The organism is Cellulomonas gilvus ATCC 13127, from assembly GCF_000218545.1.
In the GTDB taxonomy this organism is placed as follows: domain Bacteria; phylum Actinomycetota; class Actinomycetes; order Actinomycetales; family Cellulomonadaceae; genus Cellulomonas; species Cellulomonas gilvus.
Map to the genome: position 1 here is coordinate 2858061 of NC_015671.1, position 230686 is coordinate 3088746.

208 protein-coding genes, 4 tRNA genes and 2 riboswitches (1 of these 214 running past the window's edge) are annotated in these 230686 nt (G+C 73.9%); of the genes, 90 read left to right on the forward strand and 122 right to left on the reverse strand.

Going from position 1 to position 230686, the window contains the following annotated elements:
* Positions 1-210 precede the first annotated feature (210 nt).
* The 7 genes from araA to CELGI_RS13025 all read right to left on the reverse strand — a co-directional run bounded on the left by araA (position 211) and on the right by CELGI_RS13025 (position 9406).
* Positions 211-1719 carry an L-arabinose isomerase gene (gene araA, locus CELGI_RS12995; protein WP_013884593.1) on the reverse strand — a complete coding sequence of 503 codons (1509 nt, stop codon included), beginning with the start codon at positions 1717-1719 and terminating at the stop codon, positions 211-213.
* Complete coding sequence (locus tag CELGI_RS13000) at positions 1716-2459, reverse strand: L-ribulose-5-phosphate 4-epimerase (protein ID WP_013884594.1); 744 nt, start codon at positions 2457-2459, stop codon at positions 1716-1718. The genes araA and CELGI_RS13000 overlap by 4 nt, the downstream gene beginning before the upstream one ends.
* A 30-nt stretch (positions 2460-2489) precedes the next feature.
* The gene (locus CELGI_RS13005; RefSeq protein WP_013884595.1) at positions 2490-4115 is read right to left on the reverse strand and encodes a xylulokinase; all 1626 of its coding nucleotides are present in this window, start codon (positions 4113-4115) and stop codon (positions 2490-2492) included.
* Positions 4116-4273: 158 nt separating this feature from the next.
* Positions 4274-6217 carry a glycoside hydrolase family 127 protein gene (locus tag CELGI_RS13010; protein ID WP_013884596.1) on the reverse strand — a complete coding sequence of 648 codons (1944 nt, stop codon included), beginning with the start codon at positions 6215-6217 and terminating at the stop codon, positions 4274-4276.
* Positions 6214-7038 (reverse strand): carbohydrate ABC transporter permease, encoded by an 825-nt coding sequence (locus CELGI_RS13015; protein WP_013884597.1) that lies wholly within the window; start codon positions 7036-7038, stop codon positions 6214-6216. The genes CELGI_RS13010 and CELGI_RS13015 overlap by 4 nt, the downstream gene beginning before the upstream one ends.
* The gene (locus CELGI_RS13020) at positions 7035-8003 is read right to left on the reverse strand and encodes a carbohydrate ABC transporter permease (protein ID WP_013884598.1); all 969 of its coding nucleotides are present in this window, start codon (positions 8001-8003) and stop codon (positions 7035-7037) included. Before CELGI_RS13020 ends, CELGI_RS13015 begins: the two co-directional genes overlap by 4 nt.
* A gap of 83 nt (positions 8004-8086) precedes the next feature.
* On the reverse strand, positions 8087-9406 hold the full coding sequence (locus CELGI_RS13025; protein WP_013884599.1) for an ABC transporter substrate-binding protein: 1320 nt from the start codon (positions 9404-9406) through the stop codon (positions 8087-8089).
* A 194-nt stretch (positions 9407-9600) separates the two neighbouring features.
* On the opposite strand from CELGI_RS13025, the gene CELGI_RS13030 reads away from it, so the two are divergent.
* Together CELGI_RS13030 and CELGI_RS17480 are read left to right on the forward strand one after the other, a co-directional pair.
* Positions 9601-10665 carry a LacI family DNA-binding transcriptional regulator gene (locus tag CELGI_RS13030; protein ID WP_013884600.1) on the forward strand — a complete coding sequence of 355 codons (1065 nt, stop codon included), beginning with the start codon at positions 9601-9603 and terminating at the stop codon, positions 10663-10665.
* A 52-nt stretch (positions 10666-10717) separates the two neighbouring features.
* Positions 10718-11305 carry a YbjQ family protein gene (locus CELGI_RS17480; RefSeq protein WP_013884601.1) on the forward strand — a complete coding sequence of 196 codons (588 nt, stop codon included), beginning with the start codon at positions 10718-10720 and terminating at the stop codon, positions 11303-11305.
* 101 nt (positions 11306-11406) lie between these two features.
* Here CELGI_RS17480 and CELGI_RS13040 read toward each other — a convergent pair whose 3' ends face one another.
* From CELGI_RS13040 to CELGI_RS13095, 10 genes are all read right to left on the reverse strand, one after another.
* The gene (locus CELGI_RS13040) at positions 11407-15558 is read right to left on the reverse strand and encodes a family 43 glycosylhydrolase (protein WP_013884602.1); all 4152 of its coding nucleotides are present in this window, start codon (positions 15556-15558) and stop codon (positions 11407-11409) included.
* A 100-nt stretch (positions 15559-15658) separates the two neighbouring features.
* Positions 15659-21835 (reverse strand): Ig-like domain-containing protein, encoded by a 6177-nt coding sequence (locus CELGI_RS13045; protein WP_013884603.1) that lies wholly within the window; start codon positions 21833-21835, stop codon positions 15659-15661.
* Between the two features lie 181 nt (positions 21836-22016).
* Complete coding sequence (locus CELGI_RS13050) at positions 22017-23039, reverse strand: LacI family DNA-binding transcriptional regulator (protein WP_013884604.1); 1023 nt, start codon at positions 23037-23039, stop codon at positions 22017-22019.
* 351 nt (positions 23040-23390) lie between these two features.
* Positions 23391-27668: an immunoglobulin-like domain-containing protein gene (locus CELGI_RS16600; RefSeq protein WP_013884605.1), complete on the reverse strand. Its 4278-nt coding sequence runs from the start codon at positions 27666-27668 to the stop codon at positions 23391-23393.
* Between the two features lie 197 nt (positions 27669-27865).
* Positions 27866-28708: a pyrroline-5-carboxylate reductase gene (gene proC, locus CELGI_RS13060; RefSeq protein ID WP_049785652.1), complete on the reverse strand. Its 843-nt coding sequence runs from the start codon at positions 28706-28708 to the stop codon at positions 27866-27868.
* A gap of 168 nt (positions 28709-28876) precedes the next feature.
* Positions 28877-31069 (reverse strand): HlyD family efflux transporter periplasmic adaptor subunit, encoded by a 2193-nt coding sequence (locus CELGI_RS16605; protein WP_013884607.1) that lies wholly within the window; start codon positions 31067-31069, stop codon positions 28877-28879.
* A complete protein-coding gene (locus CELGI_RS13080) occupies positions 31062-32012 on the reverse strand; it encodes a hypothetical protein (RefSeq protein WP_013884608.1) in 951 nt (316 codons plus the stop codon). The genes CELGI_RS16605 and CELGI_RS13080 overlap by 8 nt, the downstream gene beginning before the upstream one ends.
* Before the next feature lie 44 nt (positions 32013-32056).
* Positions 32057-33289 carry an ABC transporter permease gene (locus tag CELGI_RS13085; protein WP_013884609.1) on the reverse strand — a complete coding sequence of 411 codons (1233 nt, stop codon included), beginning with the start codon at positions 33287-33289 and terminating at the stop codon, positions 32057-32059.
* On the reverse strand, positions 33286-34032 hold the full coding sequence (locus tag CELGI_RS13090) for an ABC transporter ATP-binding protein (protein WP_013884610.1): 747 nt from the start codon (positions 34030-34032) through the stop codon (positions 33286-33288). Before CELGI_RS13090 ends, CELGI_RS13085 begins: the two co-directional genes overlap by 4 nt.
* A complete protein-coding gene (locus CELGI_RS13095; protein WP_013884611.1) occupies positions 34025-35272 on the reverse strand; it encodes an efflux RND transporter periplasmic adaptor subunit in 1248 nt (415 codons plus the stop codon). Before CELGI_RS13095 ends, CELGI_RS13090 begins: the two co-directional genes overlap by 8 nt.
* A 146-nt stretch (positions 35273-35418) precedes the next feature.
* Here CELGI_RS13095 and CELGI_RS13100 point away from each other — a divergent pair, with 146 nt between their 5' ends.
* Positions 35419-36807 (forward strand): cryptochrome/photolyase family protein, encoded by a 1389-nt coding sequence (locus CELGI_RS13100; RefSeq protein WP_013884612.1) that lies wholly within the window; start codon positions 35419-35421, stop codon positions 36805-36807.
* 7 nt (positions 36808-36814) lie between these two features.
* Here the strand turns inward: CELGI_RS13100 and CELGI_RS13105 are convergent, their stop codons facing one another.
* The 3 genes from CELGI_RS13105 to CELGI_RS13115 all read right to left on the reverse strand — a co-directional run bounded on the left by CELGI_RS13105 (position 36815) and on the right by CELGI_RS13115 (position 41521).
* Positions 36815-38380 (reverse strand): DUF7059 domain-containing protein, encoded by a 1566-nt coding sequence (locus tag CELGI_RS13105; protein ID WP_013884613.1) that lies wholly within the window; start codon positions 38378-38380, stop codon positions 36815-36817.
* 17 nt (positions 38381-38397) lie between these two features.
* Positions 38398-39093 (reverse strand): ThuA domain-containing protein, encoded by a 696-nt coding sequence (locus tag CELGI_RS13110; protein WP_013884614.1) that lies wholly within the window; start codon positions 39091-39093, stop codon positions 38398-38400.
* 112 nt (positions 39094-39205) lie between these two features.
* Entirely contained in the window at positions 39206-41521 is a 2316-nt protein-coding gene (locus CELGI_RS13115) for a sodium-translocating pyrophosphatase (protein WP_013884615.1), read from the reverse strand.
* 216 nt (positions 41522-41737) lie between these two features.
* On the opposite strand from CELGI_RS13115, the gene CELGI_RS13120 reads away from it, so the two are divergent.
* From CELGI_RS13120 to CELGI_RS13155, 8 genes are all read left to right on the forward strand, one after another.
* Positions 41738-42301 carry a sigma-70 family RNA polymerase sigma factor gene (locus CELGI_RS13120; protein ID WP_041574756.1) on the forward strand — a complete coding sequence of 188 codons (564 nt, stop codon included), beginning with the start codon at positions 41738-41740 and terminating at the stop codon, positions 42299-42301.
* On the forward strand, positions 42298-44580 hold the full coding sequence (locus CELGI_RS13125) for a hypothetical protein (protein ID WP_013884617.1): 2283 nt from the start codon (positions 42298-42300) through the stop codon (positions 44578-44580). Before CELGI_RS13120 ends, CELGI_RS13125 begins: the two co-directional genes overlap by 4 nt.
* A gap of 278 nt (positions 44581-44858) precedes the next feature.
* Positions 44859-45392 carry a sigma-70 family RNA polymerase sigma factor gene (locus CELGI_RS13130; protein ID WP_013884618.1) on the forward strand — a complete coding sequence of 178 codons (534 nt, stop codon included), beginning with the start codon at positions 44859-44861 and terminating at the stop codon, positions 45390-45392.
* The gene (locus tag CELGI_RS13135; RefSeq protein WP_013884619.1) at positions 45389-47095 is read left to right on the forward strand and encodes a hypothetical protein; all 1707 of its coding nucleotides are present in this window, start codon (positions 45389-45391) and stop codon (positions 47093-47095) included. Before CELGI_RS13130 ends, CELGI_RS13135 begins: the two co-directional genes overlap by 4 nt.
* A 136-nt stretch (positions 47096-47231) precedes the next feature.
* Entirely contained in the window at positions 47232-48125 is an 894-nt protein-coding gene (locus CELGI_RS13140; RefSeq protein ID WP_013884620.1) for a hypothetical protein, read from the forward strand.
* Positions 48126-48242: 117 nt separating this feature from the next.
* Entirely contained in the window at positions 48243-48845 is a 603-nt protein-coding gene (locus CELGI_RS13145) for a DUF4956 domain-containing protein (RefSeq protein ID WP_013884621.1), read from the forward strand.
* Positions 48842-49630: a polyphosphate polymerase domain-containing protein gene (locus CELGI_RS13150; protein WP_013884622.1), complete on the forward strand. Its 789-nt coding sequence runs from the start codon at positions 48842-48844 to the stop codon at positions 49628-49630. The genes CELGI_RS13145 and CELGI_RS13150 overlap by 4 nt, the downstream gene beginning before the upstream one ends.
* Positions 49631-49662: 32 nt before the next feature.
* Positions 49663-51615: a carbohydrate-binding domain-containing protein gene (locus CELGI_RS13155; protein ID WP_013884623.1), complete on the forward strand. Its 1953-nt coding sequence runs from the start codon at positions 49663-49665 to the stop codon at positions 51613-51615.
* A gap of 6 nt (positions 51616-51621) precedes the next feature.
* On the opposite strand, the gene CELGI_RS13160 is transcribed toward CELGI_RS13155, so the two are convergent.
* Positions 51622-52734, reverse strand: coding sequence for a hypothetical protein (locus tag CELGI_RS13160; RefSeq protein ID WP_013884624.1), 1113 nt, complete (start codon positions 52732-52734; stop codon positions 51622-51624).
* Positions 52734-53258 carry an RNA polymerase sigma factor gene (locus tag CELGI_RS13165; RefSeq protein ID WP_013884625.1) on the reverse strand — a complete coding sequence of 175 codons (525 nt, stop codon included), beginning with the start codon at positions 53256-53258 and terminating at the stop codon, positions 52734-52736. The genes CELGI_RS13160 and CELGI_RS13165 overlap by 1 nt, the downstream gene beginning before the upstream one ends.
* A gap of 127 nt (positions 53259-53385) precedes the next feature.
* On the opposite strand from CELGI_RS13165, the gene CELGI_RS13170 reads away from it, so the two are divergent.
* Positions 53386-53943: a sigma-70 family RNA polymerase sigma factor gene (locus tag CELGI_RS13170; RefSeq protein WP_013884626.1), complete on the forward strand. Its 558-nt coding sequence runs from the start codon at positions 53386-53388 to the stop codon at positions 53941-53943.
* Complete coding sequence (locus CELGI_RS13175; protein ID WP_013884627.1) at positions 53940-55019, forward strand: hypothetical protein; 1080 nt, start codon at positions 53940-53942, stop codon at positions 55017-55019. The genes CELGI_RS13170 and CELGI_RS13175 overlap by 4 nt, the downstream gene beginning before the upstream one ends.
* A gap of 2 nt (positions 55020-55021) precedes the next feature.
* Here the strand turns inward: CELGI_RS13175 and CELGI_RS13180 are convergent, their stop codons facing one another.
* The 5 genes from CELGI_RS13180 to CELGI_RS13200 form a co-directional block, all read right to left on the reverse strand.
* Positions 55022-55810, reverse strand: coding sequence for an anaerobic ribonucleoside-triphosphate reductase activating protein (locus tag CELGI_RS13180; RefSeq protein WP_321572165.1), 789 nt, complete (start codon positions 55808-55810; stop codon positions 55022-55024).
* A gap of 11 nt (positions 55811-55821) precedes the next feature.
* Positions 55822-57645, reverse strand: a complete 1824-nt coding sequence (locus CELGI_RS13185) for a ribonucleoside triphosphate reductase (RefSeq protein ID WP_013884629.1) — start codon at positions 57643-57645, stop codon at positions 55822-55824.
* Between the two features lie 236 nt (positions 57646-57881).
* Positions 57882-58766, reverse strand: a complete 885-nt coding sequence (locus CELGI_RS13190) for a 5-oxoprolinase subunit C family protein (RefSeq protein WP_013884630.1) — start codon at positions 58764-58766, stop codon at positions 57882-57884.
* Positions 58763-59431, reverse strand: coding sequence for a 5-oxoprolinase subunit B family protein (locus CELGI_RS13195; protein WP_013884631.1), 669 nt, complete (start codon positions 59429-59431; stop codon positions 58763-58765). Before CELGI_RS13195 ends, CELGI_RS13190 begins: the two co-directional genes overlap by 4 nt.
* Positions 59432-59436: 5 nt before the next feature.
* A complete protein-coding gene (locus CELGI_RS13200) occupies positions 59437-60183 on the reverse strand; it encodes a LamB/YcsF family protein (RefSeq protein WP_013884632.1) in 747 nt (248 codons plus the stop codon).
* Positions 60184-60321: 138 nt separating this feature from the next.
* Between CELGI_RS13200 and CELGI_RS13205 the strand changes: the two genes are divergently transcribed.
* A complete protein-coding gene (locus tag CELGI_RS13205) occupies positions 60322-62751 on the forward strand; it encodes a DEAD/DEAH box helicase (protein WP_013884633.1) in 2430 nt (809 codons plus the stop codon).
* 9 nt (positions 62752-62760) lie between these two features.
* Here the strand turns inward: CELGI_RS13205 and CELGI_RS13210 are convergent, their stop codons facing one another.
* On the reverse strand, positions 62761-63762 hold the full coding sequence (locus CELGI_RS13210; protein WP_013884634.1) for an alpha/beta hydrolase family protein: 1002 nt from the start codon (positions 63760-63762) through the stop codon (positions 62761-62763).
* A 30-nt stretch (positions 63763-63792) separates the two neighbouring features.
* On the opposite strand from CELGI_RS13210, the gene CELGI_RS13215 reads away from it, so the two are divergent.
* Positions 63793-64632 (forward strand): PaaX family transcriptional regulator, encoded by an 840-nt coding sequence (locus CELGI_RS13215; RefSeq protein ID WP_013884635.1) that lies wholly within the window; start codon positions 63793-63795, stop codon positions 64630-64632.
* Here CELGI_RS13215 and CELGI_RS13220 read toward each other — a convergent pair.
* Positions 64629-65255 carry a TetR/AcrR family transcriptional regulator gene (locus tag CELGI_RS13220; RefSeq protein WP_013884636.1) on the reverse strand — a complete coding sequence of 209 codons (627 nt, stop codon included), beginning with the start codon at positions 65253-65255 and terminating at the stop codon, positions 64629-64631. The two genes, CELGI_RS13215 and CELGI_RS13220, sit on opposite strands and share 4 nt — an antisense overlap.
* 95 nt (positions 65256-65350) lie before the next feature.
* Here CELGI_RS13220 and CELGI_RS13225 point away from each other — a divergent pair, with 95 nt between their 5' ends.
* Together CELGI_RS13225 and CELGI_RS13230 are read left to right on the forward strand one after the other, a co-directional pair.
* Positions 65351-66286: an ABC transporter ATP-binding protein gene (locus CELGI_RS13225; protein ID WP_013884637.1), complete on the forward strand. Its 936-nt coding sequence runs from the start codon at positions 65351-65353 to the stop codon at positions 66284-66286.
* Positions 66283-67896 (forward strand): ABC transporter permease, encoded by a 1614-nt coding sequence (locus CELGI_RS13230; protein WP_013884638.1) that lies wholly within the window; start codon positions 66283-66285, stop codon positions 67894-67896. Before CELGI_RS13225 ends, CELGI_RS13230 begins: the two co-directional genes overlap by 4 nt.
* Before the next feature lie 103 nt (positions 67897-67999).
* On the opposite strand, the gene CELGI_RS13235 is transcribed toward CELGI_RS13230, so the two are convergent.
* The 7 genes from CELGI_RS13235 to ssd all read right to left on the reverse strand — a co-directional run bounded on the left by CELGI_RS13235 (position 68000) and on the right by ssd (position 72382).
* On the reverse strand, positions 68000-68395 hold the full coding sequence (locus CELGI_RS13235) for an Rv3654c family TadE-like protein (protein ID WP_013884639.1): 396 nt from the start codon (positions 68393-68395) through the stop codon (positions 68000-68002).
* Complete coding sequence (locus tag CELGI_RS13240) at positions 68392-68748, reverse strand: TadE family type IV pilus minor pilin (protein WP_013884640.1); 357 nt, start codon at positions 68746-68748, stop codon at positions 68392-68394. Before CELGI_RS13240 ends, CELGI_RS13235 begins: the two co-directional genes overlap by 4 nt.
* Positions 68745-69035 (reverse strand): DUF4244 domain-containing protein, encoded by a 291-nt coding sequence (locus CELGI_RS13245; protein ID WP_013884641.1) that lies wholly within the window; start codon positions 69033-69035, stop codon positions 68745-68747. The genes CELGI_RS13240 and CELGI_RS13245 overlap by 4 nt, the downstream gene beginning before the upstream one ends.
* 185 nt (positions 69036-69220) lie before the next feature.
* Complete coding sequence (locus CELGI_RS13250) at positions 69221-69766, reverse strand: type II secretion system F family protein (protein ID WP_013884642.1); 546 nt, start codon at positions 69764-69766, stop codon at positions 69221-69223.
* Positions 69763-70425 (reverse strand): type II secretion system F family protein, encoded by a 663-nt coding sequence (locus tag CELGI_RS13255; RefSeq protein ID WP_013884643.1) that lies wholly within the window; start codon positions 70423-70425, stop codon positions 69763-69765. The genes CELGI_RS13250 and CELGI_RS13255 overlap by 4 nt, the downstream gene beginning before the upstream one ends.
* Positions 70422-71600 carry a TadA family conjugal transfer-associated ATPase gene (locus CELGI_RS16945; protein WP_013884644.1) on the reverse strand — a complete coding sequence of 393 codons (1179 nt, stop codon included), beginning with the start codon at positions 71598-71600 and terminating at the stop codon, positions 70422-70424. Before CELGI_RS16945 ends, CELGI_RS13255 begins: the two co-directional genes overlap by 4 nt.
* Positions 71597-72382: a septum site-determining protein Ssd gene (gene ssd / locus CELGI_RS16950; RefSeq protein WP_013884645.1), complete on the reverse strand. Its 786-nt coding sequence runs from the start codon at positions 72380-72382 to the stop codon at positions 71597-71599. The genes CELGI_RS16945 and ssd overlap by 4 nt, the downstream gene beginning before the upstream one ends.
* 209 nt (positions 72383-72591) lie before the next feature.
* Here ssd and CELGI_RS13270 point away from each other — a divergent pair, with 209 nt between their 5' ends.
* On the forward strand, positions 72592-73389 hold the full coding sequence (locus tag CELGI_RS13270) for an HAD family hydrolase (protein WP_013884646.1): 798 nt from the start codon (positions 72592-72594) through the stop codon (positions 73387-73389).
* Between the two features lie 314 nt (positions 73390-73703).
* On the opposite strand, the gene CELGI_RS13275 is transcribed toward CELGI_RS13270, so the two are convergent.
* Positions 73704-74570, reverse strand: coding sequence for a Fic family protein (locus CELGI_RS13275; protein WP_245528101.1), 867 nt, complete (start codon positions 74568-74570; stop codon positions 73704-73706).
* A 127-nt stretch (positions 74571-74697) separates the two neighbouring features.
* Here CELGI_RS13275 and CELGI_RS13280 point away from each other — a divergent pair, with 127 nt between their 5' ends.
* Positions 74698-76086, forward strand: a complete 1389-nt coding sequence (locus CELGI_RS13280; protein WP_013884648.1) for an NAD-dependent malic enzyme — start codon at positions 74698-74700, stop codon at positions 76084-76086.
* A gap of 3 nt (positions 76087-76089) precedes the next feature.
* On the opposite strand, the gene CELGI_RS13285 is transcribed toward CELGI_RS13280, so the two are convergent.
* The gene (locus CELGI_RS13285; RefSeq protein WP_013884649.1) at positions 76090-77217 is read right to left on the reverse strand and encodes an NADH:flavin oxidoreductase/NADH oxidase; all 1128 of its coding nucleotides are present in this window, start codon (positions 77215-77217) and stop codon (positions 76090-76092) included.
* Positions 77218-77307: 90 nt separating this feature from the next.
* Between CELGI_RS13285 and CELGI_RS13290 the strand changes: the two genes are divergently transcribed.
* The 4 genes from CELGI_RS13290 (at position 77308) to CELGI_RS13305 (ending at position 82956) form a co-directional block, all read left to right on the forward strand.
* Positions 77308-78240, forward strand: coding sequence for a formate/nitrite transporter family protein (locus CELGI_RS13290; protein ID WP_013884650.1), 933 nt, complete (start codon positions 77308-77310; stop codon positions 78238-78240).
* A 50-nt stretch (positions 78241-78290) separates the two neighbouring features.
* The gene (locus CELGI_RS13295; RefSeq protein ID WP_013884651.1) at positions 78291-79214 is read left to right on the forward strand and encodes a hypothetical protein; all 924 of its coding nucleotides are present in this window, start codon (positions 78291-78293) and stop codon (positions 79212-79214) included.
* 161 nt (positions 79215-79375) lie between these two features.
* A complete protein-coding gene (acs, locus tag CELGI_RS13300) occupies positions 79376-81364 on the forward strand; it encodes an acetate--CoA ligase (protein WP_013884652.1) in 1989 nt (662 codons plus the stop codon).
* Positions 81365-81552: 188 nt separating this feature from the next.
* Positions 81553-82956, forward strand: a complete 1404-nt coding sequence (locus CELGI_RS13305; RefSeq protein ID WP_013884653.1) for a cellulase family glycosylhydrolase — start codon at positions 81553-81555, stop codon at positions 82954-82956.
* 60 nt (positions 82957-83016) lie between these two features.
* Here CELGI_RS13305 and CELGI_RS13310 read toward each other — a convergent pair whose 3' ends face one another.
* Complete coding sequence (locus tag CELGI_RS13310; protein WP_245528102.1) at positions 83017-84702, reverse strand: NAD(P)-binding domain-containing protein; 1686 nt, start codon at positions 84700-84702, stop codon at positions 83017-83019.
* Positions 84703-85036: 334 nt separating this feature from the next.
* Between CELGI_RS13310 and mshD the strand changes: the two genes are divergently transcribed.
* The 5 genes from mshD to CELGI_RS13335 all read left to right on the forward strand — a co-directional run bounded on the left by mshD (position 85037) and on the right by CELGI_RS13335 (position 91211).
* Positions 85037-86014 (forward strand): mycothiol synthase, encoded by a 978-nt coding sequence (gene mshD / locus CELGI_RS13315; protein WP_013884655.1) that lies wholly within the window; start codon positions 85037-85039, stop codon positions 86012-86014.
* The gene (locus tag CELGI_RS13320) at positions 86011-88251 is read left to right on the forward strand and encodes an RNA degradosome polyphosphate kinase (protein ID WP_013884656.1); all 2241 of its coding nucleotides are present in this window, start codon (positions 86011-86013) and stop codon (positions 88249-88251) included. The genes mshD and CELGI_RS13320 overlap by 4 nt, the downstream gene beginning before the upstream one ends.
* Positions 88248-89228, forward strand: a complete 981-nt coding sequence (locus CELGI_RS13325) for an NUDIX hydrolase (RefSeq protein ID WP_013884657.1) — start codon at positions 88248-88250, stop codon at positions 89226-89228. The genes CELGI_RS13320 and CELGI_RS13325 overlap by 4 nt, the downstream gene beginning before the upstream one ends.
* Positions 89229-89582: 354 nt before the next feature.
* The gene (locus CELGI_RS13330; protein WP_013884658.1) at positions 89583-90203 is read left to right on the forward strand and encodes a DUF47 domain-containing protein; all 621 of its coding nucleotides are present in this window, start codon (positions 89583-89585) and stop codon (positions 90201-90203) included.
* A gap of 6 nt (positions 90204-90209) precedes the next feature.
* The gene (locus CELGI_RS13335; RefSeq protein WP_013884659.1) at positions 90210-91211 is read left to right on the forward strand and encodes an inorganic phosphate transporter; all 1002 of its coding nucleotides are present in this window, start codon (positions 90210-90212) and stop codon (positions 91209-91211) included.
* Positions 91212-91272: 61 nt separating this feature from the next.
* Here the strand turns inward: CELGI_RS13335 and CELGI_RS13340 are convergent, their stop codons facing one another.
* Positions 91273-91872, reverse strand: a complete 600-nt coding sequence (locus CELGI_RS13340) for a hypothetical protein (RefSeq protein ID WP_041574764.1) — start codon at positions 91870-91872, stop codon at positions 91273-91275.
* Between the two features lie 201 nt (positions 91873-92073).
* Between CELGI_RS13340 and CELGI_RS13345 the strand changes: the two genes are divergently transcribed.
* From CELGI_RS13345 to CELGI_RS13355, 3 genes are all read left to right on the forward strand, one after another.
* Positions 92074-93570 (forward strand): sugar porter family MFS transporter, encoded by a 1497-nt coding sequence (locus CELGI_RS13345; RefSeq protein ID WP_013884661.1) that lies wholly within the window; start codon positions 92074-92076, stop codon positions 93568-93570.
* 143 nt (positions 93571-93713) lie between these two features.
* Entirely contained in the window at positions 93714-94211 is a 498-nt protein-coding gene (locus tag CELGI_RS13350; protein ID WP_013884662.1) for a MarR family winged helix-turn-helix transcriptional regulator, read from the forward strand.
* 75 nt (positions 94212-94286) lie between these two features.
* Positions 94287-95921 carry an MFS transporter gene (locus CELGI_RS13355; RefSeq protein WP_013884663.1) on the forward strand — a complete coding sequence of 545 codons (1635 nt, stop codon included), beginning with the start codon at positions 94287-94289 and terminating at the stop codon, positions 95919-95921.
* Between the two features lie 21 nt (positions 95922-95942).
* Here CELGI_RS13355 and CELGI_RS13360 read toward each other — a convergent pair whose 3' ends face one another.
* From CELGI_RS13360 to msrB, 3 genes are all read right to left on the reverse strand, one after another.
* On the reverse strand, positions 95943-96416 hold the full coding sequence (locus CELGI_RS13360) for a MarR family winged helix-turn-helix transcriptional regulator (RefSeq protein WP_013884664.1): 474 nt from the start codon (positions 96414-96416) through the stop codon (positions 95943-95945).
* Positions 96417-96564: 148 nt separating this feature from the next.
* Complete coding sequence (locus tag CELGI_RS13365) at positions 96565-97314, reverse strand: nuclease-related domain-containing protein (RefSeq protein WP_013884665.1); 750 nt, start codon at positions 97312-97314, stop codon at positions 96565-96567.
* A 145-nt stretch (positions 97315-97459) separates the two neighbouring features.
* Entirely contained in the window at positions 97460-97864 is a 405-nt protein-coding gene (msrB, locus tag CELGI_RS13370) for a peptide-methionine (R)-S-oxide reductase MsrB (RefSeq protein ID WP_013884666.1), read from the reverse strand.
* A 232-nt stretch (positions 97865-98096) separates the two neighbouring features.
* Here msrB and CELGI_RS13375 point away from each other — a divergent pair, with 232 nt between their 5' ends.
* From CELGI_RS13375 to CELGI_RS17165, 4 genes are all read left to right on the forward strand, one after another.
* Entirely contained in the window at positions 98097-100184 is a 2088-nt protein-coding gene (locus tag CELGI_RS13375) for a putative bifunctional diguanylate cyclase/phosphodiesterase (RefSeq protein WP_013884667.1), read from the forward strand.
* Positions 100185-100295: 111 nt separating this feature from the next.
* Positions 100296-100973, forward strand: coding sequence for a TasA family protein (locus CELGI_RS13380; protein ID WP_013884668.1), 678 nt, complete (start codon positions 100296-100298; stop codon positions 100971-100973).
* A gap of 25 nt (positions 100974-100998) precedes the next feature.
* Positions 100999-101724, forward strand: a complete 726-nt coding sequence (locus CELGI_RS13385; RefSeq protein ID WP_081465380.1) for a signal peptidase I — start codon at positions 100999-101001, stop codon at positions 101722-101724.
* Positions 101705-101938 carry a hypothetical protein gene (locus tag CELGI_RS17165; protein ID WP_013884670.1) on the forward strand — a complete coding sequence of 78 codons (234 nt, stop codon included), beginning with the start codon at positions 101705-101707 and terminating at the stop codon, positions 101936-101938. Before CELGI_RS13385 ends, CELGI_RS17165 begins: the two co-directional genes overlap by 20 nt.
* A 41-nt stretch (positions 101939-101979) precedes the next feature.
* On the opposite strand, the gene CELGI_RS13390 is transcribed toward CELGI_RS17165, so the two are convergent.
* The 6 genes from CELGI_RS13390 to CELGI_RS13410 are packed head-to-tail and all read right to left on the reverse strand — an operon-like array spanning position 101980 to position 108334.
* Entirely contained in the window at positions 101980-103797 is a 1818-nt protein-coding gene (locus CELGI_RS13390; protein WP_013884671.1) for a sensor histidine kinase, read from the reverse strand.
* Positions 103794-103985 (reverse strand): hypothetical protein, encoded by a 192-nt coding sequence (locus CELGI_RS17170; RefSeq protein WP_013884672.1) that lies wholly within the window; start codon positions 103983-103985, stop codon positions 103794-103796. Before CELGI_RS17170 ends, CELGI_RS13390 begins: the two co-directional genes overlap by 4 nt.
* Positions 103982-105475, reverse strand: a complete 1494-nt coding sequence (locus tag CELGI_RS13395) for a glycosyltransferase (RefSeq protein WP_013884673.1) — start codon at positions 105473-105475, stop codon at positions 103982-103984. The genes CELGI_RS17170 and CELGI_RS13395 overlap by 4 nt, the downstream gene beginning before the upstream one ends.
* On the reverse strand, positions 105472-106248 hold the full coding sequence (locus CELGI_RS13400) for a PHP domain-containing protein (RefSeq protein WP_013884674.1): 777 nt from the start codon (positions 106246-106248) through the stop codon (positions 105472-105474). Before CELGI_RS13400 ends, CELGI_RS13395 begins: the two co-directional genes overlap by 4 nt.
* Positions 106245-107222 carry an ATP-grasp domain-containing protein gene (locus CELGI_RS13405; protein ID WP_013884675.1) on the reverse strand — a complete coding sequence of 326 codons (978 nt, stop codon included), beginning with the start codon at positions 107220-107222 and terminating at the stop codon, positions 106245-106247. The genes CELGI_RS13400 and CELGI_RS13405 overlap by 4 nt, the downstream gene beginning before the upstream one ends.
* Before the next feature lie 38 nt (positions 107223-107260).
* On the reverse strand, positions 107261-108334 hold the full coding sequence (locus tag CELGI_RS13410) for a response regulator (protein ID WP_013884676.1): 1074 nt from the start codon (positions 108332-108334) through the stop codon (positions 107261-107263).
* 192 nt (positions 108335-108526) lie between these two features.
* Between CELGI_RS13410 and CELGI_RS13415 the strand changes: the two genes are divergently transcribed.
* A complete protein-coding gene (locus tag CELGI_RS13415; RefSeq protein WP_013884677.1) occupies positions 108527-109702 on the forward strand; it encodes an LLM class flavin-dependent oxidoreductase in 1176 nt (391 codons plus the stop codon).
* Positions 109703-109728: 26 nt separating this feature from the next.
* Complete coding sequence (locus tag CELGI_RS13420; protein WP_013884678.1) at positions 109729-110349, forward strand: CE1759 family FMN reductase; 621 nt, start codon at positions 109729-109731, stop codon at positions 110347-110349.
* Positions 110350-110400: 51 nt separating this feature from the next.
* Here the strand turns inward: CELGI_RS13420 and CELGI_RS13425 are convergent, their stop codons facing one another.
* From CELGI_RS13425 to CELGI_RS13440, 4 genes are all read right to left on the reverse strand, one after another.
* Positions 110401-111162: an FAD:protein FMN transferase gene (locus CELGI_RS13425; RefSeq protein WP_013884679.1), complete on the reverse strand. Its 762-nt coding sequence runs from the start codon at positions 111160-111162 to the stop codon at positions 110401-110403.
* Complete coding sequence (locus tag CELGI_RS13430) at positions 111159-111758, reverse strand: FMN-binding protein (protein WP_013884680.1); 600 nt, start codon at positions 111756-111758, stop codon at positions 111159-111161. Before CELGI_RS13430 ends, CELGI_RS13425 begins: the two co-directional genes overlap by 4 nt.
* 2 nt (positions 111759-111760) lie before the next feature.
* A complete protein-coding gene (locus CELGI_RS13435) occupies positions 111761-113185 on the reverse strand; it encodes a ferredoxin reductase family protein (RefSeq protein WP_013884681.1) in 1425 nt (474 codons plus the stop codon).
* A 76-nt stretch (positions 113186-113261) separates the two neighbouring features.
* A complete protein-coding gene (locus CELGI_RS13440) occupies positions 113262-114824 on the reverse strand; it encodes a PQQ-binding-like beta-propeller repeat protein (RefSeq protein WP_013884682.1) in 1563 nt (520 codons plus the stop codon).
* 105 nt (positions 114825-114929) lie between these two features.
* Here CELGI_RS13440 and CELGI_RS13445 point away from each other — a divergent pair, with 105 nt between their 5' ends.
* Positions 114930-115334, forward strand: a complete 405-nt coding sequence (locus CELGI_RS13445; protein ID WP_013884683.1) for a VOC family protein — start codon at positions 114930-114932, stop codon at positions 115332-115334.
* 3 nt (positions 115335-115337) lie between these two features.
* Here CELGI_RS13445 and CELGI_RS13450 read toward each other — a convergent pair whose 3' ends face one another.
* Complete coding sequence (locus CELGI_RS13450; RefSeq protein ID WP_013884684.1) at positions 115338-115850, reverse strand: NUDIX hydrolase; 513 nt, start codon at positions 115848-115850, stop codon at positions 115338-115340.
* Positions 115851-116100: 250 nt separating this feature from the next.
* Between CELGI_RS13450 and cbhB the strand changes: the two genes are divergently transcribed.
* Entirely contained in the window at positions 116101-119091 is a 2991-nt protein-coding gene (cbhB, locus tag CELGI_RS13455) for an exoglucanase CbhB (RefSeq protein ID WP_013884685.1), read from the forward strand.
* Positions 119092-119186: 95 nt separating this feature from the next.
* On the opposite strand, the gene CELGI_RS13460 is transcribed toward cbhB, so the two are convergent.
* The 4 genes from CELGI_RS13460 to CELGI_RS13475 form a co-directional block, all read right to left on the reverse strand.
* Positions 119187-119642: a DUF2510 domain-containing protein gene (locus CELGI_RS13460; protein WP_013884686.1), complete on the reverse strand. Its 456-nt coding sequence runs from the start codon at positions 119640-119642 to the stop codon at positions 119187-119189.
* A gap of 63 nt (positions 119643-119705) precedes the next feature.
* Entirely contained in the window at positions 119706-120677 is a 972-nt protein-coding gene (locus tag CELGI_RS13465; RefSeq protein WP_013884687.1) for an NAD(P)-dependent alcohol dehydrogenase, read from the reverse strand.
* Positions 120674-120934 (reverse strand): hypothetical protein, encoded by a 261-nt coding sequence (locus CELGI_RS13470; protein WP_013884688.1) that lies wholly within the window; start codon positions 120932-120934, stop codon positions 120674-120676. The genes CELGI_RS13465 and CELGI_RS13470 overlap by 4 nt, the downstream gene beginning before the upstream one ends.
* A complete protein-coding gene (locus CELGI_RS13475; protein WP_013884689.1) occupies positions 120934-121260 on the reverse strand; it encodes an ArsR/SmtB family transcription factor in 327 nt (108 codons plus the stop codon). The genes CELGI_RS13470 and CELGI_RS13475 overlap by 1 nt, the downstream gene beginning before the upstream one ends.
* A 156-nt stretch (positions 121261-121416) precedes the next feature.
* On the opposite strand from CELGI_RS13475, the gene CELGI_RS13480 reads away from it, so the two are divergent.
* The gene (locus CELGI_RS13480; RefSeq protein WP_013884690.1) at positions 121417-122280 is read left to right on the forward strand and encodes a M15 family metallopeptidase; all 864 of its coding nucleotides are present in this window, start codon (positions 121417-121419) and stop codon (positions 122278-122280) included.
* Between the two features lie 70 nt (positions 122281-122350).
* Here the strand turns inward: CELGI_RS13480 and CELGI_RS17405 are convergent, their stop codons facing one another.
* The 6 genes from CELGI_RS17405 to CELGI_RS13510 form a co-directional block, all read right to left on the reverse strand.
* Positions 122351-123085 carry a hypothetical protein gene (locus tag CELGI_RS17405; protein WP_013884691.1) on the reverse strand — a complete coding sequence of 245 codons (735 nt, stop codon included), beginning with the start codon at positions 123083-123085 and terminating at the stop codon, positions 122351-122353.
* A 138-nt stretch (positions 123086-123223) separates the two neighbouring features.
* Positions 123224-123487 carry a GlsB/YeaQ/YmgE family stress response membrane protein gene (locus CELGI_RS13490; RefSeq protein WP_013884692.1) on the reverse strand — a complete coding sequence of 88 codons (264 nt, stop codon included), beginning with the start codon at positions 123485-123487 and terminating at the stop codon, positions 123224-123226.
* 97 nt (positions 123488-123584) lie between these two features.
* Positions 123585-124196 (reverse strand): class I SAM-dependent methyltransferase, encoded by a 612-nt coding sequence (locus CELGI_RS13495; protein WP_013884693.1) that lies wholly within the window; start codon positions 124194-124196, stop codon positions 123585-123587.
* Between the two features lie 19 nt (positions 124197-124215).
* Positions 124216-124818, reverse strand: coding sequence for a hypothetical protein (locus tag CELGI_RS13500; protein WP_013884694.1), 603 nt, complete (start codon positions 124816-124818; stop codon positions 124216-124218).
* A 41-nt stretch (positions 124819-124859) separates the two neighbouring features.
* Entirely contained in the window at positions 124860-125339 is a 480-nt protein-coding gene (locus CELGI_RS13505; protein WP_013884695.1) for a hypothetical protein, read from the reverse strand.
* Between the two features lie 149 nt (positions 125340-125488).
* Complete coding sequence (locus CELGI_RS13510) at positions 125489-127006, reverse strand: non-reducing end alpha-L-arabinofuranosidase family hydrolase (protein ID WP_013884696.1); 1518 nt, start codon at positions 127004-127006, stop codon at positions 125489-125491.
* Positions 127007-127343: 337 nt separating this feature from the next.
* Between CELGI_RS13510 and CELGI_RS13515 the strand changes: the two genes are divergently transcribed.
* Positions 127344-128492: a uracil-DNA glycosylase family protein gene (locus tag CELGI_RS13515; protein WP_041574208.1), complete on the forward strand. Its 1149-nt coding sequence runs from the start codon at positions 127344-127346 to the stop codon at positions 128490-128492.
* Positions 128493-128729: 237 nt separating this feature from the next.
* Here CELGI_RS13515 and CELGI_RS13520 read toward each other — a convergent pair whose 3' ends face one another.
* Positions 128730-129701 carry a hypothetical protein gene (locus CELGI_RS13520; RefSeq protein WP_041574209.1) on the reverse strand — a complete coding sequence of 324 codons (972 nt, stop codon included), beginning with the start codon at positions 129699-129701 and terminating at the stop codon, positions 128730-128732.
* Positions 129702-130268: 567 nt separating this feature from the next.
* Positions 130269-130341, reverse strand: a tRNA-Lys gene (locus CELGI_RS13525).
* A 353-nt stretch (positions 130342-130694) separates the two neighbouring features.
* Here CELGI_RS13525 and CELGI_RS13530 point away from each other — a divergent pair.
* Positions 130695-131447, forward strand: a complete 753-nt coding sequence (locus CELGI_RS13530; protein WP_013884699.1) for a hypothetical protein — start codon at positions 130695-130697, stop codon at positions 131445-131447.
* 40 nt (positions 131448-131487) lie between these two features.
* Here CELGI_RS13530 and CELGI_RS17410 read toward each other — a convergent pair whose 3' ends face one another.
* Entirely contained in the window at positions 131488-131649 is a 162-nt protein-coding gene (locus tag CELGI_RS17410) for a hypothetical protein (protein WP_013884700.1), read from the reverse strand.
* A gap of 105 nt (positions 131650-131754) precedes the next feature.
* Between CELGI_RS17410 and CELGI_RS13535 the strand changes: the two genes are divergently transcribed.
* From CELGI_RS13535 to CELGI_RS13545, 3 genes are read left to right on the forward strand one after another with little or no spacing between them, the layout of a single operon-like run.
* Positions 131755-132186, forward strand: a complete 432-nt coding sequence (locus tag CELGI_RS13535; protein WP_150104748.1) for a hypothetical protein — start codon at positions 131755-131757, stop codon at positions 132184-132186.
* 41 nt (positions 132187-132227) lie between these two features.
* Complete coding sequence (locus tag CELGI_RS13540) at positions 132228-133490, forward strand: MFS transporter (protein ID WP_081465381.1); 1263 nt, start codon at positions 132228-132230, stop codon at positions 133488-133490.
* Positions 133487-133834: an ArsR/SmtB family transcription factor gene (locus CELGI_RS13545; protein ID WP_013884703.1), complete on the forward strand. Its 348-nt coding sequence runs from the start codon at positions 133487-133489 to the stop codon at positions 133832-133834. Before CELGI_RS13540 ends, CELGI_RS13545 begins: the two co-directional genes overlap by 4 nt.
* 3 nt (positions 133835-133837) lie before the next feature.
* Here CELGI_RS13545 and CELGI_RS13550 read toward each other — a convergent pair whose 3' ends face one another.
* Positions 133838-134650, reverse strand: a complete 813-nt coding sequence (locus CELGI_RS13550; protein ID WP_013884704.1) for an SDR family oxidoreductase — start codon at positions 134648-134650, stop codon at positions 133838-133840.
* Between the two features lie 115 nt (positions 134651-134765).
* Between CELGI_RS13550 and CELGI_RS13555 the strand changes: the two genes are divergently transcribed.
* Positions 134766-135362: a sugar O-acetyltransferase gene (locus CELGI_RS13555; RefSeq protein WP_013884705.1), complete on the forward strand. Its 597-nt coding sequence runs from the start codon at positions 134766-134768 to the stop codon at positions 135360-135362.
* Positions 135363-135368: 6 nt separating this feature from the next.
* Here the strand turns inward: CELGI_RS13555 and CELGI_RS13560 are convergent, their stop codons facing one another.
* Positions 135369-135866, reverse strand: coding sequence for a VOC family protein (locus CELGI_RS13560; protein WP_013884706.1), 498 nt, complete (start codon positions 135864-135866; stop codon positions 135369-135371).
* A 62-nt stretch (positions 135867-135928) separates the two neighbouring features.
* Here CELGI_RS13560 and CELGI_RS13565 point away from each other — a divergent pair, with 62 nt between their 5' ends.
* On the forward strand, positions 135929-136729 hold the full coding sequence (locus tag CELGI_RS13565; RefSeq protein ID WP_013884707.1) for a helix-turn-helix domain-containing protein: 801 nt from the start codon (positions 135929-135931) through the stop codon (positions 136727-136729).
* On the opposite strand, the gene CELGI_RS17785 is transcribed toward CELGI_RS13565, so the two are convergent.
* Positions 136686-137717, reverse strand: coding sequence for a peptidoglycan DD-metalloendopeptidase family protein (locus CELGI_RS17785; RefSeq protein ID WP_013884708.1), 1032 nt, complete (start codon positions 137715-137717; stop codon positions 136686-136688). The genes CELGI_RS13565 and CELGI_RS17785 overlap by 44 nt on opposite strands.
* Before the next feature lie 157 nt (positions 137718-137874).
* Between CELGI_RS17785 and CELGI_RS17640 the strand changes: the two genes are divergently transcribed.
* Genes CELGI_RS17640 through CELGI_RS13585 form a run of 3 tightly spaced genes read left to right on the forward strand, consistent with a single transcriptional unit; the run spans position 137875 to position 139502 of the window.
* On the forward strand, positions 137875-138174 hold the full coding sequence (locus CELGI_RS17640) for an ArsR/SmtB family transcription factor (protein ID WP_013884709.1): 300 nt from the start codon (positions 137875-137877) through the stop codon (positions 138172-138174).
* A gap of 1 nt (position 138175) precedes the next feature.
* Entirely contained in the window at positions 138176-139231 is a 1056-nt protein-coding gene (locus tag CELGI_RS13580; protein WP_013884710.1) for a permease, read from the forward strand.
* A 28-nt stretch (positions 139232-139259) separates the two neighbouring features.
* The gene (locus CELGI_RS13585; protein ID WP_013884711.1) at positions 139260-139502 is read left to right on the forward strand and encodes a thioredoxin family protein; all 243 of its coding nucleotides are present in this window, start codon (positions 139260-139262) and stop codon (positions 139500-139502) included.
* Between the two features lie 5 nt (positions 139503-139507).
* On the opposite strand, the gene CELGI_RS13590 is transcribed toward CELGI_RS13585, so the two are convergent.
* The gene (locus tag CELGI_RS13590; RefSeq protein WP_013884712.1) at positions 139508-139894 is read right to left on the reverse strand and encodes an arsenate-mycothiol transferase ArsC; all 387 of its coding nucleotides are present in this window, start codon (positions 139892-139894) and stop codon (positions 139508-139510) included.
* 52 nt (positions 139895-139946) lie between these two features.
* Between CELGI_RS13590 and trxB the strand changes: the two genes are divergently transcribed.
* Genes trxB through CELGI_RS13610 form a run of 4 tightly spaced genes read left to right on the forward strand, consistent with a single transcriptional unit; the run spans position 139947 to position 143510 of the window.
* Entirely contained in the window at positions 139947-140927 is a 981-nt protein-coding gene (trxB, locus tag CELGI_RS13595) for a thioredoxin-disulfide reductase (RefSeq protein ID WP_013884713.1), read from the forward strand.
* Entirely contained in the window at positions 140924-142033 is a 1110-nt protein-coding gene (arsB, locus tag CELGI_RS13600) for an ACR3 family arsenite efflux transporter (protein WP_013884714.1), read from the forward strand. Before trxB ends, arsB begins: the two co-directional genes overlap by 4 nt.
* Positions 142030-143049, forward strand: a complete 1020-nt coding sequence (locus CELGI_RS13605; RefSeq protein ID WP_013884715.1) for a metalloregulator ArsR/SmtB family transcription factor — start codon at positions 142030-142032, stop codon at positions 143047-143049. The genes arsB and CELGI_RS13605 overlap by 4 nt, the downstream gene beginning before the upstream one ends.
* A gap of 44 nt (positions 143050-143093) precedes the next feature.
* The gene (locus CELGI_RS13610; RefSeq protein WP_013884716.1) at positions 143094-143510 is read left to right on the forward strand and encodes an arsenate reductase ArsC; all 417 of its coding nucleotides are present in this window, start codon (positions 143094-143096) and stop codon (positions 143508-143510) included.
* 75 nt (positions 143511-143585) lie between these two features.
* Here the strand turns inward: CELGI_RS13610 and arsM are convergent, their stop codons facing one another.
* The gene (arsM, locus tag CELGI_RS13615; protein WP_013884717.1) at positions 143586-144437 is read right to left on the reverse strand and encodes an arsenite methyltransferase; all 852 of its coding nucleotides are present in this window, start codon (positions 144435-144437) and stop codon (positions 143586-143588) included.
* A 104-nt stretch (positions 144438-144541) separates the two neighbouring features.
* Between arsM and CELGI_RS13620 the strand changes: the two genes are divergently transcribed.
* Together CELGI_RS13620 and CELGI_RS13625 are read left to right on the forward strand one after the other, a co-directional pair.
* On the forward strand, positions 144542-144910 hold the full coding sequence (locus tag CELGI_RS13620) for an ArsR/SmtB family transcription factor (protein ID WP_013884718.1): 369 nt from the start codon (positions 144542-144544) through the stop codon (positions 144908-144910).
* Complete coding sequence (locus tag CELGI_RS13625; protein ID WP_013884719.1) at positions 144907-145410, forward strand: GNAT family N-acetyltransferase; 504 nt, start codon at positions 144907-144909, stop codon at positions 145408-145410. Before CELGI_RS13620 ends, CELGI_RS13625 begins: the two co-directional genes overlap by 4 nt.
* Before the next feature lies 1 nt (position 145411).
* Here the strand turns inward: CELGI_RS13625 and CELGI_RS13630 are convergent, their stop codons facing one another.
* Positions 145412-145990, reverse strand: a complete 579-nt coding sequence (locus CELGI_RS13630) for a helix-turn-helix domain-containing protein (protein ID WP_013884720.1) — start codon at positions 145988-145990, stop codon at positions 145412-145414.
* A 100-nt stretch (positions 145991-146090) separates the two neighbouring features.
* On the opposite strand from CELGI_RS13630, the gene CELGI_RS13635 reads away from it, so the two are divergent.
* Positions 146091-147776: a bifunctional NAD(P)/FAD-dependent oxidoreductase/class I SAM-dependent methyltransferase gene (locus CELGI_RS13635; protein WP_013884721.1), complete on the forward strand. Its 1686-nt coding sequence runs from the start codon at positions 146091-146093 to the stop codon at positions 147774-147776.
* Positions 147777-147785: 9 nt separating this feature from the next.
* On the opposite strand, the gene CELGI_RS13640 is transcribed toward CELGI_RS13635, so the two are convergent.
* Entirely contained in the window at positions 147786-148280 is a 495-nt protein-coding gene (locus tag CELGI_RS13640; RefSeq protein WP_013884722.1) for a DoxX family protein, read from the reverse strand.
* Between the two features lie 4 nt (positions 148281-148284).
* The gene (locus CELGI_RS13645; protein WP_013884723.1) at positions 148285-149547 is read right to left on the reverse strand and encodes a winged helix DNA-binding domain-containing protein; all 1263 of its coding nucleotides are present in this window, start codon (positions 149545-149547) and stop codon (positions 148285-148287) included.
* Between the two features lie 197 nt (positions 149548-149744).
* Between CELGI_RS13645 and galE the strand changes: the two genes are divergently transcribed.
* The gene (gene galE, locus CELGI_RS13650; RefSeq protein WP_013884724.1) at positions 149745-150707 is read left to right on the forward strand and encodes a UDP-glucose 4-epimerase GalE; all 963 of its coding nucleotides are present in this window, start codon (positions 149745-149747) and stop codon (positions 150705-150707) included.
* A 55-nt stretch (positions 150708-150762) separates the two neighbouring features.
* Here galE and CELGI_RS13655 read toward each other — a convergent pair whose 3' ends face one another.
* Together CELGI_RS13655 and CELGI_RS13660 are read right to left on the reverse strand one after the other, a co-directional pair.
* On the reverse strand, positions 150763-151659 hold the full coding sequence (locus tag CELGI_RS13655) for an LLM class flavin-dependent oxidoreductase (RefSeq protein ID WP_013884725.1): 897 nt from the start codon (positions 151657-151659) through the stop codon (positions 150763-150765).
* Positions 151660-151686: 27 nt separating this feature from the next.
* A complete protein-coding gene (locus CELGI_RS13660) occupies positions 151687-152040 on the reverse strand; it encodes a metallopeptidase family protein (protein ID WP_013884726.1) in 354 nt (117 codons plus the stop codon).
* A 135-nt stretch (positions 152041-152175) separates the two neighbouring features.
* Here CELGI_RS13660 and CELGI_RS13665 point away from each other — a divergent pair.
* The 6 genes from CELGI_RS13665 to CELGI_RS13690 all read left to right on the forward strand — a co-directional run bounded on the left by CELGI_RS13665 (position 152176) and on the right by CELGI_RS13690 (position 153927).
* A tRNA-Glu gene (locus CELGI_RS13665) sits at positions 152176-152248 on the forward strand.
* Positions 152249-152294: 46 nt separating this feature from the next.
* A tRNA-Asp gene (locus CELGI_RS13670) sits at positions 152295-152368 on the forward strand.
* Positions 152369-152425: 57 nt separating this feature from the next.
* Positions 152426-152498 (forward strand) — tRNA-Phe (locus CELGI_RS13675).
* A 173-nt stretch (positions 152499-152671) separates the two neighbouring features.
* Positions 152672-153112, forward strand: coding sequence for a phage holin family protein (locus CELGI_RS13680; protein WP_013884727.1), 441 nt, complete (start codon positions 152672-152674; stop codon positions 153110-153112).
* A gap of 93 nt (positions 153113-153205) precedes the next feature.
* Positions 153206-153613, forward strand: a complete 408-nt coding sequence (locus CELGI_RS13685; protein WP_041574211.1) for a phage holin family protein — start codon at positions 153206-153208, stop codon at positions 153611-153613.
* Entirely contained in the window at positions 153610-153927 is a 318-nt protein-coding gene (locus tag CELGI_RS13690; protein ID WP_013884729.1) for a DUF3618 domain-containing protein, read from the forward strand. Before CELGI_RS13685 ends, CELGI_RS13690 begins: the two co-directional genes overlap by 4 nt.
* Before the next feature lie 222 nt (positions 153928-154149).
* On the opposite strand, the gene CELGI_RS13695 is transcribed toward CELGI_RS13690, so the two are convergent.
* Positions 154150-154356: a BldC family transcriptional regulator gene (locus tag CELGI_RS13695; protein ID WP_013884730.1), complete on the reverse strand. Its 207-nt coding sequence runs from the start codon at positions 154354-154356 to the stop codon at positions 154150-154152.
* Between the two features lie 502 nt (positions 154357-154858).
* Between CELGI_RS13695 and CELGI_RS13700 the strand changes: the two genes are divergently transcribed.
* The gene (locus CELGI_RS13700) at positions 154859-155062 is read left to right on the forward strand and encodes a DUF3073 domain-containing protein (RefSeq protein WP_013884731.1); all 204 of its coding nucleotides are present in this window, start codon (positions 154859-154861) and stop codon (positions 155060-155062) included.
* Between the two features lie 201 nt (positions 155063-155263).
* On the opposite strand, the gene purM is transcribed toward CELGI_RS13700, so the two are convergent.
* From purM to CELGI_RS13740, 8 genes are all read right to left on the reverse strand, one after another.
* Positions 155264-156412 (reverse strand): phosphoribosylformylglycinamidine cyclo-ligase, encoded by a 1149-nt coding sequence (gene purM / locus CELGI_RS13705; RefSeq protein ID WP_013884732.1) that lies wholly within the window; start codon positions 156410-156412, stop codon positions 155264-155266.
* Between the two features lie 11 nt (positions 156413-156423).
* Positions 156424-157971: an amidophosphoribosyltransferase gene (gene purF / locus CELGI_RS13710; protein WP_013884733.1), complete on the reverse strand. Its 1548-nt coding sequence runs from the start codon at positions 157969-157971 to the stop codon at positions 156424-156426.
* A 106-nt stretch (positions 157972-158077) separates the two neighbouring features.
* Positions 158078-159406, reverse strand: coding sequence for a glycoside hydrolase family 6 protein (locus CELGI_RS13715; protein ID WP_013884734.1), 1329 nt, complete (start codon positions 159404-159406; stop codon positions 158078-158080).
* 183 nt (positions 159407-159589) lie between these two features.
* The gene (locus CELGI_RS13720; protein ID WP_013884735.1) at positions 159590-159946 is read right to left on the reverse strand and encodes a hypothetical protein; all 357 of its coding nucleotides are present in this window, start codon (positions 159944-159946) and stop codon (positions 159590-159592) included.
* A gap of 74 nt (positions 159947-160020) precedes the next feature.
* Positions 160021-161949, reverse strand: coding sequence for an oxidoreductase (locus tag CELGI_RS13725; protein ID WP_013884736.1), 1929 nt, complete (start codon positions 161947-161949; stop codon positions 160021-160023).
* A gap of 117 nt (positions 161950-162066) precedes the next feature.
* Positions 162067-162438: a sterol carrier family protein gene (locus tag CELGI_RS13730; RefSeq protein WP_041574212.1), complete on the reverse strand. Its 372-nt coding sequence runs from the start codon at positions 162436-162438 to the stop codon at positions 162067-162069.
* Positions 162439-162465: 27 nt separating this feature from the next.
* Entirely contained in the window at positions 162466-163482 is a 1017-nt protein-coding gene (gene rsgA, locus CELGI_RS13735) for a ribosome small subunit-dependent GTPase A (RefSeq protein WP_013884738.1), read from the reverse strand.
* A gap of 68 nt (positions 163483-163550) precedes the next feature.
* Positions 163551-164570 carry a glycoside hydrolase family 6 protein gene (locus CELGI_RS13740; RefSeq protein ID WP_081465437.1) on the reverse strand — a complete coding sequence of 340 codons (1020 nt, stop codon included), beginning with the start codon at positions 164568-164570 and terminating at the stop codon, positions 163551-163553.
* Between the two features lie 100 nt (positions 164571-164670).
* Between CELGI_RS13740 and CELGI_RS13745 the strand changes: the two genes are divergently transcribed.
* Entirely contained in the window at positions 164671-165213 is a 543-nt protein-coding gene (locus CELGI_RS13745; RefSeq protein WP_013884740.1) for a DUF488 domain-containing protein, read from the forward strand.
* 9 nt (positions 165214-165222) lie between these two features.
* Here the strand turns inward: CELGI_RS13745 and gdhA are convergent, their stop codons facing one another.
* Both gdhA and purL read right to left on the reverse strand, forming a co-directional pair.
* Complete coding sequence (gdhA, locus tag CELGI_RS13750; protein WP_013884741.1) at positions 165223-166557, reverse strand: NADP-specific glutamate dehydrogenase; 1335 nt, start codon at positions 166555-166557, stop codon at positions 165223-165225.
* Between the two features lie 130 nt (positions 166558-166687).
* Positions 166688-169036 carry a phosphoribosylformylglycinamidine synthase subunit PurL gene (purL, locus tag CELGI_RS13755; protein WP_013884742.1) on the reverse strand — a complete coding sequence of 783 codons (2349 nt, stop codon included), beginning with the start codon at positions 169034-169036 and terminating at the stop codon, positions 166688-166690.
* Positions 169037-169159: 123 nt separating this feature from the next.
* Here purL and CELGI_RS16960 point away from each other — a divergent pair, with 123 nt between their 5' ends.
* Both CELGI_RS16960 and CELGI_RS16965 read left to right on the forward strand, forming a co-directional pair.
* Entirely contained in the window at positions 169160-170230 is a 1071-nt protein-coding gene (locus CELGI_RS16960) for a hypothetical protein (RefSeq protein ID WP_013884743.1), read from the forward strand.
* Positions 170227-171042, forward strand: a complete 816-nt coding sequence (locus CELGI_RS16965) for a DUF2599 domain-containing protein (protein WP_013884744.1) — start codon at positions 170227-170229, stop codon at positions 171040-171042. Before CELGI_RS16960 ends, CELGI_RS16965 begins: the two co-directional genes overlap by 4 nt.
* 9 nt (positions 171043-171051) lie before the next feature.
* Here CELGI_RS16965 and CELGI_RS13770 read toward each other — a convergent pair whose 3' ends face one another.
* Together CELGI_RS13770 and CELGI_RS13775 are read right to left on the reverse strand one after the other, a co-directional pair.
* On the reverse strand, positions 171052-173118 hold the full coding sequence (locus CELGI_RS13770; protein ID WP_013884745.1) for an acyl-CoA dehydrogenase family protein: 2067 nt from the start codon (positions 173116-173118) through the stop codon (positions 171052-171054).
* Positions 173115-174074, reverse strand: a complete 960-nt coding sequence (locus tag CELGI_RS13775; protein ID WP_245528104.1) for a TetR/AcrR family transcriptional regulator — start codon at positions 174072-174074, stop codon at positions 173115-173117. The genes CELGI_RS13770 and CELGI_RS13775 overlap by 4 nt, the downstream gene beginning before the upstream one ends.
* Positions 174075-174182: 108 nt before the next feature.
* Here CELGI_RS13775 and CELGI_RS13780 point away from each other — a divergent pair, with 108 nt between their 5' ends.
* Genes CELGI_RS13780 through CELGI_RS13790 form a run of 3 tightly spaced genes read left to right on the forward strand, consistent with a single transcriptional unit; the run spans position 174183 to position 177858 of the window.
* Positions 174183-175514 (forward strand): acetyl-CoA C-acetyltransferase, encoded by a 1332-nt coding sequence (locus CELGI_RS13780; RefSeq protein WP_013884746.1) that lies wholly within the window; start codon positions 174183-174185, stop codon positions 175512-175514.
* 2 nt (positions 175515-175516) lie between these two features.
* A complete protein-coding gene (locus tag CELGI_RS13785; RefSeq protein WP_013884747.1) occupies positions 175517-176890 on the forward strand; it encodes a 3-oxoacyl-ACP reductase in 1374 nt (457 codons plus the stop codon).
* The gene (locus CELGI_RS13790) at positions 176887-177858 is read left to right on the forward strand and encodes a MaoC/PaaZ C-terminal domain-containing protein (RefSeq protein ID WP_013884748.1); all 972 of its coding nucleotides are present in this window, start codon (positions 176887-176889) and stop codon (positions 177856-177858) included. Before CELGI_RS13785 ends, CELGI_RS13790 begins: the two co-directional genes overlap by 4 nt.
* Positions 177859-177952: 94 nt before the next feature.
* Here the strand turns inward: CELGI_RS13790 and CELGI_RS17645 are convergent, their stop codons facing one another.
* Positions 177953-179080, reverse strand: a complete 1128-nt coding sequence (locus CELGI_RS17645; RefSeq protein ID WP_013884749.1) for a GNAT family N-acetyltransferase — start codon at positions 179078-179080, stop codon at positions 177953-177955.
* An 85-nt stretch (positions 179081-179165) separates the two neighbouring features.
* Between CELGI_RS17645 and CELGI_RS13805 the strand changes: the two genes are divergently transcribed.
* A complete protein-coding gene (locus CELGI_RS13805) occupies positions 179166-179753 on the forward strand; it encodes a pentapeptide repeat-containing protein (RefSeq protein WP_013884750.1) in 588 nt (195 codons plus the stop codon).
* Here CELGI_RS13805 and CELGI_RS13810 read toward each other — a convergent pair.
* Positions 179740-180300 carry a TetR/AcrR family transcriptional regulator gene (locus CELGI_RS13810; RefSeq protein WP_013884751.1) on the reverse strand — a complete coding sequence of 187 codons (561 nt, stop codon included), beginning with the start codon at positions 180298-180300 and terminating at the stop codon, positions 179740-179742. The two genes, CELGI_RS13805 and CELGI_RS13810, sit on opposite strands and share 14 nt — an antisense overlap.
* 64 nt (positions 180301-180364) lie before the next feature.
* Here CELGI_RS13810 and CELGI_RS13815 point away from each other — a divergent pair, with 64 nt between their 5' ends.
* Positions 180365-180847 (forward strand): DUF2867 domain-containing protein, encoded by a 483-nt coding sequence (locus CELGI_RS13815; RefSeq protein WP_013884752.1) that lies wholly within the window; start codon positions 180365-180367, stop codon positions 180845-180847.
* Between the two features lie 9 nt (positions 180848-180856).
* Here CELGI_RS13815 and CELGI_RS13820 read toward each other — a convergent pair whose 3' ends face one another.
* Complete coding sequence (locus CELGI_RS13820) at positions 180857-182275, reverse strand: aminotransferase class V-fold PLP-dependent enzyme (protein ID WP_013884753.1); 1419 nt, start codon at positions 182273-182275, stop codon at positions 180857-180859.
* Between the two features lie 39 nt (positions 182276-182314).
* A riboswitch (SAM riboswitch) is annotated at positions 182315-182428 on the reverse strand.
* A 120-nt stretch (positions 182429-182548) separates the two neighbouring features.
* Positions 182549-182648: riboswitch (SAM riboswitch) on the forward strand.
* A 4-nt stretch (positions 182649-182652) separates the two neighbouring features.
* Here CELGI_RS13820 and CELGI_RS13825 point away from each other — a divergent pair.
* Positions 182653-183066, forward strand: a complete 414-nt coding sequence (locus tag CELGI_RS13825) for a rhodanese-like domain-containing protein (RefSeq protein WP_013884754.1) — start codon at positions 182653-182655, stop codon at positions 183064-183066.
* Positions 183063-184322, forward strand: coding sequence for an O-succinylhomoserine sulfhydrylase (locus CELGI_RS13830; RefSeq protein ID WP_013884755.1), 1260 nt, complete (start codon positions 183063-183065; stop codon positions 184320-184322). Before CELGI_RS13825 ends, CELGI_RS13830 begins: the two co-directional genes overlap by 4 nt.
* Positions 184323-184377: 55 nt before the next feature.
* Here CELGI_RS13830 and CELGI_RS13835 read toward each other — a convergent pair whose 3' ends face one another.
* Entirely contained in the window at positions 184378-184947 is a 570-nt protein-coding gene (locus tag CELGI_RS13835) for an LLM class oxidoreductase (protein ID WP_013884756.1), read from the reverse strand.
* Between the two features lie 243 nt (positions 184948-185190).
* Here CELGI_RS13835 and CELGI_RS13840 point away from each other — a divergent pair, with 243 nt between their 5' ends.
* Positions 185191-187569: an ATP-binding cassette domain-containing protein gene (locus CELGI_RS13840; RefSeq protein ID WP_013884757.1), complete on the forward strand. Its 2379-nt coding sequence runs from the start codon at positions 185191-185193 to the stop codon at positions 187567-187569.
* Positions 187570-187698: 129 nt separating this feature from the next.
* On the opposite strand, the gene CELGI_RS13845 is transcribed toward CELGI_RS13840, so the two are convergent.
* The 10 genes from CELGI_RS13845 to CELGI_RS13890 form a co-directional block, all read right to left on the reverse strand.
* On the reverse strand, positions 187699-188646 hold the full coding sequence (locus CELGI_RS13845) for a diacylglycerol/lipid kinase family protein (RefSeq protein WP_013884758.1): 948 nt from the start codon (positions 188644-188646) through the stop codon (positions 187699-187701).
* Between the two features lie 46 nt (positions 188647-188692).
* Entirely contained in the window at positions 188693-189685 is a 993-nt protein-coding gene (locus CELGI_RS13850) for a GNAT family N-acetyltransferase (RefSeq protein WP_013884759.1), read from the reverse strand.
* Positions 189686-189690: 5 nt separating this feature from the next.
* Positions 189691-190386, reverse strand: a complete 696-nt coding sequence (gene purQ / locus CELGI_RS13855) for a phosphoribosylformylglycinamidine synthase subunit PurQ (RefSeq protein WP_013884760.1) — start codon at positions 190384-190386, stop codon at positions 189691-189693.
* Positions 190383-190640 carry a phosphoribosylformylglycinamidine synthase subunit PurS gene (gene purS, locus CELGI_RS13860; RefSeq protein ID WP_013884761.1) on the reverse strand — a complete coding sequence of 86 codons (258 nt, stop codon included), beginning with the start codon at positions 190638-190640 and terminating at the stop codon, positions 190383-190385. Before purS ends, purQ begins: the two co-directional genes overlap by 4 nt.
* A gap of 415 nt (positions 190641-191055) precedes the next feature.
* The gene (locus tag CELGI_RS16610) at positions 191056-192876 is read right to left on the reverse strand and encodes an HNH endonuclease signature motif containing protein (protein WP_245528105.1); all 1821 of its coding nucleotides are present in this window, start codon (positions 192874-192876) and stop codon (positions 191056-191058) included.
* Between the two features lie 87 nt (positions 192877-192963).
* Entirely contained in the window at positions 192964-194427 is a 1464-nt protein-coding gene (locus CELGI_RS13870) for an amidohydrolase (RefSeq protein ID WP_013884763.1), read from the reverse strand.
* Positions 194428-194437: 10 nt separating this feature from the next.
* Positions 194438-195370 carry a phosphoribosylaminoimidazolesuccinocarboxamide synthase gene (locus tag CELGI_RS13875; protein ID WP_013884764.1) on the reverse strand — a complete coding sequence of 311 codons (933 nt, stop codon included), beginning with the start codon at positions 195368-195370 and terminating at the stop codon, positions 194438-194440.
* Positions 195371-195462: 92 nt separating this feature from the next.
* Positions 195463-196077, reverse strand: coding sequence for a hypothetical protein (locus CELGI_RS13880; RefSeq protein WP_013884765.1), 615 nt, complete (start codon positions 196075-196077; stop codon positions 195463-195465).
* A 114-nt stretch (positions 196078-196191) separates the two neighbouring features.
* Positions 196192-197451: a phosphoribosylamine--glycine ligase gene (gene purD / locus CELGI_RS13885; protein ID WP_013884766.1), complete on the reverse strand. Its 1260-nt coding sequence runs from the start codon at positions 197449-197451 to the stop codon at positions 196192-196194.
* A gap of 49 nt (positions 197452-197500) precedes the next feature.
* Positions 197501-198181, reverse strand: coding sequence for a helix-turn-helix domain-containing protein (locus tag CELGI_RS13890; RefSeq protein WP_013884767.1), 681 nt, complete (start codon positions 198179-198181; stop codon positions 197501-197503).
* A gap of 101 nt (positions 198182-198282) precedes the next feature.
* Between CELGI_RS13890 and CELGI_RS13895 the strand changes: the two genes are divergently transcribed.
* Positions 198283-199572 carry an MFS transporter gene (locus tag CELGI_RS13895; RefSeq protein ID WP_013884768.1) on the forward strand — a complete coding sequence of 430 codons (1290 nt, stop codon included), beginning with the start codon at positions 198283-198285 and terminating at the stop codon, positions 199570-199572.
* Positions 199573-199644: 72 nt separating this feature from the next.
* Here CELGI_RS13895 and CELGI_RS13900 read toward each other — a convergent pair whose 3' ends face one another.
* Positions 199645-200931, reverse strand: a complete 1287-nt coding sequence (locus tag CELGI_RS13900) for an adenylosuccinate synthase (protein WP_013884769.1) — start codon at positions 200929-200931, stop codon at positions 199645-199647.
* A gap of 153 nt (positions 200932-201084) precedes the next feature.
* Positions 201085-201513 (reverse strand): DUF3151 domain-containing protein, encoded by a 429-nt coding sequence (locus CELGI_RS13905; RefSeq protein WP_013884770.1) that lies wholly within the window; start codon positions 201511-201513, stop codon positions 201085-201087.
* Positions 201514-201678: 165 nt separating this feature from the next.
* On the opposite strand from CELGI_RS13905, the gene CELGI_RS13910 reads away from it, so the two are divergent.
* The gene (locus CELGI_RS13910; RefSeq protein ID WP_013884771.1) at positions 201679-202038 is read left to right on the forward strand and encodes an STAS domain-containing protein; all 360 of its coding nucleotides are present in this window, start codon (positions 201679-201681) and stop codon (positions 202036-202038) included.
* Positions 202039-202076: 38 nt separating this feature from the next.
* Here CELGI_RS13910 and CELGI_RS13915 read toward each other — a convergent pair whose 3' ends face one another.
* Entirely contained in the window at positions 202077-204239 is a 2163-nt protein-coding gene (locus CELGI_RS13915; RefSeq protein ID WP_013884772.1) for an ATP-binding SpoIIE family protein phosphatase, read from the reverse strand.
* A gap of 76 nt (positions 204240-204315) precedes the next feature.
* Between CELGI_RS13915 and CELGI_RS13920 the strand changes: the two genes are divergently transcribed.
* The gene (locus CELGI_RS13920) at positions 204316-204741 is read left to right on the forward strand and encodes an STAS domain-containing protein (RefSeq protein ID WP_013884773.1); all 426 of its coding nucleotides are present in this window, start codon (positions 204316-204318) and stop codon (positions 204739-204741) included.
* A gap of 79 nt (positions 204742-204820) precedes the next feature.
* Here CELGI_RS13920 and fbaA read toward each other — a convergent pair whose 3' ends face one another.
* Together fbaA and CELGI_RS13930 are read right to left on the reverse strand one after the other, a co-directional pair.
* Complete coding sequence (fbaA, locus tag CELGI_RS13925; RefSeq protein WP_013884774.1) at positions 204821-205843, reverse strand: class II fructose-bisphosphate aldolase; 1023 nt, start codon at positions 205841-205843, stop codon at positions 204821-204823.
* 53 nt (positions 205844-205896) lie between these two features.
* Positions 205897-206559, reverse strand: a complete 663-nt coding sequence (locus CELGI_RS13930; protein ID WP_245528107.1) for a TrmH family RNA methyltransferase — start codon at positions 206557-206559, stop codon at positions 205897-205899.
* 99 nt (positions 206560-206658) lie between these two features.
* Here CELGI_RS13930 and CELGI_RS13935 point away from each other — a divergent pair, with 99 nt between their 5' ends.
* The 3 genes from CELGI_RS13935 to CELGI_RS13945 are packed head-to-tail and all read left to right on the forward strand — an operon-like array spanning position 206659 to position 209082.
* A complete protein-coding gene (locus tag CELGI_RS13935; protein WP_013884776.1) occupies positions 206659-207399 on the forward strand; it encodes a VTT domain-containing protein in 741 nt (246 codons plus the stop codon).
* Positions 207396-208172, forward strand: coding sequence for an HAD-IIA family hydrolase (locus CELGI_RS13940; RefSeq protein WP_013884777.1), 777 nt, complete (start codon positions 207396-207398; stop codon positions 208170-208172). The genes CELGI_RS13935 and CELGI_RS13940 overlap by 4 nt, the downstream gene beginning before the upstream one ends.
* A 52-nt stretch (positions 208173-208224) precedes the next feature.
* Positions 208225-209082 (forward strand): YwiC-like family protein, encoded by an 858-nt coding sequence (locus tag CELGI_RS13945; protein ID WP_245528108.1) that lies wholly within the window; start codon positions 208225-208227, stop codon positions 209080-209082.
* Positions 209083-209094: 12 nt separating this feature from the next.
* Here CELGI_RS13945 and pyrE read toward each other — a convergent pair whose 3' ends face one another.
* Together pyrE and CELGI_RS13955 are read right to left on the reverse strand one after the other, a co-directional pair.
* The gene (gene pyrE / locus CELGI_RS13950; RefSeq protein WP_013884779.1) at positions 209095-209673 is read right to left on the reverse strand and encodes an orotate phosphoribosyltransferase; all 579 of its coding nucleotides are present in this window, start codon (positions 209671-209673) and stop codon (positions 209095-209097) included.
* Positions 209674-209723: 50 nt separating this feature from the next.
* On the reverse strand, positions 209724-210506 hold the full coding sequence (locus tag CELGI_RS13955) for an SDR family NAD(P)-dependent oxidoreductase (protein WP_013884780.1): 783 nt from the start codon (positions 210504-210506) through the stop codon (positions 209724-209726).
* A gap of 112 nt (positions 210507-210618) precedes the next feature.
* On the opposite strand from CELGI_RS13955, the gene recQ reads away from it, so the two are divergent.
* Positions 210619-212670 carry a DNA helicase RecQ gene (recQ, locus tag CELGI_RS13960; RefSeq protein WP_013884781.1) on the forward strand — a complete coding sequence of 684 codons (2052 nt, stop codon included), beginning with the start codon at positions 210619-210621 and terminating at the stop codon, positions 212668-212670.
* Between the two features lie 25 nt (positions 212671-212695).
* Here the strand turns inward: recQ and CELGI_RS13965 are convergent, their stop codons facing one another.
* The 3 genes from CELGI_RS13965 to CELGI_RS13975 form a co-directional block, all read right to left on the reverse strand.
* On the reverse strand, positions 212696-213295 hold the full coding sequence (locus CELGI_RS13965) for a YdeI/OmpD-associated family protein (protein ID WP_013884782.1): 600 nt from the start codon (positions 213293-213295) through the stop codon (positions 212696-212698).
* A gap of 46 nt (positions 213296-213341) precedes the next feature.
* The gene (locus CELGI_RS13970; RefSeq protein ID WP_150104752.1) at positions 213342-213884 is read right to left on the reverse strand and encodes a PKD domain-containing protein; all 543 of its coding nucleotides are present in this window, start codon (positions 213882-213884) and stop codon (positions 213342-213344) included.
* A gap of 294 nt (positions 213885-214178) precedes the next feature.
* Positions 214179-214808 (reverse strand): DUF6318 family protein, encoded by a 630-nt coding sequence (locus tag CELGI_RS13975; protein WP_321572166.1) that lies wholly within the window; start codon positions 214806-214808, stop codon positions 214179-214181.
* 198 nt (positions 214809-215006) lie between these two features.
* Between CELGI_RS13975 and CELGI_RS13980 the strand changes: the two genes are divergently transcribed.
* Positions 215007-215507 (forward strand): hypothetical protein, encoded by a 501-nt coding sequence (locus tag CELGI_RS13980; protein WP_013884785.1) that lies wholly within the window; start codon positions 215007-215009, stop codon positions 215505-215507.
* A 123-nt stretch (positions 215508-215630) separates the two neighbouring features.
* Positions 215631-218504, forward strand: coding sequence for a nitrite reductase large subunit NirB (gene nirB, locus CELGI_RS13985; RefSeq protein WP_081465383.1), 2874 nt, complete (start codon positions 215631-215633; stop codon positions 218502-218504).
* 25 nt (positions 218505-218529) lie between these two features.
* Here the strand turns inward: nirB and CELGI_RS13990 are convergent, their stop codons facing one another.
* The 3 genes from CELGI_RS13990 to CELGI_RS14000 all read right to left on the reverse strand — a co-directional run bounded on the left by CELGI_RS13990 (position 218530) and on the right by CELGI_RS14000 (position 221161).
* The gene (locus CELGI_RS13990) at positions 218530-219582 is read right to left on the reverse strand and encodes a GNAT family N-acetyltransferase (RefSeq protein WP_013884787.1); all 1053 of its coding nucleotides are present in this window, start codon (positions 219580-219582) and stop codon (positions 218530-218532) included.
* A 2-nt stretch (positions 219583-219584) separates the two neighbouring features.
* Entirely contained in the window at positions 219585-220628 is a 1044-nt protein-coding gene (locus tag CELGI_RS13995; RefSeq protein ID WP_013884788.1) for an aldo/keto reductase, read from the reverse strand.
* A gap of 74 nt (positions 220629-220702) precedes the next feature.
* Positions 220703-221161 carry a tRNA (cytidine(34)-2'-O)-methyltransferase gene (locus CELGI_RS14000; protein WP_013884789.1) on the reverse strand — a complete coding sequence of 153 codons (459 nt, stop codon included), beginning with the start codon at positions 221159-221161 and terminating at the stop codon, positions 220703-220705.
* 96 nt (positions 221162-221257) lie between these two features.
* Here CELGI_RS14000 and CELGI_RS14005 point away from each other — a divergent pair, with 96 nt between their 5' ends.
* A complete protein-coding gene (locus CELGI_RS14005) occupies positions 221258-222340 on the forward strand; it encodes a LacI family DNA-binding transcriptional regulator (RefSeq protein WP_013884790.1) in 1083 nt (360 codons plus the stop codon).
* A 48-nt stretch (positions 222341-222388) separates the two neighbouring features.
* Here the strand turns inward: CELGI_RS14005 and CELGI_RS14010 are convergent, their stop codons facing one another.
* From CELGI_RS14010 to CELGI_RS14020, 3 genes are all read right to left on the reverse strand, one after another.
* Positions 222389-223909, reverse strand: a complete 1521-nt coding sequence (locus CELGI_RS14010) for a serine hydrolase domain-containing protein (RefSeq protein WP_013884791.1) — start codon at positions 223907-223909, stop codon at positions 222389-222391.
* Positions 223910-223967: 58 nt separating this feature from the next.
* Positions 223968-224474 (reverse strand): gluconokinase, encoded by a 507-nt coding sequence (locus CELGI_RS14015; RefSeq protein ID WP_013884792.1) that lies wholly within the window; start codon positions 224472-224474, stop codon positions 223968-223970.
* Between the two features lie 68 nt (positions 224475-224542).
* Complete coding sequence (locus CELGI_RS14020) at positions 224543-225025, reverse strand: peroxiredoxin family protein (RefSeq protein ID WP_081465384.1); 483 nt, start codon at positions 225023-225025, stop codon at positions 224543-224545.
* A gap of 100 nt (positions 225026-225125) precedes the next feature.
* Between CELGI_RS14020 and CELGI_RS14025 the strand changes: the two genes are divergently transcribed.
* Positions 225126-225584, forward strand: a complete 459-nt coding sequence (locus tag CELGI_RS14025; protein ID WP_013884794.1) for a MarR family winged helix-turn-helix transcriptional regulator — start codon at positions 225126-225128, stop codon at positions 225582-225584.
* A 48-nt stretch (positions 225585-225632) separates the two neighbouring features.
* Here CELGI_RS14025 and CELGI_RS16615 read toward each other — a convergent pair whose 3' ends face one another.
* On the reverse strand, positions 225633-226598 hold the full coding sequence (locus tag CELGI_RS16615; RefSeq protein WP_013884795.1) for a GGDEF domain-containing protein: 966 nt from the start codon (positions 226596-226598) through the stop codon (positions 225633-225635).
* Between the two features lie 154 nt (positions 226599-226752).
* The gene (locus CELGI_RS14035) at positions 226753-229335 is read right to left on the reverse strand and encodes an ATP-dependent Clp protease ATP-binding subunit (protein WP_013884796.1); all 2583 of its coding nucleotides are present in this window, start codon (positions 229333-229335) and stop codon (positions 226753-226755) included.
* A 290-nt stretch (positions 229336-229625) separates the two neighbouring features.
* Between CELGI_RS14035 and CELGI_RS14040 the strand changes: the two genes are divergently transcribed.
* The 3 genes in view from CELGI_RS14040 to CELGI_RS14050 are tightly spaced (at most 31 nt apart) and all read left to right on the forward strand, a layout consistent with a single transcriptional unit that may run on beyond the window.
* Positions 229626-230393, forward strand: a complete 768-nt coding sequence (locus tag CELGI_RS14040) for a hypothetical protein (protein WP_013884797.1) — start codon at positions 229626-229628, stop codon at positions 230391-230393.
* Between the two features lie 29 nt (positions 230394-230422).
* Positions 230423-230629: an MMPL family transporter gene (locus tag CELGI_RS14045; protein ID WP_041574217.1), complete on the forward strand. Its 207-nt coding sequence runs from the start codon at positions 230423-230425 to the stop codon at positions 230627-230629.
* A gap of 31 nt (positions 230630-230660) precedes the next feature.
* Positions 230661-230686 carry the 5' portion of a PPOX class F420-dependent oxidoreductase gene (locus CELGI_RS14050; protein WP_013884798.1) on the forward strand. Its footprint extends 457 nt past the window's final position, so only the first 26 of its 483 coding nucleotides appear in the window; the start codon lies at positions 230661-230663; its stop codon lies beyond the right edge, outside the window.

Here is a 230686-nt window from a genome sequence, read left to right on the forward strand (position 1 = left end):
ATGTTAGCGCTCACAACACCCCAGGCATAGCCCGTTGACGGGTTGTTACGAACCTGTGACCGAGAACACTCCGACTCGTGACCTCGGCCGACCGCGCACACCGTACCTCGCGACGGCCGGTACCCGGACGCACCGCTGCCCGGGCGTCACGCGGACGTCCGGGCAGCGGCTGACCTGCAGGTGCTCAGGGTGTGGCGGGATGGGCGCCCGTCACAGACCCTGGGCGAGACGGTGGTAGGCCTGGTTCCAGCGCACCTGGTCGCGGAAGCCGCGCCGCGTGGTGTGCTCGTCGATCACCAGGAGCTCGGCCGACGACAGGTCCGCGAAGATCTCGAACGCCTCGACCCCCACCGCCGTGGACAGCACGGTGTGATGCGCACCGCCGGCGGTGAGCCAGGACTCCGCGCTGGTCGCGAAGTCCGGACGCGGCTTCCACACCGCACGCGCCACGGGCAGGTTCGGCAGCGACGCGCGCGGCGGCACGACGTCCACCACGTTGGCGGTGAGCCGGAACCGCTCACGCATGTCCGCGAGCGAGACGACGATGCCCTCGCCGGCGTCGGCGTCGAACACCATCCGGACCGGGTCCTCCTTGCCGCCGATCCCCAGCGGGTGGATCTCGACGCGCGGCGTGGACGTGGTCAGCGACGGGCAGACCTCGAGCATGTGCGCCCCGAGGATGACCTCGTCACCCGGCGTCAGGTCGTAGGTGTAGTCCTCCATGAGGGACGCGCCACCGGGCAGGCCCTCACCCATCACCTTGGCCGCACGGACCAGCACCGCGGTCTTCCAGTCGCCCTCGGCGCCGAACCCGTAGCCCTTGGACATCAGGCGCTGCACCGCGATGCCGGGCAGCTGGCGCAGGTCGCCCAGGTCCTCGAAGTTGGTGGTGAACGCCTTGGCGCCCAGCTCGGTCAGCAGGTTCTCGAGCGCGATCTCCTGCCGCGCGGCGTACCGCAGCGACTCGTGGCGCTCGGCGCCGGCGCGCAGCTCGGGGACCACGTCGTACAGGTCCTCGTACTCCTTGACCAGCACGTCGATCTCGGCGTCGGCCACCTGCGCGACCGCGGCCACCAGGTCGTTGACGCCCCACGTGTTCACCGAGACGCCGAACCGCACCTCGGCCTCGGTCTTGTCGCCCTCGGTCACGGCGACGTTGCGCATGTTGTCCCCGAACCGGGCCAGCCGCAGCGACTGCGTCGCGGCGCGGCCGGCGGCGGCGCGGACCCACGTGCCGACGCGCCGTGCGACCACCGGGTTGCTCACGTGACCCGCGACGGTGGTCCGGGTGACGCCCATGCGGGACGCGATGTACGCGTACTCGCGGTCGCCGTGCGCGGCCTGGTTGAGGTTCATGAAGTCGAAGTCGATGTCCGCCCAGGGCAGCTCGACGTTCGCCTGCGTGTGCAGGTGCAGCAGCGGCTTGTCGAGCACGGACAGGCCGTGGATCCACATCTTGGCCGGGCTGAACGTGTGCATCCAGGTGATGACGCCCAGCACGCGGTCGTCCGAGTTCGCGTCGAGCATGGCGCGGCGGATCGAGCCCGAGTCCTTCAGGACGGGCTTCCAGACGATGCGGACGGGCACGTCGGGGCTCGCGTCGAGCGTGCGCGCGACCTCCTGCGACTGCTCGGCCACCTGACGGAGCGTCTCCTCGCCGTACAGGTCCTGGCTCCCGGTGAAGAACCAGACCTCACGGTCGGCGTACGGCTTGCTCACGCGTGCTCCTCCTTGGTGGCCGGGGCTGCGCCGCCCTGGCCGTAGACGTTCTGGTACCTCGCGTAGAGCGAGTCGACATGGTGCTGCTCGATGGGCAGCGGCTCGCCGAGCTGGCGAGAGATGTGGACGGTCCGGGCGACCTCCTCGACCATGACCGCGGCCTTGACCGCAGCCTTCGCGTCGCGGCCGATCGTGAACGGGCCGTGGTTGCGCATGAGCACCGCGGGGCTGCGCGAGTCGCGCAGCGTCTCGACGATGCCGCGGCCGATCGAGTCGTCGCCGATCAGCGCGAACGGGCCGATCGGGATGTCGCCCCCGAACTCGTCGGCCATCATCGTCAGCACGCACGGCACGGGCTCGGCGCGTGCGGCCCAGGCCGTCGCGTACGTCGAGTGCGTGTGCACCACTCCCCCGATCTCGGGCATGTGCGAGTACACGTACGCGTGCGCCGCGGTGTCCGACGACGGCGAGCGGGTGCCGTCGACGAGCGCACCCGTCAGGTCGCACACGACCATCGCCTCGGGCGTCAGCTCGTCGTACGTCACGCCCGAGGGCTTGATCACCAGCAGGTCGCGCTCGCTCGGCCCGGCGGGGTCGACGACGACGCGCTGCGAGACGTTGCCCGCGGTCCACACCACCAGCCCCCAGCGCGGCAGCTCGGCGTGCAGCCGCGCCACCACCTCACGCGTGCGGGCCACGGCGTCGCGCACCGAGGCGGGGTAGTCGTCCAGCGTGGTCATGCGTGCTGCTCCTGCGTTCGTCGTGATCGGTCAGAGGGCGTCGGCCGCCGCGCGCTCGACCGCGAGGCCGGCCACGTAGCGGTCCAGGTAGGCGGCGTAGCCCTGCACGTCGTGCGGGTCGGGCTCGACCACGTCGACCTGAGCGCGCGCGAAGATGCGCGTGCTCAGGTACGTGCCGAGGTCCTGCTCGTGCGCGGCGCCCAGGTAGGACGCGAGCACCGCGATGCCCCACGCTCCGCCCTCGCCCGCGGCGCTGCCGACCGCGACGGGGGCGTCCACCGCGGCCGCGAGCAGGCGCTGCGCGACACCCGCGGTGCGGAACAGCCCGCCGTGCGCGTACATCGCGTCGACCTCGACGCCCTCACCGGCGAGGATGCGCATGCCCAGGCTGAGCGTGCCGAACGCGCCGTACACCTGCGTGCGCATGAAGTTGGCGAGCGTCAGGCGGCTGTCCGGCGTGCGCACGAACAGCGGGCGCCCCTCGGTCAGGCCCGTGATCGGCTCACCCGACAGGTAGTTGTAGGCGAGCAGCCCGCCACCGTCGGCATCACCCGCGAGCGCCTCGCGCAGCAGCGCGCCGAACACGGCGTCCGCTCCCGCGGGGCTGCCGAGCGCGGCGGCGAACTGGCCGAACAGGTCGGCCCACGCCGCGAGCTCGCTCGCGCCGTTGTTGCAGTGCACCATCGCGACCAGGTCGCCGCTGGGCGTGGTCACCAGGTCCAGCTCGTGGTGCACCTGCGCGAGCGGCTTCTCGAGCACGACCATCGCGAAGATCGACGTGCCGACCGAGATGTTCGCGGTCCGCGGCGCGACCGAGTTCGTGGCCACCATGCCCGTGCCGGCGTCACCCTCGGGCGGGCACAGCGGGACGTCCGCGGCGAGCGTGCCGCTCGGGTCGAGCAGCGCGGCCCCCTCGGCCGTGAGGCGGCCCGCCTCCTGACCGGCGACGAGCACCTGCGGGAGCAGGTCGACCAGCGGCCGGCCCGGCCCGCGGTCACCCACGAGCGCGTCGAACGCGGCGAGCATCCGGGTGTCGTAGTCGTGCGTCGCGGTGTCGATCGGGAACATGCCCGACGCGTCTCCCACGCCCAGCACGTGCCGGCCCGTGAGCCTGCGGTGCACGTAGCCCGCGAGCGTCGTGACCGACGCGATCGCCGGCACGTGCGCCTCGCCGTCGAGGATCGCCTGGTACAGGTGCGCGATCGACCAGCGCAGCGGGATGTTGTGGCCGAACAGCTCGCTCAGCTCGGCGGAGGCCTGCCCGGTCGACGTGTTGCGCCAGGTGCGGAACGGCACCAGCAGCTCGTCGTGCTCGTCGAACGCGAGGTAGCCGTGCATCATCGCCGAGACGCCGATCGCGGCGAAGGTCCGCGGGCGCACGCCGTAGGACGCCTCCACGTCCGCGACGAGCGCGGCGTACGCGTCCTGCAGGCCGGTCCAGACGGCCTCGAGCGAGTACGTCCACACGCGGTCGACGAACTGGTTCTCCCACTCGTGGCTGCCACCCGCGACGGGCGTGCCCTCCGGGTCGATCAGGCACGCCTTGATGCGCGTCGAGCCCAGCTCGATGCCCAACGTGGTGCGGCCCGCCGCGATGTGCCCGCGGGTCGCCGCCTTGCTCTCCTCGACGCCCTCGGGCGTCTCGTTCTCGGTCATCGCGCCCCTTCGCACGTACCGCCATCTGGTGCCCGTTCGGGCGACTTCCACAATGTTAGCGCTCACACCGGACTACGTACACCTCGGCCCGACGACGTCGCCCGGCCCCGCCACCGTCGCACGCGACGGCACGGCAGGACCGGGCGATGTCGGCCACGTCAGCCTGCGGGGATCCAGATCCGCATGGTGCTCGGACCCCTGTTGGCCCACGAGTGGTACGGCACGAGCTCGACGGCCAGGTCCTCGCCCCGCGGGGCGACGGCACGCGCCGTCGCGTCGGGCACCACCGGCACCGCACCGGCCGCGTCGTCGGCGGCGCCACCGTACGGCCACGCCGCATCGGCGTGCGCCACGGCGCGCATCCGTACGCGAGCACCGCGGCCGCTGTCCTCGACCACCGAGCGCGGCACCAGCTCCACGTCGTCGACCTCGAGTCCCGTGGGCAGGTCGGTCGACTCGAGGCACAGCACCACCGGGCCGCGCTCGAACGCGACGCACCCGCGCACGGCGTCGATCCGCTCGTCGGGCAGCGTGGTACGCACGCCCACGGGCAGCGTGAGCCGGACCTCCTGGCCCGCGCGCAGGTCGGTCGCCCGCGCGACGCGCGCCACCGGGGCGCCGTCCAGCGTCGCTCCCTGGGCCCACGCCGGGACGCGCAGGCTGAGCTCCCACGGACCGTCGGGCGCCTCGAGCACCCGGACGACGACGTCGCCGTCCTGCGGGTAGCGCGTCTCGACCTCGAGCCGCACGGCGCCGCCGTCGACGCGCGTGTCGACCCGGCACGGCACCAGCTGGTGCAGCTGCACCCCGGCACCGTCGGTGGTGGCCACGTACCCGGCGAGCGACGCGAACGTGCGCGCCACGTTCGTCGGGCAGCACGAGACCTCGAACCACGGCGCCCGCAGCCGGGACAGCGCCCGCGGGCTGACCTCGTCGGCCGCCGCCTCCTGACCCGGTACCCGCTTGTGCAGGGGGTTGGTGTAGAAGAACGAACGCCCGTCCGCGGCGGGCGACGTCGCGACCACGTTGTAGAGCGTGCGCTCCACCACGTCGCCGTACGCGAGGTCACCCGTCGCGAGCGCGAGCCGCCAGGCGACCATGACGGCGCCCACCCCCGCGCACGTCTCGCAGTACGACCGGTCCGGCGGCAGCTCGAAGTCGTCGCCGAACGCCTCGTCCTGGTGGTGCGACCCCATGCCGCCCGTCAGGTACGTGCGGCGCGCGAGCGTCGTCGCGAACTGCCGGCGGGCGATCTCCAGGAGCTCGTCGTCGGCGGACTCGACCGCGAGGTCCACCACGCCGGCCGTCAGGTACATCGCACGGACCGCGTGGCCGCGCAGCACGGTCGCCTCGCGCACCGGGACGTCGTCCTGGTAGTAGGACCGGCCGAACTCGATGTCGGGCAGCGTGCCCGTGCCCCGACGTTCGACGAACAGCCGCGCCTGCTCCAGGTAGCGCTCCTGACCCGTGGCCCGGTACAGCTCGACCAGCGCGACCTCGATCTCGGCATGGCCGCAGACCGACGCGATGCCCTGCGGCCCGAACGCCTCGCACACGTGGTCGGCCGCGCGCAGCGCGACCCGCACCAGCGTGTCGTGGCGGCCCGAGCGCAGCCGCGCGACCGCGGCCTGGATCAGGTGGCCGTAGCAGTACAGCTCGTGGCCCCACGCCAGGTCGCTGTAGCGCGGCTCCTGCCCGGGCCGGCCGTACTTCGTCGAGAGGTAGCCGTCGGGCTCCTGCACGGACTCGAACAGCTGCGCGAGCTCCTCGATGCGCGCGTCCAGGCGCGGGTCGCCCGTGCGGGCCACCTCCCAGGCCATCGCCTCGACCAGCTTGTAGACGTCCGAGTCGGAGAACTCCCGGCCCGTGCGGGACTGCGCGACCGTCCCGGCCGCGGCTGCACGGAAGTTGTCGATCCAGCCGACGCGCTGCTCCCAGGCGTCGCAGTGGTCGATCGTGGCGGTCGCGTTGACGTGCTGGCGCTCCGCCCAGAAGCCGCCGGTGATGGTGACCTCGTCCAGGCCCAGCGGTCGCAGGCGGCCGGCGCCGGGCAGCGCGGGCGCCACGGCGCCGCGGGTGTCGTTGCTCAGCATCGTGATCATCCCTTCAGGGCACCGGACATGAAGCCGTTGACGTAGTGGCGCTGCAGCACCAGGAACAGCAGGACGCAGGGCACCGTGAGGATCACGACGCCGGCCTGCGTGGCGCCGTAGTCGATCACGCCCATGACCTGCTGGCGCATGTTGACCATCGCCAGCGGCAGCGGCTGGTTGTCGCCGCCCACCAGGAACAGCGGCACCATGAAGTCGTTCCACGCCGCCAGGAAGGCGAACAGGCCGACCGTGATGAGGCCCGGCTTGACCGCGTGCAGCAGCACGCGGCGCAGCGCGCTGAACGAGCCGCAGCCGTCCACCAGCGCGGCCTCCTCCATCTCCTTGGGGATCGCCTCGAAGGAGATGCGCATCATGAACGTCGCGAACGGGAGCTGGAACACCGCGAGCACCAGGCCGACCCCGACGAGCGTGTTGTTGAGGTGGATCGCCTTGAGCCACGTCATGAGCGGGATGAGCAGCGTCGCGTACGGGACCATGAGGATCGCGAGCGTCAGCAGGAACAGCAGGTTCTTGCCCGGGAACGTGAACCGCGCGAACGCGTACCCGCCGAGCGTCGACGCGACGAGCGTGACCACCACCGCGGTCGCGCTGATCACCAGCGAGTTGCCCAGGTACGCCCACAGACCCGCCTGGTAGTGCAGGACCGTCTCGTAGTTGCCCAGGCCGAACCCGTCGACCTGCGCCGATCCGGGCTGCGGCGACACCGAGCTGATGGCCGTCCACAGGATCGGGTAGAGGAACAGGATGCCGAGGCCTCCCGTGAGCACGTAGAACGGCGTGCGCGTCAGGCCCTTGGTGAGCCGGTTCATGCCTTCGCCCCCTTCTTCTGGGCGCCACCCTCGTCGGTGCCGCGCAGTGCGCGGAGCTGGACGACGTTGATGACGACGAGGGCGAGCAGCACGATCACCGAGAGCGCGGCGGCCATGCCGAGGTCGCGCTTCGACTCGAAGGCCAGGTTGTAGACCAGCTGGACGACGGTCATCGTCGAGCCGTCCGGCCCGCCCTTGGTCAGGATGTAGAACTGGTCGAACGCCAGCAGCGAGCCCGTGACGCACATGATCGTGGACAGGGCCAGCGACGGACGCAGCAGCGGGATGGTGATCCCGCGGAAGATCTGCCAGCGGCTCGCGCCGTCGATCCGCGCGGCCTCGTACACGTCGCCCGGGATCGACTGCAGGCCCACCAGCAGCAGGAGCATGTAGAACCCCGCGAACCGCCACACGATGAGCGCGACGGTCGACCACAGCGCGCCCGACGGCGTGCCGAGCGGCGAGACGACGCCCTCCGTGAACCCGAGCTTCTCGAGCAGCGGGGCGATGGGGCCGACCTGCGGTGAGTACAGCGCGTAGAACAGCAGCGACGCCGAGGCCAGACCGAGCGCGGTCGGCAGCAGGAACGTCGTGCGCAGGAACGCGCGCCACCGGCTGGTCTCCTGCACCAGGAACGCCAGGCCCAGGCCCAGGCCGATGAGCAGGACGGTCGCGATGACCGTGTACTTCAGGGTGAACCAGATGGCCGGCCAGAACATGCGGTGGTCGACCACCGCGGAGTAGTTCTCCGGCAGGTTCATCCCCTTGTTGCCGGCCAGGAGCGGCCAGTCGTTGCCCGACATGAAGAACACGAGCAGGACGGGGATGACGAAGAAGACGAGGACGAGCGCCGCGGTCGGGCTCGCGTAGGCCCAGGCGCGCAGGTTGCGGCGGGCTCGGGCGGGACGTCGGGCCGGCGGCTTCGCCGGGGCCACGTCGGCCGGGTGGTGCTGGGTGAGGGTCATGGTGCTGCTCCGCTGCTGCGAGTGTCCGACGCTGCCCGGCGCGGGCGGCGGCGACGAGGTCGCCACCGCCGCCCGCGGCCCGGTCACTGCGAGAGGATCGCGGTGATGGCGTCGTTGTCCGCGTCGACCGTGTCGGTGCGGTCGAAGGTCGCGTTCCGGATGAGCGTCACCCACGGGCTGCCCGCGGCGTTGAACGCCTCGGCGAAGTACGCCGCGACCGGGGTGCGGCCGTTCGGGATCGCCTGCGCGGCCACGGAGGCGACCGGGTCGTCCGCGGTGAACTCGTTCTCCAGCAGCGAGTTGCGGGAGACGACGTCGCCGGCCTTGGCCACGACGTTGAGCTGCGTGTCGTCGGACAGCATCCACGCGAGGAAGTTCCACGCCTGGTCGACGTGCTCGGAGTCCTTGGAGATGCCCATGCCGTCGCCACCGAGGAACGTCGAGCTGCCGCCGTCGACACCCGGGATCGGGCCGACGCCGACGTCGATGCCCGCGTCGATCGCGGCCTTGACGACCGTGTTCGGGTACTGCATGACGCCGACGTTGCCGTTCTGGAACGGGGCGACCCACGTGGAGCCGTTCTCCTCCTTGGAGCCCGCACCGATCGCGCCGGACTCGTTGAGGCCCGCGTACGTCTCGTAGAGCGCCTTGGCGGACTCGCTGGCCAGGAGCGACTGCGAGCCGTCCTCGGAGATGACCTCGTCACCCGAGGCCCAGATGGTGGGGAACCACGTGAACACCAGGCAGCCACCGCAGTTGCCGCCGTAGTACGTGCCCGAGACCCCGTCCTTCTTGAGGTCGGCCACGGCCTGCGCCTGCTCCTGGAACTCGGCGAGCGTGGTGGGACCGGCCTCGGGGTCGAGGCCCGCCTCCTTGTAGAGGTCCTTGTTCCAGACCATCACGGAGATGTCCTGGACGAACGGCAGCGTGTGCTGCGCGCCGTCGAGCGTGCCCGCGTCGATGTGGCCCGAGGAGATGTCGTCCTTGTAGGGCAGCGCGGAGATGTTGTCCGTGATCTCGGTGAACAGCCCGTTCTCGACCCAGTACGGGACGCGGACGACGTCGCCCGCGAGCAGGTCCGGGAGCTCGCCGTTGGCGGCCGCGCCGCCCACCTTGGACTCCATGTCGTCGTTCGGGACGATCTCGAGCTTGATCTGGTTGTCGTGGCTCGCGTTGTACGCCTCGACCAGACGGGTCGCCTGGGCCTCGAGCGGGGCACGCGTCCACATGGTCAGCTCGGTGCCGTCGTCGACGCCCTCGGCGCTCGACGCACCGCTCGCCGACTCGCCGGGTGACGGCGTCTGCTCGTCGTCACTGCACGCCGTCAGACCCGCGAGCGCGATACCCGCCACGGCCAGACCGGCCACCAGGCGCGTACGCCCGCGAAGGTGGACCTTCGTCATCGTTCCTCTCCTCAGCAATTCGACGTTGAAGCTGCTGTCCGGCCATCCGCTGCGACGTACCGGCCCTACGAGGTGCTGCCCTCTCGCGATCGAAACCAACGAAAGGGTTTTCCGTGACAGTAGCGGAACGCTCACATCACGTCAACGACGTCCGCGTCCCCCGCTCAGCACCCTGATGTGGCTACCATCGGGGCATGAACGAGCATGCCGACGGGGGCCGGCCGAACCGCAGCGCGAAACCTGCCGATGAAGGCTTTCAGGGCCGCCGCACGACGACGCTGTCGGACGTGGCGCGCCTGGCCGGGGTGTCGATCGCGACGGCCTCCAAGGCCCTGAACGGACGCGCACAGGTGCGTGCGGAGACGCGCGCCAAGGTCATGGCGGCCGCCGAGCAGCTGTCCTTCTCCCCCAACGGGCTCGCGCGCAGCCTGCTGACCGGCCGGTCCGGCACGGTCGGCCTGGTCACGCACGACCTCGAGGGCCGGTTCTCGATCCCCACGCTCATGGGCGCCGAGGACGCGTTCGGGTCCGGCAAGGTCTCGGTGCTGCTGTGCGACGCGCGGGGCGACGCGATCCGCGAGCAGCACCACATCCAGGCGCTGCTGGGCCGGCGGGTCGACGGCCTCATCATCGTGGGCGCACGCCCCGACCCGCGCCCGTCCCTGGGCAACCTGCCCGTGCCCGTGGTGTACGCGTACGCGCCGTCCGAGAACCCGCAGGACTGCTCGCTGGTCAGCGACAACGTGGGCGGCGGCCGGCTCGCCGTCGAGCACCTGGTGGCATGCGGTCGGTCGCGCATCGCGATCATCTCCGGCGACTCGAGCTACGGCGCCGCGAACGACCGCGTCGCGGGTGCGCTCGACGCGCTCGACGAGGCCGGGCTGCTGCTGGTCGGCGGGCAGGCCCTGTTCGGCGCCTGGACCGAGGAGTGGGGCCGCGGCGCGACGCGCGGCCTGCTGGCCAAGCACCCGGACATCGACGCGATCCTGTGCGGCAGCGACCAGATCGCGCGCGGCTGCCTGGACGCGCTGCGCGAGGCGGGACGTGACGTGCCCGGCGACGTCGCCGTGATGGGCCACGACAACTGGGAGATCCTGGCGAGCAACGCCCGACCGCCGCTGACGAGCATCGACATGAACCTCGAGGAGCTCGGCCGCCGCGCGGCCGCGCGGCTGTTCGAGGCGATCGAGGGGCATCCCGCGCACGGCGTCGAGACCATCCCCTGCCGCCTGGCCCTGCGCAGCAGCACCGCGTCCTGACCCGCGCCGATCCGCTCCTGCCGGGCGACCGGCGTGCCCTAGTCTCGCGCGCATGATCATCACGACGACGGACTCCGTCGAGGGCTACCGCGTCACCCGCTACTTCCCGCCCGTGGTCGCGAACGTGGTCGCCGGCACCAACGTGCTCAGCGACCTGTTCGCCGGGCTCTCGGACGTGTTCGGCGGGCGTTCGGCGACGTACCAGACCTACCTCGCCGAGATGCACGCGGGTGCGGTGCGCGAGCTCGAGCAGAAGGCCGCCGCGCTCGGCGCGAACTGCTTGCTCGGCACCCGGTTCGACCTCGACCAGATCTCGGGCAAGGGCATGCAGATGTTCATGCTCAACGCCGTCGGGACGCCCGTCACGATCGCGACGGACGCCGAGATCGCAGCGCAGGCGGCCGCGGCGCAGGAGGTGCGGCTCGAGGCGGAGCAGCGCGCCGCGGAGCGCCGCGAGCGGCTGGCCGGAGCGACGTCGGTTCAGGACATGCTGCGGGATCCGGAGATCGCCCGGCAGGCCAAGGAGCGGTACCGGCTCTACGGCCGCGACGTCAGCGCCGCGTTCCTCAACGACAAGGCCCGCGAGCTCGGGCTCGGCGACGTCGACGTGTGGCCGGAGGACGTGGCCGGGCTCGTCTAGCCGGACGAGGACGTGCAGCGGGCGGGCGGTGCGTGGCACCGCCCGCCCAGGCCGCCGCAAGGACCCTCACCTCCTCGCGGCGGCCGTCCGTGGCCTGTCCGTCAGCGCGCCACGCGCACGGCGGCGGAGGACACCGTGGTGCTCGCGTAGCCCGCACGGACCGCGGTGACGGCGAGGGTCACGGTGCGACCCGCCATCGCGGGCGTCAGCCGCAGCGTGCTGCCGGTCGCACCGCTCACGCGCGTGCCGCCGACGAACCACTGGTAGGTGACCTTCGTCGGTGCCGGGGTCCACGTGCCGAGCGCGGCGCGGAGCGTGGCGCCCGCCTTGGCCGTGCCCGTGATGCGCGGCTTCGGGGCGGTGAACGTCCCCTTGGCCACGGTGACCGGAGCGGACGTCACCGATGCCGTGGTCCAGCCGGTACGCGCGCCGGTCACGGTGACGGTGAGCCGCTTGCCGGCCAGGTTCGGCGTGAGCGTGAGCGAGGGGGCCGTGGCCCCCGCGACCGTGGCACCGTTCGCCGACCACCGGTAGGTGAGCGTGCTGGGCGCGGGCGTCCAGCTGCCGAGCGTCGCCTTCACCTTCGCGCCGACCTTGGGCGTCCCGCTGATCCGCGGCGCGGGCGCGACGAACGTGCCCTTCACGACGGGCCCGACCGCGGCGGACAGTGCCGAGGCACCCACCAGGCCGTCACCGAAGCCGGTGACGCGCACCGTGATGACGGCGCCCAGCTGCGCGGGCGTCGGCGTGAACGACCTGCCGGTGGCACCCGGGACGGCCGCGCCGTCGGCCTGCCACTGGTAGGCCAGGCGCACCCCGGCGGGACCCCAGCCGGACGTGCCGACGGTCAGGGCCGAGCCGACCGCGGCGGTGCCGGTCACCGTGACGGTGCCGGGCACCACCTGCTCGGGTGCGGGCGTGCAGTCGGGGGCGGGGAAGCCGAACGCGTACGTGACCACCTGCGCCTCACCCGCCAGGACGAAGCCGGGCAGCGGCCGTGCGACCACGGAGACCGTGCTGCCGGGTGCGGCGGTGAGCACGCCGTCGACCTGCTCGCCGTCCACGGTGTACCGCACGCCCTCGACCACGGGGATCGTGATCGAGCCGTCGGCCGCCGCGCCGTCCACGCAGACCGACGCGGTCGCGGTCGGGGCCACCGGAGCGACCTCGACGTCCTCGACCGGGCAGTCCGGCGCGGTGAACTGGTGCGTCCACAGCGCGGTCGCACCGTCGGCCAGCTGGTAGCCCTCGGCCGCCTCGGCGGTGACCGTCACCGTTGCGTCGGCCGGGACCTCGAGCGACCCCGTGACGAGCTCGCCGTCCACGCGGTACAGCACGCCCTCGACCGACGGCACGACGACCGTCGCGGCCTCCGGCACACCCGCGACGCACTCCTGCGCCTCGGTGAACGTCGGCGCCGCCGGGGTCACGCCCTGCGGCTCGTCCTGCGCCGCGACGACCTGCCACTCGCGGATGCCCACCGAGCCCTCGCCCGAGGCGGCGCCCCAGGACTGCGCGAGGATCCGCAGCGACCGCGTGGTCACCGGTGCGAAGTCCACGCCGTCGAAGCCCGTCCCGGTGCGGCCGTACGTCGCGCCCTCGTCGAGCGTGACCTCGCGCCACGTGGTGCCGTCCGCGTCCAGGTACTGCAGCACCCAGGAGGCCGGCGGGATCATGCCGCCGCCTGCGGTGTCCGGGCCGTCGCGGTACCACCACACGCCCACGGAGTCGACGTCGACGTCGAACGACCACGTCAGGCGCGGGATCTGCTCGCCGACCTGCGGCCACGTGCCCCACGACGAGCCGTACTTCGCCGCGGCGTCCTCGAACAGCCCGTTGGTGCCGTCCTTGAGCCCGTTGACGTTCTCCCAGCTGGACGTGAACGACGCCGTCGCGGTCGCGTACGTGGCGACGTTGCCCTCGAGCTCGGCATCGGGCGACAGCGGGATCGTGGTGCTGCCGGTCGTCACGTTGCCCGCCATGTCGCGCACCCGGTGCACCAGCTGGTGCGGCAGCGCCGACGGCGCCGCGATGGGCGTGCCGGCCGTGGCCGTCTGCCACGCGCCGGTGCCGTCGAACCGGTACTCGATGGCCGCGACGCCGGACAGCGCGTCGGAGGCCGTGAGCGTCACCGTGCGGGCCTCGGCGTCGAGCGTCGCGGTCGCCGTCGGGGCGACCTTGTCGATCTTGACCGTGCGGGACACCTCGGCCGAGGCGTTGCCCGCCGCGTCGCGCGCCTTGCCGAGCACGGTCGTCGTGCCCGACGCGGTGATCGTCGCGTCCGTGTACCGCACGCCGGGCGTGTCGGTCCAGGGCCCGTCCCCGACCTTCGCGGAGACCGTGGTCAGGTAGTCGACCGCGTCCTGCGCGCGCACGCGCGCCACGACGTCGGACGAGTACCAGCCGTCCTGCCCGGACGTGCCGGACACCGAGATGCTCACGTCCGGCGCCTCGGAGTCGGCCGGCGGCGTGGTGGTCGCGTCCTCGTCGACGACGACCTCGACGCTCACGTGGTCGGCCGCGTAGCCGAGCGCGCGGCCCTCGACCGAGAACGTGCCCTCGGCCGCGTAGTCGGCCGGGTCGACCGGTCGCCACGTCACGGGCGCCCACAGCTGCTGGCCGTCGACCGTGATCCGCGCGGCGCGGGGCAGCACGGGTGCGACACCCGGCTTCGTCGTGACGGACAGGGGTGCGACGGCCGTGGGGGCCACCGCGTAGACCTCCCACTCGGACACGGAGACGGAGTTGACGTACGCGCCGCTCGCGCGGCCCGCGAACGTGGCCCGCAGCGCGGTCGTCGTGACCGGGGTGAACGAGACCGTGAGCCAGGTGTTGACCGTGGTCGGGTACGTGGCTCCCTGCACGGGCTGCCAGTCGCCGTCCGCGTCGAGGTACTCGACGCGCCAGGAGGCGGGCGGCCGGATCCAGTTGGAGTCCTGGTGGAACTGGATGCCCACCGAGCCCGTGCGCACGGGCGCCGGCCACTGGTAGGACAGCCAGTCCGTCTCGTTCGAGCTCGTGGTGCCGCGGTAGTTGCCCCACTGGTCCGGGGGCAGGAGCGCGGTGGTGGCGCGGAAGCCGTCGTTGACGGCCGTGGTGCGCATGGGCGGCTGCTCGGTGAACGAGGCCGTGACCTGCGCACCGAGCGCGACGTTGTCGGTCAGCCGGAACGCGGGGTCGTCGGTGCGCGTGGGCGTCACGGGCAGGATCGTCGTGCCGTCCCACTGCACCTCGTCGATCGCCACCGACCGGCGGAAGTGGCCGCCGCCCGTCGCGTCCTTGGTGTGGTACGTGATGTACCAGGTGCCGTCGTGCTCGACCATCGACGGGTGCACCGTGGTCGCGGACGTGCCGGACAGGATGATGCCGCGGTACGTCCACGGACCCATGGGGCCGGGGGCGGTCGCGTAGCCGATGCACGCCTGGTAGTTCGACGGCGTGCAGGACGAGCCGCCCTGCTTCCAGTCGTAGAGCATGTAGTAGACGCCGTCCCGCTCGAACACCCACGGCGCCTCGTAGAACGAGGTCAGCCCGGAGATCGTCGAGATCGCCCCGTCCTTCTCGGTCATGCTGGGCTTGAGCTTGACGACGCGCGCCACGCTCCACGAGCCCCAGTACAGGTAGACCTGCCCGTCGACGTCCGTGAAGACGTGCGGGTCGATGACCTCCTGGCCGTTCGTGCTCGTCCCGAACACGTCCGCCCACGTCACCAACGGCGAGCCGATCGCGTCCTGCCACGGGCCCACGGGTGAGTCGGCGACGGCCACGCCGATCGCCATGCGGTTCGCCATCGACGTGTCGATCGTCTCGACCGGCACGTACCAGTAGTAGCGACCGTCGGCGCCGATGGTCGCCTGGCCCGCGTACGCGGCGTTGCCCGTGGCCCAGTCGAACACCTCGCCCGGGTCCATCGCGTGCTCGTACACGTCCCACTGACCCGACTCGACGTCGTCGGTCGCGAGGATCTCGTAGTCGTGCATGACGAAGCCGGCCTGCTGCTCGGCGGCCTCGTCGTGCCCCGTGTAGACGTACAGGCGGCCGTCGGCGCCGACGAGCGGCGCCGCGTCGGCCGTGTAGAGCGTGCCGTCCGCGACGATCGGGTTGCCGGGCGACGTGACGGTGCGGGTCGGGGCGGGGGGATCGGCCGCGAGCGCGGGCGACGCGGTCAGCGCACCCGTCGCGGCGAGCGCGAGTGCGGTGACGGCGGCCGCGAGCACGCGGTGCGTGCGGGCACGCCAGGTGTGCAGAGCCATGCGAGGAACCACCTTGTCCATCGGATGAGCGGGGTGCCCGGAGGGCGGGGACGACGAGGAGCGGGCGGCCGCCGGGGACTCCGGCGGCCGCCCGCGAGGGTCAGCGCGCGATCTTCACCGCGGCCGACGTGCGGCTCGTGGTGGTGTAGCCGGTGCGCGAACCCGTCACCGTGACGGTGATCTTCTTGCCCTTGTCGGCGCTGCGGACGGTGAACGTCGGCTTCGTCGCCCCGGCGACGACCTTGCCGTCGACCGACCAGCGGTAGACGAGCCTGGTCGGCGCCGGCGTCCACGAGCCGACCTTCACCTTGAGCGTCGCGCCGGCCTTGGCGGTGCCGCTGATGGTCGGCCGGGGCGCGGTGAACGTCCCGACGACGACCTTGGCGGACCTGGCCGACGCGACCCACGCCGTGGTGACGTACCCGGGCTTGCCCGCCCGGACCTGCACCACGACCTGCTTGCCGACGTCCGCGGGACGCGGGCTGAACGACTTCGTCGTCGCACCCGCGACCGCCGTGCCGTTCACCGTCCAGCGGTACTCGAGCGTCGCGCCCGCCGGCCAGCCCGAGGGCCGTGCGGTGAGCGTGGCGCCGACCTTGGCCGTGCCGCTGAGAGCGACGGTGCCCGTGGTGAGCGACCCGGCTGCCACCGGGCCGACGGCTGCGGACTGTGCCGACGCGGCCACCAGGCCGTCGCCGAACCCGGTCACCCGGGCCACGACCCGGGCCCCCGCGTGCTCCGCCGTGAGCGGGAGCTTCGCCGACGTCGCGCCCGAGACGATCGAGCCGTCGACGAACCACTGGTAGGCGTACTCGATGCCGTCGGGCCCCCAGCCCTCAGGCGTCGCGGTCAGCGTCGAGCCCACCTTCGCCGTGCCCGTGACCGTGACCGTGCCCGCCTCGACCCGCGCGGGCGGGGGCGGGACGTCGGCCGCCTCGACCACCAGCGGGGCCTCGTGGGCCTCGCTGCCGGCCGCGACGCGGACGGTGTAGTCACCGGCCTCGAGCCGCAGCGGGAGCGCCGCGGTGTGCAGCACGCCGTTGCCCGCCGCATCCGTGGTGAGCGTGCCGAGCGCCGTGGCCCCCGGCTCGAGCGTCACGGTGTAGTCGGTGTCGGGAGTGGCGCCCGTGAGCGTCACCGGGAACCCGGTGCCGGCCAGGACGGCACCCGTGGGCACCCCCAGCTCGACGGCCGAGGCCGGGACGTCCAGCACCTGCCACTCGACGATCCCGACGTACGCCGAGGCCGGCTTCGTGAGCGTCGCCCGCAGCGCGGTCGTCGTGACGGGGTCGTGCGTGACCACGTCGTACGCACCGGTCGTCGTGGTGAAGCCCGACGGGTGCGGCACGTCGACCCACTGCTCGCCGTCGCGGTACTGCAGCGTCCACGACGCCGGGACGTCCATGCCGCCGCCGTCGTCGAAGAACAGCACGCGCGACGTGTCGACCGTGACCGGGTCCGCCCACGTGAGCTGCGCCCACTGGGTCTCGCCCGTCAGGCCGTACGTGCCCCACGCGGTGCTCTGCGAGGCCACCGGCACGGTGTCCGCACCGTCGTTCAGACCGGTCGCCCGGTTCCAGGACGTCGAGGCGCTGACGGACGGGGTCGCGTTGGGCGCGACGTTGACCGACTGGCCGGGCTCGCGGTCCGGCACCTGCGTGCTCGCCTCGTCGGCGACGTTGCCCGCACGGTCGGTGGCGCGGTACGTGACCGTGCCGCCGGACGTGAGCGTGACCGCACCGGAGTACGTGCGCCACGCACCGTCACCCACGCGGTACTCGATCGAGGCGAGGCCGGAGCCGCCCTCGGTCGCGGTGAGCGTGAGGCGTCGGGCCTGCGCGTCGAACGCCGCCGCGACCACGGGGGCCACGGTGTCGACGTTCACCACGAGCGACTGCACGGCCGAGACCAGCCCGTCGTCGTCCGTGGCGCGTGCGCGCAGCGTCGTGCTGCCCTCGGCGGAGACCGTGACCGGGCCCGTGTACGCGGCCCACTCCCCCGCGGTCTGCAGCTCGATCGCCGGTGCGTCGTCCTCGTCGTCGGTCGCGGTGACCGTGACCTGGACGGGTCCGTCGAACCAGCCGGACGCCGGGGCGGCCGGGCTGGTGGAGAACGTGACGACGGGCGCCTGGTCGGCGGTCGCGAGGACCGTCACCGTGGCCACGGGCCGCTTGTCGGTGCCCGCGACGGTGCCCTCGACCTCGAACGTGCCCACGCCCGCCCAGTCCGCGGGGTCGACCGCGTCCCACGTGACCGGGAGCGACGCCTGGCCGCCGTCGTTGAAGACCGCGACCACGCGCGCCGGCAGCACCGGGGCCGTGCCCCGGTACGTGGCGACCGCGACCGGGTCGAACGTGTTGATCTGCACCGCCGTGACCTCGCGCACCCACACCGTGGCGCGTGCGAGCTCGGACGTGCCGTCCACGAAGCCCAGCACCGTGAACGAGCCCTCGGCCGCGTACTGCGCGGGGTCCACCGTCTGCCACGAGACCGGGGCCTGCGCACGTGAGCCGTTGGCGTACACCAGCTCGACCTGCGCCGGGAGGTCCGGTGCCGTGCCGGGTGTGGTGCGCACCGCGACGTCCTCGACGTCGGCGGGCGACTCGGCGAGCGCCTGCCACTCGATGATGCCGGGGTAGGACGAGCCGTTGCGGACCAGCGTCGCGCGCAGCGCCGTCGTGGTCACCGGGTCGTGCGTGACCGAGTTGAACGCGCCCGCCGTGGTGCCGTACGCGCTCGCGCCCGGGACCGCGCGCCACGTGGCGCCGTCCAGGTACTCGAGCGTCCACGACGACGGCGGCAGCACACCGTCCGGGGAGCCGTTGGAGTGGAACAGGATGCGCGACTCGTCGACGCGCACCGGCTCGTCCCATGTGAGCGTGGCCGAGAACGCCTGGTTCGCGTCCGCGGTCTGGCCCCACGTGCCCCATGCGTCCGTCTCGGCCGAGACCGGGTAGGGCGCATTGCCGTCGTTGATCGCGGCGACGCTGTTCCAGCCCGTGACCCGGGAGGCCGTCGGGGTGGCGTCCAGCGCGACGTTGACCTTCGCGGTGTCACCGAGCGTCGCGTGCACCGTGACGTCCTTGGTGGTCGTGAGCTCGCCGTCCGTGGCGGTCAGCCGCAGCACGTACGTGCCCTCGGCCGTGAACTGCACGACCGTGGTGGCCGACGACGGGCTCGCGAAGATCGCCTCGCCGTCCTGCGGCGCGGAGACCACCGACCAGGCCGAGGTCAGGTCGAGCGACGGCTGGCCGTCGTCCGAGACCGTGCCGACGACGCGGGCCTGCGACGGCTGCGCGAACGTCGTGTCCAGGTACGCCTTGACCTGCGGCGCGGCGTTCGTGGACGCGGGGGCCTCGGCGCCCGTCGAGCGGACCTGGATCTCCTTGAGACCCGTGCGCGCACCCGACGCGTGCTTGACGGTGAGCCGCACCTTGCCGGTGGTGACCTCGGGGAAGCGCACGACGTTGCCGTTGGCGGTGACGTAGGACGGCGTGCGCGCCTGGTCGGCGACCGGCACCCAGGTGCCGCCGTCGTCGTACTCCAGGCCGTACACCTGCGGCAGCGCGTAGCCGCTCACCGTGGCGGTGGTCGACGACCTGTAGAAGTGCAGGCGCACCTCGTCGACCGCGCGCTCCTGGCCCAGGTCCACGACGAGCGTGTCCGTGGTGCTCGGCGAGCCCGCGGTGCCCCAGAAGGGCTCGTTGGCCGTCGAGCCGTCCACCGCACCCGCCGCGGCGCGCCCTGCGGCCGCGAACGACGCGGTCACGGTGGCACCCTCGGCCAGGTTCGGCGCGGCCGTCGTCGCGGAGCTGATGTCCGTGCCCGCCTTCGCGAACACGTCGACCACGCGGGCGTCGTCGGCGAACCGCACGGCCGACGAGGTCGACAGGTCGCTGGTGCGCTCGGTCACCACCGTGGCGGTGCCCTCGAGCACCTCGACGTCACCCGTCGCCGGGTCGTACAGCACGTGCGCCAGGTCGGAGACCGTGAACGCGAGCTCGCCGTCCAGGTAGAGCGAGTAGCCCGCGGGGACGTCGTCGCCGTAGTGCGTGCCGTCGGCGTCCCACACCACCGCGAGGTCGCGGTCGTGGTACCGGATGTTGTCGGCCGTGAAGTGCGACCAGTCGAGGTCGATCGGGTCGAGCTCGATCTTCGCGTCGGAGCGTGAGCGCACGCCCATCGCGTCCTCGATCACCGTGAAGTTGGTGGCGCCCAGGATCGTGTGGTGGATCCAGGAGCGGTACCCGATCTCGCCGCCGTCCGCGGCCGAGCCGTTGGACCAGAACTCGTTCTGGTTCGGGAGGTTGTTGTCACCGCCCTGGTAGTGCGCCCACGCGTTCCAGTACAGGAGCTGCTTGTACATCTCGGGCGTCACGTAGTCCTGCGGGTAGTCCCGCAGCACCGAGGACAGCATGCGGAACCACACCGTCGAGTTGATGACCGAGAAGTTGTTCGAGCCCGGACCGCCGTACGCGGCCTGGTCCACCTGGTTCGCCGTGAAGAACGGGAACACCGGGTACTGGTCGGCGTCGGCGAACAGGCGCAGCGCCTCGACGTAGGGCTGGTCGTAGTCGGCGTCGCCCGGCTTGGGCATGAGGCCCACGCTGAACGGGTAGTAGTTGTTGATCTCCTTCCACGGGTTCAGCGCGCCGTCGGCGGTCATGCGGTGCTTGAGCAGGTTGCCGAACAGGCCCACCTGGTCCGGCGTGGTCCGGGCCGGCTCCCACAGGTACTGCAGGACCGCGTCCTTGACCTGCTGGGCGAGCGCGTCCATGTGCGCGGCGCCCTCGGTGTCACCCGCGACGCGGTAGAACTCCGCGGCAGCCTTGGCGTTGGAGTAGAGGTACGCGCTCTCGGTGCGGTCCATGTTGGCCGCGTTCGGCCGCCAGTGGAACGACACCGCGTCCGCGTCGTTGCCCGTCATCGCGCCCCACGAGTACTCGATGAGGCCGTTGTCGTTGCCGTCGTACGCGGCCAGCAGTCCCTCGACGTCGTCGCGCGAGTGGTCACCCAGCGTCTCGCCGATCGCACCCGGGCCGCCGTGCAGCTCGTACGCGCGCCATGCGGCCTCGGTGATGTACTGCGTGTAGCTGTTGGACCAGTTGGCCGGGTCACCGGGGTTGTCGACGAACTTGCCGCCCTTGGACGTCTCGCCCACCGACACCGCGGGGCCGTAGGAGTAGGCCGGGTCGCGGAAGTACTTGAGGTCGTCGATGAACATGCCGACGGTCAGCACGATCGCGTTGTTGTACCCGAGCACGCCCTCCATCGACGTGGGGAACTGGTAGTCGTTGCCCGGGATGTCGGCGTCGAGGAAGTTGTAGCGCATCAGCCACCAGCGGTAGAAGAGCGTCTTGTCGATGTTGTCCTCGGGCGTGTCCAGGTAGGGCACGTTGTCGACCCACCACTGGTTGTAGGCCGTGACGTGCGTCGTGTACGCCTGCGCGGGCGTGGCGTCGCGGTAGGCCTCGTACTCCGTGAGCGAGGCCGGGACCTCGTCGGCGATCAGACCGAGCTGCAGCTTGGTGGTCGCCGTGCCGCCGGCCGCCACGTCGAGCGTGCGGACCAGCGTCGCGCCCGAGCCCGCCGTGAACCCGTCGCCGGACAGGCGCGGGAACAGCGTCGTGAGGTCGTTGTACGCGCTCACGGTCCCGACGAGCTCGTCACCCTCGACGAGCGTGGCGTGCGGCGACGTGGCGGTGAGCGTCACGGTGTGCGCGGCGGCGCTGGCCACCGCCACGTTCGCCACCAGCACGTTCTGGTCGGTGATGAACTTGGTCTGCGTGAGCGTGATGCCGCCCCCGGTGAAGACCGACCGGAAGTAGCTGGGCGTCTGGCGCCGCTGCGCGCTCTGCTCCGACATGGTGACCGCGGTGCCGTCGACCTTGACGGTGAACGCGAACGCGTCGCCCTTGCCGGTGGTGTCGACGTACGCGGTGTCGCCCCGCCAGCCCAGGCCGGTGGGGTTGTGCGTCTTCATGAACGCGGTGCGGCCCCGCGTGAACGCGACCGCGTTCTCGGTGCCGTCGAACATGGGGCCCGTGCGGGCCAGCATGCGGTCGAACCAGAAGTCGTCCCCGGGGGACGTCCCCGCACCCGCGGCCTGGTCGGCCGCGAACACGCGGGCCAGGTAGCCGCCCGGGGTGTAGTCGACACCCGTCGCGGGGACGGGCGTGGCCGACCCGGTGAAGGCCGGGTAGCCGAGCGAGTCCTGCGGGACCTCGGCGCCCGGGGCCGCGAACGCGGTGCCGGGGACGACGAGGCTGGTGGCCACGAGGGCCGAAACCGTTGACAGTCCGATGATCAAAGGACGTCGGCGCCGGGGCTGTGGCGCGGTGCTACGAGTGCCCACGAAGGTCACCTCTCGACGGTGAGACAGTGCGTGGGCGTCACTCTAGGAGCGGGTCGCAGCAACCCGCAATGGTTTTCGGTCTTTTCGGTGAACGGGTGTGCGCCTACACGCCCGAGCTGCGCCGGACGACGATCTCCGGCGGCACCAGACGCGGCGCCCCGGGCTGCGCACCACCCGCGATCGCCTGTCGCACCACGTCCACGGCCAGGCCGCCCAGGCGGACGAAGTCCTGCCGGACGGTGGTCAGCGGGGGCAGGTAGTGCGCCGAGCCGACCTCGTCGTCGAAGCCCACGAGCGCGACGTCCTGCCCGACCTGGACGCCCGCCTCCCAGAACGCGTGCTCGAGACCGAGCGCGAGCTGGTCGTTCGCGGCGAAGATCGCCTCGGGCAGGCCCGTGGCCACCAGCGACCGGCCGACCTCGTACCCCGAGTCGGCGGTCCAGCCGGCCGTGACGGGCTCCTGCACGCGCACGCCCGCGGCCGCGCACTCCTCGCGCCAGCCCGCGAGCCGGTCCTGCGCGTCGTACCAGTCGAGCGGGCCGGCCACGTGCAGCACGCTCGAGTGCCCGCGCGCCAGCAGGTGCCGGGTGGCCAGGCGCGCACCGAGCCGCTGGTCCACGCCGACCGTGCGCACGCCCGAGCTCGCCGGGATGTCGAGCGTCGAGGAGATCAGCACCACCGGGACCGTGACCTCGAGCCCGGCCACCGCCTCACCGACCTCGCGCGTGGGGGCGATCACCACCAGGGCGTCGACGCCCTGGTCCAGGAAGTGCTCCACCGTGGTCCGCATGGACTCCGCGGTGAACCGGCGCATGGTCGCGACCGAGACGTACCAGCCCGCCTCGCGCGCGGCCTCCTCGAACGCGACCAGCGTGCTCGTCGGGCCGTACAGCGCCGAGGCCGGGGTCACGACGCCCAGGGTGTCCGTACGGCGCGTCACGAGCGTGCGCGCAGCGCTGTTGCGCCGGTAGCCCAGGCGTGCGATGGCCTCCTGCACGCGCTCACGCGTCTCGGGGCGCACGCTCGGATGCCCGTTGAGCACACGCGAGACCGTCTGGTGCGAGACCCCCGCGGCCAGCGCCACGTCGCTCATCGCGGGTGGCCGTGCGCTCGTGTCGATCGGCACCGATGACTCCCCTGGTCGGCGACGCGACGCGCCGCGTGCTCATGTCACCGGAACCGGTGCCACGTTCCCTCCCCGTACGTTACGGCCACGGCCGCCTCGCGGACCCCGGACGTTCCGCCCGTGGTCGCGGGTCGTGGCCGCCGGCTGCGCCGACGCGCGGGGAGCCTGCGGGCTCCCCGCAGTCAACCACCGCCGCACCGTCGCCGCAATCGGTTTCGGCTTTTCGGCCCCGACGCGGCCGTCCGCGCCCGTCGGACGGCCGGACAACGGCGCCGAGCGCGGTCGGCAGGCGACCGCGCTCGGCGTCGTTCCAGGTGCTCCCGCGCGCGCTGCGGCGCGCGGGTGTGCAGGTCAGCGCGGGCTGAGCGTCCGCCACGCCGACGTCACCGAGGCGACGTCGGCCGTGTCGGTCGGCAGGAACTGCGCCTTGACCTTGATGGCGGTGGTGCGGGACGTCGGCAGCGTGAGCCGGACGACGCCCTTGGCCGACGCCGGCAGCGTCACCGTGCGCACCGAGGTGCCGAAGGTGATCTTCACCTTGCCCACGGGGTAGCTGCCGTTGTCGAGGACGCCCACCTTCACGACGACCGTCGGGCGCGTGCCCTTCGTGAAGGTCGTGCTGGTGACGGCGATCGACGTCGGCTTCGCCTTGCGGACCGTCACCTTGACGGGCGACGACGAGCTCGAGGCGACCGTGGAGGTGCCCGAGTAGACCGCCGTCACGAGCTTGGTGCCGACACCCGTCAGGCGCAGCGTCGTGGTCGCGACGCCCTTGACGACCGTGGCCGTCCCGAGCTTCTGACCCGAGGACCAGAATGCGACCGAACCGGTGGCGCCACCAGTGACACGTGCCGTGAACGTGACCTTCCCGCCGTGCGGGACGGCGGACACGGAGCGCGTCAGCGTGACGGACGAGACCGCCTTGGCGACCGTGACCGTGTACGTCGCGGTGACCGTGCGGCCCGCGTCGGCGAACGACACCGTGACGGTCCGCGTCCCCGGCGTCGTCGCCGAGAAGCCCGTGACCGTGACGTCCGCGGCGTCCACCGCGACCGTCGTGCCGTCCGAGTACGTGACCGTCCCGGCCAGGCCGGCCAGGTCGATCGCGTCACCCACGCGGTAGGACGTGCGCGGCACCGACGTGAGCACCAGGCCCGTGGGGACCGGGACCTCGATCGTGAACGCACCCGTGCTCGGCGCGATCTCCGCGGTACCCGCGAAGGCCACCGTGAGGGCGCCTGCGACGCCGGCCGGGACGGTCGCGGACGCGGTCGCCTCGGTGCCGGCGGTCAGCTGCACCGTCTGCGACCAGGTGCCGGCCGTGAACGTCACGGTGCCACCGACCTCGAAGCCGTCGGCGGCCACGACCGTGGCCGACGCCACCCGCGAGCGCGGGTCGTACGCGACCGTCGTCGTCGACGACGTCGCCTCGACGTCCGCGCCCGTGAGCACCTGCCACTGGTCGAGCGTGACCGGCATGACCGTGCCGTGCCGCGACGCCGGGAGCTGGCCCTGCGCGATCGACCACGCGCCCGACGCCAGGTCGTTGGTGCCGAGCGGGAAGTACCCCGAGCCGCCGTAGTTGTCGAGGTACAGGTAGTAGTCGTACGCGCTGGTGTCACCCGGGTTGGCCGCGAAGACCGTGGGGCCCTCGACCGCACCGTTGAAGCCCGCGGTCCGCGCGAGGCAGTTGGCGACGTTGGTCCAGCCGGTGTTCGCCTGCGCGCTCGCCTTGGTCGTGACCGTGGTCAGCGACGTCGAACGCTCCGCGATGATGTCGGTGCAGCCCGACTGGCCGCCCTCGTCCTTGGTGTACCGGTAGAAGTGGTCGCCGTCCTTGATCACCGTGGAGTCGATGCGCGCGGCGCCCGTGTCCTGCCAGATCTTCGGGGCCGAGAACGTCACGAAGTCCTTCGTCGTGGCGTACATCATGCGCGCGTAGCAGCCGGCGCCGCTCTCGGTGGTGATGCACGTGGAGTGCGTCGCGTCGGTGAACACGCGCGAGGCCCAGAACACGACGTACTCGCCGAGCTCGTCGTCCCAGTACGCCTCGGGCGCCCAGGTCATGCCCGCGGTGTCCGGGGAGACCTTGACGTGCCGCTGCTGCGACCAGGTCACCAGGTCCGTGGACTCCCAGATCTCGATGTACTGGCTGCCCCACTGCTGCGCGCGGCCCCAGTCGCCGTTGCGGCCGATCGACAGGTCGGTCGCGATGAGGAAGAACTTGTCACCCTCGTGCGAGCGCAGGATGAACGGGTCACGCAGACCCTTCTCGCCGAACTCGGACGTCAGCACGAACTTGCCGTCGTTGAGCTCGTTCCAGGCCAGCGCGTTGTTGCCGTCCGACGCCGCGAGGTAGATGTTCTCGCCGCTGACCGTGTTCGCCGTGAAGTACGCGAACGCGTAGCCCTCGTCGTCCACCTTGCGCGGCAGCGCCGGCACCGTGACGTCGATCGTGACGTCCTGCGACGCCGAGCCGAGCGTGAGCGTCGCCGTCAGCTCGGCCGTGCCGGCCGCGTGGCCGTACGGCGCGCGCTGCGGGTCGGCGTAGACGGCGCCGTCCTCGTCGACCAGCGCGACCACGGCGGCGTCCGACGTGGCCCACGTGATGGCCGACCCGTGCTCGGCGCCCTGCTCGGTGAGCGTGACGATGCTGCGCAGATCGTCCGCGCCGGCGACCTCGAGGGCAGCGGCGTCTTCCGCCACCTTCTCGGCCTCGCTCAGCAGCGCCGGGACCGTCACGACGAAGTCGCGCGTGAGCACCACACCCGCGCGCGTCGAGGTGGCGGTGAGCGTGACCGTGGCGTCGTCCTGGCCGGGTGCGGGCCGGGTGACCACGCCGGCCGTGGAGATCACGGCCGGGTTGGACGAGGTCCAGGTGACCGCGCCCGCGCCGGGCAGCGAGACGTCGGACACCACGGTCTCCGGCAGGTCCACGGACGCGAGCACCTGGTCGAACGCGAAGCGGGCGCCCTGTCCGGCGAGCGCGCGGGCGTTGGCGGGCGTCGCCGCGACGGAGTACACGCGCAGGCTGCGGAACTTGGCTGCGAGGTTGGTGTACGTCCAGCCCTCACGGTTGAGCCGCAGCACCGAGCTGCCGATCGCCGAGGCCGTCGTGGTGACGCCGGTCGCCTGGGCGACCTGCATGCCGTCGCGATACACGGTCAGCGTGTCGGCCGCGTCGTCCAGCACCACCGTGAGGTTCATCCACACGTCACGCGGGAGCGCGGCGTCCAGCTGCGCGGTCGCGACGACCGTGCCGCCGATCCGGATCACCGCAGCACCCTTGCCGGCCGAGTAGAACGGGTGGAACGACAGGTTGGTGGTGGTCGCGTTGCCGCCGACCGTGAACACCGTGCTGTTCGCGTTGCCGACCGTGGCCGAGGGGATCAGCACGTCGATCGACGTGGTCGACGAGCCCGTCAGGTCCAGCCCCGCCGCCGCGTTGTTCGCGAGGTAGGCGTCACTGCTCAGCTCGAGGTGCGTGGGCGTCCAGACGGGCGCCGTCATCGCGCCCGCGAACGTCGTCGTACCCGCGGCGGGGGTGCCGGGGTAGGACGCGTTGAGCGGGAAGTACGAGCGCAGGTCCGCCGTGGCGGGCATCGCGTCCTCACCGGACGCGAGTGCCTTGACCGTCACGGTGAACGGCTTGGTGACGGCCTGGCCCGCGACGGTCGCGGTCGCCGTCAGGGTCGCGGTCGCATCGGGCTGACCCTCCGCGGGGCGCGAGACCACGCCACCCGCGGTGACCACGGCAGCGTCGCTCGTCGACCAGGCGATCTGCCTCGTCGGCAGCGCCAGGTCCTTGGTCACCGCGGAGGTGTCGCCCAGGTCGATGCCCGCGAGGATGTCCGCCGCGGTGTCGGCCGCGTCGTCCGCGACGACGTCGGCCACCTGAGCCGCGGTGAGCGCCGCGCCGTAGATGCGCGTCTCGCCGATGGTGCCGGGGAAGCCCCGGTCGCCGTCGTACGCCGAGCCGCCCAGACGGTTGCGCGTGTGGTCGGTCAGCGTGGCCGGGTTGGTGGTGACGTTGGTGTTGGTCGCCACGAGCGCGCCGTCGACGTACAGCTTGAGCGTCGAGGACGTGCCGTTCGGCTCGATCGTGGCCGTGACGTTCTGCCACGTGCCGGGCGTCAGGACCTTGCCGCTCCACGTGGCGCTCTGCTCACCGGACCAGTGGCTGGGCGTCACGACCGTGCGCAGCGCGTTGCGGGGCGCGATGAACCAGCTGCCGGTGCCCGTGCCGCTCGAGGCGGAGTAGCCACCGAAGTTCCACAGGAAGTTGTCCGCCGTGTTGGCCGCGGCGTCCGCCTTGACCTGCATGGAGACGGTCGCCGACGCCTTGCCGGCCAGCAGGCCGTCCGGCAGCTTGACGTAGTTGGCGTTGGACGCGGCGCCCGAGAGCTGCAGGCCGCCGGTGGTCCAGGTGGGCGTGCCCACGACGGTGCCGTCGTGGGAGTTGCCCGAGGAGTCGACCACGGTGGCGCCCGTGGTCGCATCCAGCTCGTAGTGGGCGATCAGGTCGGCGGTGGGTGCCGCGGCCGACGCCGCCGGGACCATCCCGACGAGCGCGCCCGCGGTGACCGCGAGGGTGGTGAGTGCGGCAGTTGCCGCGCGAGGAAGCGTCATCGACATCCTTCGATCCGGCCGGCGACAGTGCCGGCGAGCGGGGGAAGCTCCACAGATGGGAACGTCACCAACGGAGGGTATGTGAGCGCTAACACCGTGCCAAGGGGGAGCCACCCGACCGGCTCAACCGTGACCGGATCGCAACCTCGGATTCCCTCAACCGGGCGTCCACCCGGCCGAGCGGGCCGTCCCTCGGATCAGGACCGGCCGAGCTCCCGCGAGCGGTCGAAGGCCGCACGGGCGGCCGCGACCACACCCGCGCGGACCGCGTGCGCGTCCAGCTGCGCGACCGCAGCCACCGTGGTGCCACCCGGCGACGACACGCGTTCGCGCAGCACAGCGGGGTGCTCACCCTGGGCCGCGAGCGCACCCGCGCCCTCGACCGTGGCGACCGCGAGCCGCGTCGCCAGGTCACGCGTGAGCCCCAGCAGCACGCCCGCCTCGGCCATCGCGTCGATCAGGTAGAACGCGTAGGCCGGGCCCGAGCCCGAGATCGCGGTGACCGCGTCCAGGTCCTTCTCGGCCACGCGGACCACGAGCCCGGTCGCGGCGAGCACGCGCTCGACGAGCGCCAGGTGCTCCTCGCCCGCGGCCGCGCCCGGTGCGATCGCGCTCGCCCCCTTGCCCACCACCGCAGGCGTGTTCGGCATGACGCGGACCACGGGCGTGCCCGCCGGCAGCGCCGACTCGTACGTGGCCAACGGCACCCCGGCGGCCACGCTCACCACCAGCGCGCCCGCGCGCAGCGCAGGCGCGACCTCCGTCAGGACCGCGGGCACCACGTTCGGCTTGACCGCCAGGAGGACCACGTCGGCGCGCTGCACGGCGTGCGCGTTGTCGGCACCGGTGCGCACGCCGTACCGCTCCGCGATCTGCGCGGCACGCTCCTGCGCGCGTTCGGTGACCTCGACCCGGTCCGCCGGCCACCCGCCCGTCAGGAGGGCCGAGACCAGCGCCTCGCCCATCACGCCGCCACCCAGCACCGCGACCGCGGGCGTGCCGTCGTCCTGCGCGTCCACGCCGTGCGCCTGCTCGACCATCGTCGTCCCACCCTCGTCGTCGGGCGTCGTCCCGGGGCCGGTGCGCGGCTCCCCCGCACGGCCCACGGACCGGACGGCGACGCGCGCGAGCCTACCGACCCGCGCGCGCCGCCTCCGTCCCGCGCCCGCCCCCGACAGGCGCACGCGGGACCGCCGACGGCCGCCGCCTCACTCCCCCGGGCGGCCGCCGAACCCACCCGGCGGCGCGAAGTCGCCGCCGAACCCGCCCGGTCCCGTCGGCACGGCGTCCTCGTCGTCGGACCCCGACAGGCCGGTCAGGCCGGACGACGACTCACCATCGGTCACCAGCTGCTGCGTGAGGTCCGCGAGCACCACCTCGTCTCCTGCCGTCAGGCCGTCGACGACCTCCGTGACCTCGCTGCCGACCGCGCCCGTGGTGACGGCCACCGCTGACACGGCCCCGTCGCTGAGCACGTCGACCGTCGTGGCGCCGTCCGCGACGTGCACGGCCGACGTGGGCACCGTCAGCACCTGGTCACCGTCCGCGACCGCGACCGTGACCTGCGCCGACGAGCCGTCGAACAGCCGCGCGTCCGTCGGGTCCACCGCGAGCTCGACCGTGTACGACGGCGTGGTGCTCGTGGTCTCCGCGTTGAGCAGCCCGATCGAGGACACCGTCGCCGTCAGCGGGTCGTCGGTGGTCCGGACCGTGACGTCCGCCGGCTGGCCGACCTCGAGCAGGTCGACCTCACCGAGCGTGACCGTGGACGTCACGACGAACCCGTCGCCGCCGACGATCGTCACCACCGCCGTGTCCGACGCCGCCGTCACGGCCGCACCCTCCTCGATCGAGACCGCGGCGACCGTCCCCGCGATCGGTGCCGTGAGGTCCGCGAGCGTGAGCCGGCTCTCCGCGACGTCCAGCTCCGCCTGCGCGAGCTCGATCGCGGCGCGGTCCGCCAGGACGTCCGCCGCGCTCGCCACGTCGTCCTGGGTGCCCGTCCCGGGCGTGTCCTGGCCCGTGCCGTCGCCCGTGCCCGGGTCCGTCCCGGGCGGGGTGGGCTCCGGGTCGGGGTCCGTCGGCCGGCCGGGGTCGGAGGGGTCGCCCGGGTCGGTGGGGTCGCCCGGGTCTGTGGGGTCGTCGGGGTCGGTCGGGTCCGTGGGGTCCGACGAACCGGCCGAGTCCCGGACCGCGTCCGCGAGCGCATCGACCGCCGTGTCGAGCGCGGTCACCCGGTCGAGCAGCTCCTGCTGCGCCGCGGCGACGCCCTGCTGGCCGGTCAGCACGTCGCCGATCGCGCCCTGGCACGCCGCGAGCGCATCCGGCAGCGCGGAGTCGTCGGCGGGCGTGACCGTGAGCGCGGTCGTCGCCACCGTCCCGTCCGGGCCCACCAGGGCGACGGCGTCCTGCCCGGCCGCGCCCGCGGGCACCAGGACACCCACGTGCACCGCGCCGTCGGTGGGCGTCACCTCCGCGAGCACCGTCCCGCTCGACGCCAGGACCAGCGTGTACGTCCCGCCGTCGGCGAGCGCGGCGACGCCCGTGGCGTCCACCCGCAGCGCCGCGCCCGCGGCGACCGTGCCGGGCGTGAGCGTGAGCACGTCGCCCGTCGACGGCGCGCCCGTCGCGGCCGCGGCGTCCAGCAGCTCCTGGCACACCAGTCCGGCCGCGGTCACGCCCTCTTCGCTGTCCGCCAGCAGCGCCGACGTGCTGCCGTACTGCTCCAGCAGCGCGGTCTGCGCCGCCCCGACCGCGTCGAGCGCGGCCTGCACCGCGTCGGGCAGCTCGCCCTCACCCGGATCCGACGGGTCCGAGGGTGTCGTCGGATCACCGGGCGCGCCGCTCGGTGCTGCGGTCGGCACCGCGGTCACGGTCTCCGACGAAGCCAGGGCGCCCGAGGCCGTGCCGGCGGCGCCCGTGCTCGTGCTCGTCGTGCTCGTGCTCGTCGTGCTCGTGCTCGTCGTGCTCGTGCTCGTCGTGGTCTGCGACTCCAGGTCGTCCTCGAGCGTCTGCTGCGCGTCGGCCAGCGCCGAGGTCGCGGCGTCCACGTCCGCCTGGAGGTCCGCGTCGTCGATCGTCGCCAGCAGGTCACCCGCGGCGACCGTGTCACCCACGCCCACCGCGACGGCCTCGACCGTCCCGGCCACCCAGAACGCGGCGTCGCGGCGCGCCGCGGACGCGACGGTGCCCACCACGTCCACGCCCTGCGCCACCGAGCCGAGCGACGCGGTCGCGGTGCGGTACCGCGCGTCGTCGCCCGAGCCGAGCGCGAGCGCGACGCCACCACCCGCGACGCACAGCGCGGTCGCGCCGGCCGCGACCGCCACCACGGCTCCGCGCGTGCGGCGGCCCCGGCGCCTGCCGGCACCACGACCCGACTCGCGTGCGGGGTCACGCATCGCCGGCCTCCTGCTCCGCGGTGCCGTCGGTGCCGCGGCGCGCGCCCGGGAACCGGCCGCCCGCGAGGCCCGTCGAGCAGCCCTGCTCACCCGGCTCCGAGACGGTGATGCTGGTCGCCTCGACCTGACCGCCGTCGTCCGCGGCACCGCGCACGGTGGCGCAGCGGCCGACGACGAGCGCGCTCACGTCACCCTGCACGGTGGTCGTGACCACGGTCGCGTCGTCGGTCGTGATCGTCGCGGTGCCCGTGGCGCCGTCCTGGTCGGTGGTCTCGACCGTGAGGGTCGCGCCGTCGACGGCCGTCACGACGCCCGAGGTGAACCCGCCGAAGCCGCGCGGGCCTCCCGCGTCGGGCACACCGCCGTCGTCCGGCTGCGGCATGTCGGTCGGCATGCCGGTCGGCATGCCCGCGGGCAGGTCGGTCGGCCGGTCCGTCGGGGAGCCGTCGGGCGCGCCCGGTCCGCCGCCGGCGCCGCCGCCCGGACCGCCGAAGCCATCTGTGCACACCCCGTCGACCGGCTCCGACACCGTCACGGTCGAGGCCGCCGCACCGGAGGGGTCCGCCGCCTCGTCGGACGACGTGCTGTCCTGCGTCGGGCCGCCACCGGTCACGGCGGTCACGCACGACCCGACGGTCACCGCCGAGAGGTCGGTGGTCGTGGTGACCTGCACCGCGAGCTCGGCGGTCCAGCTGACCGCGGTCTGACCCTCGTCGTCCCGGACCTGCAGCAGCGCGTCACCCACCTGGACGATCTCGCCCGACACGCCGCCGGGCTGGTCGCGCACGCCCGGCTGCGTCCCGGCCTGCGGTGCCGCGCTCGCGCGCGCGGTGGCCGTCGCCGCCGGCGCGGGTGCGGACCCGCCGCCGCACGCGGTGAGGGTCAACGTGGCAGCCCCGGCGGTCAGCGCGAGGATCAGGCGGGACGCTCGTCGCGTCGTCATGGAGGTCTCCTGTCGAACGGGTGGGGTGAGGGGGCGGCGCGGGCTCACTGCGCACGCAGCGCGTCGATCGGGGCGAGCCGCGCGGCGCGCGTCGCGGGGTACACGCCGAACACCAGGCCGATGCCCACGGCCACGGCGACCGAGCCGACGACGGCCGGGGCGGACACGACCACGGAGGTGTCCAGCAGCCCGGGCAGCCACGCGGCCGCCGCGATCCCGAGCGCGGCGCCCAGCAGACCGCCGCCGAGGCCCAGCACGGACGCCTCGACCAGGAACTGGCGCCGGATCGCCCAGGGCGGGGCGCCGAGCGCCTTGCGGAGACCGATCTCGCGCGTCCGCTCGGTGACCGAGACGAGCATGATGTTCATGACGCCGATGCCGCCGACCAGCAGTGACAGCGCCGCGATGCCGGTGAGCAGCACCGTCAGGGTCCGGTAGACCGCGGTCGCCGTGGAGACCAGCGAGTCCTGCGAGGCGACCGTGAAGTCCGCCGCGTCGGCCGACGCGCTGCCGTGCAGGTTGAGCAGGATCGTCGTGACCTCCTGCGAGGCCGCCGAGAGCTGGTCGCCCGAGGCCGCCTGCACGTAGATCGTCGAGAGCGCGTCGCGCTGGAAGCCGCCGACGAGCTGCTCGGACAGCGTGCTCAGCGGCACCACCGCGACGTCGTCCAGGTTGGCGTCGCCGCTCGACCCCTGCTCGGCCAGCACGCCCACCACGGTGAAGTCGGTCCCGGACATCGTCACGGTCTGCCCGACGACGTCGGTGCGCCCGAACAGCTCGGTCGCGGTCTGCGAGCCGAGCACCACCACGGTGGCCCGGTCGGCGTCGTCGTCGTCCGTGAGGAACTCGCCGCTGCCGATCACGCGCGAACGCACGTCGAGCCAGTCGGCGGTGGTGCCCGTGACGGTGGTGGTCCAGTTGGTGTCGTTGGCCTCGAGCGAGAGGCTCGTCTCCTTCTCGGGTGCGACGCTCGCGACGTCCGGGGCGGCGACGGCCGAGGCGAGCGCGTCCGCGTCCGACCGCGTCAGCGACGCCGCCGAGCCGAACCCCCCGCGCACGCCGTCCGAGGACGTGCTGGACCCGGGCGTGACGATCAGCAGGTTCGAGCCCAGCGCGCTGATCTGTGCGCTCACGTCACGCTGTGTGCCGAGGCCGAGACCCACCGTGAGGATCACGGCGGCGATGCCGATGAGGATGCCGAGCACCGTGAGTGCCGAGCGCAGCGTGTGGCTGCGGATGGCCGCCCAGCCCGTGCCCACGGTCTGTGCCCAGGTCATGCGTGGGCCCCCGGCAGCTCGGCGTGCTCCTGGGTCAGGCCGTCGAGCACGCGGACCACGCGCTGCGCGCGCGACGCCACGTCGTGCTCGTGCGTGATGAGCACGATCGAGCGCCCCTGCGCGTGCAGCTCGTCGAGCAGCGCCAGGACGTCACGCGTGGACGTCGAGTCGAGGTTGCCCGTGGGCTCGTCCGCGAGCAGGAGGTCCGGGTCGCCGACGAGCGCGCGGGCGACCGCGACACGCTGCTGCTGCCCGCCCGAGAGCTCGCCGGGGCGGTGGTCCAGGCGGTCGCCCAGCCCCACACGTTCGAGGGCCTGCATCGCGCGCGCGCGTCGCTCGGCCGTCGGGACGCGCCGGTACTGCAGCGGCAGCTCGACGTTGCGCAGCGCGGACAGCGACGGCAGCAGGTGGAACTGCTGGAACACGAAGCCGATCCGGCGGTTGCGGACCTCCGCGAGCTCGACCTCGTCGAGCTGGTCCACGTCCTCGCCCGCGAGGCGGTACTCACCCGCCGTGAGCGTGTCGAGGCAGCCGAGGACGTTCATGAGCGTCGACTTGCCCGAGCCCGAGGGCCCGACGATCGCGACGTACTCGCCGCGTGCGATCCGCAGGTCCACACCGCGCAGCGCCTCGAACTCGAGCGCCCCGGTGCGGTAGGTCTTGCGCGCGCCGGTGAGCTCGATGACCGGGTGGGTGTCCGCACGGCCCGGAGGCAGGACCCGCGCGGGCAGGAGGTCAGCCATTGCCCTGACCCCCCGGCCCGCCGACGAAGCCCTCCGGCATCTGCGGCATCTGCCCGCCGTCGAAGGCCGGCAGCCGGCCCTGCTGGTCCTGCGTGCCCGTGCCACCGCCGGTGCCGCCGCGCGTGAACACCTGCAGCACCACGGAGTCGCCCTCGGCGAGCCCCGACGTGATCTCGATCATCGAGCCGGACGTCTCACCCGTCTCCACGGTGACCGTCGACTCGCTCCCGTCGGCCGCCAGGGTCGTCACCTGGGACGTGCCGTCGTCCGCCTGCGTGACCGCGAGCGCGGGCACCGTGAGCACGTCCGTGCGGCGTTCGTAGATGACCTCGACGTCCACGCTCACGCCGTCGTGCAGCGTCTCCTCGGGCTGGATCACGTCCACCGTCACCGGGTAGGACGCGACGCCCGACGTGCTGCTGGACACCAGGCCGATCTCCGCGACCGTGCCGTACAGCGTCCCGGTGAGGTCGTCGGACGTCATCTCCACCTGGTCGCCCACCTCGAGCAGCGCCACGTCGGTCTCGTCGACCGTCGTCGTCACCTGCCACGCCTGCGTGCCGACGATCGTGAACTGCGCCGACGAGGTCGCGGTGCTGCTCGTGCCCGTGCCCGCCCCGCCCGTGCCCCCGGTGCCCGCGCCGGCCTCGCCCGCGCCCCCGCCTGAGCCGCTGGACCCGCTCACGACGTCCCCGACCGCGACGTCGACCGCGGTGACCAGCCCTGCGGCCGGTGCGGTCAGCCGGGCGTCGGCGAGCGCGTCCTGCGCGGCGTCGTACGCCGCCTGGGCCACGTCCACCTGCGCGGCGGCGGCGTCGACCTGCGCCTGTGCGACGTCGGTGCCGTCGTCGGCGTCCTGCGCGTCCGCCAGGCGCGCCTGCGCCTCGACCAGCGTCGCGTTGGCCGAGAGCAGCGCCGCGTCCAGCTCGAGCGTGTCCACGGTCGCGAGCCGCTGACCCGCCGTGACGGTGTCACCGACCGCGACGTCGACCGCCGTGACCGTCCCCGACACCGCGAAGGCCACGTTCTCGTTGACCGTGGGCGTCAGCGTGCCGGTGCCGGTCACGGACTTCTCCATGGTCGTCAGGCTCGCCTGCACCGTCTGCGTCGTGGGTGCCGCAGTCGCCGCCTCCGCGGGCTCGCGCCACCAGATCCACCAGGCGCCGCCGGCGAGCAGTGCGAGCACCACCACCGCCGCCCCGCCGCGCAGGAACCACCTGCGTCTGCCGTGCGTGCGCATCTCCACCCTTCCGACGGTCCGTCCGGGGGCGAACGTAGGGAGAGGACCTGGGGCGGGGATGTGGCGGACCTGTGAACAGGCTGGGAGACGCCGCAGGTCACAGGCCCGGACGCGCGCACGCCACCCCGGCGGGCTAGCGTCGCGGGATGCCCGCGGTGCACTGGTTCCGGCGCGACCTGCGCCTCGCCGACAACCCCGCGTTCGCCGCAGCCGTCGACGAGGCGCGTGCGGCCGGCGACGAGGTGGTCGGCCTGTACCTCCTCGATCCGACTCTGTGGCGCTCGTCGGGAGCACCGCGTCTGGCGTACCTCGCCGCGACGCTCGCGGCGCTGGACCGCGCGTGCGGCGGGCGGCTCGTCGTGCGGCAGGGCGCCGCGAACGACGTGGTGCCCGCCGTCGCACGGGAGGTCCGGGCGAACGCGGTGCACGTGACCGCAGCGACCGAGCCGTACGGACGGCGCCGGGACGCCGCGGTCGCGGCCGCGCTCGGAGACACCGCGCTCGTGCCCACGGGGTCCCCGTACGCGGTGGGTCCGGGCCTGCTGAGCACGCGCGCGGGTGACCCGTTCCAGGTGTTCACGCCGTTCCGGCGCGCGTGGCTCGACCACGGGTGGTCAGCGCCCGCACCGCGGCCGCGCGACGTGCCCTGGGCCGCGCTGCCGTCCGAGGGCACCCCGCACGCGCCGGCCACGGACGTCGCGCTCCCCGAGGCCGGCGAGGAGGCCGCGCTCAGCCGCTGGGCCGACTTCCTGCGCGACGGCCTCGTCGGGTACGCCGACGCCCGGGACCGGCCCGACGTGGACGGCACGTCCGTCATGTCCATCCCGCTCAAGTGGGGCGAGATCCACCCGCGCACGCTGCTGGCCGACCTCGCCGCGGTGACCGCACGGCCCCGAGCGGGCGGCCCGTCCGGCGACGACGTGGCGCGGTTCCGGTCCGAGCTCGCATGGCGCGAGTTCCACGCCGACGTGCTGTGGCACCGCCCGGACGCGCGCACACGCTCGCTGCGCGACGTCCTGCCCGACGACGCGTGGGCGCACGGCCCCGAGGCCGACGCCGCGTTCGACGCGTGGGCGCGCGGCCGCACCGGCTACCCGCTGGTCGACGCGGGCATGCGGCAGCTGCTCACGACCGGGTGGATGCACAACCGCGTGCGCATGGTGGTCGCGTCGTTCCTGGTCAAGGACCTGCACCTGCCCTGGCAGCGCGGCGCCGCGCACTTCTTGGCGCACCTGCTGGACGGCGACGTCGCGCAGAACCAGCTGAACTGGCAGTGGGTCGCCGGCACGGGCCGCGACGCCGCGCCCTACTTCCGCGTGTTCAACCCCGTGACGCAGGGCGAGAAGTTCGACCCCGCGGGCGACTACGTGCGCCGGTGGGTGCCCGAGCTGCGGCACGTGACCGGCGCCGCGGTGCACCGGCCCTGGGACCTGGGCCTGGACCGGCCCGACGACTACCCCGACCGGATGGTCGACCACGCGCGCGAACGTGAGCAGGCGCTCGCGGACCTCCAGCGCGGTAAGGCCACCCGCTGAGACGACGTCACGCGGGCAGCAGCAGACCGTCCGCGACGAGTCCCCGGACCGTCGGCAGCACCTCGCCCGCGACCACGTCCGCACCCACGCCCAGCAGCGCACCGAGTGCGCCGACGATCTGCCCGACGGAGAGCTCACCGTCGCACGCCCCCACGAACCCCGCGGTGGCCGTGCCCAGCTGCACGGTCCGGCCCAGCCCGCCGCCCTGCCGCAGCAGCAGGACCTGCGGGTCGTCGTCGCCCGGCGTCAGGTACCGCTCCTCGGTGACGTCGGGTGCGACGACGAGGTGGGCGGCCGCCAGGGCGTCGTCGTCGCGCACCGCGAGCCAGTCGTGCGCGGCCAGGCTCGCAGCGATCGCCGGGCCGAGCGGCTGGCGCACGGTGCCCGTGACCTCCTCGAGGCGGCGCAGGCGCGCGCGCGTCTCGTCGGACGGGCGGCGCAGCGTCACCACGCCGAACCCGATCGCCTCGACGTCCCGTGACGCGAAGTCGTCCAGCCACGCGCCGTAGCGCGCGGCCCATCCCGCGGGGTCGCGCTCGGGCGTCGTGCCTCCGTCGCGGATCCACGTCTCGGCGTACTGCGCGGGATCCAGCACCTCGCGCTGCACCACCCACCCGTCCAGCCCGCTCGCGTCGAGCCACGCACCGACGCGCTCGTCCCACGTCTGCCCGCGCCGCACCTCCCAGTTCCCCAGCAGCTGCGCGACGCCGCCGGGAGCCAGCACGTCCCCCAGGCCCGTGACCAGGTCACGCACCAGGTCGTCGCCCGCGCGCCCGCCGTCGCGGTACTCGTACGCGGGGACGTCCGCGCGCCGCGGGGTGATGACGAACGGCGGGTTGCTCACCACCAGGTCGAACCGCTCGCCCGCGACCGGCTCGAGCATCGATCCCGCGCGTAGGTCCAGCCGCTCCTCGTCGAGGCCGACGAGCGCCGCGTTGAACGCCGCGAACGCGAGCGCCCGCTGCGAGATGTCCGTGGCCGTGACGCGGCCGACGTGACGCGCGGCGTGCAGCGCCTGCACGCCGCAGCCCGTGCCCAGGTCGAGTGCCCGCGCACGCTCGTCTCGGACCGTGACCTGCGCGAGCGTCGTGGACGCACCGCCCACCCCGAGCACGTGGTCCGTGCGCAGCGCACCGCCCGTCGCGAGCTCGCCCGGGTCGGACGCGATCCACCACGTCGCCTCGCCGTGCCCGTCCACCGCCGCGTACGGGCGCAGGTCCACGCGCGCGCGCACCTCGTCGTCGGCGCCGTGGCCGGCCGCCTCCACCAGGCCCAGCCGTTCCGCACCCGCGGTGCCCGTGCGGGCCAGCGCCGCGTCCACCCACCGGCGCGGCACCGCGCACCCGAGCACGAACAGCCGGGTCAGCGCCGCGAGGCGCGCGTCGCCGCCCGCGCCGTCCCGCTCGAGTGCCGCACCCGTCGCCCGCAGCGCGGGCACCGGCTCCTCGCGGTGCAGCGCGGCCGCCGCGACCGGGCCCAGCAACGCCTCGACCTCCTCGACGCCGTAGGCGGCGTCGGTCAGGTCCGCGCGCAGCGCGTCGATGAGTCGTCGGTCGGTCCCGGGCGCGTCCACGGCCCCATCCTCGCCCGTCAGGCGGGCTGCAGCAGCCAGGTGAGCTCGCGGTGCAGCAGCGCCGCGCGGTCCCCGCGGTAGGCCGCCGCGTCGTGGCCCAGCGCGTCGTACAGGACTCGCCCCGGTCCGGGAGCGACCCACACCACCGGGTGGCGCCCTGCGGTCCGGGCGCCGTCGGCCTCGGCCGGGTCGACCGTGGCCACGACGAGCGCGCGCACGTCAGGTGCCACCGCGAGGTCCGCGTACCGCTCGTCGTCGACCGTGAGCGTGCCACCGCCCGGCAGCCCGGCGGTGACCGGGTGCGTGTCGTCGACGACGTGCAACCGGGTCCGACCCCGTGCGGGGTGCCACGAGCGGCCCTCGACCCACCGGCCGCCGATCGTCGCGGCCCAGCGCGGGTCGTCGGCGAACGCGTACGCCGCCTGGTGCAGCGCGAGGACCGCGGCGCCCGCCGCCACGGCCGCCTGCCGTGCGTCGTGGAACGCGCGCCACGCGTCGTCGGGCTGCGCGGCCGCGTCGCCACCGGCGGTCACGACGAGCAGGTCGGGGGTCCACGCGCCCAGCTCGGCGAACGTCGTCGGGCGCGTGGAGCGGATACGCACGTCGTGCCCGAGCGAGCGCGCGGCCCGCGCCACCTCGTCGCCCTGCGCCGCGTGGTCGTGCCACTCGTCGGCGTACCGCCCCGCCCCCACCAGCACCAGCACCGTCGCCACGGCCCCACCCTGCCACGCCGCACCGGCGCCCTGCCGCCCGGGGTCACACGCCCGGGTACGACGACGGCGCGGCACCCCCGGAGGGGACCGCGCCGTCGTCGTCGGGCTCAGGTCACGGCACCTTGGCGGGCTCCGACTCGGCGATGGCCTGGCTCAGCGCACCCTCCTGGTCCACGCGCGCGGCGCGCAGCCGCGACGCGATCACGGCCCCGAACGCGATGAGCGCCGCGACCACCGCGATGGTCAGGCGCAGGACGGTGTTGGCGTCCTCGCCGATCGAGACGGCCACGACCGCGGGGGCGATGAGCAGCGCCACCAGGTTCATCACCTTGATGAGCGGGTTGATCGCGGGCCCCGCGGTGTCCTTGAACGGGTCACCCACGGTGTCGCCGATCACCGCGGCGGCGTGCGCGGGCGAGTTCTTGCCGCCGTAGTGCCCGTCCTCGATGATCTTCTTCGCGTTGTCCCACGTGCCGCCCGCGTTCGCCAGGAACACGGCCATGAGCACGCCCGTGCCGATCGCCCCCGCGAGGAACCCCGCGAGCGGGCCGATGCCCAGCCCGAACCCGACCGCGATGGGCGCGAACGCCGCGAGCAGTCCGGGCGTCGCCAGCTCGCGCAGCGAGTCCCGCGTGCAGATGTCCACGACCTTGCCGTACTCGGGCCGCACCTCGTGCGTCATGATCCCGGGGTTGTCGCGGAACTGGCGGCGCACCTCGAACACGATCGCACCCGCGGCGCGAGTCACGGCGTCGATCGCCAGGCCCGAGAACAGGAACACGGTCGCGCCGCCCAGGATCACGCCGACCAGCGTGACGGGGCTGATGATGTCGTACCGCATCATCGCCGCGACCAGGTCGTCGACCGGGCCCCCGGCACCGCCCACCTCGCGCAGCTTGCTCTCCACCGCGTCGGCGTAGGAGCCGAACAGCGCGGTGGCCGCGAGCACGGCCGTCGCGATCGCGATGCCCTTGGTGACCGCCTTGGTGGTGTTCCCCACGGCGTCGAGGTCGGTGAGGATCTGCGCACCCTCCGGCGTCACGTCGCCGGACATCTCCGCGATGCCCTGCGCGTTGTCCGAGACGGGCCCGAACGTGTCCATCGCGACGATCACGCCCACCGTGGTGAGCAGGCCGCAGCCCGCGAGCGCGATCAGGAACAGCGACAGCCACACGGACCCGCCCGCGATCAGGAACACGCCGCAGATCGCCGCCGCGATGATGCCCGCGGTGTAGACCGCGGACTCGAAGCCCACGCCGATCCCGGACAGCACCACGGTGGCCGCGCCCGTGCGGGTCGTCGCCGCGACGTGGAGCGTCGGCTTGCTCGTCGTGCCCGTGAAGTACCCGGTGACCCACAGGATGACGCCCGCCAGGACCACGCCGATCGCGACCGCCGCGGTCGCGATGAGCCGCGGGTCCCCGCCGTGCGTCTCGAGCCCCGCGGTGCCGCCCGTGAGCTCGGCGAACGACGACGGCAGGTAGGTGAACGCGGCGATGCCGGCGAGCAGCACGCCCACCACCGCCGAGGTGTAGAAGCCGCGGTTGATCGCGGTCAGCCCGCTCTCCTCGCCCCGGACGCGCGTGATCGCGACGCCCAGCGCGGCGACGAGCGCACCCACGGCCGTGACGATGAGCGGGAACACGAGCCCCTGCTCGCCGAACGCCGCCTTGCCCAGGATCAGCGCCGCGACGAGCGTCACCGCGTAGGACTCGAACAGGTCCGCGGCCATGCCGGCGCAGTCCCCGACGTTGTCGCCCACGTTGTCCGCGATGGTCGCCGCGTTGCGCGGGTCGTCCTCCGGGATGCCGTGCTCGACCTTCCCGACGAGGTCGGCACCCACGTCCGCCGCCTTGGTGAAGATGCCGCCGCCCACGCGCATGAACATCGCGAGCAGCGCGGCCCCGAAGCCGAAGCCCTCGAGCACCGCGGGTGCCTCGCCCCGGTACAGCAGCACCACGCCCGCGGCGCCCAGCAGGCCCAGGCCCACCACGGACATCCCGACGACCCCGCCGGTGCGGAACGCGATGCGCGCCCCCTCGGCCCGACCGCCCGGCGTGGACGCCGCGGCCGCCACGCGCAGGTTGGCGCGCGTCGCGAGCCACATGCCCAGGAACCCGATGGACGCCGAGAACCCCGCCCCGATCAGGAAGAACACCGAGCGCCCGACCTTGACGCCCCCGTCCCCCGGCAGCAGGAACAGCAGCGCGCAGACCACCACCGCGAACAGCGCCAACGTGCGGAACTGGCGGTTCAGGTAGGCCGAGGCCCCCTCCTGCACCGCCCTGGCGATCTCCTGCATCGACGCCGTGCCCTCGCCTGCGGCCAGCACCTGCCGCCGCAGCACCGCTGCGACCACCAGCGACGCGACTGCCAACCCCGCGATGACCCCGACGATCGCCAGGCTCGTGGAACCGAGCTCGACCATGCACCCTCCCCCGGACACGGACGCACCCCCCGCGCGCCCGTTCAGCGCGGCCCCGTTGCCGCGCGATCCGCGCAGTCTAGCCACGGCGTGTCACGGGGACGCGACGGGCCGACGACGCCTGGCTGACGCGAGATCGACGCGCCGGTGCAACCTTTCGGCACCCGCCGGACGTCCAGGTGATGAAGGGTGTGGTCCGACGAGGTGGAAGGGGGCGAGGTGCCGCACAGGGCAGACGACGTGCTCACCGAGCTGGTCCACCGACGCGGACCCGCGCTCGTGGCGTACGCGCACCTGCTCAGCGGGGACCACGCGGCGGCGCAGGACCTGGTGCAGGACGCCCTGGTCCGGGTGTTCGGCCGGCTCCGGCGCGGCTTCACCCCCGACTCCGCCGAGGCCTACGTGCGCCGCGCGATCCTCACCGTGTTCCTCGACGACCGCCGGCGTCAGGGCCGGTTCGCGGGCGTGCGGCACGTCGTCGCGACGCCCGACGAGGCCCCACCCGAACCGCCGGCCGACGCCCGCCTGGACCTGCGCACCGCGCTCGCCACGCTCGGCCCGCAGCACCGCGCCGCCGTGGTGCTGCGCTACTACGACGACCTGACCGTGCCCGAGGTCGCCGCCTGCATGAACGTCTCCACCGGCACAGCCAAGCGCTACGTGCACGACGCCCTGCGTCGGCTCGAGGGCGTCCTGGGCCCGCTCGCCACCGGGGACGACGACGAGGCGACGGCCGTGGTGCCGCTGGCAGCCCGCTCCCGCGCGGGCGAGGAGGACTCATGAACGACGACCTGCGCTCGCGCCTGCACGCCCTCGGCGACTCACCTGACCTCAACCGGCCGGTGACCGACCTCGACGCGGTGGTGCGGCGCGCCCGAACCCGGCGTCAGCGCTCCGGCCGGATGCTCGCGGGCGGCGTGACCGTCGCTCTCGTCGTCGCGGGCACGGCCGCCGCCGTGCCCCGCCTCTCCCACGACCCACGGCCCGCGGTCGACCGCGACACCCCTGACCTCCCCGCCGCGTGCCTCCTCACGCCCGAGCAGATGGCCGCTCAGGACGGCGGCGCACCCCGGGATTGGAAGATCACCGCGACCCCCAGCGACTTCGGCACCCGCTCGCCCCGCACCAGCGGGCTGGAGGTGGCGCTCGACGTGGGTTTCCCGCTCTTCGCAGACCGCTCCGCGGACCTCCCGGAGCTGTCGGGCTGGATCTACGGGGTGACGACCGCGGTCGCGCGGGACGGTCGGGTGGTCGCCGTCCTCGGTGGCGACCCCGCTCCGACCATCAGCGAGGCGCAGAGCATGGCCGTGGACGTGACCCCCCAGCCCGTACCCCTGCGCACCGATGTCGAGGCACCGCTCATCTCGTGCGAGACGGGCGAGCGCACGGTGCTCGGCTCGGGCACGTACCAGCTGCTCGTCACGGTGACCGCGGCGCTGGTGCGGAGCGCCGACTCCTCGGGCGGCACGGAGATCACGATGGAGCGCACCGTGGTGCGCACGACGAGCGAGCCGCTCGACGTCGAGGTGACCGCGGGCAGCGACGCCGCAGGCCCGCTCGCGTGCGGCGCCACCGACAGCCGGCTGCACGCCCTCGCGGACCCGCAGCAGAACCCCGCGCCCGTACGCGTCACGGTGGACGCCGCGGCGTCGTCCGTGGCGAGCGGTGGCGACATCCACTTCACGACCACGGCCCACAACGACACCGGCGACCACCTCACCGGGTGGGCCGACCAGCCCCATGCGGTCCTCACGCGCGACGGTGCGATCGTGGGCGGGCTCGAGCCCTCCGAGGCCGTCGCCCTCGAGCTCGATCTCGACGCCGGGTCATCGGAGTCCTTCCCGACCTGGACGGGCCTGCGTGCGTGCACGCCCGAGGGCGGGAACGGAGCAGGTCTGCCCCCCGGGAGCTACGAGCTCTGGACCGTCATGGGCTTCACGGTGGGCACACCTGGCGCTGCGGCCGTACGAGACTGGCAGGCTGCCGGCGGCCCGTGGGCGCTCGAGATCACGGCCTCCCCGGACGGGCCCGACGAGCCCGTGCCGCCGGCCGCGTGCGGACTCGTGACCGAGGAGCTCGCAGCCGACGACTTCGGCATCCCGAGCCGGACCGAGCCCAGCGCGACCGAGCCGACAGGTGACGACCAGTGGCTCTCGGCCGAGTCGGAGGTCGTCGCGACGTCCGTGCGACCGGCGCTGGACGGACCGTGGCGGCTCACCACGCAGATCGACGTGGACCCAGGTCCGGGGAACGAGCTCCTGGGCCCGCCGGACGGCTGGACCTACGGGTCGACGGTCGTGCTGATGCAGGACGACGTGGTCGTCGCCGTGCTGGGTACGGGCACAGCCCCGCCTCGCGCCGACGCGCGAGACATGGACGTCGATGCGCCGCGGCGGACCTTCCCGCTCGCCACCGAGGTCGAGGCAGCGCCGATCTCCTGCGCCACGGGCGAGCGCGCCGTGCTCGAGCCGGGCCTCTACCAGCTCGTCTCGTCGACGACCGCGGGTGTGGTGGTCGACGACGACGACATCCGCGTGATCCGCGCGACCAGCGTGCCCGTGGAGGTGCGCGTCACCGCGGACTCGATCGCCGCCGGTCCCCTGGGCTGCGGCGCGACCGACGACGAGCTGCGCGCGCTGGCTGATCCACCCGTCAACCCGTCCCCGCTACGTCTTGCCGCTGCGCCCGCGACGGTGATCGGCGAGGGCACCCCCCTGACCTTCCCGGTCACCGCCACCAACAACGCACCGGGCCCGCAGGACGTCGAGGCGAGCATGCCGGTCGTCGTGGTGACGCGTGGCGGCACGATCGTCGGAGGGCTCGACGCCGTCGACGACAGGACCGTGGTGATCGCGGGTGATGCCACCCGCGAGCTCGAGGCGTCGACCGCGCTGCGCTCGTGCGGCCTCGCCACGCAGCCCGCCCCGCTCCCGCCCGGCACCTACGAGCTGTGGGTCCTGGTCCCGGTGGTCACCTCGCTCGCCGACTTCGCCCGCCCGGGCGACCAGGGCTCCTGGCTGACAACGGCCGGCCCCTTCCCCCTCCAGATCACCACCCCCTGACCCCCTCCCCTCACCCCCCGGGGGGCCGAGGATTGAGAGGTTCTGGCGACGAATCGCCACCAGAACCTCTCAATCCCGGCGCCGGGGGCGGGGGCGAGGGGCAGGGCGGCGGGCCAGGTCCCCGGGCCGGGTGGGGCTTAAGAGGTTGTGGCGACATATGGGCGCCAGGAGCTCCCATTCCTGGGCGGGGTGGGGGTGGGGTACAACGGTTCGGAGTGCTGGGGCGTCTTGGCTGGTGAGGGCGGCGACCGCCGGCCTCGTGACCGAGACGGGGTGCTGTGCCGGACGACGACGTGCTGACCACGCTGGCCCGCGAGCGCGGGCGTGCGCTGTTCGGCTACGCCTACCTGCTCACGGGTGACCGGCCCGCCGCCGAGGACCTGGTGCAGGAGGCGCTGGTGCGCACGTTCGCTCGTCGTCGGACCGGGTTCACGCCCGACGACGCCGAGGCGTACGTCCGCCGCGCGATCCTCACGGTGTTCCTCGACGACGCCCGCCGCCGGCGTCGCTGGACCGGCGTACGGCACCTGCTGGGCCGGCACGACGAGCCGGGCGGCGATCCCGCGCCCGCCGTGGGGGCCGTGCTCGACGTGCAGGCGGCCCTGGCGACGCTGGCCCCGCAGGAGCGCGCCGCCGCGGTGCTGCGCTGGTGCGAGGACCTGACCGTGCCGGAGGTCGCGGCCCGCATGGGCCTGGCCGTCGGCACCGTCAAGAGGTACCTGTCCACCGCCGGTCACAAGCTCGAGGCGCTGCTCGGTCCGCTCCCGGACGACGAGACGGTGCCACTCACCTCCGGGAGGACCCGGCCATGACCGAGCACCACGACCAGCCCCGCAACCCGCTGTCCGACGCGCTGTCGGCCGCCGAGCACTCTGCCGCGGCCCGCGCCTACGAGGTCCCCGTCGAGCTGGTGCGCACGCGCGCACGGCGTCGTCGGGCCGGTCGCACGGCCGCCGCGGCCGGTGCGCTCGCGCTCGTCGTCGCGGGCGTCGCGGTCGCCGTGCCGCGCCTCGCGGACGGCGACGGCGGACTGCGGCTCGCCGCGGACGCGGACGCGCCCGCGCAGTGCAGCGTGTCGCCGGCACAGATCCGTGCGGGCGACGGGGTCGTCGGTGCCGACGGTGGGGACGGCGGATGGGTCGTCGAGACCAGGGTCGTCCCCGGCACGCTCCAGCCCGCACGGCAGGGGCGGTGGACCATGGCCGTGAGCACGTCCGCGGACATGCAGGCCGCCGACTACGTCGGCACCCCGCTGGGTGGCTCGATCGCGACGTCCGTCGTGCTGGTGCGCGACGGTGCGGTGGTCGCCGTGCTCGACGGCTCGTACGACATGTCGCTCGAGGAGGCCCGGAGCGTCGCCGTCGACATGCAGCCGCAGCCGTTCCCCCTGGACGTCGACCTCGCCGGCACCTTCGTCTCGTGCGAGACCGGCGAGGACGCCGTCCTCGACGCGGGCACGTACGAGCTGGTGGCGACCTCGACGATCCGCTTTGGCCTCGCGGCCCGCGGCTCCGACGCGCCGGGCGACTCGCACGACGCCCGTTCGACCAGCGAGCCGCTCCAGGTCGTCGTGCCCGCCGGGAGCAGCACGCCGCTCGCCGGCCCGACGACCTGCGGCGCCACCGACGACGAGCTGCGGGACCTCGCCGACCCGCAGACCAACCCGGCGCCGCTGCTGCTCAGCGCGAGGTCGGTGCCGCGCACCGCTGCGTCCGGCAAGAACCTGTCGTTGCAGCTCGCGGTCACCAACGACGGCCCCGCGCACATCGACGCCCGGACCGGCTACCCCGAGGTCGTCCTGGTGCGGGACGGTGTCGTCGTCGGCGGCCCCGGCCCCATCGAGGCCATCGGCATCGACCTCTCGCTCGACCCGGGTGCGTCGACGCCGCTCGACGCCGGGACGCTCCTGCTGAGCTGCACCGACGACACCACGCCGCTCGAGCCGGGCGACTACGAGATCTGGGCGCTGTCGACGTTCACGCCGCTGGGTCCCGACGGCGCGCGGGAGACCGACGCCGACGACTGGTCCGCCGCGGCCGGGCCGTGGCCGCTGCAGGTCACCGGCGACGCGGTCGTCGACGACCAGATGCCGGGGCTGCTCGAGATGACGTGCGGCACCTCCGCCGACGAGCTCGCGCAGTGGGCCGCGATCACGCAGGAGTCGCCGCTGGCCGTCGAGGCGACCGCGGCGCCGGCCGACGGCGCGCTCTCCGTCACGGTGACGAACAGCGGGGACGTCCCGGTCACTCTCCTGCCCGATCATCTGAGTGCCGGGCTCTCGGACGGCGAGCAGGTGGTGGGCATGGGCCTGACCGCGATGTACGACGCGACCACGACGACGCTCCAGCCGGGCGAGTCCACGACGTTCAGCACCACCTACAGCGACCCTGAGGGGTGCGACGGGCCGCTGAGCACCGGGACCTACGACACCTGGGTGGCCCTGGGCGTGACCGTCGACGGCACCCCGAGCACTCTCGTCGCCGGCCCCGTCCCGGTGGAGCTCGCCACGCCCTGACCTCGTCGAAGGCGAATCCGACGCGTTCGCGGCCGCCGAGCACTCACCGCAGGCCCAGGCGTACGAGGTACCCGTCGAGCTGATCCGCACGCGGGCGCGGCGCCGCCGCCGTGCGCGGACGGGCACCGCCGCTGGTGTGCTCGCCCTCGTGGCGGCCGTGACGGTCGTGCCGTTCCTGCCGGACGACTCACCACAGCAGACAGTCGCGGCGCCGTCACCCAGCGCGACCCCCGCGTGGCCGGGACCCGACCCGACAGCGACCGCGCCCGAGTGCGGGGCCGCGGTCGGGGATCGCGGGAGCACGCCACACGGCATCCGGTGGGGCGTCTCGGACGACGGCCCCGACCCGCGGCTGCGGGTCAGCAACCACCGCGACCACGCGGTCCGGGTGACGGGCGCCGACGTCGTGGCGTCGCGCGGCGGCGTGGTCATCGGGAGGACCACCGCGGACCCGCCCGCGCACGACGACGTCTCGGTCCCGTCCGGCGCCGCCCACCTGCTCCTGGGCTCGTCCGGGTACGGCCCGATCGAGTGGTGCCCGGGCGTGGTACCGCCCGAGGACTTCAGCACGTGGCTGCTGGTGGACGTGCGCGAGGCCGGCGCGACGAGCGACGAGCGGATCCAGGCCCTCCTGCGGATGGGTACCGGCGACGACGACCTCGACCAAGCTGAGCGCGCGGCGCGGGTCACCGACGTCCGCTTCACGACGAGTCCGGACGGGCAGGGCGGGATCGCGGTGACGGCGACCAACACGGGCACGCTGCCCGTCCTCGCGGACTTCCGTCACGTGAGCGCCGTCCTCGAGCAGCGCGGCACGATCGTGGCGCAAAGCCTCGTCAACTTCACCGCGAGCCCGTGGGAGCCGCTGCCCGTAGGCGGGTCCCGCCGTCTGATGACGATCACGCTCGACCAGCTGTCGCCGCTCGGTGGTCCCGACGAGCGCGTGCCCGGGCCCGCACTCGCGTGGGTCCGGCTCGGTTCCGACCTGGGGCCGCTCGTCGCGGGGCCGTACGAGGTGGTCGTGCCCTGACGGGTGAACGGCGGGTGAACAACTCGGACCCCGGGTCCAGGTGACGCACAGGGGGCCTCCAGGTGGGGCTGGCTGACTGAGGTCTGCCAGCCACTCCCCCCACCTCAGGAGGCCCCCGTGTCCCCCTACGCCCTCTACGCGGCCGACCTCGTCGCGATCCTGATCCTCACGTTCGCGGTGTACCTGCCGCGGCACCGGCGCCGGGACCTCGTCGTCGCATTCCTGGCCGTCAACGTCGGTGTCCTGGCGGTCTCGGCGGCGCTCGCGCAGAGCACCATCGCCGCGGGCCTGGGGCTGGGGCTGTTCGGGGTGCTCTCGATCATCCGGCTGCGGTCCACCGAGCTCGCGCAGCACGAGGTCGCGTACTACTTCGCGGCGCTCGCGCTGGGCCTGATCGGCGGGCTGGGCACCACGTCGCTGGGGCTCGGCATCGGGTTGATGGCGGCGCTCGTGGTGGTGATCGCGGCCGCCGACAGCCCGCGGCTGCTGCACCGGCTGCGCCAGCAGGTCGTCGTGGTGGACCGGGCGATCGCCGACGAGACCGCGCTGGTGGCGCACCTGGAGCGCCTGCTGGGCGGGCGCGTGCACGCGGTGACCGTGCAGCGGCTCGACCTGGTGAACGACACGACGACGGTCGACGTGCGGTTCTCGGCCGGCGCGCCTCCGCTCGTCGCTCCGACGACGACCGCCACGTACGCCGAGCCCGGGACCGTGCGATGAGCGCGCTCGAGGCGCGTCTCGCGCAGCTTCCCGCGGTGGGCCTGGCCGAGATCGAGAGCTCGGGCGCGGCGCTGCAGACGCGCGTCGACCGCAAGTACGTGGTCCCCGCCGCGGCGCTCGCATCGCTGCCGCTGACCGCGGGCGCGCGGGTCCTGGAGATCGACGGCCGGCGCACGTCGGTGTACGAGTCCGTCTACTTCGACACCGTGGGGCTCGACAGCTACCTGGGTGCCGCGCTGCGGCGCCGCGGCCGGTACAAGGTCCGCACCCGCACGTACGCGGACTCGGGCGACTGCTTCGTCGAGGTCAAGACGCGCGGCGCCCGCGGCGCGACGGTCAAGCTCCGCCAGCCGCACGACGGTGAGCCGACGGTCCTGACGGACACCGCGTGGACGTTCGCGACGACGTCGCTGGGCGCGGACCGGCGCCTGACCGGCCCGCTGAGCCCGGCACTGGCCAACCGGTACCGGCGCTCCACGCTGCTGGTCGACGGCGGGCGGCCGGGTGTGACGGCACGCACCACCATCGACACCGACCTGGTGTGGATCGACCCCGCCACCGGGCTCGAGCGGCCGCTGGGCCCGCTCGCCGTGATCGAGACGAAGACCGGCGCGACGCCGTCGGTGACCGACCGCGTGCTGTGGCGCCACGGCCACCGGCCCGTGCGCATCTCCAAGTACGGCACCGGCATGGCCCTGCTGCACCCCGACCTGCCCCTGACCCCCTGGCGCCGCGTCCTGGACCGGCACATCGAACCCCGCTCGCGCTTGTCCGCGAGCGCCTGACCCGCTCCCACCCCGACACAAGGAGAACCCCCATGCGTACCCCCCTGCGGAAGGCCGCGGTCCGCGCGGCCGTCCCCGCCACCGTCGTCGCCCTGATCCTGGCCGGCTGCTCGTCGGGCTCCACCGACACCGCCGCGTCGTCGTCCACGTCCACCTCGACCGGGGACTCCGGCACCACCGTCCCCGTCTCGACGGATGCGGACCTCACGGTCGAGAGCGCGATGGCCGAGAACACCGCGCCGCACACCGCGGACACCTCGGTCGACGAGACCGACGCCGTCGACGTGACGCTCGCCGACGGCGCGTCCACGAGCGACTCGGACGCCGTCGCGGTGGACGGTGACACCGTCACGATCTCCGCGGGCGGCACCTACCGCCTGTCGGGCACGCTGACCGACGGGCAGGTCGTGGTGACCGCGCCCGACGAGGACGTCACCCTGGTCCTGGACGGCGTCGACCTGTCCAGCTCGACCACCTCACCCCTGCAGGTGCTCGAGGCCGACGAGGTCGTCGTCGTGCTCGCGGACGGCTCGAACAACCGGCTCGCGGACACCGCCACCTACGCGGACGACGACGAGGCGAGCGGCGCCCTGTACAGCGCGGGCGACCTGACGATCGCCGGAGGCGGGTCGTTGGACGTCGCGGCCAACGGCAACGACGGGATCGTCGGCAAGGACGGCCTGGTCGTCGAGTCCGGGACCATCACCGTGACATCGGTGGACGACGGGATCCGCGGCAAGGACTACGTCGTCGTGACCGGTGGCGACCTCACCGTGCAGGCGGCGGGCGACGCGATCAAGTCGGACGACGACGAGGACACGACGCTCGGCTACGTGCTGATCGAGGACGGCACGCTGACCCTGACCGCGGGCGACGACGGCCTGACCGCGAGCACCGACGCGCTCGTGGCCGGCGGGGCCGTCACCGTGACCACGGGCGACGGCGCGGGTGCGACCGTGGCGCAGGACGCCTCACCCAAGGGCGTCGTGGGCGACGCGGCCGTGGTGGTCGGTGGCGGGACGCTGACCGTGGACTCCGCGGACGATGCGATCCACTCCGACGCGGTGGTCTCGATCACGGGCGGCACGCTGAGCCTCGCGGCCGGCGACGACGCGGTGCACGGCGAGTACGCGCTGCAGGTCGCGGGCGGCACGGTCGACATCACTCAGGCGGTCGAGGGCCTCGAGGCCCAGGAGGTCAGCATCCTCGACGGCGACATCACGCTGGTGACGTCCGACGACGGCATCAACGGCTCGGCCGCGGACGCCACGACCGACGAAGCAACCGACGACACGGCCACAGACGGCACCGCGACCGACGACGAGGTTGCGCAGCAGGGTCCCGGGGGCGGGATGGGGGGCGAGATGAGCGCCGACGAGGACGTGCAGGTCACGATCGCGGGCGGCACGCTCGTCGTCGACGCCGAGGGCGACGGGCTCGACTCGAACGGGTCGATGACGATGACCGGCGGGACCGTGGTCGTGTCCGGCCCGACCAACGCCGGCAACGGCTCGATCGACTACAACGGCACGTTCGAGATCTCGGGCGGCGAGCTGATCGCGGTCGGCTCTTCGGGCATGGCGCAGACGCCCTCGGGCGGGTCGCAGTCCTTCGTCGGGCTGACGCTCTCGCAGCAGGGCGCGGCGGGTGACGTGGTGCAGGTGGTCGCGGCCGACGGGGACGTCCTGGCGTCGTTCACCGCGACGAAGTCGTTCGGCTCGGTGGTCTACTCCTCGCCCGACGTCGTCGACGGCGACACCTACACCGCGATGCTGGGCGGCACGGCCGGCTCCGCGGTCGCCGGGCCGCTGAACTCGGGCGGCGACGCCGGCACCACCGAGGCGGGCACGGGCACCGCGGGCGAGGTCACGGCCGGCATGGGCGGCGGCGGGATGGGTGGCGGCCGGGGCGGCGACATGGGCGACCGCCCGGCCCCCGGCCAGATGCCCGGCCAGGACGACTCCGCCCCCTCGTCCGGGGCCTGAGGCCGCTCAGCGACCCGGCGACCCCGGCGGCTCTTCTCGGCCGGGGAGGGGCTGCCGGGTCGCCGCACGGTCACTGCCGAGAAACTGAGAGACGGCCGGCTCCATGCTGGACAGCGCGACGCGGTCGTCGAACCGCGCGCGGAAGTACTCCGCCACCCCCGGGTCGTCCCAGCGGTCCCCCACGTCGACCAGGTACGCCTGGGCCCACTGCGAGTACGACCCCGTGAGCGCGATGCCGTCCGGCCACCGCGGATCATTCCGGTACGCGTCGCGCAGCTCCTCGACGAGCACCTCCTGGTCCGCCCGCGAGAAGTCCGTCGCCGCGAAGGCGACGTGCAGATCGTCGGCCGCCGCCTCGCCCGCCCGCTTGACCGCGTCGCGGAGCGACCCGGAGCCGGGCGCACCGTCGACGATCCACTGCGTGAACGTGGCGGTGGCCGCGTCGTAGGCCACGCCGCCGTCGGCCGCCGGGTAGGCCCGACCCGCGGCGCCGATGGCCTCGGCGAGCTCCGTGACCTGCCTGCCCGTGACGGGCCTTCCCCCGGTCGGGCCGTCGCCAGCGACCCAGGCATACCCATCGAAGTCGGCACACGAAGCGGGCAGCGTCAGCCCGTCGCCGCCGTTGAGTCGCCCGTTGCTCATCAGCCCGTACGCACCGCCCGTACCCAGCCTGTCGCCCAGCCTCCACTCCCGGCCCGTCGACAGGTCCACGAGGACCGACCGCGGCGTGTCCCAGTACCAGCTCGGCCCGACGACGAGCAGTGCCTCGTCGACGGTCACACACCCGTCACGGGCTCCGAGCCGCCCGCCGCCCGCCGCCTGGTGCTGCGAGTCCGCCGGGAGCGTGGCGATACCGATCACCGGCGTCGGCGTGCTCATGTCGGCCGTCGACGTCGGCCGCAGAGTGGGAGCGGCCGGGGCCGGGCGTCGGTGGTCGGCGGCCGTGCCGAACGCCACAGCGACGAGGACCACTGCGGCGGCGACCCCGGCGAGCAGTCGCCGGTGCGAGTGCTGCGGCGACCGCAGCGCGGGACCGACCGTCCGGACGCCGACGACTGCGGCGACCTCGTCATCCACCTGGGCGCGGAACGCCTGGCGGAACTCCTCCTCGGTGAACATCACGCCCTCCTCGTCGGGCTCGAAGCGGACACAGCGAGCCGGCGCAGCGCCTTGTGCGCGGTGACCCGCACGGTGCTGCGGGTGATGCCGAGCACCTCGGCGATCTCGCGGTCGTCCAGGTCCTCGATGTAGCGCAGCGTCAGCACCGCCCGGGCCTGGGGCGGGAGACCGGCCACCAGGGCGACCGCGGCACTGACCGACTCGAGCTCGGCGTACGCGTCGGGCCCCGCCAGCTCGCCGACTCGTGCGTCCACCACGGGCACCTCCGTGCGCCCCACCTGGTCCAGGTAGAGGCGCACCATGACCGTGCGGACGTACGCGAGCTGGTGGCGCGCTCGTCGGACGTGGTCCCAGCGGTCCAGCAGCCGCACCGAGGTGTCCTGGACCAGGTCCTCGGCGGCGGCGCGCTCGCGGCACAGCCCGAACGCCACGCGCAGCAGCGCGGCGCGGTGCTCCGCGACGAACCGCGCGACCTCGTCGCCCACGTCGTCGGCGACGAGATCGGTCGCCCTGCCGCTGCCCACACCCTGAAGACTGCCCTGCGGGCCGATCGTGTTTACCGGATCCGGCAGGAATCTCGCGCACGACCCCAACCGCAGCGTCGCGGCGAGCGTCTGGAGGGGTAGGAAGGTCGGCGACGAAGGGTGCGGCATGGCATGGGACGGGGTCCTCGACGAGCTGGTCCGCGACCGCGGGCGCGCGCTCGTCGGCCACGCGTACCTGCTGACGGGTGACCTGCGCGAGGCCGAGGACCTGGTCCAGGACGCGCTCGTGAAGGTCTTCTCCGGACGCCGGCCCGCGGCCGAGGTGGAGTCCGCCGAGGCGTACGTCCGGCGCGCGATCCACACGCTCTACATCGACGGGTTCCGCCGGCGCCGGCACTGGGCGACGATCCGGCACCTGCACGCGGCCCCGGACGCGAGCCCGTCGGACGGACCCGACGGACCGCCTGACCTGCTGGTCGGGAACCGCCTGCTCCTGGCGCAGGCGCTCGCGGGTCTGAGCCCGCGCGAGCGGACGTGCGTGGTGCTGCACCACGTCGAGGACCTGCCGGTCGACGAGGTCGCGGCGGTCCTGTCGCTGAGCACCGGCGCGGTCAAGCGCTACCTGTCCGACGGCCGCCGCTCGCTGCGCGAACGCCTCGGCGGACCGGCCGACGCGCCCACCCCCGACGAACGCCTGGACCTGACTCCCCGGAGGACACGATGAACGACCCCCTGCAGGACCAGCTCGCGGACCTCGCCCACGCCGCGGGCGCGGCGTCGGACGGCCTCGGCGAGTCGACGGTGCGCCGCGTCGCCACGCGGGTCCGGCGCAGGCGCGCGGCACGGCAGGTCGGCACGGGGGCGGTCGCGGCCTGCGCGGTCGGTGCGGTGGCGTGGGGTGCGGGACAGGTCCAGGGCGCGTCGAGCCGGCTGCCCGCGGGCCCGACCGCACCGGTGTCGCCGGCCGCACCGGTTACCCGCCCGCCGTCGGCGTCCGCGACCCCGTCCGTCGAGCACCCGCCCCGCATGATGCTGTGGGAGAAGTACTTCGAGTGCGGCGAGCCCGTCGGGATCACGATCCACTCGCGGCCCGACGCGGGCGGGCTGGTGCTGGCGGCCGACGAGGACCTGTCGGTCACTCTCGGCGTCGCGGGCGACGCGTCCGTCACCGCGACGGTGCCGACCGCAGGCACGTTCGCGCTGGTCGGCGACGACGGCGCCGTCGTGGGCTACCTGTACCCGGACGAGGACGACCTGGTCGAGACCGACCTCCGCGCCGCACAGGGGGACACGACACGCCTCGACGGCGGGGTCCACCTGGTGGCCTGCGAGGGCGCCGACATCCCGGCCGAGGCGGTGGCATGGCCGTTCGTCCAGGCCACGGTCCGGAGCACCACGGCCGACGACGAGGGCCGCCGTGCGGTCGTGGTCGCCGCCGACCCTCGCACGCTCGACCTCACTCCGTTCGCTGCGGACCGCGGGACTGCTGGGCTCTGGGCTCCCGTCACGATCCTGGAGGCCCGCACGGGGGCGTCCGCCGGAGTGCTCGAGCATCCCGTCGTCGAGCTGGACGCACGAACAGTCGCCCTGCAAGTCGCTGGCTCGTCGTCGTGCCCGCCCATCCCCAAGCGAGCTCGTTTCGGCAGCGACGTCATCCAGGTCGTTGTCGGGCGCGCGGACGACCTGGGGTCGTGCACCGACGACCTCATGCCCACGACGTACGTCCTCGCCATGCCGCAGGGGTTTGCACCCACCGATGCGCCGACCGTCGAGGTCATCCACGAGGAGCAGATCGGCTGAGCTCAGTCTGAGCCCTGACGCATCGCGGCCAGCGCCTGCTGGTACTCGGTCGTGGTGCCGTCGGCGCGGACCTCCTGCAGGACGTGGTCCGTGACGCCCAGCGCGGCGAGGTCGGCGGTCAGCGCAGCCACGTCGTCGTCGGACAGGACGGTCGGGTCCACGGTGGTGCGGACCTGCACGTCGACGCCCGAGTCCAGCACCATGCGCAGGCTCGTGAACGCCTGGTCGGCGGCGGTCGTCTCACCGCCGACGCGCGTGATCGCGCGGTACAGCGACCGCGGGGCCTTGACGTCGAACCCGATCCAGTCGACCAGCGGCAGCAGCGACTCGAGCCGCCGCGGGTAGGCGCCACCGGTGTGCAGCCCGACGCCGAACCCCGCGGCCCGGACCTCGCGCATCGCGTCGGCCAGCCCGGCCTGGCGCGTGGGCTCACCGCCGGAGAACACCACACCGTCCAGCAGCCCGGCGCGGCGCCTCAGCAGGTCCCGGACGTCGCGCCACGGCACCTGGCCGGGGGCGCGGGGGTCCAGGATCGCGTGGTTGTGGCAGTACGTGCACCGCCACGGGCAGCCCTGCAGGAACACGGTGGCCACCAGACGCCCGGGCCAGTCGCACGACGACATCGGCGTCAGGCCCGCGATCGTGAGGTCGCCCGCACACGGCTCGGTGCGGCCGCCGATCGTGAGCGCCGCGGCCGCGCCCACGCCGGGCAGCAGCACGGCGCCGCGCGCGGGGGGCAGCGCCCGCTCGTCGTCGGACGACGCCGACGACGATGACGGACGCTGCCCCACCGGCGCGAGGCTCACGCCAGCGCCGCCACGGACTCGCGGAAGTGCGTGCGCTCGGCGTGCTCGCCCTTCTTGCCCACGTTGAACGACGAGACGGGCCGGTGGTAGCCCATGACGCGCGTCCAGACCTCGCACTCGGTGACGCGGCCGGCCTCGGCGCAGCGCGGGCACTCGTGGTGCTCACCGGCCAGGTAGCCGTGCGACGGGCAGATCGAGAACGTCGGGGTCACCGTCAGGTACGGCAGGCGGAACCGGGACAGGGACCGGCGCACCAGCTCGCGTGCGGCGTCGGGCGTCGAGAGCCGCTCGGACATGTACAGGTGCAGCACGGTGCCGCCCGTGTACTTGGTCTGCAGCTCGTCCTGGCGCTCGAGCGCCTCGAACGGGTCGTCGGTGAAGCCCACGGGCAGCTGCGAGGAGTTGGTGTAGTACGGGTTGGTGTCGGTGCCGGCCTGCAGGATCTCCGGGTAGCGCGCGCGGTCCTCCTTGGCGAACCGGTACGTGGTGCCCTCGGCGGGCGTGGCCTCGAGGTTGTACAGGTGGCCGGTCTCCTCCTGGAACTCCACCATGCGCGCGCGCACGTGGTCGAGCACGCGCACGGCCATCGCGTGACCGCGCGGGTCGGTGATGTCGTGCTCGTCGAGGGAGAAGTTGCGGATCATCTCGTTCAGGCCGTTGACGCCGATGGTCGAGAAGTGGTTGTCCAGGCTCGGCAGGTAGCGCTTGGTGTACGGGAACAGGCCGTCGTCGATGAGCTTGCCGATGACCTGGCGCTTGAGCTCGAGGCTCGTGCGCGCCAGGTCGAGCAGCTCGTCGAGCCGCGCCAGGAGGGCGGTCTCGTCGCCCGCGTGCAGGTAGCCCAGGCGCGCGCAGTTGACGGTCACCACGCCGATCGACCCGGTCTGCTCCGCGGAGCCGAACAGCCCGTTGCCGCGCTTGAGCAGCTCGCGCAGGTCCAGCTGCAGGCGGCAGCACATCGAGCGCACGTCACCGGGCTTCATCTCCGAGTTGATGAAGTTCTGGAAGTACGGCAGCCCGTACTTCGCGGTCATGGTGAACAGCGCGTCCGCGTTGGGGCTGTGCCAGTCGAAGTCCTGCGTGATGTTGTACGTGGGGATCGGGAACGTGAAGACGCGGCCCGTGGCGTCGCCCTCGGTCATGATCTCGATGTACGCGCGGTTGATGACGTCCATCTCCGGCTGCAGGTCGCCGTACGTGAAGTCGCAGGGCTCCTCGCCGACGAACGGGACCTCGTCCTTGAGGTCGTCCGGGCACACCCAGTCGAACGTGAGGTTGGTGAACGGCGTCTGCGTGCCCCAGCGGCTCGGCACGTTGAGGTTGTAGACGAGCTCCTGGATGCCCTGCTTGACCTGCGCGTACGTCAGCTGGTCGGTGCGCACGTAGGGCGCCATGTACGTGTCGAACGACGAGAACGCCTGCGCGCCCGCCCACTCGTTCTGCATGGTGCCGAGGAAGTTGACGATCTGCCCGATCGCGGCCGAGAAGTGCTTGGCGGGACGCGCGTCGACCTTGCCGGGGATGCCGCCCAGGCCCTCCTGCAGGAGCGTGCGCAGCGACCAGCCCGCGCAGTAGCCCGAGAGCATGTCGAGGTCGTGGATGTGCAGGTCGCCCTCGCGGTGCGCGTGCCCCACGGCCGCGGGGTACACCTGCGACAACCAGTAGTTCGCGACGACCTTGCCGGCGGTGTTGAGGATCAGCCCGCCCAGCGAGTAGCCCTGGTTGGCGTTGGCGTTGACGCGCCAGTCGCTGCGGTCCAGGTACTCGTCGATCGAGGACGCGACATCGACGGTGACGGGCGTGGCGGAGGGGTCGGGCATGGCTGTGCGCTCCTTGGGGGTCCGATTTCATCGTCTCGCCGCGATCACCAGATGTAGTGGTTCGCCGGTCCGCGGCTCACAAGATGTGGGTATTTCTATGTCCGTCGTCGGGGTCGGACCGGGACGTTGGTCCCGCCCGCGGACGACGCGGCCGGTGGCGCGGGCGCGGCCGCGCGCAACTCGCGGCGTGTCGCTGCGGAGTTCATCCGAACGCCCCCGGCGTGTCGCGTCGCGCGTCAGCCGGACACGCGCAGCGCGAGCCGGACGGCGTCGCCCGGACGCACCTGCGCGAGCGCGTCCACGTCCCGCGGGAGCACCACCGCGAGCACCGGGTAGCCGCCCGTCACGGGGTGGTCGACGCCGAACACCACCGGCCGCCCGTCGGGCGGGACCTGCACCGCGCCGGGCACCAGACCGACGGGGGCGAGCTCGCGTCCGACGAACCCGCGTGCCCGGGTCAGGGGCGGCCCGTCGAGCCGCACGGCCACCCGGTCGGACTCCGGCAGCACCTGGTAGCCCTCGGGCGCGCACAGCACCCCCGGCCACCGCACGTCGAACCAGTGCGCGTGCGGACCGGGCTCGACGGCCAGCACGACGACGTCGCCGGGGTCCGCACGCCCGGCGTCCGTCGGCGACGGCAGGCCCGGCTGCGCGGGTGGCCGTCCGGACCCCACGGGCAGCACGTCACCGGCCGCGAGCGCCCGCGGGCCCAGACCGCCCAGCCGGTCGCTCGAGCGCGAGCCGAGCACGGGCTCCACCGCGACGCCGCCACGCACCGCGACGTACGTGCGCAGCCCGTGCGCGGGGCGGCCGAGCGTCAGCACCTGCCCGGCCCGCAGGCTCGTCGTCGTGCCGGCCGGGACGCCGTCCACGCGCACGTCGACCGCGGCACCCGTCACCGCGACGGTCACGTCCCCGAGCGCGCGCACGCGCAGCCCGCCGAGCAGCACCTCGAGGCCCGCCGCACCGTCGTCGTTCCCGACCAGCCGGTTGCCGGCGCGCCACGCACCCGCATCCGCGGCGCCCGCCCGACCGACCCCGACGTGCGCCCACCCCGGACGGCCGCCGTCCTGCACCAGCGTGAGCAGGCCCGGGTCGAGCACCTCCAGCGCGCCGCTCATGCCGGCTCGAACCGCACGCGCGTCCCCGGGGTGAGCAGTGCGGGCTCGTCGTGGTGCGCGTCGAACAGCACGGTGGGGCACGTGCCCAGCAGGCGCCAGCCGCCCGGCGTGGCCGCGGGGTAGACCGCGGAGAACCGGTCGGCGACGGCCACCGCCCCGGCGGGCACGCGAGCACGCGGGGTGCCCCGGCGCGGCACGACGAGCGCGGGGTCGAGGCCCACGAGGTAGGCGAACCCGGGCATGAAACCGCCGAACGCGACCGTGTACGTGGGCGCTCGGTGCCGTGCGACGACCTCGTCGACCGGGAGCCCGGTGAGCGTCGCGACCTCCGCGAGGTCCGGCCCGTCGTACGTCACCGGCAGCACGACGAGCCGGCCGTCGGGTGCCGGACCGGGCACGTCCCGAGCGACCGCGAGCGCGTCGGCCACCACCGCACGCACGCGCGCCGCGAGCGCGCGCAGGTCCGTGCCGGGCGGCACGCGCAGCAGCACGGACTCCGCGGCGGGCACCTGGTCCTCGACGGCCGCGAGCGGGCCGCCGGCACGGCGCGCGAGCCGCAGCGCGTCGTCGGCGCACCGCACCTGGGCCAGCCCGGGCAGCTCCACCAGCAGCGCGGCGGCCCCGTACCGCACCACCCGCACGTCCGCGCGCGTGTCCCGGTCCATGCGCGTCAGGCGAACGCCCGCAGCGCGACGCCCGCGGCCTGCAGAGCGGCGCGCACGTCCCCGGCCAGGCGGACCGCTCCGGGCGTGTCCGAGTGCACGCACACCGTCTCGACGTCGAGCGCGACGTCGGTGCCGTCCACGGCACGCACGCGGCCCTCGGTGGCGATCCGCACCACGCGCCGCGCGACCGCGTCCGCATCCGTGAGCAGGTCACCGTCCTCGCCGCGGGGCACCAGGGTGCCGTCGGCGCGGTAGCCGCGGTCCGCGAACGCCTCCCGCACGGCGCGAACGCCGCGTCGCTCGGCCTCGGTCAGCACCGCGGCACCGGGCAGGCCGACCACCGGCAGGTCACGCGTGACGTCGAGCACGGCTCCCGCGTGCGCCTCGTGGTGGAGCAGCGCGTGGTAGAGCGCGCCGTGCGGCTTGACGTACGCGACGCGCACCCCGGCGTGCGCGGCCGCGGCCGTCAGCGCCTCGAGCTGGACCGCGACCTGCGCGCGCAGGTCGGCCGCGGGGACGTCCAGGAACCGCCGCCCGAAGTGCTCGCGGTCCGCGTAGGACACGTGCGCCCCGACCGCCACGCCCCGCTCGGCGGCGGTCCGCAGCACCGCGGCCATCGTCGCGGCGTCGCCCGCGTGCCCGCCGCACGCGACGTTCGCGCTGGTCACCACGTGCAGCAGCGCCTCGTCGGTGCCGACGACCCCGGGCTGCCACGGGTCGAGCCCCTCACCCAGGTCGCAGTTCAGGTCCACGGGCCCACCCTGCCACCGCACGGCCCGTGCGCGCGGGCAGCCTCGCGCCGGTGGACCACACGCGTCGACGGGGCCGTGCGGGCCCGGGTCCGCGCGCTCGGGTCTGCGCGCCCGGGTCAGCGCGCGGCCGGTGGGACCATGGAGCACGTGACCGCCGACGACCTGCTCGACGTGCTGCTCGCCGGCGGCCGCCGCGCGGAGCGGGCCACGCACGTGCGCCACCTGCCGGCGCGCGAGGGCCGGCGCGGCGCCTGGCCGGCATGGGCCGACGCCGACCTGGTGCGCGGGTACCGCGCGCTGGGCATCGAGGCGCCGTGGCAGCACCAGGTGCAGGCCGCGCAGGCCGCACGCGACGGCCGGCACACCGTGCTGGCCACGTCCACGGGGTCCGGCAAGTCGCTCGCGTACTGGCTGCCCGCGCTGACCGCGGTCCGCGAGCGCCGCGCCGCGGGCACGCTCGACCCCGGCCGGATCGAGACCGCGCAGCGCCAGGCCGGGGTCCTGTACCTGTGCCCGACGAAGGCGCTCGCCGCCGACCAGCTCGCGGCCCTGGAGCGTCTGCTCGCGGCCGCGCAGGTCCGGGACGTCCGCGTCGCGCAGTGCGACGGCGACACGTCCCAGGACGAGCGGCGCTGGATCCGGGACCACGCCGACGTGGTGCTGACCAACCCGGACTTCCTGCACTTCTCGCTCCTGCCGCAGCACCAGCGCTGGTCGCGGCTGCTCGCGTCGCTGCAGTACGTGGTGCTCGACGAGTGCCACGCGTTCCGCGGCGTGTTCGGCGCGCACGTCGCGCTGGTCCTGCGGCGCCTGCGCCGGCTCGCGGAGGCGTACGGCGCGTCCCCCGTGTTCGTGCTGGCGTCCGCGACCACCGCGGACCCGGCCGCGAGCGCGGCGCGCCTCCTGGGGGTCGATCCCGACGAGGTCGAGGCGGTCACGGACGACGCGTCACCCGCAGGCCGCAAGACCGTGGTGCTGTGGCAGCCGCCCGAGCTGCCCGGGCGGGGTCCCGACTCGGGCGCGCCGTGGGCGTCGCTCCTGCCCGACGAGGACCCGTGGGCGACCCCGGGCGAGCCCGAGGACCGGCCGCGGCGCACCGCGACGGCCGAGATCGCGGACCTGCTCGCCGACCTCGTCGCGCACGGGGCACGCTCGCTCGCGTTCACGCGGTCGCGCCGGGCCGCGGAGTCGGTCGCGACGACGACGCGCGAGCACGTCGGGGCGCTGGACCCGGCGCTGCGCGGCGCGGTCCAGGCGTACCGCGGCGGCTACCTGCCCGAGGAGCGCCGCGGGCTGGAACGCGCGATCCGGGACGGCTCGCTGCGCGCGCTGGCGACCACCAACGCGCTCGAGCTGGGCGTCGACATCTCCGGGCTCGACGCGGTGCTCATCGCGGGGTGGCCCGGCACGCGCGTGTCGTTCTGGCAGCAGGCGGGCCGCGCCGGGCGCGCGGGGGCCGACGGGCTCGTCGCGCTCGTCGCGCGCGAGGACCCGCTGGACACGTACCTGGTGCACCACCCCGAGGCGGTGCTGGACGCCCCCGTCGAGGCGACGACGTTCGACCCGGGCAACCCGTACGTGCTCGCACCGCACCTGTGCGCCGCCGCCGCCGAGCGTCCGGTCCGGGCCGACGAGCTCGCGCTGTTCGGCCCGCGCGCCGCTGCGGTGCTCGAGGAGCTGACCGAGCACGGCGTGCTGCGCCGCCGCGCATCGGGCTGGTACTGGACGCATGCCGAGCCCGCGTCCCGGCTCACCGACCTGCGCGGCGCGGGCGGCGACCCCGTGCGCGTCGTCGAGAGCGGGACCGGGCGCGTGCTCGGGACGGTCGACGCGGCCTCGTCGGACGCGACGCTGCACCCCGGCGCGGTGTACGTGCACCAGGGCGCGACGTTCGTCGTCGACGACCTGCACGCGGCCGACCACGTGGCGCTCGTGACGCGCCGCGAGGTGGACTACGGCACGTGGGCGCGCTGGCTCACGACGACCGCGGTGGTGGACGTGCGCGACGAGCGCGCGTGGGGGCCCGTCGCGTGGCACCTGGGCACGGTCGACGTGACGTCCCAGGTGCTCGGGTTCCAGCGCAAGCACCTCCCGGACCTGCAGGTGCTGGGCTACGAGGACCTCGAGCTGCCGCCGCGCACGCTGCGCACCACGTCCGTGTGGTGGACCGTGCCGGCCTCGGTGCTGGAGGAGGCCGGGGTCACGCTCGAGGCCCTGCCCGGTGCGCTGCACGCCGCCGAGCACGCCTCGATCGGCCTGCTGCCGCTCCTGGCGACGTGCGACCGGTGGGACCTGGGCGGCCTGTCCACCGCGCTGCACCCGGACACCGGCGAGGCCACGGTGTTCGTGCACGACGCGCACCCGGGCGGCGCGGGCTTCGCCGAGCGCGGCTTCGAGCTGGGCGCCGCGTGGCTCGCGGCCACGCGCGACGCGATCGCGGCGTGCGCGTGCGCGACCGGGTGCCCCGCGTGCGTGCAGTCGCCCAAGTGCGGCAACGCGAACCACCCGCTCGACAAGGCCGCCGCGCTCCGCCTGCTGGATGCGGTCCTGCGCCACGCACGCGCCTGAGCGCGTGGCTCAGCCGACGTCCCGCAGCCACTCCCGGTAGTCGTCCAGCACCCCGGGCGCCAGCAGCGCACGCGGCCGCACCACCGCGGTGAGGACGCCGACCGCGGCGACGTCCTCCACGACGGGCCGGGCCAGCGAGTGCGGCGCGTCGAACGTCGCGACGCTCAGCAGGTCGCCCAGCGCCGCCCGGTACACGCGCTCGGTCTCGGCGACGTCCACGTTGCGGTCGCGCGACCCGACCATGAGGTGCACCCGCACGCCGCGCTCGGCGACCGCGCGCAGCTCAGGCGTCGCGTCGGCCCGGAAGTTCCGGAGCACGAAGCCCCACCGGTCCGCCGGCATCGGGTCGTGGGTCTCGCGCGCGTACTCGTCGTACGGCGCCGCGCGTTCGAGCAGCGCAAGCACACGGTCGCTCTCGGCCACCGCGCGTGCGGTCTGCGCGGCGTCCGCGTCGCGGTCCGCGAGCCCCGCGAGCAGGTGGAACCGGCCCTGGCGGCGCCAGTCGACCGCGGTCCCGACCGCGACCACCGCGGACACCTCGGGGCGGTCGGCCACCACGCGCGGGAAGACCCAGCCGCCCTGGCTCGCGGCCCACAGCACCACGGGCCCGGCGGGCAGGTCGGGCTGCGTGCGCGCCCAGTCGAGCACGGCCCCCACCTCGGCCGCGCGGTCGGCCATCGACTGCTCGAGCCAGCTGCCCTGCGAGCCGCCGACGCCGGGCTTGCTCCACGAGAGCGTCGCGAAGCCCGCGTCCGCCGCGGCCTCGAACCACGGCATGTACAGGCCGTCCTGAGTCGCCTCGACCGGGCCGTCGCCGTGGATCATCACGACGAGCCCCCGCGCGCCGCCCTCGTCGGGCTGCGCGACGACGCCCGCGAGCGTGCCCTGCGGGCCGGGGATGCTCACCTCCGCCGTCGTGAGCCGGAAGTCGTTCCCGACGACGGTGGCCACCGTCAGGGCCGTCACCAGGACGGCGACGACGACGAGGACCCGAACTATCGCTCTGCGCACGGTCGTAGCGTATGCGATAGGTTCGGCGCCGTGGCCACCCCCGCGCACTCCCGCCGCTCCCGGTCCGCGGCGCCCGCCACCGGCACGCCACCCGCGCCGCGGACCGTGCTCGAGGCGCTCCTGCCCGCCGACGGCCCCGTCCCTCTCGCGCTCGTGTACGAGACCGCGAACCTGGCCGGGCTCGAGGACCAGCCCCTGCGTCTCGCGATCCGGCGCGCGTGCGCCGCGGGCGACGTGCAGCAGCGCGGGCGCGGGCGGGCCGGCAGCGTCGAGCTGACGGCTGCCGGTCGGGCCCGCCTCGCCCGGGACCGCGTGGGCCTCGCCCTCGCGCTCGCGCAGGACGCGGGACAGGCGCCATGGGACGGGCGGTGGCACCTGATCGCCCTCACGGTGCCCGAGCGGGACCGCGCCGTCCGGGACGCCCTGCGTCGCGAGCTCCTGGCGTCCGGTGCGGCGCCCGTCGCGACGAGTCTGTACGTCAGTCCGCACGACCTGAGCGACGTGCTGCCCGCGGCCGCCCGCGGTGCGACCGCGACGGCCGTCGCGACGCACCTCGACGTGCGCGGCACCACCGAGCCCCAGGCGCTGGCCGAGCAGCTGTGGCCCGCGGCGGCGGTCGTCGCGGCGTACGCCGCCGTGACGCGGGCGCTGGCCGAGGACGACGCGGACGACGGCGCCCCCGTCCCGGTGCGGCAGCTGCGGCTCGCCGACGCGCTCGACCGCGCGATGCGCGACGACCCGCTGATCCCGCTCGAGCTGCGCGTCGCGCCGTGGGCACCCAGCCACGCTCGCGGCGCGTGGGCCCAGCGCTGGCAGGCCCTGCGCGTCCTCGACGGCGGCACCGACCTCTACCGCGGCTGGCTCGACTAGGCGCCCGGCTCCTGCGGCGCGGGTGGGTCCAGGTGCGTGCCCGTGAGGTAGCGGTGGATCGTCGGGCCCACCTGGGCCACGAGCTCCTCGAGCGTCAGGTCGACGAGGGGCGGCAGCAGCACCACGTGCCGCGCCACGGCGATGCCCAGCAGGTGCGTGCCGGCCAGTGCGAGCCGGACGACGTTCTCGGACGGCACGCCGGACTGCGCCAGGACCCGGGAGAAGAGCGTCTCGCGCAGCATCTGCGCCGCCGCCGGCGAGGTCGCGGCCGAGCGCACCAGGCTCAGCAGCACCGGGCGCGTCTCGTCGGACTCCCACAGGCGCAGATAGGCGTCCGCGGCCGCCCAGCCCGCCCCCGCGGCGGCAGAGCCGATCGCCGCCCCGATCCGTCCCGGGATCGCCGTGCGGTCCGCCACGACCGTGGTGAACAGCGTCGGCTTGTCGGTGAAGAAGTGCCGGAGGAGCGCCGAGTCGACGCCCGCGGCGGCCGCGATGGCGCGCACGGACGCCCCCTCGTACCCGCGCTCGGCGAACAGCGTGAGCGCGGCGTCGAGGATCGCGTCCCTCGTCCCGCTGTCCCCGGGGCGGCGCCCGGTCGGCCGTCTCCGTGGCGACTCCGTCATGCGACGACTATTCCACACTTGTGGAGTTCCACGGGTGTGGAGTTAACTGGCCGAGGGCCCGGTCCCGGGCCGACGTCGCGCGTCAGGAACCCGCCATGAGCACGCCCCACCCGCACGAACCCGTCATCGAGGTCCAGGGCCTCACCAAGTCCTTCGGCCGGTTCCAGGCGCTGCGCGGCCTGGACCTCACGGTCGAGCGCGGCCAGGTGCACGGGTTCCTGGGGCCGAACGGCGCGGGCAAGTCCACGACCATCCGCGTGCTCCTCGGGCTGCTCAGGGCCGACGGCGGCACGGTCCGCCTGCTGGGCGCCGACCCGTGGGCCGACGTCGTGGCGCTGCACCGCCGCCTGGCGTACGTGCCTGGTGATGTGTCGCTGTGGCCCGGGATGACCGGCGGCGAGGCGATCGACCTGCTGGGTGCGCTCCGCGGCGGGCTCGACGAGCGGCGGCGCGCCGAGCTGCTCGAGCGGTTCGAGCTCGACCCGACGAAGCGGGGCCGCCAGTACTCGAAGGGCAACCGGCAGAAGGTCGCGATCGTCGCGGCGCTCGCGTCCGACGTCGAGCTCCTGGTGCTCGACGAGCCCACCTCCGGCCTCGACCCGCTCATGGAGAACGTGTTCCAGGAGGTCGTCGCAGAGGCGACCGCCCGGGGCACCACCGTGCTGCTGTCGAGCCACATCCTTGCGGAGGTCGAGACGCTCGCCGACCGGCTGAGCATCATCCGCGACGGCCGGATCGTGCAGTCCGGGACGCTCGCCGACCTGCGTGGCCGGACCCGCACCACGCTGCACGCGACGCTCGACCGGCGGCCGGACGACTCCGCCCTCGCGGCGCTCGATGACGTCCGCGTCGACGACACCGGGCTGAACCTCACCGCGAGCATCGAGTCCGACCGCATCGGCGAGGCGATGGCGCTGCTCGGACCGTGCGGCTTCCGCTCGCTCACCGTCGCGCCACCGTCCCTGGAGAGCCTGTTCCTGCGCCTGTACGACGACGAGACCGGCCCGGACCGGGACGGCGGCGCACGATGACCGCGCTCGTCTCGTCGGTGGCCGCACCCCTCACCGGCACGCGCCGGTTGCTGCGCACCACGCTGCACCACGACGGACGCCTGTTCGCCCCCTGGGTGGTGATCGCGTCCGCGCTGTCCGCGAGCTCGGTGCTCATCTACCCGTTCGTGTTCCCGACCGCGGCGGACCGGTTCGCGCTCGCGACCGCGATCGGGGCCAACCCCGCGCTCGGCCTGATCTTCGGCCCCGCGTTCGACCTGACCACGGTGGACGGGTTCAACGCGTGGCGCTCGCTCGCGCTCGGCGGCTTCCTGGTCGCCCTCGGGGCGATCTTCGCGGTGGTCCGCGCCACGCGTGCGCAGGAGGACTCCGGCCAGGCCGAGCTGCTCGCCTCCGGCGTCCTGGGCCGCTCGTCCCGGCTCATGGCCGGGATCGGCGTCGCGCTCGTCGGGTCGTTCGCGGCGGGGCTCGTCGCGGGCGTCCTCACGGTGGCGTGCGGTGGCGCATGGGGCCCCTCGATGCTCCTGGGCGCGACGTTCACCGCGAGCGGCTGGATGTTCGCGGCCGTCGCCGCGGTCGCCGTGCAGGTGGGGTCCGACGCCCGGACCGCGAGCTCGCTCGCCGTCGGGACGCTCGGCGTGCTGTTCCTGCTGCGCGGGTTCTGCGCGTCGCTCGACGCGCCGGCGTGGACGCTGTGGGCCAACCCGCTCGGCTGGACCCTGCAGACCCACCCCGCCAGCGGGGACCACTGGGCACCGCTGCTGCTCACCGTCGCGCTCGTGATCGTCCTGGTCACGGTGGCGTTCGCGCTCCAGGCCCGGCGCGACTACGGGCAGGGCACCATCGCCCCTCGCCCCGGGCCCGCGCGCGGGACCACGCGCGGGCCGTGGCGCCTCGCGGCGCGCCTCACGCGGGGCGCCGCGCTCACCTGGCTCGTCGCGTTCGTCATGCTCGGCGTCGTCTTCGGGTACTTCACGACGTCGGTCCAGGACATCCTGCGCGCCGACTCCGGCGTCCAGCAGATCCTGGCCGCCGGGGCGGTCACCCCCGCCCAGCTCACCGCGGCGTTCCTGCGCACCGTCCTCAGCCTCATCGGGATCCTCGCGACCGTCTCCGGGGTGCAGGTGATGCTCCGGGTCCGTGCGGAGGAGCTGTCCGACCGCGTCGAGCCGGTGCTCGCGGGCGCCGTCACCCGGACGCGCTACCTCGCCGCGCACATCGGCGTCGCGCTCGCGCTGCCCACGGTCCTGCTGCTCGTCGCGGGGACGGTCGTCGCGACGCTCGCGGCCGGGGCCGACATCGGCATCTCGTTCGGGGACGCGTTCACGCAGGCCGTGGCGACCGCGCCGGCGGTCTGGGCCGTGGTCGCGCTGTCCGCCGCGGTGGTGGGCGCGCGGCCGGCTGCCGCGCTCGCGGCCTGGGCGGGCGTGCTCGTGTCCTTCGTCCTGACGCTGCTCGGCCCGACCTTCGGCCTGGACGACTGGGTCCTGGGGATCAGCCCGTTCTGGCACGTCCCCCAGGTCGCCGGACCGGATCCGGACTGGACCGGGCTCGGCTGGCTCGCGCTCGTGACCGCTGCCCTCCTGACGGTCGGCCTCGTGGGCTTCCGCCGCCGCGACGTGGCCCGCTGACCGCGCACCGGCGGACCGCGCGCGCGTCGGGCCCGGCCACCCGATGCGCGCGACGGCCCGGGTGGCGTGGCCGGTCGGGCGGGGTCGCGGTTCATGCCTCGGGTCACGCACGTCGCGGTCCCGCGCGCGCGTGCGCGACCGCGCCTCCCCCGAGCGCGTGCGGCACCGTGACCGCCACCTCCACGACGCCCGCTCCCGTGGCGTCGCACGCGCGCAGCTCGGCGCCGTTGCGCTGCGCGGCCTGGTCCGCCCGCGCGCACGCCTGCTCGGCGTCGTGCGTGTGCCGCAGCGTCGTCGCACCCGCGAGCGCCGCCAGGTCCGCGGCGGCCTGGGCACGGCCCCGGGCCGCGTGCGCGGTCGCGACGGCACCCACGCCCGCGGCGGCCAGCAGCGCGACGAGCACGACCGCGAGCAGCAGCACCGTTCCCGCGCCGCGGTCGTCCCACCGCGTGCCGGCCCGCCCGCCCGCGGTGCGCCACGGCTGGCCCGGATGGGTCACGGCTCCACCCACGCGACCGCACGACCCTCGACCGTCACCGCGTCACCCAGCGCGCCCACGGGCAGCCCCGCGGTGACGGTGACCGTGACCCAGCGGTCGTCACGCGTCACCGAGACGTGCGCGCCGCCACCCGCGACCCGGTGCGCCGCCGCCACCGCCTCGCCGTCCGGCTCCCCGAGCGCGGCGATACGCGCCGCCGTGCGTGCCGCCTCGGCGCAGCGCATGTGCTGCACGCCCGCCACGCCTACGCCCAGCACCGCGAGCACCAGCAGGACCACGGCGGGCAGGCCGACCGCGAGCTCCGCGGTGACCGCGCCGCGATCACCCCGTCCGGCCCGCCCACCGCCGGTCACAGCGAGAGCGCCTGCTTGACGATGCCCAGCAGCAGACCCCTGACCTCGTTGCCCTTGAGGATCACCACCAGCAGCCCCGCGAAGCCGACCGCGGCCAGCGTCGCGATCGCGTACTCCGCGGTGGCCATGCCCGCGTCGCGTCCCGCCGCCGCGACGCGCCGCGCCACCCGACGGGGCACCCACCCCCGCGCCGGGACGCACGCGTGGCGTCGCATCGTGCCGTCCGCGTCGTCGGCCGCCGCCTGGTCCGCGTCGCGGGGCTCTCCGGTCTCGCACTCGGTCGTCATGCTCGCTCCCTCCCACCGGCCGGGGCCGGCTCCCTCGTCGTCACCGCCCGTGGGACGGCCACGCCGGCCATCCGGCGCGCGCCCACTGTCGCCACGGCGCCCCGTCCGGCGTCGGGCGACGACCGTGCACGGGGAGTGCCACCGGCGCCGGCCCGGGCTGTGGTCGGGCCGACGTGGAGCCGCCGTCACGGCAGGACGCCGACGAGGTCGCCCGCCAGGCCGAGCACCAGCGGCGCGAGGCCCAGCAGCACGAACGCGGGCAGGAAGCACAGGCCGAGCGGGAGCACCAGGTGCACGCCCAGCGCGCCGCCCGCGGTGCGCGCCCGGCGTCGCCGCTCGCGCCGCGCCGCGGCGGCCCGCGAGCGCAGCGCCGGACCCGGGGCCGCACCGCCGACCCACGCCGGCTCGAGGGCGTCCCGCACCTCTCGCACGCGCTCGGGAGCACCCGCCCACGCCGCGCTCCAGGAGGCACCCAGCACCAGTGCCGCCCCCGCGGCCGCGAGCGCGTGCCCGTCCGGCCCGCCGACCGCGGTCCCCACGGCCTCGAGCGAGCGCGGCACCGACGCACCCGCCCCGAGCGCCGCGTCCACGAGGTCGAGGAGCAGCACACCGTCGACCGGGACCGCCGCACGCGTGGCGGGATCTCGCCGCCGCGGCGTGCGGACGTCGCGGTGCAGCCACCACGGCGCGCTCACCACGACGGCCGCCGCGGCCAGCAGGGCGCCGCTCATCGGGCGGGCGTGGGCCGCTCGGCGCGCGCGAGCAGGCGTGCGGTCCATCTGCGCCCCAGCAGCAGGAGGCCCGCACCCGCCACGCCGCTCGTGGTCCCGAGGCCGCCGCCGAGCAGCACGCCCACGGGGTCCGCGCCCAGCAGCGCACCGAGCGCGAGCCCGAGCAGCGGCAGACCGGCGAGCACCCGCGCGGTCGCGCGCGGGCCTGCGAGCGCGGCCGCCACCTCGTCGCGCTCCTCGGCGTCCTGGACCAGCGCCTCGGCGACGCGGTTGAGCACACCCGCGAGCGGTGCACCGAGCTCGCGCGCGGTCGCAGTCGCCGCCACCACGGCCGCGGCCCGCTCGGCATCCCGCGCCGCCCGACGACGCCGCGCGGACCGTCCGCGCCCCGGACGCGCGGGCCCACACGCCGCGACGAGCATCGGGACGTCGGGCGCGTCCCGCACCGGCCGTCCCAGCACCGCCGACCACGCCTGGTCCGGTGCGCGCCCCGCACGCAGCTCCGCCGCGACGGCCACGAGCGCGGCACCCAGCTCGACGCCGGCCGCCCGGTCCCGCCGGCCTACGACCGTCGTCGCCCGCGTGGGAAGCCTGCGCCCGCGGGGGCCCGCGCACGCGGCGACCACGACGGCACCCGCGAGGCCGACGAGCAGGCTCACGGCCCCGCGCCGATCAGACGCGCCCAGCCCGGCCCCCGCTCCACCGCGCCCGCCGCCGACACGGTCAGCGCGGGGTGCACCTCGAGGCCGCCCGGGCCGCGGCGCACCACACCGATCTCGGCGAGGAACCGCCGTCCGCGCCCCGGTCCGTCGCGGCGCAGGTGGAGCACCGCGTCGAACGCGGCCGCGGCCTGCGCGGCCACCGCGTCCCGGCTCAGCCCGGCCAGCGCGGCGAGCGCCTCGAGCCGCGCGGGCACGTCCGCCGCGGTGTTGGCGTGCACGGTCGCGCAGCCACCGTCGTGGCCGGTGTTGAGGGCCGCCATGACCTCGCGCACCTCGGCGCCCCGGCACTCGCCCAGCACGATCCGGTCGGGTCGCATGCGCAGCGCCTGCCGGACCAGCTCGGCGAGATCCACGCGTCCCGCGCCGTCGACGTTCGCGCGGCGGGCCAGCAGCCGCACCACGTGGGGGTGCGCGGGCATGAGCTCGCCCGCCTCCTCGATCACCACGATCCGCTCGTCGTGGCCCACCCAGGACAGCAGCGCCGCCAGCAGCGTGGTCTTGCCCGATCCGGTGGCGCCCGAGACCAGCAGGTTCGCGCGACGCTCGACCAGGTCCCGCACCACCGGCACCACGCCGGGTGCGAGCGTGCCGGACGCGACCAGCTCCCCGACGGACAGCGCACGCGTGCGCACCACGCGCAGGCTCAGCAACGTGCCCGCACCCGCGACCGGGGGCAGGACGGCATGCAGCCGGGTCCCGTCGGGCAGGCGCGCATCGGCCGTGGGCGCGGCGTCGTCGAGGCGCTGACCGCCCGCGGCCGCGAGCCGGACCGCGAGCGCACGCACGTCCTCGTCGGAGCCCAGGTCCACGCCCGTGCGCACCAGCCGCCCGTCGCGCTCCACCCAGACGTCCCGCGGCCCGTTCACCAGGACGTCGGTGACCAGCGGGTCCTCGAGCAGCGCCTGCAGCGGGCCGGCCCCGACGATCGCCGCCCGGACCCGCCGCGCCGTCGCCGCGAGCGCCGCCGAGCCGAGCACCGCGCCGCGCGCGCGTGCGACGTCCACCACGAGCCGGAGCCACGCGTCGTCGGACGCCGGTCCCAGCCCCCGCGCACGCTCGCGTACGGCGTCGACGAACGCGTCGTCGACGCCGTGACCCGCGACCACGCTCACCGCAGCTCCCGCACCAGCTCGCGGGCGACGCGGGCGGCGGCACGCGCGACACCACCCGTGAGGGGCAGCCCGCCGCGCTCCGACGCCGCCGCGGTCCGCCGGTCCACGGGCAACCGGCCGAGCAGCGGCAGGTCGACGGCCTGCGCCAGCTCGGCCGCACCCAGTCCACCGGGCGCGGGCCCCGCCGCCACCACTCCGGTGGGCGCGCCGTGTCCCACGAGCTGCGGACGCAGCGCGAGCACACCCGCGACGGTCCGCAGGTCCCGCGGCGCCACCACGACGAGCACGTCGCACGCCGCGGCGACGGACTCGCCGCTGACCACGCCCGACCGGTCCAGGTCCAGCACCAGCACGCCGCACACGCCGGTCAGGGCGTGCAGGACGTCGCTGACCACGGCGGGTTCGGGCGGCGCGGGTCGCAGCCGGTCGGCGCTGAGCACAGCGCACGGACCCCACCGGGGCAGCAGCGCGACCACCTGCGTCCCGTCGACGTCGCCACGCGCGCCCGCCAGGTCGGGCCAGCGCACGCCGTCCGCGTCCTCGAGCGCCAGGAGCACGTCCACGCCGGCCGACGATCGGTCGAGGTCCACGAGCGCGGTCGCGGTGCTCCGCGCGAACCGCGCGGCGAGTGCCGCCGCGAACGTCGAGGCGCCCGCACCGCCACGGCCACCCACGACCCCGATCACCGTCGCCCGGCCGCCCCCGCCTGCGGCCCCGCTCCCGCCGACGAACCCGTCGAGCGGGGCGGCCGTCGTCCGACGTCCCCCCGTGCCCCTCGCCACCGCTCCACCTCCGCTCGCCGCCGGCCGCGTCCGCACCGCGGTCCGGACCTTCCCGCGCGGCGACCGCACGCGGAGGAGCTGCCACGCCCGCCGTGGACGTCCGGCCCGGTGCGCGGGCTGGGGTCGGCCGGCCGGCGCGGTCCGCCGGGCTGTCGGCGTCGGTCGCTACGCTCGCGGGCAGGCCCACGGTCCGACGAGAGGGGACGCCCGTGCCCGACGAGCAGCCGCGTGCGGCGGCGTTCTTCGACCTGGACAAGACGATCATCGCGACGTCGTCGGCCACCGCGTTCTCGCGCGGGTTCCTCGCGCAGGGCCTGCTCACCAAGCGGAACGTGCTGCGCACCGCGGTCGCGCAGTTCCTGTACCTGGTCGGCGGCGCGGACGAGGTGCAGACCGAACGGCTGCGCGCCAACCTGTCGCGCACCGTCACGGGCTGGCCGGTCTCGCAGGTCTCGCAGATCGTCGCCGAGACGCTGCACGAGGCGATCGACCCCACCGTCTACGCCGAGGCGGTCACCCTCATCCAGGAGCACCACGCGGCGGGCCGCGACGTGGTCATCGTCTCGGCGTCCGGGAGCGAGATCGTCGGTCCCATCGCCGCGATCCTCGGCGCGGACCACGTCGTGGCGACGCGGATGACCGTGGTGGACGGGCGGTACACCGGAGAGATCGACTTCTACGCATACGGCGAGAACAAGGCGCAGGCGGTCCGTGACCTCGCCGACCAGCACGGCTACGACCTCACGGCGAGCTACGCGTACTCCGACTCGATCACCGACGCACCCATGCTCGGCGTGGTGGGCCACGGCTTCGCGGTCAACCCCGACCGCGGCCTGCGGCGCCTGGCCGAGCAGAGCGGCTGGGAGGTGCTCACCTTCCGCCGGCCCGTGCCGCTGTTCGAGTTCGACCGCGAGGCGCGCGTGACCACCGGCGTGCTCGCCGCGCTGGCCGCGGGCGCGCTCGTGGCGTGGTGGGCCGTGCGGCGGCACCGGCGCCGGTCCGCCTGACCGTCCGGATGGCAGACCGGCCGTCCGCCATGTGACATCACCCCGGTCCTCGACCTGGGACGACGCCCGCTCCCCTATCCGTCACGCGCGATCGGCGGTACACAGGGCTCACAACTGCAGAGCCGCGAGGGCACCCACGCGCAGGTGTAGCCCACCTTCGGGCAGGTCGACCGGGCTGGTCCCGTAGCGAACCGTAGAGATGCACGCTTGATCACCCTCGCGTCCGCAGACGAACGGCGGCGTCCCCCAGGGGCGCCGCCGTCTCGCGTCCCCGCCGCGCCGCCGTCTCGCGCCCGCACCCACGCCGCAGAAGGTCAGGTCGGGAGCGTGGCCGTCAGGACGCCGTCGGCCACGCGACGCGCCTCGGCCGCACCCGCGACCACCGCGTCCGAGCAGGCGGTGAGCCAGCGCGCCACGCCCTCCGGCCGGCCGGTGGCATAACCCGCCGCGGCCGCGACGTACTGCTGCGGCGCGGCCGCCCACGCGACCTCCGGGAGCACCGAGCCGGTCGGGTCCAGCCCGCCCGCGGTGACCATGACCCGGAACGCGAGCCGCGCGACCAGGCCGTTGCCCGCCACGAACGGCCGGACCGCCAGGATCTCGGCGTGCACCAGCGCCGCGACGACGAGCGCGGGTGCGCCGCTCGTCGCGACCGTCCGGGCGAGCAGGTCCACGCGCGCCGCGACCTCACGCCCGAGGGGTGCGGGACCCAGCCCGGTCACGTCGCGCGCTGGCTCGGTGGTGCGCAGCCGGCCCAGCGCGTCGGGTGCGAGCCAGCCGGCGCCGACGAGCGTGTGCGCGCGGGCCAGCAGCTGGGGCAACGGCGGCAGCGCCGCGCCCTCGCGCCCCCCCAGATCGGGCATGAGGCGCTCGGCGAACGCTGCCCCGCGCACGGCCCCGGCGAGCACCGCCTCGGGCCCGGCGGGCGGCTCGGCGGACGTGGGCGCGGCCGGGCCAGGAGCCGCCGCGGTCCCGGTGGCGTACCCGCGTGCGAGCTCGAGCGGCAGCCGCGCCCCCTCGAGGCCCGCGCTCGCCTGTGCGGCGCGTACCCCGGCCTCGGCGCGGACCTCGCGCCACCGGCGCCGGTACGCCTCGTGCCAGCGCAGCTCGGCGCACGCCGCACGCGCGCGCTCGACGCCGTCCGCGGCGATCTCGACCCAGCCGGCCAGCACGTCGTCCACGCCCCCGACGCTACCGACCGCGACGGCGCGCCCGGACCCGCGCCGCGCACGGACCCCGCGGCGCACCCAGACCGGCGGCGCGCACGGACCAGCGGCGCGTCGGCGGCCCGGGGGGCACACTGACGCCATGGCCGGGCCCAGCGTGTCGTCGTCCATCACCGTCCGGCTGCACGTCGCCGCACGGCCCACCGCGGTCAGCGAGCTGACCACGGCGATCGAGCACGCGGGCGGGATCGTCACCGCGCTCGACGTCACCGCCTCCGAGCACGAGCAGATGCAGGTGGACGTCACGTGCGCGACGCTCGGCGAGGAGCACGCGGCGCAGATCGTCGAGGACCTGGGCGGGCTCTCGGGCGTGCGCGTGGACCGCGTGAGCGACCGCACGTTCCTCATGCACCTCGGCGGCAAGCTGGAGATCCGCTCCAAGGTCCCGCTGCGCACGCGCGACGACCTGTCCATGGCCTACACGCCGGGCGTCGCGCGGATCAGCGAGGCGATCGCGGCGCACCCGGACGACGCACGCCGCCTGACCATCAAGCGCAACACGATCGCGGTGGTCACGGACGGCACCGCGGTGCTCGGCCTGGGCGACGTGGGCCCGCTCGCGGCGCTGCCCGTCATGGAGGGCAAGGCGGTGCTGTTCAAGCAGTTCGCGGGCATCGACGCGTTCCCGATCGCGCTGGACACCACGGACGTGGACCGCATCGTCGAGACGGTGTGCGCGATCGCGCCGGTGTTCGCGGGGATCAATCTCGAGGACATCTCCGCACCGCGCTGCTTCGAGGTCGAGCGGCGGCTGCGCGAGCGGCTGGACATCCCGGTGTTCCACGACGACCAGCACGGCACCGCGATCGTCGTGGTCGCGGCGCTCACCAACGCGCTGCAGGTGGTGGACAAGCGCATCGAGGACGTGCGGATCGTGCTCTCGGGCGCGGGGGCCGCGGGCACCGCGGTGCTGCGCCTGCTGCTCGCGGCGGGCGCCGACGACGTGGTGGTCGCGGACGTCGACGGCGTCGTCCACCCCGACCGGCCCGGCCTCTCACCGTCGCTGCAGTGGACCGCCGCGGTGACCAACCCGCGAGGCGTGACCGGGTCCATCCCGGACGCGCTGGCGGGTGCGGACGTCTTCATCGGGGTGTCCGCGCCGGACGTGATCACGGGCCGGGACGTCGCCACGATGGCCCCGGACTCGATCGTGTTCGCGCTCGCGAACCCGCGCCCCGAGGTGGACCCGGACGACGCGGCCCAGCACGCGGCCGTCGTGGGGACGGGTCGCTCGGACTTCGCGAACCAGATCAACAACGTGCTCGCGTTCCCGGGGGTCTTCCGCGGCCTGCTCGACGCGCAGAGCCACCGCATCACCGACGAGATGCTGCTCGCGGCCGCGGGCGCGCTCGCGGCGGTGGTGCGGCCCGACGAGCTCAACCCGACCTACATCATCCCGAGCGTGTTCAACCCCGAGGTGACCACGCGCGTCGCGGCGGCGGTCGCCGCGGCCGCGCACGAGCAGGCCTGAGCGTCAGCGGAAGGCGCCGCGCACGTACTGGGGCTGGTAGCCGGTGGTCGCCACGCGCTCGAGCGGCACGTCCGCGGCGGGCTCGGGCGTGACGGGCAGCTCACCCAGTCGTACCCCGAGCTCGGCGGCGGCGCGCAGCGGCCAGTGCGGGTCGCGCAGCGCACCACGGCCGACGAGCACCGCGTCCGCGGACCCGTCGGCGAGCACCTGCTCGGCGAGCGACGGGTCCTCGAGGATGCCGACTGCCGCGACCGGCAGCCCGGACACCTCGCGCACACGGCGGGCGGCGGGCACCTGGTAGCCGCGCTCCACGGGGATCGCGGCGAGCGCGTTGCCGCCGGTGGACACGTCCACCAGGTCGACCCCGTGCGCCGCCAGGCTCGCGGCCACGTGCGCGACGTCGTCGACCTCGAGCCCACCGGGCGTCCAGTCGGTCGCGGAGACGCGCACCAGCAGCGGGCGGTCGTCGGGCCACGCGGCGCGCACGGCGTCGACGGTCTCGACGAGCAGGCGTGCGCGGCCCTCGGGCGAGCCGCCGTACTCGTCGGTGCGCTGGTTGGACAGGGGCGACAGGAACTGGTGCAGCAGGTAGCCGTGCGCGGCGTGCACCTCGACGACGTCGAACCCCGCCGCCACCGCACGGCGGGCGGCCGCCGCGAACGCCGCGGGGACGGCCGCGACCTGCTCGGTGGTCAGCTGCGCGGGTGCCGCGAGCTCGGGGAACGCCACCGGCGAGGGCGCCACGGTGGTCCAGCCGCCCTCGGAGGGCGCGATCGAGCCGGTGGATGACGAGAACGGCCGGTGCACGGACGCCTTGCGGCCGGCGTGCGCCAGCTGCACGCCGACGCGCGTGCCGCGCGCGTGCACGAAGTCGGTGACGCGACGCCACGCGGTCGCGTGCTCGTCGGACCACAGCCCGGCGTCCTGCGGCGTGATCCGCCCCTCGGGCAGCACCGCGGCCGCCTCGGTCAGCAGCAGCCCGAACCCGCCCGACGCACGTGCGCCCAGGTGCACGAGGTGCCAGTCGTCGACGAACCCGTCGACCGACGAGTACTGGCACATGGGCGCGAGCCAGGCCCGGTTGGTGAACGTGGTGCCGCGCAGCGTGAGGGGCGAGAACAGGTGGGTCACGCCCGTGCGAACCGTACGCCCCGGCGCGCGTGTTCCCGGGCCAGCCTTTCGTCCCACGACCTGGACACGTGTGTGCGCGAGCCTGGTCGGGTGCTGAGCATCGAGGAAGGCGTCGAGACACAGGTCGACGCGGCCGTCCACAAGGTGGACCTGCTGCGGACCCCGTGGCTGTTCCTGGTCCGGACCATGCTGGCGGGCGCCTACATCGGCATCGGCGTGGTCATCATGGTCACCGCCGGCGGGCCGCTGGTGCAGGCGGGCTCCCCGTTCGCGCCGCTCGTCAACGGCCTGGTGTTCGGCGTGGCGCTGACCATCGTCGTGGTCGCGGGTGCCGAGCTGGCCACGTCCGCGATGATGATGCTGACCCAGGGCGCCATGCGCGGTCGCATCGGCTGGGGCCGCGCGGGCCTGACGCTGCTCGCGGTGCTCGCGGGCAACCTCCTGGGCGCGCTGGTGTTCGCGGTCCTGGTGCACACGTCGGGCATCGTGGCCCCCGGCACCGCGGCGGGCGACACGATCGCCGGGATGATCGAGCACAAGTCGCAGGAGACGACGCTGCAGCTCGTCGTGCGCGGCATCCTGTGCAACCTGCTGGTCTGCCTCGCGGTGTGGTGCTCGACGCGCCTTCGCAGCGAGGGCGCCAAGATCGCGGCGATCTTCGCGTGCGTCATGGTGTTCATCACCTCGGGTTTCGAGCACGTCGTCGCGAACATGACGACGTTCTGGCTGGGCGTGCTCGGCGGGCTGCCCGAGGCCACCGCGGCCGAGTTCGCGCGGAACGTGCTCGCGGTCGGGCTGGGCAACACGATCGGCGGCGCCGTTCTCGTGGGCGCGGCCTACGCCTACCGCCCGCGCGCCGCGCACCCGACGCTCACGGAGACCCTCTCCGAGACCCTTCATGCGACGCTTCCCGACGAGCCCGCCGCCGCAGCGGTAGACGCGTCCGTCGAGGTCCCGGCGCCGCGCGTGACGGCCGACACGCCGTCGGCAGCCAGCGCACCGGAGCAGCCCGTCCTACGGTGACCGGAGCGGTGGCGCACGCAGCGCGCCACCCCGGCACCGAGGGGACGGCGATGAGCACCTCCGACGACACGCCCGGCCGCACCGACGAGACGGCACGGGCCGACGAGTCCGGGCCCGCTGCTCCCCCGGTGGCCGAGCCCGTCCCCGCACCCCCGGCCACGGAGCCCGCCGTGGACACGGGCAAGCACGCGGTGGTCCGCCCGGCCCCGGTGCCGCCGCCTCCGGCGCGCCCGGACGCCACGGCGCCACAGACGCCCGTCCCGGCGACGACGGACACCACGGCCGTGCCCGCCGCGGCGCCGGACCCCGTGGTGGCGGCCACTCCCGCGCGCGCCGAGGTACCTGTGCGCCGGCCGGTCGCCGCAGCCACGGCGCCCGCGACGGCATCGCCCACGCCGACGCCCACGGCGGAGCAGACCGCCGTGCACCCGGCGCCCGAGCCCGTGGAGACCGACCCCCGGCCCGACCAGAAGCCGGAGCTGTTCCCCGCGCCGAACGCGCCGCGCACCACGACGTGGGGCACGCACGTGCTCGGTGCGCTGGTCGGCCTGCTGCTCGCGCCGCTGGCCGCGGGCGTGCTGCTGCTCGGGCAGTCGCGCATCCTGGCCGAGCAGGCGCCCGGCTGGGACGCGTCGCTCGACGTCACGGGCATCGTGCTGGTGGGGCTCGGGCTCCTCGCTCTCGGCTGGGTCGCGATCCTGGCGGTGTGGACGCCCGCGGCGCCGATCACGGGCGGTCTGGTGGTCGGGGTGATCGGCGGGTTCGCCCTCATCGCACCGGGGATCGCGCGCAGCCAGACGCTGCGCGTCGTGGACTCGGACGGCTGGCGCACCACGGTCACGCAGGTCACGGTCGCGGGAACGTCGGGCACATTGATCGTCGCGGGCTTCCTGGTCCTGATCGCCGGCCTGGTCGCGGTGCTCGCCCACCGGCGCGGTGTCCGCCTGGGGGCGTTCCGCGAGCGCCACCGCTGATCCGCCGTGCCCTGACCGCACCCTCGTCGTCCGCGCACGGACGGCACGCCGTGACTGCCTCGCGACTTCGGGAGGTTCCGGACCCCCGGGACGACTAGGGTTCCGAGTCGGGGGGACCTTGGTCCCGCCTCTGCATCGACGTCGCTGCACAGGAGGATCGCGTGTCCGACCCGACCGCCGGTGGCCTGGAGAACCTGCTCTCCGAGGATCGCCGCTTCGCCCCGTCCGCCGAGTTCGTCGCCCAGGCCAACGCGCACGGCGACCTGTACTCGTGGGCCAACGCCGACCGTCCGGCCTTCTGGGCCGAGCAGGCACGTGAGCTGATCACGTGGAGCACGCCGTTCGAGCAGGTGCTCGACTGGTCGGACGCCCCCGTGGCCCGCTGGTTCGCCGACGGCCGGCTCAACGCCGCCTACAACGCGGTGGACCGGCACGTGGCGGCCGGGCGGGGTGACCGCGTCGCGCTGCACTTCGAGGGCGAGGCGGGCGACACGCGCACGCTCACGTACGCCGACCTGCAGCGCGAGGTCTCCAAGGCGGCGAACGCGCTGACGGCGCTCGGCGTGGCGACCGGCGATCGCGTGGCGATCTACCTGCCGCTGATCCCGGAGGCCGTGATCACGATGCTCGCGTGCGCGCGGATCGGCGCGCCGCACTCGGTGGTGTTCGGCGGCTTCTCCGCCGAGGCCCTGCACAGCCGCATCCTCGACGCGGAGGCGCGGCTCGTGGTGACCGCGGACGGCGGCTTCCGGCGTGGCGCACCGTCCGCGCTCAAGCCCGCGGTCGACGAGGCGCTGGCCAAGGGTCCGACGACGGTCGAGCACGTCCTGGTGGTCCGGCGCACGGGGCAGGACGTCGAGTGGACCGACGGGCGCGACGTGTGGTGGTCGGACGTGGTCGACGCCGCGTCCGACGAGCACGAGCCGGTCGAGGTGGAGGCCGAGCACCCGCTGTTCATCCTCTACACCTCGGGCACCACGGGGAAGCCCAAGGGCATCTTCCACACCACGGGCGGGTACCTGACGCAGGCGGCGTACACGCACCTCAACGTGTTCGACCTCAAGCCGGAGACCGACGTGTACTGGTGCACGGCGGACGTCGGCTGGATCACCGGGCACACGTACGTCGTCTACGGCCCGCTGCTCAACGGCGCGACGCAGGTGATCTACGAGGGCACCCCGGACACGCCGCACCGCGGGCGGTGGTGGGAGATCGTCGAGAAGTACAAGGTGTCGATCCTGTACACGGCTCCCACCGCGATCCGCACGTGCATGAAGTGGGGCGACGAGATCCCCGCGACGTTCGACCTGTCGAGCCTGCGCGTGCTCGGCTCGGTGGGCGAGCCCATCAACCCCGAGGCGTGGATGTGGTACCGCCGCGTGATCGGCGGCGACCGCACGCCGATCGTCGACACGTGGTGGCAGACCGAGACGGGCGCGATCATGATCAGCCCGCTGCCGGGCGTCACGGAGACGAAGCCCGGGTCGGCGCAGGTCGCACTGCCGGGCATCGCCGCGGACGTCGTCGACGACGAGGCCCACCCGGTCCCGAACGGCTCGGGCGGCTACCTGGTGGTGACCGAGCCGTGGCCGTCGATGCTGCGCGGCATCTGGGGCGACCGGCAGCGCTACGTGGACACGTACTGGTCCCGCTTCCGGGACCTGTACTTCGCGGGCGACGGCGCCAAGAAGGACGCCGACGGCGACATCTGGCTGCTGGGTCGCGTGGACGACGTGATGAACGTGTCGGGGCACCGCCTGTCGACCACCGAGATCGAGTCCGCGCTGGTCTCGCACCCGTGGGTCGCGGAGGCGGCCGTGGTGGGCGCGGCCGACGAGACGACGGGTCAGGCGGTGGTCGCGTTCGTCATCCTGCGCGGCGACGCGGGCGTCGGTGACACGTCGCCCGACGACGTCCAGGCGCAGCTGCGGGCCCACGTGGCCAAGGAGATCGGCCCGATCGCCAAGCCGCGTCAGGTGCTGGTGGTGCCCGAGCTGCCCAAGACGCGCTCGGGCAAGATCATGCGTCGTCTGCTGCGGGACGTGGCCGAGCACCGCCAGGTGGGCGACGCGACGACGCTCGCGGACTCCTCGGTCATGGACCTGATCGCCCGCGGCCTGGCCACCCCGGCGGCCTCGTCGGACGGCTGACGCCGGCCTCCTGCAAACGATTAGGGCGTGGCCGGGCGTCGGCACGCCTGGTTGTCTCGTCGGCGTACGCACCCGCGCGCTCCCAGCCCGACGCGCGGGTGTCGCCACGGCCCGGCCACACCGGGCCAGATCGAGAAGCGGGGTGCCGCGCGCACAGGCCCTCCGAGGCTCAGGAACGAGGAAGTTTCATGAGGTCTCGTCGACCTGCCCTGATCGCGAGCGCGGCAGCAGCCTCGCTCGTCGCCGCGCTCGGCGTCGCGGCACTGTCCTCCACGGCCACGGCCGCGACACCACCCGGGCTGCACGTCTCCGGGACGCAGCTCGTGGAGAAGGACGGGACGCCGTTCGTGGCGCGCGGCGTCAGCCACGCCCACACCTGGTACACGTCGCAGACCGCGACCGCGATCCCGGCGATCCGCGCCGCGGGCGCCAACGCGCTGCGCGTGGTGCTGTCCGGCGGTGACCGCTGGACCAAGAACGACGCCGCCGACGTCACGAGCATCATCAACCAGTGCAAGGCCAACCAGCTGATCTGCATGCTGGAGAACCACGACACCACCGGCTACGGCGAGCAGTCGGGCGCCGTCACGCTGGACAAGGCCGCCGACTACTGGGTGAGCATCGCCTCGGCCCTCAAGGGCCAGGAGGACTACGTCCAGATCAACATCGGCAACGAGCCCTACGGCAACAACGCGACGACGAACGCCGGGTGGGCCGCGGACTCCGTGGCCGCGATCGCCAAGCTGCGCGCCGCGGGCCTGCACCACAACATCGTGATCGACGCGCCGTCGTGGGGGCAGGACTGGGCGGGAATCATGCGCGACCAGGCCCAGACGGTCGCGGCGGGCGACCCGGACGGCAACGTCCTGTTCTCCGTCCACATGTACGGCGTCTACAACAACGCGACGACGATCCGGTCCTACCTGGACGCGTTCAAGGCCAAGGGTCTGCCGCTGGTGATCGGCGAGTTCGGTTTCGACCACTCCGACGGCAACCCCGACGAGGACACGATCATGGCCGAGGCCGTCGCGCGTGGTCTGGGCTACTACGGCTGGTCCTGGTCCGGCAACGGCGGCGGGGTCGAGTACCTCGACATGGTGACGGCGTTCAACCCCGCGCAGAAGACCACGTGGGGCACGCGGATCTTCGACGGCGCCAACGGCATCAAGGCGACCGCGGTCACCGCGAAGGTCTACGGCGGCGTGCACCCGACGCCCACGCCCACACCCACACCGACGCCCACGCCCACGCCCACACCCACCGCGACCCCGACCACGCCGGAGCCGACGCCCACCACGGCACCCGGCTCGTGCACCGCGACGTTCCGGGTCGTCGGCGCCTGGCCGGGCGGGTTCCAGGGCGCGGTGACGGTCAAGGCGGGCGCCACGCCGGTCTCGTCGTGGTCGACGTCCTTCACGCTCTCGGGCGCGACGATCCAGCAGGGTTGGGGCGGGACGTTCAGCGGCACCAGCGCGGTCACCGTGACCAACGCCGCCTGGAACGGCGGACTGGGCGCGGGCGCCACCACCGAGTACGGCTTCATCGGCTCGGGCGCGGCCCCCACCACGCCGCCGGCGGTCACCTGCCGCTGACGCGCGAACCTGCCACCGGCCCCTCGCTCCCCCTGGAGCGGGGGGCCGGTGCCGTGCCGGTCAGCCGGGCGGCGTGAGGTGCTCGAGCAGCGTGCGGACCGCGTCCCGGCCCGCACGGTTCGCGCCGATCGTCGATGCCGACGGCCCGTACCCCACCAGGTGCACACGCGGGTCGGCCACCACGCGCGTGCCGTCCATCACCACACCGCCGCCGCTCGCGCGCAGGCGCAGGGGCGTCAGGTGGTCGAGCGCGGGCCGGTAGCCGGTCGCCCACACCACGGTCCTGGCCACGACCTCGTCGGGACCGTCCACCCAGGCGCCGAGCGCCCGCGCCTCGTCGTCGGGTGCGGCCGGGTCCACCGCGTCGTGCGACCGCGGCGGTCCGTCCCACGCGACGCCGTCGGGCGTGAGGCGCGAGAACGGGGGCCGCGCGCGCAGCACACCGGCCGCGATGCCCGCGCGGTACTCGTCCGTGAGCGGCAGCCCGGTCACGGACACGATCGACCCCGGCGGCAGCCCCGCACGCGTGCGCTCGTCGACCAGCGCGACCGCGGCCCGCCCGACCTCGGGCGTGAACTGCCCGTCCCGCCACAGCGGCGGGCGGCGCGTGACCCACGTGGTCGTGGTCACGCGCGCGAGCGCCAGCAGCAGCTGCACCGCGGACGTCCCGCCGCCCACCACGACGACGTGCCCGTCGGCGAGCTCGGCAGGTTCCCGCACGTCACGCGAGTGGAGCTGACGGCCCGTGAAGACCTCACGCCCGGGGTAGGCGGGCCAGAACGGCTTGCGCCAGGTCCCGCTCGCGTTGACCAGCCCGCGCGCGTGCCACCGCACCGTCGTCTCGGGCGCGTCCACCAGGTGCGACGTCACGGTCAGGCGCTCACCGGCGTCCTCGACACGCGTCACGGTCACGGGCCGCTGCACGTGCAGGCCGAACGCCTCCTCGTACTGCGCGAAGTAGTAGGGCACCGCGCGCGCCGCGCTCTCGGCCGGGTCCGGGACCAGCAGCGGCATGCCCGGCAGGTCGTGCACGCCGTGCGCGTCCATCACGCGCAGCCCGGGCGCCCGGTGCTGCCACGCACCCCCGGGCGCCGGCGCGTCGTCGAGCACCACGAACGTCGCTGCGGCGTCCTCCCACCCGCGGTCACCCACCGGCACGAGCCCGGCCTTGCGGAGGTGGTAGGCCGCCGACAGGCCCGCCTGCCCGGCACCGATCACGACGACGTCCACCAGCACGCCGTCCGGGGCCCCCGCCGCGCGCTCCGGCTTGCCCGCGGTGGCCGCGCGGCGGCGGCGTGACCGGCTCACGGGAGGTGCCGCGGGTCCGTCCTCGGCGTGGTCCGCATCGCCCGGAGCGGGCGCGTCGCCGGGACCGGCACCCGACGACGCCGGCTCCACGGCCCGCGCCCGACGCGCGCGGCGCCCGGACCCGGCCGCGGACTGACCGGTCCGCGGCGCGCGGTCCGGCGCGGGACCAGCGGTGCCAGGTGCAGCGGTGTCGGGTGCAGCGGTGTCGGGTGCAGCGGTGTCGGGGACGGTCGCGTCCCGGGCCGCCTCGGCGGCGCGGTCGGCCGCGCGTAGCGTGCGCCGGGTCTCGCGGCGCGTGACGCGCTGCGTGGGTACCTCGTCGGGCGCCGGGCGCTCGTCGTCGGACGTCACGTGAGCCCGCGCGGGCGGCGTGGCGCTCCGGGCGGCGCGCTGCACGGGCAGCGCGCGGGTCGCGACGTCCACCGCGTCCAGGGGCACACCCGGCTGACCCGAGGGCCGCGCGGACGCGGTCCCGGACCCGCTGGGCGGGGCCGCGTCAGGGGTCCCTCGACCGTGATCACGAGGGTCGGGGGTCTGCTCCATGGCCGGTCCAACGTACGGCACGAGGCACCGCTCGCCCCAGGCCCGGACCGGCCCGCGGACGTTCCTCGACAAGGCCCACACACGTGGCGCCCGGTATGCGGCGAACGCCCGACGAGGCCCGGTCGCCGACCCCGGTCGCGAGCACCCGGGCGGCGACCGCAACGGGTGAACTGTCGCCCGGTCGGGTGAGCACGTGCCGCGCGGGTGCCCGGCGTGATGGGATGGCCGGATGGTCGAGCCGACGAGGGCCCAGGTCGCCGTGGACGCACGCCGCGGACCGCTCGACGCGGAGGCCGCGGACGCGGTGCGGCGGCTCGCCGCGGATGCGACGGCGGCGGACGGGATCGCGCCGATCTCCGAGCAGCCGCTGCTGTGGCTGCAGGACCCGGAGGCGCGCGTCGAGCACCTGCTGGCGCACCGGGGCGACGGGAACCTGGCGGGCTACGCACAGGTGGACGTGGGTGCAGTGACGACGGCCCCGGCCGAGCTCGTCGTCCACCCCGCGGCGAGGCGCGAGGGCGTGGCGAGCGCGCTGCTCGAGGCCGCGCACGCGACCGCCGCGCGGGAGCCGGGCCGGACGCTGCGGGTGTGGGCGCACGGCGCGCTGCCCGCGGCCCGCGCGTTCGCGGCCAGCACCCGGATGCCCGTGGTCCGTGAGCTGTGGCGGATGCGCCTGGACCTGGGCCGTCACCCGCTGTCCGCGCCGCGCCCGCTGCCGCCCCACGTCACGGTCCGCCCGTTCGTGCCGGGCGAGGACGAGGAGGCGTGGCGGCGCGTCAACTCGCGCGCGTTCGCCCACCACCCGGAGCAGGGCCGCATGACCAGCGCCGACCTGCGCGCACGGGAGGCCGAGCCGTGGTTCGACCCCGCGGGGTTCCTGCTCGCGGAGCGCGAGGGGCTGCTGCTCGGCTCGGTGTGGACCAAGGTGCACGCGGCGGGCGAGCTGGGCGACCGACCGGTCGGGGAGATCTACGTCGTCGGCGTCGACCCGGACGCGCAGGGCCTGGGCCTCGGCGGCGCGCTGACCGACCGCGGCCTGGCGTACCTGGCGGCCGCGGGGATGCAGGAGGTCATCCTGTACACGGGCGCGGAGAACGAGGTCGCGATTCGGACGTACCGCCGCGTCGGGTTCGAGCGCAGCGCGGTCGACGTGATGTTCGGCTCCGATACCCCCGGTTCACCTCACGGTGCCACGATGGCCCCATGACCGACGTGCCCACCCTGGACGCCGAGCTCGCCGCCCACATCGCGGAGCACGTGGCCGAGCCCGAGCAGCCCACCCCGCGAGCCGATCTCGAGCCGCTCCCGGACGACCGCTTCCTGGACCGCGAGCTGTCCTGGCTCGCGTTCAACCAGCGCGTGCTCGAGCTCGCTGAGGACGCGGACCAGCCGTTGCTGGAGCGCGTGCGGTTCCTGGCGATCTTCGCCTCGAACCTGGACGAGTTCTTCATGGTGCGGGTCGCGGGCCTCAAGCGGCGCATCGCCACGGGCATCGCCGTCACGGCGGCGTCCGGGCTGAGCCCGCGTCAGGTGCTCGACGCGATCAGCGAGCGCACGCACGCGCTGATGGACCGTCACGCGCGCGTGTTCGCCGAGCAGGTGCAGCCCGCGCTCGCGGCCGAGGGCATCACGCTGGTGCGCTGGCAGGACCTGGGCGAGTCCGAGCAGGACCGGCTGCGCAAGTTCTTCCGCCGGCAGATCTTCCCGGTGCTGACGCCGCTCGCGGTGGACCCGGCCCACCCCTTCCCGTACATCTCGGGCCTGTCGCTCAACCTCGCCGTGGTCGTCGTGAACCCCGCCACGGGCAAGGAGCACTTCGCGCGCGTCAAGGTGCCGCCGCTGCTCCCCCGGTTCATCGCGGTGGACGCGCGCGGCCGCCCCTCGGCGCCCGACGAGCAGACCGCGTCCGTGGAGAAGGGTCCGACGAGCTTCGTGCCCGTCGAGGACGTCATCTCCGAGCACCTGGACCACCTGTTCCCCGGCATGGAGGTGCGCGAGCACCACACGTTCCGCGTGACGCGCAACGAGGACGTGGAGGTCGAGGAGGACGACGCCGAGAACCTCCTCAAGGCCATGGAGAAGGAGCTGCTGCGCCGCCGGTTCGGGCCGCCCGTGCGCCTCGAGATCGCGGACACCATCAGCCCGCGCATCCGCACGCTCCTGATCCGCGAGCTCGGCATGGCGGAGGAGGAGGTCTACACGCTGCCCGCACCGCTGGACGCGACGGGCCTCAACGTGATCGCCGACCTGGACCGGGCCGCGCTGCAGTTCCCCCGGTTCGTCCCGACGACGCACCGCCAGCTCGCGGAGGTCGAGTCGGCCACACCGACCGACGTGTTCGCCAAGATCCGCGAGCGCGACATCCTGCTGCACCACCCGTACGACTCGTTCTCGACGAGCGTGCAGACGTTCCTCGAGCAGGCCGCGGCCGACCCGCACGTGCTCGCGATCAAGCAGACGCTGTACCGGACGTCGGGCGACTCGCCGATCGTCGACGCGCTCATCGACGCCGCCGAGGCGGGCAAGCAGGTCCTCGCGCTCGTCGAGATCAAGGCCCGGTTCGACGAGCAGAACAACATCTCCTGGGCCCGCAAGCTCGAGCAGGCGGGCGTGCACGTGGTGTACGGCATCGTCGGGCTCAAGACGCACTGCAAGCTCAGCCTCGTCGTGCGCCAGGAGCCCGACGGGCTGCGCCGGTACTCGCACGTGGGCACCGGCAACTACCACCCGAAGACCGCGCGGCTCTACACGGACCTGGGCCTGCTGACCAGCGACCCGGACGTGGGCCAGGACCTGACCCGGCTGTTCAACCAGCTGTCGGGCTACGCGCCCAAGAGCCGCTTCCACCGCCTGCTCGTCGCACCGCGTTCGGTCCGCGCGGGCCTGATCGAGCGGATCGAGCGCGAGGCGGACGCGGCACGCGCGGGCCGGCCCGCGTGGATCAAGATCAAGGTCAACTCGATGGTCGACGAGGCCACGATCGACGCGCTGTACCGCGCGAGCCAGGCGGGCGTCCCGGTGGACCTGGTGGTGCGCGGCATCTGCGCGCTGCAGCCCGGCGTGCCGGGCCTGAGCGAGAACATCCGCGCGCGCTCGATCCTGGGCCGGTTCCTCGAGCACTCGCGCATCTTCGCGTTCGCGCACTCCGAGCCCGGCCCGGAGGACGGCTTCACGGGCCCCGACGTCCTGTTCGGCTCGGCCGACCTCATGCACCGCAACCTGGACCGCCGCGTCGAGGCGCTCGTGCGTGTCGCGGACCCGGACCAGGTGGCGGAGCTGGTCGAGCTGATCGACGAGTCGATGGCGCCCACGACCGCCGCCTGGGACCTCGCGTCCGACGGCACGTGGTCGCGCACCGCGCACACACCCGACGGCGAGCCGCTCGTGGACCTCCAGTCGGTGCTCATCGCCCGCCAGCGCCGGCGCCCGGGATCGGCTCGGTGAGCTCGACCGCGCGGCCGGTCGTCGTCGAGGCGGCCGGCGCCCTGGTGTGGCGCGTCCGCACGGGCCGGCTGCAGGTCGCGCTGGTGCACCGGCCGCGGTACGACGACTGGTCGTGGCCCAAGGGCAAGCTCGACCCGGGTGAGTCCGTGGTCGCCGCGGCGTGGCGCGAGGTGGCCGAGGAGACCGGGGACGATGTGGTGCTCGGCGCACCGCTGCCCCCGCTCGAGTACCCGATGTCCGACGGCCGGACCAAGCGCGTGCACTACTGGGCCGCGCAGGTGGCCGGCCGGGTGGACGCCGCCGCGCTGCGTGCGCGCCCGCCCGTCCCGCGCGCGTCGCGTGACGAGATCGACCACGTCCGCTGGTTCGACGTCGAGGCCGCGGCGGCGCGGCTGACGCGAGCGGCGGACCGTGCGCCGCTCGTCTCGCTCGTCGCCGCGCACGCCAAGGGTCGGCTGGACACGCGCGCGCTCGTCGTCGTGCGGCACGGCACCGCTCGTCGTCGTGCGGCCTGGACCGAAGGTGAGGCCTCGCGTCCGTTGACGCCCGCGGGCCGGCTCCAGGCGCAGCACCTGGTCCCGGTCGTCTCGGCGTTCGGCGCCGCGCGCGTGGTCACCAGCCCGTGGCAGCGCTGCGTGGACACGGTGCAGCCGTACGGCGCGCTCGCGCAGGTGCCCACCGAGACCGCCGACGTGCTCTCGGAGGCCGGCCACGCCGCGTCGCCGGCGCGCGTCGCCGCGCTGGTGCACCAGCTGCTGCAGTGGCCCGGCGACTCGCTGCTGTGCACCCACCGGCCCGTGCTGCCCACCGTGATCGACACGCTCGCGCAGCACGCGCGGCGGTCCGTGGTCGGCGCACTGCCGGTGGGTGACCCGTTCCTGCACCCCGCGCAGGTGCTCGTCGCGCACGTCGCGCAGACGGCCAAGGGACCGCGCGTGGTCGCGGCCGAGGTGCACCGCGCACCGCTGTCCGCGTGACGGCTCGCCGGTGGTGCGCACGGGTGTGCGACGTACCATGGTCGGGCGACGCCGGGCCGCGGTAGCCCCGGGCTCCATCTTCAGCCGCTTCGAGCGGCGACGCGCCGAGAGGCGCTCCCGGTCCGGCGTCGCTCACACCCCGTCCGACATGCCCCTGGCACACCCGGACGTGCGGGACGCAGGTCCCGGTCGACCCCATGGCGGTCGGGTGACAGTGAACTCTCAGGCGAACCCCAGCGTGTGGCAGGCTGACCCTGTCACCATGGGTTCACGCGGTGGTCGGGTGCCGTTTCCGGTTCTCCCGCCCCGTGTCCTAGCCTGAGCCCGCCCGTTCCCCCTCCTCCGGAGCCTCCCGTGCGCCTGCGCCTGACACCGCGCGACACCACGTTCTTCGACCTCTTCGCCGCCTCGGCGCTCCACCTGGTGACAGGCGCGAACCTGCTCAGCCAGATGCTGGGCGCCACGCCCGCCGAGCGCAAGGACCTCAACAAGCGCATCGCGGAGGCCGAGCACCAGGCCGACGAGGCGACGCACCAGATCATGCGTCGGCTGAACCAGACGTTCGTGACGCCGTTCGACCGCGACGACATCTACATGCTCGCCTCGGCGCTCGACGACTGCATGGACTACATGGACGAGGCCGCGGACCTCATGGTCCTGTACAAGGTCGGCGAGCTGCCGGCCCGTGTGGCCGACCAGGTGCAGGTGCTCCAGCGCGCCGCCGAGCTGACCGCGGAGGCCATGCCCCGGCTGCGCTCGATGGACTCGCTCAAGGAGTACTGGGTCGAGGTCAACCGCCTCGAGAACCAGGCGGACAAGTCGCACCGCAAGCTCCTCGCGCAGATGTTCGACGAGATCGCCGACCCGATCCTGCTCATGAAGCTCAAGGAGATCGTGGAGACCCTGGAGGACGCGGCCGACGCGTTCGAGAAGGTCGCAAACGCGGTCGAGACGATCGCGCTCAAGGAGTCCTGAGCTCCCGTGGAGGTCGCGCTCGCCATCTTCGTCGTCGCGCTCGCGCTCGGCTTCGACTACACCAACGGTTTCCACGACGCCGCGAACGCGATCGCGACGTCCGTCTCCACCCGGGCCCTGACCCCGCGGGCCGCGCTCATCATGGCCGCGGTCATGAACTTCGCGGGTGCGCTGCTGGGCACCGACGTCGCGGAGACGATCGCCACGTCGATCGTCCACCTCACCGACGCCCGGCCCCATGAGCAGCTGACCGTGGTGCTGTGCGCGCTGGTCGGAGCCATCACGTGGAACCTCATCACGTGGTGGCTGGGACTGCCGTCGTCCTCGACGCACGCCCTCATCGGCGGGCTCGTGGGCGCCGGCCTCGCGGGTGGGCTGAGCATCTACGGCTCGGCGATCATCGAGAAGGTCGTCCTGCCGATGATCTTCTCCCCGCTGGTCGGGTTCACGCTCGCGTTCGCGCTGATGGTGGGCCTGCTCTGGGTCATCAAGAGCGCCGCGCCCGCCCCCACCATGCGCCGGTTCCGCGTCGCGCAGACCGTGTCCGCGGCCGCCATGGCACTCGGCCACGGCCTGCAGGACGCGCAGAAGACCATGGGCGTCATCGTCATGGCGCTCGCGGCGGTCGGCTGGGCGACGCCGGGCCAGATCCCGCTGTGGGTCAAGCTCGCCGCAGCGGGCGCGATCTCCGCGGGCACGTACTCGGGCGGCTGGCGCATCATGCGCACGCTCGGCCGCAAGATCATCGAGCTCGACCCGGCGCGCGGCTTCGTCGCCGAGTCGGTCTCCGCGACCGTGCTCTACGTCAACGCGTTCGTGCTGCACGCGCCGATCTCGACGACGCACACGATCACCTCGGCGATCATGGGCGTCGGCGCGACCAAGCGCCTGTCGGCCGTGCGCTGGGGCGTCGCCAAGAACATCGCGATCGCGTGGGTGCTGACCATCCCGGCGGCGGCCCTGGTGGCGGCGATGTTCACCTGGCTCCTGGGCCCCCTCCTCGGCTGACCCCCTCTCTCTCCCGCCGAACTGGTACCTGGACGCCAGCTCGGCGGGGGTGGGACGCCGGTCAGTCGAGGCGGTCGGCGCGCCAGAGCGTGGCGGCGTGCTCGAGCTCCTCGGCGGTGCGCAGCAGCGCGGACGCGCCGTAGGTCATGCGCGCCGCACCCCGCGGGTCCACGTGGTCCAGGTGGTCCGCGTCGAACGCCGCACCCGCGGCCAGCACCCGGCAGAACGCCCCGGCCCGCTCGAGCGCGACCGCCAGGTCACCGGTGTACACGCCCGAGAGCACCGCATCGGCCACGGTGCGCACGTCCTGCGGGCCCGGCGCCTGCGCGACACCCGCGACCGCGTCGTGCACGGGCACGGCCGCGACCCCTTGCCGGTAGCGGTCCGCGACGGTGTCCGGGTCGCGGCGCACCCACTCGCGCAGCACGTACAGGCGCCACAGCGCACCCGGCAGGGTCTGCGGCGGACTGTCGGACCAGAGCGCGGCGACCACGTCCAGGCCCTCGGTCTCGACGAGCGCGACCAGTCGTGCCACCACCTGCGGGTCCTCGGTCGAGCGGCCCTGGTGGACCAGCGCCGCGGCTGTGGTGTGCGCCACCTCGGAGCGCAGCGCGGGATCGAGCTCGCCGGGCAGCTCGTCGGCCGCCTGCGGGTCGAGCATCGCGGGTCGGCGCGGCCGGCGTCGCTCGTCGTCCATGGTCGCCTGCTCCCCACCGTCGCCCCGGGCCCGACCCGGTCCGTCCCGGCCGGCGGGCCGGTCGCGTGAGCGTACGCCCGCTCGACGTGCAGCGTCCCGCGCGCGGGGTGAGGGTGGAGCCCGGGGGTCGCCACCGCGGGCCCGGAGCAGGAAGGGGCCGACGACATGTCTTCAGCAGCAGCCGCACCCGACAGGGCGGGGCGCAGCCCGTACCACGGCAAGGCCGTGGGTCTGGCTGTCGCCGCCGCGGTCGGCGGGTTCCTGTTCGGGTTCGACAGCTCGGTCATCAACGGAGCGGTCAAGGCGTTCACCGAGCAGTTCGAGCTGAGCGACGCGCTGTCGGGCTTCGCGGTCGCGGTCGCGCTGCTGGGCTGCGCGCTCGGCGCGTGGCTGGGCGGCCGGCTCGCCGACCGGTGGGGCCGCACGCGCGTGATGTTCCTGGGCGCGGTGCTGTTCTTCGTGTCCTCGATCCTGTCCGGCATCGCGTTCGGCGTGTGGGACCTCATCCTGTGGCGGTTCATGGCCGGGCTGGGCATCGGCATCGCGTCGGTGATCGCACCCGCGTACATCGCGGAGATCGCGCCCGCAGCGATCCGCGGCCGCCTGGGCAGCCTGCAGCAGCTCGCGATCGTGCTCGGCATCTTCGCGGCGCTGCTCGCGGACCAGGTGCTCGCGGTCGCGACCCCGGGCGAGGGCGCCGACGCGTCGGGTGAGCTGTGGTTCGGGCTCGAGGCGTGGCGCTGGATGTTCATGGTCGCCGTGATCCCGGCCACGGTGTACGGCATCCTCGCGCTGCGCATCCCCGAGTCCCCGCGCTACCTCGTCGCGAAGGGCCGGCGCGACGAGGCGGTCGACGTGCTCACGCAGGTCCTCGGCTCGCGCGACGCCGCGCAGGAGCGCGTCGGGGAGATCGAGAACACCATCCGGGCCGATGCGGAGCTCGCGTCGCAGGCGACGTTGCGCGGCCCCCGGTTCGGGCTGCTTCCCGTGGTGTGGGTCGGGATCCTGCTCTCGGTGTTCCAGCAGTTCGTCGGGATCAACGTGATCTTCTACTACTCGAACACGCTGTGGCAGGCCGTGGGCTTCGCGGAGAGCGACTCGTTCACGTACTCCACGATCACCGCGGTGACCAACGTCGTGGTGACGCTCGTGGCGATCGCCCTCGTGGACAAGGTGGGCCGCCGCCCGATGCTCCTGGCCGGTTCGGCGGGCATGGCGCTGTGCCTGGGCGTCATGGCGCTCGCGTTCACGCAGTCGACCGAGGTCCCCGACCCCGCCAACGCGGGCGAGATGATGACGCAGCTGCCGGGCGGCTGGGGCACCACCGCGCTGATCGCCGCGAACCTGTTCGTGGTGTTCTTCGGGGCGTCGTGGGGCCCGCTCGTGTGGGTGCTGCTGGGCGAGATGTTCCCCAACCGCATCCGCGCCGCGGCGCTCGGCGTGGCGGCCGCCGCGCAGTGGGTGGCCAACTTCCTCATCACCATCTCCTTCCCGCCGCTGCTGGGTGCGTTCGGCGCGACGGTCCCCTACCTGATGTACGCCGTGTTCGCGGTCCTGTCCTTCTTCTTCACGCTGTGGAAGGTGCCGGAGACCAAGGGCGTCGAGCTCGAGGACATGGAGTCCGTCAAGGTCTCCCGCCGGATGCGGGAGTCCACCCCGTGACGCGCTGACCTGCGCGTCCGCACGAGCGCCGTGGTCCGGGTCCCCTGCCCCGGGCCACGGCCTCGTGCTTTCATCCGGGCAGAAGGTTGTATGACGCACGCAAGTTGACATATAGTTGCATGCAACAACCACAGGAGGACCGCGTGACCACGCCCCCGCCGCAGGCCGGACCCGAGCAGGACCTGCTGCGCCAGCTCGAGGTGTTCTGGCGCACGCTGCGCGAGGCCGCGGGCCTGCTGGTCCGCGACGCCGAGTGCAGCCGCTCGACGGCGACGCTGGTCCGCGTGCTCGCCGAGCGGGACCGTGCCGGGCGCAGCACGCAGGTCGGTGACGTCGCCCAGGTCATGCGCGTGGACACCTCGGTCGCGAGCCGGCACGTCAGCCAGCTGGTCGAGGAGGGCCTGGTCGAGCGCACCGTGGGCACCGGCGACAAGCGCGCCCGCGCGCTCCGGCTGACCCCCCTCGGCCGCGAGCGCTCCCGCGAGATCGACGCGGCCCTGGTCCGGCGCACCGGTGAGATCTTCGCCGGATGGGACCCGCAGGACGTGGCCGACGCGGCCGCGACGCTGCACCGGCTGTCCCGCACGATCGACGAGGCCTCCGCACCACCCGCGCGCGAGCGCGCGCTGCGCGCCGTCTGACCCGTCCCACCTGCCACCCGCCGACGACGCCGGGGACGAGAACCGACCCAGCGAGAAGAAGCGAGCACCATGAGCATGTCCACCGAGAAGTCCGCCGCGGAACCGTCCGTGGCCGCACCCGACGAGCCGACCGCGCCCACCATGACCCGACGCGAGGTCCTCGAGTCCCTGTCCGGGATCCTGCTCGGGATGTTCGTCTCGATCCTGGCGACGAGCGTCGTGTCCTCCTCGCTGCCCAAGATCATCACCGACCTGGGCGGCACGCAGTCCGCGTTCACCTGGGTGGTCACCGCGACGCTGCTGACCACCACGATCTCGACCCCCATCTGGGGCAAGCTCGCCGACCTGGTCAACCGCAAGCTGCTCATCCAGCTCGCGCTCGGCATCACCGTGATCTCCTCCGCGCTCGCAGGCCTCTCGCACGACACGGCGATGCTCATCGGGATGCGCGCGCTGCAGGGCATCGGCGCCGGTGGGCTCACCGCGCTGGGCACCGTGCTGATCGCGGACATCATCAGCCCGCGTGAGCGCGGCCGGTACATGGGGCTCATGGGCGCCGTGATGGGCGTGAGCATGGTCGGCGGGCCGCTGCTCGGCGGCGTGCTGACGGACTCCTCGCTCGGCTGGCGCGCGAACTTCTTCGTCGGGCTGCCGTTCGCGATCGCCGCGATCGTCGTGCTGCAGCGCACGCTGCACCTGCCGCCGCTGCGCCGCCGCGTGGTGCGCATCGACTACCTGGGCGCGGGCCTGATCTCGGTCGGCATCGCGCTGCTCCTGCTGTGGATCACGTTCGCGGGCGACTCGTTCGCCTGGATCTCGTGGCAGACCGCCGCCATGGTCGGGGGCTCCGTGCTCACGCTCGCGCTGGCGGTGTGGGCCGAGCACCGCGCTGCCGAGCCGATCATCCCGCTGCACCTGTTCCGCAACCGCACGCTCGTGCTCGCGGTGGTCGCGAGCGTCGCGGTGGGCATCGCGATGTTCGGCACCTCGGTGTTCCTGGGCCAGTACATGCAGCTGGCCCGGGGCAAGACGCCCACCGAGTCCGGCCTCATGACCATCCCGATGATCCTGGGCATGCTCGTCGCCTCGACCCTCAGCGGCCAGGTGATCACCCGCACGGGCCGGTACAAGCGGTTCATGCTCGTGGGCGCGTCGCTGCTCACCGTGGGTCTGGGCCTCATGGGCACCATCCACTACGACACGAGCTTCCTGCTCGTGAGCGTGTACATGGTGGTGCTCGGCGCCGGCGTCGGCATGCTCATGCAGAACCTGGTGCTCGCGGCGCAGAACACGCTGCACGTCTCGGAGGTCGGCTCCGGCACCGCGACCGTCGCGTTCTTCCGGACCCTGGGCGGCGCGATCGGTGTCTCGGCGCTCGGCGCGATCCTGTCCAGCCGCTCGACGGACATGATCGGCAAGGGGCTCGCGGCGATCGGCATCGACCCCGCGGCGATGGGATCGGGCGGCACGCTCCCGGACCTGGCCACGCTGCCGGAGCCGGTGCGCGTGGTCGTCGAGCGCGCGTTCGGTGACTCGATCGCGGACCTGTTCCTCGTCGCGACGCCCGTGGCCCTGATCTCGCTGGTCGCGGTGCTGTTCCTCAAGGAGATCCCGCTCGGTCACCGCTCCGGTGTCGAGCAGCGTCTCGAGGAGGACGCGGCCGCCGCGGTGGCACCCGTGACCGACGAGCTCGCGGACGCGCGCCGCTGACCCGGCGCAGCCTGGTCGGGCTCAGACCCCGGTGCGCTCGCGTGCCGGGGTCTGCGTCGTCCAGGCGGAGGTCAGGTCGCGGTTCAGCCGGCCCAGCTGGGCCGTGAGCAGCGTGATCTGGTCCGGCGCCCAGCCGTCCAGCGCGTTCCCGAGGAACGTCTGGCGCGCGCGCTGGGCGCCGGCCAGCCGCTCCTGACCCAGGGGCGTGAGGGACAGCAGCTGGCCACGGAAGTCGTCGGGGTCCGTCACCCGGACGATCAGCCCGAGCGCGCTCAGGCGCGCCAGCTGACGCGACATCGTGCCGCGACCCACGCCGATGTAGGCGGCGATGTCGCTCGCCCGGACGTCGGGCGTGCGGCCGATCAGCGCGAGCAGCTCGTAGGCCGCGGGCTCGAGCTCCGGGTGCACCATCCGGGCCATCGCGGCCGACGACGCCGTCGCCCGGCGCAGGAACAGCCCGAGCTCGCGCTCCAGCTGCTGCAGGTCGTCGTCCACGGGCACATCTTGGACCGTGCGGGGCGGTCCTGGGAACGGTTCGGCCGGGCGAACGCTGAGCCGAACGGGTGAGACACGCCGCCCCTCTGGGTGCTGCCACCCATCCGGGTGCGTCCGGACGTCGGCGCAGGTCAGCGCGCCGGGACGGTCAGCGTGCCCAGGTGATGCGCTGCCGCGCGACGTTCGCGATGGCCGCGACGCGGTCGGGCTCGAGCGCCACCGGCAGGCTCCGCACGGTGCGGGGCATGGTCGCGCGCGTCACGACGAGCGTCTCGTCCGCGTCGCCGTCCAGACCGAGCTCACCACGCACGACGGTCATCGACCGCACGCGGATGTCCGCGCAGCCCGCCTGCAGCAGCAGGCCCTGCACGCGTGCGGCCTCCATGCGCGCGGCGTGCAGCAGGCCCACGGGCGCACCGTCGACGAGCATGCGGCGGTCGACCACATCGACGTGTTCACCGGGTCGGCCGCGCTCCGCGACCGTGAAGATGCCGCCGGGACCGATCAGCAGGTGCTCGACGACCGTGCCCTGCCGGCCGAGCGGGACGTCGTGGATGACGTGCCAGCCCTCGGCGTACAGCCGCTCCAGCCGCTGACGCAGGGGTGCGCCGCGCTGCCCGCGCGGCTCGTCGTCGACCGGGCCGAGCCAGGCCGTGAGGGCCGTGCGCTCGGGCTCGCTGAACGGTTGACGCGGCATGGGCAGCGTGAGCTCGTTGGCGTCCGAGCGCAGGAACTCCTGCGCGGCGAGCCGGAGCTGCTCCTCGAGCTCGGGCTCCTCGACGACGACCTCGCCGGACTGCAGGTCGATCGAGCCGACGCGTGCGCCCGTCTCGTGCGTGACGTACAGGCGGTCGGCGCCGTAGCGCCTCCACCGCCGCACCGTCAGCACCTGTTCCATGCCCTCATTATCGGCAGCCGGGGGCTCCTTCTTCAGTGCCTCGTCTCATGTGAGACGGCGCGTCGCACGTCCGGGGGACACGCGCGCGGCGGCGCGGTCCGTGCGGGTCCGGCGTCCGGGTGACCGCCGGGCCCGCGCGGCGTGCTCAGCCGTCCGCGGGCTCGAACGTCAGGCTCACCGAGTTCATGCAGAACCGGTCACCCGTGGGCGTCTGCGGGGCGTCGTCGAACACGTGCCCCAGGTGCGAACCGCACCGTGCGCACCGCACCTCGGTGCGCACCATGTGGTGCGAGCGGTCCTCCACCAGCTCGACCGCGTCGCCCGCGAGCGGCGTGAAGAAGCTCGGCCAGCCGCAGTGCGAGTCGAACTTGGCGTCCGACGCGAACAGCTCGGCCTGGCACGCGCGGCACCGGTAGACGCCGGTGCGCTTCTCGTCGAGCAGCGCCCCCGTCCACGCGCGCTCGGTCCCGGCCCGACGCAGCACGTCGAACTCCTGCGGGCTCAGCTCGAGGGCCCACTCCTGGTCGCTCCTGCTCACCTCGTACGCCACCGCGACCTCCGTCCGGACGGGCGGGCGCCCGTCTCCGCCTGCCCCAACCATCGCCCGCACCGGGACGTTCCCGCATCCGCGCGGACGGTCGGGCGCGGGCCCGGGCGGACGTGCGACACGTGACAACCGGGCGAATCCGGACCGGGGTTCTCGCGGCGAGCGACCCGTGCGCCTAGGGTCGGCGTCAACGGACGTTCGGCGGGCACCCTCCCGCCGAAGGGCGGAGGTCGCAGTGCCCCGGAGCGCCGCACGGCGACGGTGGTCGCTGACGCGCTACTTCGGCGTGGTCAGCGTCGTCGCCATGTCCGCGCTCGGCGTCGCGCTCGTGTGGGTCACGTCGAACGTCATGCAGCAGCAGTCGGTCCGGGACGGCACGCAGTCCGCGGCCTCGGTCATGGCCTACGCGGTCGCGCCGCTGCCCGCGGGGGCGTTCACGGAGGGCCTGCTCACGCCCGAGCAGCGCGACGCGGTCGAGGGTGCCACCTCGGGGTTCGGCTCACGCATCGTGGAGCTGCGCCTGTGGAGCACCACGGGCGTGCTGATGTACAGCTCGACGGATGCGCGTGTCGGCTTCCCGGACACCGAGCGGCTCAGCCGGGTCATGGAGAGCGGGTCGTCGGACGCGCGCGTCCTCGACGACGTCAGCCGCCTCGAGGGGACGTCGACGGTCGGCGCGACGATCCGCGAGGTCCTGGACGTCTACGTCCCGGTCCGCGCGGCGGACGCGCTCGACGTCGCCGGGACGCCCGTGGCGGACCTGGCGCCCGCGGACCCGGACGGGGAGCCGTCGGCCGGCGAGGTCATCGGCGCCGCCGAGGTGATGCTCGACCACACGCCCGCGGTGGACGCGCTGGCCGAGGCGCGGCGCACCGTCACGCTCGTCGTCGCCGGCGGGCTCGTCGCGCTCTGGCTCCTGCTGTTCCGGACGGTGCACACCACGTCCAAGCGTCTGCAGTCGAGCGCGTTGGAGAACGCGCGCCTCGCGCTGCTCGACTCGCTCACCGGCCTGCCCAACCGTCGCCTGCTCGCGGACCGCATGCGCAAGGACGTGGACGCCGCGCTCGCGACGGGCGGGCGCGTGGGCCTGGTGCTGCTCGACATCGACCGGTTCAAGGACATCAACGACTCGTTGGGCCACGACCACGGCGACGAGCTGCTCGAGCAGGTGGCCGAGCGCCTGCGCGGTGCGCTGCGCGACGAGGACGTGGTGGCCCGGCTCGGCGGCGACGAGTTCGCGGTCCTGCTGCCCGACGTGCGCTCGGTCGCGAACGCCGAACGCCTGGCCCGGCGCGTCCGCCAGCTGTTCGTGCCCCCGTTCCAGCTCGGCGAGATGTCGCTGCACGTCGAGACGTCGGTGGGCGTCGCGTGCATCCCGGACCACGCGCACGACGCGTCGTCGCTCATGCGCACGGCCGACGTCGCGATGTACACCGCCAAGCACCACCGCACGGGCGTCGCGGTCTACGACGCCGACGAGGACCACTCCTCCCCCGCGCGACTGGTGCTCCTGGGCGACCTGCACACCGCGATCGAGCAGGCCCCCGAGCTGTCGCAGCTGGTCATGCACTACCAGCCGAAGATCGCGCTCGACACCGGCCGGACCGTGGGCTACGAGGCGCTGATGCGCTGGATCCACCCCGAGCGCGGCGTGCTCATGCCGAACGTGTTCATCCCGCTCGCGGAGCAGTCGGGGGTGATCCACGAGCTCACGCGGTTCGCGCTGCGCTCGACGATCACGCAGCTCGCACGCTGGCGCACCGCAGGGCTGCCGCTGCCGGTCGCGGTCAACCTCTCGGCGCACGACGTGACGACGACCGCCGTGGTCGACGTCCTGGAGTCGCTCCTGGCCGAGCACGACGTCCCGGCCGAGCTCGTCGAGGTGGAGATCACCGAGACCGCGCTGGTCGCGGACCGGTCGCGCATCGTGCCCGTGCTCGAACGGCTCGACGAGCTGGGCGTCAAGGTCGCGATCGACGACTTCGGGATCGGCAACACGTCCATCTCGCAGCTGCGGGACCTGCCCGTCGACGAGCTCAAGATCGACCGGCTGTTCGTCTCCGACCTGCGCGACGGTGGTCGGGAGGGCTCGGAGGTCGTGGTCCAGGCGATGGTGGACCTCGCGCACTCGTTCGGGCTGCGCGTGGTGGCCGAGGGCGTCGAGGACGAGGCGACCGCCGCGGTGCTGCGCCGGCTGGGGGTCGACCGCGCCCAGGGCTTCCACTGGTCGGCGGCCGTGCCCGCCTCCGAGATCGCGCCGCCCGGCCCTCCCGCGGCACCACGCACCGGGGCACGAACAGGGCGGGTGACCACGAACGGCTGATCTCTGGGACAATCCCTACAGTTGGTGCGTCGGCGTGCCGATACCTGATCGACCGAGCGCTTGCGCACGCACTCGGCCAACGACCTCAGCCCCGGGGAGATTCCTGCCGTGATGGACGACCTGCTCCAGGAGATGGTGAGTCCTGCGCCCGCGCCCGGCGAGCGAGCTCGCCGTCGCCGGCTGTGGGCCACGGTCACGATCGTCGGCCTCGCCGCGCTCGGCGTGACCTCGCTGACGACGTCGGCGTTCTTCCGCGACGACGCGACGACGAACTCCGCGATCACGGCCGGCACCATCTCGATCGACTCGGCCGACCTCGCGTTCTCGATCCCGGTGGGCAACATGCTGCCGGGCGCGTCCGTGGTCTCCCCTGTCACCGTCAGCAACGAGGGGTCGCTGCGCTACCAGTACGCGATCCAGTACGACGCGACGGACCGCGCGGGCGACACGGCGAACCTGTCGAGCGCGCTGCACCTGTCGATCTACCGGCTCGACGCGGCGGACTGCACGCTCGCGAACGCGAGCGGGCCCACCGCGCGGCTCGGCCAGTCCGCCGGGACGTGGGGTCTGGCCACGTCGGCCACGGACATCGTCGGCGAGGCCGGCACCGACGCGGCGCTCGGCAACCGGCAGATCTCCGCGAGCTCGTCGGAGGACCTGTGCGTGCGCGTCGACTTCGACCCCGCGGCGGACAACTCCTACCAGGACACGCAGACCGAGCTCACGCTCCGGTTCGCCGCGATGCAGCTGACGTTCGACCCGGCCGACCCCAACGAGTCGAACACCTGATCGTCGTCGTCCCGACAGCACCCTGATGCCCCGCCCGCCGCGACACCCGATCTCGGTCCCGGCTGATCGTCGCGACCCGCGGCCCCGCCCGGTCGCACCCCGGCGACGGCGCTCGCGCGCCCGGACCGTGGTCTCGGCCGCGCTGTGGGTGGTGGTCGCGGTGGGCACGTTGGCGTTCGCCACGTCGCTCGCGGTCCCGCTGTGGTTCCAGGCGCAGAACCAGCGGCTGCTGATCGTCACGTCCGGCTCCATGTCGCCGGTGTTCGAGGCGGGCGACGCCGTCGTCATGCGCAAGGTCGACGACCCGTCGCAGCTCAAGGTCGGGCAGATCGTCTCGTTCTGGCCGCTCGGCTCGGAGAACCTGGTCACGCACCGCGTCGTCGACCTCATCACGCTGCCGACGCTGCGCCAGGACGAGGAGACGGGCCGGATGGTGCCCGTGATCGACCCGGAGACGAACCAGCCGCGCGAGAACCGGTACATCATCACCAAGGGCGACGCGAACGACGAGAACGACCCGAACGCGACCCCCTACACCCGCGTGCGGGGCATCGTCCTGGACGTGCACACCGGCTGGGGCTGGCTGCTGGAGTGGACGAGCTCCCCCGTGGGCCGCGCGGTCATGCTGGTGCCCCCGCTGCTGGCGCTCGGTACGCTCGAGCTGCTCGCGGTGCGCGACGCGCGGCACCGCCGCCGGGAGAAGGCACCGAACCGGGACGAGAGGCACGTGGATGCGTATCTCCAGGGATGACGCCCCGGGGCCCGCACACGTCCCGACCGACGGCACCGACCGGGCCGCCGTGGCCCGGCTCGCGGTCGCGGTGCTGCTCGCGCTGGGCGTGCTGGTCGCACCGCACGTGGGCACGACGTCGGCCGAGTTCACGGGCGTGGACACGAGCGTGGCGACGTTCACGACGTCCGACGACTTCGCCGCCGTCCCCGCGCCGGAGCCCGTCACGCCCTGAGACCGTCACTCCCTGAGCCCGCCCGCCGAGCCGGCCCGCGGTCAGGCGTGCTGGGACGGATCGTCCGGTGGGCGCGGCGGGAGCACCACGGTGAACGTCGTGCCCTCGCCGAGCGTGCTGCTCACGCCGAGCGTGCCGCCGTGCGCGTCGATCACGGCCTTGGCGATGGACAGGCCCAGACCCACACCGGGGACCGCGGCGCGCCGCGCGTTGCTGCTGCGGAAGAAGCGGTCGGCGAGCTGCTCGAGCTCGTCGGGCGGGATGCCCATCCCGGTGTCCGCGACCTCGAGGCGCGCGCCGCCACCCTCGTCGGGGCCCACGGTGACCGTCACGCGGCCGCGCGCGGGCGTGAACTTGAGCGCGTTGGTCACCAGGTTGTCCACCACCTGCCCCAGGCGCAGCGCGTCGCCGTGCAGCGGGGCCGGCGTGCCCTCCACCGTGAGCGTGACGCGCGACGCCTCCGCGACGGGCAGCACCGACAGGACCGAGGAGCGGACCACCTCCTCGAGGTCGACCTGTTCGGGGACGATCGAGAACCGGCCGGCCTCCACCTGCACGGTCAGCAGCAGGTCGCTCACCAGGCGCAGCTGGCGGCGCGCGTTGCGCTCGACCACGGCCAGGTCCGCGCGCTGGTCTGCGGTGAGCGGGTCGGGGCCGTCCTGCAGCAGCTCCAGGTAGCCGAGCATCGCGGTCAGCGGTGTGCGCAGCTCGTGGCTGACCAGCCCCACGAACGCGTCCTTGAGCGCGGCGGCCTCGCGCTCGGCGGTCACGTCGGTGGCGACCACGACGTAGCCGCCGTCGGCGTCGCCGGTCGCATGGCGCCGGGTCACCGCGAGCCGGACGGTCTTGGCGGTGCCGTCCTTGGCGACGTACGTCCAGTCCCGGACCGCGCCGTGCGCGCGGCTGGGGGCGACGACGGCCTCGAGCAGCCGACGGTCGCGCTGCTCGCCCTCACCGCGCACGGGGTGGTCGAACAGCTCGGCGTACCGCTCCGCGAGCTCGTCGGGGTCGTGGAACTGGGTGAGCCGGACGCGCCCGACCACCGAGCCCTGCGCGTAGCCCAGGAGCCGCTCGGCGCCCGCGTTGAAGACCTGCACCATGCCGTCGGCGTCGGTCGCGATGATGGCCTGCTCGGTCGCGGCGTCGATCACCGAGACCAGCTGCGCGTACGCCGCGTCGCGGCCCGCGGCCTCGCGCGCGATGAGCTCGGCGTCCGCGCGGACCAGGTCCAGCAGGCGCTGCTGCTCGACCTGGAGCCGGTTGAGCGCGGCGTTGCGGACCCGCAGCCGCTCGGTGGTCTCGTGCGCGACGACCGCCACGCAGCACGCCACCCCGGCGACGACGACGGCCCGCGCCACGACGAGCCGGCCGAGCCCGCCGTGCTCGAAGAGCGAGGGCGTGAAGACCACCAGCATCGCGCCCAGGGTCGCCAGCACGATGCCGCGGCGACCGGGCTGCGCCGCGAGCGTGATGACCGGCACGAACAGCAGCGCGGCGAACAGCGAGCCCTGCCCGCCGGTGCCCGCGCGCAGCAGCGCGACGCACACGAGCGACCCGACGGGCAGCAGGTCGCCCGCCCAGGCGGGCAACGAGCGCCACGGGAGCACGAGCGCGAGCAGCGTCACGGCGATCGCGAGGCTCGCCGACGCCACGACCAGCCCGGGCCGCGTCACGGTGTCCGGCAGCGCGCGCAGGACCACCATGGCCGCGAGGTACACCAGCACGAACGGCAGCTGCCGCTCCACCACGCCCGCCTCGGGCCCGGTGTAGCGCGAGATCATCCGCAGCAGTCGCGCGGTGGGTCGGCTGTCGCGGGCCCCGCGGCCCGCGATCGAGATGCCCTCGTACCGCTCGGTCATCGCAGCGCCGCCAGCACGACGAGCACGGCCGCGGTCGCGAGGACCGCGACGAGTGCCGCCACGAGCACCACGCGGCGCTCGTGGCGGGCGTCGGTCCGGATCTCACGCTGCAGCGCTCGTCCGTGCTCCGTGACCGCCTCGTCGTGCGGCCCGCGTGCGCCCACCGGGGGTCTCGTCGGCTCCGTCATCCCACGACCCGTCCCGTCTTGACCGTCTTGTCCCAGGTGGTCGCGGCACCGCGCCACTGCTTGACGTATGCGTCGAGCGTGATGGCGCACAGCAGCGGCCCGAACCCGATGAGGTACAGCAGCGGGACGGACAGGACGCGCAGCACCGGGACGCCCTCGACCGTGCGCACCAGGCGCGCCGCGAGCATCGCCAGCAGGGGCCAGGCGTACAGCACCAGCTGCCACACGTCCCGGCCCGTCGCAGTCATCCGCAGCCCGAACAGCGCCGGGATGCGGTCCTCCCACAGCCCGGGGAACCACGCGGCCGTCATCACCACGAGCGCCAGCAGACCCGGGAACGTCAGGCCCTGGAACCACGTGCGCCGCGCGGTCTCGCGGTCCAGCAGCAGCGTGGTCACGGTGACGAACACGTACGCCGCGACCGCGACCCACCACAGCGCCTGGAACGCCGTCAGCGCGGTGGTCTGCGCGACGAACCACAGCCCCACGAGCCCGACGGCCGCGGCGCTCATGGCCACGGGGAGCAGGTACACGGAGAACCACACGAAGCCGAACGTGAGCGACCCGAGCCGCTGCCCGCCGCGCCGCAGCGGCCACGGCCGGCGGAACCACACGTCCGAGAACGTCCGCGTGATCTGCACGTTCCCGCGCGCCCAGCGCACGCGCTGCTTCCACAGCGCGCGCACCGAGTCGGGCTCCTCGGCCAGCACGACGGCCGCGGGCTCGAAGACCACACGCCGCCCGTCGAGCTGCGTGAGGAACGTGGAGTACGTGTCCTCGGCGAGCGTGCTCGTGTCGATGCGCCCGCCGATCGCCTCGAGGTTGGCCCGCGAGTGCAGCTGCGCACCGCCCGCGAGGCACGCCATCGCGCCCATGACGTTCTGCGCACGGCGCGCCGCGGCCTGCGCGGTCACGTACTCGTACCCCACGAACCGTGCGACGCTCCCGGGCCGCCCGCTGCCCTCGCGGATGAACGCCGTCACGGCACCCACCTCGTCGTCGGCCAGGTGCCGGGTCATGCGGCGCAGCGAGTCGGGGCGGTAGATCACGTCGGCGTCCATGATGAGCAGCGCCTGCATCCAGTCGTCCGCGAGCGCGTGCGCGATGCCGTGGTTGAGCGTGTGCGCCTTGCCCTGGCCGCCCTGCTCGCGGCGCAGGTGCACGATCCGGCCGGGATGCTCGGCGGCCTTCGCCAGCACCACGTCCGGGGTGTCGTCGGTGGACGCGTCGTCGACGACGAGCACGCGCAACCGGTCCGGCGGGTACTCCAGGTGCATGAGGCGCTCGAGCGACGGTGCGAGCACCGCTCCCTCGTTCCACGCGGGCACGATGACCACCACGCGGGGCAGGTACGGCGCAGAGCGGTCCAGGTGGTTGCGCCACGCGTGCACGGGCACCAGGAGGTACTGGAACAACCCCGCGAGCACGGGCACCGCGCCGAGCAGCACCAGCACGACGAGCGTCACGACGAGCAACTCGTGCCACGTCACGGCTGCGTCCCCGGTGCGGCCTCGTCGTCCGGCACCCCGCGCAGCCACCGGTACCGGCCGACGTCGGCGCTGTCGTGCGCGTCGCTCGAGGCGACCAGCCGCACGCCGCGCGCGTGCCACCGGGCGACGGCGCGCGGGCCCGGGCAGCGCCACTTCTCGTTGACCTCGACGGGTGACCCCGTCGCGAGCGCGGCGTCGGCGAGCGCGTCCAGGAGCTCGTCGGTGACGTCGTCGTCGGACAGGCCGATCTTGGGCAGCAGCGAGAACGGGTGGGCCACCTGCCCGCGTCCGACGCGGTGCAGGGCCGCGACCGTCGCGGTGACCAGCATCTCCACGACGTCGGCCGCCGCGAGCCCCTCGGCCATGCGGCGGCGCGTCTCGCGCGGTGACCACGGGCCGTCGGGCCCGGGCAGCTGGTGGTCGGCGAGCAGCACGCGGCCCACGCCGCCGGCGCCGCCGAGCCCCGCGAGCACCTCGGGCGGCGCGTCCACGTGGCCCGCGGTGTCGAGGATCTTGGCCTCGACGCCGGTCAGCACGCGCACGTCGTCGTGCTGCGGGAGCGCCGCGAGCGCCGCGACGAGCTCGGGCACGTACGTGGTGCTCACGCGCACGTGGTCGACCATGCGGACCACGGTGAGCCCCGCCGCCCGGGCGGCCGCGAGGTTCTGCGCGGGGGTGTGCACCGCGTCGTCGGAGAACGACGAGTGCACGTGGTGGTCGCCGCGCAGGTCCACGACCGGTGCGGCCGACGGCCCGCTCGCCGCGTCGGTCACGGTGCGGGCAGCACGTCGTCGACCGGCAGGAACACGTCCTCGAGGTAGCGGACGTTGGCGATCTCGGTGAACTCCACGCGCTCGGGCACGGGCCGGCCCAGCACCGCGTCGAGCACGATCGACGGCATGTCCACGCCGGCGGCGATCGTCAGCGGCATCGCACCCGGGAAGCGCGGGTTGACCTCGAGCAGCCCGGGCCGGCCGTCGGCGGTGCGCTTGAGCTGCACGTTGCCGACCGTGGTCAGCCCGATCGCGGTGGCGACCTCGCTCGCGGCGGCGATCAGACCCTCGTCGTGCAGCGTCACGCCCGCGATCGCGATGCCCGAGTCGACGCGCAGCCGCGCGCGCGGAACCGCCGCGACCACGCGGCCGTCGAGCCCCGCGAGCACGTCCACGGAGTACTCCTGACCGGGCAGGAGCTCCTGGACCAGCAGGTCCTCCTCGTCGTGCACGGCGTCCAGCTCGGCCTGCGACGAGACGATGCGCACCCCGCGCGAACCGGCACCGCGCCGCGGCTTGACGATCACCGGGAAGTCCCAGCCGGAGACGGCCTGCGGCGTGCCCACCAGCTCGGTGCGGGGCACGTGCACGGCGGGCCCGCAGGCCCGTTCGCACACGCGCGCGAGCGCGAGCTTGTCGAGTGCCGCCTCCAGGGTGCGCAGCGCGGGCGACGCGAGGCGCGTCCCGACGTCCGTGAGCCGGTCCCGCGCCGCGGCCAGGCGCGGCAGCTCGACGTCCACCGTCGGGAAGACCACGTCGATCTCGTCGTCCGCGCACATCTGCACCACGCTGTCCATGAAGTGCTCGGCCTTGCCGGGCGGGACCAGGCGGCGGTGCTCGGCGGGTACCAGGTAGATCCCGGCGGCCCACCGGTCCATGTCGGCGGCGAGCACGTCCACGTCGCCGCGTCGCAGCAGCGACCGGATCACCGCGACCCCCGCCGCTCCGCCCGCTCCGGTCACCAGCACGCGCATGCGTCGACTCCTCGGGTCCGTCGTCCGGTTCGGGCCGCTCATCGTGCGTCTCCCCTGGCGTGCTCGTCGGAGCGGTCGGCGGCCGCGGACGTGCCGGGCCCCGCCTGGCTCACCCGCCCCGACGCGCGGATCATCTCGAGCGGCTCGACGTACGTGCCGGTGCCGAACCGCGCCCAGTACCGCGCGGCGGCGCGCACCGCGTCGGGCGCCATGTAGCTGCGGTGCTGCTGCGACGCGTACGCCGCGAGCATCTGCAGCTTGGTCTCGAGGAACCCGTCGACCGTGACGAAGCGCGTGGGCCGGAAGTCGACCGTCGAGGACGGGCTCTGGTAGCACGCGAGCGAGGGCACCTGCCGCGCGGCCACCTGCACGGCCTCGTGCACCGCGCGGTGGTCCTGGTGCCGGTCGTGCGCCGAGTGCGTGTAGACGACCGTGGGCCCCACCTGCGCGACGGTCTCCTCGATCGTGGCGATCAGCCCGTCCGCGGTCGCCAGCCGGGTGTCGTCGAAGTCGTGCAGGAACAGGCGCGCCCCGACGACGCCCGCGGCCGCGAGCGCCTCGACCCGCCGCACGTCGGAGTCGCCACCCACCGCGCCGCCCGAGAGCGTCAGCACGACGATCGCGGCACCCGCCGCCCGGTGCGACGCGAGCGTCGCGCCCACGCCGATCTCGACGTCGTCGGGGTGCGCGCCGACGGCGAGCACCACCTCGGGCGTCGCGGCCACGCGCCGGGCGCGCCCCCGTTCGGCCGCGGCCGTCACGCGTTCGACGAGCGTCGCGGCGGACAGCGGCTTGACCAGGAAGTCGTCGGCCTCGCGGTGCAGCGCGTCGACCGCGTAGTCGACGCTCGCGAACGCGGTCATGACGATCACCGGCAGCCCGGGCGCGCGCGTGCGCAGCTCGCCGAGCAGCTGGAGCCCGGTCATGCCCGGCATCTGGATGTCCGTGACGACGACGTCGAACGTCTCGCGGTCGGCGTGCTCGAGCGCCGTCATGGGCTCAGGGGCGACCGTGACGGCCATGCCGCCGCGGCGTTCGAGCACGGTCCGCACGAAGAGTGCGGTGTCCGCGTCGTCCTCGACGACGAGCACCTTGACCTGGTCGTCGACCATGCACCGCCTCCCTCGCCCCGCAATGCCACCACCTGGAGCGCGGGCAGGCAAACGTTGCGCCGCGCTCTGCCTGGTGGATCGACCGCGGACGGGCGTGGAATAGGAGTCGGGCACCGCGGGTTGAGGCGGCAAGTACATGCAAACGCATGGATCTGGCGCAGGTCAGACGCAGCGAGGAACGAGGCGATCACGATGCAGTTCGGCATCTTCTCCGTCGGTGACGTGACGACCGACCCGACCACGGGCCGCACGCCGGACGACACCGAGCGCGTGCGCGCGATGCTCACGATCGCCCGGCACGCCGACGAGGCGGGCCTCGACGTGTTCGCGACCGGTGAGCACCACAACCCGCCGTTCGTGCCCTCGTCGCCCACGACGATGCTCGGCTACCTCGCCGGCGTGACGAAGCAGATCACGCTGTCCACCGCGACGACGCTCATCACGACCAACGACCCGGTGCGGCTGGCCGAGGAGTACGCGATGCTCCAGGTCATCTCCGACGGCCGGATGGACCTCATGATGGGCCGCGGCAACACCGGCCCGGTCTATCCCTGGTTCGGCCAGGACATCCGCCAGGGCCTGCCGCTCGCCGTGGAGAACTACGCGCTGCTGCGGCGCCTGTGGACCGAGGAGGTCGTCGACTGGTCGGGCAAGTTCCGCACCCCGCTGCAGGGCTTCACGTCCACGCCGCGTCCGCTGGACGGCGTCCCGCCGTTCGTGTGGCACGGCTCGATCCGCACGCCCGAGATCGCCGAGCAGGCCGCGTTCTACGGTGACGGCTTCCTGCACAACGCGATCTTCTGGCCCATGGAGCACACCGCGCAGATGGTGAACTTCTACCGCCGCCGCTACGAGCACCACGGGCACGGCGCGGCCGACCAGGCCATCGTCGGGCTGGGCGGTCAGGTGTTCATGCGCAAGGACTCGCAGAAGGCGTGGGACGAGTTCCGGCCGTACTTCGACAACGCGCCCGTCTACGGCCACGGGCCGTCGATGGAGGACTTCACGCGCGAGACGCCGCTGACCGTCGGATCGCCGCAGCAGGTCATCGACCGGTACGGCGCGTTCTGGGAGCAGGTGGGGCACTACCAGCGCCAGCTGTTCCTCATGGACCACGCCGGGCTGCCCCTCAAGACCGTGCTCGAGCAGATCGACCTGCTGGCCGAGGAGGTCGTGCCCGTGCTGCGCCGCGAGGCCGAGGCGCGGCGTCCCGCGCACGTGCCCGCCGGCCCGCCCACCCACGCCGAGCGCGTCGCCGCGGCCCGCGCCGCCGGGCAGGTGCACACGCAGCAGGTGGGCGCGGCCGACCACTGGACCGGGAGGACCGCCGAGGACGACCTCGCCGCTGCGGACGCGGTGACACGATGAGCACGGGCTTCGGCACAGGAGGACTCATGACGCAGGACCGCTCGCTCGTCGTCGTCTCGGCCGGCATCAGCCAGCCGTCCTCGACGCGCCTGCTCGCCGACCGCCTCGCGGCGGCCACGGTCGAGGAGCTCGCGGCGCGCGGCCAGACCGCGACCGTCACGACGATCGAGCTGCGCGACCTCGCGCACGAGGTGGTCAACATGACGCTCACGGGCTTCGCATCGGGTCCGCTGGCCGACGCGCTCGCGAAGATCGGCGCGGCCGACGGGCTCGTCGCGGTCACGCCCGTGTACACGGCGTCCTACGCCGGGCTGTTCAAGTCGTTCGTGGACGTGCTCGACAAGGACGCGCTGGCCGGCATGCCCGTGCTGCTCGGCGCGACCGGGGGCACCGGACGGCACTCGCTGGTGCTCGAGTACGCGCTGCGTCCCCTGTTCGGGTACCTGCACGCGGGCGTCGTCGGGACGGGCGTGTTCGCCGCGACCGACGACTGGGCCGACGGCGCGGGCGACGACGTGAAGCCCCTGCCGGAGCGGATCCGCCGGGCGGCACGCGAGCTGGCCGAGACGGTGGCCGACCGGGAGCCCGCCAGGCCCGCGGGCCTGTTCGACGCGGTGCCGAGCTTCGGCAGCCTCCTCGAGCCCTGACCTCCATCTGACGGCCCTGCCCGCCGCCGTGCGCGCGGGCCGTCGGCGCGCTCAGCCCCACGTGCGCGGCGGGCCGTCCGCCGGCACGACGACGCCGCTGGTGCCGCCCGGACCCGTGCCACCGCGGATCGCCACGGCGCTGGCCCACACGTCCGCCCAGGTCAGCGACGGTCCGACGACGGTCGCGGACAGCACGCCGTTCGCGGCGGGCTCACGCGTGGCGGGATCGATCAGGTGCCGACCGCGGGCCGCGGTGCCCGACGTCGCGACCGCCCCGGAGTGCACGCGGACCGTCGCGACGACCCCGCCGCGCTCGCGCGGGTCCTCGACCGCGACGAGCCAGCCCGGTCCGGCCGGGTCGGCGCGCACGGCCAGGTCGCCGCCCGCGTCGATCGCCACGTCACCCGGCACGTCGTCGAGCAGCGTGAGCGCACGCTCGACCGCCCAGCCCTTGACCACACCCGTGGGGTCGTAGCCCGCCGGGCTCCAGCGCCACGCGTCGACCGCGCCGTCGGTGGCCACCAGCGCGCTCAGGCACAGCCGGTGCACCTCGAGCACCTCGGGGGCGCAGTCCGCGAGCGCGAGCTCGCCGCGCTGGTAGCGACTGATCTGCGAGTCCGGGCGGTACGGGCTGAACGTGCGGTCCACGTCGCGCAGCTGGGCGTACACCGCGCCCACCGCACGCGCGGTGCTGCGGTCGTGCGCGTGCTCGCCGCGCACGTGCACGCTCACCGGCATCCCCATCACCTGCTCGACCCAGGCCCGGCGGGCCGCGGCGGGTCCGGCGGTACGCACCGGCACCTGCACGCTCATGCGCCGAAAGCCTGGTCGATCGCGTCCTGCAGCGACGCGAGGTAGCCCTGGCTGGTGACGGTGGCCCCCGAGACCATGTCGATCTGCGCGCTCTGCGCCGCGATCACCTCGCTGTTGAGCTGCGGCACCGCATAGGCGTTGATGGCCTGGTCACGGGGGTTGTCGTCCGGGTACTGCACCGCCTGCGCGGAGCTGATGGAGCCCTGCTCCACCGTGATCTCCACCTGCACCGGGCCCCAGCGGGTCTGCGCGACGCCACCGGTGTACGTGCCGTCCGCGGCGGTGCCCGACGAGCCCGTGCCCGACGAGCCCGTGTCGGTCCGACCCGTGGACGTCCCGGTGTCCGACGAGCCCGTGTCCGACGAGCCGGTGTCGGAGCCGGACGCCCCGGGGTCGCTCGCGGTGTCGTCGGAGTCGTCGTCGCCCGAGGCGGCGGGCTCGTCGGACGTGCCGCCCGACGAGGCCGCGGACGACGTGCCGCCCGAGGTGTCGGCGGGTGCGGCCTCGGCTACCGCGCGGTTGGTGCTCGTGGGGTAGGCGAGCAGCAGCACCAGGCCGCTCACGGTGCTCAGGGTCCACCAGGTGATGCGCTTCATGGTCACTCCCAGTCGTAACGCTCGACGTGGATCGCGTCGGGCGGGAGCCCGAGCGCGCGCAGGTCAGCCAGCACGGCGTCGGTCCACGGACCGGGTCCGCACACCACCACGTCGTGCTCGCGGATGGCGGGCGAGAGCATCGCCAGGGCGGTGGGGCCGGGGATCCCGGCGTGCGCGGCCGGCAGCCACGCGGTGCCGGCCGCACCCCGCGCGCCGGGCAGCGGGACGTAGACCAGGCCGTGCCGCACCCGGTCGGTGAGCTCGTCGCCCAGCGGCCCGGGTTGGGCCGCGTGCGTGCGGTGCACCAGCACGTCACCGGGGCGGCGCCGTCCGTCCAGCAGCGACAGCGCCGGCGCGACGCCCGTGCCCGCGGTCAGCGCGGTCACGCCGGGCCGGGTCAACGCCTGGGGCGTCAGGCGGCCGTAGGGGCCCTCGAACAGCACACGCGTGCCCGGGCGCATCGCGGCCAGCCGGGCGCCGTCGTCACCGCGCACCCCGACGGTGACCCGCAGGAACTGGTCGTTCGGGGCCGCGGACAACGAGAGCGGGTGGGCCCGCGTCCAGCCCGGGCCGGTGAGGAAGCGCAGCACCAGGAACTGACCGGGGGCGATGCGCAGCGCGCCCAGCCGACGGCCCGTGAGCCACACGTGGATCGTGTCGTCGACGTCCGGGACCACCGCGACCACGCGCAGCGCGTGCCGCACCGACGCGCGCCACGGCAGGACCAGCCGGAACAGGACCACCGCGCCCAGCGCGGCGCCGTACAGCGTCCACCAGTACGCGCGAGCCCACGGGCTCGAGACGAAGTCGGTCCCCGTCCACAGCTGGTGCGGCAGCGCGAGCCCAGCGCCCAGGTACGCGTACAGGTGCAGCAGGTGCCACGACTCGTACCGCAGCCGGCGCCGCGCCGCGCGCAGCGAGGTGGCCACGACCATCACCAGCAGGACCGTCCCGGCGAGCGCGAGCAGCATGCCGGGGTACGTGAGCACCATGTCCACGAACTGCGCGACCAGGCCGGTGCCGCTGCCGAGCGCGTACCCGACCGTGATCGCGACGACGTGCGCGAGCATGAGGTGGAACGACGAGAACCCCACCCAGCGGTGCCACCGGGCCAGGCGGTCCTGACCGAACGCGCGCTCGGCCCACGGGATCCGGGCCATGCCCAGCACCTGGAGCAGCAGCAGGTTCGACGCGACCAGACCCATCAGGCGGCCCACCGCGCTCCACACGTCCGCCGCTGACCCGCCCAGCGCCTGGACGCCGCCGCCCGAGACCCACAGGGCCACGACGACCAGGCAGGTCACCCACGTGAACGAGCCCACGGCGTCCGGCCACCACCGGCGCCGCACGGGTGGTCGCGTGGGCACCGCGTGCGGGCTCAGGAGGGGCGCGCCGGGGTCCGTGGGGTGCGGGGCGGTCGTGGTCATGACCGCGAGTGTTCGCCCGCCGACTGGGACCCCGCTGAGTGCCGCCTGGGCGTCCGCCCTGGATCCGGCCGCCGCGTCAGCGCAGCAGGCTCAGGACCGCCGGGCCGTCGTCGGTCCACGTGGTGGTCCACAGCCCGCGGGCACCGGCGGAGACGTGCTGCGTCCCGGGGGGCAGACGCACCTGCGTGACGTCCTGCCCGGCGAGGTCCACCGCCAGCAGCCGCGCGTCCTCGTCGCCCGTCGCGTCGGTGAGCGTCATGTACAGCCGGCGGCCGTCGGTGGTCAGGCTCGGGTAGAAGTCCTCGGAGATCGTGTCCAGCAGCGCGCGGCGCCACTGCTCGGTGCCGTGCCGCGCGTCGATCGACACGGCGTCCGTACCGTCCAGCACGTACACCGAGCCCCCGAGCAGGATCGCCTCGGTCGGCTCGACGCCGCGCAGGTGCCACAGCTGGTCACCCCGGGCGTCCCACGCGCGCAGCCCGTCGTCGAGCGTCAGGAGGGCCACGTCGGACGAGCCGTCGTCGACCGGCGTGATCACGCCGCCGCCGCGGCCTGACGTCACCACGGCGCCGTCGCGCACCAGCACGGTCGTGCCCTCGCCACCGAGCATCGCGGTGTGCGCGTCGGACCAGACGTACATCTGCGCGCCCTCCGGCAGGTCCATCACCTCACCGCTCGCGTCCAGCGCCACCATGCCGGACCCGTACGTCGAGCCGACGAGGAGCAGCCCACCGCCGACCGAGACGTTCGCGACGTCCTCGAACGCCGCGTCGGTCGGCATGTCGCCGTCGACCGGGACGGGGACCGTGACGGTGGTGGACCACCGCCGTTCGCCCGTCTGCACGTCGTAGGCGATCAGCCGCACGCGCGGCCCCGATCCCGACCGGGTGCCGAGCGACAGCGACGTCACGACGACGTCGCCGAGCAGATGCACGCCGTCGGCCGGCTCCGCGTCGAACCGCCGCGCCTGCCCGCTTCCCACGTCGATCACGACGACCTGCCCGACCGTGCCCTCGCGCAGCGTCGTGAGGCCGTCGTCGCCCCACCCCCGGACGCGGTCGGTGACCAGGCAGACGAGCGGACCGCCCGCCTCGACCTCGTCGACCAGGCACGGCTGCGACTGCCAGAGTCGCTCGTCGACCCGTTCGGGGACCGGCGAGTCCAGCGTGACGGCCCACGACTCCCGCCCCGTGAGCACGTCGACGCCGTACGCGTGCGACGAGCCGTCGTCGGCGACGTGCCGCCCCACCGCGAACGTCCCGGCCGCGCCGTCCGCACCGGGCACCACCGCCATCCAGTCCCCGTCGCTCGTGATCTCGCCCGCGACCGTCAGCCGGTCGCCGATCGGCGCGAGCACGCCCGGCACCTTGCCCCACCGGGCCTCCTGCGCGCGCTGCCGCGCGTCGATCACCGCCTGCGCGACGACGAGCCCCAGCACCAGCACCAGCGCTCCGGCCAGCACCGCGAGCAGACCGCGGCGCGGCCGACGGGTCCGCACGCCGGGGGTGTCGCCGTGGTCGTCCTCGGCAGGCCCGGTCGGGTCGTCGTCGCGCCGGACGCCGGACGCGGCGCCCCCGGGCAGCACGACGTCGTCGTCGTCGCCCTCGACCACCTCGACGCGCTGCATGCCTGCGGCCATGGCCGGACGCTACACGCGCGACCCGGACGCGCGGGCGGGGTACCGGCCGCGCGAGCACGCGGGACAGGATGGACGCGACCGACGACCGACCCTGGAGGGCGCCCCGTGTCCGTGCTCCTGAACCCGTACCTCGCCTTCGGCGGCGACGCGCGCGCCGCGCTCGAGTTCTACCAGTCGGTGTTCGGCGGCGACCTGGTGGTCTCCACGTTCGCCGAGTCCGGCATGCCCGACGGCGGCGACGGCGTCATGCACGGCCAGCTCACCGTGCCGGGCGTGCTCACGCTCATGGCGTCGGACGCGTTCGCGGCGGGCGAGGCGCCCACGGGCTCGTCGATCAGCATCTCGCTGTCCGGCGACGACGCCGAGACGCTGCGCGCCTGGTGGGACGGGCTGGTCCAGGGCGGCACCGTCGACGAGCCGCTGGTCACCGCGCCGTGGGGCGACACGTTCGGGATGCTCACCGACCGGTTCGGCACCCGGTGGATGGTCAACATCTCCGCGGGCGCCTGAGGCTCACGCGGGAGGCGCCGCCAGGGCGAGCACGCGGTCCAGCAGCGCCTCCTGCGCCGCGACGACGAGGCCGCGCGCCTGGTCCACCGGCACCCACGCGACCCGGTCGACCTCGGGCACCTCGAGCGTCCGGCCGGAGCGCGGCGGCCACGCGATCGTCGCGGTGTTGCCCGTCACCAGCGCGCTGACCACCGGGTCCGCGGGACCGGCGGGCAGGCCGGCCAGGTCCACGTCGGCGGCGCGCGCCCACGCGAGCACCACCTTGCCGCCCGACTGCCGAACCTGGCCCAGCGGCTCGTCGGGCGCGTCGGCACCGGGCGGCGCGAAGCCGAGCTCCTCGGTGAACTCGCGCACCGCGGCGACGTGCGGGTCCTCGCCCGGCTCGACGACCCCCTTGGGCACCGTCCACGCACGCTCGCGCCGGCCCCACAGCGGTCCGCCCATGTGCGCGAGCAAGACCTGCCGTCCGCCCGCCGCCGTCCGGTGGAGCAGCAGTCCCGCGCTCGTCGTGGCCATGCATCCGTCCTACCCGTGTGGTCGCGCTCCCACGTGAAACGTTTCGGATGGTGGACGTCGTCGTCGCGGGTGGCGATGGTGGGCCCGTCCCCTCCCCGTCATCGGACCCCGGCACCGTCGCCGGGACCGCCGCGGCCAGGGACTCGTGCACCTCCGTCATCGCACCCCGCGGACTGCCCCGCGCGGTGCGGCGGGCCGTCCCCCCTCGTCGTCGAGGGTGGGCCGCCCACCAGCCAGAAAGGTACGGACGATGTCCTCAACGACCCGACGACGCACCGCCTGGGTGGCCCTGGCCACCCTGAGCGTGTCGTCATTCCTGGCGGCCGCGGGCTCCCCCGCGACCGCCGCGCCCGCGGGGGGCGGCCTGCCCACCACGGTGACCGTCCCGGCCGCCTCCCCCGTGCGCGCCGCGGTGGACGGCGAGTACGCGCAGCGCTTCCTCGCGCAGTACGACAAGATCAAGGACCCGGCCAACGGGTACTTCTCGCCGCAGGGCATCCCGTACCACTCCGTCGAGACCCTCATCGTCGAGGCGCCCGACTACGGCCACGAGACCACGTCCGAGGCGTACTCGTACTGGATCTGGCTCGAGGCGCTGTACGGGCAGGTGACGCAGGACTGGGCACCGCTCAACCACGCCTGGGACACCATGGAGAAGAACATGATCCCGGCGTCGGTGGACCAGCCGACGAACTCGTTCTACAACCCCAACTCGCCGGCGACGTACGCCTCCGAGTACAACCACCCGAGCCAGTACCCGAGCCAGCTGAGCAGCGGCACGTCGGTGGGCAAGGACCCGATCGCCAACGAGCTCAAGGCCACGTACGGCACGTCGGACATCTACCAGATGCACTGGCTCGCGGACGTGGACAACGTCTACGGCTTCGGCGTCACGCCCGGACCGGGCTGCGAGATGGGCCCGTCGGCCACCGGCACGTCCTTCATCAACACGTTCCAGCGCGGCCCGCAGGAGTCCGTCTGGGAGACCGTCCCGCAGCCCAGCTGCGAGGAGTTCAAGTACGGCGGCAAGAACGGCTTCCTCGACCTGTTCACGGGTGACGCCTCCTACGCCAAGCAGTGGAAGTACACCTCGGCCTCCGACGCCGACGCGCGTGCGGTCGAGGCGATCTACTGGGCCAACAAGTGGGCCACCGAGCAGGGCAAGCAGGCCGACGTCGCGGCCGTCGTGGCGAAGGCCGCGAAGATGGGCGACTACCTGCGCTACACGCTGTTCGACAAGTACTTCAAGACGATCGGCTGCACCTCGCCGAGCTGCCCCGCGGGCTCCAACCGTGACAGCGCGCACTACCTGCTGTCCTGGTACATGGCCTGGGGTGGCGCCACGGACGCGAACGCCGGCTGGGCGTGGCGCATCGGCTCGTCGCAGGCGCACTTCGGCTACCAGAACCCGCTCGCGGCGTACGCGCTGTCGACCGACCCGGCCCTGACGCCCAAGTCCGCGACGGCCAAGGACGACTGGACCAAGTCGCTGCAGCGCCAGCTCGAGTTCTACACGTGGCTGCAGGCGTCCAACGGCGGCATCGCCGGTGGCGCGACCAACAGCTGGAACGGCGCGTACGCCACGCCCCCGGCCGGCACGCCCACGTTCTACGGCATGGGCTACACCGAGGCGCCCGTGTACGCCGACCCGCCGTCGAACCGCTGGTTCGGCATGCAGGCCTGGGGCGTGCAGCGCGTCGCCGAGCTGTACTACGCGTCGGGCAACGCGCAGGCCAAGAAGATCCTCGACAAGTGGGTCCCCTGGGTCATCGCGAACATCTCCACGGACGGCGCGAGCTGGAAGGTGCCGAGCGAGCTCAAGTGGACCGGTAAGCCGGACACCTGGAACGCCGCGAGCCCCACGGGCAACCCGGGCCTCACGGTCGAGGTGACCAGCTACGGGCAGGACGTCGGCGTGGCCGGCGACACCGCGCGTGCGCTGCTCTTCTACGCCGCCAAGTCCGGCAACACGGCCGCGCGCGACACCGCCAAGGCGCTGCTGGACGCCATGTGGGCCAACAACCAGGACGCCCTGGGGGTGGCCACCGCCGAGACCCGCGGCGACTACCTGCGGTTCGACGACACCTACGTCCCCGGTGGCGACGGCGTGTACATCCCGGCCGGCTGGTCGGGCACCATGCCCAACGGTGACGCGATCAAGCCGGGCGTCTCCTTCCTCGACATGCGCTCGTTCTACAAGAACGACCCCGCATGGTCGAAGGTCGAGAACGCGCTGGCCACCGGCAAGGCGCCCACGTTCACCTACCACCGCTTCTGGGCGCAGACCGCGATCGCCGCGGCCCTGGCGGACTACGACCGCCTGTTCGGTGAGGACACCCCCACCGAGCCCGACACGCAGGCACCGACGGCCCCGACGGGCCTGACCGCCGGCACCGTCACCAGCACGTCGGCGCAGATCTCCTGGACCGCCTCGACCGACGACGTCGCCGTGACCGGCTACGACGTCTACCGCGGCACGACGAAGGTCGGCTCCGCCACCGGCACCACCTTCACCGACACGGGTCTGACCGCCGACACGACGTACTCGTACACCGTGCGGGCCAAGGACGCCGCCGGCAACGTGTCCCCGGCCTCCGCGGCACTGTCCGTGAAGACCACCACGGGCACGGTCGTCGACACCGTCGCACCCAGCGTGCCCACCGGTCTGACCGCGGGCACCGTCACCGAGACGAGCGTCGCGCTGTCCTGGACCGCGTCCACCGACAACGTCGGCGGCTCGGGCATGGCGGGCTACGACGTCTACCGCGGCACGACGAAGGTCGGCTCGGTCACCGGGACCACGTACACGGACACGGGCCTGACCGCCGCGACCGCGTACTCCTACACCGTCCGGGCCAAGGACGTCGCGGGCAACGTGTCCGCCGCCTCCGCCGCCCTGTCGGTCACGACCAAGTCCACGACGACCGGCGGGTCCTGCAAGGTCGTCTACAACGCCTCGAGCTGGAACTCCGGCTTCACCGCGTCGGTCAAGGTCACCAACACCGGCACCACCGCCCTGTCCGGCTGGGCCCTGAAGTTCGACCTCACGGCCGGACAGCAGGTCACGCAGGGCTGGAGCGCCACCTGGGCCCAGTCCGGCGCCACGGTCACCGCGACCAACGCGCCCTGGAACGGCACCCTGGCCCCCGGCCAGAGCGTCGACATCGGCTTCAACGGCTCGCACAACGGCCAGAACCCGAACCCGACGGCCTTCACCCTGAACGGCGCCACGTGCAGCTGACGCACTGACGCCCGCACGACGGAGCGCCCCGGGGACCTCGGTCCTCGGGGCGCTCCGTCGTTGTGCGGCGTCCACGGAAGAGCGCTCGACGGTTCTCAGGGGTTCGACGAGCCACCGGGCGGCGTCGAGCCGCCGCGTTCGAGGATGCGGCAGAAGTGGGCGTTGACGAACAGGGCGGCCGCCCCGACGAGCAGGACCAGCGCGAAGAAGGCCATGAACACCGCACGCCACGCCTCGCGCGCCCCGAGCGCGAAGGCCACGGGGGGCAGCGCCATCACGACGAAGACCGCACCGAACACCGTCGAGAGTGCGCTGCCGCCACCGCCGCCCCAGGCGACGCCGGCCCACCTGATCCGCTCGTGCCGGACCGACACCCGGGGGTGCGCACCGGGCTGGACGGCGGGGCGCAGGTGCTCGGTCCAGTGCCGGCCGTCCCACCACCGCTCGAGTCCAGGCTGGTCGGCCGGGTACCACCCGGCCGGTGGCTGCGGAGGCGGCGCGGACCGCCCGGCGGACGGTGCCGAGTCTGGATCGACGGTCGGCCCGGTCATGTGGGACACCGTATCGGCGGCTACGGAGCGGTTGGTCCGGTTCGCGGCCTCGTGGGCCCGCCGTCACCCGTCCAGCGTCACGACCACCTTGCCGCGCACGGCACCCGCCTCGAGCAGCGCGAACGCCTCCACGGCGCGTGCGAACGGCAGCACGGTCCCGACGAGTGGGCGCACCCGCCCGGCGGCCACGTCGGCCAGGAGCGCCGCCACGTCGTCGGGGCCGACCCTGGCGGCCAACGGACGCAACCGCGGCGCGACGATGGGGTTGGTCACCACCGCGGCGAGCAGCCGGCCCATCGGGCCGATGACGCGCCCACCCCGCCCGGAGGTGAGCACCACCGCACCGCCCGGGCGCACCGCGCGCCGCAGCTCGCCGAGCGACCGCCCGCCTCCGACGTCCACGACCGCGTCGAACCCGGCGGCGGTCAGCGGCGCACCACGCTCGAGGGGCTCGGCCCCCGCGGCCCGGACGACGTCCGCCTTGGCCGCGCTGCACTCCCCCACCACGTCGGCGCCCACCGCACGCGCGAGCTGTACGACAAACCCGCCCACACCGCCCGAGGCGCCCGTGACCAGCACGCGCGAGCCGGGGCCGACGCTCGCGGCACGGAGCGCCTGGCGCGCGGTGGCGCCCGCGAGCGGGACCGTCGCGGCGTCCACCAGGGTCACGTCGTCGGGGATGCGGGCCAGTGCGTCGGCCGGTGCGACCACCTCACGCGCGAGCGAGCCGGGCACCTCGCCCGCGACCCGGTCCCCAGCGGACCACGCGGTGACGCCCGGCCCGACGGCGACGACGGTCCCGGCCAGGTCGCGGCCGCGCACGGGCCGGCGCGGGCGTCGCAGGCCGAAGCCGGCGCGCACCAGCAACGGCTCGCCGTGGGTCAGCAGCACGTCGGCCGCGTTGAGCGAGACCGCGGCGGAGCGCACCAGCACCTGACCCGCGCCCGGCTCGTCGCGCGGCACGTCGGCGTGCCGCAGCACGTCCCGCACCGGGCCGTACGCGGTGGCGACCAGCGCCTCGACTGTGGCGCTCATTCCACGCTCCGCAGGATTCGCTCGATCCCGGCCAGCCGCGTCTGCAGGTCCGCCAGGTCTGCGGCGGCGCGCTTCTGGGCCTCGATCGTCGCTGCGGACAGCTCGTCGTACCGCGCGAGCAGGCGCTTGACCTCCTCCGAGCGCGCCTCGTCGAGGTCGAGCTTGCGGGACTCGTTGCGCGTGGCGACGACGGCGATGCCGACCATCAGCGCGACGACGAGCACTCCGAGCAGCAGGATCACCGTGGGCCAGTCCATCAGTCGTCCTCCGGGGCAGCGTGGGCGGGTGGGGTCAGGGTCGCGGCCGCGTCGACGACGAGGTCCGGGGTCAGGTGCAGGTCCAGCGGGGCGAGCTCGAAGTACTTCATGGCCTTGCCGTCCGACGACAGCTCGAGGCTCCCCACGACGAGGCCCGCGGCCTCGAGCTTCTGCAGGTGCAGGTGCAGCAGCGGGCGGCTCACGCCGATCTCACGGGCCAGGTGGCTGACGTAGTCGCGGCCACCGGCGAGCCGCGCGACGATCCGCAGGCGCACCGGGTGCGCGAGCGCCGCCAGCGTCTCGACCAGCCGGTCCCCGTCGGTCATCCACCCACCTGTCAGTATTTGCTTACAGGTGGAAGGTAGTGCTGATCCCGCGCATCGCGCAAGACCGTGTATCTGGTCCAGCACCGCGGGTCACATTCCCCGTGGGGGCACAGCCATCCGCCGCGCCACGTGCGACGGGTCGGGACGGGAGACCTCATGGCGACGCTCAACGGCTGGGACGACGCCTCCGCCGCGCAGGTGGACCGCCTCTTCCTGGCCGACGACGAGAACGGCTGCGAGGTGCTGCGTGGCGACGTGGCCGCGGCGTTCACGTGGTTGGTGGAGCAGATCCACACGCGCGTCGAACGCGTCACGGTGCTCAACGGCTGGCGGTCACGCGCGTTCAACACGTCCGTCGGCGGGCACCCGGGCTCCAACCACATCTCCGCCACCGCGATCGACGTCAACGGGGGCCGCCACCCGTACGAGGCCCACCAGCGCGGCCAGCCCTACTCGTCGGGCTTCACCGCGGCGCAGACCGCGGAGGTCCGGCGGATCCTTGCCGAGGCCGACGGGCTGTTCACCTGGGGCCTCGACTTCCCCGTGGGCCTGCGGGACGCCATGCACTTCGAGATCACGACCGGCCGCCGGGCCTCGGCCGTCCGGGCGTTCGTCACCACGGGCACGTCGAGCACACGTCAGGAGGACGACATGGGCGAGCTGGACCCCAAGCAGCGGATCCCCGTCACAGGAGAGGCCGCCACGGTGCTGGGCCTCAAGGAGCAGTCGCTGGGCGGCATGCTCGGGTACGCGTCCGCGGGCTTCCGGCAGAGCCGTCGGGACGCGGCCCGCATCCTCGCGGGGCAGCGCGCGATCCTCGTCGCGCTGGGACAGGCGGTCGACGAGCGGGCGATCGCCGCGCAGGTGGTCGCGACGCTGCGGGACGACCTGACCGAGGTGCTGCTCGCCGAGATCCGCACGCGCAAGGTCGGCGTGACGCGCAAGGCGGCCGAGACCATCGCGGCCGCGACCGTCGCGCAGCTGACCGAGCGGTTCGCGGTCGAGCCGGACGGAGACTGACCGGCCGCTCGCGGCCGTGGCGCGACCGACCGTGGCGCGACCGGCCGACCGGGCGCGCCACGGAGCGACCTCAGGCCGCCGACTCGATCCGGTCCACGGCGGTCGAGGCGAGCTCGCCGATCGCCGCCGGGTCGAGACCGAGCGCCGCGAGCGTCACGTGCTGGTCACCCACGGCCACGAACACGAAGTGCAGGGTCAGCCCCTGCGTGGACGCGGCCACGCCCACCGCGCCGTCACCGACCTGGGGCACGTCGAACGTCTCGAGCGCCATCTCGAGCACGGCGCCGTCGGCCGCGGTCTCCCGGACCGTCGGGCACGCGCTGATGACGCCCTCGATTCCCGCGAGCTCGGCGACGTCGGTGTCCGCGATCGTCTCGATGCGCTGCGCGACCACCTGGGGCGCGCTCTCGGCGGCCAGCTGCACCACGCCCGTGGCCGTGGGCTCGTCGTCGGCCATCCCCTCCATGGCCTCCATGAGGGCGCTGCACTCGGGGGGCTCGACCGTGCGATCGTCGTCGTCCGTGTCGTCGCCCAGCAGGTCCATGCCGGAGACGGTGTCGACGATCCAGCCGTCACCGAGGTCGTCGGCGGTCAGCAGCGCCGCGTCGACCTGCTCCTGCGTCAGCGACAGCACCTCAGGCTCGGGCGTGGGGCTGGGCGTCGGCTCCGCGCTGGGCGACGCCGCCGCGGGGGCGGTCGTCGCCGCGGCGTCCGGCGCCGGGTCGTCGCCACCTCCGCAGGCGGCGAGCGCGGCCGTCATCGAGAGCAGCAGGAGCGGCGCGAGTGCGCGGCGGGTGACGGACATCGGAGTTCCCCCTGGGAGACGGCTGAACCAACGCCGTGAGCATCCCAGCGCACGTGCCGCGGGGTGGGCCGGATTCACCCTCCCGGCCCACCCCGCGGTGGATGCATACGCGTGTACGCGGCCCTCCTGGGCCCTACGTCACCGCCTGCCGCGCGAGCCCGCGGCGATCGCGACCCCGACGGCCGCGAACGCGACCTGCAGCAGCAGCTCGATCCAGTCGATGCCGTCGGTGTCCTTGACGCCGAGCAGGCTGGCGACCCACGTGCCGAGCAGCGCCGCGATGATCCCGATCACGATGGTCAGCAGGATCGAGATGTTCTGCCTGCCGCGCACCACCAAGCGCCCGAGCACGCCGACGATGGCGCCGATGATGATGGCCGTGATGATCCCCGTGACAGTCATGAGAACCCCTCCTGGTGGATTTGCCCTGCCTGGGAACCGTAGGGCCGTTCCGTTCGTTCCGCGCGGCGAGCGCGCATCCGGGACCTGCCCGGACGCGTCAGCCGGCCCGCCGGGCGGCCACCTGCTCGACCAGCCGATGGCGTGACGCGACGGTCTCGACCGCCTCGAGCCCGGCGTCCGCCAACCGCACCAGCGGTCGGCGCCGGTGGTGCTCCCCGTGCCGCCGCCCCAGCACGTCCAAGCCGCGCTGGACCACGCGCCAGCCGGCCGCCGAGGACTCCACGTGGTCGGCGATCAGCACCCGGCCGTCCGGCCGCACCACGCGCGCGAGCTCACGCAGCACCACGACCTCGTCCGACACGCAGCACAGCGCGAACGTGCAGATCACCGAGTCGAACGACGCGTCCGGCCACGGCAGCCGCGCCGCATCCGCCTGGACGGCCCGCACGGCCACGCCCGCCTCGTCGGCCCGACGTCGCGCCAGCGCGAGCATCGCCGCGCTGCCGTCCGTCAGCGTGACCGCGGCGGCCGACGCCGCGTAGTGCGGCAGGTTCGCCCCCGTGCCCGCCGCGACCTCCAGCACCTCGCCCCGCACCCGCTGCGCGACCCACACCCGCGCCGGGGTCATGAGCCGCGGCTCGAGCCAGCGGGTCGCGCGGTCGTAGCCCGCCGCCTGCGCGTCCCAGTACGCGCCGTGCTCCTCCGCCATGCCGCGACCTCCCGGGCCGTCACCGCGCGATCGTCGTGCGCACCGCCGTGACCGACGGCGCACCGGGCACCGATGAGAAGCCGAACCCCACGGGCGGCACCCGCTCCTGCAGCATGCCGCAGTCCACGCCGCGCCACGTCACGCGCGCGTCGACGATCGCGTGCTGGTCCGTCGCGCCGTACCACTCGGTCCGCCCGCCACCCGCGGACCCGCGCGTGCGCACGCCCGGCAGCACCACGCGCGCCACCGGGTCCACCGCGGTGGCGAACCACCGCGAACGCGCCACCGCCCCCGGCACCAGCCCCAGCGCATGCCCAATGGCCGTGCGCGCCCCGATCGTCAGGTCCACCGTCAGCGGTCCCGCGCGCACCGTCCACGTGCGCGCCCGCTCGTCGGGCGTGCACCGCGTGGGCACGACGAGCACGTCGTCGAACGTGTACGTCGCCGCGACCTCGTCGGCGATCTCCCGTGTCGGGGCCAGCAACGTACGGCGACCCGCCGCGTCCTGCGTCATGACGTCGACGAACGGCGGCCACGGCGAGCGCAACCACCGGCCGACGACGATGCGCCGACCGTCGGCGGTCGCCAGCCCCGCGATGTGGCCCTGGTAGCGGTCGATCACCCGCCCATGGTGCGGGCTCGTCGCGCGCCGCGCGCGGCGGGTCAGGACGGGTCGAGCGTGACCGTCCAGATCTCGGAGCCGTCCGGGTTCAGGTACGTGTACGCCACGCGCGGGGAGGCGATGCCCTCGCGCTCCATCTCGGGGAAGATCTGCGCGTCCGCCGTCTCCTGCAGCGTCGGGACGTACTCCTCCAGCCCCTTGGCGGCCGCCTTCACGTCCGCCTCCTCGGCGAACGTGTAGACGTACTCCATGGTGCTGGGCGGCACCGCGCGCACCTCGAGGTCGGAGTACGTGTCCGAGCCGTCCAGCATCGACTCGACCAGCGGCTGCACCTTGCCGACGTACACCTCGAGCGCCTCGGCGGAGTCGTCGGTGGGCTCCTCGCCAGCAGGCGTGCTCGCCTCCGCGGCGGGCGTGGTGGCCGCGGCCTGCGTGCCCTTCGACGGCTCCGGCGAGTCGGACGAGCAGCCCACGAGTCCGGCGGCGAGGGCGAGGGTCACGAGTGCAAGGGTCGGCTTCACGCACGGAGCATAAGCGGCCCCGCGCCCGCTTTGTCGCGTGCGCCCAGGACCAAGCCGGCGTGCGGCTGACCCGACGGGCAACGCGACGCTGCGGGCCGCCCCCGGTGGGAGCGGCCCGCAGCGTCGTGCTTCGTCGGTGCGCCGACCGGCTACCGCTGCAGGGTGAGCAGGCCCGGCCGGTACGGCAGAAGGCCGTAGTCGCCACCCGAGCTCGGGCTGCGGCCCTGGTACAGCAGCTGCAGGTTGCAGGGGTCCACCGTCATGGTCTGGTCCGCGTTGGTGCGCAGCAGCTCACCGTGGCTGATGTCGTTGGTCCACGTCGCGCCGCTGTTGGCCTTGCCGGCGAACGGGTTGGACTCGCTCGCCGCCTGCGGGGTCCAGGACCCGTTCAGGCTGCTGGCCGTGAAGGAGCGGAAGTACCGGCCCTGCGAGCCGATCGCCTCGACGATCATCAGGTAGCGGCTCTGGCCCTGGAGCTTGTAGACCTGCACGGCCTCGAACAGGTTGTTGGTCGTGTCGCTCATGACCACGGTCGACGCCGAGCCGAAGCTGCCCGGGAAGTTCCCGATCGGCATGCTGGCCCGGTAGATCTTGCCGTTGTCCCCGGCGAAGAACAGGTACATGTTCTGGTCGTCACCGATCACGGCCTGGTCGATCGGGCCCGTGCCGGAGCCGGAGATGCTGCCCGAGAACAGCGTCTGCGGCGAGGACCAGCCGTTGACGTTCGACGGGTTCGTCGACGTCCGGTAGGAGAACGCCGGGCCGCCCCACTGGTAGGCCAGCACCCAGACGTTCTTGGGCGCGAAGTAGAACAGCGACGGGGCGACCGCGCTGAACGGCATCGGGTTCTGGCTCGCGGACGCCATCTGCGAGTAGCTCGAGAACAGGCCGAAGTTCATCGAGCCCCACGAGCTGCCGAAGTCGTGCGTCGTGGCGTAGACGAGCTGCTTGCCCTGGTACGGCGCAACGGTGAAGTCCTTCAGCGACGCCCAGCCCGAGCGCGGGTTCGCGAGCGAGCTCGTCGAGGACCAGCGGTACGACGACGGCAGCTGGCACGTGCCGGGGTTCGGGTTCTGCGTGGGCGTGGGTGTCGGCTGGTTGCCCCCGCCCACGCGCACCAGCTGCCACTGCTGGTTGTTCCCGCCCCAGTTCGCGTACTGGACGATGTTGGCGCCGTCGGCGGTGGACGCGCCCTGGACCTCGACGGCCTTGCCGGAGTGCCGGCTGATCAGCGACACGTAGCCGTTGGAGGTGTCCTGGAGCCGGAACTGCTGGTTGTTCTGGTTGTAGTCGGTGTACTGCGTGATCGCGGCGCCGTCCGCGGTGGACCAGTTGGTGACGTCGAGCACCTTGCCCGACAGGCGCGACTTGATCCGGTAGTAGCCGTTGCCGGAGTCGACGAACTGCCACTGCTGCTGCAGGCCGTCATTGCGGGTCCACTGCGTGATGCGGGCGCCGTCGGCCATGGAGAGGTTGTAGACGTCGAGCGCCTTGCCGCTCCCGCGGCCGATCAGGACGTACGAGGCGTTCGGGTCGACCGTCGCGGCGGACGCCGCGGGTGCGACGACGAGCGCGACGACGCCCGCCGAGACTGCGGTGGCTGCCGCGACGAGCGCAGCCGCCCAGCGGCGACGATGCCGTCGGGGTGCGAGTGGTGCTTGTCTCATGGAGCTCTCCTTCGAGCCGGGTCAGCGCGGGCCAGACGATCGAGGCCGGCTGACGGGCGGCGTCTCGACGTCGGTGCGGGACAGGTCGCGGCCCCGGAGCGCCGCGATGTGAGCCTTCACATTCGCACCGAGCGTGCGCTCGCCCGAAGGGGTCAGGACGCACCTGAAACGTTTCGTCGGCGTCGATACCACTTTCGATGTCACACTGAGGAGGATCCGCCGTCCGGCACCCGCCTCCGGACGAGCCGCGGCACGCCGCCCGTGTCTTCGGCTAACGCGGCATCGCCCGCCGGTAGCGTGCCGCACGCTGTCAGCCACGGCTCGTACCGTGGATGCCGTGGACTTGCCCGACATCGACCTCATGTCGCGCCTCGACGCCGAGTTCCGCGCGACGTCCGGGCTCACCGACCGCCGCTTCTACAAGATCTTCTACTCAGCGATCGCTCCGGCGCCGCTGCTCGTCCTCGGGTTCAACCCCGGCGGCGAGGTCGACGGCACTGACCTGAACGCCTCGTCGTCGTTCTACGAGAACTGGGAGCACGACTACGTCGACTTCCGCCGCCACGGTAAGCAATACTCGCTCGCCGGCCCGGCCTACGACACGCTCGTGCAGGTGCTCCAGACCACGTCGGAGGATGCCATCCGCCGAGTCCCGGCGACCAACGTCATCTTCCGGCGCTCGCGGCACGCGGCAGCGCTCAATCTCACGGCGCGTGCCGCGGCGCACGAGAGCGCGCCCGTCCTCGCACAGATCCTGCGCGCGGTCGACCCGGCCGCGATCCTCCTCCTCGGCTCGACGGCCTTCCGCGCCTTCGTAGGGGAGCACTGCGAGAGTGGCTCTCTTGTCGTGAACGCCGAGCCGCCAGAGATACTCGGGGCGAACGGCCGGCACGACGCTTGCCTGTTCCGCTCCGCGCACGCCCAGGTCCCGGCGCTCGGGCGCGACGTCCCTCTTCTGATGGTGGGCCACCCCTCGACGTACGCCCGCCGAGAAGTCTGGCGAGAGGTGGTCGCCTCGCTCCGTGCCGAACTCTTGCGCCTCGGGGTCTCACCTTGGCCGGGCACGGTCGTGGGCTCGGCGCTCTCATCGATGGCCCATGCTGGGGACCGACGCACGCCCAGTCGAGAACCTGCGCCGCCGTCGCGGCCCGAGGTCCCCGCGGCCGTCCGACGGCTGCCCCCGGCCGATGCGTTGACTACGCCATCGCAGCGCCGCCAGTCACAAGTCGAACCGCTCCGCGCTGTCCTGTCCCTCCTCGGGCTCGCGCTCGAGGATCCGGACGCCGCATACCCAGGTCGCGGCAAGGTCATCCGCCTCGCCGGCGGCCGACGCGTCTACATCAATGCCGGGCACGCCGACGTCAAAGCACCCGCTCACGAGATCGCTGCCTGGGATGCCGAGGGCTTGGGCAACACCCGACCTGACAGCGCGCTCTACCTCCGTATCATGCTCGACTCGGAGGGAACGCCTCGGCGCCCGTCGTGAGGTCCCGCACTCCCGACACCCGGGCCACCCTTACTCTCCGACAGCGGCACCTGACCAGCCGTGCCGCCACGACCCGGACGTCACGTGGGCGTGCCGGCGACGGGACGAGCCGGTTCGGCGGGTGGGCTGGGTGAGTGGCTAGGTGAGGGCGGCCGTGGAGGGCCCAGAAATTCCGCCGGACGGGTGTGCGTCACCTGGACGCGCGCGAGGCCGCCCAAGTGCCGCCAGCGACGCCGGTCAGCCTATGGCTTCGACGATCTCCGCTTCGCGTGCTTGCAGGTCGGCCAAGTCTGCCTTGGCTTCGTTCAGGTCGGCGGTGACTTGCTCGATCTCCGCTTCAAGCTCGGCGATCCGGATGGTGTCGTTGTACTCCGTCGCGACCTTGAGCCAGTACTCCAACTTGGCAAGGTTAGCGTTGTACTCGGAGATGTCCGCTTGGACCTGAGCGATCGCTTCTCGGACGTCGGCGAGCTCCTCACGCAGTGCGGCGATCTCCGTGTCGGACAACGGCTTGGTCACGGGTGCGCTCCACATGCCCCACCCGCCTGGCCCCTTCGCGCGAACCTTGACGGCCTCACCCGAGAAAGCGAGGACAGCCAAGTTCGTCTTCGAGGTGGTTGACCTCGTGCCCGCGACGTCCACCTCGTACTGCGACACCCCGGGCATGGTCGACCACACGACGCGCGCGTACGCCGAGCTCGACGCGCTGACCTTCACCCCAGTGACGGGTGCGGGTGCGCGGTAGCGGATGCACCACGCACTCTTCGAGGCGTGCACCCCGACCGCGCGAACGCGGATCTTCGTGTCCGCGTCCGCGGGGACCGTCACCTTGAGGGCTCTGGTGAGAACCTCCATCGTCCCGGCGTGCACCTCGTAGCGGGTCGCACCCGGGACCTTGCCCCACGAGACGGTCACCTTCTTCGTCGCGGACCGGGCGACGGTGAGCTTCGGGCGCGACGGGGGGACGTACACGGCGGTCGACCACGGGCCGGTTTCCCCGGACGCGGCGACCGCACGGACACGCACACGCGTACCGACCGCCCCGGGCAAGGACTTCGCAGCGCTCGTGACGGTGTACGTCTTGGCTGCAACCTGCACTGTGTAGGCGACGGCGCCGGGCGTGGTGTTCCACGTGATGACGACCCTGCGGGGTGTCTTGACTGATACGCGCACACCCTTGACCTGGGCGACCGCGGACGTGGCGTCCACGGCGACATCGGCTGGCGGGGGTGCCGCTGCGGCCGGTCCGACGGCGGCGAGTCCACCGAGCAGCAAACCCGCGACAGCGACGGACGTCATCATCGACAAGGAGCGCGTTCGCAAAGGCATGGCCGAAGCATCGGGCAACGAAGGGAAGGCAATCAAGGGCGGTTGAATGGAGTCACTCGCCTGAGTACGACATGTGCAGTGTGGCGCACGCGAAGACGCTCGCGACCGGCACGCCTCGGTGCTGGTCGTGCGGTGTCCGGCACCTCCATCGGAGATCGGGGTGTCGAAGCGCGGGGCGCGGGCGAACCGACGACAACGGGCGAGCTTGCCGAGTACGCGCGGAACTTTTCGGACTGTTCGCGAGTCCCCGCCGTTCCGCTCGCACCCGGCGCGACACTCGGAGCCAGGTCACGCGACGGGAAGGCCCGGAGACGGCTCCCTCCCTTCCCGTCGCGTGACCAGGGCGAAGGGGGCAAGGTGCAGGACGCACCTTGCCCCCTTCGTCGCGCTTGGGAGTGACTCCGAGAGTGACCCCTGGGTCAAGCAAGTGTAAATCACCAGGTCAGGTGGGCCCCGTGGGGATCGAACCCACAACCCGCGGATTAAAAGTCCGCTGCTCTGCCAGTTGAGCTAGAGGCCCGGGACGTACGGACGTCCTCTGGGCGCCCTGGGGGAGGGAACAGAGAAGCGCCGCGGTGCCGATCGGCTGTCGACCTGCCCCGTCGCAGCGTACCCGGGGCGTCGGCGACCTTAGCGCGGCACTGTGCGCTCAGGCGGACCACCAACCGTGTCGTTGACCTGGCGGTGGTCGTCCGCCGCGATGAGGGCGCGCGACGCCCTCGTCTGGCGCAGCAGGTGACCGTGGCGGGGAGGTCTTGTCACGGGCGGGGTGGTCACGCTCACGCCCGCGACGAATGGCGAGGTGCCACAGTCGGTCCATACGTGGCGCTTCGTCACGCACTGACCGCGGGCTCTGCCGTCGAGGAGGCGTGCATGGTCGATCGAATCCGGTTCGTGCTCAACGGGGCGCGGCTCGAACTCGCCCGGTCGGACGTCGAGCTGCGGCTGTCGGGTGTCGTGCCGGACCCGATCCGCACGCACGCAGTCCTCGTCGGCGGGACGTGGTTCCCCGTTCGCCAGGCCTTCGCGGTCGCCACCGGGCTCGACCCGGCGGACTACAACTCCCACACGGCGCGCCGCCATCTGCGGTCCCTCGGGTTCGAGGTCAGCGGCGTCGTTCGCACGCGCGCGGCGACCGCGACTCCGGTCGGCTCGTCATCCCGAACACTCGACACCTCGACCCCGGTCGACGAGTCGTGGCACACGGAGGCGGCTGTCCAGGCCACGGTCGTCGCGTGGTTGGTGCGCCGCGGCTGGTCGATCGAGTCGACGGCCGACACGGCGAGCCGGGAGCACGGGATCGACATCGTGGCGACGCGGGCCGGCGAGCAGGTCGGCGTCGAGGTCAAGGGCTTCCCGAGCCGGTGGTACGCCGACCCCAGGCGCGCCTCCGAGGACAAGCGCACTCTCCCGAGCACACAGGCGGGGCACTGGTATGCCGCGGCGGTGCTCGCCGCCATGCGACTTCGAGGTTGTCGCCCCGCCACACGGAGCGTCATCGCGCTGCCGGACTTCCCCCGGTACCGCTCGCTGCACTACGAGACTCACGCTTCGTTGACGTCGGCAGGCATCGAGGTCTGGTGGGTCACCCACGAGGGCGAGGTCCTCGTCGCCGACGAGGACTGACACGGGCCGGTCGAAGCGCCCCGCGCCCGGCTGCGGTGGGTCAGGAGAAGGCGTCGAAGATCTTGAAGATCATCCGGAACGGCCAGGTCAGCACGCGGAAGAACATCCCGACGAAGTCGAAGAAGTCGATCGCGTCACCCACGTTCTCGGCCCGTCGCCAGAACCGCCGGCCGCGGCCCTCCCGGTTGCGCCGTGACGCCATGACCAGCCCCTCTGCAGAACCACCGTGGAACGCGTCAGGGTACCGAGCCCGCCGGCAGCGGCGTATGCCCCTCACCCGAGTGGCCGCACCCCCACAATGGACGACGTGAGTGATCTGGACGTCGCGGTGCCCACCTACCCGCGCCTGATGCACCGGCCCACCCTGACGATGCAGGTCTCGGTCCCGGTCAGCACCGCGATGGCCGAGCTGACCGGGTTGCTGCGCGCGCAGCGCCTGCGGGTGCGGGTGCGCCGCGACGGCTCGGTGGTCGCCAAGAACTGGTTCGGCCTGGTGATGAACACCGCGCAGATCGCCCTGGCGCCGTTCGCGGAGAGCTTCGAGGCGGGGCGTACGTCGACGATCATCGTGCGGGCCCGGCCGTTGTCACTCACCAGCTGCGAGGTCGCGGTCACCGTCTCGGACGCGACGATCTCGTCCACCCGGGCCACCACGCACCGGGTGCTGACGGCGTTCGTCGCGCGGCTGCGTGGGCGTGGGGCGCGCGTCGACGTCGCGGAGTGGGCGCGGGTGCGCTGACGCTGTTTGCGTATCCACGTAGATACGTGGACACTGAGCCTGTGCTCCAGGCCCTCTCCCACCGCGCCTACCGTCGCCTCTTCGCCGCGCAGGTCGTGGCGCTCGCCGGGACGGGACTGGCGACGGTCGCGCTCGGCCTGCTCGCGTACGACCTCGCGGGTGAGCACGCTGGCAGCGTCCTCGGCACGGCGCTCGCGATCAAGATGGTCGCCTACGTCGTCGTCGCGCCCCTCGCGGCCGCCGCGGTCGCGCGCCTCCCCCGGCGCCGCGTCCTGGTCGGCGCGGACCTGCTGCGGCTCGCGGCCGCGGTAAGCCTGCCGTTCGTCGGCGAGGTGTGGCAGGTCTACGTGCTGATCTTCGTGCTCCAGGCGGCCTCGGCCACGTTCACGCCCACGTTCCAGTCCGTCATCCCGGACGTCCTGCCCGACGAGCGGGACTACACCGCGGCGCTGTCCCTGTCGCGCCTCGCGTACGACCTCGAGTCGGTCCTGTCGCCGACGATCGCGGCGGCGCTCCTGCTCGTCGTCCCGTCCTCCGCGCTGTTCTTCGGGACCGCGGCCGGGTTCGCGGGCTCGGCGCTGCTGGTGGTGTCCGTCGCGGTGCCGCACCGCACGTCGGCGCAGGACGACGAGGACGCGCCCGAGATGCCGTTCAGCCAGCGCGCGCGGCACGGCACCGCGCTGTTCCTGCGCACGCCGACGCTGCGACCCGTGCTCGCGCTCAACCTGGCCGTGGCCGCGGCCGGTGCGTACGTGCTGGTGCAGACGGTCGTGATCGCGCGCGCCGAGCTCGGGCAGGGCGAGGACGTCGTCGCGCTGCTGCTGGCCGCGGTCGGGGTCGGGTCCATCGCGGCGGCCCTGGCGCTGCCCCGGCTGCTGCGCCGCGTCCCGGAGCGGCGCGTGATGCTCGTCGGCGCCCTGGTGCTCACCGCAGCCACCGCCGCGGTCCCCCTCGCGCTCGGTGCGCACGCGACGGCGGGTGTCGTCGCGATCGGTGCCCTGTGGGTCCTCGTCGGTGCGGGGTGGTCCGCGGTGGAGACGCCCGTGGGCCGGATCATCCGCCGCTCGGTGCCGCGCGCGGACCTGCCCGCGGCGTTCGCGGCGCAGTTCTCGCTCTCGCACGCGTGCTGGCTGGTCACCTACCCGCTCGCGGGCTGGCTCGGCGACCGGCACCTGGCCGGCACCGCGGGCGCGCTGGCCGCCGTGGCCGCGGGCGCGACGATCGTGGCCGCGCGGCTGTGGCCCCGGGCCACCGCACCGGCGGACGTGACCGACGAGCCGGATCCCGCCCTGCTGACATCATGAGCACCGTGACGGAGCGACCCGGCGCAGCGCCCACCCAGCCCGAGCTGGACCATGCGGTGGACGTGCTCCGCCTGCTGGCCGACCGCACGCGCCTGGCGATCCTGGCCATGCTCGACGGGCAGGAGATGTCCGTGACCGCCATCTCCGCGGCCCTGGGCCGGCCCGCGGCGGCCGTGTCGCAGCACCTGGCCAAGCTGCGCGCGGGCCGGCTGGTCGCCGCGCGCCGCGACGGCACCACGGTGTTCTACACCCAGCCCGACGAGCACGTCGCGGCGCTTGTCACCAACGTCCTGCACCTGACCGAGCACGCGCTGTACGCGGTCCCCCCGCACCACCGGCCCTGAGTCTCACCAGCGGCGGAAGCCACCCTCGGTGCTGAGCACCTGGCCGACCACCCAGCGGCCCTCGTCGCTCGCCAGCCACGCGATCAGGCGCGCCGGGTCGTCGGGCTCGCCGAACCTGCCGCCCGGGAAGTGCGCGAGGACCGCGTCGAGCACCTCGGGCGGGCGGTCCGCGGTCTCCACGTCGAGGTAGCCGGTGTTCACCGGGCCGGGGTTGACGGTGTTGTGCACGATGCCGCGCTCGATCAGCCAGTCCGCGACCGAGGCGGTCAGGCCCGCGAGCGCGGCCTTGGACGCGGCGTACGCGATCTCGTGGGGCATGGGCCCGTGCAGCTGTCCGGACGTCATCCAGATCACCCGGCCGCCGGGGCGGCCGTCGTGCTGTGCCGCGAACGCCTGCGTCGCCAGGATGGTCGATCGCGTGTTCACGGCCCAGTGCGCGTCCAGCATCGCGGGCGTCTGCTCGTCGAGCGGGCCGTCCCCACCGCTGCGCGCGTGGTTGCAGATCAGCACGTCCACGTGCCCCAGCGCCTCGCCGGCCCGGCTCAGGAGCGCGGCCCCCGCGTCCGGCTCGGCCAGGTCCAGGCTGGTGGCGGCCAGCCGCGCGCCCGGGGCCAGGCGGCCCTCGAGCTCGGCGAGCACCTGCTCGACGTCGTCGGCACCCCAGGGCTGCTCGGCGTCGTGCGGCGTCCAGTGCTGCACGAACAGGCTGGCCCCCGCACTCGCGAGCCGCGACGCGACCGCGAACCCGATGCCCTTGCGGCGGCTCACCCCCGTGACCACGGCGACCCGACCCTGCAACGTGCTCGTGTGCGTCATGCGGGCGACCGTACCGGCGCCGCCCGCTCCCGTCGGCTCCTTTCCCGGACGTCCCGCACCGGGCCCACGTGCGCCTGACAGACTCGTCGCCAGCAGATCGGCCGGGAGGCACACCATGGAGCTGGACGTCACGGCGGCGCTCGCGGACGCGCGCACCGAGTACGACAAGATGGTCGCGGGCGACTGGTACCGCTACCGGTTCGGTCCCGAGCTCGCGGACCTCACCACCGCCACGCAGCGCACGTGCCGCCGCATCACCGCGCTGTACGACGAGGACCGCGACGCCGCGCTCGCGCTGTTCCGCGAGCTGCTGGGCACGGTCGGCGAGGGCGTCGACTTCCGGCCGCCGCTCTACCTGGACTACGGTCACCGCCTGCACGTGGGCGACCGCACGTTCGTCAACGCGGACTTCCTGACGCTCGGCGGCGGCGAGATCCGCATCGGGGCGGACGTGCTGATCGGCCCGAGCGTGCGGATCTACACGCCCACGCACGTGCTGGACCCCGCGCTGCGCCCGCAGGGCTGGGAGCGCGTCTCGCCCGTGACCATCGAGGACGGCGTGTGGCTCGGCGGCAGCGTGGTGGTGTGCCCGGGCGTCACCATCGGGGCCCGCTCCGTGATCGGCGCGGGCTCGGTGGTCACCAAGGACGTCCCGCCGGACGTGGTCGCCGCGGGCAACCCCGCACGCGTCATCCGGCCGTTGCAGGACTGAGCGCGCTCAGCCCTGGGCCGCGGCCCACTCGGCCACGCGCCGCGCCGACTCCTGCGGCGACAGGTCCACGACCCGCGTCATGACCGACCACCGCACGCCGAACGGGTCGAGCAGGGACGCGAACCGGTCCCCGCTGACGTAGGTCTCGGGCCCCTCCCGCAGGGTCGCGCCGTGCTCGACCGCGCGCGCGGCGACCGCGTCCACGTCAGGCACGTACACCGCGAGCGAGTAGGTCACGGGCTCACCCTCGGCCGGGGCCGTCAGCCCGTAGGCGTCGAGCGCGTCGCTCAGCGTGAACCACCCGTCGGCGAGCTCCAGCTCGGCGTGCGCGACCGCATCGCCGAACCGCGTCACGTCGTGCACGCGCGCCCCGAGCACGTCGCGGTAGAACGCGATCGCCTCCTGCGCGCCGCGCACGACGAGGTGCGGGGTCAGGGACGTGCGTCCGTGCGGGACGCCGTCGGTGGTGTGCTCGCCCGTGGCTGCCGTGGTGCTCTCGCTCATGCCCCCAGCGTGCCCGGGGCCGGTGCGTGCCGTTTGAAGAAACCGGACGGCACGATGTCCGGATGAGATCACGCGGGCACCTGAACCCCGGCGACGCCGAGGTCACGTGGGAGCGCCACGACCCGGGCCTGCCCGACCTGGTGCGGCACGTGTGGGTCGCACGGTGGGACGTGCCCGCGGGGCAGTCCCGCACGCAGCGCGTGCTCACCTACCCGGCGTGCAACGTCGTCGTGACACCGGAGGCGGCCGTGCTCGTCGGGCCGTCCACGGTGGTCACCACGCAGGAGCTGACCGGGCGGTCCTGGGTGGTGGGCGTGCTGCTGTGGCCGGCCGCGGCGGCGCTGCTCACCGCGACGCGACCCGGCGACCTCGTCGGGCGGGCCGAACCGCTCGTGTCCGCGCCGCACTCCGGCGTGAGCGACGCGATGGCCGCGCACGCGGACGTCCTGCCCGTGCTGCGCACGTGGCTCGCCCCGGTCGCGGCGCGCGTCGACGACGCGGGGCGCCTGGTCAACGAGGCCTGCCGGCTGGCCGAGGAGCGCGCGGACGTCACGCGCGTCGGCGAGCTGGCCGCGCTCCTGCACACCAGCACGCGGTCGCTGTCCCGGCTGGTCTCCGCGCGCACGGGACTGACGCCCAAGTGGCTGATCGACTGCCGCCGCCTGCAGCACGCCGCGCTGCGGCTGTTCACCGAGCCGGGGACGGACCTGGCCACGCTCGCGGCCGAGCTCGGCTACGCCGACCAGGCGCACCTGACCCGCGCGTACCGCGCGGTGCTCGGTGAGACCCCGGCCGCCACCCGCCGCGCCGGGCGTGCGGCTACAGACCGGCCGCGACCACCGAGTTCGGCACCCAGCCCGTGACGCCGTAGACGACCACCTTGGTCCACCACCCGGAGACCTGCACGGGCGTGAGCGAGGCGCCCGCGGGCGCGGTGAGCAGCGCCTTGGACGTGGAGATCGCCGACTGCCGCACGACGGTCGACTTCGTCAGGTGGTACGTCTTGGACTGCGAGATGTAGTCCGCGTGCACCCAGCCCTTGACCGTGCCCGTGGCGAGGCGGACGGTCACCGGGATGTAGCCGTTGGTCTTGACGCCCGGCTTGTTCGCCAGCGTCGTGTTGGGCGGCAGCGTGGCCCGCACGGTCGACGTCGTCGCGGGCTCGGTCCGGAGGTTGAGGTTCGCCGTCGCGTAGTACGTGCAGGACGTCGGCGCCGGGCTGGTCCAGTCAGCCGTCGCCCGGTTGGTCACGGGCAGGCCGTAGCCCTCGAGCCACACGCGCGGGTCGTGCGACGTCCCCTGGTAGTAGCCGCCGGTCCAGACCTCGAGGTGCAGGTGCGGCCCCGTCGCCGGACCCGACGCGCCCACGTCGCCGATGCGCTGCCCGACCTTCACGCGGTCCCCCACCTTGACGTACTTCCCGGGGTTCCAGGAGTGCAGGTAGGCGATCTGCGTCGAGACGCCGTCGACGATCGTGCGCACGACGATCTGCCCCGAGACCGAGCTCGTCGGCTGGACGACGTGCGTGACCGTGCCGCCCGCGACGGCGTAGATGGGCGCGCCGTCGGGTGCGCTCATGTCCAGGCCGTGGTGGAACGTGGAGGCCCCGCGGGTGGGGATGCACCGCGCACCCCAGCCCGAGCTCAACGCGTACGTCTTGTTGACCAGCGGGAGCATCAGCAGGCGCCCGCCGGGCGTCCGGCTCTTCGCCACGTTGCTCGGCAGCGTCGTCGCGGCGGCCTTCGCGGCGGGTGCGGCGGGGGGCGCGTCGGCGGCGACGGCGGCGGGCATCGTCGTGATCGCCAGGCTCCCGGCCAGGACGAGGGACCACACGGTGGACCGGGTACGCATCGAGGGGCTCCTGCGGGGTGGTGAGGGGATTCCTCCCAGATCGGCATGCGTGTGCCGGATCTGGAGTGTTTCTGCCCCACCGGTTGCCCGGGGCCCCGAACCCGTGGGTGGACGAACGTCCCTGTCCGGCCCCGGGCGACGGGTCGACGATTCAACTGTGACTGCACCAACTGCCGTTGAGCGGACAGGCCTCGACGACGCCGTGACGCTGCTGCAGGCGGTCGCGGACCCGGTCCGGTGGACCGTGCTGCGGCGCCTGGCCGAGGGGCCCGCGTGCGTGTGCAACCTGCAGGAGCACGTGACCGTGCCGGGCAACCTCCTGAGCTACCACCTGCGCGTGCTGCGCGAGAACGGGCTGGTCACCGCGTCGCGACGCGGCCGCTTCCTGGACTACGCGCTGGCCGACGACGCGCACACCCGCATGGCCGCCGCGCTGCCGTCGGGCGCGGAGAGCTGACATGACGTCCGCGGCCCCGCCCCTGCCCCGCCGGCACTCCGCGACGCGACGCTGGCTCGTGGTGGCGGCCGCGGCTGGGACGTGGTGGGCGGCGTACGCGGTCAACGGCCGGTGGTGGACGTGGCTGCTGGGCGACGTGCTCGACCTCGACCTGGGCACCCGGCTCGGTTCGGGCGTGCACTTCTTCCTGTACGACTCCGTGAAGATCGCGCTGCTGCTCGTGGGGATCATCTTCGTCGTCACCGTGCTGCGGTCCTTCATGAGCGTCGAGCGCACGCGTGCGCTGCTCGGCGGACGGCGCGAGGGCATCGGCAACGTGCTCGCGGCCGGCCTCGGCGTGGTCACCCCGTTCTGCTCGTGCAGCGCTGTCCCGGCCTTCATCGGGTTCGTCGCGGCCGGCGTCCCCGTGGGCGTGACGCTGAGCTTCCTGATCGCGAGCCCGCTGGTCAACGAGGTCGCCATCGCGCTGCTGCTGGGGCTGTTCGGCGTCGGGCCCACGGTCCTGTACGTGGCCGCGGGCCTGACGATCGCGGTCCTCGCCGGCTTCGCACTGGGCCGGATGCGTCCTGAGCGGTGGATCGAGCCGTTCGTCTTCGCGACACGCGTGGGTGGGCGTGCGGTCGACCCGTCCGTCGGCCTGACGTGGGACGACCGGCTGCAGATGGGGCGCGAGGAGGTCGTCACCATCCTCCGGAAGATCTGGCCCTACCTGCTGGTCGGCATCGGGCTGGGCGCCGCGATCCACGGCTGGGCGCCGCAGGAGCTGTTCACCCGGTACGCGGGCCCGGGCAACCCCGCCGCGGTCCTGGTCGCGGTGCTGATCGGCATCCCGCTCTACTCCAACGCCGCGGGCGTGCTGCCGCTGGTCGAGGCGCTGCACGACAAGGGTCTGCCGATGGGCACGCTGCTCGCCTTCATGATGGCCGTCGTCGCCCTGAGCCTGCCCGAGCTCATCCTGCTGCGCCGCGTGCTGCGGCCACCGCTCATCGGCCTGTTCGTCGCCGTCGTCGGCAGCGGGATCGTCGCCGTCGGCTACCTGTTCAACGCCGTCCTCTGACGGCGTGCGATCACCCTAGGAGGACACCATGCACATCAAGATCCTCGGTCCCGGATGCGCGAACTGCGTGACCCTCGAGCGGGTCACGTCCGAGGCGGTCGCCGAGCTCGGCCTGGACGCCCAGGTGGAGAAGGTGACCGACTACGGCGCGATCGCGGGCTACGGCGTCATGCGCACGCCCGCCCTCGTGGTCGACGAGGAGGTCGTGCTGTCCGGCCGCGTCCCGACGACCGCCCAGGTCCGCGAGATCCTGGCGGCGCTGCCGGCGTGAGCTCGTCAGGCGAGCGCGTCGACCAGCTCGCGGACGCGCGCGTCGAGATGGTCGCGCAGCTCCCGGAGGCCGTCGACGTCCCAGCCGGCCGGATCCGGCAACGGCCACGTCCGGACATCCGGGTGCCCGAACAGGTCGAGCCCGGGCTTGAGCGCGACGACCACGTCCGCCTGGTGCGCGAACGCGGGAGTCAGCTGGGTGGGCACCTCGTTCGAGCGGTCGATGCCGAGCTCCGCGAGCGACGCGAGGACCGCCGGGGAGACCACGTCCTCGGGCGAAGTTCCCGCCGACAGGACCCGCACGCGCGGGCCTGCGTAGGCCGCAGCCAGCCCCGCGGCGAGCTGTGAACGGCCCGCGTTGTGCACGCAGACGAACAGGACGGTCGAGGTCACGGCGAGGCTCCTGGGGTTGACACCTTGGTTCGATGGCTCTCAAAATAGACGAGTGTCGAATCAAAGAGAAGTGATCATCGTCGGGTCTGGCCCCGCCGGCTACACCGCGGCGATCTACGCCGCGCGTGCGGGCCTGGCGCCGTTGGTGGTGGCCGGTTCGGTGACCGCGGGTGGTGCGTTGATGAACACCACCGAGGTGGAGAACTTCCCGGGCTTCCCGGACGGCATCCAGGGCCCCGAGCTCATGGAGAAGCTCCAGGAGCAGGCCGAGCGGTTCGGTGCCGAGGTGCTGTGGGACGACGCGACCGCGCTGTCGCTGACGGGTGACGTCAAGGAGATCACCGTCTCGGACGGCACGGTGTACCGGGCCAAGGCCGTGATCCTGGCGACCGGTTCGGCCTACCGCGAGCTGGGCCTGGACGACGAGCGCCGCCTGTCCGGCCGGGGTGTGTCCTGGTGCGCGACGTGCGACGGGTTCTTCTTCAAGGACCAGGACATCCTGGTGGTGGGCGGTGGTGACTCCGCGGTGGAGGAGGCCACGTTCCTGACGCGGTTCGGCCGGTCGGTGACGATCGTGCACCGCCGCGACCAGCTGCGTGCGTCCAAGATCATGGCCGACCGCGCCGCGGCCGACCCGAAGATCAGCTTCGCGTGGAACTCCGAGATCGTCGCGATCGCCGGTGACGCCAAGGTCACGGGCGTGACGCTGCGCGACACCGTCACGGGCGAGACGCGTGAGCAGCCCGCGGGTGCGGTGTTCGTCGCGATCGGGCACGTCCCGCGCACCGAGCTGCTGATCGGCCAGGTCGAGCTCGACGAGAACGGCTACATCGCGGTCGAGGGCCGCTCGACCCGCACCAGCCTGCCCGGTGTGTTCGCGTGCGGCGACGCGGTCGACCACACCTACCGCCAGGCCATCACCGCCGCCGGCTCCGGCTGCGCCGCAGCCCTCGACGCCCAGCACCACCTCGCCGCACTCGGCGACGTCGTCGCCGCTGGTCCCTCGGCGCTCGTCGCACAGGGGGCCCGGTGACCACGCTCGAGTCGCGGACCGACACGCGGCCAGGACAGCTCTCGACGCTCGACCGTTGGCTGCCCGCCTGGATCGGGCTCGCGATGGTCGTCGGCCTCGCTCTCGGCCGCATGGTTCCCGCGCTGGGAGACGCTCTCGCCGCACTGGAGGTCGGCGGCGTCTCCGTCCCGATCGCGCTCGGCCTTCTCGTGATGATGTACCCGGTCCTGGCCAAGGTCCGCTATGACCGCGTGTCTGCCGTCACGGGGGACAAGCGCCTGCTCGTGTCCTCGCTCGTGCTCAACTGGGTGCTCGGACCCGCGCTCATGTTCGCGCTGGCGTGGCTCCTCCTGCCCGACCTGCCGGAGTACCGCACGGGCCTGGTGATCGTCGGCCTCGCGCGGTGCATCGCGATGGTGGTCATCTGGAACGACCTGGCGTGCGGGGACCGCGAGGCGGCGGCCGTCCTCGTCGCGATCAACTCGGTCTTCCAGGTGGTGGCGTTCTCGCTCCTCGGGTACTTCTACCTCACGGTCCTGCCCGGCTGGCTGGGGCTCGACACCCAGGGCCTCGACGTGTCGATCGCCCAGGTCGCGGTGAACGTGCTCGTGTTCCTCGGCATCCCCCTCGTGGCCGGGTTCGCCTCACGATGGATCGGCGAGCGCACCCGGGGCCGCACCTGGTACGAGGAGCGCTTCACGCCGCGTGTCAGCCCGTTCGCGCTCTACGGCCTGATCTTCACGATCGTGCTGCTGTTCGCCCTGCAGGGCGACGCCGTCACCTCGAACCCGTGGGACGTCGTCCGCATCGCGCTCCCCCTGCTCGCCTACTTCGCGGTCATGTGGGCCTCCGGGATGGCCGCGGGCCGCGCCCTCGGTCTGGGCTACGCCCGGTCCACGACGCTCGCGTTCACCGCGGCGGGCAACAACTTCGAGCTCGCGATCGCGGTCGCCATCGGCACCTTCGGCGCCACCTCCGGCCAGGCGCTCGCAGGGGTCGTCGGCCCGCTGATCGAGGTCCCGGTCCTGGTCGGTCTCGTGTACGTCAGCCTGTGGGCGCGCCGCCGCTGGTTCCCGGGCCAGCCCTTGTCGACCGCGACGCTCACCCTGCAGGAGGCTCGCCCGTGAACCACACCACGCACGTTCCCGACGAGACGTGCGCCACCATCCCGCCCTCGCCCGCCGAGCACACGATGGGCAGCGACGCCGCGACCAGCCTGGCCGGCACGCTCAAGGCACTGGCCGACCCGCTGCGTCTGCGCATGCTGTCGATGATCGCCACGTCACCCATGGGCGAGGCGTGCGTGTGCGACCTCACGACCGTGGCGGAGGTCTCGGGGCCGACCGTCTCGCACCACCTCAAGGTGCTCAAGGACGCCGGGGTGCTGACCGCGGAGCGCCGCGGGACGTGGGTGCACTACCGCGTGGAGCCCGCGCTGCGCGGTGCCGTCACCACGCTGCTGGAGTCGTTCGCCCCCGCGACGGTGGACGCCGCGGCCCGCACCGCGCCGCTGGGCGGGCTCACGGACGCCGAGGAGACGCTCGCGCGCATCGCCGGTCGCCTGTCCGACGAGTGTCCTCAGCGCGACCCGGCGGCCGTGCTCACCGTGGTGCGCGAGTCGTACACCGCGCTCGCACGCAGCTCCGCGGTGCGGGCGCACCTCGTCGTGAACACCGAGCGGTTCGCGCGTCAGCGGCTCGCGGACGCCGAGCGGGCGGTCGTGGACGCACGGGCGGTGCCGCAGATCCTGTTCGTGTGCGTCGCGAACGCGGGCCGCTCGCAGCTCGCCGCGGCACTGGTCCGGCGCTACGCGGGTGACGCTGTCGTCGTGCGCAGCGCGGGGTCGGCGCCTGCCGCGGACGTCCACCGGGCGGTCCGCCCGCTGCTGGCCGACCTGGGCGCCGCCGACGACGCGTTCCCCAAGCCGCTGACCGACGACGCCGTCCGCGCGGCCGACGTGGTGATCACCATGGGCTGCGGAGACACGTGCCCCGTCCTGCCCGGCAAGCGGTACGAGGACTGGGTCGTCGGTGACCCCGCGCTCGCGTCCGCCACCGGCACCCGTGCGATCCGGGACGAGATCGACCGCCGGGTGCGCGCGCTCCTGGCCGAGCTGCTCCCCGACCTGCCCCTGCCCGCCTGACCCTCCAGCCCGACCTCCAGCCCGACCCGACCCCGAGGAGACCCGTGTCCACCAAGCCCAGCGTCCTGTTCGTCTGCGTCCACAACGCCGGTCGCTCCCAGATGGCGGCGGGCTTCCTGACCGCCCTGGGCGGCGACGGCGTCGAGGTCCGGTCCGCCGGCTCGATGCCCGCCGACCAGGTCAACCCCGTCGCGGTGCAGGCGATGGCCGAGCTCGGCATCGACATCGCCGCCGAGCAGCCCAAGGTGCTCACCACCGAGGCCGTCCAGGCCTCGGACGTCGTGGTCACCATGGGGTGCGGCGACGCGTGCCCGTACTTCCCCGGCAAGCGCTACGAGGACTGGAAGCTCGAGGACCCCGCGGGCCAGGGCCTGGAGTCGGTGCGGCCGATCCGGGACGAGATCCGCGCGCGCGTCCTCACGCTGCTCGACGAGCTCGGCGTCACACCGGTCCGCGCCTGACCGTGCGAGCGGGGCCCGGCACCGTCCGGGCCCCGCTCGCTCATGCGGCGCAGCACGCGCTCGCCACCGGGTGTCTCACGTGTCCTTGCGCGCGCGGACGATCGCGCCGTGCATGCCGTCGGCCACGCGGTGCGTGAACGTCACGTCCGCGTCGACGAAGCCCGCGGCGGCGAGGCCCTCCAGGTACTCGGCACGGGACAGCGCCCCGGCGATGCACCCGACGTACGAGCCGCGCTCGGCGCGCTCGTCGGACGTCAGGTGGTCCTCGGCGACCACGTCGGAGATGCCCAGCCGGCCGCCCGGCACCAGGACGCGGAAGGCCTCCGCGAGCACCGCGGGCTTGTCGGGCGAGAGGTTGACCACGCAGTTGGAGATCACCACGTCCACCGACGCGTCTGGCAGCGGCAGGTCCTCGATGGTGCCGCGGTGGAACGCGACGTTCGTCGCGCCGGCCTTGGCCGCGTTCGCGCGGGCCAGCTCGAGCATCTCGTCGGTCATGTCCACGCCGTGCGCGAACCCCGTGGGGCCGACGCGGCGGGCCGAGAGCAGCACGTCGATCCCGCCGCCCGATCCCAGGTCCAGCACCCGCTCGCCCTCGCGCAGCTCCGCGACCATGAGGGGGTTGCCGCACCCGAGCGAGGCCGCGAGCGCCTCGGGCGGGAGACCCAGCGTCTGGTCGGCCGCGTAGAGCGCGGCACCGAACCGCTCGTCGACGACGACGGCGTCCGTGGCGCAGCAGGCACCCGCCTCCGCGGCGACGTCCGTGGCGCAGCACGCGTCCGCCTCCGCGCTGGCGTCCGTCGCACAGCACGCGCCCGACTCCGCGGCCGCGTCCGTGCCGCAGCACGACGCCGCGCTGCCCGCCGCCTGCGCCTGCACCGCCGCGAGCGCGTACCGCTCGCGCACCTGCTCCCTGATGTCGTCCATGTCCGCCTCCACATATCGAAGTGTGTCGATGCCTCACACCGTGCACCCGACCATCGACGGGTGTCAATATCGACATGAGTCGATGTTTGCGCCACACTGGTCGCATGAGCACGCACCTCCTGCCGGTGGCCCAGGCGCCCTCCGCCTGCTGCACCCCCGTGACCGGTCCGGTGATCGCCCCCGAGGACGCCGAGAACGTGGCACGCGCCCTCAAGGCCCTCGCCGACCCCACCCGCCTGCGCCTGCTGTCGATCATCGCGGCGCACCAGGGCGCCGAGGCGTGCGTGTGCGACCTGACCGAACCCGTCGGGCTGTCCCAGCCGACCGTCTCGCACCACCTCAAGGTCCTCACGGAGGCCGGCCTCGTCTCGCGCGACAAGCGCGGGGTGTGGGCCTACTACGCACTGGTCCCCGGTGCGGTCGAGGCGCTCACGGGGCACCTGGTGCAGCACGTGGGCGGAGCCGCCGCGTGAGCGCCACCGTCACGGTCGCGCCCATGACGGCCGAGCACGCCGACGCGGTGCTGCGCATCTACGACGAGGGCATCGCCACCGGGCACGCCACGTTCCAGTCCGCCGCACCCACGTGGGCCGCGTTCGACGCGGACCACCTGCCCGCACACCGCCTGGTCGCGCTGGACGACGACGGCGCCGTGCTCGGATGGGTGGCCGCAGCGCCCGTCTCCGGCCGGTGCGTCTACTCGGGCGTGGTCGAGCACTCGGTCTACGTCGCAGCGGCCGCGCGTGGCCGGGGCGTCGGGCGCACGCTGCTCACGGCGCTCGTCGGCTCGGCGCGTGAGGCGGGTGTGTGGACCCTCGAGTCGGGCGTGTTCCCGGAGAACACCGCGAGCCTGCGGCTGCACACCGAGGCCGGGTTCCGGGTGGTCGGCACGCGCGAACGCCTGGGCCTCATGGGGCACGGCCCGCTCGCGGGGCAGTGGCGCGACGTGGTGCTGCTCGAGAAGCGGCTGTAGGTCACCCCGCGGACCGCGGGCGGGCGCGCACGTGCATGCGCTCGCCCTGCGGCCCGAACAGCGTGAGCACCTCCGCCGGACCGGGGCCGGGGTTCACGAACGCGTGCGGCGTCCGCGTGTCGAACTCCACCACCTCACCGGGGCCCAGCATGAGGTCGTGCTCGCCGAGCACCAGCCGCAGCCGCCCGGACAGCACGTACATCCACTCGTAGCCCTCGTGCACCTGCGGCTCGAGCGTCCGCTCGGGCGCCTGCGGCGGCATCACCAGCTTGTACGCGCGCAGCCCGCCCGGGTTGCGCGTGAGGGGCACGTACGTGGACCCGTGCCGCGTGAACGGCTTGGCGTGCACGCGCGGGTCGCCGGTCTGCGGGGCGTCGACGAGCTCGTCGAGCGGCACCTGGTGGACGCGCGCGAGCGGGAGCAGCAGCTCGAGCGTGGGCCGGCGCCGTCCCGACTCGAGCCGGGACAGCGTGCTGACCGAGATCCCCGTCTGCTCCGCGAGCGCCGCGAGCGTCAGGTCCCGCGCCACCCGGAGCTCCCGCAGCCGCGGGCCGACCGCCGCGAGCACGTCCTCCACCATGACCGCATGTTGCCATTCCGGCAACGATTCTTGCCACCACGCGCGGCCGCGACGCACAGTCTCACCGGACCACCGGCCACGCCCAGGCAGGAGCACACGCATGACCAGCACGCACGAGCACCACGAGCACGCCGCACCCTCCCCCACCCGGGATGCCGCCGCGGCGGGGCTCGCTGCGGCACCGCACGACGGCACTGCACCGTGGGACGTCGTCGTCGTCGGGGGCGGCGCGGCCGGCCTGGCCGCGGCCCTCGTCCTCGCACGTGCCCGGCGGCGCGTGCTCGTGCTCGACGACGGGAGCCCGCGCAACGCACCCGCCGCACACGCGCACGGCTACCTCACGCGTGACGGTATCCCCCCGCGCGCACTGCTCGCGCACGGCCGCGACGAGGTGCTCGGCTACGGAGGCGTCGTCCGCACCGCACGCGCCGTGGCCGTGACCGGCACGGTGGGCGCGTTCGACGTCGCGCTCGACGACGGCACGCACGTGCTCGCACGTCGCGTGATCAGCACCACGGGCGGCCGCGACGAGCTGCCCGACGTCCCCGGGATCGCGCAGCGGTGGGGCCGCGACGTGCTGCACTGCCCGTACTGCCACGGCCACGAGATCGGGGACGGCGCCGTCGTCGTCGCCGGCGACGGTCCGCTGGGCGTGCACGCGGCGCTGCTGTGGCGCCAGTGGACGCCCGACGTGACGCTCGTGCGCGCCGACGCGGCCCTGCCCGCCGACGAGGCCGCACGCCTGGCCGCACGCGGCATCCGCGTGGCGCGGGGCGGCCTGGCCGAGCTCGAGGTCGAGGACGACCGTCTGGTCGCGGTCCGCACCGACCACGACGAGCGGATCCCGGCCGCCGCGCTCGTGGTGCGCTCGGAGCTGCACGCCCGCGCCGACCACCTGGCTCCGCTCGGGCTCGAGCCGGTCGAGGTCGAGCGTGCGGGCGTCGTCGTCGGCACCACCGTCCCGGCCGACGAGGCCGGCGCGACCGCCGTCCCGGGCGTGCGGGTGGCGGGCAACCTGACCGACCCGTTCGCGACCGTGCTCGCCTCCGCCGCACAGGGCGCGTTCGTCGGGGCGATGACCAACGCCGAGCTCGTGGAGGACGACGTGCGCGACGCCGTCGATCAGCACACGCGCCTGGTCACGGGCCAGGACCCGTCACCCGACGGGCCCTGGGTGCTCGACGAGGCGGGCTGGGAGGACCGCTACGCGGGCGTCACGGCGGTGTGGAGCGGCCGGCCCAACGCCGCGCTCGTGGACCACACCGCGCACCTGACCCCCGGGCGCGCGCTGGACCTGGGCGCGGGCGAGGGCCGCGACGCGGTGTGGCTCGCGGAGCGCGGCTGGGACGTCACGGCAGTCGACTTCGCGGCGACCGGCCTGGCCCGCGGCGAGCAGGCGGCTGCTGCGGCAGGGCTACGCGTGCGGTGGGTGCACGCCGACGTGACCACCTGGGCGTCCGACGAACAGTTCGACCTGGTGACCTCGCACTTCATCCACCTGACCCCCGAGCGGCGCACCGGGTTCGTCACGCGCGCGGCGTCGATGGTCGCGCCGGGCGGCACGCTCCTGCTGGTCGGTCACGACGCGCTCGACCTCGCGGCGCCCGTGGGCCGTCCGCGCGACCGCGCGATGTTCCCCGGCGCCCAGCAGGTCCGCGACGAGCTGCTCGCGACCGGCGGGGCGTGGACGGTCGAGGTCGCGCACGCCGTCCCCCGCGCGATCACCACGTCCGACGGGGTCGTCACCCTCCACGACACGGTGCTGCGCGCGGTGCGGGCCGTCTGACCGCCGGGGTCAGCGGCGCGAACGCAGCGCGCGCAGCGCCCCGGTCGACCACAGCGCCCACGCCACCAGCACCGGCTGGAAGAACAGCCGCACCAGGCGCTTGGTGTCCGTGTCGAGCCCGAACCCGTCCTTGTGCTCGAGCCACTGCGCCAGGTTGCCGGGGAAGATCACGACGAAGAACGCCGCGACCACCAGCCCCACCACCACGCGGTAGCGCGGCAGCACGACGAGCGCCGCGCCGAGCCCGATCTCCACCGCACCCGACGCGAGCACCGTCAGGTCGGTGCCGACCGGGAACCAGGAGGGCACCTGCGCCTGGAACTCGTCACGCGCGAACGTCAGGTGGCTCACGCCCGCGAACAGCAGCGAGAGCCCGAGCCCGACGCGCGCGACCACGCGCGGCACCGAGTCGGGGCCGGGCGGCTCGAGCAGCACGCGGAGACGGTCGGCGGCGCCCGCGGCTGGGGCGTCGTCACGGCGGGGTGCGGGTTCGGTCACGGTCACGGCCTCATCCTGCGGCCGGGCGCGCCGGGACGCCCGCCGGCGCGCGGCCCGGCGCGGCGTCCGGGAGCGGTGCGTGCCGACGCCCGCCGAACAGGGGCGACGGGAACGCCGGTGAGACCTTGCCGCCCGCGAGCCACGCGGTCAGGCGGGCCACCTCGTCGTCGATCGCGGCCCGGGCGCGTGCGCCGACGTCCTCGAGCAGCGCGACCTGGACCGTCCCGGTGCTCGCGGCCCACGCGCCGACGACGCGCCCGTCCACCCAGATGGTCGGGCCCGCGTTGCCCACCTTGTCGACGACCTCACGCGCGTGCGGTCCCAGGTACCAGTCGCGCTCGACCCAGCCCATGGTGGTCGGGTCCAGGCCGGGCAGCACCGCGACCCACGGCCCGACCGGCTCGACTGGCGCGACGTCGTCGGGCGGCAGCCACCCCACGGACGCGCTGCCCTCGAGGCCCACCGGCACCGCGCCGAGCTCGGACAGCGAGCGGCGCACGGCACCCAGGGTCGAGCCCAGCCACCACTGCACGTCCCGCTCGGTGCCGGGTCCGAACGTGCGCAGCCAGCGCGCGACCAGCTCGGTGTGCGCGGCGTCGGGGTCCATGGGCGCGACGGCGCCGCCCAACCAGGTCGACGTGAGCGTCCAGGTGGGCCGCGACGCGGTCCACCCGGCGCGGTTCTCGCCGCGCACCACCATGCCCTGCGCGGTCAGGATCGTGAGCAGCCGCGGGAGCACGGGCATCTCCGCGCCCCACCGCGTCCCGGGTGCCGCGACGAACCGGCCCGCCGCCTCGGGCACCAGCGGGCCCAGCTCCACCGCGGTGCGGCACACGCCGTCCGCGAGCGCGCGCAGCACGCCGGCCGTGGCCGCGTCCACCCAGCGATCGACGTCGCCGAAACCGCCGTCGAGCTCGAGCTCGCGCACCAGCCGCCGCCGCTCGGCGCCCGCGGTCCGGGCGCCCGGTGAGGCCACCACGGGTGGCAGCAGCCCGGCCTCCATGACCCACAGCGTGCGCCGCATCGCCATCTGCCGGACCAGCGACCGGCGGCCGAACAGCGCGTCGTCGAGCGCGCTCGTCGTGAAGTCCGGGACGCGTGCCCACGCCGCGACGTACGGGCCCGACGCATCCGTGCCGTGCAGCGCGACCATCGCACGCGCCGCGGACTCGACGTCGGGGACCTTCTCGACGAGCGCGTGCCGGCGCGCCAGGCGCGCACGCCGCTGCGCGGTGTCGACGACGAACGCGGGTTCGGGTCGTGGGGTGGCCACGTCCCGATCATGCCCCGCGGCACCCACACCTCGGCCGAGCCGGTCAGCCGCCCCTGCCAACTCGATCAGATTCGAACACGCCCAGCGGACGCAGGCGCCGTTGCACGCGGAGATCTGTGCGAACCCGATGTGTGATTCTGTTCGTTCTTGGTCGGAAGTCCTTCCGCGCGCGACATCGAGGCGCTACGCTCGGCGGCATGACATGGCTCGTGACCGGCGGTGCCGGATACATCGGTGCGCACGTGGTGCGCGCGTTCGCGAAGGTCGGCCTGGACTCCGTCGTCCTCGACGACCTGTCCAGCGGCCACCGGGGCTTCGTGCCCGAGGGTGTGCCGTTCGTCGAGGGCTCGATCAACGACACCGACCTGGTGGCGGACGCCCTCGCCCACCACGGCGTCGAGGGCGTCGTGCACCTCGCGGCGTTCAAGTACGCCGGCGTCTCGGTGCAGCGGCCGCTGCACACGTACACGCAGAACGTCACGGGCACGATCAGCCTGCTCGAGGCGATGGCCGCCCAGGGCGTCGACAAGATCGTCTACTCGTCGTCGGCCGCGGTGTTCGGAACGCCGGACACGGACCTGGTGACCGAGCAGACGCCGACGCTGCCGCAGTCGCCGTACGGCGAGTCCAAGCTGGTGGGCGAGTGGCTGCTGCGTGACCAGGCCACGGCCGTCGGCCTGCAGCACACGAGCCTGCGCTACTTCAACGTCGTCGGCTCGGGCACCCCCGACATCTGGGACACGAGCCCGCACAACCTGTTCCCGCTGGTGTTCGACGCGCTGCTGGACGGCCGCACGCCGATCATCAAGGGCACCGACTACCCGACGCCCGACGGGACGTGCGTGCGCGACTACATCCACGTCGCCGATCTCGCGGACGCGCACGTCGCCGCCGCGCGCACGCTCGCCGAGGGCGGGACGCTCGAGCCCGCGTACAACCTGGGCTCGGGCGACGGCATGTCGGTCAAGGAGATCATGACCGCGGTCGCGCGCGTCACGGGCATCGACTTCGACCCGATCCTCGAGGACCGCCGCCCCGGCGACCCCGCACGCATCGTCGCGTCCGGCGAGCTCGCGGCCCGCGACCTGGGCTGGAAGATGACCTACACGGTCGACGAGATGGTCCGCACGGCCTGGGAGGCCCGGTCCGCGCACCGCTGACCGGCACCGCCCGCCGGGGGCGTCGGCTCGTGCCGGCGTCCCCGGCGTCCGTCCGTCACAGGCCGGCCGCGAACTCCTCGAGCGCACGCTCGTCGCCCGCGTAGATGCCCTCGGCGCGCGGCCAGTGCACGATCACGTCGGTGAACCCGAGCCCGGCCGCGCGCTCCACGCCCTCGGCCGCGAGCGCCGCCGACGTCAGCGAGAACACGGGCGCACCGTCCAGGCTCAGGTAGCGCCGCAGCGGCGCCCCGGCCGGGCGGTGCGCGGCCTCGATCGCGTCGAGCTGCGCGACCTGCTGCTCGAGCGCGGCCCACCACTGCTCCTGCGCCGACGCGCCACCGGCGTCCTCGGTCGCGTAGGCCGCGCCGTACGTCACCCAGCCCTGCCCGTACCGCGCCGCGAGCGTCATGGTGCGCGGTCCCGCGGCGGCGACGACGAAGGGCGTGCGGGGCTGCGCGATCGTGCCGGGCACCATGCGCGCGTCGTGCGCGGTGTAGAACTCCCCCGCGTGCTCGGTCACGGGCTGCGTGAGGAGCGCATCGAGCAGCCCGACGAACTCCTCGAACCGGCGCGTGCGCTCGCCGCGGGTCGGGGCGGGTCCGGTCACGTGCGCGTCGAAGCCCTCACCGCCCGCGCCGATCCCGAGCAGGAACCGGCCCTCGCTCACGTCGTCCAGGCCCATGACGTCCTTGGCGAACGGCACGGGGTGGCGGAAGTTCGGGGACGCGACGAACGTACCCAGCCCGATCCTGCTCGTCACCTGCGCGGCCGCGGCGAGCAGCGGCACGGTCGCGAACCACGGCTGGTCGGCGAGCGTGCGCCACGCCAGGTGGTCGTACGTCCACGCGTGGTCGAAGCCCATCTCCTCCGCGCGGCGCCACTTCTCCCGCTGCGTGGCCCACCGCTCCTGCGGCAGGAGCACGATCCCGACCCGAGGCCGCCCGCTCACCATGGCGACGACCCTAGTTCGCGGTCCGCATCACGCCCATCCCAGCTCGTGCAGGCGGTCGTCGTCGATGCCGAAGTGGTGCGCGATCTCGTGCACCACCGTGATGGCGACCTCCTCGACCACGTCGTCACGCGTGTCGCAGATCTCGAGCGTCGGGTTGCGGAACACCGTGATGCGATCGGGCAGCGAACCCGCGGCCCAGGAGTCGGTGCGCTCGGTGAGCGGCACCCCCTCGTACAGGCCCAGCAGGTCCTCGTCCCCGGGCGGGGCGTCGTCCTCCACCAGCACGACGACGTTGTCCATCATGCGCGCGAGCTCGGGCGGGACCTCGTCCAGCGCATCGCGCACGGCGTCCTCGAACTCCTCGCGCGACATCTCGACCATGGCCCCATCCTGCCTGCTCAGCGCCGTGCACGCCGGGGCCGCTCGCCCGCCCCCGGGGCTCACTTTGGAGATAGCGCCCCGGACCCCGTATGCTCATGCCCGGTCAACCGACGCCTCGGACGTCAGGGGCGAGACGCCCTCATCGTCTAGCGGCCTAGGACCCCGCCCTTTCACGGCGGTAGCACGGGTTCGAATCCCGTTGGGGGTACGAGCAGGTGCAGTGAAAGCAGTTCAGCAAGAAGGTCTCACCACGAGGCCCCGTAGCGCAGTTGGTTAGCGCGCCGCCCTGTCACGGCGGAGGTCGCGGGTTCAAGTCCCGTCGGGGTCGCTCGACACACGCCGGTCACTCGTGACCGGCGTCGTCGTTCGAGGGCATGTCTCTCACGGCTCTGTAGCTCAGTTGGTAGAGCGTTCGACTGAAAATCGAAAGGTCACCGGATCGACGCCGGTCGGAGCCACCGCCACGAAGCCCCACCTGGGAGACCAGGTGGGGCTTCGTCGTCTCCCCTCCCGTGACTGCGGACTCCCGCCTCCCGGACCCGCAGGTCACACGCGCGCGTCGCGGCCCTGACCCGCCCCGGGGCGACCGCGCCTGACTAGGCTGGGCGCACGTCGCCGTCAAGGAGGATCCGTGACCACCCCATCCGGGCCCGAACGCCACCGCTCGTTCTTCGACCGCCTGACCGACCCGATCGCCGAGCGCGCGCGGGAGAAGATCGGCCAGGCCGAGGACCGCGTGCGCTCCTCGATCCAGGCGGAGATCGACGCCGTCTCGGCCAGCGTGCGGGCCCGCGCTGTGCAGGTCCGCCCGTCGGCGATCGCGTTCGCGTCAGCGGCGCTCCTGACCGTGTTCGGCCTGGCGCTGCTGGTGACCGCGGCGGTCATCGGCCTCTCGCACGCGGTCGAGCCGTGGCTCGCCGCGCTGCTGGTCGGCGTCGCGCTCATCCTGCTGGCGGCCGGGTTCGCCGCGTGGGGCCGCAACCACCTCCCGAAGTCGCCGCCCGTCGACCTCACGCGCATGCGCGAGCCCAGCCACCCCGCGGGCGAGCTGGTGCATCCCTGGGCGGACTGACCCACCCACCGCGCGGGTGACGCCACGGGGCGACACACTGGGTGATCAGCACACCTGCGGGCACGTCCCGTGCGGACGACGAAAGGCTGGACGATGACGCAGACGGCACCCCCGTCACCCGAGCGCTCCCTCGGGCAGCTCCTGAGCGACCTGAGCGAGCAGACGTCGCGCCTGGTGCGCGCCGAGATCGACCTCGCCAAGGCGGAGCTCGTCGGGCGACTCAAGGCGCTGGGCGCGGGGGCCGGCCTGCTCGCCGCCGCGGGCGTCGTGGCGCTGTACCTGGTCACCGCGATCCTGGCGACGCTCGTGATCGTGCTCGACCTGTTCCTGCCGCTGTGGCTCGCGGCCCTCATCGTCACCACCCTCCTGCTGCTGGTGGTGGTGCTGCTGGGGCTGCTCGGCGTCCGCAAGCTCAAGCAGGGCACGCCGCCCACGCCCGCGCGCGCCATCGAGAACGTGCAGAAGGACGTCGACGCCGTCAAGGGAGGCCTGGCCCGATGAGCGACAAGACCGTGCCGCAGGACGACGAGTCCACGACCGTCCCGTTCACCACCCCCGAGATCCTGGCGCTCGAGGCGCAGATCGCCGCGCAGCGCGTCCAGCTCGCCGCGACGGTCGACGAGGTCGCGGCCCGGCTCGACCCGCGCACGCAGGCGCAGGCCGCGGCCGCCTCCGCGCAGCGCCTGGTCCACGACGCGATGGGCGAGGACGCGGCGCCCGCCGACCGGGACCGTGCCCGCAAGATCCTCGCGGGCGCGGCCGCAGGCGTCGTGCTGGTGGTCGCGCTCGCGATCGCCCGCGCCCGCCGTCACTGACCCCAGGCAGCCCACCGTCACCCAACCCCCACGCCCACCCGCCGAACTGGTACTTATCCGCCAGGTCGGCGGCCGAGGTGGCGGACAGGTACCAGTTCGGCGGGTGGGTGCGGGGTGGGATGACGATGGCCCCGACGCCTGAGGCGTCGGGGCCATCGGGGTGCGTGGACGGACCGGGTCCGCCGCGGTGCGGTGAGGGAGTCCGCGGCCGGACCGGGGGCGTCAGTGCGCGTGGCGCGGCTGCGGGACCCCGCTGAGCAGGGCCTGGACCTCGGACTCGAGGTAGCGACGGTGGCCCCCGAGCGTGCGGATGGAGGAGAGCTTGCCGGACTTCGCCCAGCGCGTGACCGTCTTCGGGTCGACGCGGAACAGGGTGGCGACCTCCGACGGCGTGAGGAGGTTCTCGTTGGGTGCGGGCTTGACGGTCATGGGAACTGCCTCCTGACGCGGGGGTGACGAGCCGGGACTCCCCGCCCGGCCGGCGCCACCGAGTTCGGTGGGTCGTGCCTTGTGTGAGCCGTCCGGGTGAACCCCGGGGCTGGCCGACTCACGCGACCTAGCATGAACGACCCTCGCATAGAGGGCGATTCGGGACACGATTTGATGACGAAAGCGTACAACTCGGTCTCGTGAACCGGCGAGTCCGCTGGTGGGCGGCCTGCGAGCCAGCCTAAACCGGACTTTTCGACCGTGCTCGTCGACTGCGCGTCGAATCCGTACGCCCGGTCGCCCCGTCTCACCTGGTGCCCCGCGTCACCCGATCGTGGACCGCTCCGCCGGCTGGCGGACGTGATGTGCCTCGCCCCGGCGCAAGTGGCCGGAATACGCGCCGAGCATGTACCGTTGCGGCACGAAGAGACGATTCAGCACCCCGGGGCCGCACGTGTGAGCACGGTGCCGCCCCGCATCCACGTTAGAGGGGGTCGATGCCATGGGGCGCGGCCGTCAGAAGGCTAAGCAGACGAAGGTGGCCCGGGAGCTGAAGTACTTCAGCCCGGACACCAACTACCGGGCCCTGGAGCAGGAGCTGGCGTCTCGCAGTCCCGAGCACGTCGATCGGCGCGGCGGTGCCGCGGTCGACACCGACGACGGTGACGAGGACGAGTATCCGGGCTGGATCAACGACGAGCGCTGAATCTGCGCGCTGACCGATACGCCGGCCGCACGTGATCGTCGGAACCCGATCTCTTCTCCCGACGGTCGCCGCCACGGCCCTCCCGCGCCTCACCCGGCGCAGGACCGGCAGCGCGCGCACGACGCACCCGACGCCTCGGCGCCGGCCACCCCAGGTGGTCGGCGCCGAGGCGTGTCCGGGACTGCGAGGCCCGCGGAGACGTCAGACCGTGCGGTACCGGCCGTGCAGCTGCACCGCGCCGCCCGCGACTCCCTTGGTGCCGGACACGAACCCGGGCGCACCCGGCACGTCACGCACGGGGTCGGCGGTGCGCACGGAACCGAGCTCCCAGGCGGGCAGGCCCAGCTCGGCCGCGTGGGCCAGCACGCCCTCCAGCGCGTCGGGCGCCACCACGGCGACCATGCCGACGCCCAGGTTGAGCGTGCCCTCGAGGTCCACCCACGGCACCTGGCCCAGACCCTGCACGAGCGTGAAGATCGGCGGCAGCGTCCAGCCGCCGCGGTCGACGTCCGCCACCAGGCCGGCGGGCAGGATCCGCGCGACGTTCGCCGCGAGCCCGCCGCCGGTCACGTGGCTGAACGCGTGCAGACCTGCGACGCCCGCACGCCGCGCGAGCGCCAGGCAGTCGGCGGCGTAGACCCGGGTGGGCTCCAGGAGCTCCTCCCCCAGGGTCCGGCCGAGCTCGTCGACCTGCCGCTCCAGGCCCCAGCCCGCCTGCCGCACCACGGCACGCACCAGCGAGTAGCCGTTGGAGTGCAGGCCGCTCGAGCCGAGCGCCACGAGCACGTCACCCGCGCGCACGCGCTCGGGGCCCAGCAGCTCGTCGGCCTCGACGACGCCCGTCGCGGCACCCGCGACGTCGTACTCGTCGGGTGCGAGCAGGCCCGGGTGCTCGGCGGTCTCGCCGCCGACGAGCGCGGTGCCGGCCACCGCGCACGCCTGCGCGATGCCGCGCACGACGTCGGCGATGCGCTCGGGGACCACGCGGCCGGTCGCGATGTAGTCGGTCATGAAGAGCGGCTCGGCACCGACCACGACGATGTCGTCGACCACCATGCCGACCAGGTCGAAACCGATGGTGTGATGCACGTCGAGCGCCTGCGCGATCGCGACCTTGGTGCCCACGCCGTCGGTCGACGTCGCGAGCAGCGGATGGCGGTAGCGCGTGAGGAAGCTCGCGTCGTACAGACCCGCGAACCCGCCCACGCCTCCGAGCACGCGTGCGCCGTGCGTCGCGCGGACCGCGTCCTTCATGAGCTCGACGGCCTTGTCGCCGGCCTCGGTGTCGACGCCGGCGGTGGCGTACGTGATCGGCGTCGTCGGTGTGGCGGCGTCGGTCGGGTGCGTCACGGGGGCTCCAGTCAGGGGTGGTCGAGCGCGGTCGAGCCGCCCGCGCCGGGGGTGATCGAGACGAGCCCGTCCTCGGGCGCGCCGAGCGGCAGCTCGTTCTGCTCGAGCAGGTGCTTGCCCAGGCGGTCGGCGGGCGGCAGCTCGATCGGGTACCGACCCGAGAAGCACGCCGTGCACAGCTGGCTCGCGGGCTGCTCGGTGGCCTCGATGAGCGCGGCCTCGGAGATGTAGCCCAGCGAGTCCGCTCCGAGCGAGGCGCCGATCTCGGCGGCGCTCAGGCCGTTGGCGATCAGCTCGGCACGGCTCGCGAAGTCGATTCCGTAGAAGCACGGCCACTTCACGGGCGGCGACGAGATCCGCACGTGCACCTCGGCGGCGCCCGCCTCGCGCAGCATGCGGATGAGCGCGCGCTGGGTGTTGCCGCGCACGATCGAGTCGTCCACGACCACCAGGCGCTTGCCGCGGATGACCTCACGCAGCGGGTTGAGCTTGAGCCGGATGCCGAGCTGGCGCAGGGTCTGGCTCGGCTGGATGAACGTGCGGCCGACGTAGGCGTTCTTGGTCAGCCCCTGGCCGAACGGGATGCCCGACTGCTGCGCGTAACCGACCGCCGCGGGCGTGCCCGACTCGGGCACCGGGATCACCAGGTCCGCCTCGACCGGGTGCTCGACCGCGAGCCGGCGACCCATCTCGACGCGCGCGGCGTGCACCGAGCGGCCCGCGATCGTGGTGTCCGGCCGGGCCAGGTACACGTACTCGAACACGCAGCCCGCACGCTGCGCCGTGGCGAACTTCACCGAGCGCAGGCCGTCGGCGTCGATCGCGATGAACTCGCCCGGCTCGACCTCGCGCACGTAGCTCGCGCCGACGATGTCGAGCGCCGGGGTCTCGGACGCGACCACCCAGCCGCGCTCGAGGCGGCCGAGCACGAGCGGCCGCACACCCTGCGGGTCACGTGCGGCGTACAGCGTGCGCTCGTCCATGAAGACCAGCGAGAACGCGCCGCGCAGGCGCGGCAGCACCTCGAGCGCCGTGGCCTCGAGCGTGTGGTCCGGGTCGCCCGCGAGCAGCGCGGTGATGAGCGCGGTGTCGGTGGTGTTGCCGCGCGCGAGCTCACCGCGCCGCTGGCTGCCGTACCGCTCCGCGACGAGCTCGACGAGCTCGGCGGTATTGGTCAGGTTGCCGTTGTGGCCGAGCGCGACCGTGCCCGCGGCCGTGGCCCCGAGCGTGGGCTGCGCGTTCTCCCAGTTGCTCGCGCCGGTGGTCGAGTACCGCGCGTGGCCGATCGCGATGTGCCCCTGCAGCGCGTTGAGCGCCGTCTCGTCGAACACCTGCGAGACCAGGCCCATGTCCTTGTAGACCAGCAGCTGCTGACCGTTGCTGGTCGCGATGCCCGCCGACTCCTGGCCGCGGTGCTGCAGCGCGTACAGGCCGAAGTAGGTGAGCTTGGCGACCTCCTCACCCGGAGCCCAGACACCGAAGACGCCGCAGGCGTCCTGGGGGCCTTTCTCGTCCGGGAGGAGATCGTGGTTCAGTCGTCCGTCAGCGCGGGGGGCCACGCGCCTATGGTGACACACCCGTCCGGACGCCCGGCCGCCGTTCCAGACGAGGGCGGGGCCGCCGCGAACACCCGGCCGCGACGGCCCCGCCCCGCTCAGCGCGACCTCACCACTTGGCGTTGCGCGCGAGCTCGAGCGCGATCTCCTGCCACCACTGACCCGCCGCGGGCCCGCCGTTGCACGTGCCGTCGGACTCGCCGGGCAGCTTGACCCACAGCAGCGCGTCCAGACCCGTGGAGTCGTTCACCAGGCGCGGCTTGTCGCCGAGCGCACGGCCGCGCGGGTTGCACCACTCGCCGTTGGAGCCGTTGCCGTTGCGGGACGTGTCGATCACGTAGCCCTTGCCGCCCAGCCGCTGCGAGATCTGCTCGCCGTACGCCTGGCTGGCCGACGTGGTCTGGTAGTTCGACGTGTTGAGCGCGAAGCCCACCGCGTACTGGAAGCCGATCTGGTTGAGGCGGTTCACCGCGGTGTCCACCGAGAGCCACGACGCGTGACCCGCGTCGATGTAGACCTTCGCGCCCTTGAGCGTGAGCGCCTTCGCGGCGTACCGCAGGAAGCCGACGCGGTCACCCTGGCCCGAGCAGTCGCCCAGCTGCGCGAGCGCGTCGGGCTCGAGCACGACGATCGGGTTGCCGCTGATGCCGGCCGCGATCGTGTCGATCCAGCGCGCGTACTCGGACTCGGCGACGCCGCCGCCGGAGTAGGACCCGCAGTCACGACCCGGGATCGCGTACACGACGAGCGTGGGGACCTTGCCCGCGGCCGTCGCGCGGCCGGTGTAGTCGCGGACCTCGGCCTGCGCGTGCGCGGCGTCGGTCCAGTTGCCCACCCAGTACGACTGCGGCGTGAGCGCGATCTTCTCGATGAGCGTCTTGTCGGTGCCGGACGCGCTCTGCCAGGCGCGGTACGCCTGCGTCGTCGGGTCCACGTACAGGCTGCCCGTGGGCTGCGGGGGCGGCGTCGTGGTCGTGGGCGTCGGCGTGGGGGTCGGCGTCGGGCTCGTCGTCGGCGTGCTCGTCGGGACCGTGCCGGTGCACGCGACGCCGTTGACCGTGAAGGCGGTCGGCTTGGGGTTCGAGCCGGACCACGAGCCGACGAAGCCGAACGCGGCGCTCGCGCCCGTGGCGAGCGCGCCGTTCCAGCCGACGTTCGTCACCGAGACGTTCGAGCCGTTCGTCGTGGCGTTGCCGTTCCACGCCTGCGTGAGCGTCTGACCCGCGGGGAACGACCAGGCGACGTTCCACGACGAGACGGGTGAGCCCAGGTTGGTGACCTTGACGTCGGCCTGGAAGCCGCCGGTCCACTGGCTGGTGATCGCGTAGTCGACCCGGCAGCCGTCGGCGGCCTGGGCGCCCGACGCGGCGAGCGTCAGGCCCGAGACGGCCAGTGCGGTAGCGGAGAGCAGCGCGAGCGCGGTTCTACGGGTGTGCATGGGTGCTCCTCGTGCGGTTGCGGACACGTGGGCCCGACGAGGTGCCGAGCCTGCCGGGTCCGCGCGCGCGGTTCGGGGCCACCTGGGGCGTCGTCGTCGACGCCGCGGAACCGGTCCCGACGAGGAAACCGCTCCGCCGCGGGCGCGCGCGAGCGGTGCGCGCCCTCCGCAACGATTAGGTGCTCAGCCCAGCGGGTCGCGGCTGCGCCGGTCGGCCAGCACCGCCAGACCGCCGCCGACGAACCCGCCGACGACCGCACCCGTCACGCCCATCACGGTGCGCACCGCACCCTGCCCGTCGAGGAACGAGATGAAGCCCTGCCCGGACGCGACGTCCGACGTGGCGTCCCCGCCGCCCAGGAGCACCGTGAGCAGCACCGCGACGACCGCGCCGACCAGGGCGCCCGCGACGATGAACGCGCCGTACTTGGGCGCGCGGCGCACGCGTGCGGGCACCGCGACGCGTGCGAGCTCGTGCTCGGCCGGGACGGGCTCCTCGTCAGGCGTCGGGGCCGGCGGATCGGTGGGGAGGGACGACACCCGCGCATCGTAGGCCAGCGCTCGACGGCGCCGGCAGCCGGTGCTCCGGTGCCGACGCCGTCGGGCGCCGTGCGCTACAGCGCGAACGCGGCCTCGAAGCCCGCGTTGACCGCCTCCGCGACCTTGGCCGGGTGCACGCAGTCGCCGATCGCGTGCACCTTCGCGCGGCCCTCGAGCGCGTCGGCGAGCCCGCGGGCCGCGCGCACGCCGAACGCCGTGACCACGGTGTCCGCGGGGATCTCGACCGTGCCGTCGGGGCCCTCGGCCCGCACGCCCTCGGGCGTCACGGCCACGACCCGGTGCTCCGTCAGCAGGCGCACGCCCGCGGCCTCGAGACGGCGCAGCAGCGTGATCTTGTTGATGATCAGCAGGTCCGGGGCGATCTGGTCCGCCATCTCCACGACCGTCACCTGGTGCCCGTCCTCCGCGAGCTCGAGCGCCAGGTCGACGCCGGACAGCCCGCCACCCGCCACGGCCACGCTGTGCCCGATGCGCGCACGGTCCAGGTGCGCGTCGACCACCTCGACCACGTGCGCCGCTTCGATGCCGGGGATCGAGGCGGGGACCACGGGCGTCGCGCCCGTCGCGACGATCACGTCGTCGACCCCGTCGAGCTCGGGCGAGTCCGCCGTGATGCTCGTGCCCAGGTGCACCCGGACGGGCAGCGCGGCGAGCTGACGCTCCCACCAGCCGATCATCGTGCGCAGCTCGGACTTGAACTCCGGGGTCGCCGCGGGCCACAGCACGCCGCCGAGGTGGTCGGCCTGCTCGTACAGGTCCACGTCGTGCCCGCGTGCCGCGGCGACGCGCGCGGCCTCGAGACCCGCCGGACCGCCGCCGACCACGGCGACGCGACGCGGAGCGTCGACGGGTGTGAGCGCGCGCTCGCGCTCGAACCCGACCTGCGGGTTGACCGCGCAGCCGAGCGGCAGGGCGAAGAACGCGTTGCCCACGCACAGCTGGTTGCAGCGGATGCACGGCCGGATGTCCTCACGACGGCCCGCCGCGAGCTTGCCCGCCCACTGCGGGTCGGCGATGAGCCCACGGCCGATCCCGACGAAGTCGGCGTCGCCCGCCTCGAGCGCCGCCTGCGCGTTCTCGGGCGTGAGGTTGCCGACCGCCATGACGGGGATCGTCAGGACGTCCTTCATCGCGCGCGCCGCGGGGACCATGCACGCGTCGCCCAGGTAGTACGGCGGGAAGACGTAGTCCATCGCCTCGTACGAGCCCTCGTCGGCCATCATCAGGTCGAGACCGGCGGCCTCGAGGATGCGCGCGATCTCCTGCGACTCCGCGACACCCCGGCCGCCCGGGTAGCGGTGGTCGACCGAGAGCCGGAAGCTCACGGGCAGGCCCGGGGCCGCCTGCTTGACGGCCTGGATGATCTCGACCGCGAACCGGCAGCGGTTCTGCGTCGAGCCGCCGTACTCGTCCTCGCGGCGGTTCCACTGCGGGCTCATGAACTGGTCGATCAGGTAGCCGGTGTGGCCGTGGATGTCGAGCGCGTCGATCCCGGCGCGTGCGGCGCGGGCCGCGGCCTCGCCGAAGCGCTGCACGATGAGCCGGATCTCGGCGGTCTCGAGCGGGCGGCACAGCACACCGGGGTCCGCGTAGTGCGGGTTGTCCGACGCGGAGATCGGCGGCCGCTGGGGGTCGACGACGTTGATGTTGCGGCCCAGGCCGGCCGTGAGCTGCAGCGAGATCAGCCCGCCGACGGCGTGCACGGCCTCGGCCAGCGCGGTCAGGCCCGGCACGCACGCGTCGGTGTCCACGCGGCACAGCCCGGGGTTGATCTGCTCGAAGTCCTGGGAGACCGCGCTGATGCCGGTCACCACCAGGCCCGTGCCGCCTGCCGCACGCTCGGCGTAGTACGCGATCTCGCGTTCGGTGAACAGGCCCTCGTGCGTGCCCATCTCGGTGCCCATCGGCGCCATGATCACGCGGTTCGGGAGAGTGAGGGCGCCGATGCGCCCGGGTTCGAGGATGCGGGAGTAGTCGGTCACGGGGCGAGCCTTTCCATGCGGCGACGACGCCGGACGGGGGGCTCCAGCGCCTGCGTCGATCGTCTTACCGCGTGGTAGGTATTGCTCGGGACCAGAGTCCCGGGTGAGCGCGTCCGCTCACCGCGCGCGCGCCGCCTGGAGCGGGAGCCACGCGGTCAGGTCCGCGCGCTCGCCCGAGGCCCGCACGCGTCCGGCATCGAGCGCGTCGCGCCAGGTCAGCGCGCCCGTGACCAGAGCCAGCCACGTCTGCGGGTCGGTCTCCACCACGTTCGGCGGCGTCCCACGCGTGTGCCGGGGGCCCGCGACCGCCTGCACGGCCCCGTCGGGCGGGACACGCACCTCGACGCTGTTGCCGGGCGCGACCTCCGCGAGCTCCTCGAGAGTGAACCGCACCGCGGTCCGGCGGTCCGCGGCCGACGTCGGGTCGGCCCGCCACGCGGTCAGCGCGGCACGGCCCACGGCGGGATCGGTACGACGACGAGGCGGCACGCGAGCAAGTCTGCCCCGCGGCGGCGCTCAGCGCCGCGGCGCCCCCGGACCGCGCAGCGTGCGGTGATAGGTCTGCGTGAGCTTCTTGAAACGTGCCTTCTCCGCGGCGGCCAGGCGTGCGTCGGTGCGACGCTCCTGGTACGCGGCCTCGCGCTCGAGCTTGCGCCAGCTCGCGAACCGCCGCTCGGACAGCTCGCCGTCGGCGAGCGCGGCCTGCACCGCGCAGCCCGGCTCGGCCACGTGCGTGCAGTCGGCGAACCGGCACGCCGCCACCAGCTCGGCGACATCCGCGAACGTGTGCTCGAGCGCGTCGGCGTCCGCGACCAGGCCGACCGCGCGCAGGCCCGGGGTGTCGATGAGCATCGCGCCGCCCGCGAGCGGCACCAGCTCGCGGTGCGTGGTGGTGTGCCGGCCCCGGCCGTCTCCCTCGCGGCGACCGCCCGTGGCCATGACCTCGCGGCCCGCGAGCGCGTTGACCAGCGTGGACTTCCCCGCACCGGACGGCCCGACGACGACGAGCGTGCGCCCCGGCTCCAGCAGCGCCCGGACGGGCTCGAGGCCCTCGTCGGACGGGACGCTCACCGCGTGCACGTCGACCGCGAGCGCGACCTGCGCCACGTCCTGGGCCATCCCCTGCGGGTCCGGCACCAGGTCCGCCTTGGTGAGGACCACGACGGGCTGCGCACCCGAGCGCCACGCGAGCGTCAGGAGCCGCTCGACGCGACCCAGGTCCGGGTCGGGGTCCAGGTGCTCGACCACGAGCACGACGTCGACGTTGGCGGCCAGCACCTGGGTGAGCGACGTGCGGCCCGCCGAGTCGCGCACCAGCGCCGAACGTCGCGGCAGCAGGCGCGCGGGCGTGCCGTGCTCGTCGAGCTCCACCAGGTCCCCGACGGCGGGGACTACGCGTCCCTCGTCGGACGCGACCAGACCGTCCCGCTCGAGCGGGGCACGCACGGGCTCGTGCTCGGCGGCGCCGTGCGCGGGCAGCACCAGGAGCGCGCCCTTGTCGGCGCGCACCACGCGCCACGGATCGTCGGTCACGCGCCGACGGTAGGCAGCGCGGGCCGCCCCGGCCCAGCGATTTGTCGGCGCTCAGCCTCGGGCGCGGCTCAGCGTGCGGCGTTCGCCGCGAGCTCGAGCGCGATCTCCTGCCACCACTGCCCCGCGGCCGGGCCGCCGTTGCACGCACCGTCGGACTCGCCCGGCGCCTTGACCCACAGCAGCGCGTCGAGCGCGGTCCCGTCGTCGACCAGCCGGGGCGCGTCGCCGAGCGCCCGGCCGCGCGGGTTGCACCACTGCCCGTCGGACCCGTTGCCGTTGCGGGACGTGTCGACGACGAAGCCGAGCCCGTCCAGCTGCGCCGCGACGGCCTCGCCGTACGCGCGCGAGTCGGCCGTGGTCTGGTAGTTCGACGTGTTGAGCGCGAACCCGGCCAGGTGCTCGGTCCCCACCAGCCGGACGCGCCGTGCCGTCTCGGCCGCGTCGTGCCAGCCCGAGTGCCCCGCGTCCAGGTAGACGCGCGCACCCGCGTCGTCGAGCGAGCGCGCCGCGTACGCCAGGAGCGCCGCGCGGTCGCCCTGGCCGTCGCAGTCGCCGAGCTGCGCGAGCGCATCCGGCTCGAGCACGACCAGCGGCTCGCCCACCACGCCCGCCGCCACGGTGTCCACCCACGTCTGGTACTCGCTGGTCGCGACACCACCCGCCGAGTGCAGACCGCAGTCCCGGCCCGGGATCGCGTACACCACGAGCACCGCCGTGGCGCCCTCGTCGCGCGCGGCCGTGGTGATCTCCTCGACCCGGGTCCGCGCGTCGCGCGCCGAGGTCCAGTCCCCGATCCACGTGGCCTGCGGCGTCCGGGCGATCGCGCCGAGCAGCTCGCGGTCCCGGCCCGTGGCCTTCTGCCAGGCCTGCTCGACCTGCGTGCCGGGCACCCGGTACAGCGCGCCGGACGCACCCGGTGCGGCGCTGGGTCCGGCGGTCGGGCCGGGCACGGCCGGTGCGGACGTCGTCGATGACGGGCCGGTCGTCGGGCCGGCCGCGCCGGCCGTCGTCGTCGGACGGGCGGGCTCGTCGGCGCCGGGGCCCTGCGCCGAGCACGCCGCCGATGCCGCGACCACGACGCTCACCATCGCCACCACCCAACCTCTGCGCACCCCGTCACCCTCCCACGCCCGTCCCCGCGTGCCCGTCCGTGAGGTGCGTACGCGGCCCGGGTGTGAGGGTGGAGCGATGGAGGCGGTCGAGCTGATGACGTTCGGGCACGGCACGCTCGGTCAGGAGCAGGCCGTCACGCTGCTCAGGGATGCGGGCGTCGCGCGGCTGGTGGACGTGCGCCGGTTCCCCGGCAGCCGGCGCCATCCGCACATGGGTACCGACGCGCTCGCGTCCTGGCTGCCGGACGCGGGCATCGCCTACCGCTGGGAGCCGCGGCTGGGCGGGCGTCGGCGCGCGGACGCCGCGCAGGAGATCGACACCTGGTGGCAGGTGGATGCGTTCCGCGCGTACGCCGCGTACACCCGCACGCCCGAGTTCCGGTCCGGGTTCGACGAGCTGCTCGCGGACGCCGCGGCCGCACGGACCGCCGTGATGTGCAGCGAGGCCGTGTGGTGGCGCTGCCACCGGCGGCTGGTCAGCGACGTCGCGGTGCTGCTGCACGGCGTGGACGTGCGGCACCTCGCGCACGACGGCAGGCTCGCACCCCACCGCCCGGCCGCGGGCGCGCGTCGCACGCCCGACGGCCTGGTGTGGGACCGCGACGACGCGCCCGCGTGACGCACCAGGTCAGATGACCCCGAGCGCGAGCATCGCGTCGGCCACGCGGACGAACCCGCCGATGTTGGCACCCGCGACGTACGAGCCCGGCACGCCGTACTCGTCGGCGGTGGCCAGGCACCGGTCGTGCACGTCGTGCATGATCTCGGCCAGCCGCGCCTCGGTGTGCTCGAACGTCCACGAGTCCCGGCTCGCGTTCTGCTGCATCTCGAGCGCGGACGTCGCGACACCGCCCGCGTTGGCCGCCTTGCCCGGCGCGAACAGCACCCCGGCGTCCTGCAGCAGCGCGACCGCGGCCGGCGTCGTCGGCATGTTGGCACCCTCGGCGACGACGAGCAGGCCCGAGTCCACCAGCGCGCGCGCGTCGTGCTCGTCGAGCTCGTTCTGCGTCGCGCACGGCAGCGCGACGTGCGCGCCCACCTCCCACACGCGCCGGCCCGGCACGTACGTGGCGCCGCGCCGCTCGGCGTACACCGAGACGCGCTCGCGCTCGACCTCCCGGACCTGGCGCAGCAGGTCCAGGTCGATGCCGCGCTCGTCGAGCACGTAGCCCGCGGAGTCCGAGCACGCGACCACGTGCGCACCCAGCGCCTGGGCCTTCTCGATCGCGTGCACCGCGACGTTGCCCGCGCCCGAGACCACGACGCGACGACCGTCGAACGACGCGCCCGCCGTGGCGAGCATGCGCTCGGCGAACAGGACCGTGCCGTAGCCCGTGGCCTCGGTGCGCACCAGCGAACCGCCCCACGTCAGGCCCTTGCCGGTGAGCACCCCCGACTCGTACCGGTTGGTGATGCGCTTGTACTGGCCGAACAGGTAGCCGATCTCCCGGCCACCGACCCCGATGTCTCCGGCAGGCACGTCGGTGTGCTCGCCGATGTGGCGGTACAGCTCGGTCATGAACGACTGGCAGAAGCGCATGACCTCGCCGTCGGACCTGCCCCGCGGGTCGAAGTCCGAGCCGCCCTTGCCGCCGCCGATCGGCATGCCGGTGAGCGCGTTCTTGAACACCTGCTCGAAGCCCAGGAACTTCACGATGCCGAGGTACACCGAGGGGTGGAACCGCAGGCCACCCTTGTAGGGACCGAGCGCCGAGCTGAACTCCACGCGGAACCCGCGGTTGATCTGCACACGTCCCGCGTCGTCCACCCACGGCACCCGGAAGATGATCTGCCGCTCGGGCTCGCACAGGCGCTCGAGCACCGCGGCGTCCACGTACTGCGGATGCTTGGCGAGCACCGGGCCGAGGCTGTCGAACACCTCGCGCACGGCCTGGTGGAACTCGCGCTCTCCGGGGTTGCGCGCCAGCACCTGGTCGAGGGCGCGCTCCAGCTGGTCCTTCATCGTCGGCTCCGCTCTGCTCAGCGACCCATCAGGGAACCGCCGACCCTACCCACGACGCACCCACGACCTGGTACTTGTCCGCCAGGTGGGGTGCCCACCTGGCGGACAGGTACCAGGTCGGCGCAGGGGGTCAGCCGAAGTGCGCGGGGAGCGTCGCCTCGAAGACCTCGCGGGCCTCTGCCAGCGGGATCGTGAACAGGTCGTCGACCTCCACGGCCGGGCCTGCCTCGTCGTCGCCCGACGACGCGACCTCGGCGGTCTGGCCGATCTTCAGCGCGGGCACGCCACGCGCGACGCACAGGTCCGCGAAGCGCACCTCCTCCGAGCGCGGCACCGCGACCAGCGCACGCGCGGTCGACTCCGAGAACAGCGCCTCGAACGGCGTCACACCGTCGCGCTCGCACAGCGCGTCGAGCGACACACGCGCACCCACACCGAACCGCAGCGAGGACTCGACGAGCGCCTGCGCCAGGCCGCCCTCGGACAGGTCGTGCGCGGCGTCCACGAGGTCGTCCCGCGCGGCGTTCTGCAGCACCTGCGCCAGTCGGCGCTCGGCGGCCAGGTCCACCGCGGGCGGCAGGCCGCCCAGGTGGTCGTGCACCACGTCGGCCCACGCCGAGCCGTCGAGCTCGGGCCGCGTGGTGCCCAGCAGGTACACGGACTGGCCGGGCGCGGTCCAGCCGGACGGGACCGCGTCGGCGACGTCGTCGAGCACGCCCAGCACGCCGACCACGGGCGTCGGGTGGATCGCGGAGTCGATCTTGCCGGGCTCACCCGTGCCGTTGTAGAGCGAGACGTTGCCGCCGGTGACCGGGACCTCGAGCGTCTGGCACGCGTCCGCCAGGCCGCGGATCGCCTCGACCAGCTGCCACATCGAGTCGGGGTGCTCGGGGCTGCCGAAGTTGAGGCAGTCGGTCACGGCCAGGGGCCGCGCACCCGTCGTCGAGACGTTGCGGTAGGCCTCCGCGAGCGCGAGCTGCGCACCCGTGTACGGGTCGAGCTTGCCGTAGCGGCCGTTCGCATCGGTCGCGAGCGCCACGCCCAGGCCCGTCGCCTCGTCGACGCGGATGACGCCCGAGTCGTCGGGCTGCGCGAGCGCGGTGTTGCCCTGGACGAACCTGTCGTACTGGCGGGTCACCCACTTCTTGGACGCGAGGTTGGGCGAGCCGAGCAGGCGCAGCACCGTGGCGCGCAGCTCGTCGGGGGTCGTCGGACGCGCGAGCGACGACGAGGTCGCGGCGTTCAGCCCGTCCTGCCACGCGGGCCGCGCATACGGCCGGTCGTACACCGGGCCCTCGTGCGCGACGGTCTTCGGGTCCACGTCGACGATGCGGTGACCGTGGTGGTCGATGGTCAGGCGGCCCGATCCGGTGACCTCGCCGATGATCGCGGTCTCGACGTCCCACTTGCGCGTGATCGCCAGGAACTCCTCGAGCTTGGCCGGCGTGACCACGGCCATCATGCGCTCCTGCGACTCCGACATCAGGATCTCGCCCGCGGTCAGCGACGGGTCCCGCAGCAGCACGTTCTCGAGGTCCACGTGCATGCCGCCGTCACCGTTGGACGCGAGCTCGCTGGTCGCGCACGAGATGCCTGCCGCGCCCAGGTCCTGGATGCCCTCGACCACGCGTGCGGCGTACAGCTCGAGGCAGCACTCGATGAGCACCTTCTCCATGAACGGGTCGCCCACCTGCACGGACGGGCGCTTGGAGGGCTTGGTGTCGTCGAACGTCTCGGAGGCGAGGATGGACGCGCCGCCGATGCCGTCCCCGCCCGTGCGCGCGCCGAACAGCACGACCTTGTTGCCCGCGCCCGACGCGTTGGCCAGGTGGATGTCCTCGTGCCGGAGCACGCCCAGGCACAGCGCGTTGACCAGCGGGTTGCCCTGGTACGACGGGTCGAACACGAGCTCGCCGCCGATGTTCGGCAGGCCCAGGGAGTTGCCGTAGCCCCCGACGCCCGCGACCACGCCGTGCACCACGCGCGCGGTGTCGGGGTGGTCGATCGCGCCGAACCGCAGCTGGTCCATGACCGCCACGGGCCGCGCGCCCATCGAGATGATGTCCCGCACGATGCCGCCGACGCCCGTGGCAGCGCCCTGGTACGGCTCGACGTACGACGGGTGGTTGTGCGACTCGACCTTGAACGTCACGGCCCAGCCGTCACCGATGTCGACGACGCCCGCGTTCTCCCCGATCCCGACGAGCAGGTGCTCCTTCATCGCGGGCGTGGTCTTGTCCCCGAACTGGCGCAGGTGCGTCTTGGAGGACTTGTACGAGCAGTGCTCGGACCACATCACGGAGTACATCGCGAGCTCGGCGGCGGTGGGACGCCGGCCCAGGATGTCGCGGATGCGCTGGTACTCGTCGGGCTTGAGGCCGAGCTCCGCGAACGGCTGCGCGAGGTCGGGCGTCGCGGCCGCGTCCTCGACGGTGTCGTAGTGCTGGTCGCTGCTGGGGCGCACGGGTGCGGAGGTCATCGGATCCCTTGGGCGAGGGCGCACGCGGCCCGGGGGCACGCGGCCGGCGTCGGCGGACCGGGTCAGGATACCGACGTGCCGAACCGCCCTCGCCGGGTGTCCGCGGTCGGATAGGTTCGGCGGATGCTGCGCAACCGGACGGTCGCAGCGGCGGGGGCGACCGGGGGCACGGCCCTGGTGCTCTGGCTGCTGTGCGGCCTGATCTTCGACCGCCCCTCGTCCCGCTCGCTCGTCGAGGTCTACTCCCCCGCTCCACCCGTCGGCTGGGTCCTGGGCGCCGGGTTCGGCACCGCGGGCACGGTGCTGTCCGTGCTGGTGCTCATGGTCGCGGCCGCGCTGATCGCGTACCTGCCCCTGCGCTCCACGCGCAGCACGCGCGCGGTCGTCGTGGTCGCGGTGTGGGGCGCCGTGCTGCTCGCGGCCGCGCTCGCCGGGGCGACGACCGCGTTGGTGCTGCAGAGCGACGTGGCGTTCGACGGATCGCTGTCGTGGGCGTTCGCCCGCGGCAACGCCGTCCGCGCGGCATGGTGGGCGCTGCTCACCGGGTGGGTGCCCGCGCTCGTGGCGGTCGCCGTGCGAGGGCCCGGCGAGGTGGCCGACGACGCCGCCCGCTCCCGGATCGGGGTGCGCACCGCGACGATCGCCGCGCTCGTCGCGGGCGTGGTCGGCGGCGCCGGGTGGTGGCTCACCGGAGTCCTGCACCAGTGGGCGGCGGGCGAGCTGGCCACGGTCCGCCGCGACACCGGCCGCACGCTCCAGCAGGTGGTGGAGGCGCTGCTCCCGGTCTCGCGGGGGTCGAGCATGCTCGGCACCGAGTCCTCCGACGTGGCCGCGTTCGCCGCGGGTGCCGCGGTGCTGCTGGTCGTGGTCGTGCTCGTCGGCTGGGGGGTCGCACGCGGTGCGGCCGTGCCCGGTGGCCGCGCCGCGTTGGTCCTCGTGGTGTGGTTCGCCACGGTCGTCGGATCGGCGGCCGCGTGCGCGGTGGCGCTGCTGCCGCTGGCGGAGGCCGTGGGCGGCTCGGCGAACCTCCGGCTCTACGCCATGGGACCCGTCCTGAGCGCCGTCGGCTGGGGCGCGCTGTACGGCTGGGTGCCCGGCCTGATCGCGTTGCTGGTGGCGCGCGTGCTCGCACGTCGCACGGAGGCGAAGGCCGAACCCGTCCGGGACCTGGTCGAGCCGCACGCGGCACCGTGAGCGGCGGGGCGCGCCGGACGGCGCGTCGTGCCCCGCGCGCGGTCGCGGTCGCGTGCCTCGCGGTGCTCGCGATGGGCGGCTGCGCCACCGGGACCACCGAGACTGCCGAGGCCACCCCGTCCGCGCCGTCTCGTCCCACCGCGACGTCCGACGGCCCGAGCCCGCGCGCGAGCGCCTCGCCAGACCCGGCGGCGCGCCGCGCGCAGGTGCTGCGCGACGGCGTCGCGTTCACCTCGGGCGACGTGGCGCTCGTCGCGCTCGCGCCGCCGGGCACCACCGCCACGCCCGACGAGGACGCACCCGCGGACGACGTCCGGTGGACCGTCGAGCCGCAGGACCCGGCCGACGACGCGCTGGTGCTCACGCTCGCGGCCCCTGCCGGCCTCGAGCTGGACGTGCAGCTCGACGACTCGGTGGTGGTGCGGGGCGCCGAGGGGCCCGTCGCGGGCCTCGTCGTCCGGGGCGGCGACGTGCGCCGCGCGGGTCAGGTGCTCGAGGTGCGCGCGGACGGCCGGGCCACCGTGTGGCTCGCGTCCCGCACCGTCGCCGCGCTCGCGTGGGGCGAGCGCGAGGGCGGACGGTCGCTCGCGGTCACGCCCTCGGACTGGGCGCGCGTGGGCGGTCTCGCCGCGCACGAGCTGGTGCCCGTCCAGCTGGCCGCGGCCGAGCCGGACGCGGGCACCGCGACCATGCGCGGCCAGCTCGCGTGCCACCAGCTGGGCGCCCCCGACAAGGCGACGTGGAACCTGGAGCCCTGGCGTCCCGCGGTCGACGCGCTCGAGATGATCGCGGCGCGCTGCAACCCCACCTGAGCACTCCGCTCAGCGCACGTGCTTCTCCGGGACGGCCTCCCGGCCCGCGACGCGCTCGGCCCGGTAGTGCGCGCGCGCCTCATCCTGACGCTGCGCCTCGGCACCCGACGCGATGGGCGCCCGCAGGTGCTCGGGGCCGTAGCCGAACGCGTCCACCAGGTCCTGCGCGTGCGGCCGCAGCCGCACCAGCAGCCGGTCGATGTACGACGACACCGTGCGCGCGCGACCCGCGGACAGCCGCCCGTTGACCAGGTACCAGGCGAGGTGCCGCTCGACGAGCGTGAGGCCGAACAGGTCGCGCAGCCACGTCAGCACCTGCTGCGTGCCCGGGTCCGTCGCGGCGTGCACGCCCCGCGTGAACGCCTCCCACAGGACGCGCTCGGCGTGTGCGCGCGCGGCCTCGACCAGCTCGTGCTGGTGGGCGTTGACGAGCGCGGCGGCCTGGTCGGCCGGCAGCTTGCTCGCGGGGCGCAGCGCCGCCGCGAGCTCGGCCACCATGACCTCGACGCGGTCGGTGAGCAGCTCGCGCTGCGTCGCCTCGTCCCGCAGCTGACCGGCCGAGCGGCGCGCGTCACCCACGTCGGCGAGCGTCTGCGCGGCCCGGATCAGCGGCGTGCGGTGCACCGCCCGGTCCGCCACGAACCGCGCGACGTCACCCGCGCCACCCGCCTTGAGCGCCTTGGCGTAGTCGCCCAGCAGGCGCTTGCCCACCAGCTGGTAGAGCACGGTGTTGTCACCCTCGAACGTCACATAGACGTCCAGGTCCTGGTGCAGCCCGACGAGCCGGTTCTCGGCCAGGAAGCCCGCACCGCCGCACGCCTCGCGGCACTCCTGCAGCGTGCGCAGCGCATGCCACGTCGACGACGGCTTGAGCGCCGCGGCGAGCGTCTCGAGGTCCTCGCGACCCTCGGGCGTGTCGCCCCGGCCGGAGAAGACCTCGTCGAACATCGCGAGCAGCTCCTCGTGCGCGAACGTCGCCGCGTACGTCTCCGCGAGCAGCGGGAGCAGGCGTCGCTGGTGGCGCTGGTAGTCCAGCAGGACCACCTCGTCGGCCCCCGCACCCGCGAACTGCCGGCGCTGGTTGGCGTACGTCACCGCGATGGCGAGCGCGATCTTGCTCGCGTTGGCGGCCGCGCCGTCCAGCGAGACGCGGCCCTGCACGAGCGTGCCGAGCATGGTGAAGAACCGGCGCCCGGGGCTCGCGATCGGCGACGAGTACGTGCCGTCCGCCGCGACGTCGCCGTACCGGTTGAGCAGCCGGTCGCGCGGCACGCGCACGTGGTCGAAGTGCAGACGCCCGTTGTCGATGCCGTTCAGGCCACCCTTGAACCCGTCGTCCTCGCCGCCGATGCCGGGCAGGAACTCGCCCGTGGCGGGGTCGCGCAGCGGGACGTAGAACGCGTGCACGCCGTGGTTGACGCGCGGTCCGCCGGGCGCGGCCGTGATGAGCTGCGCGAACACCACGGCGGCCGTGCCGTGCTGCGCCGCGTTGCCCAGGTAGTCCTTCCACGCCGCGCGGAACGGCGTGTGGAGCACGAACTCGCCGGTCTCGGGGTCGTACTCCGCGGTCGTGCCGATCGAGGAGACGTCGGAGCCGTGCCCCGTCTCCGTCATCGCGAACGCGCCCGGCACGTCCACCGACATCGCGGCGGGCAGCAGCTCCTCGTGGTGCCGCTGCGTGCCCAGGTGCAGGATCGCGGACGCGAACAGCCCCCACTGCACGCCCGCCTTGATCTGCAGCGACGGGTCCGCGGCCACGAGTTCCTCGAACCGCGACAGGCTGCCGCCGTGGTCGTCGGCGCCGCCCAGGTGCGCGGGGAACGCGCGCAGCACGTCGTGGTGCGCGGCGAGCTCACGCAGCTGGTGCAGCACGCGGTCGCGGTGCTCGGCCATGGGCATGGGCTCGACCTTGTGGAAGTCGGGCAGGCCGGCCACCGCGCGCGCCTCGCGACGCAGGTCCGCGTACTGGCCCAGGAGCTGGTCGGTGAGCGCCGCGACGTCGACACGCGGCTCTGCGGTCGTCGTCAGGGGCGTGCGGGACGGACGGTCGTGGCGGGGCTCGGCTGTCGTGGTCATCGGATCTCCCAGGGCGTACGGGTGGAGTGCTCGCGGGCCAGCAGGCCGACCGGCCCGGCCCAGAGCCAGGCCGCGACCTGCGCGGTGAGGGTGGTGCGATCGGGGATGCCGGGCAGCTCGCGGTGGGCCATCCACCACTCACCGGCGCCCCGGACGAAGCCGACCGCGCCCGCGGCCCAGGCCTCCGCGAGCGCGATGCGCGCCGCGACGGCGGGGTCGTCGGACCGGTCGTCGGGCCCGTCCACGGGTCCGTCCTGCGCGACGACGACCGGCGCACGCTCGTCATCGGTCCCGCCGGGCGTGCCCGCGGGCTCGTCGCGGTCCGCGATCTCGCGCGCGAACGGCAGCGCGACCAGGTGCGTGACCGAGTCCAGGAAGTGCCCCAGCGGCCCGCCGGACTCGACCGAGCCGTCACGCGTCACGAACGCGTACACGTGCGGCGAGGACTCGATCATCTCGAGGTACACAGCGACCATGGCGCGCAGCCCCTCGCGGGGCGTGGGTGCGACGCGCAGCACGCCCTCGAGCGCGCCCTGGATCTGGAGCACGACGGCCTCGGCGACCGCGATCTGCAGGCCGGTCTTGTCCGAGAAGTAGCGGTAGACGATCGACTTCGACGTGCCCGCGGCGGTGGCGATCTCCTCCATGGACACGTCGGGACCGCGGTGGTGGACGGTGCGCCGGGCGATGCGGACGAGCTCGGCACGGCGTGCCTCGCGGTGGTCCGCCCAGCGGGCCGAGCGTCCGTCGACCGCGAACGGGTCCTCCCGGCGGGCCTCGGGCCGCGGGGCGGGCCTGACCTGCGGACGCTGCTCGGTGCGGACCTCGCCGCGTGGGGCGGACCCTCCGGGCCCGGCGGGCCGGGCCGTGGCACGCGTGGCGGCACCCCCGGGGGCGCCGGGGGCTGCTCCTGCGGGCGGCCTCGTCGTCGAGGGACCCGGTGTGATCGGGCTCACGAAACTGAAGGTATCAGGTACTGTGGGTTGCGGACACCATTCCGGGACGAACGTCCCTGGACGACCGTCCCGGACGACCCACCGCAGCGACGCGAGAGGAACCGCCCCATGGCATCCCGGAAGACCTCCGAGGCCCCCAGCACCGCGCCCCGGCGCGCACTCGTCCTGGGCGGCAACCGGATCCCGTTCGCGCGCGCGGGCGGCGCGTACCGCCACGCGTCGAACCAGGACATGCTCACCGCGGCGCTCGAGGGTCTCGTGGCCCGGTACGGCCTGCAGGGTGAGCGGATCGGCGAGGTCGCCGCCGGCGCGGTGCTCAAGCACAGCCGCGACTTCAACCTCACGCGCGAGTCCGTCCTCGGCTCGTCGCTCGCGGCCACCACCCCCGCGTACGACGTGCAGCAGGCGTGCGCGACGGGTCTGGAGACCGTCGTCTCCCTCTCCAACAAGATCCGTCTGGGCCAGCTGGACTCCGCGATCGCCGGTGGCGTCGACACGACGTCCGACGCCCCGATCGTCGTGACCGACCGGCTGCGCCGCGCGCTGCTGGACCTGTCCCGCGCCAGGACGGTGGCCCAGAAGCTGGCCGCCGTCGCACGCATCCGCCCGCAGGACCTCGCACCCGTGGCGCCGAGCACCGCCGAGCCGCGCACGCACCTGTCGATGGGCGAGCACCAGGCGCTCACCACGGCGCAGTGGGGCATCACGCGCGAGGCGCAGGACCAGGTCGCGCTCGCGTCGCACCAGCGCCTCGCCGCGGCGTGGGACGCCGGGTTCTTCGACGACCTGGTCACGCCGTACCGCGGGCAGACGGTCGACGGGAACCTGCGCACCGACACGTCGCTCGAGAAGCTCGCGGGGCTCGCGCCCACGTTCGGCACCCGGCTCGAGGTCCCGGCCACCATGACCGCGGGCAACTCCACGCCGCTCACCGACGGTGCCTCGACGGTGCTGCTCGGGTCCGACGAGTGGGCGCAGGCCCACGGGCTCACGCCGCTCGCGGTGGTCGTCGACGCCGAGGTCGCGGCCGTCGACTTCGTGCACGGCGAGGACGGCCTGCTCATGGCGCCCGTGTTCGCGGTGCCGCGACTTCTCGCGCGGCAGGGGCTGACGCTCGCGGACCTGGACTACGTCGAGATCCACGAGGCGTTCGCGGCGACCGTCCTGACCACACTCGCCGCATGGGAGTCGCCCGACTTCGGGCGCGAACGCCTGGGCCTGCCCGGCGCGTTCGGCACCGTGGACCGCGACCGGCTCAACGTGCACGGCTCGTCGCTGGCGGCCGGGCACCCGTTCGCCGCCACCGGGGGGCGCGTCGTCGCGACGATCGCCAAGGAGCTCCACCTGCGCAAGCAGCGCGACGGCGGCACGCCGCGCGCGCTGGTGTCCGTCTGTGCGGCCGGCGGGCTCGGCCTCACCGCGATCCTCGAGGCGGCCTGACCATGGCGAACCCCCTGCAGACCACGCTGTCCGCCAAGCTCTCCGGACTGCTCGGCTTCTCCCCCGCGGTGCCGCTGCGCCGCTGGGCGCCGGGCCTCCCGCTGGTCGAGGGTCCCGTGCTCGTCGTCGGCAGCGGCGCGGACGCCGACGCGGTCGCGGCCCTGCTCGCGGGCGACCCCGCGACGGACGACGCGTCCGGGCACGAGGTGCTCGACGGCTGGGGCCTGGACGTGCACCGGCACGCGGCACCCGACGTGCGGTACGCGGCGGTCGTCGCGGTCCTCACCGGCGTCGAGCACCCCGACGCGCTGCACGGGCCGCTGCTCACGGTCGCCTCGACGCTCAAGGGGCTGCAGCGCGGCGGGCGCGTCGTGACCATCTCGCACGCCGCGACCGCGGACGACGCACCCGCGGTCGCGGCGGCCCGCCAGGGCATCGACGCCGTGGTCCGGACCGTCGCGAAGGAGTCGCGCGGTGGCGCCACCGCGAACGGCCTGGTGCTGGCGGACGGCGTGCCGGTCACCGCGGCGTCCGTGGTCGGGGGGCTGCGGTTCCTGCTCTCGACGCGCTCGGCGTTCGTGCACGGCCAGCTGCTGGGCGTCGACTCCGACGCGGGCGCGCTGCCCACCGACTGGGAGCGGCCCCTGGTGGGCCGGGTCGCGGTGGTCACGGGTGCCGCACGCGGGATCGGCGCCGCGATCGCCCGCACGCTCGCGCGCGACGGGGCGACGGTCGTCGCGGTCGACGTCCCCGCGGCCGGCGAGCAGCTCGCGCACGTCGCCAACGCGATCCGCGGGACCGCGTTGCAGCTGGACATCACGGCCGACGACGCGGGCGCCCGGATCCTCGAGCACACGCTCGCGCGGCACGGCCGGATCGACGTGGTGGTGCACAACGCCGGGATCACGCGCGACAAGCTGTTCGCCAACATGACCGACGCGCAGTGGGACGCCGTGATCGCGGTCAACATCGCGGCGCAGCTGCGCATCAACGAGGCCCTGCTGACCTCCGGCGACTTCACCGACGCGCCGCGCATCGTGTCCATCTCCTCGACCACCGGGTTCGCGGGCAACCGCGGCCAGGCGAACTACGCGGCCACCAAGGGCGGCGTGATCGGCATGGTCCGTGCGACCGCTCCGCTGCTCGAGCCGTTCGGGGGCACCGCCAACGCGGTGGCGCCGGGCTTCATCGAGACCGAGATGACCGCGAAGATGCCCGCGCTGACCCGGCAGGTCGCGCGCCAGCTGAGCTCGTTGCAGCAGGGCGGGCAGCCCGTGGACGTCGCCGAGGCCGTCGCGTTCCTGGCGTCCCCGCAGGCCGGCGGGATCGTCGGCCGGACGCTGCGGGTGTGCGGGCAGAACGTGGTGGGTGCGTGACCCGCGTCGTCGACCTTCCCGCCGTCCCGGGCCTGGGCGGGCTGTACGCGCGCGGCGCCGCGGGCGCGGCCCGGCGTGCGGTGCTCCGGCGGCCGCGTGCCGCCACGGTGCCGGACGTCGAGTACCGGGTCCGGGGCGTGCGCGCCGACCTGGCACACCTGACGGCCTATCAGCGGCTCGTCGGGGAGAGCGCGAGCGACGCCCTGCCCGCGGGGTACGTGCACGTCCTGGCGTTCCCCGTCGCGACCGCGCTCCTGGTGCGCGACGACTTCCCGCTGCCCGCGCTCGGCATGGTGCACCTGGCGAACACCGTCGAGCAGCACCGGCCCGTCGGCCACGACGAGCCGCTCGACATCCAGGCGGTCGCGCGCGACCTGCGTGCGCACCGCACCGGCACGCAGGTGGACCTGGTGGTGTCGGTGCGCAGCGGGGGCGAGCTCGTCTGGCGCGGCGTCTCGACGTACCTCGCCAAGGCTGTGGACCTGGGCCTGCCGGCCGCACCCGACGACGCGCGTGCGCCGTTCGTCGCGCCGCTGCCCACCGGTCAGTGGCGCCTGGACGCCGCGACCGGGCGGCGTTACGCGGCCGTGAGCGGCGACCGCAACCCCATCCACCTGTCCGCGGCGTCGGCCAAGGTGCTCGGCTTCCCGCGCGCGATCGCGCACGGCATGGACACCGCGGCCCGGCTCCTCGCGGACGTGGGCCCCGCCCGTGGCGACGCGTTCACGTGGTCCGTCGAGTTCGCCAAGCCGGTGCTGCTGCCGTCGACCGTCGCGACGAGCGTGCGCCGCCGCCCCGGTGGCGGCTTCACGCTCGCGGCCTGGGACCCCCGCACCGCCCGCCCGCACGTCCAGGCCACCCTCACCCCCTCCCCTGACCCACCCCACCCACCGAACTGGTACCTATCCGCCAGGTCGCGGGACAAGGGCGGGCCAACGACCTCCCCCACCCGCCGAACTGGTACCTAACCGCCAGGTCGCGCGACGAGGGCGGGGCTCCCCCTTCCTCCCCATCCGCCGAACTGATGTCTGTCCGCCAGGTCGGCGGGGTGGGGGTGGGCGGTCAGGGGAGCCAGTGGGCGAGGCTGGCGATCTGGTGGGCGAGCTCGTCGGGGGTGCGGCCCGTGGTGTCCACGCGGTGCACCGCGGGCGGGCAGCCCTGCTCGAGCGCGACGGCGGCGCGGGTGCTGCGTCCCACGTGCGCGGCCAGCTCGGCGCCGTGCTCGCGCTGCGCGAGGCGTGCGTGCGCGTCCTCGTCGGACGCGGTGAGCAGCACCGCGGTGACGTGCGGCCGGTCGCCCATGGCCGCGGCCAGGTCGTCGGCGTACTGCGGGCTCACGGTGTTCGTGTAGACGAGCCGTCGGTAACCGAGCTCGCGGTACGCGGACCAGACCGCTGCCAGGTTCCGCTCCGCGAGGCGGTGCGCGTGCGGGGCCGGGTGCGCGAGGTCCAGGTAGTCGCCCTCGATCACGGCGTGCGGCACGTCGGCGCGGGTCAGCAGCGCGTGCAGGGCGTGCGCGACCGTCGTCTTGCCGACGCCGGAGCGCCCGCCGATCAGGACGACCGACGACCGCTCGTCGTCGGTCAGGTCGCGCGCCCCTGCGTCGGGCTCGCCGACCGTCTCCCCCAGTCGCGTGAGCAGGCGCATGCGCGCCGCGGGCCACTCGTCGGCCAGCACCGCCAGGTACGCGGAGTCGCCACGTGAACCGTCGGCCGCGACGCGGTGCCCGCGCAGCACGCCCTCGTCGCGCGCGCCGAGGCGCCGGACCGCGGCGAGCGAACGCGCGTTGCGCGTGTCCACCCGGAACGCGACGCGGTGCATGCCCCACTGCTCGAACGCGAGCGTCATGAGTGCGAGCTTGGTCGCGGGGTTGACGTGCGTGCCCCACACGCGCGGGGCGTAGAACGTGTGGCCGAGCTCGAGGCGACCCATCGCGCGGTTGATCTCGTACAGCGACGACGAGCCCAGCACCTCGCCCGTCGCGTGGTCCAGCACCGCGAACGCGACGCGCGCGGGGTCCTCGAGCGCCGCGTGCACCTGGGCAGCCATCGCGGCCTCGTCACGCGGCGTGGGGCTGGACATGCCGCGCCACACCCGGTCGTCGACGAACGCGACGAGCGGCGCCGCGTGCTCGGGGGCGAGCGGCACCAGCCGCACGCCGTGGCCGGTCAGGGTCAGGTCGTGGTGCACGGGCGCGATGCTGCCACGCGGATCACCGGCGCAGGGACCCGATTTCACGGGCACCGCTGTGGGCGCACGCTGGCACAGTGGGGCCGTGCGACTCGAACCCGGTGGGGACTACGACGGCCTGACGCTGCGCGGCGAGCGGCTCGAGGGGCAGGTGGCCGACGAGGCGCGCTTCCTGGACTGCACGTTCGAGGACTGCGTCCTGGACGACGCGGACCTGGGCCACGCGCGCCTGGTCGACACCACGTGGACGGGGGTGCGCGCCGCGACGCTGGGCCTGGCGGGTGCCGCGTGGCAGGACGGCGCGCTGACCGACTGCCGCCTGGGCGCGGTCCAGGCCTACGGCGCGCGCTGGACGCGCGTGGTGGTGACCGGTGGCAAGGTCGACTACCTGAACCTGCGCGACTCGACGCTCGAGGACCTCCGGTTCGTCGGTGCGGTGATCGACGAGCTCGACCTGGCGCGCGTGCGCGCGCGGCACGTGGTGTTCGAGGACTGCCGCGTCCGCCGGCTCGACGTCACGGGTGCGACCCTGACCGGGGCGGACCTGCGCGGCATCCGGGACCTGCAGCGGCTCGACGGTGTCGCGGGGCTCGCGGGCGCGACCATCAGCGCCGAGCAGCTCGTCGAGCTCGCCCCCGCGCTGGCCGCGCACGTGGGGCTCACGGTCGGCTGAGCGGCTCCGCCAGGACCATCGCGAGCGCGGTGGGCACCAGGCCCGGGTCGTCGAGCGCGTCCAGCCCCACGTGCTCGAGCTGCTGCAGGCCCAGCACGGTCGCGAGCGCGACGAGCGAACGCCGGCGCGCCTCGTCGGGACCGTGCCCCAGCTCGACCAGCAGACCCGCCAGGTAGTCCACGCGGCGCTGCGAGACCCTGCGGACCGCGTCACCGACACCCTCGGCCGCGGCCTGCGTGTAGAGCAGCGCGGTCGCGGGCGTGCGCCGCATCCGCGCGACCGCCCCGAACAACGCCTCGAGCCGCTGCGCGGGCGTGCCGCCGGCCTCGGCAAGCGCGATCACCGCGTCGGTCTCCTGCGCCTCCCACCGCTCGACCACCGCCCCGACCAGGGCCGCACGGTCGGCGAAGTGCCAGTAGAACGAGCCCTTGGTCGCACCCAGCACCCGCGCGAGCGGTTCGACGCGCACCGCGGCCAGCCCGTCGGCGAGGAAGGCGGAGTACGCCGCATCCACCCAGTCCTGCTGCGTCGTCGTGGCCTTGACCATGATCCGTACGCTACCGTACGGTCGTCTCCATACGGCACCGTACGGATCGACGAGGGGAACCGCGATGAGCACCGAGACCCGCACCTGGACCGATGCCGCGCGCGTGCGCTTCTCGCTCGCGCTTCGGGACTGGAGCCCCGACTTCGCCGACGCCGCGATCGTCGCGCTCCCGCCGGGCGCACCCACCGACCCCGCGCTGTGGGCCCGCACGATCTTCGGGATCCGGAGCATGCCGGGGTGGATCCGCGTCGCGCTCGTCGTCCGCCAGGCCCTCGCGCCGCTGATCGGCGTCCGGCGCGCACCGCGGGACACGTTCGCGGTCGACGAGGTGGTCGGCGACGAGGCGCTCGTGAGCGCCGACGACACGCACCTCGACTTCCGGTGCGGCGTGGCCGTGGACGCCGACGCGCGCCTGGTGCGCGTGACCACGGGCGTCCGGCTGCACAACCGGCGCGGTCGGCTCTACTTCGCGCCCGTGCGCCTGGTGCACCCCGTCGTGGTGGACCAGATGCTGCGGCGCGCGGCACGCACGCTCACACCGCGCTGAGGGGGCGCCTCAGTCGAGCGCGGGGCCGCACGCGGCCGCAGCGGTCGCGGCCAGGTGGTCCAGGCCGTGCACCGCGAGCAGCGGACGCGTGTCGTCGACCACGGCCCAGCAGCCGTCCACCACCTCGTACGACGAGCGCGCACCCTCGGTCACATAGGCGTGCAGAGCCGCGACCAGGCGGTCCACCGCCTCGCTCGTGGTGCCGACGCCCACGGACGCACGGATGGCCCCGCCCGAGGCGCCCAGCCGCGCGAGCAGCGGGTGCGCGCAGAACCGGCCGTCGCGCACGCCGATGCCGTGCTCGGCCGCGAGGTAGGCGGCCACCAGACCCGGGTCATGGTCCGCGACCGTGAACGTCAGGACACCGACCGGCTCGTCGGAGTCCGGCCAGATGCGCGCGACCTCGACCCCAGGGACCCCCTCGAGCCCCTGCACCAGGCGCGTGCGCAGCGCACGCTCGTGCGCCTCGAGCGCACCCGCGGGCAGCGCGGCGAGCGCGTCGCACGCCTCCGCGAGCGCGATCGCGCCGATCACGTTGGGCGAGCCGGCCTCGTGCCGCGCGGGTGCGGGCTGCCACACGGTGCGGTCGCTGCGCACGTCACGCACCGCACCGCCACCCGCCAGGTACGGCGTGCCCGAGTCGAGCCAGTCCCGGCGGCCGACGAGGACCCCGGCGCCGAACGGCGCGTACGTCTTGTGCCCGGAGAACGCGACGTAGTCGGCTCCCGTGCGCGCGAGCGAGAACCCGCGGTGCGGCACCAGCTGGGCCCCGTCGACGGCCACGCGCGCGCCCGCGGCGTGCGCGATCTCCACCACGCGCCCGACCGGCAGCGCCTCACCCGTCACGTTGGACGCACCCGAGACGGTGACCAGCGCGTACGGCTGGCTCGCGAGCTCGGCCGCGAGCGCGTCGAGCGTCCCGGCCACGGTCGGGGCGATCGGCAGGATCGTGGTGCGGTGGCCGTTCGGGTCGCTCGAGCGCAGCCACGGCAGGAGGTTGGCGTGGTGCTCGAGGTCGAGCACGAGCACGCGCCCACCCGCGGGCACGACACCCGCCAGCAGGTTGAGCGAGTCGGTGGTGTTGCGCGTGACGATCGCGACGTCGTCCTCGCGGGCGTCGACGAACCGCGCGACGGCCTGGCGCGCGGCCTCGTACAGCGCCGTGGAGACCTGCGAGAGGTAGCCCGCGCCACGGTGGACCGACGCGTACAGCGGCAGCACCTCGGTCACGCGCTCCGCGACTGCCTGCAGCGCGGGTGCGCTCGCGGCGTAGTCGAGGTTGGCGTAGACGCGCTGCGTGCCGTCCACCAGGGGGACGGTGGTGTCGCCGCCCACCACAGGCAGGAGCGCGTCGACGGGGCCGGCCGCTCGCTCGTGCGTCGCGTCCGCGACTGCAGGACAGGCGGCGTGCTCGGCGATCGCGGTCATGGGGGTACCTCCACGGATCCGGGGACCCACATACCGGTGGCCCCGCGCTTGCCGGCACCGGACGGTGCACGGCCTGGTCGTCACCCGGGGCACCCCACCGCGGAGGAGGGTTGCCGGCCAGCGAGCCGGGGCTTCGCGCTGGCGCTCATGACCTGTCCGTAAGGGTGACGACCGTGCGCGCGGCCTGTCAACGGCGGCCCGGTGGCGTCTCACAAGGCGGGACACCGTGTTCATCAGATGGATGGACGCCCGAGGAGGGCGCTACTCTCGTCGCCACCATCCAGAGCGGCCGAGAGATCTGGCTCGATGACGCCGCAGCAACCCGCGGTCCCCCGGGACCGGAGCAGGGTGCTACCGCCAGGACCGATGGAGGCGACATGAGCTACGCAGGCGACCTGACCCCCCGGCAGGCGTGGGACCTGCTCCAGTCCGACGAGAACGCGCTCCTCGTCGACGTCCGCACGCAGGGCGAGTGGGACCAGATCGGTGTCCCGGACGCCGACGCGCTCGGCGGCCGCGCGGCGTTCGTCGAGTGGGTGACCCCCACGGGCCCCAACCCGACGTTCCTCGACGAGCTCGCCGGTGCCGGTCTGCAGGCCGGCGACGGGCGCACCGTCGTCTTCCTGTGCCGCTCGGGCGTGCGCTCGGTCGCGGCCGCGGTCGCCGCGACCGCCGCGGGCTACGGACCCGCGTACAACGTGCTGCAGGGCTTCGAGGGCGACATCGGCCCCGACGGCGAGCGCGGGCACGCCGGCTGGCGCGCCGACGGCCTGCCGTGGCGGCAGGCGTGAGCGCGGGCGACCGCCCCACGCCCGGTCCCGGCTCCTGGGACGCCGGCCGCACCCCGCTCGGCTCGCTGCGCCCGGACACGCTCGCGGTCCGCGGCGGGCAGGTGCGCTCGCAGTTCGGCGAGTTCTCCGAGGCCGTGTTCCTCACGCAGGGGTTCACGTACGACTCCGCCGGCCAGGCCGAGTCCGCGTTCGCGGGCGACGTGGACCGGTTCCTGTACTCGCGCTACAACAACCCGACCGTCTCCACGTTCGAGGAGCGGCTGCGCCTGCTCGACGGCGCGCAGGCCTGCACCGCCACCGCGTCGGGCATGTCCGCGGTGTTCACCGCGCTCGCCGCGATCGTCGGGCAGGGCTCGCGCATCGTCGCGGCTCGCGCGCTGTTCGGCTCGAGTGTCGTGATCTTCGACGAGATCCTCGCGCGGTGGGGCGTGCGGACCGAGTACGTCGACGGGCACGTGCTCGAGCAGTGGCAGGCCGCGCTCGCGACCCCGGCCGACGTCGTGTTCTTCGAGACGCCGTCCAACCCGATGCAGGACCTGGTGGACGTCGCGGCGGTCAGCAGCCTCGCGCACGCGGCCGGAGCGGTCGTCGTCGTCGACAACGTGTTCGCCACGCCCGTGCTGTCGCGGCCCCTGGACCTGGGCGCGGACGTCGTCGTGTACTCGGCCACCAAGCACATCGACGGTCAGGGCCGCGTGCTCGGCGGCGCGATCCTGGGCTCGTCGGAGTACGTGCGCGGCCCCGTGCAGACGCTCGTGCGGAACACCGGCCCGTCGCTGTCGCCGTTCAACGCGTGGGTCCTGCTCAAGGGGCTCGAGACGATGTCGCTGCGGGTCCGGCACCAGGCCGCCTCGGCGCTCACGCTCGCGCGGTGGCTCGAGGACCACCCCGCGGTCGAGTCCGTGCGGTACCCGTACCTGCCGTCGCACCCGCAGCACGAGCTCGCGCTGCGTCAGCAGAGCGGGGGTGGCACGGTCGTGACGTTCACGCTGCGCACGCCGGCCGACGCGGGCGCCGCGAAGACCGCGACGTTCGGCGTGCTCGACGCGCTGCGGCTCGTGGACATCTCCAACAACCTGGGCGACGCCAAGTCGATCGTCACGCACCCCGCGACGACCACGCACCGCAAGCTCGGGCCGGAGGGTCGTGCGCGGGTGGGGATCGGCGAGGCGACCGTGCGGTTCTCGGTCGGGCTCGAGGACGTCGAGGACCTGCGCGAGGACCTGGACCAGGCGCTGAGCACGCTCGTCGGCTGAGCCGCCGGCCGGCTGCTCGGCGGGGGCGTCCGGCAGGTGCCGGCACGGCCTGCCGTCAGGCCGTGCGCTGCAGCGCGGCCGTGACGCGGTCGACGTGCGCGGCCGACGGGCCCGTCAGGTGCAGGTGCACCGCATCGACGCCCGTGCGCCGGGCGAGCGCGGAGGCCTCCTCCGCGAGCCGCTCGACCGGGGCCACCAGCCAGGTGGACTCCGGCGACCACGCCGCGTGGCTGAACGCCGCGGTGTACGCGAGGTTGGCGCGCCGGCGCGCGGCGTCGGCCTCGTCGTCGGCGACCACCGTCTCCACCTCGAGCACCACGCGGAGCTCGTCGCGCGTGCGGCCGACGGCTGCGACCTCGTCGTCCAGCATCGCGACGAGCGCGCGCACCGCGGGGTGCGTCGGCAGCGCGGCGGAGAACCGGATGCGCACCACGTCCGCACGCGCGCCGGCCAGCGCGAGGGTCGTGGGGTTGAGCGAGCCTTCGTCGAGCACGAACTCGACGTGCCGACGGGCCTCGTCGGAGAACGGCTCCGACGTGCCTGCGGTGAGTCGCTCGATGGGCAGGCGCTCCGCACGCGGGTGGTCGGCGGAGCGGGCGTGCGTGAGGGTGGCAGACGTGCGCATGGGAGTCCTCGGGGCGTGCGGGGTGCGCTGCGGGGGCCGTCGGCCGCGGGCGCGCGGGGTCGTCAGCTGAGCTGACAACACACCCGGCACGAGAACATGGCAGGACAGTAGCCGCCCGGACCCGCGCGTGACCAGGGCGGCGGCGCACGCGTGGCGGATCTCACCCTGCACGGCGGACGGGGGCTGCGCGTGGCGGACCCCGGCGGCAGGATGGGCCGGGCCGCCGCATCGAGGGAGACGACGATGACCACGTCCACGACGACGAGCGCCGGTCAGGCGCCGCACGCCGCCGACCGGCACGACCTGATCCGGGTGCGCGGTGCCCGGGAGAACAACCTCAAGGACGTCAGCATCGAGCTGCCCAAGCGTCGCCTGACGGTGTTCACGGGCGTCTCCGGCTCCGGCAAGAGCTCGCTCGTGTTCGGCACCATCGCGGCCGAGTCGCAGCGCATGATCAACGAGACGTACAGCGCGTTCGTGCAGGGCTTCATGCCCAACCTGGCACGCCCGGAGGTCGACCTCCTCGAGGGTCTGACCACCGCGATCATCGTCGACCAGGAGCGCATGGGCGCCAACTCGCGTTCCACCGTGGGCACCGCGACGGACGTCAACGCGATGCTGCGCATCCTGTTCAGCCGCCTGGGCGACCCGCACATCGGGCCGCCCAACGCGTTCTCGTTCAACGTGCCGTCGGTCCGGGGCAGCGGCGCCGTCACCGTCGGGGAGGGGGCGGCCGTGACGCGCACGTTCACGCAGCTGGGCGGCATGTGCCCGCGGTGCGAGGGGCGCGGGCAGGTCACCGACTTCAACCTCGCCGCGTTGTACGACGACACGAAGTCCCTCAACGAGGGCGCGCTGACCATCCCGGGCTACAGCATGGACGGCTGGTACGGCCGGATCTTCAGCGGCTGCGGCTTCTTCGACCCGGACAAGCCCATCCGCGAGTTCACCGAGCAGGAGCTGGACGACCTGCTGCGCAAGGAGCCCACCAAGATCAAGATCGAGGGCATCAACCTCACGTACGAGGGCCTGATCCCGAAGATCCAGAAGTCGTTCCTGGCCAAGGACGTCGACGCGATGCAGCCCCACATCCGCGCGTTCGTCGAGCGCGCGGTCGTGTTCACCGCCTGTCCGGAGTGCGACGGGACGCGGCTCGCGGAGCCCGCGCGCTCGTCCCGCATCCGCGGCGTCAACATCGCCGAGGCCTGCGCGATGCAGATCAGCGACCTGGCGGCGTGGGTGCGCTCGCTCGACGAGCCCTCGGTCGCACCGCTGCTGACCTCGCTGGGCGAGACCCTGGACTCGTTCGTGGACATCGGGCTCGGCTACCTGAGCCTCGACCGGCCGTCCGGCACGCTGTCCGGCGGCGAGGCGCAGCGCACCAAGATGATCCGGCACCTGGGGTCGTCGCTCACGGACGTCACGTACGTGTTCGACGAGCCGACGATCGGCCTGCACCCGCACGACATCCAGCGCATGAACGAGCTGCTGCTGCAGCTGCGCGACAAGGGCAACACCGTGCTCGTGGTCGAGCACAAGCCCGAGGCGATCGCGATCGCGGACCACGTGGTCGACCTGGGACCCGGCGCCGGCAGCGCTGGGGGCGAGGTGGTGTTCGAGGGCACGGTGGACCAGCTGCGCTCCAGCGGGACCCTCACCGGCCGGCACCTCGACGACCGCGCACGACTCAAGGACCACGTCCGCTCGCCGTCCGGGACGCTCGAGATCCGCGGGGCCGCGACCAACAACCTCCAGGAGGTCGACGTCGACGTCCCGCTCGGCGTGCTGGTGGTGGTGACCGGGGTCGCCGGCTCGGGCAAGAGCTCGCTGATCCACGGCTCGCTGTCCGGGCGCGAGGATGTGGTCACCGTGGACCAGACCGCGATCCGCGGCTCGCGGCGGTCCAACCCCGCCACCTACACCGGGCTGCTGGACCCGATCCGCAAGGCCTTCGCCAAGGCCAACGGCGTCAAGCCCGCGCTGTTCAGCGCCAACTCCGAGGGGGCCTGCCCCACCTGCAACGGCGCGGGCGTCATCTACACCGACCTCGGCCCGATGGCGACCGTCACCTCCACGTGCGACGACTGCGAGGGCAGGCGGTTCCAGGCGTCCGTGCTCGAGTACCGACTGGGCGGCCGGGACATCAGCGAGGTGCTCGCCATGCCCGTGACCGAGGCCGAGGCGTACTTCGGCGAGGGTGAGGCCCGGACGCCCGCGGCCCACAGGATCCTCACGCATCTGCGCGACGTCGGGCTGGGCTACCTGAGCCTCGGGCAGCCGCTCACCACGCTGTCCGGTGGTGAGCGCCAGCGCCTCAAGCTCGCGATGCACATGGCCGACAAGGGCGGCGTCTACGTGCTCGACGAGCCCACGACCGGTCTGCACCTCGCCGACGTCGAACAGCTCCTCGGCCTGCTGGACCGGCTGGTCGACTCGGGCAAGTCCGTCGTGGTGATCGAGCACCACCAGGCGGTCATGGCGCACGCGGACTGGATCATCGACCTCGGCCCGGGGGCGGGGCACGACGGCGGTCGCGTCGTGTTCCAGGGCACGCCCGCGGACCTGGTCGCGAGCCGTGCGACTCTCACCGGCGAGCACCTGGCCGCATACGTCGCGAGCTGACGCGCTCTCGCGCCTGGGTGCGGGCGACGCGGGTCGCCGCCGTCGTCGGACCGAGCCGGGTGCGCGGGCCGGGAGCGGGTCCGAGCGGGTGCGCTTGCCGGGAGAGGGTCCGAGCGGGTGCGCGGGGTCTCAGGCCTCCGGCTGAGCCGGTGCGCAGACGTGCAGGGCGCCCGCGCGGACCCGGACGTCCAGCGATCGGCCGTCGTCGATCACGTCGCCGTCGATCTGGCGGGGCTGCGGACGATCGCTGCGGACACGCACGCGGGTGCCGCGCAGGATCTCCCTCCGGGGTACACGCTCGCGGCGCAGCGCCACGCCGACCACGAGCTGGATCCAGTGCCCGATGTTCCGCGGCGCGACGATCGCCACCTCGAGGCGGCCGTTCGCGGGCTCGGCGTCCGGCAGCAGAACCAGCCCGCCCTGGAGCTTGCCGACGTTGCCCACCAGCACCGTGCGGGCGTGCCGGGTCAGCGGCGGCTGGTCGTCGATCCGGATCTGGACGTGCATCTCGCGCTCCGCGACGTGCTTGACCGCGCTCACCACGTACGCGAGCCAACCCGCCTTGGCCTTGAGCGCCGTGGGCGCGCTGTCCATGACCTTCGCGTCGAAGCCCATGCCGGCCATGATCGCGAACGTCTGGCCCTCGGTCTCCCCGACGTCGATGCTTCGGCGGCCACCCGCGAGCACCACGTCGAGCGCGCCGTCCACGTCGGCCGGGATCCCCAGGTTGGCCGCGAGCAGGTTGCCGGTCCCGCCCGGCAGCACGGCCAGGGCGGCGTCCGTGCCGACGAGCCCGTCGATCGCCGACCGCACCGTCCCGTCGCCGCCGCACACCATGACCACCTCGGCGCCGTCCGCGACCGCCTGCCGCGCCTGCCCCTCCCCCGGGTCCTCGGCCGAGGTCTCGAACCACGCCGGCGCCGGCCACCCCGCCTCTGCGAGGCGCTGCTCGATCCGGGCACGCAGCACGTCCGACCCCTCGACGCGGTGCGTGTTGACGACGAGCGCGGACCTCGGGCCGGACGAGCCGGTGGCCTCGGGCGTGGCGTCGGGAGCCGTGGCAGGCGTGGTGTTCACGTCAGCGAGTATCGCGACCCGGACGCCGTCGTGCGCGGTGAGACGTTCAGCCCACCAGCGGCTTCGCGAACCACAGGAGCAGGAACTCCCCCGCCGGGTCCGTGAACGGGAGCACCGGGCGGTAGCCGTCCGACAGGTAGAGCGTGATGGCCTCGGGCTGCCGGATGCCGGTGGACAGGACCAGCGAGGTGAAGCCCCGGTCGCGCGCGGCGTCATCCGCGGCCCCCAGGAGCGCGCGCGCCACCCCTGCTCCGCGCGCAGCATCGGTGACGAACAGCTTCTTGAGCTCGGCCGAGCCCGCCGGGCACCCGGGCCGCGGCGCCCGCAAGGTCAGGCACCCGACCGGCTCACCGTCGAGCCGCGCGATCCACGTGGTCAGCGCACCGACCCCCTGGCGCACGTCGTCGGACGCGAACCCGCCGTCCGGCTCGTCCGGGTCCACCATCTCCGGGTACAGGCCCACGTTGAACTCGCGCATGGCGACGCGCAGCGCGAACGCGTCCGGGTGGTCCCAGCCCACCTCCACGAGCTCGGGCCGTGGGCGGGGCGCGGTGGTGCCGGCCACGCGCTGCGGCGCACCGCTCGTCAGGTCCTTGGCGAAGCACCGCGACGACGCCTCGTCGACGTACTCGCCGTAGTTCGGGATCGAGCGGTAGCCCAGCGTGAGGTAGAGCCCGATCGCCTCGGGCTGCAGCACCCCCGTCTCGAGCACCAGCCGGTTCCAGCCCTGGCCGCGCGCGATCTGCTCGAGCTCGAGCATCACGCGGCGCGAGTACCCGCGCCCGCGCGCGGCCGGGTCGGTGTAGAGGCGCTTGACTTCGCCGACGCCGGGGCCGAGGTCCTCCGATGCGTCACGCAGCGCCACGCAGGCCACCGGCTCGCCGTGCTCGCGCAGCACCACCATCGCGACGATCTGGTCGCCGGTCATCTCGTGGCCGATGTCGTCGTCGCCGTACCGGTCGCGCAGCTCGGCCTGCTGCGCGACGCGCAGGCGCACCGCAGCCTCGTCCTCCCAGGGGACGACCTCGACGACGACCACGCGGCTCAGCCGACGAGCGAGTGCAGCACCGACGTGAAGAAGCGCAGTCCGTCCGTGCCGCTGCGCGGACCCTGGCCGCCGTCCGGGCCGAAGCCGGCCTCGACCGCATGCTCGGGGTGCGGCATGAGGCCGACCACGTTGCCGCGTGCGTTGCTGATGCCCGCGATGTCGCGGCGCGACCCGTTCGGGTTGCCGCCTGTGTACCGGAAGACGACGCGTCCCTCACCCTCGAGCTCGTCGAGGGTGCGCTCGTCGGCCACGTACTGGCCGTCCTGGTTCTTCAGCGGGATGGTGATCTGCTCACCCGCTGTGTAGTCGCGGGTCCACGCCGTGTCCGCGTTCTCGACCGTGAGCACCTGCTCGCGGCACACGAAGTGCAGGTGGTCGTTCTTGATCATCGAGCCGGGGAGCAGGTGCGCCTCGGTCAGCACCTGGAAGCCGTTGCAGATGCCGAGCACCGGCAGGCCCCGGTGCGCGCCGTCGACGATCTCGCTCATCACCGGCGCGAAGCGGCTGATGGCGCCCGCACGCAGGTAGTCGCCGTAGGAGAACCCGCCCGGCAGCACCACCGCGTCGACGCCGTGCAGGTCGGCGTCGGCGTGCCACAGCGCGACGGGCTCGCCCCCCGCGAGCCGCACGGCCCGCGCGGCGTCCCTGTCGTCGAGCGTGCCGGGGAACGTGACGACGCCGATGCGGGTCACGCCTGCTGCTCCTCGGCGTAGACCGCGACGACGTCCTCGATCACCGGGTTCGACAGCACCTGCTCACCGGCGGCCCGGGCGGCCGCGATCACCTCCTCGGTGACCTCACCCTCGACCTCGAGCTCGAACCGCTTGCCCTGGCGCACGGCGCCGAACTGCCCGAAGCCCAGCCGGCCCAGCGCTGCGGCCACCGCCTTGCCCTGCGGGTCCAGGATCTCGGGCTTCGGCATGACGTCGACGACAACTCGTCCCACAGGTCTGCTCCTGGTTGCACGGTGGCGGGGTCGTCGGGAGTCTACCGACCGCCCACCGCCGGCCCTCCCTCCGCCCGCCGATCGGACGCACCCCAGCGCGGGCGCAGTACCGCACGCACCGACCGGGCTCGCTCTCAGAGTCGTCCACCCCGCCCCCGCCCAGCGCGAGCGCCCCGCACCGATCGGACACGGAGAAGCGCTGATCCGGCGGCGCACGGCGGACGAGCTCAGCCGTCGGACCAGCTCGTCCCCGCGTGCACCCTGCGCGAGCGCCTCCAGCCGGTCACGTTGATCGCCCGCGACGGCCGGTTGCAGCTCCCGCGCCGACCCATGGCCACGATCCGCGCAGCACCCGCGCGTCTGCCACCGCTCGAGCGGTGGGATCGGCGCGTGCGCCGCCCGGTACGCGGCACCGTCAGTCGGGCGGAGGGTCGCCGGGTGCGTTGTAGGGGGTGCCGCGTCGGTCGCGGAACAGGTAACGCACGGGGACGGTCGGGTTCCCGAGCGATGCGCGGGACGGGGCTGCCCACCCCGGTGGTCCGCGTCGCTCGTCGCTGGCGACGTGGCCCCGTCCGGGCGGCGCGTCGGCGTCGAGGTCGAGGTGCGGCGAGGCCGCGACCGGGTCCGGGACGGTCGCTGGTGGGAGGCGTTCGATGTCGAGGTCGAGGCGGTGGACTTCGTGGTGGTGGAAGGTGCAGAGCAGGACGGCGTTGGTCAGGTCGGTGGTGCCGGTGTGGCGGTGCCACCAGGCGATGTGGTGGATCTGGCAGTGGCGTGCGGGTACGGAGCAGCCGTTCCAGGCGCAGCGGTGGTCGCGTGCGGTCACGGCGGTGCGTTGGGCGGGGGTGAACATGCGTCGGGTGCGTCCGACGTCCAGGGGCAGGCCGGCGGCGTTCATCACGGTGCGGGTCATCGCGCAGTCGCACAGGGCGGCGGCGAGCTCGGTCGCGGTGATGGTGGTCCCGTCATCGGTGACCGCGGAGGGCACGGCAGCACTGTCATCGTGGTCGCGGACACCAGCTCCTGCGCTGCTGGAGGTGAGGTCCGCGCCGGCTGGCCTGCTCTCGCGGGCATCAGCGCGTCGCTGCGCGCGAGCGCGCGTCCTGCGGGTCTGTTGGGTGGTGCGCACGGCGTGCCAGGTCTCGGCGGGCACGAGCAGGGTGATGTGGGCGGCCGGGGCTGACGGGGTCCCGTCGGGCAGGTCGGGGTCCGCGATCGGGTCCGGATCGGTCGCGTCCGGGGCGGGCGCGGTCGGCGCCGGGATGGCGGCTGCGGCCCCGACCGCGCGACTGGGGCGGTGCCCTGCGGTCAGGGTGTGCTGGGCCAGGGCGGTCAGCGCGTCGGCGCGGGCCTGATCACCCGTGCGGTCCGCATCCGGACGGTGCCCGGTGGCCTCCAGCGCGCGGGCCAGGACCTGCCCGGCGACCGGGTCCAACCGGCCCCGCAGGAACGTGCCGTCCGGGGCGTGCGACAACGTCAGGAACCGGGCACGGCGTGCCGCCTCGCGCCGGTCCTCGACCCCGTCCGGGTCGTCCTGCGCCGCCAGCGCCGCCAACGACCGGGAGAACTCCCGCGCATCGACACCCCGCGCGAGCTCGACGACCTTCTCCTGACCCGCCGTCGTGCCCCACGCCGCGCTCAGACCCGCGCCCGCGTCCTGCCACGCCCGCGCCAGCACCTGCACATGCCCCACCGGAACGACCCCGCCGGCGACCGCCTCACGCACCACCGGCAACGCCGCCAACGCCCCCGCCGCCGCGACCTGACCCGCCGCCTGCCACCGCGACGCACCCGTCAACCGGGCCCGCACATCCACGAACCCCCGCTCACCCCCAGCCACCGCTGCCGCCGCACGCTGCGAGGCGACCAGCACCGGGGCACGCACCGCCTCCACCACACCCGGCAACCCGTCCAGCACCCGCAGCACCCGCGCCCGCACCCGCCCGTCCCAACCCGCCGCACCATCAGCGACCGACACCAACCCCGCCAGACGCGCCGCCACCGCCTCAAGCTCCACCAGCACATCCGCACCGGCGCCGACTTCGCGCGCCGACCGCCCACCGTCAGCCGGGGCCAGGGACCGGCGGCCAGCCGGCGCGTCCGCACCCGCGCTGTCCTCGCGCGGCCAAGGCGCGCCGTCAGCCGGGGCCGCACCACCGACGCGCGGGCGGGACGCGACGAGGGTGGCGGCGGCTTGAGCGCCACCGCTATCCACTGTCGCCCGCGATTCGAACATGTGTACGATTCTAGGGTCAAACGGACACGAGCACCAGACCCTGGGGACAACCCCACCACCCACGGGCCCACCGGCGGTGCCCCACGCTTACCCGAGCGAGGGGTCCCGGTGCACCCACGCCCCGGCGACGAGAGTGCCGCTCACGCCGAGCGACCGCAGCGCACCCGGCGTGGCGGCGACGGCCACCGGGTCGTCGTCGAGCACGACGAGGTCCGCCGGCATCCCGACCCGCAACCCGCGCGGCTGTCCGTCCAACGACGCGTCCAGCGCGACCGCGGCGGGCAGCGCCTGCTCGGGGTGCCATGCGTCATCCCCGGGCGCGCCGCGATGCACCGCGGCGTCGATCGCGAGCCACGGGTCGAGCGGTGCGACGGGGGCGTCGGAGCCGAGCGCGAGCCGCGCACCGGCGCGGTGCAGCGCGCCGTACGGGAAGGCGCGGTCGGTCCGCCCGGCCCAGTGCTGCTCGGCGACGGAACGGTCGTCCACCAGGTGTGCGGGCTGCACGCTGGCGACCAGTCCGAGCCGGGCCAGCCGGGCGACGTCGGCGACGGACAGCAGCTGCGCGTGCTCGACCGAGCCGCGCGCCCCGGTCACCTCGAACGCGTCGAGCACCACGCGTGCGGCGGCGTCGCCGATGGCATGGAGCGCGGCGCGCAGGCCGTGCGCGTGCGCGTGCGCGAGCAGCGGCTCGAGCGTGGGGCCCGGTACGGACAGCACACCGCGGTCCGCGGTCCCGGGGTACGGGTCGTCGCACCAGGCCGTCCGGGTGTTCAGCGAGCCGTCGACGATGATCTTGAGCGGGCCCTGCGTGACGAGGCCGTGGACGTGGTCGCCGGTGTGCAGCTCGTCGTGCAGGACCCGGTCCAGGTACGCCTGCCAGACGCCGGCACGCACGCGCACGGGCACCCGGCCGGCCGCCGAGCGCCGCCGCCACACCGCGAGGTTGTCGGCGATCTCGAAGTCGACGACGCCGACGACGCCCCGCGCCGCCGCGGCGAGCAGCGCGTCCTCGACCATGCCGTCCACGGCGTCGTCGGGCCACCGGTCGATCCCGCCCTGCAGCGGCAGCCAGTCGCCCTCGCGCAGCAGGCCGGGCACGGGGCGCGCGCCCAGGAACCGCAGGCCCGCGGTCGAGGCCCACGCGCAGTGCAGGTCGCCCGAGACGAGCACCACGGGCACGTCGCCCGCGACGGCGTCGAGGTCCGCGACGAGCGGCTCGTCGGGCCACAGCCCGTCCCGGAACCCGTGCCCGACGAGCGGCGTCCCGGCCCGGGCATGCGGCAATGCGGCTGCGACGAGCGCGACGACCTGGGCGGCCGACGAGGCGCGCGACAGGTCGAGCCGACGGCGGCTCATGGCCCACTGCGTGGCGTGCACGTGCTGGTCCCAGAGCCCGGGCATGACGAACCGCCCGGCGCAGTCGACGACCTCGGCACCGGTGGGTACGGCGAGGCTCGGGGCGAGCGCACGGACCAGGCCGTCACGCACCAGCACGTCACCGGGCTCGTCGACGCCGGCGCGCCGCACCCGCCGCAGCACCAGTGACGTCATGCGTGCCGGCTCAGACGCTCAGCGGCACGCCGGTGAGCCGCTCGTACGCCTCGAGGTAGCGCGCCCGCGTCCGCTCGACCACGTCGGCGGGCAGCGGCGGCGGCGGCACGTCCGAGGCGCGCTCCCAGCCGGATGCGGCGGACGTCAGCCAGTCGCGCACGTACTGCTTGTCGAAGCTCGGCTGAGGGTGCCCGGGCTGCCACGCGTCCGCGGGCCAGAACCGCGACGAGTCGGGCGTCAGCACCTCGTCGCCGAGGACGACGGCACCGCTGCCGGGGTCGGTGCCGAACTCGAGCTTGGTGTCCGCCAGGATCACGCCGCGCTCGCGTGCGACGGCCTCCGCCCGCGCGTACACCGCGAGGGTCAGATCGCGCAGCGTCACCGCAGCCTGGCCGCCGACGGTCTGCGCGACCACCTCGAACGGGACGTTCTCGTCGTGCTCGCCCAGCTCGGCCTTGGTCGCGGGCGTGAAGATCGGCTCCGGCAGCCGCGACCCGTCCACCAGCCCCGGCGGCAGCGCGATGCCCGTGACCTGACCGGATGCGCGGTACTCCGCGAGGCCCGAACCCGTCAGGTACCCGCGCGCGACGCACTCGACGGGGAACATCTGCAGGCGGCGGCAGATCATGGCGCGCCCCGCGACGGCGGCCGGCACGTCCGTGGAGACCACGTGGCTCGGCACCAGGTCCGCGAGCTGCTCGAACCACCACAGCGACAGCTGCGTGAGCACCACACCCTTGTCGGGGATGCCCGGGGAGAGCACGTGGTCGTACGCGGAGACGCGGTCGCTCGCGACGACGAGCACGACGTCGCCGTGCGCCTCGCGGATCGCGTCGCCCTGCGCGGAGGCGTCCGGGGTGTACAGGTCCCGGACCTTCCCGGAGTACGTGTGCGCCCAGCCGGGCAGCGTCGCGGTCGGGGCGTCCGTGGCGTCGAGAGTCACGCGCACAGTCTCCCCCGCGAGCCCCGCCGGGTCACGCCACGTCTCACCCGCCGCCCGCCAGCGGCGGGGCGGCGGGGTGAGACGCCGACGGGTCAGTCCTCCTCGACGCAGAGGATCTTGCCCTCGTGCGCGATCGAGCCGTAGGTCGTCGCGGGGCACTCGGCCTCGTTCGTGACGACCGCCGTGGCGCGGTACTCGTGCGAACCGGAGCAGGGCACCAGGATCGTCTCGTCGCCGTCGCCCGACTTCCAGCACGAGCCGACCGAGGCGGTGAGATTCTCGGCCTCGACGTACTTCGCGACCGCGACGCCGCCGACCACCAGCGCCGCGACGACGGCCACAGCGGCGACGCCCAGACCGGGCTTGCTCAGGGCGGGCGCACCAGCGCCGCGCGACGCGCGGTAGATGCCCCCGGCGCGGAACAGCAGCACGGCGCCGAAGATCATGCCGCCCCACCACACGACGCCACCGCCCGACCCGCTCGCGACGATCGTGCTGATCGCGCCGGCCAGGAACAGGGCGATGCCGATCCAGAACGTCACGAGCATGCCCTTGCGGTGGTCCTGCTGCGGGCTCGGTGCGTCACCCTCCACCCACAGCTGCCACCCGGGAGGCGGCTCGGGCCAGGAGGGGTCCGGCTGCCAGTCCGGCGGCGGCTGCCAGCCCTCGGGTGCGGCCGGCCAGTTCGGCGGCGGGTTGTAGCGCATGCGGGCTCCTCGTCGTCGCGTCGTCCGACGCGTGTTCGTCGTCGCAGGTCACGCGGCAGATCGGCACGGTCTGGCCGTTCCTTGACCGCGCGCCGCGCGAAGGACTCGTCCGGCCTAGTGCTGCGCCGCGCGCAGGGCGATGTCGGTGCGGTGGTGCGACCCGGGCAGCGCGACGTGGCCGACGCCCGCGTACGCGGCGGCGCGCGCCGCGGACAGGTCAGGCCCGACCCCGACGACCGACAGCACACGGCCACCAGCGCTGACCAGCACGCCGCCGTCGTCGGCCGTACCGGCGTGCAGGACGTGCACGCCGGGCTCCGCAGCCGCGGCGGCCAGACCCCCGATCGGGTCGCCCACCCGCGTGTCCACGGGGTACCCGGCGGACGCGACCACCACGGTGACCGCGGCGTCGTCGGACCACTCGAGCGGCGCGAGCGCACCCAGGCCCCCGGTGGCAGCGGCGAGCAGCACCCCGGCGAGCGGGGTGCGCAGTCGCGCGAGCACGACCTGCGTCTCGGGGTCGCCGAAGCGTGCGTTGAACTCGACGACGCGCACGCCGCGGGACGTGAGCGCGAGCCCGCAGTAGAGGACCCCGACGAACGGCGTGCCGCGTCGGGCCATCGCCGCGACGGTCGGCCGGGCGACGGTCTCCAGGACCTCCTCGACCAGGTCCGCGGGCGCCCAGGGCAGCGGTGAGTACGCACCCATGCCGCCCGTGTTCGGACCCGCGTCGCCGTCGTGCGCGCGCTTGAAGTCCTGCGCGGGGACCAGCGGGACCACGTCGGTGCCGTCGCTCAGCACGAACAGCGAGACCTCGGGCCCGTCGAGGTACTCCTCGACGACGACCGCGCCGCCCTCCTTCGCGAGGCAGGCGCGCGCGTGCTCGTACGCGGTCGGACGGTCGTCGGTCACGACGACGCCCTTGCCTGCCGCGAGGCCGTCCTCCTTGACGACGTACGGCGCGCCGAACGCGTCGAGCGCGTCGTCGATCCGGTCCTCCGACGTCACCAGGCGGGGCGCGGCGGTGGGGACGCCTGCCTCGGCCATGACGTCCTTGGCGAACGCCTTGGAGCCCTCGAGCCGCGCGGCCTGCCCGGACGGCCCGAACACCGGGATGCCGACCGCGCGCACCGCGTCCGCGACACCCGCGACGAGCGGCGCCTCCGGGCCGACGACGACGAGCTCGACGCCGAGCTCCCGCGCCAGGCCGGCGACCGCCGCGCCGTCGAGCTGGTCGACCGCGTGCAGCGTGGCGAGCTCGCCGATGCCGGGGTTCCCGGGTGCGGCGTGCACCTCGGTGACGGACGGGTCCAGGCGAAGCGCCCGGACGATCGCGTGCTCACGGGCGCCGGTGCCGACGACGAGGATCTTCACGGCCGCGAGCGTACCGGCGCACCACCGCGCGGCACGGTGTGGTCCACGCTCAGTCGTCGAGCGGCAGCGGGAACACGTCGAGGAACGCCCGCACGCGTCGTCGCCCCTCGGTCTCGCCCGCACGCTTGCGCTGCTTGGCGGCCTCGGTGTGCCGGTCCAGCACCGCGGCGAGCTCCTGGGTCAGGGCGCGGCTCTCGTCGGGCGTGAGGTCGCTGGTCGAGGAGACGTGCATCGCCGACTCGCTCCACAGGTCCAGCTCGTCGAACGAGTCGAACGAGTCGAACCACCGCTGCAGCATCTCGGCGCGCTCCTGCACCACGGCGCGCAGCGCGATCCCTGCGGCGAGCCGCGACGCGGGGTCGGTGACGTCACGTCGCTCCATCGTGAAGCCCACGGGCCGCCACCACCGCTCGCGTCCGCCCGTCGGGGCGTCCGGGTCGTCCTCGATGAAGCCGTGCCGCTCGAGCTGGCGCAGGTGGTAGCTCGTCTGCCCCGTGCTCTCCCCCAGCCGCCGGGCGATCTGGCTCGCGGTCGCGCGCCCGTGCGCCGACAGGTCCCGGTACATCGCGATCCGCAGCGGGTGGGCGAACGCCTTGAGCGCCTCGGGCGTCAGCGTGCGCCGGTCGAGCGGGAACGTCTGCTCGGCAGGAGCCGCGCCGGATGCGTCGTCAGGGGCGTCGTCAGGGGGCTCGTCGGGCACGCCGACGGCAGGGGGGTTGTGCCGAGCCATGTGCAGAGATACCTTTGCATTCGTTCCTTTGCAGAGATTTCTATGCACCACAGTCTCTGCATCGAACTCTCTGCACTTCGACGAGCGTAACGGGAGCAGCCATGACCACCACCGCACGCGCCGAGCAGGACACGCCGGTCGCAGGAGCCCCGGAGCAGGCCGCGCTCGGTCGGCGGTTCCACGCGCTGCTGGCCACCACCGGGCTCGCGAACCTCGGTGACGGCATCGTGCAGATGGGGGCCCCGCTCGTGGCGCTGACCCTCACCCGCTCCCCCGGCCAGATCGCGCTGCTCGCGGCCGCGACGTGGCTGCCCTGGCTCGTGCTCGGGCTGGTGGGCGGGGTCGTCGTCGACCGCACCGACCGTCGGACCACCCAGGTGGTCGCGCTGATCGCACGCGCGGTGCTGCTCGCCGCGGGCACGTGGCTCGCGCTCACCGACGCGCTGACCATGCCCTCGCTCGTCCTGCTCGTGCTCGCCTACGGCGTGACCGAGGTGTTCGCGGACCTCGCCCAGACCTCGCTGGTGCCCGACCTGGTCCCGCGCAGCAGGTTGCAGGCGGCCAACGGCCGCGTCCTCGCGGTGCAGCAGGTGACCAACACGTTCGTCGGCAGCCCGCTCGCCGGCGTCATGCTCGCGCTGGGCACCGGCTGGGTGTTCGGCGTCCCCGCGGCGATGGCCGTCGTCGCCGTCCTCGTGCTCCTGCGCGGCGTACCCGGGCGCTACCGCGCGGGACGCACCGAGAAGACCGCCGCCGTCGCGGACGTGCGCGAGGGGATCCGGTACGTGGTGCACCACCCCGTGCTGCGGCCGTTCGTCATCGGCGGAGGGCTCATGAACATGGCGAGCACGGCGTACTTCGCGGTGTTCGTGCTGTGGGTGGTGGGTCCGGGCTCGCGCATGGAGATGCAGCCCGCCCACTTCCCGCTCGTCACCGCGGTGCTCGCCGTGGGGGCCGTCGCCGGCTCGCTGGTCACGGAGCGGCTGGTCGCGCGCCTGCCCGAGCTGGGTGTGATGTACGCGTGCTGGTTCGCGGCCGTGCCGCTGCTCCTGGTCCCCGTGCTCTGGCCCACCGTGCCCGCGCTCGGCGCGGCGGTGCTCCTCATCGGGTTCACCAACACGATCGGCAACACGATCTCGCAGTCGCTGCGGCAGCGGATCGTGCCGCGCGCGCTGCTGGGCCGCACGTCGGGCGCGGGACGCACCATCGCGTTCGGGCTCATGCCTGTGGGCGCGCTGCTCGGCGGCGTGGTCGCGGAGCACGCCGGGATCGCCGCCGTGCTCGTCGGCTCGACCGTGGTCGCGGCGGCCGCCGCGGCCTACCCCCTGCTCACCGTGAGCCGCGCGACCGTCGCGGCCGCCGAGCCTGACGGCACCGCCGAGCTCGCGTGACCTGCCGGAGGAGACGGCCCGCCTGCGCACCCGTCGCGACGAGGGTGCGCGGGCGGGCCGCGGCGTGCGGGCTCAGTCGAGCAGGTCGTGCCGGATGATCGTCGCCTCACGGCCCGGGCCCACGCCGATCGCGCTGATCCGCGTGCCGGAGATCTCCTCGAGCCGCAGCAGGTAGCGCTGCGCGGCCGCGGGCAGGTCGTCGAAGTCCCGCGCGTCCGTGATGTCCTGCGTCCAGCCGTCCAGGTACTCGTACACGGGCTTCGCGTGGTGGAAGTCGCTCTGGTCGAACGGCATCTCCTCGAACCGCTGCCCGTCGACGTCGTACGCCACGCACACGGGGATGCGGTCCCGGCCGGTGAGCACGTCGAGCTTGGTCAGGACGATGTCCGTCAGCCCGTTGACGCGCGACGCGTACCGCGAGACCACCGAGTCGTACCAGCCCGTGCGGCGCGGTCGGCCGGTCGTCGTGCCGAACTCACCACCCGTCTGCCTCAGCCACTCGCCGTCGTCGTCGAGCAGCTCGGTGGGGAACGGACCCTCGCCCACGCGCGTCGTGTAGGCCTTGGCGACGCCGACCACGCGGTCGATGCGCGTGGGGCCCACGCCCGAACCCGTGCAGGCGCCGCCCGCGGTGGCCGACGACGACGTGACGAACGGGTACGTGCCGTGGTCGACGTCGAGCATGGTCGCCTGACCCGCCTCGAAGACGAGCGTCTTGCCCGCGTCGAGCGCGCGGTTGAGCTCGAGCGGCGTGTCCGCGACGAACGGGCGCAGCCGCTCGGCGAAGCGCAGCAGGTCCTCGAGCGTCTCGTCGACCGTGATCGCACGGCGGTTGTAGACCTTCACCAGCAGGTGGTTCTTCTGGTCGAGCGCACCCTCGACCTTCTGCCGCAGGATGTTCTCGTCGAACAGGTCCTGCACGCGGATGCCGACGCGGTTGATCTTGTCCGCGTACGCGGGGCCGATCCCGCGGCCGGTGGTGCCGATCCGGCGCTTGCCGAGGAAGCGCTCGGTGACCTTGTCGAGCGTGCGGTTGTAGGGCGCGATCACGTGCGCGGCCGACGAGACGAGCAGGCGCGAGGTGTCCACGCCGCGCCCCTCGAGCGCGTCGATCTCCCGGAACAGGACCTCGATGTCGATCACGACGCCGTTGCCGATGACAGGTACGACGCCGGGCGACAGGATCCCGGAGGGCAGCAGGTGCAGCGCGTACTTCTCGCCACCGACGACGACCGTGTGGCCGGCGTTGTTGCCGCCGTTGAACTTCACGACGTAGTCGATGCGCGAACCGAGCTGGTCGGTCGCCTTGCCCTTGCCCTCGTCGCCCCACTGGACTCCGAGCACCACCACGGCGGGCATCTGATCACCACTCCCACGCCTGCCTGACGAGGCGTCCCGGCCGCGCGGCGGCCGAGCAGGCACCGGCCGGCAGGACCCGGTACCTCCGAGAGGGTACCCGAGGGTCAAGGAACGGTCATGGCCGGTCCAGCGCGCACGACCGCGCCGCGCGGCTCACCGGAGCGCGGCGACCTCCTCGGCCGACGTGCCCGAGTCGGCCAGGAGCTGCAGGCAGCGCTCCGCCTCCGGGTCCTCCCCGATCGCCTCGGCCGCCTCCGCGAGCGCGAGCAGCGCACGCAGGAAGCCCTGGTTCGGCACGTGCGCGGCGGGCACCGGACCCTGCCCGCGCCAGCCCGCGCGCCGCAGCGCGTCGAGCCCGCGGTGGTAGCCGGTCCGCGCGTAGGCGTACGCGGCCACGGGGTCGCCCGTGTCCCGCAGCGCCTCCTCGGCGAGCAGCGCCCACACCAGCGACGCCGCGGGCGCCACACGCGCGGCGTCCCGCACCGACGAGCCGTCGGCCAGCGCCGCACGCGCCTCCGCGTCGGCCGCGTCGTCGGGGAGCAGCGTCGGCGCGGGGCCGCCCAGCAGGTTCTCGTGGCTCATGCGCCCAGTGTGCCCGGCGCGTGCGGCGGGTGCAGTCGGCGCACCGGGGAGGTCCGGAGGAACCGGACACGTGTCCGGGTCGGGTGCGTCTGCGGATGCGCGACCACGGGAGCCGAACTACAGTCGACCGCGCCGTGCCTCCCGGTGCCGGCACGAGGAGCGGACATGATCGAGATCTCCACATCGCCGACGAGCACCACGCTCGTGATCTCCGGCGACCTCGACCTCGCCGAGCGGGACCAGTTCCCCGAGGTCGCCGCGCGCGTGGTCGGCCTGCGGCGCCAGCTCGTCGTGATCGACATGTGCAAGGTGACGTTCATGGACTCCACCGGCGCCGCGTTCCTCATCGCGCTGGCCGACTCGGCGCGCAAGCGCGGCGGTGCCGCCGTGCTGCGCGGCGCCGACCCGCGGGACCTGTTCGTGCTGGAGATCTGCGGCGCGCTCGAGCTGTTCCGGATCGACCAGGACCACTCGTGCGACGACGCGGTCCCGGTGACCGACTTCACGGCACCCGCCACCACCTGAGCCCGCGGAGACTCGGCCGGTAGGCACGTCGCCCGCGGTCAGCGGGCGGACGCCGGCAGCGCGCCCGGGCGCACCTTCGCCCACACGACCTTGCCGCGGCTCGACTGCCGCCAGCCCCAGTCGGCGAGCCGCTCGACGATCTGCATGCCGAACCCGCCGACGCGCCCGGGGTGGCCGTCGGTGCTCACGGGCGGCGCGGGGTTGCCGTCCTCGACCTCGATGCGCAGCCCGTCGCCCGTGTCGTACAGCTGCAGCGAGACGTGGCCGTACCCGTGCAGCACCGCATTCGCGACGAGCTCGGACACCACGAGCTCGGCGTTCGACGCGTCGGGCATCTCCCACGCGTGGCACGTGCGGGCCACCGCGTGCCGCGCGCGCCCCACCGACGCGGGCTCGCTGGGCAGCGACCAGCGCCGACGACGTGGGCTGCGGCTGCGCTCGGCGGCGTCCGCGGGGTCGGGCACGCGCACGACCACGACCGCGACGTCGTCCTCGGGGTGGTCCGCGAGCCGCGACAACAGCTCCTCGCCGATGCCGGCGGAGTCGCGCGCCGTGACCGCCTGCACCACGGCCTCGAGCGCCGCGAGGCCCTCGCGCAGGTCCCGGTCGCGGCGCTCGATGAGCCCGTCCGTGTAGTACACGAGCACGTCACCGGGCGCGAGCACGAGCGTCGCGGTCTCCCGCGTGCCACCGCCGAACCCGATCAGCGGCCCGCCCGCGCCGGTGAGCTGCTCGACGCGGCCCGCGCGGGAGTGCAGCGCGGGCAGGTGCCCCGCACGCGAGTACTCGAGCACCCACCCGTCCGCGCCGCGCCGCAGCGTCGACAGCACCAGCCCGGCCGACCGCGGGATGCGCATGCCCGCGACCAGCTGGTCGACGCGCTCGAGCACCGGGCCGGGCGTCGTGACGTCGTACGCGTAGGACCGCACCACGGAGCGCAGCTGACCCATGGCGGCCGCCGCCTCGACGTCGTGCCCCACCACGTCGCCGATGACGACGCCGACGACGTCGGGCTCGATCTGCAGCACGTCGTACCAGTCGCCGCCCACCTGAACGTTCTCGGAGTTGGGGGCGTAGTACGTCCACACGTCGAGGCCGTCGACCTCCGCCTGCTGCGGGAGCATCGCGCGCTGGAGCGTCTCGGCCAGCCGGTGCTCGCGGTCGTACAGACGCGCGTTGTCCAGCGTGAGGCCGACCCGGCGTGCCGTGAGCTCGACCACGGTGCGGGTCGACGGCTCGAGCCCGGCCAGGCCTCCCCCGTGCCGGCCGTCCACGACGAGCACCCCGATCACGCGCCGGCGCCCGGGGACGGGGAACACGACGACGGGCCCGTCGACCGCACGCGTGCCGAGCTCGCGGCGTGCCTGCTCGGCGAGCCAGTGCGACGCGGACCCGCGCACGTAGGAGCCCTCGAGGTCGAGGTCCACCGGGCGGTCCTTCTCGCCGTCCAGCAGCGCCTGCACCTCGTCGGACGTGTCCCGCGTCTCGTCGCCGCCGTCGGGGCGCCGGGCCTCGCCGTGCCGGTTGCCGCGGCCCGAGGGCGGCCGGTGGTCGCTCACGGCGTCCGCGGGCCGCAACCCGCCGTCGTTGACGTAGAACGCGGCCCACCCGACGACCGTGCGGTGCAGCAGGCCCGCGATCTCGTGCAGCGGCGTGGACCGGTCGGTGACGTCCATGAGCAGGTCGGAGACCTGCGCGATGATGCCGAGGCTGCGACGTTCGCGCCGCTCGGCCTCGACCAGGGCCGCCTGCTCGGCGTCGTGCGAGATCTGCTCGGTCAGGTCCTGGAACGCGGCGACCCAGTGCCGCACACCGTCCGACCCGCGCACGGGCGAGACGTGGAGCCGGCACTCGAACAGGCTGTCGTCCGCGCGGCGCAGCGTGAGCGTCACCGACGTGGCGCGGTCCGCCTGCATCGCCGCGCGCGCCGCGGCGGTCTCGTGGTGGCGCCGGAACCGTTCGGGCAGCAGCTCGCGCTGGTGCGCGCGTGCCTCCGCGGCGTCGTAGCCCGTGGACGCCTCGAACTCCCGGTTCGCCCACACCAGCGTGCCGTGGTCGTCGAGCAGCGCCAGCGGGACGGCGACCTCGCGCAGCGCGGCGAGCAGCAGGTCGGGCGGCGGCTCGGCGGCGGGTTCGGCACGTCCGACGAGGGCGTCGGTCGGCGGCACGGGCGCATTCGACGCGCCCGGGGTGTTGACCACCACCACCTCCGATCGTCTAGCGTGCCGAGCAGGCGCACCACCGACTCCAGCAGCGCCAACTCCTGGAAGGAGCATCGTGCGCGACGGTAACAGCCCCACCGGCGACCAGCCTGTTCAGCCCACCCGTGAGGTGCTGCCCGGCGAGGGCGAGCCCGGCGCTGTCGCGGTGATCGTCGGCGCGGACGCCACCCGGATCGTCCTGTCGGGCGAGGTCGACGCGGACCTCGGGCCCGAGCTGCAGGAGGCCACGGCGGAGGCCGAGAGCATGGGCCTGCCGATCGAGGTGGACGCGCACCACGTCACGTTCATGGACTCGTCGGGCGTCGCGTTCCTCGCCCGGCTGTCGATCCGTTCGCAGCACCGCGTCCGGCTCCTGCGCGTGCCGCCCACCGTGCGGTTCCTGCTGGAGGTCACGCGCATCGGCGAGCTGCTGGACGTCGTCGAGGAGTCCGACGAGCGCGCGTTCCAGCCCGTGGCACCCGAGCCGGGCGGCGTCGCCTGACGCCAGCACACCGGAACGCACGAGCGCGCGGCCCCCGACGGGGACCGCGCGCTCGTCACATCAGGCGCGAGTGCCTCTATCAGCCGATCTTCTGGCCGGCCGAACGCAGCTGCTGGCACGCCTCGACGATGCGGGCGGCCATGCCGGCCTCGGCCAGCTTGCCCCAGGCGCGCGGGTCGTAGGCCTTCTTGTTGCCCACCTCGCCGTCGATCTTCAGCACGCCGTCGTAGTTGCTGAACATGTGGCCGACCACGGGGCGCGTGAACGCGTACTGCGTGTCGGTGTCGATGTTCATCTTGATGACGCCGTTGTCGACCGCCTCGGCGATCTCCTCGGCCGTCGAGCCGGACCCACCGTGGAAGACCAGGTCGAACGGCGAGTCCTTGCCGACCTCGGCGCCGACGGCCTTCTGGATGTCCGCGAGGATCGCGGGGCGCAGCTTGACCGCACCCGGCTTGTACACGCCGTGCACGTTGCCGAACGTGAGGGCCGTCAGGTAGCGGCCCTTCTCGCCCGTGCCGAGCGCACGCACGGTGGCCAGGCCGTCCTCGGCGGTGGTGTAGAGCTTCTCGTTGATCTCGGCCTCGTGGCCGTCCTCCTCGCCACCGACGACGCCGACCTCGATCTCGAGGATGGTGCGCGCGGCCTGCGAGAGCTCGAGCAGCTCGGCGGCGACGACGAGGTTCTCGTCGAGCGGGATGTCCGAGCCGTCGAACATGTGCGACTGGAACGTGGGGTTCTCGCCCCGCTTGACCTGCTCGGCCTCGAGCGCCAGGAGCGGCTTGACCCAGGAGTCCAGGTTCTTCTTGACGCAGTGGTCGGTGTGCAGCGCGATGGTCACGCCGTAGTGCTTCGCGACCTCGGTCGCGTACGCGGCCAGCGCGAGCGAACCGGCGACGCGGTTCTTGATCGTCGAGCCGGACGCGTACTCCGCGCCGCCGACGGACACCTGGATGATGCCGTCCGACTCGGCCTCCGCGAAGCCCTGGATGGCGGCGGTGACGGTCTGCGACGACGTGATGTTGACGGCCGGGTAGGCGAACTTGCCTGCCTTGGCGCGGTCGATCATCTCGGCGTACACCTCGGGGGTGGCGATGGCCATGCGCTCACAACTCCTGTGGCTGGATGGGGGTGGTGTCGGTCCTGAGTTTGCCACTACCCGGGGAATTCGCGTCCGGGACGTCCTTCCCATGGGACCGGCTCCAGGGCTGCGTGCTGCGTGATCCACGCGTGCATCGCGATCGCGGCCGCGGCACCCGCGTTGATGGACCGGGTGGAGCCGAACTGCGCGATGTGCAGCACGTCGACGGCCGCGGCGCGCGCCTCGTCGGACAGGCCCACGGACTCCTGCCCGAACAGCAGCACGCACGCGCGCGGCAGCGCGTATCCCTCGAGCGGCACCGAGCCCGGCAGGTTGTCCACGCCGAGCACCGGCAGGTCCTCGGAGTTCGCCCACGCGATCAGGTCGGCGACGTCCGGGTGGTGCCGCACGTGCTGGTAGCGGTCGGTGACCATCGCGCCACGACGGTTCCAGCGGCGGCGCCCGACGATGTGCACCTCGCACGCCAGGAACGCGTTGGCGGTGCGCACCACGGACCCGATGTTGAGGTCGTGCTGCCAGTTCTCGATCGCGACGTGGAACCCGTGCCGGCGCGTGTCGAGGTCGGCGACGACCGCCTCGAGCGACCAGTACCGGTACCGGTCCGCGACGTTGCGGCGGTCGCCGTGCGCGAGCAGCTCGGGGTCGTAGCGCGGGTCGTCGGGCCATGCCTCCGGACCCCCTGGCCACGGAGGGACCCCGACCTCGGACTCCTCCACGGCCCCCACCGTAGCGACGGCGGTGTCCGCCTGCGCGTGCACAGGTCACGCACAGCGAGGTCACAGGCGCCCCACGGTCGGCCCCGTAGGCTGGCGCCCATGCTCACGACGACCGCGCTGGCGGCCGCCTCGATGCCCGCGCTCGGGCCGGACTTCCTGGACCCCGACCACCTGATCGCGTCGTTCGGCACAGCCGCGCTGCTGGGCATCGCGGTCGTCATCTTCATCGAGACCGGCCTGCTGTTCCCCATCCTGCCCGGCGACTCGCTGCTGTTCACCGCGGGGGCGCTGGTCGCGCAGGGCACGCTCGACATCAACATCGCGTGGCTGTGCGTCATCCTGTTCGCCGCCGCGTTCCTGGGCGACCAGACGGGCTTCCTCATCGGCCGCAAGGCGGGGCCCCGGATCTTCAACAAGCCCGACTCGCGGTTCTTCAAGAAGCGCTACGTCGACCAGACGTACGCCTACTTCGACCGCTACGGCGGCCGCACGATCATCGTCGCGCGGTTCGTGCCGATCGTGCGCACGTACGCCCCCGTCGCGGCCGGCGTGGGGAACATGCGCTACCGGCACTTCGTCACGTTCAACGCGATCGGTGCGCTCCTGTGGGCGGTCGGCGTGACGCTGCTGGGCTTCGCGCTGGGCAACATCACGTTCGTCAAGGACAACATCGAGCTGCTGCTCGTGGGCGTCGTGCTGATCTCGGTGATCCCGATCGGCGTCGAGCTCGGCAAGGGCTGGCTGCGCCGCCGCCGCGGCGAGTCCGACGAGGAGCCGCGCGACCCGCGGTACGACGAGCCGGAGGAGCGCGCCGCCGTCGAGCGGAAGGCCTTCGAGTGACGCGGGAGATCCGCGCGTGGCTGACCGACATGGACGGCGTGCTGGTGCACGAGGGCATCGCGGTGCCCGGTGCGGCGCAGTTCGTCCGCGCGCTGCGTGACGCCGGACGCCCGTTCCTGGTGCTGACGAACAACTCGATCTTCACGCCGTCGGACCTGCGCGCGCGGCTCGCGTCGGCGGGCATCGACCTGCCCTCGGGCGCGATCTGGACGTCCGCGCTCGCGACCGCGCAGTTCCTCGCCGACCAGATGCCGCACGGGTCCGCCTACGTCATCGGCGAGGCCGGGCTGACGACCGCGCTCGACGAGGTCGGCTACACGCTCACCGAGACCGACCCCGACTTCGTGGTGCTCGGCGAGACGCGGACGTACTCGTTCGAGGCGCTCACGCGGGCCGTGCGGCTCATCCAGGGCGGCGCCCGCTTCATCGCGACGAACCCCGACGTCACCGGCCCGTCGGTGGACGGGGACCTGCCCGCGACCGGTGCGGTGGCGGCGATGATCCAGACCGCGACCGGGCGCCAGCCGTACTTCGTCGGCAAGCCCAACCCCATGATGATCCGGTCCGCGCTCAACCGGATCGACGCGCACTCCGAGCACACCGCGATGGTGGGCGACCGCATGGACACCGACGTGGTCGCGGGCATCGAGGCGGGGCTGCGGACGTTCCTGGTGCTCACCGGCTCCACCCGGCGCGAGGAGGTCGAGCGCTTCCCGTTCCGCCCGGGCGAGATCCTCGACTCGGTGGCCGACCTGGTGGACCGCATCCACTGACCGGGACCTTCGTCCCGGGTCGCGCGTCGCCTCGCGCGGCGATCCTCGCGGGGTGACCGCCTCCGGCTCCCCCGCCCGTACGACCGCCTCCGGCGCCACCCGCCGTCGCCGGCCGGGGCCCGGCTGGGTGCCGCGCGAGCACGGCGCGTGGGCGATGCTCGTCGTGCCCGTGGTGGTCGGTGCGGTGGTGAGCGGCGTGACGTGGCGGCACGGGCTGCTGCTCGGGGTGTGGCTGCTGGCCTACCTCGCGTTCCAGGCGTGCGCGCTGTGGCTCAAGGCCTCGCGACGACCTCGCTGGTGGCCACCGGTGCGCGCGTACGGGCTGAGCGCGCTCTGGCCGGGTCTGGTGCTGGTGGCCCAGGCGCCCGCGCTCCTGCGGTGGGCCCCCGTGTTCGGGGGCCTCCTGGCGGTCAGTCTGCTGTGCGCGCACCGGCGCGCGGACCGGTCCTGGCTGAACGACGCCGTGACGGTCGGCGCCGCGATGCTCATGACGGTGGTCGCCGCGGGGCTCGGCACGCACGGCACGCCGCACGCGCGCGGTCCCGTGCTCGACACCTGGGTCCCGCCCGGCGCGGGCGACCCCGCGGCGTGGGCGGCGACCGCCGCGCTCGCCGGCTACTTCCTGGGCACCGTGCCGTACGTCAAGACGCTGCTGCGCGAGCGGGGCGACCGCCGGGTCCTGGCGGTGTCGATCGGCTACCACGCCGCGGTGCTGGTGGCCGCGCTCGTCGTCACCGTCGCGGCGCCACAAGCAGGCACGGTCGCGCTCGCCGTCGTCGCCGCCGGTCTGCTGGTGCGCGCCGTCGTCGTGCCGCGACGCCGGCCGTGGCCGTCGGCGAAGGCGATCGGCCTCGGGGAGGTGGCCGCGACCGTCGTCGTGACCGCGGCCGTGCTGCTCGCGGTCGCGTGACGCGCGGGCCGCTCAGGCCAGGCCGAGGTCCTCGAGGCCGAACAGGAAGTGGTACGGCACGCCGAGCGCCTCGATCTTCTCGCGCGCTCCGGTGCTGCGGTCGACGATGACCGCGACGCCGACGACCTCCGCACCCGCCTCACGCGCGGCCTCGATCGCGGTGATCGCCGAGCCGCCCGTGGTCGAGGTGTCCTCGAGGACGACGACGCGACGGCCCCCGACGTCCGGGCCCTCGATGCGGCGCTGCAGGCCGTGCGCCTTGCCCTCCTTGCGGACGACGAACGCGTCGACGTCCTGGCCGCGGCTCGCGGCCGCGTGCAGCACCGACGTGGCCACCGGGTCCGCACCCAGCGTCAGGCCACCCACGGCGTCGACCTCCGCGGTGCCGAGCCCGACCTCCTCGAGCAGGTCCAGCATGAGGTGGCCGATCAGCGGTGCGGCGCGGTGGTGCAGCGTGACGCGGCGCAGGTCCACGTAGTAGTCGGCCTCGCGGCCGCTCGAGAGCGTGACCTTGCCGTGCACCACGGCGAGGTCACGGATGAGCTGGAGCAGCTGGTCGCGCGGGGCTGCGGCGAGGGCGTCGTCGGTCACGGCACCCGAGGTTACCCGCCGGCCTCCCGGACGGACGGGCCGTCTCGTCGTCAGGCCGGAGCGTCCGGGTGCTCGAGCGCCTTGCGGTAGCGGCCGACCGCGCGCACCGCGCTGCGCGGTGCGAGGCGCGCGACCGCGGCGACCGTCCGGTACCGCAGGCTCGGCGTCGAGATCACGGCACCGCGGCGCACGTCCGCGAGCGCGGTGGACACCACGTCCTCCGCGTTGAGCCACGCGAGCTCGGGGTAGGACGCCACGTCGATGCTGCCGCGCTCGTGGAACTCGGTGTGCACGAACCCCGGGCACAGCGCCGTGGCCGTCACGCCCGTGCCCCGCAGCTCCACCGCGAGGCCCTCGGTGAACGTGCGCACCCACGCCTTGTGCGCCGAGTACGTCCCGGACGCGAGCAGCGCCGCGATGGACGCGACGTTGAGGATCGCGCCGCGACCGCGCTCGACCATCGCACCCGCGGCGGCGTGCGAGAGCACCAGCGGGGTGCGGACCATGAGGTCCAGCGCGCGCTCCTCGGCCGCCAGGTCGCCGCCGACGAACCGCTGGTTCAGGCCCAGCCCGGCGTTGTTGACCAGCAGGCCGACCGGCCGCGTGGCGTCCCGCAGCCGGTCCGCGACACGCTCGGTGCCGTCGCGGTCGGCGAGGTCCGCCACGAGCACCTCGGCGCGCACCCCCGCCGCGGCCTCGAGCTGTGCCGCGAGGCGCTGCAGCCGCTCCTCGCTGCGCGCGACGAGCACCAGGTCGTGCTTGGCCGTGGCGAGCTGCCAGGCGAACTCCAGGCCGAGGCCGGCGGACGCGCCGGTCACCAGTGCGATTCCCATGCCCGCAACCCTACGGACCCACCCCCGGCAGGTCACCCCGTGCCGCGGGCAGGATGCGGGGAGCGTGTGGACGACGCACGGAGGTGTCGGCGCGGGCTCGTAGGGTGAGCGCGTGCACCCCGACGAGACTCCCCCGGGCGAACCCTGGCCCGACGAGCCTCCGTTCGACCCGTACTACGACGACGCCCCGCCGGACACCTGGGCACACGGCGTCCCGCACGACGAGGGCTCCGACGAGCTCGCGGCGGCCGTCGCGTCCACGGTGGGTCGGCGCGCGTCCGCCCGCGCGGGTGGGCCCGCCGGGCGTGCGGCGGCACGTGCGGTGCTCCCGGACGGCACCCCCGCATCGCCGCTCGACGTCCTGCGCACGGTCTGGGGGTACGACGAGTTCCGCGGCGACCAGGCGGAGATCATCGACGCGGTCGTCGGCGGCGGGGACGCGCTGGTGCTCATGCCGACGGGTGGCGGCAAGTCGCTGTGCTACCAGGTGCCCGCGCTCGTGCGGGAGGGGACGGGCGTCGTCGTCTCGCCCCTGATCGCGCTCATGCAGGACCAGGTGGACGCGTTGTCGGCGCTCGGCGTGCGCGCCGGGTTCCTCAACTCGACCCAGCAGGCGCACCAGCGCCGCGAGGTCGAGGAGGCGTTCCTGGCCGGGGAGCTGGACCTGCTCTACCTGGCGCCCGAGCGGCTCAACGTCCCGGACACCGTCGAGCTGCTGAGCCGCGGGACCGTGGCGCTGTTCGCGATCGACGAGGCGCACTGCGTCTCGCAGTGGGGGCACGACTTCCGGCCCGACTACCTGCGTCTGTCGATGCTGCACGAGCGCTGGCCCGACGTCCCGCGCATCGCGCTCACCGCGACCGCGACCGCCGCCACGCACCGTGAGATCGCCCAGCGCCTGCAGCTCGAGGACGCCCGCCACTTCGTCGCGAGCTTCGACCGGCCCAACATCCAGTACCGGATCGCACCCAAGGACAACCCGCGCGCGCAGCTTCTCGAGCTGCTGCGCACCGAGCACCCGGGCGACTCCGGGATCGTGTACTGCCTGTCGCGCGCTTCGGTCGAGCAGACCGCCGAGTACCTGGTGGGCCAGGGCGTCGACGCGATGCCGTACCACGCGGGCCTCGACCGCCAGGTGCGCGCGCACAACCAGTCCCGCTTCCTGCGCGAGGACGGCGTCGTGATGGTCGCGACCATCGCGTTCGGCATGGGCATCGACAAGCCCGACGTGCGGTTCGTCGCGCACCTGGACCTGCCCAAGTCCGTCGAGGGCTACTACCAGGAGACCGGCCGCGCCGGCCGCGACGGGCTGCCCTCGACCGCGTGGATGGCCTACGGCCTGGCCGACGTGGTCCAGCAGCGCCGCATGATCGACACCTCGGAGGGCGATGCCGCGCACCGCCGGCGCCTCACGCAGCACCTGGACGCGATGCTCGCGCTGTGCGAGACCGCGTCGTGCCGGCGCGTCCAGCTCCTCAACTACTTCGGCCAGTCCAGCGAGCCGTGCGGCAACTGCGACACGTGCCTGACCCCGCCGTCCACGTGGGACGGCACCGTCGCCGCGCAGAAGCTGCTCTCGACGATCGTCCGGATGGCGCAGCGCGGGCAGCGGTACGGCGTGGGCCACGTGGTCGACGTGCTGCGCGGCAAGAAGACCCCCCGCGTGGCGCAGCTGCGGCACGACGAGCTCTCCACGTTCGGCGTCGGTGAGGACCTGTCCGACGCCGAGTGGCGCGGTGTGGCGCGCCAGCTGATCGCCGCCGAGCTCCTGGCCGTCGACACCGAGGGCTACGGGACGCTCCAGCTGGTCGAGGCGTCGGGCGAGGTCCTGCGCGGCGAGCGCACCGTGCTGCTGCGCAAGGAGCCCGAGCGCACCCGCCGCCGCTCGTCGTCGTCCTCCACGTCGGGCGGAACCTCGACCTCGAAGGCCGCCGCCGACCTGGACCCCGCCTCGCTCGAGGTGTTCGAGCGGCTGCGCGCGTGGCGGGCCGGGGCCGCGCGCGAGCAGGGCGTGCCCGCCTACGTGGTGTTCCACGACGCGACGCTCCGGGACATCGTCCTGCGCAACCCCGCGAGCCTCGCGGAGCTCGGCAGCATCGGCGGCGTCGGTGCCACCAAGCTCGAACGCTACGGCGAGGGCGTCCTCGCTACCCTCGCCGGCTGACCGACTCGTGGGGCGCCGCCCCCGGTCACACGCCTTCGGGCCGACGCTTCTGCGGGTGCGGCGTCCGGCCCTCGGCGAGGTCGGCCACGAACGTCGCGATCCGCCTCGCCCGCGTCTCGGGCCGCTTGGCCTGCTCCACCCGCCACAGCACCGAGAAGCGGTTCGCCGACGTGAGCGCGTCGAACCACGCCCGCGCCTCCGGCACCGCGTCGAGCGCTGCCGTCAGGTCCTCCGGAACCTCGATGCTCGCCGGACCGCGGTAGGCCGCCTCCCACCGACCGTCGGCCTGCGCCAGCGCGACCTGGGCACGGCCCGCGTCGTGCATCCGCCCCTCGCGCTCCAGCCGTTCCACGCGCTCCACGTTCACCGCCGACCACGGGCTCCGCGCCCGCCGCGGCGTCATGCGCTGGAAGCTGCTCTCCTCGTCCCGGCGACGCGCCTGCCCGTCGATCCAGCCGAAGCAGAGCGCCTCCTCGACCGCCTGCATGTACGTCAGCTCCGTGACGGCGCCGCCCTTTTTGTGCAGGACGAGCCACACGCCCGTCGGCTGGGTGTGGTGCTCGGCGAGCCAGGCACGCCACGCGCCGGCATCGGGGAGCAGCAGCTCAGGGAGTTCGTCGGCCACGGCCCCATCCTGACCCCGACCGCCGACACCCCACCCCCCGCCGCGCCTACCCCGTGAGCCGCGTGCGCAGCGAGACGACCTCGAACTCGTCACCGACGTCGACCGTGGTGGCCGTGCCCTCGACGTCGCGCCACCGGTGCAGCGGGTCCGCGTCCACCCGGTACCGACCCGTCCACGTCGTCGTCAACGTGATCTGCCGGTCGGCGAGCTCGGTGTACACGTGCGTGAGGTCGAATGCGGGATACGGCCGGCCCGGCTCGGTCGTGGTCAGCGTCGACCCGTCACCGAAGTCCCACGCGTACTCCACCGGGGTCACCACGACGTCCACCCCGAAAGAGTCGAACAGGACCGCACGCAGCTCCCGGTCCTCGGGCTCGGTGAACACGATCGTGGGCCGCTGCACCAGGACCGGCCCCGCCGCCGGCTGCTGATTGACCTCGAGCGCGTCGATCTTCAGCCGACGCAGGTCCGCCTGGGTAAACGGCGGCAGCAGGTCCTCGGGACACGACCAGTCGACGCGGACTGTCCACGCTCCCCAGTCCGACAGTCGATCAGCACGCTCACGGCGCCACAGTGGTGGCAGGGGCACGCCCTCGTCACAGCGGAGCTTGAGTGGAGGACGACTGGGGTCGTACTGAGGACACGGAAGGGACACCGCCGGGCCGTAGAGGCATGCCGCGGATCTCGTGTACTCAACGGTTCGAAACTCTGGGCCTGGGTCGGTGGCGCGGTACTCCCTGTACTCCCTCTCGCCATCGAACGCCGAGACCCTGGCTTCGTCGTTGCCGGGCAGATCGACCTGTGCTGCCGCGCCTGGGCCCGCGAGGCCCAGGACGCCCACGCTCACGAAGAGCAGCACGGCGACTCGTCGCGCGCCCAATGGTCAGTCCCGACCGTGGACGTCTACGACGACGCTCTCGATCCGCCATTCGCCGCCCGCCCACACGACGAGCATGTCGGCGGATACGTCAATCGTGTCGGGAAAGTCCTCGACGACGGTGCCCGCCGAGTCGACCGTTCGCGCTGGCGCCTGCGTGAGCCGCAGCAGCACGGCGTACTCGTTGGCTCGGTGGTCGGAGACCTGCGTGTCGGTGACGATGATCTCCCCGCCTTCGCCCCGCTCCCCCCGGGCAACGAGGTCCTCGACGATCCCGCGTGCACTCGCGCAGTAGTCGCAGGCTTCGCCGCTCAACTCGTTCCATACGGTGAGGTCCCCGGTCGCCTGCGTGTAGGGCGACAACGCCATGAAGTAGCGGGCGACTGCGCCAGCGGACCTCTTTGACGGCGGGCCGGATAGAGCTCGCGGCGCGTCGGGCGGGACTGTGGCGTCGAAGGCCATTTCCGACGCCGCAGGCGTTGGATCAGCAGTCGATGCAGGTGATGGCGTAGGGCTGGAAGGGAGCCCGCGCGTCGCGGTGACCGACGGACGCGGCTCGGGCGCGTCCTCTGTGCACGCGGCCAGACCGCCGACGGCCAGCACGACCAGCCCTACCAACACCCCCCGTCGATGCATGGCCAGGAATCTACCCAGACGGGACGTATCGCCGCAGGCCCCGTCTCATGCCTGTGGACGGGCAGGTCCCGCGACGCGGCCGCTCGCGGGCGATTCCGGGCCGGATGCACGAGCCGCTCGCCCCACCCACTCCAGATGTCGCGGTCGGGTGCCGACTTCTCCTGGGTGCGGCGAGGGGCGTCGTGCGGAGGGAGTGCCGTGAGCTCGTTCGTCGTGAGCACCGACCACATCGACTACCTGGTGTCCGCCGTGCTGGCGTACGCCCCCGAGCGCCTGGTGAGGCGGACCCCTCACGAGCTGGCGTACCGGATGCTCGCGGAGAACATCGCCACGTGCACGTTCCGTGAGCTCGGCCGCGACGGCGCGTGGGTCACGTTCGAGGACGACGAGCTGGACGAGGACGAGCTCGAGGAGATCGAGGAGGACCGCGCGGCGCTCGACGCGATGCTCGAGGCGTACCGCTTCCGCCCCGTCGAGGACCTCGACCCGGCGCAGGCCGCGTGGGTGGCGGCGTGCTGGCAGTACCAGCGCACGCGCCAGGGTCCGCATGACGTGCCGGAGACGTGGGCGACGGCGGACGCGGTGATCCAGCGCGCGCTCGCGGACGCGCCGGCCGACGCGTTCACGGACCCGGCCGGGCCGCGCACGATGGACAACCTGGTGACCGAGACGCTGCGGTGGGGTTGGTCACGTGGCTGAGGTGCGGGCGGATGTGCGCCGCCCACGAGGACCGCGATCTCTCGGAGCCGAGGCCTGGACTGTGAGATCTCATGGGCCGGAAGGCCTGATTGCCACGGCATCGACCGTTGAAAACTGTCGGCCATGAGGGATCAGCAGGGACCTGGCCGCGTCGTCGTCGTCGGGGCGGGCATGGTGGCGCACCGGTTCGCGGAGCAGCTCGTCGCGCGTGAGGGCGACTGGCACCTGACCGTGATCGGCGACGAGCCGTACGCGCCGTACGACCGCGTGCACCTGTCCGACGCGATCACGGGCCGCACGGCGCAGGAACTCACGCTGAACCCGTCGGTGTGGGACGACGAGCGCGTCGAGCTGATCACGGGCGACGCGGTCGCGTCGCTGGACCGGGACGCGCAGACGGTCACGACGCGCTCGGGCCGCGTGGTCGAGTACGACGACCTGGTGCTGGCGACGGGCTCCTGGCCCTGGGTTCCGCGCACCGAGGGTGCGGACCTGCCGGGCGTGCTCGCGTACCGCACGCTCGACGACATCGAGCGCATCACGTCCTGGGTCGCGGACCGCGCGGACGCGCTGGGCCGCCCGGTGCGCGGCGCGGTCGTCGGCGGCGGCGTGCTAGGGCTCGAGGCCGCGGCCGCGCTGCAGAACCTGGGCGCGACGGTCACGGTGGTCGAGTTCGCGGACCGGCTCATGGCCGTGCAGATGGACGCGGGCGGTGGCGAGGCGCTGCGCGTCCTGGTGACGGACAAGGGCATGGACGTCCGCACGACGACGGCCGCGGCGCGCGTCACGGCGGGCCCGGACGGGCGCGTCAACGGCGTGGAGCTGTCGACCGGCGAGCTGATCGACGTGGACGTCGTGATCTTCTCCACCGGCATCCGCCCGCGCGACCGCCTCGCCCGCGAGTCCGGCCTGGGCATCGGCGAGCGCGGCGGCGTGCTCGTGGGCCCCACGTGCCGCTCGTCGGACCCGCGCGTGTGGGCGATCGGCGAGTGCGCGAGCCACGACAACGAGTGCGCGGGCCTGGTGGCGCCGGGCAACGCGATGGCGGACGTGGTCGTCGACCAGCTGTTCGGCGGCACCAGCTCCTACACGCGGGCCGCGGACGGCACCAAGCTCAAGGGCGTGGGCGTCGAGGCGGCGAGCTTCGGGGACGTGCTGGCGCTGACGCCGGGCGCGCTCGAGGTCACGTTCGCGGACCCGGTCGCCAAGACGTACCGCAAGCTCGTCGTGTCCGACGACGCCCGCACGCTGCTGGGCGGCGTGTTCGTGGGTGACATCGCGCTGTACTCGTCGCTGCGGCCGCTGCTGGGCCGCGCGCTCGGCGCGGACCCGTCGGCGTTCCTCGCGCCCGAGGGCGGCGCGGCTCCCGTCTCGGCGGACCTGCCCGACGACGTCGTCGTCTGCTCGTGCGCCAACGTGACCGCGGGGACCATCCGCGGCGCGGTCACCGAGCACGGCTGCGGCTCGGTGGGCGAGGTCAAGACGTGCACCAAGGCCGGGACGGTGTGCGGTTCCTGCGTGCCGCTGCTCACCAAGATCGTCAACCTCACGCTCGAGCGGTCGGGCGTCGCGGTGTCGAACGCGATGTGCGAGCACTTCGCGATGTCCCGCGCGGAGCTGTTCGCGCTGGTCCGCACGAGCACCGCCCGGACGTTCACGGAGATCGTCGCGGCGCACGGCACGGGCCGCGGCTGCGCGATCTGCCGCCCCGTGGTCGCCTCGATCCTGTCCTCGCTGGGCGTGGGCCACGTGCTCCAGCCGGACCAGGCGTCGCTGCAGGACACCAACGACCACCTGCTGGCCAACCTGCAGAAGGACGGCACGTACTCGGTGGTGCCGCGCATGCCCGGTGGCGAGGTGACGCCGGACAAGCTGCTGGTGCTCGCGCAGATCGCGCAGGACTTCGGGCTGTTCACGCGCGTCACGGGGGCGCAGCGCCTGGGCATGTTCGGCGCGCGCCAGGACCAGCTGCCGGCCATCTGGCGGCGCCTGGTGGACGCGGGCTTCGAGTCCGGGCAGGCGTACGGCAAGTCGCTGCGCGCGGTCAAGACGTGCGTCGGCTCGACGTGGTGCCGGTTCGGCGTGCAGGACTCGTCGTCCATGGCGATCCGGCTCGAGCTGCGGTACCGCGGGCTGCGCAGCCCGCACAAGTTCAAGGTGGGCGTCTCGGGCTGCGCGCGCGAGTGCGCCGAGGCGCGCGGCAAGGACGTCGGCGTGATCGCGACGGCCGCGGGCTGGAACGTGTACGTGGGCGGCAACGGCGGGTTCACGCCCAAGCACGCCGAGGTCCTGGCCGAGGACCTGGACGACGAGACTCTCGTCAAGGTCATCGACCGGTTCCTGGCGCTGTACATCCGCTCGGCCGACCGCCTGCAGCGCACCGCGCCGTGGGTCGCGGACTACCCCGGCGGCATGGACGAGCTGCGGGCGATCCTGGTGGACGACCGCGACGGCATCGCCGCCGAGCTCGAGGCCGACATCGAGCGGCACGTGGACGGGTACGTCGACGAGTGGCGCGCCACGCTCGACGACCCGGTCAAGCTCGCGTCGTTCACGCCGTACCTCAACGCGCCCGAGCGCACCGACCCCGACCTGGCGTACACGCCGCGGCGCGGCCAGCTGATCCCCGTCACGCACCCGGACCTGGGCCTGACCCCGGTCACCGCGACCCGCACGGTCGTGTGCCGGCTCACGGACCTGACGCCGGAGCGCGGTGCGGGCGTCCTGCTCGACGGCGTGCCCGTCGCGCTGTTCCGCCTGGCCGACGACCGCGTGCTCGCGGTGCAGCAGCGTGACCCGTTCTCGGGCGCCAACGTGCTGTCCCGCGGGCTGGTCGGGGACCGCGGCGGCCGCCCGACGATCACGTCGCCCATGCACAAGCAGGTGTGGGACCTGGAGACGGGCGAGTGCCTGGACGCGGTCGGCAAGGACCCGGTGGATCTGCGCGTGTTCAGCGCGACGGTGGACGACGACGGACGGGTGCTGATCGGCGCCTGACCGGCGGCCGGGCCTGCGGGCCCGGTCAGCGGTCGATGCGCCAGACCATCTCGTGCCCGCGCGGCGGGCCGAAGCCCAGGTGCTCGTACATGGGCCGGCCCGCCGCGGTCGCGCTCAGCCCCACGCGCGTCACCTCGGTCTCGTCGCGGAACCACTGCATCACGGCCATCACGCATGCGCGTGCGTAGCCGCGACGCCGCGCATCCGGCTCGGTCGCCACGTTGAACACGTGCCCGCGGCGCCCGGACGGGTTCCACGGCTCGGGGGCGTGCGCGTGGAAGTCGCCGACGGCGCCCGCCACGGGTCCGTGCGTGCCGTCCGGCAGGTCCCCGTCGACGACGAACGCGGCGAGCGCAGCGGGATCGGCCAGCCGTTGCGCGAACCAGGCCGTGCACGCGTCCTGCCAACCGGGCTCGTCGACCTCGGCCATGCCCATCGCCGCGAGCATGACCCGCCGCAGCCGGGTCAGCGCCGCGGCGTCCTCGACGCCCGCGCGGCGCACGGCCACCGCACGCAGCTCGCGCGGCGTCTGGGCCTCGTTCCCGACCGGCTCCGGCACCTCACGCACCGGCGGCACCGCAGCCACGGGCGTGGTCCGGAACGCGGCCGCGGGCTCGTCCGCGAGCGCGGCGTCCAGACGCGCGTGCATCTGCGGCGTCATGGGCGGCAGCGCGGACAGCGCGAACCAGGCCGCCTCGGTGTTCTCGCCGTCCGCGGGCCACGGGTCGCCCGCGGTCCAGCGCAGCCGGAACACCAGGTCCAGGTACTGCGCCTGGTCCCCGTTGTCGTACGTGATCGGCGGCAACGTGTGGACCAGCACCAGCCGCTCGGCCACCGCGACGACGCCGGCCTCCTCGAGCGTCTCGCGTGCCGCGGCGTCCGCGGGCTCCTCCCCCGGGTCGATGATCCCGGTCACGGGCGTCCAGCGGCCGTCGTCCGCGCGCCTGACCAGCAGCACCTGCGGGTCCGACGAGCCGTCGGGCGAGTCCCGCAGCACCACCGCGGTCACGCCGCTGAGCCACAGGGGCGCGTGCCCGATGTGCTCCCGCAGAGCCAGGACGAACTCCGGCACCGCCATGCTCAGGAGCCCTGGTGGGTGCCGTCGACGGCGTGCGGCTCGATCGCCGCCAGCTCGGCGTCCGTGAGCGGACCGGCGGCCAGCGCGGCGACGTTGTCCTCGAGCTGCGCCACCGAGGAGGCGCCGATGATCGCGGACGTGACGCGCTCGTCGCGCAGCACCCACGCCAGCGCGAGCTGGGCCAGGCTCTGCCCGCGCGCGGCGGCGATGTCGTTCAGCGCGCGCGCCCGCGCCAGGTACGTGGGCGAGAGCGCGGACGGCTGCAGGAAGTGCCCGACCGCGGCGCGTGAGCCCTGCGGGACCTCGCCGGACAGGTACCGGTCCGTGAGCAGACCCTGCTGCAGCGGGGAGAACACGACCGTGCCCACACCCAGGTCACCGACCGCGTCCAGCAGCGACTCCGTCTGCCCCTCGGCCACGCGCTCCACGTGCCGGGAGAACATCGAGTAGTTCGGCTGGTGGACCAGCAGCGGCGTGCCGAGGTCGGCGAGGATGCGCGCGGCCTCGCGCGTCGCGGACGGCGTGTAGTTGGAGATGCCGACGTACAGCGCACGGCCGCTGGTCACCGCGGTGTGCAGCGCCCCCATCGTCTCCGCCAGCGGCGTCGAGGGGTCCATGCGGTGCGAGTAGAAGATGTCCACGTAGTCGAGGCCCATGCGGGCGAGCGACTGGTCGAGCGACGCGAGCAGGTACTTGCGCGAGCCGCCGTCCCCGTACGGGCCCGGCCACATGTCGTAGCCCGCCTTGGTCGAGATGACGAGCTCGTCGCGGTACGGACGCAGGTCGGCGGCGAGCACGCGCCCGAATGCCTCCTCCGCGGAGCCGTACGGCGGGCCGTAGTTGTTCGCCAGGTCCAGGTGCGTGATCCCCAGGTCGAACGCGCGCCGCAGCACCGCGCGCTGCGTCTCGAACGGCTTGGTGTGCCCGAAGTTGTGCCACAGGCCCAGCGAGAGCGCGGGCAGCGCGAGCCCGCTGCGGCCGGCGCGGCGGTACGGCATCGAGGCGTAGCGGTCGTCGGCGGCGCGGTAGGCGGGCTCGGTGGTCATGCGGCGTCCTTCTCGCAGGTGGGCGCCGGGGGTGACGCCCGCAGCACGCTATCCGACGAGCGCGGCAGCACCTGTCACGCGCCGCCGGGGAAGCCCTGCTGACGCCACGCCTCGTAGCAGGCCACGGCCGCCGCGTTGGTGAGGTTCATCGACCTGCGGCCCGGGACCATCGGGATCCGCACCTGCTCCGTGATGCGCGGGTGGGTCAGCACGTGCTCCGGCAGACCCGTGGGCTCGGGACCGAACAGCAGCACGTCGTCGTCGCGGTACGTGACGTCCGTGTACCAGCGCGTCGCCTGCGTGGTGAACGCGAGCACGCGGCCCGGCAGCTGCGCCAGCAGCGCGTCCAGGTCGGGGTGGACCACCACGTGCGCGAGGTCGTGGTAGTCCAGGCCCGCACGCCGCAGCTTGGCCTCCGACAGGTCGAACCCGAGCGGCTCGACCAGGTGGAGCGTGGCACCGGTGCCCGCGACCAGACGGATCGCGCTGCCCGTGTTGCCGGGGATGCGCGGTTCGAAGAAGACCAGGTGCACCGCCCCATCCTCGCAGGCAGGCCGACGTGCGCGACGCTCCCCGGCTCGGGTGGGTCACGGTGCTACCGTCGGCGCGAAACGCTGGAGGAGCTTGCCATGAGCACGACGAGGCGGGTCGGCGGACCCGCCGAGACCACCGACGGGACCACGCAGTCGGCGGCGGTGCCCACCGCACCCGGACAGGCGATGACGATCGCGGACATCGCCGTGGAGGCGGGCGTCTCCGTCCCGACGGTGTCCAAGGTGCTCAACGGGCGTGCTGACGTCGCCGCGACCACCCGGGCGCGCGTCGAGGAGGTCATCGAGCGCCACGGCTACCGCCGCCGCCGCGCGTCCTCCGGGGCCGGCTCGGGCCTCATCGAGCTCGTCTTCCACGAGCTGGACTCCCCCTGGGCGCTGCAGATCATCAAGGGCGTCGAGTCCGTCGCCGGCGGCGCGCGCATCGGCGTCGTGCTGTCCGAGCTGGGTGGTGAGCACCGCCCGCCGCAGGAGTGGCTCGACGACGTGCTCGCGCGGCGCCCGCGCGGCGTGATCTTCGTGCAGTCCGAGCTGGACCCCGCGCAGCACGCGCAGCTCGCGTCCCGCTCCATCCCGTTCGTCATCGTCGACACCGCGGGTGAGCAGCCCGCGGGCGTACCCGTGGTCGGTTCGCAGAACTGGTCCGGCGGTCTGGCCGCGACCCGCCACCTGCTCTCGCTCGGTCACCGACGCATCGGCGTGGTCTCCGGACCGCGGGACGTGCTGTGCAGCCGGGCGCGCGTGGACGGGTACCGCTCGGCGCTCGACGAGGCGGGCATCGCGTTCGACGCGGACCTGGTCCGGTGGGGCAACTTCTTCGTCGACGGCGGCTACGCGCACGGCCGCGCGCTCCTGAGCCGCGAGGACCGGCCGACGGCGATCTTCGCGGGCGCGGACTTCCAGGCCCTGGGTGTCATCCGCGCGGCGCGCGAGCTGGGGCTGAGCATCCCCGAGGACGTCTCGATCGTCGGCTACGACGACCTGCCCGTCACCGAGTGGGTGCAGCCCGGGCTCACCACCGTCAAGCAGCCGCTGCAGGAGATGGCCGCGACCGCCGCGCGCATGCTCCTGGAGATCGCGGGCGGCCAGAAGCCTGCCAACCTGCGCATCGACCTGGCCACCGAGCTCGTCGTCCGCAGCAGCACGACCGCCCCTCGCTGACCGCCGCACCTCACCGACCGCGGACGCGCCGCGAGGCGTTCCCGTCCGTCACGCCGCGGGCGTCGACGGAGCCGTCGTCGTGACCCGCCCGCGCAGCACGGGCAGCACGGGGTCGTCGAACGAGACGTTGAGCCGCGGCTCGATCCGCACGTGGTCCTGCGTGAGCACCACGCGCGCGGTCAGCGCCGTCACGTCCCGCGTGAGGCGGACCGTCAGCACGTACTCGTCGTCGGCGGTCCAGACCGCGTGGGTCAGCACCGGGCGGGGCTCGGGGTGGAACGGGGGCTCGGGCGGCAGCACGCCGGCGACGGGCGCGGCATGCCCCGCGGCGAGGGTCACCGTCGCGCCGTCGGCGAGCTCGAGCTCGATCGAGTCCTGCTCCGGGCCGGCCGTGAGCCGGACCGCGCCGAGCCCGAGCGTGTTCGGCTCGAGCTCCAGCCGCCGGCCGTCCAGCGCCCCTGCTCGCGGTGAGGTGGCCGCTCCCTGGGGCCAGGGCAGCGCGAGGTCCGCGAGCGCCCGGTGCAGCCCGGCGCGCCCCTCGGGGTCGGCCGGTGCCGGGTGGTCCGCGAGCGCGGGCAGCAGGTGCGTCCACACCGCGTCGAGCGGACGCTGCAGGTCCGCGAAGGCCGAGGTCATCGCGACCACCACGTCCTGCTCCGGGAGGATCACGCAGAACTGGCCGAAGGCGCCGTCACCCCGGTACCCGTGCCGGCTCTGCCACATCTGGAACCCGTAGCCCTGCGCCCAGTCGCTGTGCTCGTCCCCCGGGTTGGTACCCGGCGGGACGTGCGCGGCGGACGCCTGCGCGACCCACCCCTCGGGCAGCAGCCGTCGTCCCGCCCACACGCCGTCCCGCAGGAACAGCTCGCCGAACGACGCGATGTCCTCGGTGGTGGCCGACAGCCCGAACCCGCCCGTCTCGATCCCGTCGGGCGACAGGTACCAGGTCGGCCCGACGAAGCCGAGCGGCCCCAGGACGCGCGCGTGCAGGCGGTCGAGGACGCTCTCGCCCGTCACGCGGTGCACGATCGCGGCCAGCACGTAGCTCGCGACGGTGTTGTAGACGAAGTGCGTCCCCGGCTCGTGCGCGAGGGGCTGCGCCAGGAAGCCCGCGGTCCACGGCCTGCCACCGAGGATCGCGGCCTCCGACGGGTCCTCGTGGTGCCCGGTCCGCATGGTCAGCAGGTCGCGGACCGTCAACCGGCTCAGCCGGTCGCGCTCGTCGTCGGACAGCCCGCCCTGGTCCGCGCCCACGGGCGGGACGGCCTCGGGCAGCAGATCCACCACACGGTCGTCGAGGTCCAGCAGCCCGTCCCCGACCGCGAGACCGACAGCCGTGGCAGTGAAGCTCTTGCTGAGCGAGTACACCTCATGCACCACATCCGGCGCGTACGGCGCCGCCCAGCCCTCCGCGACGACGTGCCCGTGACGCACGACCATGAGCGAGTGGAGCTCGGGCACCGTGGTGAGCGCCCCGACGAGCGCGGTCAGCGCACGCGGGTCCACCCCCTGCTCCTCCGGGGTGCTGCGCGGCAGGCGCCGCCGGGCGGTCACGTCGTCGTGGTTCATGGTCCGCATCCTTGCACCGGCCACCGACACGCCGCCGCAGGTCACAGCGTCGCGCGCATCAGCCGCCCGCGAGGCCGAGCGCCGTGAGCGCGGCCTGGGCCACGTCCTGCGGCGAGGCCGTGACCGCGACCGCCACACCGTGCTCGTCGGCCTCCAGCGGCTCGAGCGTGGCGAGCTGCGACGGCAGCAGCGAGACGGGCATGAAGTGGTCCACCCTGGCCGCCATCCGCTCCCCGACCAGCGCGGGGTCACCCGTGAGGTGCACGAACCGCACGTCCCCGGGGGCCGACGCGAGCACGTCGCGGTACCGGCGACGCAGCGCCGAGCACGTGACCACCGTGCTCACCCCGGCCGCGTCCTGCTCCGCGACCCAGTCCCGGATGGTCCGCAACCACGGCGCGCGGTCCTCGTCGGTCAGCGGTGTGCCCGCGGCCATCGCCGCGACGTTGGCGGGCGGGTGGAAGTCGTCGCCCTCCGCGAACGTCCACCCGAGCCGGTCGGCCAGCAACCGGGCCACCGTCGTCTTGCCCGTGCCCGTGACGCCCATGACCACCAGGTGCTGCACGCGTCTCCCTCTCCGAGCGGCCGGCGGCCCGCCGCCGCGCGTCCGAGCTGCTCGGACCGGCGCCGACGCTACCGGCCGCCCGCATGCGCGGCGAGCGCCTCCCGCAGCTCGCGCTCCTCGAAGCTCTGCACCGGCACCGCGGCGCTGCGTCGGTACTCGACGGTGCCCGCTCGGCTGACCAGCAGGACGCCGCTGTGCTGCAGCGCCAGGAAGCGCCCGAACCCCGCCTCCGCGTGCCCCGTGCCCGAGGCCCACACCACGCGCTCGTCGAGCAGGCGGTGACGGCGGGCGACGTGCGCGGCCTCGTCGGCCCCACCGGGCACGACGAGGAGCAGCGCACGCTCCCCGAGCCGGCCGTCCGCGCGCATGGCCTGCAACGCCCGGGCGTGCGCCGCGCACACCGGGCACGTGCTCGAGCGGTGGAAGTACAGCACCGCGGGGCGGCCGGCCAGCTCGGCGTGCAGCGTGGTCTGCTCGCCGTGCGTGGAGACGAGCGCGAGGTCGGGCATCGGAGCGCCGGGGGCGGCGGCGGTCGCGTCGTCGGACATCATGGACCTCCGGCGTGGTCGGACCCGACCACATAGGCAACATGGTTGCGCATATTGTCAACCATGTTGCCTACTTTGTCCAGTGTGAGGTGGAGACGACGAGATGGACGCGGCGCAGGCCCTCGGCGAGCTCGCGGCCGCGGCCCACGACGACCTGGGCCGGCTGCTGCTGCGCGCGTCCCGCGAGGTCAACCACGCGGCGGTCGAGCGTCTGCACGAGCGCGGGTTCACCGACGTCCGGCCGGCCCACGCCGCCGTGCTCGCACACCTGGACGCCGACGGCACACGCATCGTCGACCTGGCCCACCGCGCGGGCCTGACGCGGCAGGCCGTGGCCGTCACCGTGCGCGAGCTCGTCGCCGCGGGCTACGCCGACGCGACCGCGGACCCCGCGGACGGCCGCGCCAGCCTGGTCTCGCTGACCCCGCGCGGCGCGACGCTGTGCCACACGGCCGCGCAGGTGATCCGCGACGAGGGTGCGCGCTGGGGTGAGCGGATCGGCGACCCCGGCCTGACGGACCTGCTCGCCCGCCTCCGGGCGCTGGTCGACGCCGCGGGCTGACCGCGGCCTGCGCCGGCCCGGCCTCGGGCACGCCGCGGACTGGCGGCCTCAGGAGGAGGCGGCCGCCGCGACCTTGCTGCTCCGCAGGCGGGCCTGCGCCAGCCCGACGAGCCGGTCGGGGTCGGCCGCGCCCGCACCCGAGCACGCACCGGCCACGTCCACCACGGGCCACACGCGCGCGTCCAGGCCCGCGGGCGGCTCCGCGAGGGCCAGGTGCACCGCCCGGACCACCTCGCCCGCGATCACGTCGGCCTGCCGCTCGTCGGCCGCACCCGGCACCGTGACGGCCACCGCGAACTCGTCGCCGTCCAGCCGCGCCACGTCCCACAGCTCGGGCAGCGCACCACGCAGCGCGTGGCCCACTGCGGCGAGCACCGCGTCGCCCCCCGCCTGGCCCAGCACCGCGTTCGTCTGCGCGAACCCGCGCAGGTCCGCCACCGCGACGACCACTCGCTGCGGGGTCCCCACCACGGCCGCGCACCGCCGCCCGAGCAGGTGCCAGAACATCGAGCGGTGCGGCAGGCCCGTGAGGGGGTCGTGCAGCGACCGCACCGCGAGCTGCGTGGACAACGAGCGCACCAGGTCCGCGGCCGAGACCGCCTGCCACACCTCGCCCAGCACCAGCACGTCGTCGTACCGCCGCTCGTCGCGGCGCTCCATGGCGCGGACCGCGACCTCGGAGACCGGCGCGTCGGGCCGCACCACCAGCGGCGCGAAGTCCGTGAGCTCGCGCGACTCGCGGCGGGACAGGATCGCCCGCCCGAAGCCCAGGCGGCCGGACATCGCCGCGTCGAACCGGCGGCGCGTGATCAGCCCCGTGCGCTCGTCGTCCTCGCGCACCGCGACGCACTGCACGTGCGGCGAGCGGAACAGCAGCTCGAGCCGGGACACCGGGAGGTCCCCCTCGATCACGTCGACCGGGTGCGCCAGCTGGTCGACCGTGACGGACGCGGCGGTCCGGTAGTCGCCCACCGCGTTCGCGAGCCGGTGGGTCAGGTGCGTCAGTTCGCTCACTGCGTGAGTATCCGAGCAGGTCAGCGCGTGGGCCGGGGCAAAGCGGTCGCGTTCGCCCAGCCTTCGCCCAGACTTCGTCCGCCGTTCGCCGTCCGACGCGACGAGGGCCGGGACCGCGCGTGCGGTCCCGGCCCTCGTCGGATGGTGCAGGCGATCAGGCCGGCTTGAGGCCCGATCCGGCGTCACCCGCGGACGCGATCGGCGGCGCGGCGGGCACGTCCGTGCCCGAACCCGCAGTCCCGACGGACGCACCCACGGGCACCGGCTGCTCCTTGCGCAGCGACGTGCGCTCGACGCCCGTGAACGTGAACTCGCCCAGCAGGCCCTCGCCCTCGGCGTCCACGATCACCTGCTGGCCCGCCTTGAGCTCGCCGAACAGGATCTTCTCGGACAGCGCGTCCTCGATCTCCCGCTGGATCGCGCGACGCAGCGGACGCGCGCCGAGCACCGGGTCGTAGCCCTTCTCCGACAGCAGCTTCTTGGCCGCGGGCGTGATCTCCAGGCCCATGTCCTTGTCGCGCAGCCGCTGGTCGAGCTTGGCGATCATCAGGTCGACGATCGAGAAGATCTCCGGCTGGCTGAGCTGCGGGAAGACCACCACGTCGTCGACGCGGTTGAGGAACTCGGGACGGAAGTGCGTCTTGAGCTCGTCGTTGACCTTCGCCTTCATGCGCTCGTAGTCCGTCGACAGGTCGCCACCGGCCTGGAAGCCGGTCATGACGCCCTTGGCGATGTCCCGCGTGCCGAGGTTCGTGGTCATGATGATCACGGTGTTCTTGAAGTCCACCACGCGGCCCTGCGAGTCGGTCAGGCGACCGTCCTCGAGGATCTGCAGCAGCGAGTTGAAGATGTCCGCGTGGGCCTTCTCCACCTCGTCGAACAGGACCACGGAGAACGGCCGGCGGCGCACCTTCTCGGTGAGCTGACCACCCTCGTCGTACCCGACGTACCCGGGGGGCGAGCCGAACAGGCGCGAGACCGTGTGCTTCTCCGAGAACTCGGACATGTCGAGCTGGATCAGCGCGTCCTCGTCACCGAACAGGAACTCCGCGAGCGCCTTGGCGAGCTCGGTCTTTCCGACGCCCGTGGGGCCGGCGAAGATGAACGACCCACCGGGACGCTTCGGGTCCTTGAGGCCCGCGCGCGTGCGGCGGATGGCCTGCGAGAGCGCCTTGATCGCCGCGTTCTGGCCGACGACCCGCTTGTGCAGGTTGTCCTCCATGTGGAGCAGGCGGCTGGACTCCTCCTCGGTGAGCTTGAACACCGGGATGCCCGTGGCGTTCGCCAGCACCTCGGCGATGAGCTCCTCGTCGACCTCCGCGACCGCGTCGAGATCGCCCGACTTCCAGGCCTTCTCCTTCTCGGCGCGCTTGAGACCGAGCTGCTTCTCCTGGTCGCGCAGACGCGCGGCCTTCTCGAAGTCCTGCTCGTCGATCGCCGACTCCTTGTCACGGCGCGTGTTGGCGATCTCCTCGTCCAGCTCGCGCAGCTCCGGCGGGGCGGTCATGCGGCGGATGCGCAGACGCGCGCCCGCCTCGTCGACCAGGTCGATCGCCTTGTCCGGCAGGTAGCGGTCGTTGACGTAGCGGTCCGCGAGCGTCGCGGCGGCCACCAGCGCGGAGTCCGTGATGGACACGCGGTGGTGCGCCTCGTACCGGTCCCGCAGACCCTTGAGGATCTCGATCGCGTGCTGCAGGTTCGGCTCGGCGACCTGGATCGGCTGGAAGCGGCGCTCCAGGGCCGGGTCCTTCTCGACGTACTTGCGGTACTCGTCGAGAGTCGTCGCGCCGATCGTCTGGAGCTCACCGCGCGCGAGCATCGGCTTGAGGATGCTCGCGGCGTCGATCGCCCCCTCGGCCGCACCCGCACCGACGAGCGTGTGGATCTCGTCGATGAACAGGATGATGTCGCCGCGCGTGCGGATCTCCTTGAGCACCTTCTTCAGGCGCTCCTCGAAGTCACCGCGGTAGCGCGAGCCGGCGACCAGCGCGCCCAGGTCCAGCGTGTACAGCTGCTTGTCCTTGAGCGTCTCCGGGACGTCCCCGCGCACGATGTCCTGCGCGAGGCCCTCGACCACGGCCGTCTTGCCGACGCCGGGCTCGCCGATCAGCACCGGGTTGTTCTTGGTGCGGCGGGACAGCACCTGCATGACCCGCTCGATCTCCTTCTCGCGCCCGATCACCGGGTCGAGCTTGTTGTCGCGCGCGGCCTGCGTCAGGTTGCGCCCGAACTGGTCGAGCACGGCCGAGCCCGAGGGCTGGCCCTCCTGCGGCCCGCCGGCGGCGACCGGCTCCTTGCCCTGGTACCCGGACACCAGCTGGATGACCTGCTGGCGCACGCGGTTGAGGTCCGCGCCGAGCTTGTTCAGCACCTGCGCGGCGACGCCCTCACCCTCGCGGATGAGCCCGAGCAGGATGTGCTCGGTGCCGATGTAGTTGTGGCCCAGCTGCAGCGCCTCGCGCAGCGAGAGCTCCAGCACCTTCTTGGCGCGCGGCGTGAACGGGATGTGGCCCGACGGCGCCTGCTGGCCCTCGCCGATGATCTCCTGCACCTGCGCGCGCACGGCCTCCAGGGAGATGCCGAGCGACTCCAGGGCCTTGGCCGCGACGCCCTCACCCTCGTGGATCAGACCCAGGAGGATGTGTTCGGTGCCGATGTAGTTGTGGTTGAGCATCCGCGCCTCTTCCTGGGCGAGGACGACCACGCGACGGGCTCGGTCCGTGAATCTCTCGAACATGTGCACTCCTCACGAGCGGCGTGCTCGTCGGCGTCCGAGGCCCTCCGGGGACCACCGTGAACGACGACGAGGCGGCGTTGTTCGATGCTAACGGCGGCATGTGCCGGGTACTGCCCGTGTTCGCCGCAGGCGTGAAACCGCCCGGCGGGCGCCGCGGTCCGGCGCCGGTCGCCGAAGGTCCCCTCCCGGGTTCGGACTCGCGTCCATACTCGCCACCGTGAAGACCACGCTCCGAGTGGGCCGAGCTGACGCCGCGCGCCCGCGCGGCTCGTGCGCAGCACACCGCCGACGTGGTGTTTCGCGCCACGGCGCGCGTCGCAGGCGTCGAGCGCGGCTCGCTCGCGGATCTACTGGCGCTGACCGAGGCGGGCAGGCTCGGTGAGGTGGTCCACGATCTGGGACTGGAGCCCTCGACGGCCGCCGACCCGGACGACGCCTCGCCTGCGACCGACGTGTGGGTCGCGGTGCTGCGCTGCGCCCTGGTCGAATGCGGTGCTGCGCGGTGGCAGCACCGATGGGACGACGGGCCCGGACTCCTGGGCACGGACGGCGAGCCCCTCGACCTCCAGCCCCTCGCGCGGTTGGGGTCCGGCCCTGCGTCTGGCGCGTCCGAGCTGCGCACGCGCCTCACCGAGCTCGGAGTCGATCTGGACGCCGTGGGCGCGTCGGGCGAGGCCGACGCCCGCGGTGCCCGGATCGTCGCGGGGGTCGCGAACGTCAGGCTCGGCGAGGACCAGTACGACGTGCTGCTGCTGTCGTACGGCGTGGTCCTGGTGCCTTGCTACAAGCAGTACGAGAACGGCACGGGGCGCCTGCGCGCCCTCGCCTCGAGCGGGACGCCGGCCGAGATCGCCGCGCGCCACTGGTACGTCCCGTTCGAGGACGTCGCCACCAGTCGGCTGGTCAAGCGGTTCCCCACGTCGGTGACCTTCACGTTGCACGACGGCACGGAGCTCGCGCTGCGGGCGCGGATGGAGAGCCAGGAGCTGGCATCCGGCAGCCTCGTCGCCCTGCAGGAGGCCGCAAGCCACTTCGCGGCACGCCCGGTCCCCGCCTGACGACCACACCCGCAACCCGATGGTCGCCGGTGGCTGCACGCGGGTGTCGTTCGCGGACGTTCGGGTTCGCGATCGCGTTCGGCGTGCTGCTGGACACGCTCGTCGTCCGGTCCGTGCTGGTCACGGCGCTCAACCAGGACGTCGGTCCGCGCATGTGGTGGCCCAGCCGCCTGGCCCGCGACGAGCACGCGCGGCCCGCGCACGCGACCGACCGCATCCCCGAGCCGGTCGCCTGACGACACCCGGCACGGCCGCTAGCGTCGTGGCATGGCCCGGAGCATCGCGACGACGAC

Bases quoted from the DNA above. Each gene is read 5' to 3' on its own strand.
- nirB (WP_081465383.1), top strand. From the start codon at position 215,631: ATGAGGGATCAGCAGGGACCTGGCCGCGTCGTCGTCGTCGGGGCGGGC.
- CELGI_RS13160 (WP_013884624.1), bottom strand. From the start codon at position 52,734: ATGTTCACCGAGGAGGAGTTCCGCCAGGCGTTCCGCGCCCAGGTGGAT.
- CELGI_RS13905 (WP_013884770.1), bottom strand. From the start codon at position 201,513: ATGAGCCACGAGAACCTGCTGGGCGGCCCCGCGCCGACGCTGCTCCCC.
- CELGI_RS13685 (WP_041574211.1), top strand. From the start codon at position 153,206: ATGACGCAGACGGCACCCCCGTCACCCGAGCGCTCCCTCGGGCAGCTC.
- CELGI_RS13890 (WP_013884767.1), bottom strand. From the start codon at position 198,181: ATGGCTCGGCACAACCCCCCTGCCGTCGGCGTGCCCGACGAGCCCCCT.
- CELGI_RS13245 (WP_013884641.1), bottom strand. From the start codon at position 69,035: ATGACGACCGAGTGCGAGACCGGAGAGCCCCGCGACGCGGACCAGGCG.
- CELGI_RS13080 (WP_013884608.1), bottom strand. From the start codon at position 32,012: ATGACGACGCGACGAGCGTCCCGCCTGATCCTCGCGCTGACCGCCGGG.
- CELGI_RS13415 (WP_013884677.1), top strand. From the start codon at position 108,527: ATGCAGTTCGGCATCTTCTCCGTCGGTGACGTGACGACCGACCCGACC.
- CELGI_RS13090 (WP_013884610.1), bottom strand. From the start codon at position 34,032: ATGGCTGACCTCCTGCCCGCGCGGGTCCTGCCTCCGGGCCGTGCGGAC.
- CELGI_RS13100 (WP_013884612.1), top strand. From the start codon at position 35,419: ATGCCCGCGGTGCACTGGTTCCGGCGCGACCTGCGCCTCGCCGACAAC.
- CELGI_RS13785 (WP_013884747.1), top strand. From the start codon at position 175,517: ATGGCGAACCCCCTGCAGACCACGCTGTCCGCCAAGCTCTCCGGACTG.
- CELGI_RS13990 (WP_013884787.1), bottom strand. From the start codon at position 219,582: ATGGCGGTGCCGGAGTTCGTCCTGGCTCTGCGGGAGCACATCGGGCAC.
- CELGI_RS14005 (WP_013884790.1), top strand. From the start codon at position 221,258: ATGAGCACGACGAGGCGGGTCGGCGGACCCGCCGAGACCACCGACGGG.
- CELGI_RS13460 (WP_013884686.1), bottom strand. From the start codon at position 119,642: ATGACCGGGCCGACCGTCGATCCAGACTCGGCACCGTCCGCCGGGCGG.
- CELGI_RS17480 (WP_013884601.1), top strand. From the start codon at position 10,718: ATGATCATCACGACGACGGACTCCGTCGAGGGCTACCGCGTCACCCGC.
- CELGI_RS17170 (WP_013884672.1), bottom strand. From the start codon at position 103,985: ATGACGGAGCCGACGAGACCCCCGGTGGGCGCACGCGGGCCGCACGAC.
- CELGI_RS13150 (WP_013884622.1), top strand. From the start codon at position 48,842: ATGAGCGCGCTCGAGGCGCGTCTCGCGCAGCTTCCCGCGGTGGGCCTG.
- CELGI_RS13000 (WP_013884594.1), bottom strand. From the start codon at position 2,459: ATGACCACGCTGGACGACTACCCCGCCTCGGTGCGCGACGCCGTGGCC.
- CELGI_RS13715 (WP_013884734.1), bottom strand. From the start codon at position 159,406: ATGCACACCCGTAGAACCGCGCTCGCGCTGCTCTCCGCTACCGCACTG.
- CELGI_RS13030 (WP_013884600.1), top strand. From the start codon at position 9,601: ATGAACGAGCATGCCGACGGGGGCCGGCCGAACCGCAGCGCGAAACCT.
- cbhB (WP_013884685.1), top strand. From the start codon at position 116,101: ATGTCCTCAACGACCCGACGACGCACCGCCTGGGTGGCCCTGGCCACC.
- CELGI_RS13975 (WP_321572166.1), bottom strand. From the start codon at position 214,808: ATGCATCGACGGGGGGTGTTGGTAGGGCTGGTCGTGCTGGCCGTCGGC.
- CELGI_RS13895 (WP_013884768.1), top strand. From the start codon at position 198,283: ATGACCACCACCGCACGCGCCGAGCAGGACACGCCGGTCGCAGGAGCC.
- CELGI_RS13295 (WP_013884651.1), top strand. From the start codon at position 78,291: ATGAGCACCTCCGACGACACGCCCGGCCGCACCGACGAGACGGCACGG.
- CELGI_RS13480 (WP_013884690.1), top strand. From the start codon at position 121,417: ATGGCGACGCTCAACGGCTGGGACGACGCCTCCGCCGCGCAGGTGGAC.
- CELGI_RS13530 (WP_013884699.1), top strand. From the start codon at position 130,695: ATGGTCGATCGAATCCGGTTCGTGCTCAACGGGGCGCGGCTCGAACTC.
- CELGI_RS16605 (WP_013884607.1), bottom strand. From the start codon at position 31,069: ATGCGTGACCCCGCACGCGAGTCGGGTCGTGGTGCCGGCAGGCGCCGG.
- CELGI_RS13825 (WP_013884754.1), top strand. From the start codon at position 182,653: ATGAGCTACGCAGGCGACCTGACCCCCCGGCAGGCGTGGGACCTGCTC.
- CELGI_RS14025 (WP_013884794.1), top strand. From the start codon at position 225,126: ATGGACGCGGCGCAGGCCCTCGGCGAGCTCGCGGCCGCGGCCCACGAC.
- CELGI_RS13490 (WP_013884692.1), bottom strand. From the start codon at position 123,487: ATGACTGTCACGGGGATCATCACGGCCATCATCATCGGCGCCATCGTC.
- CELGI_RS13740 (WP_081465437.1), bottom strand. From the start codon at position 164,570: ATGGTGAGCGTCGTGGTCGCGGCATCGGCGGCGTGCTCGGCGCAGGGC.
- CELGI_RS13385 (WP_081465380.1), top strand. From the start codon at position 100,999: ATGCCCCGCCCGCCGCGACACCCGATCTCGGTCCCGGCTGATCGTCGC.
- CELGI_RS14010 (WP_013884791.1), bottom strand. From the start codon at position 223,909: ATGAACCACGACGACGTGACCGCCCGGCGGCGCCTGCCGCGCAGCACC.
- CELGI_RS17410 (WP_013884700.1), bottom strand. From the start codon at position 131,649: ATGGCGTCACGGCGCAACCGGGAGGGCCGCGGCCGGCGGTTCTGGCGA.
- CELGI_RS13040 (WP_013884602.1), bottom strand. From the start codon at position 15,558: ATGGCTCTGCACACCTGGCGTGCCCGCACGCACCGCGTGCTCGCGGCC.
- CELGI_RS13220 (WP_013884636.1), bottom strand. From the start codon at position 65,255: ATGACGGAGTCGCCACGGAGACGGCCGACCGGGCGCCGCCCCGGGGAC.
- CELGI_RS13095 (WP_013884611.1), bottom strand. From the start codon at position 35,272: ATGCGCACGCACGGCAGACGCAGGTGGTTCCTGCGCGGCGGGGCGGCG.
- mshD (WP_013884655.1), top strand. From the start codon at position 85,037: ATGGTCGAGCCGACGAGGGCCCAGGTCGCCGTGGACGCACGCCGCGGA.
- gdhA (WP_013884741.1), bottom strand. From the start codon at position 166,557: ATGAAGGACCAGCTGGAGCGCGCCCTCGACCAGGTGCTGGCGCGCAAC.
- CELGI_RS14020 (WP_081465384.1), bottom strand. From the start codon at position 225,025: ATGATGTCCGACGACGCGACCGCCGCCGCCCCCGGCGCTCCGATGCCC.
- CELGI_RS13025 (WP_013884599.1), bottom strand. From the start codon at position 9,406: ATGACGAAGGTCCACCTTCGCGGGCGTACGCGCCTGGTGGCCGGTCTG.
- CELGI_RS13840 (WP_013884757.1), top strand. From the start codon at position 185,191: ATGACCACGTCCACGACGACGAGCGCCGGTCAGGCGCCGCACGCCGCC.
- CELGI_RS13475 (WP_013884689.1), bottom strand. From the start codon at position 121,260: ATGACCGACGGGGACCGGCTGGTCGAGACGCTGGCGGCGCTCGCGCAC.
- CELGI_RS13585 (WP_013884711.1), top strand. From the start codon at position 139,260: ATGCACATCAAGATCCTCGGTCCCGGATGCGCGAACTGCGTGACCCTC.
- CELGI_RS13470 (WP_013884688.1), bottom strand. From the start codon at position 120,934: ATGGACTGGCCCACGGTGATCCTGCTGCTCGGAGTGCTCGTCGTCGCG.
- CELGI_RS13020 (WP_013884598.1), bottom strand. From the start codon at position 8,003: ATGACCCTCACCCAGCACCACCCGGCCGACGTGGCCCCGGCGAAGCCG.
- CELGI_RS13175 (WP_013884627.1), top strand. From the start codon at position 53,940: ATGAACGACCCCCTGCAGGACCAGCTCGCGGACCTCGCCCACGCCGCG.
- CELGI_RS13195 (WP_013884631.1), bottom strand. From the start codon at position 59,431: ATGGACCGGGACACGCGCGCGGACGTGCGGGTGGTGCGGTACGGGGCC.
- CELGI_RS16610 (WP_245528105.1), bottom strand. From the start codon at position 192,876: ATGTTCGAATCGCGGGCGACAGTGGATAGCGGTGGCGCTCAAGCCGCC.
- CELGI_RS16960 (WP_013884743.1), top strand. From the start codon at position 169,160: ATGCTGCGCAACCGGACGGTCGCAGCGGCGGGGGCGACCGGGGGCACG.
- CELGI_RS13135 (WP_013884619.1), top strand. From the start codon at position 45,389: ATGACCGAGCACCACGACCAGCCCCGCAACCCGCTGTCCGACGCGCTG.
- CELGI_RS13190 (WP_013884630.1), bottom strand. From the start codon at position 58,766: ATGAGCGGCGCGCTGGAGGTGCTCGACCCGGGCCTGCTCACGCTGGTG.
- CELGI_RS13085 (WP_013884609.1), bottom strand. From the start codon at position 33,289: ATGACCTGGGCACAGACCGTGGGCACGGGCTGGGCGGCCATCCGCAGC.
- CELGI_RS13565 (WP_013884707.1), top strand. From the start codon at position 135,929: ATGAGATCACGCGGGCACCTGAACCCCGGCGACGCCGAGGTCACGTGG.
- CELGI_RS13205 (WP_013884633.1), top strand. From the start codon at position 60,322: ATGGAGCACGTGACCGCCGACGACCTGCTCGACGTGCTGCTCGCCGGC.
- CELGI_RS13320 (WP_013884656.1), top strand. From the start codon at position 86,011: ATGACCGACGTGCCCACCCTGGACGCCGAGCTCGCCGCCCACATCGCG.
- CELGI_RS13870 (WP_013884763.1), bottom strand. From the start codon at position 194,427: ATGACGTCACTGGTGCTGCGGCGGGTGCGGCGCGCCGGCGTCGACGAG.
- CELGI_RS13365 (WP_013884665.1), bottom strand. From the start codon at position 97,314: ATGGAACAGGTGCTGACGGTGCGGCGGTGGAGGCGCTACGGCGCCGAC.
- CELGI_RS13630 (WP_013884720.1), bottom strand. From the start codon at position 145,990: ATGGTGGAGGACGTGCTCGCGGCGGTCGGCCCGCGGCTGCGGGAGCTC.
- CELGI_RS13005 (WP_013884595.1), bottom strand. From the start codon at position 4,115: ATGACCGAGAACGAGACGCCCGAGGGCGTCGAGGAGAGCAAGGCGGCG.
- CELGI_RS13835 (WP_013884756.1), bottom strand. From the start codon at position 184,947: ATGCGCACGTCTGCCACCCTCACGCACGCCCGCTCCGCCGACCACCCG.
- CELGI_RS13125 (WP_013884617.1), top strand. From the start codon at position 42,298: ATGAACGACGACCTGCGCTCGCGCCTGCACGCCCTCGGCGACTCACCT.
- CELGI_RS13345 (WP_013884661.1), top strand. From the start codon at position 92,074: ATGTCTTCAGCAGCAGCCGCACCCGACAGGGCGGGGCGCAGCCCGTAC.
- CELGI_RS13225 (WP_013884637.1), top strand. From the start codon at position 65,351: ATGAGCACGCCCCACCCGCACGAACCCGTCATCGAGGTCCAGGGCCTC.
- CELGI_RS13435 (WP_013884681.1), bottom strand. From the start codon at position 113,185: ATGACCACGACCGCCCCGCACCCCACGGACCCCGGCGCGCCCCTCCTG.
- CELGI_RS13550 (WP_013884704.1), bottom strand. From the start codon at position 134,650: ATGACGCACACGAGCACGTTGCAGGGTCGGGTCGCCGTGGTCACGGGG.
- CELGI_RS13700 (WP_013884731.1), top strand. From the start codon at position 154,859: ATGGGGCGCGGCCGTCAGAAGGCTAAGCAGACGAAGGTGGCCCGGGAG.
- purL (WP_013884742.1), bottom strand. From the start codon at position 169,036: ATGACCTCCGCACCCGTGCGCCCCAGCAGCGACCAGCACTACGACACC.
- galE (WP_013884724.1), top strand. From the start codon at position 149,745: ATGACATGGCTCGTGACCGGCGGTGCCGGATACATCGGTGCGCACGTG.
- CELGI_RS13450 (WP_013884684.1), bottom strand. From the start codon at position 115,850: ATGGCCACGACGAGCGCGGGACTGCTGCTCCACCGGACGGCGGCGGGC.
- CELGI_RS13430 (WP_013884680.1), bottom strand. From the start codon at position 111,758: ATGAAGCGCATCACCTGGTGGACCCTGAGCACCGTGAGCGGCCTGGTG.
- CELGI_RS17785 (WP_013884708.1), bottom strand. From the start codon at position 137,717: ATGCGTACCCGGTCCACCGTGTGGTCCCTCGTCCTGGCCGGGAGCCTG.
- CELGI_RS13635 (WP_013884721.1), top strand. From the start codon at position 146,091: ATGACCAGCACGCACGAGCACCACGAGCACGCCGCACCCTCCCCCACC.
- CELGI_RS13305 (WP_013884653.1), top strand. From the start codon at position 81,553: ATGAGGTCTCGTCGACCTGCCCTGATCGCGAGCGCGGCAGCAGCCTCG.
- CELGI_RS13280 (WP_013884648.1), top strand. From the start codon at position 74,698: ATGGCCGGGCCCAGCGTGTCGTCGTCCATCACCGTCCGGCTGCACGTC.
- CELGI_RS13620 (WP_013884718.1), top strand. From the start codon at position 144,542: ATGAGCACGCACCTCCTGCCGGTGGCCCAGGCGCCCTCCGCCTGCTGC.
- CELGI_RS13185 (WP_013884629.1), bottom strand. From the start codon at position 57,645: ATGCCCGACCCCTCCGCCACGCCCGTCACCGTCGATGTCGCGTCCTCG.
- CELGI_RS13690 (WP_013884729.1), top strand. From the start codon at position 153,610: ATGAGCGACAAGACCGTGCCGCAGGACGACGAGTCCACGACCGTCCCG.
- CELGI_RS13545 (WP_013884703.1), top strand. From the start codon at position 133,487: ATGAGCACCGTGACGGAGCGACCCGGCGCAGCGCCCACCCAGCCCGAG.
- CELGI_RS13880 (WP_013884765.1), bottom strand. From the start codon at position 196,077: ATGCGCTACAACCCGCCGCCGAACTGGCCGGCCGCACCCGAGGGCTGG.
- CELGI_RS13810 (WP_013884751.1), bottom strand. From the start codon at position 180,300: ATGGTCAAGGCCACGACGACGCAGCAGGACTGGGTGGATGCGGCGTAC.
- CELGI_RS13995 (WP_013884788.1), bottom strand. From the start codon at position 220,628: ATGACCACCGAGCCCGCCTACCGCGCCGCCGACGACCGCTACGCCTCG.
- CELGI_RS13910 (WP_013884771.1), top strand. From the start codon at position 201,679: ATGATCGAGATCTCCACATCGCCGACGAGCACCACGCTCGTGATCTCC.
- CELGI_RS16600 (WP_013884605.1), bottom strand. From the start codon at position 27,668: ATGACGCTTCCTCGCGCGGCAACTGCCGCACTCACCACCCTCGCGGTC.
- CELGI_RS13770 (WP_013884745.1), bottom strand. From the start codon at position 173,118: ATGACCACGACAGCCGAGCCCCGCCACGACCGTCCGTCCCGCACGCCC.
- CELGI_RS13405 (WP_013884675.1), bottom strand. From the start codon at position 107,222: ATGCGCGTGCTGGTGACCGGAGCGGGCGGAGCGGCGGGGGTCGCGGTG.
- CELGI_RS13390 (WP_013884671.1), bottom strand. From the start codon at position 103,797: ATGACCGAGCGGTACGAGGGCATCTCGATCGCGGGCCGCGGGGCCCGC.
- CELGI_RS13425 (WP_013884679.1), bottom strand. From the start codon at position 111,162: ATGAGCGTGCAGGTGCCGGTGCGTACCGCCGGACCCGCCGCGGCCCGC.
- CELGI_RS13420 (WP_013884678.1), top strand. From the start codon at position 109,729: ATGACGCAGGACCGCTCGCTCGTCGTCGTCTCGGCCGGCATCAGCCAG.
- CELGI_RS13465 (WP_013884687.1), bottom strand. From the start codon at position 120,677: ATGAGCGCCACAGTCGAGGCGCTGGTCGCCACCGCGTACGGCCCGGTG.
- CELGI_RS13580 (WP_013884710.1), top strand. From the start codon at position 138,176: ATGACGTCCGCGGCCCCGCCCCTGCCCCGCCGGCACTCCGCGACGCGA.
- CELGI_RS13935 (WP_013884776.1), top strand. From the start codon at position 206,659: ATGCTCACGACGACCGCGCTGGCGGCCGCCTCGATGCCCGCGCTCGGG.
- CELGI_RS17165 (WP_013884670.1), top strand. From the start codon at position 101,705: ATGCGTATCTCCAGGGATGACGCCCCGGGGCCCGCACACGTCCCGACC.
- CELGI_RS13170 (WP_013884626.1), top strand. From the start codon at position 53,386: ATGGCATGGGACGGGGTCCTCGACGAGCTGGTCCGCGACCGCGGGCGC.
- CELGI_RS13660 (WP_013884726.1), bottom strand. From the start codon at position 152,040: ATGGTCGAGATGTCGCGCGAGGAGTTCGAGGACGCCGTGCGCGATGCG.
- CELGI_RS13410 (WP_013884676.1), bottom strand. From the start codon at position 108,334: ATGGTCGACGACCAGGTCAAGGTGCTCGTCGTCGAGGACGACGCGGAC.
- CELGI_RS13745 (WP_013884740.1), top strand. From the start codon at position 164,671: ATGGAGGCGGTCGAGCTGATGACGTTCGGGCACGGCACGCTCGGTCAG.
- arsM (WP_013884717.1), bottom strand. From the start codon at position 144,437: ATGGACGACATCAGGGAGCAGGTGCGCGAGCGGTACGCGCTCGCGGCG.
- CELGI_RS13820 (WP_013884753.1), bottom strand. From the start codon at position 182,275: ATGACCGCGATCGCCGAGCACGCCGCCTGTCCTGCAGTCGCGGACGCG.
- CELGI_RS13015 (WP_013884597.1), bottom strand. From the start codon at position 7,038: ATGAACCGGCTCACCAAGGGCCTGACGCGCACGCCGTTCTACGTGCTC.
- CELGI_RS13655 (WP_013884725.1), bottom strand. From the start codon at position 151,659: ATGGTGAGCGGGCGGCCTCGGGTCGGGATCGTGCTCCTGCCGCAGGAG.
- CELGI_RS13955 (WP_013884780.1), bottom strand. From the start codon at position 210,506: ATGGGAATCGCACTGGTGACCGGCGCGTCCGCCGGCCTCGGCCTGGAG.
- CELGI_RS13355 (WP_013884663.1), top strand. From the start codon at position 94,287: ATGTCCACCGAGAAGTCCGCCGCGGAACCGTCCGTGGCCGCACCCGAC.
- CELGI_RS13815 (WP_013884752.1), top strand. From the start codon at position 180,365: ATGAGCACCGAGACCCGCACCTGGACCGATGCCGCGCGCGTGCGCTTC.
- proC (WP_049785652.1), bottom strand. From the start codon at position 28,708: ATGGTCGAGCAGGCGCACGGCGTGGACGCGCAGGACGACGGCACGCCC.
- CELGI_RS14035 (WP_013884796.1), bottom strand. From the start codon at position 229,335: ATGTTCGAGAGATTCACGGACCGAGCCCGTCGCGTGGTCGTCCTCGCC.
- CELGI_RS13230 (WP_013884638.1), top strand. From the start codon at position 66,283: ATGACCGCGCTCGTCTCGTCGGTGGCCGCACCCCTCACCGGCACGCGC.
- CELGI_RS13560 (WP_013884706.1), bottom strand. From the start codon at position 135,866: ATGAGCGAGAGCACCACGGCAGCCACGGGCGAGCACACCACCGACGGC.
- CELGI_RS13900 (WP_013884769.1), bottom strand. From the start codon at position 200,931: ATGCCCGCCGTGGTGGTGCTCGGAGTCCAGTGGGGCGACGAGGGCAAG.
- fbaA (WP_013884774.1), bottom strand. From the start codon at position 205,843: ATGGCCATCGCCACCCCCGAGGTGTACGCCGAGATGATCGACCGCGCC.
- CELGI_RS13695 (WP_013884730.1), bottom strand. From the start codon at position 154,356: ATGACCGTCAAGCCCGCACCCAACGAGAACCTCCTCACGCCGTCGGAG.
- CELGI_RS17405 (WP_013884691.1), bottom strand. From the start codon at position 123,085: ATGTCCGTCACCCGCCGCGCACTCGCGCCGCTCCTGCTGCTCTCGATG.
- CELGI_RS13495 (WP_013884693.1), bottom strand. From the start codon at position 124,196: ATGGCGGAGGAGCACGGCGCGTACTGGGACGCGCAGGCGGCGGGCTAC.
- CELGI_RS13250 (WP_013884642.1), bottom strand. From the start codon at position 69,766: ATGAGCGGCGCCCTGCTGGCCGCGGCGGCCGTCGTGGTGAGCGCGCCG.
- CELGI_RS13010 (WP_013884596.1), bottom strand. From the start codon at position 6,217: ATGATCACGATGCTGAGCAACGACACCCGCGGCGCCGTGGCGCCCGCG.
- CELGI_RS13155 (WP_013884623.1), top strand. From the start codon at position 49,663: ATGCGTACCCCCCTGCGGAAGGCCGCGGTCCGCGCGGCCGTCCCCGCC.
- CELGI_RS13510 (WP_013884696.1), bottom strand. From the start codon at position 127,006: ATGAGACAAGCACCACTCGCACCCCGACGGCATCGTCGCCGCTGGGCG.
- CELGI_RS13780 (WP_013884746.1), top strand. From the start codon at position 174,183: ATGGCATCCCGGAAGACCTCCGAGGCCCCCAGCACCGCGCCCCGGCGC.
- CELGI_RS13440 (WP_013884682.1), bottom strand. From the start codon at position 114,824: ATGGCCGCAGGCATGCAGCGCGTCGAGGTGGTCGAGGGCGACGACGAC.
- CELGI_RS13340 (WP_041574764.1), bottom strand. From the start codon at position 91,872: ATGCTCGACCCGCAGGCGGCCGACGAGCTGCCCGGCGAGCTCGATCCC.
- CELGI_RS13115 (WP_013884615.1), bottom strand. From the start codon at position 41,521: ATGGTCGAGCTCGGTTCCACGAGCCTGGCGATCGTCGGGGTCATCGCG.
- CELGI_RS13555 (WP_013884705.1), top strand. From the start codon at position 134,766: ATGGAGCTGGACGTCACGGCGGCGCTCGCGGACGCGCGCACCGAGTAC.
- CELGI_RS13380 (WP_013884668.1), top strand. From the start codon at position 100,296: ATGGACGACCTGCTCCAGGAGATGGTGAGTCCTGCGCCCGCGCCCGGC.